This window comes from Sinobaca sp. SA16-1 (assembly GCF_059510515.1).
Map to the genome: position 1 here is coordinate 402,150 of NZ_JCAKFL010000002.1, position 225,410 is coordinate 627,559.

238 protein-coding genes, 5 tRNA genes and 4 riboswitches (2 of these 247 cut by a window edge) are annotated in these 225,410 nt (G+C 45.1%); of the genes, 37 read left to right on the plus strand and 206 right to left on the minus strand.

The genetic code is table 11. The features are described 5' to 3' along the window. From aroB to AC5W2J_RS06210, 26 genes are all read right to left on the minus strand, one after another. Positions 1-95: the start of a 3-dehydroquinate synthase gene (gene aroB / locus AC5W2J_RS06085; protein ID WP_496058597.1), read on the minus strand. 994 nt of this gene lie to the left of the window's left edge; 95 of the gene's 1,089 nt are visible here — the first part of the coding sequence; its start codon is at positions 93-95; its stop codon lies off the left edge, out of view. Next, positions 95-1,267, minus strand: a complete 1,173-nt coding sequence (gene aroC / locus AC5W2J_RS06090; protein WP_496058598.1) for a chorismate synthase — start codon at positions 1,265-1,267, stop codon at positions 95-97. The genes aroB and aroC overlap by 1 nt, the downstream gene beginning before the upstream one ends. A 128-nt stretch (positions 1,268-1,395) precedes the next feature. Next, on the minus strand, positions 1,396-2,232 hold the full coding sequence (locus AC5W2J_RS06095) for a CheR family methyltransferase (RefSeq protein ID WP_496058599.1): 837 nt from the start codon (positions 2,230-2,232) through the stop codon (positions 1,396-1,398). A gap of 159 nt (positions 2,233-2,391) precedes the next feature. Further along, the gene (ndk, locus tag AC5W2J_RS06100) at positions 2,392-2,835 is read right to left on the minus strand and encodes a nucleoside-diphosphate kinase (RefSeq protein ID WP_496058600.1); all 444 of its coding nucleotides are present in this window, start codon (positions 2,833-2,835) and stop codon (positions 2,392-2,394) included. Positions 2,836-2,956: 121 nt separating this feature from the next. Further along, positions 2,957-3,928, minus strand: a complete 972-nt coding sequence (hepT, locus tag AC5W2J_RS06105) for a heptaprenyl diphosphate synthase component II (protein WP_496058601.1) — start codon at positions 3,926-3,928, stop codon at positions 2,957-2,959. 11 nt (positions 3,929-3,939) lie between these two features. Then, positions 3,940-4,800, minus strand: a complete 861-nt coding sequence (locus AC5W2J_RS06110) for a menaquinone biosynthetic enzyme MqnA/MqnD family protein (protein ID WP_496058602.1) — start codon at positions 4,798-4,800, stop codon at positions 3,940-3,942. After that, complete coding sequence (locus tag AC5W2J_RS06115; protein WP_496058603.1) at positions 4,797-5,405, minus strand: UbiX family flavin prenyltransferase; 609 nt, start codon at positions 5,403-5,405, stop codon at positions 4,797-4,799. Before AC5W2J_RS06115 ends, AC5W2J_RS06110 begins: the two co-directional genes overlap by 4 nt. Further along, positions 5,402-6,262, minus strand: coding sequence for a UbiA-like polyprenyltransferase (locus AC5W2J_RS06120; RefSeq protein ID WP_496058604.1), 861 nt, complete (start codon positions 6,260-6,262; stop codon positions 5,402-5,404). Before AC5W2J_RS06120 ends, AC5W2J_RS06115 begins: the two co-directional genes overlap by 4 nt. Before the next feature lie 14 nt (positions 6,263-6,276). Continuing rightward, positions 6,277-6,990 carry a demethylmenaquinone methyltransferase gene (locus AC5W2J_RS06125; protein WP_496058605.1) on the minus strand — a complete coding sequence of 238 codons (714 nt, stop codon included), beginning with the start codon at positions 6,988-6,990 and terminating at the stop codon, positions 6,277-6,279. A 12-nt stretch (positions 6,991-7,002) separates the two neighbouring features. After that, positions 7,003-7,815, minus strand: a complete 813-nt coding sequence (locus tag AC5W2J_RS06130) for a heptaprenyl diphosphate synthase component 1 (protein ID WP_496058606.1) — start codon at positions 7,813-7,815, stop codon at positions 7,003-7,005. Between the two features lie 105 nt (positions 7,816-7,920). Beyond that, entirely contained in the window at positions 7,921-8,145 is a 225-nt protein-coding gene (gene mtrB, locus AC5W2J_RS06135) for a trp RNA-binding attenuation protein MtrB (RefSeq protein ID WP_496058607.1), read from the minus strand. 26 nt (positions 8,146-8,171) lie between these two features. Continuing rightward, positions 8,172-8,741 (minus strand): GTP cyclohydrolase I FolE, encoded by a 570-nt coding sequence (gene folE, locus AC5W2J_RS06140; protein ID WP_496058608.1) that lies wholly within the window; start codon positions 8,739-8,741, stop codon positions 8,172-8,174. 139 nt (positions 8,742-8,880) lie between these two features. Beyond that, positions 8,881-9,621: a YphF family lipoprotein gene (locus tag AC5W2J_RS06145; RefSeq protein ID WP_496058609.1), complete on the minus strand. Its 741-nt coding sequence runs from the start codon at positions 9,619-9,621 to the stop codon at positions 8,881-8,883. 21 nt (positions 9,622-9,642) lie between these two features. Continuing rightward, complete coding sequence (locus AC5W2J_RS06150; RefSeq protein ID WP_252313344.1) at positions 9,643-9,840, minus strand: DUF2768 domain-containing protein; 198 nt, start codon at positions 9,838-9,840, stop codon at positions 9,643-9,645. 39 nt (positions 9,841-9,879) lie between these two features. Further along, on the minus strand, positions 9,880-10,929 hold the full coding sequence (locus AC5W2J_RS06155; protein ID WP_496058610.1) for an NAD(P)H-dependent glycerol-3-phosphate dehydrogenase: 1,050 nt from the start codon (positions 10,927-10,929) through the stop codon (positions 9,880-9,882). Between the two features lie 12 nt (positions 10,930-10,941). Then, the gene (gene plsY / locus AC5W2J_RS06160) at positions 10,942-11,565 is read right to left on the minus strand and encodes a glycerol-3-phosphate 1-O-acyltransferase PlsY (protein WP_496058611.1); all 624 of its coding nucleotides are present in this window, start codon (positions 11,563-11,565) and stop codon (positions 10,942-10,944) included. Between the two features lie 24 nt (positions 11,566-11,589). Next, complete coding sequence (gene der / locus AC5W2J_RS06165; protein ID WP_496058612.1) at positions 11,590-12,903, minus strand: ribosome biogenesis GTPase Der; 1,314 nt, start codon at positions 12,901-12,903, stop codon at positions 11,590-11,592. A gap of 140 nt (positions 12,904-13,043) precedes the next feature. After that, positions 13,044-14,099 carry a type 2 isopentenyl-diphosphate Delta-isomerase gene (gene fni, locus AC5W2J_RS06170; RefSeq protein ID WP_496058613.1) on the minus strand — a complete coding sequence of 352 codons (1,056 nt, stop codon included), beginning with the start codon at positions 14,097-14,099 and terminating at the stop codon, positions 13,044-13,046. Between the two features lie 15 nt (positions 14,100-14,114). After that, positions 14,115-15,269, minus strand: a complete 1,155-nt coding sequence (gene rpsA, locus AC5W2J_RS06175; protein ID WP_496058614.1) for a 30S ribosomal protein S1 — start codon at positions 15,267-15,269, stop codon at positions 14,115-14,117. An 89-nt stretch (positions 15,270-15,358) separates the two neighbouring features. Continuing rightward, entirely contained in the window at positions 15,359-15,949 is a 591-nt protein-coding gene (locus AC5W2J_RS06180) for a lysophospholipid acyltransferase family protein (RefSeq protein WP_496058615.1), read from the minus strand. Then, on the minus strand, positions 15,946-16,626 hold the full coding sequence (gene cmk / locus AC5W2J_RS06185) for a (d)CMP kinase (RefSeq protein WP_496058616.1): 681 nt from the start codon (positions 16,624-16,626) through the stop codon (positions 15,946-15,948). The genes AC5W2J_RS06180 and cmk overlap by 4 nt, the downstream gene beginning before the upstream one ends. A gap of 129 nt (positions 16,627-16,755) precedes the next feature. Further along, positions 16,756-20,217, minus strand: coding sequence for a methionine synthase (gene metH, locus AC5W2J_RS06190; RefSeq protein ID WP_496058617.1), 3,462 nt, complete (start codon positions 20,215-20,217; stop codon positions 16,756-16,758). Between the two features lie 19 nt (positions 20,218-20,236). Further along, positions 20,237-22,084: a bifunctional homocysteine S-methyltransferase/methylenetetrahydrofolate reductase gene (locus tag AC5W2J_RS06195; RefSeq protein ID WP_496058618.1), complete on the minus strand. Its 1,848-nt coding sequence runs from the start codon at positions 22,082-22,084 to the stop codon at positions 20,237-20,239. Positions 22,085-22,116: 32 nt separating this feature from the next. Beyond that, positions 22,117-23,220: a methionine biosynthesis PLP-dependent protein gene (locus tag AC5W2J_RS06200; protein ID WP_496058619.1), complete on the minus strand. Its 1,104-nt coding sequence runs from the start codon at positions 23,218-23,220 to the stop codon at positions 22,117-22,119. Between the two features lie 121 nt (positions 23,221-23,341). After that, a riboswitch (SAM riboswitch) is annotated at positions 23,342-23,448 on the minus strand. Positions 23,449-23,529: 81 nt separating this feature from the next. Continuing rightward, on the minus strand, positions 23,530-23,694 hold the full coding sequence (locus tag AC5W2J_RS06205) for a hypothetical protein (protein WP_496058620.1): 165 nt from the start codon (positions 23,692-23,694) through the stop codon (positions 23,530-23,532). A 7-nt stretch (positions 23,695-23,701) separates the two neighbouring features. Continuing rightward, positions 23,702-24,367, minus strand: coding sequence for a PrsW family glutamic-type intramembrane protease (locus AC5W2J_RS06210; RefSeq protein WP_496058621.1), 666 nt, complete (start codon positions 24,365-24,367; stop codon positions 23,702-23,704). Positions 24,368-24,433: 66 nt separating this feature from the next. Between AC5W2J_RS06210 and AC5W2J_RS06215 the strand changes: the two genes are divergently transcribed. Then, positions 24,434-25,414: an asparaginase gene (locus tag AC5W2J_RS06215; RefSeq protein ID WP_496058622.1), complete on the plus strand. Its 981-nt coding sequence runs from the start codon at positions 24,434-24,436 to the stop codon at positions 25,412-25,414. On the opposite strand, the gene AC5W2J_RS06220 is transcribed toward AC5W2J_RS06215, so the two are convergent. From AC5W2J_RS06220 to AC5W2J_RS06230, 3 genes are read right to left on the minus strand one after another with little or no spacing between them, the layout of a single operon-like run. Next, positions 25,409-26,401 (minus strand): YpdA family putative bacillithiol disulfide reductase, encoded by a 993-nt coding sequence (locus AC5W2J_RS06220; RefSeq protein WP_496058623.1) that lies wholly within the window; start codon positions 26,399-26,401, stop codon positions 25,409-25,411. The genes AC5W2J_RS06215 and AC5W2J_RS06220 overlap by 6 nt on opposite strands. Positions 26,402-26,414: 13 nt before the next feature. Continuing rightward, positions 26,415-27,344 carry a MerR family transcriptional regulator gene (locus AC5W2J_RS06225; RefSeq protein WP_496058624.1) on the minus strand — a complete coding sequence of 310 codons (930 nt, stop codon included), beginning with the start codon at positions 27,342-27,344 and terminating at the stop codon, positions 26,415-26,417. 26 nt (positions 27,345-27,370) lie between these two features. After that, on the minus strand, positions 27,371-28,114 hold the full coding sequence (locus AC5W2J_RS06230; protein ID WP_496058625.1) for a metallophosphoesterase: 744 nt from the start codon (positions 28,112-28,114) through the stop codon (positions 27,371-27,373). A gap of 177 nt (positions 28,115-28,291) precedes the next feature. Between AC5W2J_RS06230 and AC5W2J_RS06235 the strand changes: the two genes are divergently transcribed. Further along, positions 28,292-28,525, plus strand: coding sequence for a hypothetical protein (locus AC5W2J_RS06235; protein ID WP_496058626.1), 234 nt, complete (start codon positions 28,292-28,294; stop codon positions 28,523-28,525). Here the strand turns inward: AC5W2J_RS06235 and AC5W2J_RS06240 are convergent. Genes AC5W2J_RS06240 through AC5W2J_RS06250 form a run of 3 tightly spaced genes read right to left on the minus strand, consistent with a single transcriptional unit; the run spans position 28,515 to position 31,430 of the window. Further along, positions 28,515-28,862: a hypothetical protein gene (locus tag AC5W2J_RS06240; RefSeq protein WP_496058627.1), complete on the minus strand. Its 348-nt coding sequence runs from the start codon at positions 28,860-28,862 to the stop codon at positions 28,515-28,517. The genes AC5W2J_RS06235 and AC5W2J_RS06240 overlap by 11 nt on opposite strands. Continuing rightward, positions 28,862-30,373: a RecQ family ATP-dependent DNA helicase gene (locus AC5W2J_RS06245; RefSeq protein WP_496058628.1), complete on the minus strand. Its 1,512-nt coding sequence runs from the start codon at positions 30,371-30,373 to the stop codon at positions 28,862-28,864. Before AC5W2J_RS06245 ends, AC5W2J_RS06240 begins: the two co-directional genes overlap by 1 nt. Further along, a complete protein-coding gene (locus AC5W2J_RS06250) occupies positions 30,357-31,430 on the minus strand; it encodes a YpbB family protein (protein WP_496058629.1) in 1,074 nt (357 codons plus the stop codon). Before AC5W2J_RS06250 ends, AC5W2J_RS06245 begins: the two co-directional genes overlap by 17 nt. A 176-nt stretch (positions 31,431-31,606) precedes the next feature. Between AC5W2J_RS06250 and AC5W2J_RS06255 the strand changes: the two genes are divergently transcribed. Next, positions 31,607-31,855, plus strand: a complete 249-nt coding sequence (locus tag AC5W2J_RS06255) for a ferredoxin (RefSeq protein WP_496058630.1) — start codon at positions 31,607-31,609, stop codon at positions 31,853-31,855. A 257-nt stretch (positions 31,856-32,112) separates the two neighbouring features. Beyond that, on the plus strand, positions 32,113-33,735 hold the full coding sequence (gene serA / locus AC5W2J_RS06260) for a phosphoglycerate dehydrogenase (protein ID WP_496058631.1): 1,623 nt from the start codon (positions 32,113-32,115) through the stop codon (positions 33,733-33,735). A gap of 72 nt (positions 33,736-33,807) precedes the next feature. On the opposite strand, the gene AC5W2J_RS06265 is transcribed toward serA, so the two are convergent. The 18 genes from AC5W2J_RS06265 to AC5W2J_RS06350 all read right to left on the minus strand — a co-directional run bounded on the left by AC5W2J_RS06265 (position 33,808) and on the right by AC5W2J_RS06350 (position 52,078). Then, the gene (locus AC5W2J_RS06265; protein WP_496058632.1) at positions 33,808-34,386 is read right to left on the minus strand and encodes a cob(I)yrinic acid a,c-diamide adenosyltransferase; all 579 of its coding nucleotides are present in this window, start codon (positions 34,384-34,386) and stop codon (positions 33,808-33,810) included. Between the two features lie 6 nt (positions 34,387-34,392). Beyond that, positions 34,393-34,812 (minus strand): bifunctional adenosylcobinamide kinase/adenosylcobinamide-phosphate guanylyltransferase, encoded by a 420-nt coding sequence (locus AC5W2J_RS06270; RefSeq protein ID WP_496058633.1) that lies wholly within the window; start codon positions 34,810-34,812, stop codon positions 34,393-34,395. Positions 34,813-34,827: 15 nt separating this feature from the next. Beyond that, positions 34,828-35,616: an adenosylcobinamide-GDP ribazoletransferase gene (locus AC5W2J_RS06275; protein WP_496058634.1), complete on the minus strand. Its 789-nt coding sequence runs from the start codon at positions 35,614-35,616 to the stop codon at positions 34,828-34,830. Continuing rightward, positions 35,613-37,103, minus strand: a complete 1,491-nt coding sequence (locus AC5W2J_RS06280; protein WP_496058635.1) for a cobyric acid synthase — start codon at positions 37,101-37,103, stop codon at positions 35,613-35,615. Before AC5W2J_RS06280 ends, AC5W2J_RS06275 begins: the two co-directional genes overlap by 4 nt. Continuing rightward, entirely contained in the window at positions 37,100-37,636 is a 537-nt protein-coding gene (locus tag AC5W2J_RS06285) for a bifunctional adenosylcobinamide kinase/adenosylcobinamide-phosphate guanylyltransferase (protein WP_496058636.1), read from the minus strand. The genes AC5W2J_RS06280 and AC5W2J_RS06285 overlap by 4 nt, the downstream gene beginning before the upstream one ends. Next, positions 37,630-38,712 carry a pyridoxal phosphate-dependent aminotransferase gene (locus AC5W2J_RS06290; protein WP_496058637.1) on the minus strand — a complete coding sequence of 361 codons (1,083 nt, stop codon included), beginning with the start codon at positions 38,710-38,712 and terminating at the stop codon, positions 37,630-37,632. Before AC5W2J_RS06290 ends, AC5W2J_RS06285 begins: the two co-directional genes overlap by 7 nt. After that, positions 38,699-39,667, minus strand: a complete 969-nt coding sequence (cbiB, locus tag AC5W2J_RS06295) for an adenosylcobinamide-phosphate synthase CbiB (RefSeq protein WP_496058638.1) — start codon at positions 39,665-39,667, stop codon at positions 38,699-38,701. The genes AC5W2J_RS06290 and cbiB overlap by 14 nt, the downstream gene beginning before the upstream one ends. A 27-nt stretch (positions 39,668-39,694) precedes the next feature. Then, positions 39,695-41,143: a heme ABC transporter ATP-binding protein gene (locus AC5W2J_RS06300; protein WP_496058639.1), complete on the minus strand. Its 1,449-nt coding sequence runs from the start codon at positions 41,141-41,143 to the stop codon at positions 39,695-39,697. A 4-nt stretch (positions 41,144-41,147) separates the two neighbouring features. Beyond that, a complete protein-coding gene (locus AC5W2J_RS06305) occupies positions 41,148-42,206 on the minus strand; it encodes a FecCD family ABC transporter permease (protein WP_496058640.1) in 1,059 nt (352 codons plus the stop codon). Beyond that, the gene (locus tag AC5W2J_RS06310) at positions 42,184-43,161 is read right to left on the minus strand and encodes an ABC transporter substrate-binding protein (RefSeq protein WP_496058641.1); all 978 of its coding nucleotides are present in this window, start codon (positions 43,159-43,161) and stop codon (positions 42,184-42,186) included. Before AC5W2J_RS06310 ends, AC5W2J_RS06305 begins: the two co-directional genes overlap by 23 nt. A 178-nt stretch (positions 43,162-43,339) precedes the next feature. Beyond that, a riboswitch (cobalamin riboswitch) is annotated at positions 43,340-43,524 on the minus strand. A gap of 72 nt (positions 43,525-43,596) precedes the next feature. Next, positions 43,597-44,328, minus strand: a complete 732-nt coding sequence (locus AC5W2J_RS06315) for a class I SAM-dependent methyltransferase (RefSeq protein WP_496058642.1) — start codon at positions 44,326-44,328, stop codon at positions 43,597-43,599. A gap of 11 nt (positions 44,329-44,339) precedes the next feature. Beyond that, on the minus strand, positions 44,340-46,127 hold the full coding sequence (locus tag AC5W2J_RS06320; protein ID WP_496058643.1) for an ATP-binding protein: 1,788 nt from the start codon (positions 46,125-46,127) through the stop codon (positions 44,340-44,342). Beyond that, positions 46,127-46,843 (minus strand): response regulator transcription factor, encoded by a 717-nt coding sequence (locus AC5W2J_RS06325; RefSeq protein WP_496058644.1) that lies wholly within the window; start codon positions 46,841-46,843, stop codon positions 46,127-46,129. Before AC5W2J_RS06325 ends, AC5W2J_RS06320 begins: the two co-directional genes overlap by 1 nt. Positions 46,844-46,999: 156 nt before the next feature. Beyond that, positions 47,000-48,187 (minus strand): c-type cytochrome biogenesis protein CcsB, encoded by a 1,188-nt coding sequence (gene ccsB, locus AC5W2J_RS06330; protein WP_496058645.1) that lies wholly within the window; start codon positions 48,185-48,187, stop codon positions 47,000-47,002. A gap of 2 nt (positions 48,188-48,189) precedes the next feature. Continuing rightward, a complete protein-coding gene (gene resB / locus AC5W2J_RS06335) occupies positions 48,190-49,848 on the minus strand; it encodes a cytochrome c biogenesis protein ResB (RefSeq protein ID WP_496058646.1) in 1,659 nt (552 codons plus the stop codon). 97 nt (positions 49,849-49,945) lie between these two features. Then, entirely contained in the window at positions 49,946-50,671 is a 726-nt protein-coding gene (locus AC5W2J_RS06340) for a pseudouridine synthase (protein ID WP_496058647.1), read from the minus strand. Positions 50,672-50,742: 71 nt separating this feature from the next. Further along, positions 50,743-51,330, minus strand: coding sequence for an SMC-Scp complex subunit ScpB (gene scpB / locus AC5W2J_RS06345; protein WP_496058648.1), 588 nt, complete (start codon positions 51,328-51,330; stop codon positions 50,743-50,745). Beyond that, entirely contained in the window at positions 51,320-52,078 is a 759-nt protein-coding gene (locus AC5W2J_RS06350; protein WP_496058649.1) for a segregation/condensation protein A, read from the minus strand. Before AC5W2J_RS06350 ends, scpB begins: the two co-directional genes overlap by 11 nt. Before the next feature lie 196 nt (positions 52,079-52,274). Between AC5W2J_RS06350 and AC5W2J_RS06355 the strand changes: the two genes are divergently transcribed. Further along, the gene (locus AC5W2J_RS06355) at positions 52,275-52,820 is read left to right on the plus strand and encodes a DUF309 domain-containing protein (RefSeq protein ID WP_496058650.1); all 546 of its coding nucleotides are present in this window, start codon (positions 52,275-52,277) and stop codon (positions 52,818-52,820) included. Positions 52,821-52,871: 51 nt separating this feature from the next. Here the strand turns inward: AC5W2J_RS06355 and AC5W2J_RS06360 are convergent, their stop codons facing one another. From AC5W2J_RS06360 to AC5W2J_RS06430, 15 genes are all read right to left on the minus strand, one after another. Next, positions 52,872-53,228, minus strand: a complete 357-nt coding sequence (locus tag AC5W2J_RS06360; RefSeq protein ID WP_496058651.1) for a GNAT family N-acetyltransferase — start codon at positions 53,226-53,228, stop codon at positions 52,872-52,874. A gap of 137 nt (positions 53,229-53,365) precedes the next feature. Beyond that, positions 53,366-53,830 (minus strand): 6,7-dimethyl-8-ribityllumazine synthase, encoded by a 465-nt coding sequence (gene ribH, locus AC5W2J_RS06365; protein ID WP_496058652.1) that lies wholly within the window; start codon positions 53,828-53,830, stop codon positions 53,366-53,368. Between the two features lie 35 nt (positions 53,831-53,865). Then, positions 53,866-55,059: a bifunctional 3,4-dihydroxy-2-butanone-4-phosphate synthase/GTP cyclohydrolase II gene (locus AC5W2J_RS06370; RefSeq protein ID WP_496058941.1), complete on the minus strand. Its 1,194-nt coding sequence runs from the start codon at positions 55,057-55,059 to the stop codon at positions 53,866-53,868. A gap of 44 nt (positions 55,060-55,103) precedes the next feature. Next, a complete protein-coding gene (gene ribE, locus AC5W2J_RS06375) occupies positions 55,104-55,721 on the minus strand; it encodes a riboflavin synthase (RefSeq protein WP_496058653.1) in 618 nt (205 codons plus the stop codon). Next, on the minus strand, positions 55,718-56,806 hold the full coding sequence (ribD, locus tag AC5W2J_RS06380; protein ID WP_496058942.1) for a bifunctional diaminohydroxyphosphoribosylaminopyrimidine deaminase/5-amino-6-(5-phosphoribosylamino)uracil reductase RibD: 1,089 nt from the start codon (positions 56,804-56,806) through the stop codon (positions 55,718-55,720). Before ribD ends, ribE begins: the two co-directional genes overlap by 4 nt. Before the next feature lie 177 nt (positions 56,807-56,983). After that, positions 56,984-57,130, minus strand: a riboswitch (FMN riboswitch). A gap of 412 nt (positions 57,131-57,542) precedes the next feature. Beyond that, positions 57,543-57,977, minus strand: a complete 435-nt coding sequence (locus tag AC5W2J_RS06385; protein WP_120193303.1) for a peptidylprolyl isomerase — start codon at positions 57,975-57,977, stop codon at positions 57,543-57,545. Between the two features lie 58 nt (positions 57,978-58,035). Continuing rightward, positions 58,036-59,355, minus strand: coding sequence for a diaminopimelate decarboxylase (lysA, locus tag AC5W2J_RS06390; RefSeq protein ID WP_496058654.1), 1,320 nt, complete (start codon positions 59,353-59,355; stop codon positions 58,036-58,038). A gap of 95 nt (positions 59,356-59,450) precedes the next feature. Then, complete coding sequence (locus AC5W2J_RS06395; protein WP_496058655.1) at positions 59,451-60,752, minus strand: pyrimidine-nucleoside phosphorylase; 1,302 nt, start codon at positions 60,750-60,752, stop codon at positions 59,451-59,453. Between the two features lie 30 nt (positions 60,753-60,782). Then, positions 60,783-61,610 (minus strand): purine-nucleoside phosphorylase, encoded by an 828-nt coding sequence (locus AC5W2J_RS06400; RefSeq protein WP_496058656.1) that lies wholly within the window; start codon positions 61,608-61,610, stop codon positions 60,783-60,785. Further along, positions 61,611-62,441 carry a purine-nucleoside phosphorylase gene (locus tag AC5W2J_RS06405; protein WP_496058657.1) on the minus strand — a complete coding sequence of 277 codons (831 nt, stop codon included), beginning with the start codon at positions 62,439-62,441 and terminating at the stop codon, positions 61,611-61,613. Next, positions 62,441-63,640 (minus strand): phosphopentomutase, encoded by a 1,200-nt coding sequence (gene deoB / locus AC5W2J_RS06410; RefSeq protein WP_496058658.1) that lies wholly within the window; start codon positions 63,638-63,640, stop codon positions 62,441-62,443. Before deoB ends, AC5W2J_RS06405 begins: the two co-directional genes overlap by 1 nt. 20 nt (positions 63,641-63,660) lie before the next feature. Further along, a complete protein-coding gene (gene xerD, locus AC5W2J_RS06415) occupies positions 63,661-64,548 on the minus strand; it encodes a site-specific tyrosine recombinase XerD (RefSeq protein WP_496058659.1) in 888 nt (295 codons plus the stop codon). A gap of 160 nt (positions 64,549-64,708) precedes the next feature. Then, positions 64,709-65,206, minus strand: a complete 498-nt coding sequence (fur, locus tag AC5W2J_RS06420) for a ferric iron uptake transcriptional regulator (protein ID WP_496058660.1) — start codon at positions 65,204-65,206, stop codon at positions 64,709-64,711. A 115-nt stretch (positions 65,207-65,321) separates the two neighbouring features. Then, a complete protein-coding gene (locus AC5W2J_RS06425) occupies positions 65,322-65,861 on the minus strand; it encodes an NUDIX hydrolase (protein ID WP_496058661.1) in 540 nt (179 codons plus the stop codon). Positions 65,862-65,872: 11 nt separating this feature from the next. Continuing rightward, positions 65,873-66,397: a TlpA family protein disulfide reductase gene (locus AC5W2J_RS06430; protein ID WP_496058662.1), complete on the minus strand. Its 525-nt coding sequence runs from the start codon at positions 66,395-66,397 to the stop codon at positions 65,873-65,875. 151 nt (positions 66,398-66,548) lie between these two features. On the opposite strand from AC5W2J_RS06430, the gene AC5W2J_RS06435 reads away from it, so the two are divergent. After that, a complete protein-coding gene (locus tag AC5W2J_RS06435; protein WP_496058663.1) occupies positions 66,549-67,388 on the plus strand; it encodes an undecaprenyl-diphosphate phosphatase in 840 nt (279 codons plus the stop codon). A gap of 106 nt (positions 67,389-67,494) precedes the next feature. Here the strand turns inward: AC5W2J_RS06435 and AC5W2J_RS06440 are convergent, their stop codons facing one another. Continuing rightward, entirely contained in the window at positions 67,495-67,995 is a 501-nt protein-coding gene (locus tag AC5W2J_RS06440; protein ID WP_496058664.1) for a PTS sugar transporter subunit IIA, read from the minus strand. A gap of 62 nt (positions 67,996-68,057) precedes the next feature. After that, on the minus strand, positions 68,058-68,699 hold the full coding sequence (locus AC5W2J_RS06445; protein WP_496058665.1) for a phosphatase PAP2 family protein: 642 nt from the start codon (positions 68,697-68,699) through the stop codon (positions 68,058-68,060). 64 nt (positions 68,700-68,763) lie between these two features. Between AC5W2J_RS06445 and AC5W2J_RS06450 the strand changes: the two genes are divergently transcribed. Genes AC5W2J_RS06450 through AC5W2J_RS06460 form a run of 3 tightly spaced genes read left to right on the plus strand, consistent with a single transcriptional unit; the run spans position 68,764 to position 72,102 of the window. After that, positions 68,764-69,489, plus strand: coding sequence for a lysophospholipid acyltransferase family protein (locus AC5W2J_RS06450; protein WP_496058666.1), 726 nt, complete (start codon positions 68,764-68,766; stop codon positions 69,487-69,489). 13 nt (positions 69,490-69,502) lie between these two features. After that, positions 69,503-70,606: a glycosyltransferase family 2 protein gene (locus AC5W2J_RS06455; protein ID WP_496058667.1), complete on the plus strand. Its 1,104-nt coding sequence runs from the start codon at positions 69,503-69,505 to the stop codon at positions 70,604-70,606. Further along, on the plus strand, positions 70,603-72,102 hold the full coding sequence (locus AC5W2J_RS06460) for a phytoene desaturase family protein (protein WP_496058668.1): 1,500 nt from the start codon (positions 70,603-70,605) through the stop codon (positions 72,100-72,102). Before AC5W2J_RS06455 ends, AC5W2J_RS06460 begins: the two co-directional genes overlap by 4 nt. 19 nt (positions 72,103-72,121) lie before the next feature. On the opposite strand, the gene AC5W2J_RS06465 is transcribed toward AC5W2J_RS06460, so the two are convergent. The 9 genes from AC5W2J_RS06465 to mce form a co-directional block, all read right to left on the minus strand. Then, the gene (locus AC5W2J_RS06465; RefSeq protein ID WP_496058669.1) at positions 72,122-72,961 is read right to left on the minus strand and encodes a phytoene/squalene synthase family protein; all 840 of its coding nucleotides are present in this window, start codon (positions 72,959-72,961) and stop codon (positions 72,122-72,124) included. A 35-nt stretch (positions 72,962-72,996) separates the two neighbouring features. Then, complete coding sequence (locus AC5W2J_RS06470) at positions 72,997-74,433, minus strand: phytoene desaturase family protein (protein WP_496058670.1); 1,437 nt, start codon at positions 74,431-74,433, stop codon at positions 72,997-72,999. Beyond that, positions 74,430-75,929, minus strand: coding sequence for a phytoene desaturase family protein (locus AC5W2J_RS06475; RefSeq protein WP_496058671.1), 1,500 nt, complete (start codon positions 75,927-75,929; stop codon positions 74,430-74,432). Before AC5W2J_RS06475 ends, AC5W2J_RS06470 begins: the two co-directional genes overlap by 4 nt. Before the next feature lie 219 nt (positions 75,930-76,148). Further along, positions 76,149-77,138 (minus strand): class I SAM-dependent methyltransferase, encoded by a 990-nt coding sequence (locus AC5W2J_RS06480; RefSeq protein WP_496058672.1) that lies wholly within the window; start codon positions 77,136-77,138, stop codon positions 76,149-76,151. Positions 77,139-77,321: 183 nt separating this feature from the next. Further along, positions 77,322-78,182 (minus strand): fructosamine kinase family protein, encoded by an 861-nt coding sequence (locus AC5W2J_RS06485; protein ID WP_496058673.1) that lies wholly within the window; start codon positions 78,180-78,182, stop codon positions 77,322-77,324. Next, the gene (locus AC5W2J_RS06490) at positions 78,179-78,655 is read right to left on the minus strand and encodes a low molecular weight protein-tyrosine-phosphatase (protein WP_496058674.1); all 477 of its coding nucleotides are present in this window, start codon (positions 78,653-78,655) and stop codon (positions 78,179-78,181) included. Before AC5W2J_RS06490 ends, AC5W2J_RS06485 begins: the two co-directional genes overlap by 4 nt. Before the next feature lie 129 nt (positions 78,656-78,784). After that, positions 78,785-79,234: a YaaR family protein gene (locus AC5W2J_RS06495; RefSeq protein ID WP_496058675.1), complete on the minus strand. Its 450-nt coding sequence runs from the start codon at positions 79,232-79,234 to the stop codon at positions 78,785-78,787. An 86-nt stretch (positions 79,235-79,320) separates the two neighbouring features. Further along, positions 79,321-80,442, minus strand: a complete 1,122-nt coding sequence (locus tag AC5W2J_RS06500; protein WP_496058943.1) for a M20/M25/M40 family metallo-hydrolase — start codon at positions 80,440-80,442, stop codon at positions 79,321-79,323. Positions 80,443-80,450: 8 nt separating this feature from the next. Further along, entirely contained in the window at positions 80,451-80,876 is a 426-nt protein-coding gene (gene mce / locus AC5W2J_RS06505; protein ID WP_496058676.1) for a methylmalonyl-CoA epimerase, read from the minus strand. A gap of 118 nt (positions 80,877-80,994) precedes the next feature. Here mce and prli42 point away from each other — a divergent pair, with 118 nt between their 5' ends. Then, positions 80,995-81,087, plus strand: a complete 93-nt coding sequence (gene prli42 / locus AC5W2J_RS06510) for a stressosome-associated protein Prli42 (RefSeq protein ID WP_170146907.1) — start codon at positions 80,995-80,997, stop codon at positions 81,085-81,087. 28 nt (positions 81,088-81,115) lie between these two features. Here the strand turns inward: prli42 and AC5W2J_RS06515 are convergent, their stop codons facing one another. From AC5W2J_RS06515 to AC5W2J_RS06575, 13 genes are all read right to left on the minus strand, one after another. After that, entirely contained in the window at positions 81,116-82,177 is a 1,062-nt protein-coding gene (locus AC5W2J_RS06515) for an aromatic acid exporter family protein (RefSeq protein WP_496058677.1), read from the minus strand. Between the two features lie 123 nt (positions 82,178-82,300). Then, a tRNA-Arg gene (locus AC5W2J_RS06520) sits at positions 82,301-82,375 on the minus strand. A gap of 63 nt (positions 82,376-82,438) precedes the next feature. After that, complete coding sequence (locus AC5W2J_RS06525; protein WP_496058678.1) at positions 82,439-82,804, minus strand: hypothetical protein; 366 nt, start codon at positions 82,802-82,804, stop codon at positions 82,439-82,441. 130 nt (positions 82,805-82,934) lie between these two features. After that, positions 82,935-83,357, minus strand: coding sequence for a BrxA/BrxB family bacilliredoxin (locus tag AC5W2J_RS06530; protein WP_120193329.1), 423 nt, complete (start codon positions 83,355-83,357; stop codon positions 82,935-82,937). 88 nt (positions 83,358-83,445) lie between these two features. Next, entirely contained in the window at positions 83,446-84,462 is a 1,017-nt protein-coding gene (locus AC5W2J_RS06535) for a metal ABC transporter solute-binding protein, Zn/Mn family (RefSeq protein ID WP_496058679.1), read from the minus strand. Positions 84,463-84,872: 410 nt separating this feature from the next. Next, positions 84,873-86,084 (minus strand): dihydrolipoamide acetyltransferase family protein, encoded by a 1,212-nt coding sequence (locus AC5W2J_RS06540; RefSeq protein ID WP_496058680.1) that lies wholly within the window; start codon positions 86,082-86,084, stop codon positions 84,873-84,875. Positions 86,085-86,096: 12 nt separating this feature from the next. After that, positions 86,097-87,080, minus strand: a complete 984-nt coding sequence (locus tag AC5W2J_RS06545) for an alpha-ketoacid dehydrogenase subunit beta (protein WP_496058681.1) — start codon at positions 87,078-87,080, stop codon at positions 86,097-86,099. Further along, positions 87,080-88,084 carry a thiamine pyrophosphate-dependent dehydrogenase E1 component subunit alpha gene (locus AC5W2J_RS06550; RefSeq protein WP_496058682.1) on the minus strand — a complete coding sequence of 335 codons (1,005 nt, stop codon included), beginning with the start codon at positions 88,082-88,084 and terminating at the stop codon, positions 87,080-87,082. Before AC5W2J_RS06550 ends, AC5W2J_RS06545 begins: the two co-directional genes overlap by 1 nt. Before the next feature lie 14 nt (positions 88,085-88,098). Further along, the gene (gene lpdA, locus AC5W2J_RS06555; RefSeq protein WP_496058683.1) at positions 88,099-89,526 is read right to left on the minus strand and encodes a dihydrolipoyl dehydrogenase; all 1,428 of its coding nucleotides are present in this window, start codon (positions 89,524-89,526) and stop codon (positions 88,099-88,101) included. Positions 89,527-89,542: 16 nt separating this feature from the next. Next, a complete protein-coding gene (gene buk / locus AC5W2J_RS06560; protein ID WP_496058684.1) occupies positions 89,543-90,637 on the minus strand; it encodes a butyrate kinase in 1,095 nt (364 codons plus the stop codon). Then, on the minus strand, positions 90,637-91,737 hold the full coding sequence (locus tag AC5W2J_RS06565; RefSeq protein ID WP_496058685.1) for a Glu/Leu/Phe/Val family dehydrogenase: 1,101 nt from the start codon (positions 91,735-91,737) through the stop codon (positions 90,637-90,639). Before AC5W2J_RS06565 ends, buk begins: the two co-directional genes overlap by 1 nt. A gap of 2 nt (positions 91,738-91,739) precedes the next feature. Beyond that, entirely contained in the window at positions 91,740-92,684 is a 945-nt protein-coding gene (gene yqiS / locus AC5W2J_RS06570) for a phosphate butyryltransferase (RefSeq protein WP_496058944.1), read from the minus strand. A 115-nt stretch (positions 92,685-92,799) separates the two neighbouring features. Continuing rightward, a complete protein-coding gene (locus AC5W2J_RS06575) occupies positions 92,800-94,524 on the minus strand; it encodes a sigma-54 interaction domain-containing protein (protein ID WP_496058686.1) in 1,725 nt (574 codons plus the stop codon). 97 nt (positions 94,525-94,621) lie between these two features. Here AC5W2J_RS06575 and AC5W2J_RS06580 point away from each other — a divergent pair, with 97 nt between their 5' ends. Next, on the plus strand, positions 94,622-94,843 hold the full coding sequence (locus tag AC5W2J_RS06580; protein WP_496058687.1) for a DUF2627 domain-containing protein: 222 nt from the start codon (positions 94,622-94,624) through the stop codon (positions 94,841-94,843). A gap of 43 nt (positions 94,844-94,886) precedes the next feature. Here AC5W2J_RS06580 and spo0A read toward each other — a convergent pair whose 3' ends face one another. From spo0A to AC5W2J_RS06665, 17 genes are all read right to left on the minus strand, one after another. Further along, a complete protein-coding gene (spo0A, locus tag AC5W2J_RS06585) occupies positions 94,887-95,657 on the minus strand; it encodes a sporulation transcription factor Spo0A (protein WP_496058688.1) in 771 nt (256 codons plus the stop codon). Between the two features lie 51 nt (positions 95,658-95,708). Next, positions 95,709-97,433 carry a DNA repair protein RecN gene (recN, locus tag AC5W2J_RS06590; protein WP_496058689.1) on the minus strand — a complete coding sequence of 575 codons (1,725 nt, stop codon included), beginning with the start codon at positions 97,431-97,433 and terminating at the stop codon, positions 95,709-95,711. A 31-nt stretch (positions 97,434-97,464) separates the two neighbouring features. Further along, positions 97,465-97,914 (minus strand): transcriptional regulator AhrC/ArgR, encoded by a 450-nt coding sequence (gene ahrC / locus AC5W2J_RS06595; protein WP_496058690.1) that lies wholly within the window; start codon positions 97,912-97,914, stop codon positions 97,465-97,467. 102 nt (positions 97,915-98,016) lie between these two features. Then, positions 98,017-98,835, minus strand: coding sequence for a TlyA family RNA methyltransferase (locus tag AC5W2J_RS06600; protein ID WP_496058945.1), 819 nt, complete (start codon positions 98,833-98,835; stop codon positions 98,017-98,019). Continuing rightward, on the minus strand, positions 98,832-100,718 hold the full coding sequence (dxs, locus tag AC5W2J_RS06605) for a 1-deoxy-D-xylulose-5-phosphate synthase (protein WP_496058946.1): 1,887 nt from the start codon (positions 100,716-100,718) through the stop codon (positions 98,832-98,834). The genes AC5W2J_RS06600 and dxs overlap by 4 nt, the downstream gene beginning before the upstream one ends. A 24-nt stretch (positions 100,719-100,742) precedes the next feature. Beyond that, positions 100,743-101,336 carry a hypothetical protein gene (locus AC5W2J_RS06610; RefSeq protein ID WP_496058691.1) on the minus strand — a complete coding sequence of 198 codons (594 nt, stop codon included), beginning with the start codon at positions 101,334-101,336 and terminating at the stop codon, positions 100,743-100,745. A 718-nt stretch (positions 101,337-102,054) separates the two neighbouring features. Continuing rightward, a complete protein-coding gene (locus tag AC5W2J_RS06615) occupies positions 102,055-102,939 on the minus strand; it encodes a polyprenyl synthetase family protein (RefSeq protein WP_496058692.1) in 885 nt (294 codons plus the stop codon). Then, on the minus strand, positions 102,932-103,174 hold the full coding sequence (locus tag AC5W2J_RS06620) for an exodeoxyribonuclease VII small subunit (protein ID WP_496058693.1): 243 nt from the start codon (positions 103,172-103,174) through the stop codon (positions 102,932-102,934). Before AC5W2J_RS06620 ends, AC5W2J_RS06615 begins: the two co-directional genes overlap by 8 nt. Beyond that, a complete protein-coding gene (xseA, locus tag AC5W2J_RS06625; RefSeq protein WP_496058947.1) occupies positions 103,167-104,549 on the minus strand; it encodes an exodeoxyribonuclease VII large subunit in 1,383 nt (460 codons plus the stop codon). The genes AC5W2J_RS06620 and xseA overlap by 8 nt, the downstream gene beginning before the upstream one ends. 11 nt (positions 104,550-104,560) lie before the next feature. After that, a complete protein-coding gene (gene folD / locus AC5W2J_RS06630) occupies positions 104,561-105,424 on the minus strand; it encodes a bifunctional methylenetetrahydrofolate dehydrogenase/methenyltetrahydrofolate cyclohydrolase FolD (RefSeq protein WP_496058694.1) in 864 nt (287 codons plus the stop codon). Continuing rightward, entirely contained in the window at positions 105,421-105,834 is a 414-nt protein-coding gene (nusB, locus tag AC5W2J_RS06635) for a transcription antitermination factor NusB (RefSeq protein ID WP_496058695.1), read from the minus strand. The genes folD and nusB overlap by 4 nt, the downstream gene beginning before the upstream one ends. 165 nt (positions 105,835-105,999) lie before the next feature. Further along, a complete protein-coding gene (locus AC5W2J_RS06640) occupies positions 106,000-106,398 on the minus strand; it encodes an Asp23/Gls24 family envelope stress response protein (protein WP_496058696.1) in 399 nt (132 codons plus the stop codon). A gap of 30 nt (positions 106,399-106,428) precedes the next feature. Then, a complete protein-coding gene (locus AC5W2J_RS06645; RefSeq protein WP_496058697.1) occupies positions 106,429-106,836 on the minus strand; it encodes a hypothetical protein in 408 nt (135 codons plus the stop codon). Positions 106,837-106,937: 101 nt separating this feature from the next. After that, the gene (gene panF, locus AC5W2J_RS06650) at positions 106,938-108,374 is read right to left on the minus strand and encodes a sodium/pantothenate symporter (protein WP_496058698.1); all 1,437 of its coding nucleotides are present in this window, start codon (positions 108,372-108,374) and stop codon (positions 106,938-106,940) included. Further along, positions 108,371-108,649, minus strand: coding sequence for a YhdT family protein (locus tag AC5W2J_RS06655; protein ID WP_496058699.1), 279 nt, complete (start codon positions 108,647-108,649; stop codon positions 108,371-108,373). The genes panF and AC5W2J_RS06655 overlap by 4 nt, the downstream gene beginning before the upstream one ends. 105 nt (positions 108,650-108,754) lie before the next feature. After that, positions 108,755-109,312 (minus strand): elongation factor P, encoded by a 558-nt coding sequence (efp, locus tag AC5W2J_RS06660; RefSeq protein WP_496058700.1) that lies wholly within the window; start codon positions 109,310-109,312, stop codon positions 108,755-108,757. Between the two features lie 49 nt (positions 109,313-109,361). Continuing rightward, positions 109,362-110,432, minus strand: a complete 1,071-nt coding sequence (locus AC5W2J_RS06665) for a M24 family metallopeptidase (RefSeq protein ID WP_496058701.1) — start codon at positions 110,430-110,432, stop codon at positions 109,362-109,364. A 247-nt stretch (positions 110,433-110,679) separates the two neighbouring features. Between AC5W2J_RS06665 and AC5W2J_RS06670 the strand changes: the two genes are divergently transcribed. The 3 genes from AC5W2J_RS06670 (at position 110,680) to AC5W2J_RS06680 (ending at position 112,981) form a co-directional block, all read left to right on the plus strand. After that, positions 110,680-111,627 carry a DUF1385 domain-containing protein gene (locus AC5W2J_RS06670; RefSeq protein WP_496058702.1) on the plus strand — a complete coding sequence of 316 codons (948 nt, stop codon included), beginning with the start codon at positions 110,680-110,682 and terminating at the stop codon, positions 111,625-111,627. A gap of 67 nt (positions 111,628-111,694) precedes the next feature. Beyond that, positions 111,695-112,093 carry an SA1362 family protein gene (locus AC5W2J_RS06675; RefSeq protein ID WP_496058703.1) on the plus strand — a complete coding sequence of 133 codons (399 nt, stop codon included), beginning with the start codon at positions 111,695-111,697 and terminating at the stop codon, positions 112,091-112,093. Between the two features lie 72 nt (positions 112,094-112,165). Continuing rightward, positions 112,166-112,981, plus strand: a complete 816-nt coding sequence (locus tag AC5W2J_RS06680; protein WP_496058704.1) for a hypothetical protein — start codon at positions 112,166-112,168, stop codon at positions 112,979-112,981. On the opposite strand, the gene mntR is transcribed toward AC5W2J_RS06680, so the two are convergent. Together mntR and AC5W2J_RS06690 are read right to left on the minus strand one after the other, a co-directional pair. Further along, a complete protein-coding gene (gene mntR / locus AC5W2J_RS06685; protein ID WP_252314857.1) occupies positions 112,978-113,412 on the minus strand; it encodes a transcriptional regulator MntR in 435 nt (144 codons plus the stop codon). The two genes, AC5W2J_RS06680 and mntR, sit on opposite strands and share 4 nt — an antisense overlap. A 184-nt stretch (positions 113,413-113,596) precedes the next feature. Continuing rightward, entirely contained in the window at positions 113,597-116,152 is a 2,556-nt protein-coding gene (locus tag AC5W2J_RS06690; RefSeq protein WP_496058705.1) for a vitamin B12-dependent ribonucleotide reductase, read from the minus strand. A 392-nt stretch (positions 116,153-116,544) separates the two neighbouring features. On the opposite strand from AC5W2J_RS06690, the gene dat reads away from it, so the two are divergent. Then, positions 116,545-117,405, plus strand: a complete 861-nt coding sequence (gene dat / locus AC5W2J_RS06695; RefSeq protein ID WP_496058706.1) for a D-amino-acid transaminase — start codon at positions 116,545-116,547, stop codon at positions 117,403-117,405. A 52-nt stretch (positions 117,406-117,457) separates the two neighbouring features. Here the strand turns inward: dat and AC5W2J_RS06700 are convergent, their stop codons facing one another. Beyond that, positions 117,458-118,294 carry a lipoate--protein ligase family protein gene (locus AC5W2J_RS06700; protein ID WP_496058707.1) on the minus strand — a complete coding sequence of 279 codons (837 nt, stop codon included), beginning with the start codon at positions 118,292-118,294 and terminating at the stop codon, positions 117,458-117,460. A 170-nt stretch (positions 118,295-118,464) separates the two neighbouring features. Between AC5W2J_RS06700 and AC5W2J_RS06705 the strand changes: the two genes are divergently transcribed. Then, the gene (locus AC5W2J_RS06705; protein ID WP_496058708.1) at positions 118,465-118,839 is read left to right on the plus strand and encodes a rhodanese-like domain-containing protein; all 375 of its coding nucleotides are present in this window, start codon (positions 118,465-118,467) and stop codon (positions 118,837-118,839) included. A 30-nt stretch (positions 118,840-118,869) separates the two neighbouring features. Here the strand turns inward: AC5W2J_RS06705 and gcvPB are convergent, their stop codons facing one another. The 4 genes from gcvPB to AC5W2J_RS06725 all read right to left on the minus strand — a co-directional run bounded on the left by gcvPB (position 118,870) and on the right by AC5W2J_RS06725 (position 123,236). Then, positions 118,870-120,351 (minus strand): aminomethyl-transferring glycine dehydrogenase subunit GcvPB, encoded by a 1,482-nt coding sequence (gene gcvPB / locus AC5W2J_RS06710; RefSeq protein ID WP_496058709.1) that lies wholly within the window; start codon positions 120,349-120,351, stop codon positions 118,870-118,872. Then, the gene (gene gcvPA, locus AC5W2J_RS06715) at positions 120,348-121,700 is read right to left on the minus strand and encodes an aminomethyl-transferring glycine dehydrogenase subunit GcvPA (RefSeq protein ID WP_496058710.1); all 1,353 of its coding nucleotides are present in this window, start codon (positions 121,698-121,700) and stop codon (positions 120,348-120,350) included. The genes gcvPB and gcvPA overlap by 4 nt, the downstream gene beginning before the upstream one ends. A gap of 18 nt (positions 121,701-121,718) precedes the next feature. Next, positions 121,719-122,813: a glycine cleavage system aminomethyltransferase GcvT gene (gene gcvT / locus AC5W2J_RS06720; protein WP_496058711.1), complete on the minus strand. Its 1,095-nt coding sequence runs from the start codon at positions 122,811-122,813 to the stop codon at positions 121,719-121,721. Between the two features lie 140 nt (positions 122,814-122,953). After that, a riboswitch (glycine riboswitch) is annotated at positions 122,954-123,051 on the minus strand. A gap of 17 nt (positions 123,052-123,068) precedes the next feature. Further along, a complete protein-coding gene (locus AC5W2J_RS06725) occupies positions 123,069-123,236 on the minus strand; it encodes a DUF2759 domain-containing protein (RefSeq protein WP_496058712.1) in 168 nt (55 codons plus the stop codon). Positions 123,237-123,394: 158 nt separating this feature from the next. On the opposite strand from AC5W2J_RS06725, the gene AC5W2J_RS06730 reads away from it, so the two are divergent. Continuing rightward, positions 123,395-124,033 (plus strand): MBL fold metallo-hydrolase, encoded by a 639-nt coding sequence (locus tag AC5W2J_RS06730; protein WP_496058713.1) that lies wholly within the window; start codon positions 123,395-123,397, stop codon positions 124,031-124,033. A 69-nt stretch (positions 124,034-124,102) separates the two neighbouring features. On the opposite strand, the gene AC5W2J_RS06735 is transcribed toward AC5W2J_RS06730, so the two are convergent. The 29 genes from AC5W2J_RS06735 to AC5W2J_RS06875 all read right to left on the minus strand — a co-directional run bounded on the left by AC5W2J_RS06735 (position 124,103) and on the right by AC5W2J_RS06875 (position 143,848). Next, complete coding sequence (locus AC5W2J_RS06735; protein WP_496058714.1) at positions 124,103-124,342, minus strand: DUF2626 family protein; 240 nt, start codon at positions 124,340-124,342, stop codon at positions 124,103-124,105. A 111-nt stretch (positions 124,343-124,453) separates the two neighbouring features. After that, entirely contained in the window at positions 124,454-124,771 is a 318-nt protein-coding gene (locus AC5W2J_RS06740; protein ID WP_496058715.1) for a hypothetical protein, read from the minus strand. Beyond that, positions 124,768-125,220, minus strand: coding sequence for a competence type IV pilus minor pilin ComGF (locus tag AC5W2J_RS06745; protein WP_496058716.1), 453 nt, complete (start codon positions 125,218-125,220; stop codon positions 124,768-124,770). The genes AC5W2J_RS06740 and AC5W2J_RS06745 overlap by 4 nt, the downstream gene beginning before the upstream one ends. After that, on the minus strand, positions 125,207-125,539 hold the full coding sequence (locus AC5W2J_RS06750; protein WP_496058717.1) for a hypothetical protein: 333 nt from the start codon (positions 125,537-125,539) through the stop codon (positions 125,207-125,209). The genes AC5W2J_RS06745 and AC5W2J_RS06750 overlap by 14 nt, the downstream gene beginning before the upstream one ends. Continuing rightward, a complete protein-coding gene (gene comGD / locus AC5W2J_RS06755; protein WP_496058718.1) occupies positions 125,523-125,972 on the minus strand; it encodes a competence type IV pilus minor pilin ComGD in 450 nt (149 codons plus the stop codon). The genes AC5W2J_RS06750 and comGD overlap by 17 nt, the downstream gene beginning before the upstream one ends. Further along, a complete protein-coding gene (gene comGC / locus AC5W2J_RS06760) occupies positions 125,972-126,280 on the minus strand; it encodes a competence type IV pilus major pilin ComGC (RefSeq protein ID WP_496058719.1) in 309 nt (102 codons plus the stop codon). Before comGC ends, comGD begins: the two co-directional genes overlap by 1 nt. Further along, positions 126,277-126,420, minus strand: coding sequence for a hypothetical protein (locus AC5W2J_RS06765; protein ID WP_496058720.1), 144 nt, complete (start codon positions 126,418-126,420; stop codon positions 126,277-126,279). The genes comGC and AC5W2J_RS06765 overlap by 4 nt, the downstream gene beginning before the upstream one ends. Before the next feature lie 15 nt (positions 126,421-126,435). Continuing rightward, on the minus strand, positions 126,436-127,464 hold the full coding sequence (gene comGB, locus AC5W2J_RS06770) for a competence type IV pilus assembly protein ComGB (RefSeq protein ID WP_496058721.1): 1,029 nt from the start codon (positions 127,462-127,464) through the stop codon (positions 126,436-126,438). Next, positions 127,454-128,515 (minus strand): competence type IV pilus ATPase ComGA, encoded by a 1,062-nt coding sequence (gene comGA / locus AC5W2J_RS06775; RefSeq protein WP_496058722.1) that lies wholly within the window; start codon positions 128,513-128,515, stop codon positions 127,454-127,456. The genes comGB and comGA overlap by 11 nt, the downstream gene beginning before the upstream one ends. 188 nt (positions 128,516-128,703) lie before the next feature. Then, positions 128,704-129,006 carry an MTH1187 family thiamine-binding protein gene (locus tag AC5W2J_RS06780; RefSeq protein ID WP_496058723.1) on the minus strand — a complete coding sequence of 101 codons (303 nt, stop codon included), beginning with the start codon at positions 129,004-129,006 and terminating at the stop codon, positions 128,704-128,706. Then, positions 128,993-129,715 carry a DUF1385 domain-containing protein gene (locus AC5W2J_RS06785; protein ID WP_496058724.1) on the minus strand — a complete coding sequence of 241 codons (723 nt, stop codon included), beginning with the start codon at positions 129,713-129,715 and terminating at the stop codon, positions 128,993-128,995. Before AC5W2J_RS06785 ends, AC5W2J_RS06780 begins: the two co-directional genes overlap by 14 nt. Beyond that, positions 129,715-130,320, minus strand: coding sequence for a hypothetical protein (locus AC5W2J_RS06790; protein ID WP_496058725.1), 606 nt, complete (start codon positions 130,318-130,320; stop codon positions 129,715-129,717). The genes AC5W2J_RS06785 and AC5W2J_RS06790 overlap by 1 nt, the downstream gene beginning before the upstream one ends. A gap of 60 nt (positions 130,321-130,380) precedes the next feature. Then, a complete protein-coding gene (gene aspA, locus AC5W2J_RS06795; RefSeq protein WP_496058726.1) occupies positions 130,381-131,799 on the minus strand; it encodes an aspartate ammonia-lyase in 1,419 nt (472 codons plus the stop codon). Between the two features lie 13 nt (positions 131,800-131,812). After that, positions 131,813-132,712, minus strand: coding sequence for an arginase (gene rocF, locus AC5W2J_RS06800; RefSeq protein ID WP_496058727.1), 900 nt, complete (start codon positions 132,710-132,712; stop codon positions 131,813-131,815). A gap of 42 nt (positions 132,713-132,754) precedes the next feature. After that, positions 132,755-133,720, minus strand: coding sequence for an ROK family glucokinase (locus AC5W2J_RS06805; RefSeq protein WP_496058728.1), 966 nt, complete (start codon positions 133,718-133,720; stop codon positions 132,755-132,757). Continuing rightward, positions 133,717-133,929 carry a YqgQ family protein gene (locus AC5W2J_RS06810; RefSeq protein ID WP_496058729.1) on the minus strand — a complete coding sequence of 71 codons (213 nt, stop codon included), beginning with the start codon at positions 133,927-133,929 and terminating at the stop codon, positions 133,717-133,719. The genes AC5W2J_RS06805 and AC5W2J_RS06810 overlap by 4 nt, the downstream gene beginning before the upstream one ends. Before the next feature lie 32 nt (positions 133,930-133,961). Next, the gene (locus AC5W2J_RS06815; RefSeq protein WP_496058730.1) at positions 133,962-135,545 is read right to left on the minus strand and encodes a rhomboid family intramembrane serine protease; all 1,584 of its coding nucleotides are present in this window, start codon (positions 135,543-135,545) and stop codon (positions 133,962-133,964) included. Positions 135,546-135,550: 5 nt separating this feature from the next. Further along, positions 135,551-136,291 carry an HAD family hydrolase gene (locus tag AC5W2J_RS06820; protein ID WP_496058731.1) on the minus strand — a complete coding sequence of 247 codons (741 nt, stop codon included), beginning with the start codon at positions 136,289-136,291 and terminating at the stop codon, positions 135,551-135,553. A gap of 62 nt (positions 136,292-136,353) precedes the next feature. Beyond that, positions 136,354-137,139 (minus strand): DUF92 domain-containing protein, encoded by a 786-nt coding sequence (locus AC5W2J_RS06825; protein WP_496058732.1) that lies wholly within the window; start codon positions 137,137-137,139, stop codon positions 136,354-136,356. Further along, positions 137,136-137,699, minus strand: a complete 564-nt coding sequence (locus AC5W2J_RS06830) for a 5-formyltetrahydrofolate cyclo-ligase (RefSeq protein WP_496058733.1) — start codon at positions 137,697-137,699, stop codon at positions 137,136-137,138. The genes AC5W2J_RS06825 and AC5W2J_RS06830 overlap by 4 nt, the downstream gene beginning before the upstream one ends. A 111-nt stretch (positions 137,700-137,810) precedes the next feature. Continuing rightward, on the minus strand, positions 137,811-137,960 hold the full coding sequence (rpmG, locus tag AC5W2J_RS06835) for a 50S ribosomal protein L33 (RefSeq protein WP_120193388.1): 150 nt from the start codon (positions 137,958-137,960) through the stop codon (positions 137,811-137,813). A gap of 125 nt (positions 137,961-138,085) precedes the next feature. Then, positions 138,086-140,053 (minus strand): peptidoglycan D,D-transpeptidase FtsI family protein, encoded by a 1,968-nt coding sequence (locus tag AC5W2J_RS06840; RefSeq protein WP_496058734.1) that lies wholly within the window; start codon positions 140,051-140,053, stop codon positions 138,086-138,088. A 323-nt stretch (positions 140,054-140,376) separates the two neighbouring features. Continuing rightward, positions 140,377-140,988: a superoxide dismutase gene (locus tag AC5W2J_RS06845; protein WP_496058735.1), complete on the minus strand. Its 612-nt coding sequence runs from the start codon at positions 140,986-140,988 to the stop codon at positions 140,377-140,379. 226 nt (positions 140,989-141,214) lie between these two features. Further along, positions 141,215-141,291 (minus strand) — tRNA-Ile (locus AC5W2J_RS06850). 6 nt (positions 141,292-141,297) lie between these two features. Beyond that, positions 141,298-141,373, minus strand: a tRNA-His gene (locus AC5W2J_RS06855). A 24-nt stretch (positions 141,374-141,397) separates the two neighbouring features. Next, positions 141,398-141,474 (minus strand) — tRNA-Met (locus AC5W2J_RS06860). A 3-nt stretch (positions 141,475-141,477) separates the two neighbouring features. Beyond that, positions 141,478-141,552, minus strand: a tRNA-Asn gene (locus AC5W2J_RS06865). Between the two features lie 96 nt (positions 141,553-141,648). After that, positions 141,649-142,134 (minus strand): DUF456 domain-containing protein, encoded by a 486-nt coding sequence (locus AC5W2J_RS06870; RefSeq protein WP_496058736.1) that lies wholly within the window; start codon positions 142,132-142,134, stop codon positions 141,649-141,651. 76 nt (positions 142,135-142,210) lie between these two features. Next, on the minus strand, positions 142,211-143,848 hold the full coding sequence (locus AC5W2J_RS06875) for a Na/Pi cotransporter family protein (RefSeq protein ID WP_496058737.1): 1,638 nt from the start codon (positions 143,846-143,848) through the stop codon (positions 142,211-142,213). A 202-nt stretch (positions 143,849-144,050) separates the two neighbouring features. Here AC5W2J_RS06875 and AC5W2J_RS06880 point away from each other — a divergent pair, with 202 nt between their 5' ends. Continuing rightward, positions 144,051-144,830, plus strand: coding sequence for a DUF1189 domain-containing protein (locus AC5W2J_RS06880; RefSeq protein ID WP_496058738.1), 780 nt, complete (start codon positions 144,051-144,053; stop codon positions 144,828-144,830). Between the two features lie 22 nt (positions 144,831-144,852). Here the strand turns inward: AC5W2J_RS06880 and AC5W2J_RS06885 are convergent, their stop codons facing one another. Together AC5W2J_RS06885 and AC5W2J_RS06890 are read right to left on the minus strand one after the other, a co-directional pair. Beyond that, positions 144,853-145,503, minus strand: coding sequence for an NfeD family protein (locus AC5W2J_RS06885; protein WP_496058739.1), 651 nt, complete (start codon positions 145,501-145,503; stop codon positions 144,853-144,855). A gap of 204 nt (positions 145,504-145,707) precedes the next feature. Next, entirely contained in the window at positions 145,708-146,604 is an 897-nt protein-coding gene (locus AC5W2J_RS06890) for a DUF1002 domain-containing protein (protein ID WP_496058740.1), read from the minus strand. Positions 146,605-146,912: 308 nt separating this feature from the next. On the opposite strand from AC5W2J_RS06890, the gene ispG reads away from it, so the two are divergent. Further along, the gene (gene ispG / locus AC5W2J_RS06895) at positions 146,913-148,025 is read left to right on the plus strand and encodes a flavodoxin-dependent (E)-4-hydroxy-3-methylbut-2-enyl-diphosphate synthase (protein ID WP_496058741.1); all 1,113 of its coding nucleotides are present in this window, start codon (positions 146,913-146,915) and stop codon (positions 148,023-148,025) included. Between the two features lie 81 nt (positions 148,026-148,106). Here ispG and AC5W2J_RS06900 read toward each other — a convergent pair whose 3' ends face one another. The 4 genes from AC5W2J_RS06900 to AC5W2J_RS06915 are packed head-to-tail and all read right to left on the minus strand — an operon-like array spanning position 148,107 to position 151,099. Beyond that, positions 148,107-148,541 (minus strand): Fur family transcriptional regulator, encoded by a 435-nt coding sequence (locus AC5W2J_RS06900; protein WP_496058742.1) that lies wholly within the window; start codon positions 148,539-148,541, stop codon positions 148,107-148,109. Beyond that, complete coding sequence (locus tag AC5W2J_RS06905) at positions 148,538-149,377, minus strand: metal ABC transporter permease (RefSeq protein ID WP_496058743.1); 840 nt, start codon at positions 149,375-149,377, stop codon at positions 148,538-148,540. Before AC5W2J_RS06905 ends, AC5W2J_RS06900 begins: the two co-directional genes overlap by 4 nt. Positions 149,378-149,437: 60 nt before the next feature. Continuing rightward, positions 149,438-150,319, minus strand: coding sequence for a metal ABC transporter permease (locus AC5W2J_RS06910; protein ID WP_496058744.1), 882 nt, complete (start codon positions 150,317-150,319; stop codon positions 149,438-149,440). Further along, positions 150,320-151,099, minus strand: coding sequence for a metal ABC transporter ATP-binding protein (locus tag AC5W2J_RS06915; RefSeq protein WP_496058745.1), 780 nt, complete (start codon positions 151,097-151,099; stop codon positions 150,320-150,322). Between the two features lie 148 nt (positions 151,100-151,247). On the opposite strand from AC5W2J_RS06915, the gene AC5W2J_RS06920 reads away from it, so the two are divergent. Next, entirely contained in the window at positions 151,248-152,780 is a 1,533-nt protein-coding gene (locus tag AC5W2J_RS06920; protein ID WP_496058746.1) for a Ppx/GppA phosphatase family protein, read from the plus strand. 113 nt (positions 152,781-152,893) lie between these two features. Then, entirely contained in the window at positions 152,894-154,999 is a 2,106-nt protein-coding gene (locus AC5W2J_RS06925; protein ID WP_496058747.1) for an RNA degradosome polyphosphate kinase, read from the plus strand. 313 nt (positions 155,000-155,312) lie between these two features. Here AC5W2J_RS06925 and AC5W2J_RS06930 read toward each other — a convergent pair whose 3' ends face one another. The 3 genes from AC5W2J_RS06930 to AC5W2J_RS06940 all read right to left on the minus strand — a co-directional run bounded on the left by AC5W2J_RS06930 (position 155,313) and on the right by AC5W2J_RS06940 (position 158,378). Beyond that, positions 155,313-156,008: a lytic transglycosylase domain-containing protein gene (locus AC5W2J_RS06930; RefSeq protein ID WP_496058748.1), complete on the minus strand. Its 696-nt coding sequence runs from the start codon at positions 156,006-156,008 to the stop codon at positions 155,313-155,315. 141 nt (positions 156,009-156,149) lie between these two features. Next, a complete protein-coding gene (locus AC5W2J_RS06935) occupies positions 156,150-157,046 on the minus strand; it encodes a deoxyribonuclease IV (protein ID WP_496058749.1) in 897 nt (298 codons plus the stop codon). 18 nt (positions 157,047-157,064) lie between these two features. Next, complete coding sequence (locus AC5W2J_RS06940) at positions 157,065-158,378, minus strand: DEAD/DEAH box helicase (protein WP_496058750.1); 1,314 nt, start codon at positions 158,376-158,378, stop codon at positions 157,065-157,067. 230 nt (positions 158,379-158,608) lie between these two features. Here AC5W2J_RS06940 and AC5W2J_RS06945 point away from each other — a divergent pair, with 230 nt between their 5' ends. Next, positions 158,609-159,553 carry a 4-hydroxy-3-methylbut-2-enyl diphosphate reductase gene (locus AC5W2J_RS06945; RefSeq protein ID WP_496058751.1) on the plus strand — a complete coding sequence of 315 codons (945 nt, stop codon included), beginning with the start codon at positions 158,609-158,611 and terminating at the stop codon, positions 159,551-159,553. Between the two features lie 23 nt (positions 159,554-159,576). Here AC5W2J_RS06945 and AC5W2J_RS06950 read toward each other — a convergent pair whose 3' ends face one another. The 31 genes from AC5W2J_RS06950 to lepA form a co-directional block, all read right to left on the minus strand. Then, positions 159,577-160,698: a Nif3-like dinuclear metal center hexameric protein gene (locus AC5W2J_RS06950; RefSeq protein ID WP_496058752.1), complete on the minus strand. Its 1,122-nt coding sequence runs from the start codon at positions 160,696-160,698 to the stop codon at positions 159,577-159,579. After that, entirely contained in the window at positions 160,695-161,417 is a 723-nt protein-coding gene (locus tag AC5W2J_RS06955; RefSeq protein ID WP_496058753.1) for a tRNA (adenine(22)-N(1))-methyltransferase, read from the minus strand. Before AC5W2J_RS06955 ends, AC5W2J_RS06950 begins: the two co-directional genes overlap by 4 nt. A 101-nt stretch (positions 161,418-161,518) precedes the next feature. Continuing rightward, on the minus strand, positions 161,519-161,890 hold the full coding sequence (locus AC5W2J_RS06960; protein WP_496058754.1) for a c-type cytochrome: 372 nt from the start codon (positions 161,888-161,890) through the stop codon (positions 161,519-161,521). 179 nt (positions 161,891-162,069) lie between these two features. Beyond that, positions 162,070-162,951: a glycine betaine ABC transporter substrate-binding protein gene (locus tag AC5W2J_RS06965; protein ID WP_496058755.1), complete on the minus strand. Its 882-nt coding sequence runs from the start codon at positions 162,949-162,951 to the stop codon at positions 162,070-162,072. Positions 162,952-163,161: 210 nt separating this feature from the next. Then, a complete protein-coding gene (rpoD, locus tag AC5W2J_RS06970; RefSeq protein WP_496058756.1) occupies positions 163,162-164,280 on the minus strand; it encodes an RNA polymerase sigma factor RpoD in 1,119 nt (372 codons plus the stop codon). Between the two features lie 180 nt (positions 164,281-164,460). Further along, positions 164,461-166,281, minus strand: coding sequence for a DNA primase (gene dnaG / locus AC5W2J_RS06975; RefSeq protein ID WP_496058757.1), 1,821 nt, complete (start codon positions 166,279-166,281; stop codon positions 164,461-164,463). Positions 166,282-166,308: 27 nt separating this feature from the next. Then, entirely contained in the window at positions 166,309-166,764 is a 456-nt protein-coding gene (locus AC5W2J_RS06980) for a YaiI/YqxD family protein (protein ID WP_496058948.1), read from the minus strand. A gap of 66 nt (positions 166,765-166,830) precedes the next feature. Beyond that, the gene (locus AC5W2J_RS06985) at positions 166,831-167,643 is read right to left on the minus strand and encodes a pyruvate, water dikinase regulatory protein (protein WP_496058758.1); all 813 of its coding nucleotides are present in this window, start codon (positions 167,641-167,643) and stop codon (positions 166,831-166,833) included. A 34-nt stretch (positions 167,644-167,677) separates the two neighbouring features. After that, the gene (gene ccpN, locus AC5W2J_RS06990; RefSeq protein ID WP_496058949.1) at positions 167,678-168,325 is read right to left on the minus strand and encodes a transcriptional regulator CcpN; all 648 of its coding nucleotides are present in this window, start codon (positions 168,323-168,325) and stop codon (positions 167,678-167,680) included. 71 nt (positions 168,326-168,396) lie between these two features. Then, positions 168,397-170,493, minus strand: coding sequence for a glycine--tRNA ligase subunit beta (glyS, locus tag AC5W2J_RS06995; protein WP_496058759.1), 2,097 nt, complete (start codon positions 170,491-170,493; stop codon positions 168,397-168,399). Beyond that, positions 170,483-171,376, minus strand: coding sequence for a glycine--tRNA ligase subunit alpha (gene glyQ, locus AC5W2J_RS07000; RefSeq protein ID WP_496058760.1), 894 nt, complete (start codon positions 171,374-171,376; stop codon positions 170,483-170,485). Before glyQ ends, glyS begins: the two co-directional genes overlap by 11 nt. 285 nt (positions 171,377-171,661) lie before the next feature. After that, the gene (gene recO / locus AC5W2J_RS07005) at positions 171,662-172,420 is read right to left on the minus strand and encodes a DNA repair protein RecO (protein ID WP_496058761.1); all 759 of its coding nucleotides are present in this window, start codon (positions 172,418-172,420) and stop codon (positions 171,662-171,664) included. A gap of 25 nt (positions 172,421-172,445) precedes the next feature. Continuing rightward, a complete protein-coding gene (era, locus tag AC5W2J_RS07010) occupies positions 172,446-173,351 on the minus strand; it encodes a GTPase Era (protein WP_496058762.1) in 906 nt (301 codons plus the stop codon). Next, entirely contained in the window at positions 173,348-173,737 is a 390-nt protein-coding gene (locus AC5W2J_RS07015; protein ID WP_496058763.1) for a cytidine deaminase, read from the minus strand. Before AC5W2J_RS07015 ends, era begins: the two co-directional genes overlap by 4 nt. A gap of 12 nt (positions 173,738-173,749) precedes the next feature. Beyond that, positions 173,750-174,136, minus strand: coding sequence for a diacylglycerol kinase family protein (locus AC5W2J_RS07020; RefSeq protein WP_496058764.1), 387 nt, complete (start codon positions 174,134-174,136; stop codon positions 173,750-173,752). After that, on the minus strand, positions 174,117-174,581 hold the full coding sequence (gene ybeY, locus AC5W2J_RS07025; RefSeq protein WP_496058765.1) for an rRNA maturation RNase YbeY: 465 nt from the start codon (positions 174,579-174,581) through the stop codon (positions 174,117-174,119). Before ybeY ends, AC5W2J_RS07020 begins: the two co-directional genes overlap by 20 nt. A gap of 18 nt (positions 174,582-174,599) precedes the next feature. After that, the gene (locus AC5W2J_RS07030; protein WP_496058766.1) at positions 174,600-175,598 is read right to left on the minus strand and encodes a PhoH family protein; all 999 of its coding nucleotides are present in this window, start codon (positions 175,596-175,598) and stop codon (positions 174,600-174,602) included. A gap of 192 nt (positions 175,599-175,790) precedes the next feature. Continuing rightward, complete coding sequence (locus AC5W2J_RS07035) at positions 175,791-176,360, minus strand: YqfB family membrane protein (RefSeq protein WP_496058767.1); 570 nt, start codon at positions 176,358-176,360, stop codon at positions 175,791-175,793. Between the two features lie 24 nt (positions 176,361-176,384). After that, on the minus strand, positions 176,385-177,392 hold the full coding sequence (gene floA, locus AC5W2J_RS07040; RefSeq protein WP_120193421.1) for a flotillin-like protein FloA: 1,008 nt from the start codon (positions 177,390-177,392) through the stop codon (positions 176,385-176,387). A gap of 28 nt (positions 177,393-177,420) precedes the next feature. Beyond that, complete coding sequence (locus tag AC5W2J_RS07045; protein ID WP_496058768.1) at positions 177,421-178,707, minus strand: NfeD family protein; 1,287 nt, start codon at positions 178,705-178,707, stop codon at positions 177,421-177,423. A 327-nt stretch (positions 178,708-179,034) separates the two neighbouring features. After that, on the minus strand, positions 179,035-179,208 hold the full coding sequence (gene rpsU / locus AC5W2J_RS07050) for a 30S ribosomal protein S21 (RefSeq protein ID WP_120193423.1): 174 nt from the start codon (positions 179,206-179,208) through the stop codon (positions 179,035-179,037). Positions 179,209-179,329: 121 nt separating this feature from the next. Beyond that, positions 179,330-180,001, minus strand: a complete 672-nt coding sequence (deoC, locus tag AC5W2J_RS07055) for a deoxyribose-phosphate aldolase (RefSeq protein WP_496058769.1) — start codon at positions 179,999-180,001, stop codon at positions 179,330-179,332. Positions 180,002-180,013: 12 nt separating this feature from the next. Continuing rightward, positions 180,014-181,357 carry a tRNA (N(6)-L-threonylcarbamoyladenosine(37)-C(2))-methylthiotransferase MtaB gene (mtaB, locus tag AC5W2J_RS07060; RefSeq protein ID WP_496058770.1) on the minus strand — a complete coding sequence of 448 codons (1,344 nt, stop codon included), beginning with the start codon at positions 181,355-181,357 and terminating at the stop codon, positions 180,014-180,016. A 5-nt stretch (positions 181,358-181,362) separates the two neighbouring features. Continuing rightward, positions 181,363-182,118 carry an RsmE family RNA methyltransferase gene (locus tag AC5W2J_RS07065; protein ID WP_496058771.1) on the minus strand — a complete coding sequence of 252 codons (756 nt, stop codon included), beginning with the start codon at positions 182,116-182,118 and terminating at the stop codon, positions 181,363-181,365. 13 nt (positions 182,119-182,131) lie between these two features. Next, the gene (gene prmA / locus AC5W2J_RS07070; protein WP_496058772.1) at positions 182,132-183,076 is read right to left on the minus strand and encodes a 50S ribosomal protein L11 methyltransferase; all 945 of its coding nucleotides are present in this window, start codon (positions 183,074-183,076) and stop codon (positions 182,132-182,134) included. 21 nt (positions 183,077-183,097) lie between these two features. Further along, a complete protein-coding gene (gene dnaJ / locus AC5W2J_RS07075) occupies positions 183,098-184,228 on the minus strand; it encodes a molecular chaperone DnaJ (protein ID WP_496058773.1) in 1,131 nt (376 codons plus the stop codon). 178 nt (positions 184,229-184,406) lie between these two features. Further along, positions 184,407-186,254, minus strand: coding sequence for a molecular chaperone DnaK (gene dnaK, locus AC5W2J_RS07080; RefSeq protein ID WP_496058774.1), 1,848 nt, complete (start codon positions 186,252-186,254; stop codon positions 184,407-184,409). 39 nt (positions 186,255-186,293) lie between these two features. Next, positions 186,294-186,875, minus strand: coding sequence for a nucleotide exchange factor GrpE (grpE, locus tag AC5W2J_RS07085; protein ID WP_496058775.1), 582 nt, complete (start codon positions 186,873-186,875; stop codon positions 186,294-186,296). A gap of 85 nt (positions 186,876-186,960) precedes the next feature. Beyond that, positions 186,961-187,995: a heat-inducible transcriptional repressor HrcA gene (gene hrcA / locus AC5W2J_RS07090; RefSeq protein WP_496058776.1), complete on the minus strand. Its 1,035-nt coding sequence runs from the start codon at positions 187,993-187,995 to the stop codon at positions 186,961-186,963. A gap of 110 nt (positions 187,996-188,105) precedes the next feature. Next, complete coding sequence (gene hemW, locus AC5W2J_RS07095) at positions 188,106-189,251, minus strand: radical SAM family heme chaperone HemW (RefSeq protein WP_496058777.1); 1,146 nt, start codon at positions 189,249-189,251, stop codon at positions 188,106-188,108. A gap of 73 nt (positions 189,252-189,324) precedes the next feature. Further along, on the minus strand, positions 189,325-191,151 hold the full coding sequence (lepA, locus tag AC5W2J_RS07100; RefSeq protein WP_496058778.1) for a translation elongation factor 4: 1,827 nt from the start codon (positions 191,149-191,151) through the stop codon (positions 189,325-189,327). 270 nt (positions 191,152-191,421) lie between these two features. Between lepA and rpsT the strand changes: the two genes are divergently transcribed. Beyond that, positions 191,422-191,688, plus strand: coding sequence for a 30S ribosomal protein S20 (gene rpsT / locus AC5W2J_RS07105; RefSeq protein ID WP_496058779.1), 267 nt, complete (start codon positions 191,422-191,424; stop codon positions 191,686-191,688). A 44-nt stretch (positions 191,689-191,732) separates the two neighbouring features. On the opposite strand, the gene holA is transcribed toward rpsT, so the two are convergent. Further along, positions 191,733-192,779 (minus strand): DNA polymerase III subunit delta, encoded by a 1,047-nt coding sequence (holA, locus tag AC5W2J_RS07110; RefSeq protein WP_496058780.1) that lies wholly within the window; start codon positions 192,777-192,779, stop codon positions 191,733-191,735. A gap of 151 nt (positions 192,780-192,930) precedes the next feature. Here holA and AC5W2J_RS07115 point away from each other — a divergent pair, with 151 nt between their 5' ends. Continuing rightward, positions 192,931-193,068 carry a YqzM family protein gene (locus AC5W2J_RS07115; RefSeq protein WP_496058781.1) on the plus strand — a complete coding sequence of 46 codons (138 nt, stop codon included), beginning with the start codon at positions 192,931-192,933 and terminating at the stop codon, positions 193,066-193,068. Between the two features lie 43 nt (positions 193,069-193,111). On the opposite strand, the gene AC5W2J_RS07120 is transcribed toward AC5W2J_RS07115, so the two are convergent. From AC5W2J_RS07120 to AC5W2J_RS07165, 10 genes are all read right to left on the minus strand, one after another. After that, positions 193,112-195,451, minus strand: a complete 2,340-nt coding sequence (locus tag AC5W2J_RS07120) for a DNA internalization-related competence protein ComEC/Rec2 (RefSeq protein WP_496058782.1) — start codon at positions 195,449-195,451, stop codon at positions 193,112-193,114. A 25-nt stretch (positions 195,452-195,476) separates the two neighbouring features. Further along, the gene (locus tag AC5W2J_RS07125; protein WP_496058783.1) at positions 195,477-196,109 is read right to left on the minus strand and encodes a helix-hairpin-helix domain-containing protein; all 633 of its coding nucleotides are present in this window, start codon (positions 196,107-196,109) and stop codon (positions 195,477-195,479) included. Positions 196,110-196,242: 133 nt separating this feature from the next. After that, positions 196,243-197,001, minus strand: a complete 759-nt coding sequence (locus AC5W2J_RS07130) for a class I SAM-dependent DNA methyltransferase (RefSeq protein WP_496058784.1) — start codon at positions 196,999-197,001, stop codon at positions 196,243-196,245. A gap of 7 nt (positions 197,002-197,008) precedes the next feature. Further along, positions 197,009-197,362, minus strand: a complete 354-nt coding sequence (rsfS, locus tag AC5W2J_RS07135; protein WP_496058785.1) for a ribosome silencing factor — start codon at positions 197,360-197,362, stop codon at positions 197,009-197,011. After that, positions 197,352-197,936 (minus strand): bis(5'-nucleosyl)-tetraphosphatase (symmetrical) YqeK, encoded by a 585-nt coding sequence (gene yqeK, locus AC5W2J_RS07140; protein WP_496058786.1) that lies wholly within the window; start codon positions 197,934-197,936, stop codon positions 197,352-197,354. The genes rsfS and yqeK overlap by 11 nt, the downstream gene beginning before the upstream one ends. Next, complete coding sequence (gene nadD / locus AC5W2J_RS07145) at positions 197,929-198,504, minus strand: nicotinate-nucleotide adenylyltransferase (protein WP_496058787.1); 576 nt, start codon at positions 198,502-198,504, stop codon at positions 197,929-197,931. Before nadD ends, yqeK begins: the two co-directional genes overlap by 8 nt. Positions 198,505-198,516: 12 nt before the next feature. Next, positions 198,517-198,813 (minus strand): ribosome assembly RNA-binding protein YhbY, encoded by a 297-nt coding sequence (yhbY, locus tag AC5W2J_RS07150; RefSeq protein ID WP_496058788.1) that lies wholly within the window; start codon positions 198,811-198,813, stop codon positions 198,517-198,519. Further along, the gene (gene aroE / locus AC5W2J_RS07155) at positions 198,814-199,659 is read right to left on the minus strand and encodes a shikimate dehydrogenase (RefSeq protein WP_496058789.1); all 846 of its coding nucleotides are present in this window, start codon (positions 199,657-199,659) and stop codon (positions 198,814-198,816) included. Then, positions 199,656-200,762: a ribosome biogenesis GTPase YqeH gene (yqeH, locus tag AC5W2J_RS07160; protein ID WP_496058790.1), complete on the minus strand. Its 1,107-nt coding sequence runs from the start codon at positions 200,760-200,762 to the stop codon at positions 199,656-199,658. Before yqeH ends, aroE begins: the two co-directional genes overlap by 4 nt. Then, positions 200,763-201,281: a YqeG family HAD IIIA-type phosphatase gene (locus tag AC5W2J_RS07165; protein ID WP_496058791.1), complete on the minus strand. Its 519-nt coding sequence runs from the start codon at positions 201,279-201,281 to the stop codon at positions 200,763-200,765. A gap of 544 nt (positions 201,282-201,825) precedes the next feature. Between AC5W2J_RS07165 and AC5W2J_RS07170 the strand changes: the two genes are divergently transcribed. From AC5W2J_RS07170 to AC5W2J_RS07215, 10 genes are all read left to right on the plus strand, one after another. Continuing rightward, a complete protein-coding gene (locus AC5W2J_RS07170) occupies positions 201,826-204,246 on the plus strand; it encodes a Na+/H+ antiporter subunit A (protein WP_496058792.1) in 2,421 nt (806 codons plus the stop codon). Beyond that, positions 204,243-204,665 carry a Na(+)/H(+) antiporter subunit B gene (locus AC5W2J_RS07175; RefSeq protein WP_496058793.1) on the plus strand — a complete coding sequence of 141 codons (423 nt, stop codon included), beginning with the start codon at positions 204,243-204,245 and terminating at the stop codon, positions 204,663-204,665. Before AC5W2J_RS07170 ends, AC5W2J_RS07175 begins: the two co-directional genes overlap by 4 nt. After that, positions 204,665-205,003 carry a Na(+)/H(+) antiporter subunit C gene (locus AC5W2J_RS07180; RefSeq protein ID WP_496058794.1) on the plus strand — a complete coding sequence of 113 codons (339 nt, stop codon included), beginning with the start codon at positions 204,665-204,667 and terminating at the stop codon, positions 205,001-205,003. The genes AC5W2J_RS07175 and AC5W2J_RS07180 overlap by 1 nt, the downstream gene beginning before the upstream one ends. Further along, on the plus strand, positions 204,996-206,477 hold the full coding sequence (locus AC5W2J_RS07185) for a Na+/H+ antiporter subunit D (RefSeq protein ID WP_496058795.1): 1,482 nt from the start codon (positions 204,996-204,998) through the stop codon (positions 206,475-206,477). Before AC5W2J_RS07180 ends, AC5W2J_RS07185 begins: the two co-directional genes overlap by 8 nt. A 5-nt stretch (positions 206,478-206,482) precedes the next feature. Then, positions 206,483-206,959 (plus strand): Na+/H+ antiporter subunit E, encoded by a 477-nt coding sequence (locus AC5W2J_RS07190; RefSeq protein WP_496058796.1) that lies wholly within the window; start codon positions 206,483-206,485, stop codon positions 206,957-206,959. Next, positions 206,959-207,240 carry a Na(+)/H(+) antiporter subunit F1 gene (locus AC5W2J_RS07195; protein WP_496058797.1) on the plus strand — a complete coding sequence of 94 codons (282 nt, stop codon included), beginning with the start codon at positions 206,959-206,961 and terminating at the stop codon, positions 207,238-207,240. The genes AC5W2J_RS07190 and AC5W2J_RS07195 overlap by 1 nt, the downstream gene beginning before the upstream one ends. After that, positions 207,221-207,568 (plus strand): monovalent cation/H(+) antiporter subunit G, encoded by a 348-nt coding sequence (mnhG, locus tag AC5W2J_RS07200; RefSeq protein ID WP_496058798.1) that lies wholly within the window; start codon positions 207,221-207,223, stop codon positions 207,566-207,568. Before AC5W2J_RS07195 ends, mnhG begins: the two co-directional genes overlap by 20 nt. A 106-nt stretch (positions 207,569-207,674) precedes the next feature. Further along, positions 207,675-207,947 carry an HU family DNA-binding protein gene (locus AC5W2J_RS07205; RefSeq protein ID WP_120193451.1) on the plus strand — a complete coding sequence of 91 codons (273 nt, stop codon included), beginning with the start codon at positions 207,675-207,677 and terminating at the stop codon, positions 207,945-207,947. 113 nt (positions 207,948-208,060) lie between these two features. Continuing rightward, positions 208,061-208,354 (plus strand): HesB/YadR/YfhF family protein, encoded by a 294-nt coding sequence (locus tag AC5W2J_RS07210; RefSeq protein WP_496058799.1) that lies wholly within the window; start codon positions 208,061-208,063, stop codon positions 208,352-208,354. Positions 208,355-208,732: 378 nt separating this feature from the next. Beyond that, complete coding sequence (locus tag AC5W2J_RS07215) at positions 208,733-210,715, plus strand: prolyl oligopeptidase family serine peptidase (RefSeq protein WP_496058800.1); 1,983 nt, start codon at positions 208,733-208,735, stop codon at positions 210,713-210,715. 45 nt (positions 210,716-210,760) lie between these two features. Here AC5W2J_RS07215 and AC5W2J_RS07220 read toward each other — a convergent pair whose 3' ends face one another. After that, complete coding sequence (locus AC5W2J_RS07220; RefSeq protein WP_496058801.1) at positions 210,761-210,958, minus strand: YczO family protein; 198 nt, start codon at positions 210,956-210,958, stop codon at positions 210,761-210,763. 105 nt (positions 210,959-211,063) lie between these two features. Between AC5W2J_RS07220 and AC5W2J_RS07225 the strand changes: the two genes are divergently transcribed. Further along, positions 211,064-211,684 (plus strand): NUDIX hydrolase, encoded by a 621-nt coding sequence (locus tag AC5W2J_RS07225; RefSeq protein WP_496058802.1) that lies wholly within the window; start codon positions 211,064-211,066, stop codon positions 211,682-211,684. On the opposite strand, the gene mtnN is transcribed toward AC5W2J_RS07225, so the two are convergent. Continuing rightward, entirely contained in the window at positions 211,666-212,382 is a 717-nt protein-coding gene (mtnN, locus tag AC5W2J_RS07230) for a 5'-methylthioadenosine/S-adenosylhomocysteine nucleosidase (protein WP_496058803.1), read from the minus strand. The two genes, AC5W2J_RS07225 and mtnN, sit on opposite strands and share 19 nt — an antisense overlap. A 104-nt stretch (positions 212,383-212,486) precedes the next feature. On the opposite strand from mtnN, the gene AC5W2J_RS07235 reads away from it, so the two are divergent. Continuing rightward, complete coding sequence (locus tag AC5W2J_RS07235) at positions 212,487-212,702, plus strand: DUF2536 family protein (protein ID WP_496058804.1); 216 nt, start codon at positions 212,487-212,489, stop codon at positions 212,700-212,702. Positions 212,703-212,779: 77 nt separating this feature from the next. On the opposite strand, the gene AC5W2J_RS07240 is transcribed toward AC5W2J_RS07235, so the two are convergent. The 7 genes from AC5W2J_RS07240 to alaS all read right to left on the minus strand — a co-directional run bounded on the left by AC5W2J_RS07240 (position 212,780) and on the right by alaS (position 219,439). Then, positions 212,780-213,523, minus strand: a complete 744-nt coding sequence (locus tag AC5W2J_RS07240) for a YrrS family protein (protein ID WP_496058805.1) — start codon at positions 213,521-213,523, stop codon at positions 212,780-212,782. 215 nt (positions 213,524-213,738) lie between these two features. Continuing rightward, positions 213,739-214,215 carry a transcription elongation factor GreA gene (greA, locus tag AC5W2J_RS07245; protein ID WP_496058950.1) on the minus strand — a complete coding sequence of 159 codons (477 nt, stop codon included), beginning with the start codon at positions 214,213-214,215 and terminating at the stop codon, positions 213,739-213,741. Between the two features lie 194 nt (positions 214,216-214,409). After that, positions 214,410-215,531: an endolytic transglycosylase MltG gene (gene mltG / locus AC5W2J_RS07250; protein WP_496058806.1), complete on the minus strand. Its 1,122-nt coding sequence runs from the start codon at positions 215,529-215,531 to the stop codon at positions 214,410-214,412. A 118-nt stretch (positions 215,532-215,649) separates the two neighbouring features. Beyond that, positions 215,650-215,934, minus strand: coding sequence for a DUF1292 domain-containing protein (locus tag AC5W2J_RS07255; protein ID WP_496058807.1), 285 nt, complete (start codon positions 215,932-215,934; stop codon positions 215,650-215,652). A gap of 15 nt (positions 215,935-215,949) precedes the next feature. Next, positions 215,950-216,381 (minus strand): Holliday junction resolvase RuvX, encoded by a 432-nt coding sequence (ruvX, locus tag AC5W2J_RS07260; protein ID WP_496058808.1) that lies wholly within the window; start codon positions 216,379-216,381, stop codon positions 215,950-215,952. Further along, the gene (locus AC5W2J_RS07265) at positions 216,374-216,646 is read right to left on the minus strand and encodes an IreB family regulatory phosphoprotein (RefSeq protein WP_120193588.1); all 273 of its coding nucleotides are present in this window, start codon (positions 216,644-216,646) and stop codon (positions 216,374-216,376) included. The genes ruvX and AC5W2J_RS07265 overlap by 8 nt, the downstream gene beginning before the upstream one ends. 153 nt (positions 216,647-216,799) lie before the next feature. Further along, positions 216,800-219,439 carry an alanine--tRNA ligase gene (gene alaS / locus AC5W2J_RS07270; RefSeq protein WP_496058809.1) on the minus strand — a complete coding sequence of 880 codons (2,640 nt, stop codon included), beginning with the start codon at positions 219,437-219,439 and terminating at the stop codon, positions 216,800-216,802. Between the two features lie 510 nt (positions 219,440-219,949). On the opposite strand from alaS, the gene AC5W2J_RS07275 reads away from it, so the two are divergent. Next, complete coding sequence (locus AC5W2J_RS07275) at positions 219,950-220,861, plus strand: proline dehydrogenase family protein (RefSeq protein WP_496058810.1); 912 nt, start codon at positions 219,950-219,952, stop codon at positions 220,859-220,861. A 28-nt stretch (positions 220,862-220,889) separates the two neighbouring features. Here the strand turns inward: AC5W2J_RS07275 and recD2 are convergent, their stop codons facing one another. The 4 genes in view from recD2 to AC5W2J_RS07295 are tightly spaced (at most 56 nt apart) and all read right to left on the minus strand, a layout consistent with a single transcriptional unit that may run on beyond the window. Further along, on the minus strand, positions 220,890-223,178 hold the full coding sequence (gene recD2, locus AC5W2J_RS07280) for an SF1B family DNA helicase RecD2 (RefSeq protein ID WP_496058811.1): 2,289 nt from the start codon (positions 223,176-223,178) through the stop codon (positions 220,890-220,892). A 14-nt stretch (positions 223,179-223,192) separates the two neighbouring features. Continuing rightward, positions 223,193-223,852 (minus strand): tetratricopeptide repeat protein, encoded by a 660-nt coding sequence (locus AC5W2J_RS07285; RefSeq protein ID WP_496058812.1) that lies wholly within the window; start codon positions 223,850-223,852, stop codon positions 223,193-223,195. A gap of 56 nt (positions 223,853-223,908) precedes the next feature. Continuing rightward, on the minus strand, positions 223,909-225,027 hold the full coding sequence (gene mnmA, locus AC5W2J_RS07290) for a tRNA 2-thiouridine(34) synthase MnmA (RefSeq protein WP_496058813.1): 1,119 nt from the start codon (positions 225,025-225,027) through the stop codon (positions 223,909-223,911). 19 nt (positions 225,028-225,046) lie between these two features. Beyond that, positions 225,047-225,410, minus strand: the 3' end of a protein-coding gene (locus tag AC5W2J_RS07295) for a cysteine desulfurase family protein (protein ID WP_496058814.1). Its footprint extends 773 nt past the window's final position; only the last 364 of its 1,137 coding nucleotides appear in the window; its start codon lies off the right edge, out of view; the stop codon is at positions 225,047-225,049.

Genomic DNA, 225,410 nt, shown 5'->3' on the forward strand with positions numbered 1-225,410 from the left:
TCAGAGAGGAGTAAATCCCCCGCTCTGCTTCTGATTCCTTCTCCAATATAAACCGGATAAGAGGCAGCAGAAGCATTAACGAAGAGCCGCTCCATTAAAAATCACGCGCCCATTCGTTGTGTTTTTTCATATTTCCCTGAATCGCATCGATACGGTCCGCTCCAAACATTTCCAAAATCGCATTAGCTACTTCAAATGCAATCACATTTTCCATTACAACAGAAGCAGCCGGTACAGCACAGCTGTCCGAGCGTTCAATGCTTGCTTCAAAAGGCTCTTTCGTTTCAATGTCGACGCTGCGTAACGGTTTATACAACGTCGGAATCGGCTTCATTACACCTTGGATGACGATAGGCATTCCAGTCGTCATGCCGCCTTCAAAACCTCCGAGGTTGTTGCGGCTGCGGTAATAGCCGCGGCCTTCTTCCCAAAGAATTTCATCATGCACTTTGCTTCCAGGCATGCGTCCGGCTTCAAAACCTAAGCCTACTTCCACTCCTTTAAACGCATTGATACTCATTACCGCACCGGCAATTTTCGCATCAAGCTTACGGTCGTAGTGCACGTAGCTCCCTACTCCTGCGGGCATACCGGTAATAACGGTCTGAACGATGCCTCCGATGGAATCCCCGTCTTTTTTAGCGTCATCTATCGCCTGCATCATTTCCTTTTCGGCGTTTTTATCTAAACATCTCACTGGAGACGCTTCTGTACGCTCCTTTAGATCATGGATATCTGTATAGTCACGATCTTTGGACTCAATTCCGCCGATTTCCAGCACCTGCCCGCCTACTTCGATACCTAATGTCTTGAGAAGTTTCTTGGCTACCGCTCCAGCGCTTACTCTTGCTGTTGTTTCTCTTGCAGAGGAACGCTCCAGCACATTTCGCATGTCCCGGTGGCCGTATTTAATAGCACCGTTTAAGTCTGCGTGGCCCGGGCGCGGCCTGCTGATGACACGCTTCATTTCCTTTTCCTCTTCTTCGGTAAGCGGGTCTGCTCCCATAATTTTTGTCCAATGTTTAAAATCATCGTTTTCAACGATTAAGGCTAATGGTGCGCCTGTTGTTTTTCCATGTCTTACGCCGCCAGCGATCGCGACGGTATCTTTTTCTATCTGCATGCGCCGTCCTCTTCCGTGGCCGCCCTGTCTCCTTTTTAATTCTGTGTTAATATCTTCCTGAAGCAGTTCCAGCTGTGATGGAACCCCCTCTATAATTGTTGTCTGCTGAGGGCCGTGTGATTCTCCCGCTGTTAAATATCTCATCGTTTATTCTCTCCTATTCCATACGCTCCATGAGCTCTTTAGTGCTTTTATGCATTAAATTGTAACATAATTCTTTTAGTGGTGCTTTATTATACGTATTTTGTGTTTGAAGATTTTATCTATTCTGTCTACAGCAGCTTACTGTTCTTTTTGTATAAAAAAGGCCCCGCTGTTTCAAACCCAAACTGCTGCGGCTGAAAAATCTGTTCGGTGCTTCCGACAAATAGAATGCCCCCGTCTTTCAGCGAGTGATAAAACTTTCTATACAGATCGGCTTTCGCTGATTCGGTAAAATAAATCAGCACGTTTCGGCATGAAATAAAATCAAATTGCCGATCAAATGCATCGCCAAGAAGGTTCAGCTGTTTAAATGTTACTTTGTTCCGCAGATGTACCGGCACTTCGTATCCGCCTTCCGTCTTTTTCAGCAGTCCCGGCCTTGCCATATGTACAGCACTGAGTGTATGGGACGTGTAGACTCCATTTTCAGCGGTAAGCAGGGCATTCGTATCAATATCGGTCGCGAGAATCACGTAATGGCTGCAATAAGGAGCTTCATTTAAAATATGGGAAATCGTATACGGTTCTTCTCCTGTGGAACAGGCAGCCGACCATACTTTAAATGCCGACGAACTGTCGCATAACGAAGGGAAAATCGTCTCTTTAAGCTGCTCCCATCTGGCTGGATTGCGGTAAAACTCCGATACATTTATCGTCATGCGCTCCAGAAATTGATGAAACAGCTCATCTTTTTTCATCAAACCTTCATCAAAAAAAGAAACAAAGTTCGAAAATCCTTTTTTCTCATAAAAAGTCTTCAGCCTACGCTTCATTTGATCTTCTTTATATAAGGACAAATCAATGCCCGTTTTTGTTTTGACTTTTTCCGTAAAAACAATATAATCATCGGTCGCAAGGCCTGATCTCCGTGGTGGAGGGGAAGCACTGGTTTCTCTGCTCTTCATTGGTTTTTTTCATCCTTTTCAACTCATTCGCGGTTTGTTTCGCAATGTCTATCATATCATGAGTAAAAGCTTCCGGAGAAGAGCAGAGCCTGCTTATTCGTAAAAATAAATACCGGCTGCCGCAGAATGAACTGCAGCAGCCGGCATGTAATTATTCATTTATACCCAGGCCGACACTTGTTTTTCGTAGCCGGTCAATTCATTTTCGTTAAAAAATAGATTAATTTCCCGCTCTGCGCTTTCCGTTGAATCCGATCCATGGATCACATTCATACTGATGCGGACACCATAATCTCCTCTAATCGTTCCTGGAGCAGCGTCCTGCGGATTTGTTGCCCCCATGAGCTTTCTGGCAGAGGAAACAACTTCATCTCCTTCAAGCACCATCGCAAAAACCGGCGATGACGTAATAAACCCAACAAGCTCTTCGAAAAATGGTTTACCTTTATGCTCACCGTAATGCTGTTCTGCAAGCTCTCTGGAAATACTCATTAATTTAGCGCCTTTGAGCGTGTATCCTTTTTTTTCAAAACGATGCACAATTTCCCCGATTAAATTTCTTTGTACTCCGTCCGGTTTTATCATAACAAATGTCTGCTCCATACTTGTTCCTCCTTATGTAAATGAAAGCGTTCAACCTTTATGATTATATCAAACCATGTAAGCGTTAGCAATGTTCAATTAAAACAGGAACTTTATCCGTCTGGCGGACAAAGTTCCTGTTTTAATGTTTGCGGCCGCCTATATACGTCGCTACTTCTCTGAGCGATTTAGTCGCCTTAATGTCCGGCAGACTATCCAGGGCACTGTATGCTTTGTTCAAATACTTGCGGCTCAGTTCTTTCGAATACTCAATGCCGCCCGACATTTTAATTGCTTCTATAATCGGAGTAATATCCTGGGAACTTGATGCTTCATCCTCAATTAAATGAACAATTTCCTTTTTGAGAGCCGGGTCTCGGTCCATCGCATAGAGGGCAGGAAGCGTTACATTCCCCTGCCTCAGATCGCCTCCGGCCGGCTTGCCAAGCTGCTTTTCCGTGCCGGTAAAATCAAGAATATCATCAATAATCTGGTATGACATGCCTACATTATATCCATATTGATACAGCCGGATCTGTTCCTGTTTTGATGCCCCCGCGCTGATCGCTCCGAGCTGACAGCTTACTGCAATAAGCAGCGCTGTTTTCCGGCGTATTCTGCGCAGATAGATTCTCATATTCTGCTCCCAGTTGTACTGGTCCCGAATTTGTTCAATTTCCCCCAGACACATTTGAATCATGGCGTGGGAAAGAATGGAATTAATACTGCCATCATTAAAAAAAGTGGTTTTTTCCACTGCTTTTGCGAAAATGTAATCGCCTGTGTACATCGCAACCCGATTATCCCATTTTGCTTTAATCGTCTGTGATCCCCGGCGCAGTTCTGCATTATCTATTACATCGTCATGCACGAGGGAGGCCATGTGGATTAATTCCAGCGAGACGGCGATATGCTTTACGCGTTCTATATCATAATCCCCGTATTTTGCCCCAAGAAGGACGAATACCGGCCTGATACGCTTGCCTCCCGCCTGCAGAAGGTGTAGAGAAGCGTGTTTAAGGGCAGGGTGCTCCGATAGAACGGACTGCTCCAGCTCTTTTTCAATTTTTTTAATATCTGCGTTTAAATACATATACAAATCTGCTAATTTCACCGCGTTTACTTTCACTTTGAAGACTGCACCTCTCTTCCGCTTCCCCATATGTTTAATGCATGTATTGGTTTATCAATAAATCCATACTTATATGCTAACGAATAATAGTAAAGGAGTCCACGTTTTTCGTCTTCTCCGAACACATAATGAATTCCTTTGTAGTAGCTTTCCCAAAAAGCAGGGTCTCCTCCCATACTGCCGGAAACTTCGAGCGACAGCTCTTCGTATTCATCAGCATGAGCCGTGTCACGGCTGCGGGCAAACTCCCGACTCAATAAAGAAAGCAGGCCGGGGCTGGAACGAAGCGCATCATTCTGTACTGCGAATACCGCATACGTCATCGGCAGGCCTGTATGAGTGAACCATTGTTCTCCCAGGTCATAGTAGTAATACTCTGTATGTTCCCGTCGTGCTTTTATGGCATCGTCTCCAATAAGTACACACGCATCATAGGACTCCATCATTTTAGTCAAATCCGGAGAAACCGTTTCGAAGTGAAGCGTCTCGAAGTGGTAAAATTCTTTAAGCAGGATCTGTACGAGATGAACGGATGTGGCACTGGCTGATGTCAGCGCTATATCCGCTCCTTCCAGTTCCAGAATTGGCTTTTTGGAAATCAAAAATATCGAACGAACTTCTCCTTTTGAAGAAACACACAAATCCGGAAGCAGAGAGAGCCTGTCGTAATTTTCTGCATACGCAAAAGATGAGACAGCCGCAATATCAATGGTTCCTTCCGCCAACGACTGATTCAGCGAAGACGGCACTTCATAATAAAATTGAACGCCTCTGCCCCGCAGTTCTTTTCTGTCCAGGTAATGAAAAAAAGGGAGAATGTTCGTGTAGGATATTTCACCGAGATGCAGGCTCATCGCTTTTCCCCCCATCTAGTAAACAAGGTGTGCTCCACGTGAACGCTGTCGAGCACTTTTCCAGCTACGAAGTTGATCAAGTCATCCATGCTGTTAGGCAGGTGGTAGAAGCCGGGCATAGCTGGAACAATATGGGCCCCGGCCCGATCTGCCCGGACGAGGTTTTCCAGGTGAATTCCATTTAACGGTGTTTCTCTCGGAACGATTACCAGTCTGCGTTTTTCTTTAAGAATAACATCCGCTGCGCGTTCAAGCAGGTTTCCTGAATTGCCATTCGCAATTTTAGAGAGCGTCCCCATCGAGCATGGCACAATGATCATCGCTTCTGTTTTATACGATCCGCTCGCAATCGGGGCGGTAAAGTCTCTAAGTCCGTGCACAAGAAGGTCGTTTTTATCATAATCCCCAAATAAACCGTTTAAACACTGCTGCCGGTCGGATGTATCAAGCTCCATTTCCAGCCTGAAAACCTCCCAGCCGGCTTCGCTGATAAGAAGGTGCACCCTGCAGTCAGCTTCCAGCAGCTGTTGAGCGACTCTAATTCCATAAACGGCACCGCTTGCACCGGTGATGGCTACTGTAAATATTCGTTTTGTGTTGTTCATATCAGCAGATCCCCAATAGCAAAAACCAGCATGGTAATACTAATAATTCCATTCATCTGGAAGAAGGCCACGCCGACTTTCGTTAAATCCGTTGGTTTTACCAAGGAGTGTTCGTAGACCATGATCGCGCCTACTATAATAACTCCAATCATAAACAACCACCCGAGCGGAGAAAATATACTGAGAAGCAGCAGTGATGCAAAGCTGATCAAGTGAAAACCTTTTGAAATACGAAGGGCTTTTTCAATACCAAACCGTGCCGGAATGGAATGCAGCTTAACCCTGCGGTCATAATCAGCATCCTGAGTCGCATAGATAACATCAAAACCAGCTGTCCAAAAAGTTACCGTCAAAAAGAGAAACAGCAGTTCCACTGAAAACTGGCCGGTCGCTCCAATCCAGCCGCCAACCGGCGCCATCGCTATTGTGACACCAAGAAATACGTGACAGAGCCACGTAAAGCGTTTCGTATAGGAATAAAAAGTGAGCAGAAATACAAATAACGGAAGCATTAGTACGGTTAACGTATTAAGCGAAAAGGCTGCGATAAACAGCAGCGCAAAAGAGGCCCCGATGAACAGCAGGCTCTGGGGAACGGATACTTCCCCGGCCGGTATGGCCCTGTCTGCCGTACGTGGATTCTTTTTATCGATGTTGGCATCAATAACGCGGTTAAGCGTCATCGCAGCACTTCTGGCTCCGACCATCGCCAGTGTAATAAAGATCCATTCCATAATAGTCGGCCAGGTTCCTTCTACAGTCATACTTCCAAGAATAGCTCCAAGAAAAGCAAACGGCAGAGCGAACACGGTATGTTCAAACTTTATCATTTCCAATATCACTTTAATTTTTTTCATTATAAGCATCCTATCTATTGATCCAATTGTTTATGTGCAAAATGCGCTGCAGCTGCTCCCATTGAAAAAGAATGAACGGTTACGGTTTTAAAACCGGCCTGTTTAAACATAACGGCAAGGGCCATTTTGTTAGGGAAATTCATCGTCGATTCCTGCAGCCAGGAATATTCATCAAAACGTCCCGCCAGGTACTTTCCTAGCCTTGGCATAATATACTTAAAGTAGAGAGAGTATACTTTTTCGACCGACTTTTTTTCCGGTTGGGAGGTCTCAAGGCATACTGCCATTCCTCCCGGCTTCAGCACACGGTACATCTCCCGCATCGTCTGATCGTAATCAGGGACATTGCGCAGGCCGAATCCTATCGTAACAAAATCAAAGCTGCTGGACGCAAACGGCAGGTCCATCGCATTGCCTTCTACCAGCTCTATCGTATCCCAGCCGGATTGCGTGACTTTACGCTGCCCAATTTTTAACATGTTTGCGCTGAAATCAAGGCCTTTGACCTGTCCTTCCGGCCCGGCTGCTTCCGCAAGGCTGAGCGTCCAGTCGGCAGTCCCGCAGCATAAATCCAAAGCGGAAGCTCCTTTGGGAACGTTCATCTGCCGCATCACTTCTTTTCTCCAGGACTTATGCAGGTTAAAACTGATAATCGAGTTCATTGAGTCGTATTTTTCATAAATGGTTTCAAATACGTCATGCACGCGTTCTTCTTTAGACTGCCCCAACATACGCCCTCCTTACTGAATAAATTTATTCTCATACTGTGAGATGGTATTGTTTAAATGCCTGAAAATCAAAGAAGTTTCCGGTACCCGGGCTGCATACCGCTGCAGTTCAAGAAAATAGTTCTCCCGAAGATCCTGCAGCCAGTGAAGCTCTTCAAGCCCAAGAACCGCATCTTCCTGAAGAGAAGCCTCGACGTCGTTCGTCCAATACGCATGAACCGCCGCCATAAAGGCGGATAAAGGCTGCTGCTCCTGAACCTGCAGTTCGTCATTTAAACGCTTAAACATAAAAAATGCGTTCGCAGCTTCCGCCGTTTCTTTCTGCCCGTAATACATGGCGATATTCTGCAGGAAACCCGATTCAATCGTTTCCAGACGTTTCAGAAAATCGGCTTTGCCCGTACTTTCTGCAAGATGAAGCCGCATTTTTTCTTCGTTGATAAGCTGGATAGAAGTACTGAACACTTTTAAAATCGGCGCGTGTATTTGGTGGGCAAGCATCGAATAATAAAGACTCCAGTGATAGTCCCCTGCCAAAATTGTTAACTGGCGCTTTTTTTTCTGCAGCGCAGACTGCACCGGTGCAATCTGCACATGCTCATGTGTTTCAAAAGCTCCGTCTACCATAAGTGCCGCTACGATTTGTTCCTCTTTGTAAAAAGGGTCTAAATCCACATGCTGCATAATATCAAGCAGAAAATAGATCATGCTCTTATTTACGGCTATTTCGCCTGTAATCGTTGACACATATTGATGAGAGGCTTTGGATCGAAAAAGCGCTTCAATCCGTTCGATATCAGCTTCCCTGAATGTTTGATCTGTCATTGCATTGTCCCCCATTGACATGTTTTCGAAAAATGCTGTCGCTTTCATATAAAGCAGGAAAAAGGCGCCTGCTTCGTTATTTTATACATGCAATGCGCCTTTTATTTATGTCTGGGAATCCGTATGAACTTCCCCGTGGCTCGTCTGGACAAGAGCTTTGCCTCTGATTTTAATAGCGGACGTATGCTCTGTAAACTGTGCTACCATCACTTCGCCTTTATCAAGCTTTTCGGAATGATGAAACTTTGTGTCTGTACCTCTGGTTAAACCAATCACATTTACTCCATCTTCCTCTGCTTTTACTACAAAAAAATCCTGCGCTCCGCTCATTTTTAGTTCCCCTGCCTTTTTTGTTTTTACCCTTTGTTTATTAAAGAAAAGACTTCAGCTCTAGCGGCTGCGTCCTTTTGTAAACTTCCTCTTACGGCTGAGGTTACCGTCATCGCTCCTGGTTTTTTCACTCCGCGCATCGCCATGCACATGTGTTCTGCCTCTATGACGACTATCGCTCCATGGGGCTGAAGCGTTTCTACTATTGTATCTGCAATCGTTGATGTAATCCGCTCCTGCAGCTGTGGTTTGCTTGCTACCGACTCTACTGTTCTTGCAAGCTTGCTGAGGCCGGTCACCTTGCCGCCTTTGGGTATGTAGCCTACATGGGCTTTACCAAAAAATGGAACTAAATGGTGTTCACACATAGAATAAAAATCAATATCTTTTACTAAGACGAGTTCTTCATGCTGTTCTCCGAAGACGGTTTTTAAATGATTGGAAGGGTCTTCGTGAATACCTTTGAATACTTCCTGATACATTCTTGCCACTCTTTTCGGCGTATCTTCCAGGCCTTCCCGATTCGGGTCCTCCCCAACTGCTTCTAATATTAATGTAACGGCTTGTTCTATTTTTTTATGATCAAAAGGAGCCACTACTCTTCCCCCTACCCTTATTTTATCTTTGTCTTTGAAAATTTTAGCATACCGCTATTTATAAAGCAAAGCTAGCACTTCAAGGGATTGGCAGGAATCTTGTATCTGATATTTATATTATGTAAACTATCACCGGGCATTACAGCTCGCCCGGCTCTTCTTCACCTGTTAATACAGGTTCACCGTTTTCATCCAGTTCATAAGTACCGGAAAAAGCCGGCACGACCGGATAGTGTTCGACGAGTACGGTTCTTGCATCTTCTCCCTCTTCTATCGAGGCACCATGTACTTCAAGCGCACGGTTAATATCGATGGAATAGTCAACGATCGCTTCGCCGTCTGCGTTGATAAGAAGCGGCAGGCTCGTGTTAAAGTAGGGACTCGCTACCGTCGGCTGCTCATCATATTCCAGTTTTTCAAGGTCTGCTTCAAATATTCCCGGAGCCACAGCTTCTTTAATAGGGGCAAATTCGTTTTCTGCTATGTAGACACCGACTCTTTGTTCAAACTCCCTGATCTCACGGGTCATTCGAAGGTCGATTACTTTCACTTCCGCATCGTCTTCCGGATCTACAATCATGTACTGGTAGCTTCCTCCGCTTTCAAAAGAGTTGGCAGGAGGCTCCTGCATATAGCGCGGCATTAATTCCCTGAAATCAATCACGTACCGTTCATACAATGGGGGATTGTGTTCAGGGGTACGAATAGGTAAAAGGTTGATTTCATCTTCTCTGTACTGGTCTACGGCCTGCTGCACGGCAGCAATCTGGCTTTCATCCGGCCCCTGTCTTTGTTCAGCTCCGCTGTTGGGATAAAAACAGCCACCGAGCAGCAAAAGAGGAATAAATCCCAAAATAACGGCTTTTTTTTGTTTATTCATCTGGTTTTCCCCTTTCTGGTATTATTCTGCCAGAGGCCCTCTAAATACGACAATAAAGACGATAAGCCCCGCGATAACCAAACAGATAAACGAGAACGTCATCACGATAAAACGGAGCACCCCTGTCAGCTTTTCTTTGCCGAGTACTGCGGCAGCCGTAGAAACAAACATTAAAAACAATCCAATAAACGACACCCACATATTTTGAAGCGCTGTCATTTTACATCCTCCTTTTTTCTATAAAGGAAAAGAAGCGGCCTAACTTTCCCGGCCGCCTTCGTTTCTTCCCATAAAAGAGCTTTCTTCTTCATTCTTTTTCACTCGGCCCATCAGCCGGTCCGCCGCCTGCAGAGGCGGTTCTTCTTCAAACAGGACGCTGTACAGAGCCGACGTAATCGGCATTTCGACGTTCTCTGCTGCTGCCAGCTCAAACACCGCTTTTGTCGTACGGACTCCTTCTACGACCATGCCCATCTCATCAAGCACGTCATCCAGCTTCCTGCCCCGGCCGAGAAGACGGCCGGCTCTCCAGTTTCTGCTGTGTTCGCTCGTGCAGGTCACGATTAAATCACCAAGACCGGAAAGACCTATAAAAGTCATCGGATTGGCGCCGAGAGCAACACCCAACCGGGTAATTTCTGCAAGCCCTCTCGTCATCAGCGCCGCTTTCGTATTATCGCCATAGCCGAGGCCGTCAGTCATGCCAATGCCCAGCGCAATAATATTTTTTAACGCGCCTCCGATTTCCACGCCAATCATATCTTCGTTTGTATAAACGCGAAAATAGTTATTCATAAATAAATCCTGGACAGAGGCTGCTGCCTCCAGATTTTTGGATGAAACAGCTACCGTAGTCGGCTGTTTAATGCCTACTTCTTCAGCGTGACTTGGTCCCGATAATACAGCTACAGCTTTATAGGATACCCCTTCAAGCTCTTCTTCCATCATTTCGGAAATCCGCTTAAACGTTCCCGGCTCGATGCCTTTGGACGCATGGACGAGGATGCTGTTTTCATGAAGAAGCGGGCGAAGCTGTTCTATCGTCTCCCTGATAGCTTTTGTCGGCACGGCGCAGATAATATAATCATTATCCGTGTCGGTTGCCGACAAATCACTGTAAGCCTTAATAGTAGAATCGAGCACCACATTAGGCAGGTAGCGTGAATTAATATGTGTCTCATTAATTTCTACAGCCAGTTCATTCCTTCTGCCCCAGAGCTGGACGCTGTGTCCATTATCAGCAAGCACCTGGGCAAGAGCGGTTCCCCAGCTTCCTGCCCCGATAACGGCTGCTTTCACTTTTGACATAGTGATCCTCCTTTATTTCGCTCCCAGTTTGTTTTCCTGTCCCTTAAGAAGCCGGTCTATATTGGAACGATGGGTCCATACGGCAAGCACGGACAAGATGATGCTGAGAAAAATATAGGACACCGGATGGGTGCCGGACCCTGCTGTAATAATTAACAGCAGCGATGTGCCGAGAATAAACAACAGGGATCCAAGCGAGACGTAGCGCGTTATGAGAATGACAACGATAGCAACGATACCAGCGTAAACTGCTGGAAAGAAAAACAGCGTACTGATTACGCCAATCGTTGTTGCCACCCCTTTACCGCCTTTAAATCCAAAATATACCGGCCAGTTATGGCCGAGAATGACAGCCAGTCCGGCTGCCGCTGGTGCAAGCCCTTCAGCACCGGAGGCCAGGAAGGGTACAGCCTCCAGCCCGGCTGCAATCCATACTGCAGCAATCCCTTTTGCTATATCAAGCATCAGGACCAGGACAGCCGGGCCTTTTCCCAGCACCCGAAGGGTATTGGTTGCTCCGGCATTGCCGCTGCCATGCTTTCTAATATCGATTTTTTTAACCCTTTTAGCGATCACATAACTGAAACTGATCGAACCGATCAGGTAGGCTATGATAATTGACAGAATGACTCCCATTCGCTTCTGCTCCCTTACAGTAGACTATTCGTTCTTTTTTCTTGCGTATATCTTAAGCGGTGTGCCTTCAAAATGAAAAGCTTCCCGCAGCTTATTTTCGATATAGCGTCTATAGGAGAAGTGCATAAGTTCCGGTTCGTTTACAAACAACACCACTACCGGTGGAGCAATAGCTACCTGTGTTGCATAATTAATCCGCAGGCGCTTATTATGCTCAGTTGGCGTTGGGTTCATCGCAACGGCATCGGAAATAACGTCGTTTAAGACGTTTGTCGGCACACGAAGGCTGTGGTTTTCTGCTACTGTTTTTACAATTGGAAGCAGATTTTTCATTCTTTTTTTCGTTTTGGCGGATAAAAATACAATGGGGGCATACGACAGAAATTGAAATTCTTCCCGAATCTTCTGCGTGAATTCCTGCATTGTTTTTTCATCCTTTTCCATCGCATCCCATTTGTTAACGACAATAACGATGGCCCGTCCTGCTTCATGGGCATAGCCGGCAATTTTTTTATCCTGTTCTTTTATTCCCTGTTCCCCGTCAATCAGCGTGAGCACAACATCTGCGCGCTCCAGTGCTTTCATCGCACGGAGTACACTGTACTTTTCCGTTGCTTCATATACTTTACCCCGGCGTCTCATACCGGCAGTATCAACGATGACGTATTCCTGGCCGTCTTTTTCAAACGGAGTGTCAATAGCATCCCGTGTAGTTCCTGCGATCTCGCTTACGATGACTCGTTCTTCACCAAGAAGCGCGTTTACAAGGGAGGATTTTCCGACGTTTGGCCGGCCGATCACTGCCATTTGAATGGTATCTTCGTCGTATTCTTTTTCCGATTGGTCCGGAAAGAATTCAAGGGCACGATCAAGCAGGTCACCAAGGCCGATGCCGTGAGACCCGGATACCGGATACACATCCCCGAACCCCAATGAATAAAATTCATACATCTGCGTCTGCATAGCCGGGCTGTCAATTTTATTTACTGCTACTACTACGGGCTTTTTTGAACGAAGCAGAAGGTTTGCTGCTTCCTGGTCAGCCGTCGTGATTCCGTCCCGGCCGTTTACTACAAACAAGACAACATCCGCCTCGTCGATTGCAATTTCAGCCTGGGCTCTCATCTGATCAAGAAACGGCTCGTCTCCGAGATCAATTCCCCCGGTATCTATAACAAAAAATTCTCTGTTCAGCCATTCCGCGTTATTATATAAACGATCACGGGTAATACCCGGCTCATCCTGGACGATAGCCACCCGCTCTCCTATAATCCGGTTAAAAACGGTTGATTTTCCTACGTTCGGTCTTCCTACTATTGCTATTGTTGGCTTTGCCATCTTACTCCCTCATTCCTATCCCTTAACAAAAACTCTGTCATTTATTTGTTCCTCGTTTATTATACTAGATTTTCACCCTCTACATAACCATAGAAAGAGCCGGTTCTATGTTTTTTCATAGAACCGGCCTCCTCCTGCCGTTATTTTGCTCTTGCAGCATAGCTTTTTGTATCAAATCCTCTTTCTTTTAACCAATGTGCTGTTGCTCCTGAAAGAACAAGAGGAGCCCGCTGTAACGACCGAATATCTTCTGCACCGACGGCCGTCATAATATACGTCAGCTGTTCAAGCACCGCATTCAGGTAAGCGGTGCCTCCTTTTGTCCCGTTCTCATGAACTGCTTCTAGTACTTTCCCTGCAATGCCTACTGCAGAAGCACCGAGTGCTATAGCTTTCGCAGCGTCCAATGCATGCCTGATACCGCCGGAACCAATGATGTCCGCCTGTTTATGTACAAATGCAGACTCTGCTACGGCAGCCGCACTGCTGATGCCCCATTGATCAAAAAAAGACCATTTGGCTTCCCGCCTGCTGTTTTCGACTGCAGAAAAGTTGGTGCCTCCGCTTCCGCCCGTATCAATCACTGTAATGCCTGCTTCTTCAAGCGTTTGAAATGCTTCCGCCGACATACCAAATCCTACTTCTTTTACGATAATAGGTATATTCAGGCTTTGACGCACTTCCTGAATACGATCCAGCGCCCCTCTAAAATCCCTGTCTCCTTCAGGCATAACCAGTTCCTGAATAACATTCAGATGAATCTGCAGAGCATCTGCTTCAATCATATTTACAGCCTGCGCGGCCTGCTGAGGCGTCGCCTCGCTGCCCAAATTGGCAAAAATAATACCATCAGGATTTTCATGGCGTACGACCTGGTAAGATGCAGCTTCTGCCGTATCTTTAATTGCTGACATCTGAGACCCTACTGCCATTGCAGTGTTAGTAGCTTTCGCCGCCTGTGCCAGCATCCGGTTAATCGATTCTGTTTTTTCTCCGCCGCCTCCGGTCATCGCATTAATAATAATCGGCGAACTTAAGGAAAGTCCGCCGACATTAGTAGTATAGCTTATATTGCCCACTGAGGAGCCGGGGAGACTGTTGTGTACAAAACGAAGATCATCATAACTCGATGCATCAGCGAACCCTGTCGCTAATGCATGAGTGATGTGGTCCTGTTTACGCTGTGCTCTTGACACGACACATCGAACCCCTTATTTTTTATATTTTTTCAGCTGATCGCCGATCATGTCTCCGAGAGAAAATCCAGAGTGATCGTCTTCCGGTGCATCGTACTCCTGTTGTACTTTCTGATCTGGTTTGTCCGCTTTTTCCAGTTCACGGATGCTTAAGCTGATCCGCTGCTCGGAAGGAGTAATATCCAGTATTTTCACTTTCACAGCCTGGCCTTCTTCGAGCACTTCACCCGGCGTACCAATATGACGATCCGCGATTTGAGAAATGTGAACCAGTCCTTCTACACCTGGTGCCACTTCAACAAATGCTCCGAAAGAAACAAGACGCTTTACCTGACCTTCGATAATATCGCCCGGCTCCATTTGTCCTTCTATCGTGGTCCATGGTCCAGGAAGAGTGTCTTTAATAGAAAGGGAAACCCTCTCGCTGTCAGTATCCACTGCCAGAATTTTCACCTGTACTTCTTCACCCTCTTTAACAATCTCACCTGGAGATTCTACACGGTGATGAGCCATCTGTGAAATGTGAACCAGTCCATCTACTCCGCCTACGTCAACAAAAGCACCAAAGTCAGTCAAACGTTGCACGGTACCTTTCACGGTATCGCCAACCTGAAGCTGTTCGAGCACGTCTTTTTTCTGACGGTTTGCCTGCTCATCCAATACCGCTCTCTGGGATAGGATTAATTTGTTGTCCGCAGAATCAATTTCAATGATCTTTAAAGAAAGGGTGCGTCCTTTGTAATCAGAAAAATCTTCGACAAAGTGTCTTTCCACTAATGAAGCCGGGATAAATCCGCGTACGCCAAGATCAACTACAAGGCCGCCTTTAACTACTTCTGCTACTTCTGCCTCAATAATATCACCGTTTTCAAACTTGGATTCCAGTTCTCCCCATGCTCTATCAGCGAGCGCAGCTTTTCTTGAAATAACCAGTTCATCATCTTCTATCTTTGTAACCTTACACTCAATCTCGTCCCCTTCTTTCAGGACGTCTTCTACTTTTTCCACGTGAAGACCGGACAGCTCACTTATTGGAATAACTGCATCCACCTTGTATCCCACATCAGCAAAGGCCTGCTTTTCTTCAACCTTTGTTACCTTGCCTTTGACGATATCTCCTTCTTTAATATCATTCATTCCAGCTAACTCGTTGTTCATTTCATCGACCATTGTCCATTGCCTCCTTCTACTTTTCCTCGCTACTATATCTATTATAATAAAAAATAGGCCATAAGCAAAAGAAAATACCTATTTCTTTGTTATTTCAATAGAATCTGGGACTCTTTCAGCTCTTTAATACTCTTCATAATTACTTTAGTTGCTGTTTCAGCGTTGGCTTTTTCCTTGCGGAGCTTCGACATGTTAACCGGAGTTCCGTAGGAAATTTTCACTTTTCCAAAAGGCTTGAATTCTCCTGTTATGGCAACCGGTACGACAACAGCTGAGGAGCGGAGCGCGAAAAAGCCTGCTCCTGAGAGTCCCTCTCCTATTGCACCGGTCTTACTTCTAGTACCCTCTGGGAACAAACACAAAACCTTTCCATCTTTAAGTATTTGCAGACCCTGCTTCAAAGCCTGCCTGTCCGCCATTCCTCTTTTTACCGGCATGACCTCCAGCCTGGAGATAATCGGTCCTGCAAAACGGTTCGTTACCAATTCTTCTTTTGCCATAAATACGACATCCCGTTTAATAAACGTCCCTACCAGCGGGGGATCAAAATTGCTTACGTGGTTGGAACAGATTAAGACCGGTCCTTCGGAGGGGAAGTTTTCTTTCCCTTCTATTTCCACTCTGAGGGCAGCCCGGAAAAAAATGCTGCATAATGCTTTTCCGATCGTATATAATCTCATGCTTTAGACGTCCTTTCCTTTACCATTTCCAAAATCTTCTCTACCACTTCATCTATTGATAAATTTGTCGTATCAAGCTCTACTGCATCATCTGCTTTGATCAGCGGAGAGACGGCTCTCGTAGAGTCTTTTAAGTCGCGCTCGGCAATTTCCTGCTGTATCGTCTTCAGCCGGGATACAATTCCTTTAGCTGTATTTTCTTCATGACGCCTGCGTGCTCTTTCTTCTACACTCGCCGTCATAAAAATTTTCACCTCTGCGTCGGGAAGAACGGTCGTGCCAATATCTCTGCCGTCCAGTACAGCGCTGCCGGCTGCCGCCAGCTCCCGCTGTTTTTCCACCATTCGTTCGCGGATAAGCGGATGAGCCGATACTGCCGACACGTTTGCGGTTACTTCCCCCGTGCGGATCGCAGCTGCTGCGTTCTGTTGATTAATATAAATAACATTTTCTCCTTCTTCCTGCTTCCATTCAATTTCAAGATTCTGAAGAAGCGGCAGCAGTTCTTCTTCTTTTTCCGGATCTGCCTGATTTTCTAGGGCGAGGTACGTAAGCGCCCTGTACATGGAACCTGTATCAATATATGTATAGCCAAGCAGGTAGGCTGTTTTCTTTGCTACGGTACTTTTTCCGGCGCCTGCAGGGCCGTCTATTGCAATACTAACTGTCATTTTCAAGCTCCTCTTCTACTCTTTATTCACGTCTATTCTATTGAATTTTAACATACTATCCCCTGCCCTGTTTTAACAGAAACAAGAAAAACGAAAAAGCAGCCTGCTGCTTTTTCGTTTTCATTCGTTTCTCTATTATCTGCCGGAAGACAATACGCTGAAGTATCGTCCTTCCGGATGGGAAAATACCATAGCGGATACCGATGCTTCCGGTTCCATCATGTACTCCTCGGTCAATTCCACACCGATTTTTTCCGGCTGCAACAGGCGGAACAGCTTGGCCTGATCTTCCAGATTCGGGCAGGCCGGATAGCCAAAGGACACACGAATTCCGTGGTATTTCGCAGAAAATCTATCTTCCATTGTAAAGTCTGTAGGGTCGGAAATACCCCACTGGTCGCGCATAATCTGATGCACACGTTCTGCAAAGCCTTCTGCTAATTCAAGCGCTGCTGCCTGAATAAGATGGCTGAATAAATAATCGCCTTCTTCTTTCGCTTTATTGGCTCTCGCACGCACCCCTTCACCGGCTGTAACTGTTAAAAACCCAATGTAGTCCATGACACCCTGTTCTTTGGGTTTCACAAAATCAGCCAGACATAAAAATGGCGGCTTGTTCTGGCGTGGAAACGTAAAACGTTCCAGCTCTTTTGTGCCTTCATTATCTGCATAAACGATGATTGTATTGCCATCTGCCTGTGCCGGGAAGAATTGATACATGCCGTGTGCGCGCAGAATCTGCTCTTTTTTCGCACGCTCCATTAAGTCATCAGCTTTTTCTTTAAGCTCTACCGTCTTTTTATCTTTTTCAGCCAGCAGACGGCTGACTTTTCCCTGTACACCGAGATGACGGCCTAAAAGCATCTGCATATTAACATATGGCTGCAGGTGGCTGATGCTGTAATCTTTCAGCAGATGCGGCTTCAGATCGGGCGGTACGAGCAGAGGCGTAGTAGTAGAAACTTCCGAACGGGCCGGTGCTTCCGCAACAGCCGTAGCCGCTTTTGGTTTTTCCACTGCCTTATTAAGACGTTTCTCCCGTTTTTCCGCCCACTCCACCTGCATCTGTTTCATATCATCGGGACGTGCAAGTCTATTGGCCAGATCAAGGCCATTCATGGCATCTTTTGCATAAAGTACCATGCCGTCGTATTCCGCGCTGATTTTTTCTTCTGTGAACTTCCTTGTCAGCGCCGCTCCGCCTACCATAACCGGGATGGAGATCTGCTGGTTTTTTAAATCCTGGGCAGTCAACACCATCTGCTGGGCTGATTTCACAAGAAGACCGCTTAATCCGATCGCATCCGGATTCTCTTTAGCAACGGCTTCAATCAGTTCATTGGAAGTCACTTTAATACCTAAATTTACAATTTTAAAACCGTTATTGGATAGAATAATATCAACAAGGTTTTTGCCGATATCATGCACATCGCCTTTAACGGTGGCAAGCAGAATTTTCCCTTTACCTGTATCATCGGCCGCTTTTGTTTCCATATACGGCTCAAGATGCGATACTGCTGCTTTCATTGCTTCGGCGCTCTGCAGTACTTCCGCTACAATCAGTTCATTGTTGTTAAACAGCTTGCCTACTTTATCCATACCTACCATCAGCGGGCCGTTAATAATACTTAACGGCTCATCGTATTTGGTCAAGGCTTCATCGAGGTCTTTATAAAGGCCCTCTTTTGTCCCCTCTACGATATATTCAGCCAGTCTGTCTTCCAGCGAAAGATTCTGCTCGACCGTTTTCTTTTCTGCTTTTTTCCCCCGGTAGTGAGCTGTGAAATCAGCAAGAGTCTGGTCTGACGTTTCAAAAAGCAGTTCTTTTGCCATCGTCTTCTCTTTTTCCGGAATGCTCGCAAAACGCTCGAGCTTTTCCGTGTTAACGATAGCATAATCCAGTCCGGCATTTGTGCAGTAATACATAAAGGAGGCATTAAGCACTTCTCTTCCCACAGGCGGCAGGCCGAAGGAAACGTTGCTTATACCGAGTATAGTCAGACAGTCCGGAAGTGCCTTTTTAATTTCTTTAATCCCGTTAATTGTCGCTTCGGCGGAGCCGATGTACTGCGCGTCTCCGGTGCCGACCGGGAAAACGAGCGGATCAAATATAATATCTTTCGGATTCATCCCGTATTGGTTAACGAGAATGTCATGGGAGCGTACGGCTACTTCCACTTTTCTTTCCGTCGTAACGGCCATTCCTACTTCGTCAATCGTCCCTACTACTACAGCGGCTCCAAACTTCTTTAAAATCGGTACAATATCTTCAAAGCGCTCTTCTCCGTCTTCGAGGTTGATGGAGTTAATGATAGCCTTTCCCTGGGAGTACGTAAGTGCTTTTTCAATAACCGCTGCATCCGTGGAATCAATCATAAGCGGCACCTTTACTTTGTTAATAACGTGGCTTAAAAAAACTTCAATATCATCCATTTCTTCCCGGTCCGGGTCAGCCAGACACACATCAATAACGTGGGCGCCTTTTTTCACCTGCGCCCGTGCAATTTCTGAAGCTTCTTCAAATTTGCCTTCGTTGATCAGCCTTTTAAATTTCTTGGAGCCGATAACGTTCGTACGCTCCCCTACGAAAAGCGGACGCATATCTTCTTCGTATACAAGCGGCTCAATGCCGGACACAACATGAGGATGTCCTTGTGAAGGCGTACGCGGTTCAAATTTGGTTAACGCTTCACGCATTACTTTAATGTGCTCGGGCGTCGTGCCGCAGCAGCCGCCGACTACATTCAGCCAGCCTTTCTCAGCAAAGCCTTCCAGCTTTGTCGTCAGGGATTCCGGTGATTCATGGTAATGCCCCTCTTCGTCCGGCAGCCCCGCATTGGGATAACAGTGGACATACGTCGTCGAAAGTTCGGACAGAGAGCGCAGGTGATCTCTCATGAATTCAGGTCCGGTTGCGCAGTTTAACCCGACAACAATCGGGTTCATATGCTCTATTGATATATAAAAGCTTTCCATGGATTGACCGGCAAGCGTCGTGCCCATCGGCTCAATCGTTCCTGAAATCATTAATGGCAGTTCAATACCAAGCTCCTGCTGGGCCTGCTGAATGCCTAAATAGGCCGCTTTCACGTTTCTAACGTCCTGGCTTGTTTCCAGCAGAAATAAATCCACTTCGCCTTTGATCAGTCCGGAAGCCTGCTCCCGGTATGTTTCCGTCAGTTCTTCAAATGTTGTTCCCCCGGTTACAGAAAGGGATTTTGTCGTCGGCCCCATAGCACCGGCCACGTAACGCGGAAAATCTTCTGTCTCTATTTCTTTGACAGCGTCTTTCGCAAGCTTAGCTGCCGCGATATTTAACTCTTCCGCCATATGCTGCAGGTCATAATCTGCAAGAACAATGCTCGTTGCTCCAAACGTGTTCGTTTCAATAATATCCGCGCCTGCTTCCAAGTAATCCCGGTGAATTTTTTCAAGAACATGAGGTGCGGTCACATTTAAATACTCGTTGCAGCCTTCGTATTCTTCTCCACCGAAATCATCTGCGGTTAAATCAGCGTTCTGCAGCATGGTTCCCATTGCTCCATCTAATATGAGAATAGATGTTTTCAGCCTGTCCTGGATTGCTATTTTAGGCATTTGATTCCCTCCACTCTGTTCACTTGCTTTTTTCTTCTGTTCGTACCGCTGCTTTTTCTCTAATGTATTCGGTTAAACGGCACGTAATATCATAACGAAGAAATGGAGTAATTAAATAAATGCCGTTAAAATATTCCATCGCTTCGTCGATAAGCGTTTTCGCTATTGCGATTCCTTCTTCCGCTGCAAGCCCGCGGTTCTCCCCGCATGCGGCCATACTTTGGCGGATCGAATCCGTCAGTTTAATGCCGGGCACTTCATTGTGTAAAAATTCAGCATTCCGGCTGCTGACTAAAGGCATAATGCCAATATATACCGGTACGTCCATATGTTTTGTCGCTTCATATATTTCTTTAAACTGGCCTTCTCCGAAGACCGGCTGGGTCATGAAGTAATCGGCGCCGGCGGTGATTTTCTTTTCAAGCCGCTGTACAGCCCGGTCCACATTCCGAACATTGGGGTTAAATGCTGCACCTACGGTAAACGTTGTATTCTGGCCGAGCGACTTTCCGGAAAAAGATAATCCTTTGTTCATTTCTTTCATTAAATGAATTAAGTCAAAAGAGTTCGCATCATATACGGAGGTAGCTCCGGGAAAATCCCCGACTTTAGTGGGATCACCGGTTACGGCAAGAATATCATGAATACCGAGGGCATTAATTCCCATCAGGTGGGACTGGAGGCCGATAAGGTTTCTATCGCGGCAGGCGACATGAAGCAGTGGCCGGGCCTGGGTCATGCTTTTAACGAGTGCTCCCATTGCCAGATTATCAATCCGGGGACTTGCCAGCGAATTATCCGCCATCGTAACGGCGTCTGCGCCGGACTGATACAAAGTCTGGGCCCCTTCCACGAACTTGGACGTTGCCAGCTTCTTAGGCGGATCCAGCTCCACGATAACCGTAACGGATTGCTTTGCTTTTTCTCTCAGGCTCGGCTCGGTCGACGGAGGTTCTACGACAGAGAATTGTCCCGCTTTCTGGGCAACAGCCTGCGCCGTCCGTGTTTTTGGGGCTGTATTTTTAACAGCTGCAGCTATTTGAGCGATATGCTCCGGCGTTGTACCGCAGCACCCTCCGATAATGCCGATTCCCTGATTTTGAAAATCAAGTGCTTTTTCATAAAAATAGTCCGGATTTGACTGATACACAAAGCGCCCATCATCGATGTCCGGCAGGCTTGCATTAGGATGTACCGCATACAGCGTCTGTTCGTCAAGCGGTGTCATCTCCAGTGACCTCAGGATGTGATACGGTCCCATACGGCAGTTTACTCCGACAGCATCCGCTCCGGCTGCCGTCATTTGTTTAAATGCATCGCCAAGCGGAAGCCCGCTGTGCATAACACCTACTTCACCGAGCGCCACCTGGGCAATTACAGGCAGATCTGTTTTGCTTTTCACAAGCTTAATGACCGCTAAAATTTCCTGGAGGTTATAGAACGTTTCCAGAATAATTCCGTCCGGCTCTGCTTTCAGCAGGGCATCCAGCTGTTCGGAGAAAGCGCTGCTTATCTCTTCGTCGCTTTCCTCAATTTTCTGGAGCCCTTTTATGCCTCCTATTGTAGCAAACACGAAAGCCCTGCCTTCCGCAGCCTCCCTGGCTGTTTCAACGCCAAGTCTGTTTATATCGTCTGTTTTACCTTCCAGCTGATATTTAGCAAGCTTGATGCGGTTTGCTGCATACGTATTGGTCTGAATAATATCAGACCCTGCTTCTACATATTCTTTATGGATGTTTTTAATTAGACCGGGATTTGAGAGATTTAATGCTTCATAGGAGCCGCTGTATCCTTTTTCGTATAGATACGTCCCCATTGCCCCGTCTCCAATTAACATACGTTTTGAATATTCCTCTGCCAAATTCACTGCGAGCCACTCCCCTGGTTCGTGATTTTCTTTTACAGGCGGTCGAGCGCCTGCTCTAAATCTGCGATAATATCTTCTTTATTTTCAATACCTACAGAAAAACGAAGCAGCCGGTTGCAGACGCCGTTGGCAATCCGGACTTCCTCCGGCACATCCGCGTGTGTCTGTGTGGCTGGATACGTCATAAAGCTTTCCACACCGCCGAGGCTTTCTGCAAATGTGACGAGCTCGAGTCCGCGCAGAAGGGCGTCGACCCACTGCTCGTTTTCAATCCGAAAGGAAAGCATGCCGCCTTTTCCGGTATACAATACGTCCGTTACTTTTGGATGTGTTTCCAGGAACTCTGCCACTGCCCGTGCATTTTCAGTATGTTTTTCCATACGCAGGGACAGTGTCTTCATCCCTCTCATCAACAGCCAGGAATCCATGGGCGACAGAATCGTTCCCATGCCGTTATGAAACGCTGTAATCCGGGCGCTGAGCTGTTCATCTTTTGTAACGATCAGGCCGGCAATAATATCATTATGGCCGCCGAGGTATTTAGAGGCACTGTGTATAACGATATCGGCTCCCATATCAAGCGGACGCTGGAGAATTGGTGTGTAAAACGTGTTATCCACAATCAACCAGAGGCCGTGTTTTTTGGCCAGTTTAGACATTTCGGAAATATCTGCTTCCTGCATTAATGGGTTTGTCGGTGTTTCAATAAACAGCGCTTTCGTACGGTCTGTGATTTTTTGTTCAAAGGCTTCTATGTTTCTCGGGTCCCCATAAGCAATCGTAATACCCCAGTTTTTCCATCCTTCTTCAAAAAGCCGGTACGTTCCCCCATATAAATCCTGGGAAGCAAGAATTTCATCATCCTTGTCAAAAATGGCAAACAGCGTTTGGATTGCTGCCATTCCCGAGCTCAATGCGTATCCTTTTGCCCCGTTTTCCAGTCCGGCGATAGCCCGTTCCAAAATGTCCCTTGTAGGATTTCCGGTACGGGAGTAGTCAAACCCTGTCGACTCGCCCAGCCCTTCGTGGCGAAAAGCGGTGGACATATGAATAGGAGCGCTGACGGCTCCTGTTCTTGGATCTTCTTTGTTTCCAATTTGTACTAAATTTGTTTCAATGTGAAATTTCTTATCCATTATTGTCACCCTTTTTTGCAGCTGATTACTATATAGTGGCCGGCATATCCTGATTTATCATTCCGCTAAAAGACCTTCCTCTAAAAGTAAGAAGAAGGTCTGCGATTTATAAGAGCACCTCTTCTTATCTCTCGGGCATCTTCTGCCCGGCGGATTTAGCACCTGACCTGTATAGGCTGGTTGCTGAGACTTCATAGGGCCTGATCCCTCCGTCTCTCTGGATAAGAAAGCTTTATTTATATAGTTGTGTAGTAAAACCTTACAAGATTAACGATCGAAATGCAATCAAATTGTGTGAATTTGTTGAATTTATTCAGGAGCCGTGTCTACATATAAATGGCTGCTGTTGCCGCAGATACAGCGGACAAAACCAGTCTGTACCGTTCCGTCTTCTTTTCTGCTGCCCTTTAAAACGAATTTCTCCCCGCACTGCGGGCATCGTATGACGACGCGATATCGCTTTTCCTCTATCATAGGCCGTCTATTCTCCTTCCATCTGCTCAAACCTTTTTCCGGTTTCCTGTCTTCTTACAGCTGTCCACCATAAAAGAAACCCTAAAGGCAGCATGGGGTAGACTATGTACTGCCGGTCGATTAATAATAGCAAATCGTACGTGCCGTGTAAAACGAACGGGACCGTCAGACCTAAAAACAAAAACATTTTTCTTACAGTACCTTTCAAAAAAGACGCTTTCCCTATATAATATCCCATAGTACAGGCAAACAGAGCATGACTGGCTACCGGCAGAAACGCCCTTCCAAACGCTATATCCACGCCATACGCTGCAAGGTAAAGAATGTTTTCTGCTGCGGCAAAACCGAGTCCTACAGCAAGCGCATAAAGTGTCGTATCATAAATGGAACGAACACGGATAAAAGGAATAACGGCGGCGCATAGAATAAACCATTTAAAAAATTCCTCGAGCAGCCCGGCATATAAAAAGGCCTGAAAGAAAACCGAAGCCTCCGTTCGTGTCTCTTCTGTAAGCGCATATTGTACGGTTACAATAGGAAACACGAGCAGCATGCCGATGAGAAAAGCACGGGCCGTTTTATAGAAAGAACGGGACGCGGTTTCCTGGGTTAAATAGTAGTAGCTTAGAAATGCAATCGAAGGCGCAAGGGCCGCAGTTATGATAGCAAACACTCACGCATCCGTCCTTTCCTGCTCTGTAATTGACCGATTAACCATAAATAGAAAAGAGGTACTGTCATGAAGCGGATTTTAACCATACATACCGGAGGCACGATCTCCATGAAAGAAGACAAACAGACTGGAAGTGTAGCACCCGGCGAAAAAAACCCGCTGGATCAGTGGCATGAAGAAGCAAAACAGGTGGCTGATATTACTGTTATCCCTTTCTTTCATCTTCCTTCACCACATATCACTCCGGAAAATATGTTTGAACTGTCGTCTTTTATTAATGAAAAACTGGCTGACCACTTATATGATGGGATTGTTATTACGCACGGAACGGACACGCTTGAAGAAACCGCCTACTTTCTCGATCTTCTTCACCAGTCCCCAATCCCCATTATTCTGACAGGTGCTATGCGTTCAAGCAATGAATTAGGGGCAGACGGCCCTTACAATTTTCTTGCTGCGATAAGAACAGCTTCTTCAGAACAGGCCAGAGGTAAGGGGGTGCTCGTTGTTATGAATGATGAAGTTCACTCTGCAATCAACGTAACGAAAACACACTCTTCCAATGTGGCTACATTCCAAAGTCCTCAATTTGGCCCAATCGGGCTCGTCACGAGGCGCGGAATCCTTTTTCATCACACCCCCTCCGCCAGAGAGCAGTTTTCTATCTCCTCTTTAACGAAAAAGGTGTTTCTGCTTAAGGCATACGCCGGCATGGAAAGAGAAACAATCGATTTGCTTGAATCTGCCTCCCCTTCCGGACTTGTGCTAGAAGCATTCGGCCAGGGTAACGTACCGCCGGCTATCGTGCCGGCAATAGAAGCGCTTATAGCAAGAAATATTCCCGTAGTTTTAGTATCAAGGTGTTACAGCGGCATCGTCCAGGCTACCTATGAGTATGTCGGCGGAGGCATGCAGCTTAAACAGAAGGGAGTTATCTTCTCAAACGGGTTAAACGGCCAGAAAGCGCGGCTTAAATTAATGATTGCCCTCGAAGCAGGAATCACCGGAACGGATCTTACCGATACATTTGAAAGCTGGCCGTCATAATGACGAAGGCCAGCTTTCTTTTTCTTTAATATGGGAGGCAATCTGTGCGCCGTGCCATCTGCCGTTTTCAATAAAAATTTCGTTTGCATTATCCCCGGCTGCTATAACGCCGGCAATATACAGACCCGCAACGTTTGTTTCCATCGTCTCCTGGTCGAAAAAAGGCCGTCCTGCCTCTCCGTTAAGAACCCCCGCCTTTTCAAGAAATGAATGATCCGGGTGGTAGCCCGTCATCGCAAACACAAAATCTGCTGGAAGCCGCTGCTTTCGTCCGTATTGTATATACTCCACGGCTTCTTCTGAAATAGCCGTTACGTCCGCTTCAGAGAGAAGATTAATTTTCCCCTGCCTGACAAGCGAATCGAAATCCGGAAGAATCCATGGTTTCACGTGCTCGGAAAAGGAACTGCCCCGATACAGAACGGTTACAAAAGCTCCTGCTTTTTCAAGCGCCAGCGCTGCATCAACGGCAGAATTTTTTCCGCCTATTACAGCAACATTCCGATGAAAATATGGATGGGCTTCTTTAAAGTAATGGGAAACATGCGGGAGGCTGCCTCCCTCAATTTCCAGTTTGTTCGGCTGCCCGTAATAGCCGGTTGCAATAATAACGTAATCCGGCCTGTACTGTTTTTGTATACCGTTCATAGTGTATGACGACACGAGAAAGCCCTCGGGTTTCTTTTCAATCGAATGCACGGTTTCATACGAATGAATGCGGAGGTTTTCCTGCTCTACTACGCGCTTGTAATACACCAAAGCTTCCTGTCGTGTCGGCTTTCGGTTAATGGATGTAAAGGGAATATTTCCCACTTCCAGCCTTTCGCTGGAGCTGAAAAAAACCTGGTGCACCGGATATTGGTAAATAGCGTCGACAATATTCCGTTTCTCAATGATAATCGCATCTATACCTTTGCGCTTCAGCTCAATCGCAGCTGCTATTCCACATGGTCCTGCTCCTACAATCACTACTGTTTCTCTGCTCATATACTGCACCCTTTTAATTCTTTTTGTTTTCCATTTTCCTATTCAATACGTTGCTGATCCATTTATCCCAGTCAGCTGCATTCGAACCGACCAGAAAACGGCTGTATTTCTGCACCTTGTCTACATCCATATACTGAACGGCATGCCCCCCCATTCCAATATTCAAATGAGGATGCTGTTCCTCCAGTTCCGTAATAAATGCGAGCGACGTTTCCAGGTTTTCCAGCAGCGTACAGGAGGTAAAGAAAATGCTGCTGTCTATTTCATCCATGACCTGTATTAGATCTTCTTCCGGAATGCCAACGCCTAAATAAATGACTTCAAACCCTTTGCGTTTTAAATACAACGTGAAAAAAAGCAGGCCGAGTTCATGGTTTTCGTTTGGGCCTGCCGCCGTTACGATTTTAGGTAGAAATCCTTTCACGTTATAGGAGTGCATGATACTTCCGATCTTCGTACGGAGAAAAGAAGTAATGTAATGCTCATGGGCAATGGTAATTTGGTCCGTTTCCCACAAGGTACCTACTTTTACTAAAAGGGTTCCTAATATATCTGTCGTTACTTTCTCCAATGTAAACATCGAAAAAGCTTTATTCAGCGTCTCCTGGGCATCGGCCTCTCTAAAACGCAGCAAATGTCCGAGAATTTCTTCTGCGAGTGCATACGTATGGTCTACTTCCATTGGATGAACGGCCATACTGTCTATTTCTTCGAATTTATCCAAAAGACCTACCGCCTGGCTGACAGTAAACCCGCTGTTCGTTTTATCAAGAATCCATTTGAGAACTGCAGCATCTTTTTCCGTATACAGCCGGTGCCCTGCTGAATTTCTATGCGGATGAACAATATTATATCTTCTTTCCCAGGCACGAAGCGTGCCCGCCTGGATACCTAGCATGTTGGAAATAGCCTTTATGTTATATTTGCCTTCCATAGGTTCCATTTCTTTTCCCCCCGCGCCTCTTTATTTCAATCCCCTGCAGATACCAAAGTAATAAAATGAGCTTCTGCCCTTGCTCCAAAACGGAGCGGCAGAAGTGTCGTTCCGTATCCATTGCTTACCAGATAAGTTAAACGGCCGGTCTGCTTCCACCCTCCGGGAGTGCGTAATCCCCACGGGCCTAGACGAATCTGTCCTCCGTGGGAATGGCCGGTAAGCATAAAATAAGCATCCGACCGGGACGCGGCCTCTAAAGCCGTATCCGGATAGTGCGAAACCAATATTTCAGCTTTTGTCCAGCTGCTGTCTGCTCCGCGGATGGTTTCATCAAAACCGGCAATAGACAATTCCCGGCCCTGAAGCTTCCATGAGTACATATTTCCAGCGAGAATCTCTATTTGATGGGATATTAAAAGACTTTCCAGTTCCAAAGCCCGTTCTTCTTTATCGTGATTGCCCCATACAAACAAAATGGGTTTTCCTTTTTGCAGTTGACGCAGATTATATTGTGTCCTGGCGAAAGGCACGCCTTTTTCTCTAATGTCTCCGCCTATTATAATCATATCCGCTTTTGCGTTTACCTGCCTGCTTAAAGACTTGGATATTTTTCTTCTATGTATGTCAGAAATAAAAAAGATAGTTTTTCCTGAAAATTGTTCAGGAAGCTCCTTTATAAAAAACTGTTCCTGCTTTACAACAGCCCGGTGGGCAGTAAAAATCATATACAACAGTAAACCTGCTGCTGCTGAGAAAACCGCGATTATCCATTTCATTATATCGTCCTTTTACCGGTAATTTATCTATTCATATATTCCCCCTATCTTACTATCATAAACCAGCGCCGGCTTGTTCAACTCATGAACGGATTGTGTCTATTTGCTGTAGAAACCCTGTACCGGACTGTTTTTCGTTATACTGGATATAACGCATGAACAGAAAGGAGATCTATTATGGATTTTGCTGTATTTCTTATAGGTACGCTGATGTTTGGAGCAGGTTTTGTACTGCTGCTGTTTTTTCTGGCTAAAAAAATCTCGCTCCTCATTCCATTTATTTTGATGGGAGCGGGTGTGATTATCTGTTTTGTCGGCCTCATTCTATCTTCCCCTCTGACTGACCAGGACCGCAGTGCATCGTTAACAGAATATTCCGGTGCACCTGAAGTCTTCAGCCTTAAAGGTTAATGATCAATGCTGCACTCACTACAATAAGGAACACAATGCCTAAAAAAATAATAAACAACAGGTGTGTCATCGTGACCGGCGCATTTTCTTCTTTTTCCTGTTTGCGTGCAGCCATTCTTCGAACCGGTGCTTGTTCAGGCTGCATGTCATAATTCTGGTTGTTTTTTTCCTGTTGTTTCCATTCTCTTTTCAAACGGGCTTTTTCTTTTTTCCTTTTTATTTTTTTTCTGTGCTTTTCTTCTTCTGCCTGTTTTCTCTGCTCCTGCTTTTTCCTTTCTTCTTCCATTCGTTCCAATCTTTTTTTCTCCGTTCGTTTACCAGGCCTCTCTTCCATCATTAGTCCTTCTCTCCTTTTTCACTCCCGGGGTCAGCAGCTATCAACAGTTCTTTCAGCCTTTTTCTCCAGGAGAGTTCAAATATTTCATTTTTTTTCCTGCTTTGATGGGAACCGGGAGCCACCCAGTCGGCACTGCATAAATCGCAGCATTGTTCGGGCTTCTCTTTTAGTACTTCTCCAAAGTAGTGAAGCAGAGCTATGCGTCGGCAGGTCGATTCCTGCAGCCATCTCTCCATGCTGTGCAGCTTCTGCTGCTTCCATACCGTGCGCCGCTCTTTCACTTCTTTTATTTTATTCGGCAGTGAACCGCTGGACTCCTTTTTCCATTCCCGGTAATAATGCAGGAAAAAGCGCAGATGATTCTCCTCCCAGCCGCGATTTTGGGCAAGCTCTGCCCACCGGCTTTCCGGTGCCTCCGGATCAGCCAGAACATGGGACACGAGCCAGTCTATTTCTCCTTCTGCAGGAAACTCCATCTCAATAAAAAAACGCGGCAGGTAAATATCATCCTCTTTATATAATAAAAGAGCGCTGCTTTTTTTTCCATCTCTTCCAGCCCGTCCAATTTCCTGAACATAAGACTCAAGATCTTTTGGGTAATGATAATGAATAATGTACCTGACGTCGGGCTTGTTTATACCCATGCCAAACGCATTCGTGCAGCATACAACGTCCAGCTCGTCCTGAAGAAACTGCTGCTGTACGAGAATTCTATCCTCCTGAAGCATTCCACCATGATAGGCTGATACACGTTTATTCGTATGGGCGGTAATAAATTCACTCATCTGCTCTGCTGCAGTCCGGCTGGAGAAATAAATCATGCCGGGATCCGGTGACCGTCTCACCACCTGCAGAAGTTCTTCATTTTTTTCTTCATCGGAGCTCGTTTTTTTTACATGAATCGATATATTCGGGCGATTGGTTGATTCTTTTACGACGAGCGACTCTTTCATTTCCAGCTGCCGGACGATATCTTCCTGCACTTCGGGGGCTGCCGTTGCCGTAACCGCGAGTACCGGCGGGCTCCCCATTTCTTTCCGGGTTTCTTTAATTTTCAGATAGTCTGTTCTAAACTCATGTCCCCACTGGGAAATACAGTGTGCTTCATCCACCGCAAGCAGTGATACAGCCACAGAACCGAGTGCCCGCTTTACTTTATCAAGCTGCAGGCTCTCTGGTGAAATAAACAATATTTTTAATTCAGGCAGTTTTCTCAATACGTCTTCTTTTTCGGAATAGGTTAAGAAACTGTTGTACATATCCACCTGCTTCATTTGCTTTTGCTGCATTTCCTGCATTTGGTTTTCCATTAAGGAAAGCAGCGGCGAAATAACAACGGTAAGGCCGGACTGAAGATAAGCCGGCAGTTGATAGCAGACGGATTTGCCTGAGCCGGTCGCCATAACCGCAAGTACGTCCTCTTTTTGAAGCAGGGAACGGATAATCGTTTCCTGGCTGTTTCGAAACGACGTATAGCCAAAGTATGTTTTTAATTCATGTTGAAGATTCATCTGTCTTCCCTCCATAAAAGGCAAGCGTTAATCGTATATGAAAATAAGTAACATCATCAGGTAACTGCTCTTTAAGTTCTTTCATCTTTCTCGTCCGCCGGCTCTCGGATACTGCTTTAATTTTCTCCGCGTAGGCAGCCGGCACATAATCATCCAGCGGAAATGAACTGCTTTCCGAAGCAATTTCAATAATATGATCTTCAATCGTGCTTTGTTTTAAACGCCGAAGCTGACTGACTTTATCGAAAGACCAGCCTTCATCGAGAAGCCGCTTTGTTTCTGCTGCTGTTTTCGTCAGCCGGATCGAAGAGTCAACAGATGGAAGCATGCCTGCCAGAAGCGGAAAAGAAGGTGAATTCTGCTGAAGTACTTCTATTATATAGTGAAGAATTCCGTTGAACCTATAGATTATTTCTTCTTCTTCCTGTTCCAATGCTTTAGCTATCTGCGAAAATGTCAGTCCCGTCCTGGCAGAACCGCCCAGCTTGTTTACTAAAATGGCAGCCTCCTGCTCGTCGGCTCTGCTCAGCAGTCTGTCCAATTCATGAAAGAGGGCCGCCGCCAGTTTTCTTTTTGCTTCCTTTCCCGTCGGCCATATCCGCTTAAGCCAGCGTAGAACAGCTTTTTCTTTAGTCACAGGGATAAAATGCCCCGAACCGGCCATGGAAAAAGACAAACACTGGACAAGCAGGGCCAGTCGGTTCCAGAAAATTTCAGCTGCAGCTCCATATTTCCATTGATTATATAATACCGGGCGCGAATATACAGACCAAAAGGCTTCGTCTATTTCTTTTGCCTCGGCTGATGTTTTGATAAAATCAGCAGAGACGAGCAGAAGATGGTTTTTCTGCATGTGAGAAATATCGTTTTGAAACATTTCCATCGAAAGTTTAGGGAACACTCCGTACCATTCAGTCAATCCGTACCATTTCATATCCTGAATGGACTGAGAGCTTTTCTTGCCAGTTAGTATATGATAAACTGCCCCCGGCGTTCTGTCGCCTTCGAGTTTTAATAACACGTGCAAAATGAGACGCCGCCGGAAATTCCATTCCATTCGCAGGTTTCCCCCTTGTTATCGCATGATTCCCCTGCGGGATTTCAGAAAATTAACGTCTTTAACTGTTGAAAAGTTTACCATGAAAGAATACAATATGAAATAGACGTTTGGGTTCTCCAGAAGAGCCCTGTTATAATGTTCACCTGATTAAATGAAGTAGGAGGTTATCGAAAATGGCTAAGTTTACAATCGTTGATAAAGATACATGCATCGCCTGCGGCGCCTGTGGTGCTGCTGCTCCCGATATTTATGACTATGACGATGAAGGTCTGGCGGAAGTAATCCTTGACGACAATAAAGGAATTACAGCAGTCCCTGAAGATCTTGAAGAAGATATGCTCGACGCATTTGAAGGCTGTCCGACCGATTCTATTAAAATCGCGGATGAAACCTTTGACGGCGATGCGCTTAAATTCGAATAAATGTTTGAATCCCTGTGAATAAGCAGGGATTTTTCCATTTGTACCGGCTTTACTCCTTATAGGCGAAATTGACACCTTTGTGAAGGTATGATACATTGCAATCATCTAAAAAGACAAATGTCCTTTTGAAGAGAACACCTGACTCCTGCAATGAGGGTAGTATCACGAAAGCTTCTGCCTCTCACGATGATTTCGTGCGGGCGGAAGCTTTCTATATATATTTAGAGAAAATAGATTGAGGGAGAGTGGAGAGCACTATGATACAACATTCTACAACGGAAGATCAGCAGTCATCATCTGTCAAAGGACATTACCGCATTCTGGTTTCTGATGCGATGAGCAGTGAAGGGCTGGCCCCTTTACTGGAAAACAATCAGGTGGACTGCGTACAGCAGACCATTGAAGATACATCTGATCTACACAGCTATGACGCTTTGCTGGTCCGCAGCAGTACAACCGTAACAGCAGAATTAATGGACCAGATGACAAATTTAAAAATTGTAGCCCGTGCCGGTGTCGGTGTCGATAACATCGAAATTGAAGAAGCTACAAAGCGCGGTATTGTCGTTGTCAACGCCCCGGATGGCAACACGATTTCTACAGCTGAACATACCTTTGCAATGATTATTGCACTTGCCCGGAAAATCCCTCAGGCAAATGCTTCTATAAAAAACAAGAAATGGGATAGAAAATCATTTCAAGGCTCGGAGCTCAGAGGAAAAACGCTCGGTATTATCGGATTCGGCCGTATCGGTTCGGAACTATCCAAACGTGCCCACAGTTTTGATATTAATGTGCTCGTTTACGATCCATTTCTTACGAAAGAACGCGCTGATAAAATGGGTGTAGAGCTAGCAGACCTGGATACCATTCTCCGTGCATCTGACATTCTTACCGTACACACTCCTCTTACGAAAGATACAAAAGGACTTCTTGGCGAAGAAAATATTAAAAAAACAAAACCCGGCGTATTTCTTATTAACTGCGCACGCGGCGGCATCATAGATGAAAAAGCTCTTTACAACAACCTCGAAAGCGGCCATGTAGCAGGTGCGGCTCTGGATGTATTTGAAGAAGAACCGGCTAATGAAAATCCACTTCTCGCATTTGATCAGGTTGTAGCTACACCGCATATTGCAGCCAGCACAAAAGAAGCCCAGCTGAATGTAGCCTCCCAGGTATCAGAAGAAGTGCTGCAGTTTTTGAACGGCATGCCGGCATTAAATTCCATCAACCTGCCGACCATGTCCAAGGAAATTTTCGATACGCTGCAGCCTTACTATGAGCTGACAAGAAAAATGGGAAATATCCTTTCCCAAAGCATGAAAACACCTGTTCAGGACATTGACGTACATTACAGCGGTGAAGTCACTGAACTTGAAACGAGCGTTCTGACAAGATCTCTGATCGCCGGATTTCTCAGCTCCCGCGTCGACGCTCCTGTAAATGATGTAAATGCAACCATCATTGCCAAAGAACGCGGTATCACGTATGGTGAAAAGCACCGCTCCGATGAGTCCGGTTATTCCAATCTAATTAAAGCGACGGTAAAAGGCGAAGGAAAGAAATTCTCCATTTATGGAACGTACGTTAAAGCATACGGTCCCCGTATTGTCCGCATTAACGACTTTAACGTTGACTTTTATCCAACCGGCCACTTAATTTATATTCAGCATACCGACCGTCCCGGCGTTATTGGGAAAATGGGACAGCTGCTTGGGAAGCACAACGTAAACATTGCTACCATGCAGGTGGGCCGCCGCCAGGAAGGTGGAGAGGCTATTATGATGCTTGCAGTCGATAAAGAGCCTAACCAGAATGTACTGGATGACTTAACGTCCATTGAAGAAATTATCATGGCAGATAAAATAGAAGTATAATAAGCAAAAAAAAGCAGGGGCCGCCGCCTCTGCTTTTTTATCTTGTTCAGGTTTATTATAGACTATACACAGCTACTGCTTTTTCTTACGGGAACCCTTGAACACGATCGCACTTCTTTCGTATTCAATATCTGCTACTTTTTCTCTTGCATTGACTACCCGCGCAGCTGCAAAGAAATAATCAGACAGACGATTTAAATACTTAAACACATGTTCATTAATAGGCTCTTCTTTCATAAGCGACGCTGTAAGCCGTTCGGCTCTTCTCGTAACGGTGCGGAGAATATGCATTTCTGCTGCTGCAATTGAACCACCCGGCAGAATAAACCGCTGCAGCTCCGGTGCCTGTGGAATGTATTCGTCAATATGTTCTTCAAGGGCAGTGACCATTTCCGGCGTCACTTTAAATTCTGCATCTTCTTTCACATTGGCCAGGTCGCTTCCGCAGTCAAATAATTCATGCTGAATACGGATCAATTCACTTTTCATATCCGGAAACAGCTCATCGTCGAGCAGAGCAATCGCACGTCCTACAAATGAATTTAGTTCGTCGCAGGTGCCGTATGCTTCCACCCGAATATGGTCTTTATCCCGGCGTCCTCCAATAATACCTGTTTTTCCTTTATCTCCGCTTCTCGTATATAGCTTCATTTTATCTCATCCTTTCCATTTTACAGGCAGGCCGTACCAAACTTCATACACCTGCGCTGCTTCTGTCATGAATCGTTGATACCATAATCCTACCGCATCACGAAGCTGTCTGTCTTTTTTTTCAACTGGAACGATTCCTTTGTTTAAATCTGTTCCAATCACCACCAGTTTTCGACCGGGATAGCTATTTTCCCATTTTATCAGGGTGCCATACCAGATATAAAAGGTCTCCGGTTCATCCAAATATCTCTTTACAGCTTCATCAAATGCTTCGATAACTACTACCCCTGTGTATTCATCTGGAAGATCGCAGTCTGACACGTCTGTCTCGTAAAAAGAATACCAGGCCCGTATCGGTTCTTCTTGATAATGTCGATACGCCCATTCTTTTTTTCCGTTCGCTGTGCCGCCTAAAATAAAATCCACTTCTTTTCACCTTCCCTATATGATTACTGCTATAACAGCGGCAGTCCACCAGAGCAGAACTTCCGTTCCTTCCAGGGCAGCTCCTGCTGTGTCCCCATTCACGCCTCCAAGCTTCCGGACAAAAAAACGGTACAGTGCTGCTGTGCATAGGATAGTAACAGCTGCAAGACTTAGAGTAAAAGCAATCGAGAAGTAAAAAGCAGGCAGCAGAGATAACAAAGTGATACCGACGAGCCAGCGCATATCCGACGGTTTCCTGCCCTCTTGAAAAGAAGCTGCCAGCCCTACAGCAGACAACAGTGCTCCCCGGCTGACTACGACCGCCATTCCAGCCCGCGACAGCACGGGAACAGCAAATAAAGCTGCATAAAATAACGGGAGCGAAGTGTCGAGCATAACAACAATGGCCGTGAATTTTCCAGCCAATAGTAAAATAGTTGTCCATACAGCCCCGGAACCGACTAAAGGATCTTTCATTACGGCCAGTTTTTCTTCCCGCGGTTTCCAGGAAAGAACCGCATCGCTCACATCCATCCACCCATCCAGATGAAGCCCGCCTGACACGATGACAAAAGATGCGAGCACGAGAAAGCCTGCAGCATAAATGGGGAGGCCTATGCTTAACAGCCCTGTTCCCACAGCGGCAGCGATAACGGCAGCAAGGGTCCCGCATACCGGAAAGCTGAGCAGGGCCCGGCGCATCGCTGCAGGAGTCCATTCTACGGAACGGGTAACTGGAAATACGGTTAAAAAACCTACAGCCAGAAGCAGCCCCTCATACAGATGTCTTATATTTTTTGTCATCGGCTTTGTGTCTCCATTAACTCAATTAAATCATCTACGCTGATATGCTGTTCAAATGCAGCAGCAAGCTCGTCAAGGCGCTTATCTTTTTCTTTTTCATAGTAGACGGGCCCAAGCTGCGGCAGGCCTTTCTGCTTTCGCACCCGATTGAGCCAGCAGTTGCGCCATTCATCGTTATGAAACACATGATGAAGGTACGTGCCTGTTACTCTGCCTTCGTTACTTACAATTCCTTCCGGTCCACCGTCTTTATCAGAATAAAATAGCGGTACGTCCTCTGCCGAATATGTAATCGTAGAACGGCCGGTATGAATCTCATATCCATTAATAGGTTGATTGCTTCCTTGTGTACCGGTCCAGCGTTTAGTTGTTTTTTCTGCTTCAAACGACGTAACCACAGGCAGAATGCCAAGTCCTGCTGCGTTCATTCCGACTGTTCCGCTGTCATGGCCCCCGTCATCCATTAAGTTCTGTCCGAGCATCTGCAGGCCGCCGCAGATACCAACTGCTGTGCCTCCATTGGCAATATAACCCGTTAACAGACCAGCTGTCCCGTTTTTTTCCATATGATGCAGATCCAGAATCGTACTTCTTGTCCCAGGTATAATAACGGCATCCGGCTCACCAAAATCCTCGCCCGCATAGACGAAACGAATCGACACATCCGGTTCTGCTGTAAAAGGCTCGATGTCTGTATAGTTTGAAATATAAGGAAGCGCGATTACTGCGAGATCGATAGAGGATGCACCCGTTTTTTCACGGGTCAGGCGGCTGAGCGATAACGAATCTTCCCGCTCCATTTCAATATCGAGTTTAGGAAGCACGCCGAGTACTCGAGATACATGTTCTTCGATCCAGCTTACCCCGTCCGTAAACAAAGCCGGATCCCCGCGGAAGCGATTCACAATTACTCCTGCCAGCCTCTGCTGATGAGCATGCGGAAGCAGTTTCTCCGTTCCGTACAGCTGGGCAAACACGCCCCCCCGCTCTATATCCGCAACCAGAACAGCGGGTACCGCCGCCATTTCAGCTGTATACAAATTAGCTAAGTCCGTATCCATTAAATTGATTTCAGCCGGACTGCCGGCGCCTTCCATAATAATAAAATCATATTCCTCTTCCAGCCGTTTAAGTGACATTTGGATTGCCTCTTTTGCCTGCGGCATAAACTCTCTTCGATACTCACCGGCCTGCGGACTGCCCGAGGATACGCCGCGGATAATCACTTCTGCTGCACTTTCACTTCGCGGCTTGAGCAGAACTGGATTCATGTCCACTGTTGCTTCCGTTCTGCATGCTTCGGCCTGTAATCCCTGTGAACGGCCGATTTCCCGGCTTTCTGCAGTAATATATGAATTATTGGACATGTTCTGCCCTTTAAAAGGAGCAACGGATAACCCCCGGTTGGCCAGCGCTCTGCATAGTGCTGTCACGATGTAGCTTTTTCCGGCATCAGAGGTGGTTCCCCATACCATTAATCCTTTCATTGCCATTCTCCTTTCATGGGACGGAGGCATCCGTAATTAACGGTTCCAGCCAGATCTGCTTTTTCCACGAGCCGGCAGGACAGCCATCCCTGTATTTTCAGAAAATGCACCATATCCGGATGAACCGCAGGCTGATGACTGATATCACTGCTGACAATCAAAAGAGTCGCACTTTTTTTCTCGAGTGCAATGACAGCTTCCAGCATATGAGCTGGGCTCTTTCGCCCGTCCCATCTATCCGACACAAACATCTCATTTCCGAGCCAGGTCGTTAAGCAGTCCAGCAGCACATGATCTCCCGGGTTTATATGCTCCAGAGTCTGCTCCAGATCATATGGCTGTTCAATGGTAACCCACGGTATATGTGCGTTTTTTCTTGTCAGCTGGTGATCCCCAATACGCCTTTCCATCTCTGCATCCTGTGGATCTGCTGTGGCAAGGTACACTTTGCGCCCGTTGGCTCTTTCTTGAATATAACTTTCGGCAAATGACGTTTTTCCGCTTTTTGCTCCGCCTTCGATAAAAATTAACATTCCGTCAGGTCTTCCTTAAGCATATGCAGCAGCCGGTCATTATCCTGTTTTTGTTTAACAGCTATCCGGATATAACGGCCTTCAAGCCCTCGAAATGAATACGTATGGCGAAGCATAAACCCTTGTGCTGCGGCTCTTTTTAGTACCGGAAGCATAGAGCTCTGCCCGGAACGGCCTATTAAATAATAGTTCACCGTGCTCGGACTTACATAGTAACCTGCTTTTTTTAATAAAGGCAGCAGCCGTGAACGCTCTGCTTCTACAAATTGAGCTGTTTGTTCCCTGAAAAAGTCCAAGCCGGAAGCAAACCGCATCGCTTTTTCAGCAGTAGATCCGATGTTCCATGACGGCGTCCGCTCCTGCATTTTTTTAATAAAGGCCGGCGGAGCTACCGCATATCCAGCGCGGATTCCCGGCACCGCGTACATCTTGGTTAGAGACCGCAGGATAATAACGTACGGATTCGATTGATCAGCCGTCATACGGTATGTTACCGGATTTGTCTGAAAATCAAAAAATGCTTCATCAATAACAAGGTATATCCCGCGTTCTTCGCACGCTTGCATGACCGCAGCCATCGTTTTTCTGCTTTGAACGGTTCCGGTCGGATTGTTTGGATTGCAGAGCCAGACCGAACCTACACCGTCCAGTGCCCCTTTAAAAGCAGCCGAATCGATCTCCCAACCGTCCTCTTCCAATGTTAAAAAACTCTGCACCTCCCCCCCATAAGCCTGCAGAGCCTTTCGGTATTCAGAAAAAGTCGGTTCAATAATTATTGCCTTTTGATCTGCAAATAATGAAGCCGTGATATAAATTAATTCGGAAGCTCCGTTGCCCGGGTGAATAAAGGATGGTTCCACCTCGTTCCAGGCTGCCAGATCTTTGATCAGATCTGTATACTGATAATCCGGATAGTGGTGAATATCAGCGGCCCAGCCCGGCAGTTCTGCGAGCAGGGCTGGCGGAGCGCCCAATGGGTTCGTGTTCACGCTGAAATCTATTATGTTCTCCGGGGCAGACTGTTCTATTTTTTTCATAAAAGCAGCCGGCATTGCTCCATGTTCAGGCCAATCCAAGATAAATCACTCCTCCTATCCACGCTGCTGCAAGAAAAAGTATAATCGTCATATCCCATACGAACATACTTTCCTTAATTCTTTCCTTATTTAATGGGAGCGTTCCCACTCCTAAATAAGGTCGGTTCCTGACTGTACCGTGGTAGACAGCAGGTCCTCCCAGCTTAGTAAACAATACAGCTGACATTGCCGACTCTCCGAAACCTGCGTTTGGGCTTTCATGGAGCCGGGCATGGGCTGCCGTGTCTTTCCATGTTTTCAAAAGCGTCTGCCTTTTCAGCCATACTGAACCGAATCCCATAAGAAAAGCAGTCAGGCGGGCGGGCAGTAAATTTAGCAGATCATCTGTTTTTGCAGCGCCAAAGCCAAAAGAAGCATGCTTTTCCGTTTTATAGCCAATCATTGCATCAGCTGTATTAAAAAAGCGGTAGCAGACCGCAAGAGGCGCTCCTCCGAGAAGTGCATAAAAAAGCGGTGCCGTTACACTATCCGAAGCATTTTCTCCTGTACTCTCCACGACGGAACGGGAAATCTGCTGTTCTGTCATAGCCGATGTATCCCTGGACACGATATAAGACGTTAAAAGTCTCGCTTTTTCCAGGTGTCCATTGGCTAATTCCTGGTGAATATCTGCAGCCGAGCGCTTCATACTGCGACCGCCGATCATCAGCCAGATAATTACAGCTTCTACTACAATACCCGCAGCCGGTGCCAGAGCATAAAACAGGCTGATGAAACCAAATGCCGCCCCGGTTAAACCTAAAGCAGCTGCGTAAACGAGTACAAGGCCTTTAATCTGTTTGGCCCGTTCTGACCCTCTATTTCCCTGCCTATCCAGAAAATGAAGGATGTTTCCCATGAGGATAACCGGATGCCAGCCTTTATGAGGGTCGCCAAACAGCTGATCAAGCAGATACGCAGCAGTCACTGCGGTCAGATGAAAGATTAGTATCATGATTTTAAAGCCTCTTTCTTTTAGTTCCTATTTTTCCAATGCATGATACACACTGTCGTATACAGCTTTTGCCACATGCCTGCCCAGCACAGTAGCCGTGCCGCCATAAGGGTGATGCATCCCTTTCTGCGTAGCAGCTACCATCAGGCTGTCTGTCGACGTTCCAGTCGCTGCAGTGCCCGTTACCTGGTCTTTAATATTCCGGTCCATAAGCGCTCTTGTTTTTGCTTCGGTAGCTGTCATCATAACCTGGGCAAATGCCGCTTCCGGCAGCCAACCGTCTACAAATATCCAAATATTTATTGTGCCTATCTCCATTTGAATATGCTGTTCGTAAGCCCTGGAGGCATCAAGGGCATTGGAAACACCCGCTGTTGCCATCACCCAGACATCAGCGCCTTCTATCGTTCTTCTTGTATCTCTGCCGTTTTCCAGCCTGGCTGCTGTCATCATCCCCACCGCTTCATCCGGATCAATCAGCTGTTTTTTCATATAATCGATATATTCCTGCTTCGCATCATCAATATTATAATCAAGCGCTACGTGACGGTTCACGAACACTTTGTGCCAGCCGAACCCCTCTCCAATAATTGAAGAAGAGAACGTTTTCCAGTAGTCCTCAGATGTTATCTGCACAAGTTCCAGACTTCGCTGGACGTTCATCCGGTCGATAGCAGCTTCTTCTTTATCTTTAGCAGCTCTTGGGGTTAACGTAATTAACGGGCTCGGAACAGCCGGGTGGGCTTTTCGGTGAACCGAAGCCGAATATACCTGCTCAATTTTATCTTTTTTCAGAACAGCTCCCGGTTTACCTGTTCCCGCATCCCGACCTTCGTTAAGAAGCATCAGACGGTCACAAAACATCGCTGCCATATTCAAATCATGTAAAATAGCGACCACGGTTATTTTTCTCGCGCTTGTCCATTCCCGAAGGGTATTAAGCAGATTCATCTGATGGGAAATATCCAGATGATTTGTCGGCTCATCCAGAAGCAGAATCTGCGGCTCCTGGGCGAGGGCTCGTGCTAAGAGTACCCGCTGTTTTTCCCCGCCGCTTAGCGTTTCCATAGGAAGATCTGCAAATGGTTCTACTTTGGTTTCCTGCATCGCCTGTTCCACGATTCTTTTGTCTTCTGCCTTGGCATTGTTAAACCAGCCGCTCTGATGCGGATAGCGTCCGAGTTCCACAACCTGCCTGGCCGTATAGGAAAAAGTTGTTTCTGTATGCTGGGGAAGCACGGCGATTTTTTTGGCCAGATCTTTATTGGAAAAGGCTGAAAGCGGCCTGCCGTCTATTTCAATGGAGCCTGAATTGGTTTCCAGCCCGCGGTACATGCATTTAAGAAGAGTGGACTTTCCGCTGCCGTTCGGCCCAATAATACCAAAAATTTCATGCTCTTTTACAGCTAAGGAAATATCTTTAATAATATCTTCTCCACCGTACCCTGCCGTAAGCTGATGAACGTTAAACAGCATCTGTCTACCTCCTTTTTCCAATTTGTCTTGTCAGGCGCCGCTGCTGGAAAAGCAGCAGCCCAAAAACAGGAGCTCCTGCTACTGCTGTAATTACCCCGATCGGCAGTTCCGTCGGCGCAATAATCGTACGGGCCAACAGATCCGTCAGAGCCAGAAACCCGCCGCCGATAAGCATAGAGAGCGGCAGCAGATGACGGTGATCCGGTCCCCAGATCAGCCGGGTTAAATGAGGAATAACGAGTCCGACAAATCCAATCGTTCCGGACACAGCCACCGCGGATCCGGTAATAATCGACGCGGCAGCTAATATAGCCATCCGCCGGACTTTTGTATTTACGCCAAGTGTCTTCGCCGTCTCTTCTCCAAAAACGAGGGCGTTCAACTCTTTAGCATTCCATAATAAAATCAGGCACCCTACGATAAAGAAAGGCAGGACCAATCCTACGTACTCCCATCCTCTCATCGCTACACTTCCCATGAGCCAGCTGATAATCTGCCTGAGCTCATCTCCTGTTAAAGCAATCATTAACGAGATTAATGATCCTAAAAACGAGCTGAAAATAATGCCGGCTAAAATAATGGTCTCTGTAGAAAGGCTCCGTTCAATCGCTTTAACAAACCCAAGCAGCAGAAGCAGCGTTATCATTCCAAACAATACGCTTACTGCCGGCAGGGTGAAACGTCCCAGACCCGGAATGGAAAGCCCTAAAAACAACACGGTTACCGCTCCCAGGGAGGAACCTGAAGACACTCCGAGAGTGTAAGGATCGGCAAGCGGGTTTTTTAATAATCCTTGAAAGGCAGCGCCTGCAATTGCAAGCCCTGCCCCTACAAGTACCGCTAACAAAACTCTAGGCAGCCTTATTTCTTTAATAATATTAACAAATGTTGTATTAAGGTGAGGCGGAAAGTCCAGTCCGAGCGCCGTGCGCCCGATAATTTCGGCACTGGCTGCAAATGGCACCTGCACGCTTCCAACAGAAACCCCCACTACAATACTTGCTGCTAAAAAGACTAAAGCTGCAATGTATGCCGCTGGTTTATTGTTCTTCAGTGAAGACATCCGGATACACCACTTCTGCCATATGCTGCAGGCCATCTGTCAAACGTGGTCCCGGCCGGCTTACCAGATCACTTTCCAAATCATAAACTTCCTCATTTTCAATGGCAGGCACATTCGACCAGCCATCACGGTTTAAGATGTTTTCGGTGGAATTTTCCACTCTAAATCCGTATGTTGTAACAATAACATCCGGGTTCAGTGCAACAGCATCCTCTTCTGTATAAGGAACCCAGCCTTCTTCTTCGGCGGCTGCATTATCTGCCTGAATGATATCGAGCATTTCATCCATAAACGTATTTTGACCGGTAGTATAGATATTCGGCGGCGCGTCCACTTCTACCCAGACAGTTTTGCGGTCCTCTTCAGAAATCGCAGAGGCTGTTTCTTCAATAGACGCGACATCCTCTTCCATCGTCTCTACCATAGTATCTGCTTCTTCTTGTGTTCCTGTCGCCTGACCGATCATGTTGATCGTATCGTACGTCTCTTCAAATGATGTCGCATCATTTACTACGAGAATTTCCGCTCCGGCGTCTTCCAGCTGATTTAATCCTTCTTCTGCATTTTGAACAGCAGAAGAATCGGCCAAAATAAGATCCGGCTCAAGAGAAAGAACCGTTTCCACATCAAAATCAAGCCCGCCGACACTCTGCTTTTCCTGAGCTTCTTCCGGATACGTATCAAAATCGGTTACTCCGACGATTTGTTCTTCCAGTCCGAGAGCAAACGCAATTTCCGTATTACTTGGAAGCAGGCTGACAATATTTCCCGGCTTTTCTTCGATCGTCATTTCTTCTCCCGTGCCATCGGTTAAAGTGACGGGATACCCTTCCGACTGCTCGGTGCTTTCTTGTTCAGCACTTTCCTGCCCTTGTTCTTCTTCTGTTTCTCCGCCGCAGGCAGCGAGTGCAGCTGCCATTCCCGCCGTCATTGTTAATAAAAACGTTTTTTTCATGTCACATTCCCCCTTGAGTGGTATGTCCTAAAAATCCAGAAAATCAGGAGCCTATTATTGAGCTCTATGTAAGATAATAAGAAAAGCTCTTCCCTAAAGTGGGAAGAGCGGACATACGCCCCTGCTGCATGCAGCGGAAACGTTTTATATCCGGCATCCTCTTATCCCCGAGAGTGCAGCACCGATTACATATATGGCAGGTATCCTGACTTATGCCCAATTCAAAGATCCTTCCCGTTCTTACAGAACAGTGGAGTACTTCTTTGAAAGCTGCACTTACAGTGGCGGGACCGTACCGGCATTTCACCGGTTTCCCTTTTAACGGAAAGAGCATTCTTTCCGACCATATATATTCTATTCTATTCATTTATAAGGACAATCTTCTTTAGTATACATTATCGGTCCTAGATACACAGCAATTATCGGACAAATCCCTTATCCTTTTTTCCGGCAGATAAAAATCTGACGGGGAGATCTGCTCTGATCGTATTCTGCAGCATTGTAATCCCCAAAGAAATACACAGGCTCCAGCTGGTATCGTTCAAGCATACGCCGCAGCTGCTCTTCTTCATAAAGCTTGACCCGTTCCACGTAACGTCTCTCTGCTCCGTCTTCTTTAATCGTAATCTTCTTTTCCACATAATCTCTGCCGGCATGCCTTTCCTGGATAACCGTCATTCCATCTTTTTCCGATTCATCAAATGCAACAATATTTTCACGGATGTACGATGGATTCAAATAATCAAACAAGAACCATCCGCCGGGAAGTAAAGCATCCGCTGCTTTTTGGAACACGAGCTCGTTTTCTTCGTCTTCCAGAAAGTAACCGAAACTGGTAAACACGTTAAAGGCGGCCTCAAATTCCTGTTTGAGCTCAACGGTGCGGATGTCGGCACGCCTGTACTGCACCGGTAAATCATTTGTAAGGTCAATCGCCTTTTTTAAAAGTGCCGGAGAGAGATCAATCCCTGTCACATCGATTCCTTTTCTGCCCAGCCATCTGGCGTGCCTGCCGTTTCCACAGCATAAATCAACAGCCTTCATTCCTTTTTCCATTGGCATGTAGGACATGAGCGACTGCAGTTCTCCAGCCGCTTTTGTTTCATCCCGGTGATCGTATACTTTCAAATAATCTTCCTGAAAATGTTCCTCAAACCAGGCTTTCATTTTTTCCCCTCCTACAGTTCTTCATATTTTTCATTATCCGAAGGGATATAAAAACGAAAGGTCGTTCCCTCGTTCATTCTGCTCTGCGCAGCAATATAGCCGCCGTGTGCTTCTACAATATTCTTGGCGATAGCCAGACCGAGCCCGGTGCCCCCCTTGCTGCGTGTCCGCGCTTTGTCTGCTTTATAGAACCGCTCAAAAATAAATGGCAGGTCCTCTTCCGGTATTCCTGTCCCGTTATCAATAACGGCGGCTGATAAGCCGTCGGCGTCATTCGTCATTTCCAGAAGAACACGGCCTCCTGCTTCTGTATGCCGGATCGCATTATGGACGAGATTTGTTAATACTTGTTCTATTCGATCCGCATCAGCCAGAACAAATGCTTCCTCTCCTTTTACGGAAGACTCCAGCGTCAGCTCTGCTTCTGATGACAGTCCCTGAAACTTCTTTTCCATTTTTTCTGTTAACGTTTTAACATCCATCCACTCTTTTTCCAGATGAAGATAGCCTGCTTCCATCCTGGCCAGATCCAACAGTTCATTGACAAGACGTCCCATACGCAGCGACTCTTCATAAATAATCTGCCCGATTTCTTTTTTCTCTTCTTCTGTTGCAGCAATACCATCTACGATCGCTTCGCTGTAACCCTGCAGCATCGAAATCGGTGTTCTTAGTTCATGGGAAACATTCGCAATAAAGTCTTTGCGCAGTTTATCGTGCTGACGTTCCTCCGTCATATCACGGATAACCGCTACGGCACCCCTGACAAACGTTTCATCATATAAAGGCGTCATTAGTACAGCGTAGCTGCGTCCCTGAACATCGACCTCAGCGAGCTGCTCCTGTTCCATGCCGACCACCTGCTGAAATATTTTTTTCATTTCTTTCGGAAGAGGACTGGTTTTGCCCTCCTGCTGATTTTGATATTCAAGTGCTAAAAGAAATCGGTCTGCCGGCGGATTGGTCAGAACGACTGTACCTTTGCGGTCAATCGTAATTACTCCATCCGCCATGCTGAGCAGAATACGGCTGAGCTGCTCTTTTTCCTGATTGAGTTCCGTAATGTTTTGATTTAATTTCCGCCTCATCCGATTGAAGGCGTTACCAAGCTGGCCGATCTCATCATTGGAAATAACCGGCACTTTCGTTTCGAAATCACCTTTGACAACATCGAGTGCCAACTGCCTCATTTTCCGCAGCGGAGCCGTAATTCTTGTGGATAGAAAAAAAGTAAACACGGTCGTTAAAACGATGGCAATACCTGCCGACAGCAGAATAATCTGCTGCGTTTCGCCCGTAGTGTCTTCAATTACATTAAGCGACTGATATAAAAACAGCGAGCTTTCTTCCCCGTCGTTTGATACGAACGGCACGCCGACTACAAAGATTTCATCTTCTTCCTCTTCGCCGCTTCCAGAAAAGTCGCCATGCATTGTCACGTCTTCACGCTCATTGATCACGCCGGATAAGCGATTGTCTTCATAAAATCGTTCAACCGGCAGAAATATGTTGTTGGAATGGTCAATCTCCGGATACCAGGGCTCATCCTCTGTAATAACGAGCACCTGTGTGTTATACGATGCGGCCATACGTTCAATCAGCGGTCTTGTTGTTTCTTCCTCCTGCTCTTCGAGAATGCTTACCATCACATTCGCATGATTGGTCAGCTGCTCTTCTGCTTCGGAAATATGATACTGTTCAAAAAACTGCAAAAGCAGAAACGTCAGGATAAGAAGAACGACAAGCACTAACAATAAAATAGTCAGCCACAGTTTCCCAACTACGCTCCGCCACAGCATTAGTCTTTCGCTGCCTCGAATTTATAGCCTACCCCCCACACGGTTGAAATCATGTTCGCTGCTTCTTCGGAAATACGGCTTAATTTTTCACGAAGACGTTTTACATGCGTATCCACGGTGCGCAGATCACCGAAAAAGTCGTAGTTCCACACATCTTTTAACAGCTGCTCTCTGGAAAAGACTTTGTCCGGCGACTGAGCCAGGTACAGAAGAAGTTCGTATTCTTTTGGTGTAAGGCCCACCGCCTTTTCGTTCACCGTCACGCGGTGCGCATCGTTATCAATCGTAAGATGAGGAAATACCAGTATATTTTTCGCTTCCGTTTCCGTCTGCAGGAATTTTGTTGCTGAGGACCTGCGCAGAAGTGCTTTAATCCGCAGAATCACTTCCCGCGGGCTGAACGGTTTGACAATATAATCGTCCGCACCAATTTCAAAACCCTGCACCCGGTTGGCTTCTTCTCCTTTAGCGGTAAGCATAATAACCGGAGTCGCTTTTGTTTTTCTAAGCTCCTGACAGACTTCTTCCCCGTCCATGCCTGGAAGCATTAAATCCAAAAGGATCACATCGAATTCTTCGTTTAACGCTGTTTCCAGCGCCTCTTCCCCATTTTCAGCTTCCACTACGATAAATTCTTCTTTCTCTAAATACATTTTCAAAAGACGACGGATGCGGTCTTCGTCATCTACTACCAATACTCTTGTTTCCTGTGTCATATATTGCTGCCTCCTTATTGCCTTTTACTCGAACTCTCCTGCCTATTTTAGCACGATTCGCTCTATTCTCTCATCTCCCGCCACTTATCGCAGCCACTCTTCTATAGATTGTAAAAAAAGACTTCCCCCGTGAAGGTTCAGTCTTTTCGGTAAAAGTCATGCATATGAATGCAGACCGGCAATAACTAAATTAACAAAAACGAGGTTGAACATAATAATAGCAAAGCCAATTACGCACAGCCAGGCTGAGCGTTCCCCATGCCATCCGCGGGTTAAGCGGAGGTGAAGATACGCTGCGTAAAACAAAAAGGTAATCAATGCCCATACTTCTTTAGGATCCCATCCCCAGAACCGTGTCCAGGCAATCTGGGCCCAGATCATCGCAAAAATAAGCCCTCCCAGTGTAAAGATAGGAAATCCTATTGCTATCGCTCTGTAGCTCAGTTCGTCAATCTTATCTGGGCTCACGCCGCGGATAAGCGGCTGCAGAAATTGACTTAACGGCTTGCGCAGCACAAGGCGTACAATGAAATATAAAACAATGGCTGCCGCAAATGTCCAAACGAGCGTGTTGGCATCATCGCTTCGTATCCATTCCGGAAGAAGGAAAAGAGGCTCCCAGCTTCCCTGTTGAATGAGCTCACCGTCGTTTGGCCCGAGAATCGGAGGCAGTTCGTAAATCATTTCTGCCTGCATACCATTTTCATCTGTGTACTGGAATACCGTCTGATAGCCAAATAGATTAAACGCGTAGCGTATTATCACAAAGGCTACAACGGTAAGCATACTGAACATAATAAATTCCAGCCAGAATACTTTTTTTCCGCCCCTTTTAAAATCAACTGTTCGGATCAAATAAATCAGGCCGGCTACAAACCCAATCCCCAGTATGCCCTGGCCAAGTGCCGTTGTGGTTACATGAATCTGCAGCCAATAACTCTGCAGAGCAGGTATTAACGGCTCCACTTCCGTTGGAAAAATGGAGGCATAGGCGATAATCAGCATAATGATCGGCATAGCAAACATTCCTAGTACATTGGATTTGTAAATGGAATACAAAATCAAAAAGGCAAATCCAATCGCTATACCGAGAAACGTCGTATATTCAAACATATTGCTGACCGGAGCATGACCGGAAGCCATCCAGCGTGTAATGAAATAGCCTATGGCAAATAGAAAGCCGCCTAAAGCTGCCAAAAATCCGAGCGTCCCCCATTTATTCCCATTCATATCACCGAATTTATCCCGCCATTTTCTGCCGGTTACAGAGACGGCAAAAAGAATAGTCGCGAGTAAATAAAGGAAAAAAGCCGTCAATAATAGATTTCCGCTGAGCTGCTCCATCGCTAGCTTCCCCCTTCTTGTTGTTTTTTCAGTTCTGCTTCTTGTTCTTTTTCAGCTACCTGGTCTACAGGAGGAGAAATACCAGCTTCTTCGTATAATGCGTCAAAATCACGCTTTAATGTCTGCCAGTGCTTGTTTGCGTGTCCCGCATACAGAAGTTTTCCGTTTTCCTTCTTCAGCCATATTCTTCGGTGGGACCAATAAGACCCCTGTGTTAAACCGATCATGAATATAATGCCTCCGACTGCAATAAAGGGAAGTGTGTTATCTTTTCGTACCGTCAGCCCGGTTACGTTTTTTGTTTCCACGTTCTGAAAACTCATCTCATAGTCGTTTTCCCCAAACACATCCTCGTTTCTCTGGATGCCTACAAAGCTGTACTCTCCTTCTTCCGCATGCTCTGGTGAAAACATTTGGAAGATAAACGCAGGATTATCAGGAATACTTGATGTCGTAGCCGGCTCTCCCTCTTCGTTGAATTCAAAGTTAGGGAAGTAAGAGTCAATGACGACGCGGTACCCGTCTCCTAAATCATACTCATTTTCAGGATTGAACAAATCGATGCGCAGCTCGCCTGCGCTTTCTCCGGTTTCTCTGTTTACCATTTCGAGGATCATTACATTTAATTCATTTAATTTATAGTCCACCTGATATAGGCTGAATCCGTCAAAAGCGAGCGGTTCATTTACCCGGATTTCATCACGTGTCACTTCCTCGAGTTCCGGTTCTTCGCCGATCGTTCCGCCTTCTTCACGCTGATAAACGACCGCATTGGTCTGGAAAGTCTCAACAATGTTTCCTCCGGCTCTCTCCAGAGCGGTAGCAAAGGTTTCATCTTCTTCATCATACATTTCCAGGAAGAACTGCTCGTTTTCTATGAAATATTCGCCTTCTGTCCCCGGCACCACTTCGGTTTCTCCTTCACGTACCCAGACGACTTCATCGACATACATTCCCGGAAAAAAGCGCAGCATCGCACCGGTTAAAAATATAATCAGCCCTACATGGTTGACGTAAGGACCCCATCTCGAGAAGCGGCCTTTTTCGGCCACAAGGTTATCTCCCTCTTCACGGATCGTAAATTTTCTTTTTTTCAGTACATCTTTCGCCGCTTCCAGCTGATTTTCGTCAGCTGGTACCGCCATTTCTCCGAACACCCGCTGTCTGCGCAGAAACCCTTCATTTCTAGTAACTTTCTGATGCTTTAATACCCGGTAAAGTGGTACAACCCGGTCAAGGCTTGCAATAATTAACGAAATTCCTAAAGAGGCAATCAGCGCCATATACCACCAGGAGCTGTACATATTATGTAATCCGAGCGTGTAATAAATTTGTCCGAGCACTCCGTATTCTTCCTGATAGTGATCGGCTGCTGATACGTTATTTGGAATGTACATTTCCTGTGGAAAAATAGTGCCGAGAGATGATGCGAGTAACGTTAGTACAATAATCCATATGCCTACTTTTACCGAAGAAAAAAAGTTCCAGATTTTATCGACAATGGATTTATTATATGTCTGGGAACGCCGCGCGACTCCCTCATATCTCATATCCACAAGCGTCTGCTGTTTTGCTTTTTCATTCAACGGTTTTCCGCATGCTTCACAAAGATCGGTTCCCTCCGGATTCGAGTAACCGCATTCACAAATCACTTTAGCCATAGAAACACCCCATTAGCTTACCCTGCCGGGCATCTGTTTCTTTATTTATTTGATAAAGCAGGCTTTCTGCTTGTGTAACGGAACAGAAAGCCTTTTATTATTCTTTTTCAGCCAGGTCACGCAGTTTTTTTATTTCGATTGGCTTTAGTTCTCTTGAATCACCGGGCTCAAGTCCCTGCAGTGTTAGAAAAGCGTAACTTTCCCGCTTCAGCTTAATCACCTTATGACCGATATGTTCAAACATCCGTCTGACCTGCTGGTTCTTTCCTTCGTGAATAGAAATTTCAATAATAGAAGAGTTTCCTGATTTATTGGATGATTTTACATTCACTTTGGCAGGAGCTGTTTTTCCATCTTCGAGATGAATGCCGCGCTCCAGTTTTTTAAGGTTTTCTTTTGAAGGTCTTCCTTCAACTTTCGCAATATATGTTTTCACAATTTTATTGCGGGGATGCATCATCAAATGGGCAAAGTCTCCGTCATTTGTTAAAAGAAGCACTCCCGACGTCTCATAGTCCAGGCGCCCTACCGGAAAAATACGCTGCTCTATATCCGGAAGAAAATCATTGACTACCTTACGTCCTTTATCATCACTTACAGCTGAAATAATCGATTTAGGCTTATATAGAAGAAAATAGACCGGCTGCTCCTTATCCAAAGGGACACCATCTACTTCCACCAAGTCATTTCCAACCGTTACCTTTGTTCCTAATTCTTTTACTACTTCACCATTTACAGTCACACGGCCTTCTTCCATCAGCTTTTCTGCTTTTCGTCTGGACGTGATTCCTGCACTTGCTATTACTTTCTGCAATCTTTCCATTTACTTCACCTCATCTTCTATATCATACGCATCATGCTGGGGAACCACAACCTTTTTCGGACCGGGAGCGCTTATCTTTCGTCTTCTTCCCATGTACCAATCCGGCTGAAAAATTGATCCGGTTCTTCCGTCTTTTCTTCGGTAAACTGATGAATATCCGGAAGCTCCTCCAGGGAGGCAAGCTCAAAGTATTCCAAAAAGCGTTTAGACGTACGATAAAGAATCGGCCGTCCTATTTTATCTGCTCTTCCTGCCTCTGCTATCAGTGCTTTTGCAACCAGTGTCTGGATAGAACTGCCTGAGCTGACGCTTCGTATCTCATCAATTTCGGTTTTTGTAATCGGTTCGTTATAAGCAACGATTGCCAGGGTTTCCAAAGCAGCCTGAGAGAGCTTCGGCCGGTCCGGTGTGATAACATATTGTTCAATATACGAAGCAAACTCGTCTTTCGTTGCCATGTGATAGGAAGTGCCTGCCTGTTTAAGGCACAGGCCGCCTTTTTTCTCTTCCATCTGCTGTTTCATTTCCTCCAGCAGAACAGAGCATTCTTCCAGGCTGATCTCCAGCAGAGCAGCAGCCTCTTCTACCTCTACTCCCTGCTCTCCGCTTACATAAAGCAGGGATTCCAGCACTGCCTTTTGTTTTTCATTATTGATCATACATCGTTCCTCCAGCGGTATGTACCTCTATGTCAGAGAAATTGCCATTTTGTGTACAGATAATTTTTTGCTGCTTCATCATTTCCAGCATAGCCAGAAAAGTAACGACCACTTTTGGTTTATCAGCTTCCCGAAAAAGATCCGCAAATAAACAGCTGCCATGCCGTGATGCTAAAATGCTTTCAATAGAACCAATCATTTCTTCTACAGAATAGGATTCCGGCTTGATCACTGCAGAGGAAGGTTTATTAAACGCTACGCGTGTCTGCAGCCTCTGCAGGGCATCGATCATATCATAGATCGTGACGTTATCAGGCAGCGCCGTATCTTCTTTCGTATCTTTATAATCCTGCCATGATCCGGAAAAAGGCTTTGTATAATAAGTGCCGGCTTCGGCTTCCTGCTCTTTTAAATAGCCTGCTGCTGCTTTATATTTTTTATATTCGGATAAACGGTAAATCAGTTCTTCCCGGGGGTCATAATCCATATCCTCTTCTTCTTCCCCGGTGAAAATCGGAGCCGGAAGAAGCATGCTGCTCTTGATCTCGAGGAGGGAGGCCGCCATCACTAAATACTCACTTGCTACATCAAGCTGCAGTTCCTGCATCGTCCGGACATAATCTAGATACTGGGCTGTAATGGCCGAAACAGAAATATTATAAATATCTACTTCTGATTGTTGGATTAAATGCAGAAGCAGATCGAGCGGTCCCTCAAATGCATCTATTTTTACGCTGTATTTCTTCATTTCTTTTCCCCTCTGCTCACTTTCACACATATAAATTATATCATATCCGTCCGCTGCTTAACGATAGGCGAATTTATGACGTTTAACGCCTTGGAGTAGATTAATGAAAAGCACTTGTGGTAAAGTTTAAAATATGTATTATGCTGTGTTTCAAAACTTTGTCAAAGAAAATATTCGACGAAAGCGAGGGCATGCTATGCCTCCTGTTTACTCTGACAGCTATATTCAATTTCTCATTCAATTTCACGGGTATCGTGACTACTTTGAATGTCATGAACTATTAGAAGAACACTGGAAAGAAAAAGAAGTAGGAATGCGCGACAAGCACTGGGTCGGCCTGATTCAGCTTGCCGTTGGCCTGTATCATCAGCGCCGCGGTAATTTCGCGGGCGCAGAGAAAGTTTTGCTGCGTTCTTCCGGCATCATTGCCGAGCACTCCTCTTCCCTGCAGCAGCTTTCCATTGATACAAATGAACTGCTGAACCGGATTTATTTACAACTCGATTTGCTTGCATCAAATGGGCCGTACGCGGATTTAAATATTCCGCTGACGGATGCCGGCCTTCTTCAGCACTGCAGGCAGGAATGCACAAGCCGACAGCTTGTCTGGCAGAATAAAAGCAACATGGATGATAAAGAATTAATTGACCGCCATACACGTCGGGACCGTTCTGATGTGATTAAAGAACGCGAGGAGCAGAAGCAGCGCAGACAGCAGGCTTCGAGCCGCTTCTCGTTTTAGTCCTCTTTCCCATGAAGAAAGCGTCCGCCTGTTACGAAGCGGACGCTTTTTTTACGTACTTTGAATTTCTTCCGGGCGACAGGAATCAAAAAAACTTTTCACTGCCTCGGAAGGAACCATATTTTTTTGAAGACGCTGCTGCATGTCCTCCACCATTCTTTTCCCCAGGCCTTCCCCGCGGTAAGATGGATTTACGCATAAATGCTGCAGCCTGACTGTTTTTTCATCTTCATTTACAAAACCAATAACCCCTACGATATCTTCCTTTTCTTTCCATAAAAAAAGCTCCCAGCTGCTTTCTGTTTCATACTTCTGCACGGTTTCAAGCAGTACTTTAATGCTCTTCTCATCCGGCGTGTAAGACAGCAGCCCCATTGCAATTTTTCGTTGTGCAGGTTTGAATTTCATAAACATATACATATACCCCTCATTACTTTAGAAAAATAGAAGACATATGCTTCTCAGCGGAATAATGCCCTGAAACAACACGAAAACATGGCGGTTGAGTCCGCCATGTTTCATGATTTATCGATATTGTACATGATTTAAATCAGTTTATCAAGATTCGCCATTTCAATTGCCGCAAGCGCGGCATCTGCGCCTTTATTACCGGCTTTTGTCCCGGCTCGTTCCACCGCTTCTTCAATCGTGTTCGTCGTTAATACGCCGAATATAACAGGAAGATCATAATTCATCGCTACATGCGATACTCCTTTGGCGGCTTCGGAGCAGACATAATCAAAATGAGGCGTCGCTCCGCGGATAACAGTCCCCAATGTGATGATCGCATCATATTTTTTCGACTGGGCCAGTTTTTTGGAAGCATAAGGAATTTCAAATGCGCCCGGCACCCACACCGTATCGATATTTTCTTCTTTTACTCCATGACGTTTTAAAGTACCAACAGCGCCTTCAAGCAGCCGTCCTGTAATAAAATCGTTAAAGCGTCCGGTTACTACTGCAATTTTTAAGTCCTGCCCTGTCATAGATCCTTCAAAATGTTGTCCCATGTCTGAAAACTCCCTTATCCTGTAGTGTATATTTTTTAGAAATGAAGCATATGTCCCATTTTTCCCTGTTTGGTGCGCATATATTTCTCGTTATCCTTGTTGAACGGCAGCTGAATCGGCACACGGTCGATCACTTCTAGATCATAGCCTTTCAACCCGGTAATCTTTCTTGGGTTGTTGGTAAGCAGATTCATTTTCTTTACCCCAAGGTCTCTAAGAATCTGCGCACCGATGCCGTATTCCCGAAGATCAGGTGCAAATCCAAGTTTTTCGTTAGCTTCTACTGTATCATATCCCTGCTCCTGAAGCTCATAGGCTTTCAGCTTATTGATCAGACCGATGCCTCTTCCCTCCTGGCGCATATACAATAAAATCCCGCTTCCCTCCTGTTCAATCTGGTGCAGGGCCGCATGAAGCTGTGGGCCGCAGTCGCAGCGGTGGGAACCAAATACATCCCCGGTCAAACATTCAGAATGCACACGTACAAGCACAGGCTCATCGGGAAGGATACTTCCCTTTACAAGCGCAATACTTTCTTTTTGATCAATAACGGAGGTGTACCCAAATGCCGTGAACTCTCCAAACTCTGTTGGCAGTTTCACTTCTGTTTCTCTTATAACGAGCTTATCTTTTTTATGGCGGTATTTAATAAGGTCCTTGATTGTAATCATTTTGACTTCATGCTTTTCAGCGATTTCCAAAAGTTCAGGTACGCGGGCCATTTCTCCGTCTTCTTTAATAATCTCGCAAATGACGCCCGACGGCTCGGCACCGGAAAGACGGGCCAGGTCAACCGCTGCTTCCGTATGTCCTGCTCTGCGGAGAACGCCGCCTTCTTTGGCAATCAGCGGGAAAACATGGCCGGGACGCTTCAGGTCAAGCGGCCGGGTTTTTTTATCAACAAGCGACAGAATTGTATCCGCCCGTTCTTTTGCAGAAATACCGGTTGAAGCACTTTTATGATCCACACTTACTGTAAAAGCAGTGCCGTGGGGATCTGTGTTATGGTCTACCATTGGAACGAGTTCCAATTCTTTGGCTCTTTGTTCGGTTATAGGCGTGCAGACAAGGCCGCGCCCGTGGGTAATCATAAAGTTAATTGTTTCCGGCGTGACTCTGTCGGAGAGCGCAACAAAGTCGCCTTCGTTTTCTCTATCTTCATCATCACATACGATAACTGCTTTCCCCTGCATTAATTCATAAATAGCTTCCTCAATTGTATGAAACATGGATTCATTTTCCATGATGCACCTGCCTTCTTTCTGTTGGAGTTTTACGCCTTTTTGTATTTTGTTTCAAGCAGGCGTTCCGTGTATTTCATTAACACATCGCATTCTACGTTGATAGGATCATTTATCTGCTTAGTAGACAAGTTTGTTTCTTCCCATGTATGCGGGATAATTGAAACGCTGATAGTAGATGTTGTATCGTCCACTCCAAATAACGTAAGACTTATGCCGTCAAGCGTCACAGAGCCTTTCAGCATCATATATGGCATCAGTCGTTCCGGCACTTCAATATGGATATACACCGCGTTTGCCAGCGGCTCCATGGATGCAATTCTTCCTGCCGCATCAACATGACCACTTACGAAGTGTCCGCCAAACCGGTTATTGGCTGCCATGGCTCTTTCCACATTTACAGGACTTTTCTCCTGAAGAGCCTGTAGACTGGTGCTTTTCATTGTTTCGGGCATAACATCCACCTGAAACATGTCTTCGTTAAAATCGGTTACCGTAAGGCAGACACCGTTAATGGAAATGCTGTCTCCTTCTTTCATATCCTGCATAATTTTTTCAGCTTTTATTTTCAGTTCCATATGCGATTCATGATCATTCATATGAGCGATCGTCGCTTTTTCTTCTATAATTCCTGTGAACATAGCATTCATCCTTCCTTTGGAAAAGCCGTCATCTTGATGTCTTCTCCCAATGTTTCCGTTGATTCAACGACCAGTTCCGCAGCGTGTTCCATTAGTTCAACTCCCCGTCCCCCAAATACTGGAAACGCGTCTTTTCCACCAATCAGCTTTGGCGCTATATAGTAGTGGAGTTCTTGAAAAGCAGCGGCTTCCAAAAAACTGCCGTGCACAGCGGCTCCACCCTCTACATATAAAGACTGGATATTTGTTTCACCCAGTTTTTTAAGAAGAACAGGAATGGAAATGGTGTCATCTAAAAGCTGGATTATTTCTGCTCCTGCCGCTTCCAGTGCCTGCTTTTTCTTTTCTTCCGCCCGGCTTCCGCAGACAACCCAGACGGGCGCCCCGCCGTCCTGCAGCATTCTCGCAGTCGGAAGCGTCCGCAGTGACGTATCCAGTACAATCCGGATCGGCTGCCTGAACGCGTGCTCGAGTCGTACATTTAGAGACGGATCATCTGCCGCGGCGGTTCCTGCACCGACTAATATTGCGTCGTGCTTCATACGGTTTAAGTGAACATCTTTTCTTGCATCTTCCCCTGTAATCCATTTACTGCTTCCGGCATAAGTAGCCGTTTTGCCATCCAGCGTTGCTGCAGCTTTAAGGGTCACATATGGGGTTCCTGTCTTCATATAGTGAAAGAAAAAACGGTTGATGTTATCTGCTTTTTCTTTCAGCACGCCGACATCAACAGGAATACCTGCAGCTCTCAGCTTTTCGATTCCGCTGCCTTTTACTTTAGGGTTCGGATCAACAGAAGCGACAACGACTCTCTGTACCCGGCTTTTAATCAAGAGTTCGGCACAGGGAGGGGTTTTCCCGTAATGGCTGCACGGCTCTAATGTTACATAGGCTACAGCGCCTTCTGCCGCTTCCCCTGCCATACGCACAGCATGCACTTCTGCGTGAGGCGTTCCCGCCTTTAGATGAGCGCCCATGCCGACGATTTGATGACTTTTCACTAATACTGCTCCAACTAAGGGGTTCGGTGAAGTCTGTCCGGAAGCAGAAACGGCCAGATCCAGCGCAAGCTTCATATAGGTTTCATCGTTCATTGTTATTACAGCCTTTCCCGCTGCCTCGATTAACAGACTTCGAGGCATATAAAAACCCCCGAAGGACTTTTCCTTCGGGGGAGTAATTAATCACGTTTAAATAAGCCCTGTGAACAGGTGCAAAAGGCCGCTGCTGCTCCACGTGTGTTTACACAGCAGGACAGCCTATTTAAACATGGTTTCCTTCTCCCATCCAGACTTTACTGTCGGCTTCGGAATTTCACCGAATCCACCGCTCTGCCTAAGCATTACGGGTCACGGACTAAAAAGAGCGAACTCTTTATCACCGCCGGTTGGGACTTTCACCCGACCCCGAAGGAACTGCCGCACGGCAGGTACCAATGTTATTTTCTAAAAAGTGTATACCTTATCATATGATAATCCAATGAGAAACGTCAACTAAAAATGCCTGACGGCCCCACTATGTAAAAAAAGGCGGGAAATACATAATTTATAACAAAGTCTGTACAGGGTCGCTTTCCGCAGGACGAGCCTTAAGCTACAGAGGAAAAGATCGACCTCTTTAACTTCATCGATGGCTGTTCTGCAGGAGCCTCCATCTGCCTTTTGCTTCATTGTTGACAAACGTTCTAAAGGATTCAAGATCTTGTATAGATATACGTGATGGCATGATGTCTCGACAATCTAAAAAAACCGGCATTCCGCCGGTTTTTTTAGTCTGTTATATAAGCAGCCTCGTGTATCCAGTGCAGCCCCTTTTACACGATAGAACCATTTACTCGCTCCAGACCTTTACTTCCTGCATAACGTCGCCCTGCTTGATTCTATCTACAGTATCGAGGCCTTCCGTTACTTTACCGAAAACTGTATGAACGCCGTCTAAATGAGGCTGTGGTTCAAAAAGAATAAAGAACTGGCTTCCGCCTGTATCTTTGCCGGCATGCGCCATAGATAAATAGCCTTTACCGTGCTTATTAGGATTTCCTTCTGTTTCGCATTTAATAGTATAACCAGGTCCGCCTGTTCCATTGCCGCTTGGGTCTCCGCCCTGGGCTACAAATCCAGGGATTACACGGTGAAAGTTCAATCCGTTGTAAAAACCTTTATTTGCAAGAGTTTCAAAGTTTTCTACTGTTCCTGGTGCATCCTGGTCAAAGAACTCAATTTGAATTTCTTCTCCATTTTCGAACTTAATGCTTCCTTTTTTCATTACAATCAACCACCTTTTTTTAAATGTAAAGCCCGGCTGGATAAAACCGGCTGTTCTATTATACCCTCTCTGCTGAGCGAAGGGGCAAATCATTTTTTAATAAATCTTCATACGTTTCTTTTCTTATAACAAGCTGAGTCGATCCGTTTTCTGCAAAAACGACCGGCGGCCTTGAAAATCGATTATAGTTATTGGCCATGGCGTACCCATAGGCTCCTGTGCAGAAGACTGCCAGCACATCATCCTCGGCAGGTTCCGGAAGAGGCAGATCCCAAATCAGCATATCTCCGGATTCGCAGCATTTTCCGGCAATGGCAAACGTATCTTCTGCTTTGTCATTTGCGCGGTTGGCAAGTATCCCTTCATACTCTGCATGATACAGGGCAGGACGAATATTGTCGGTCATTCCTCCATCAACTGCCGCGTAGCGGCGGACACCAGGAATGTTTTTCTGGGATCCAATCTTATAAAGAGTGGTTCCAGCGTCTCCGGTCATTGCACGGCCGGGCTCAATCCAGATTTCCGGCAGCTCCAGGCCGTGCAGCTCGCTCTGTTCCTGCACCGTATGAATTAAAGAGGTAACGTACTCCTCCGGCAGCAGCGGTTCATCCCCTTCTACATAACGGATTCCAAAACCTCCTCCGGCATTGAGTACTTCCGGCTCAAAATCAAGTTCTTCTTTCCAGCGGATAATCTGGCTGAACAGCTTTTCAATAGCCATTGAAAAACCATGGGTGTCAAAAATCTGTGAGCCGATATGGCAGTGAATTCCTTTTAACTGCAGATAAGGATGATCTTTCAGACGTTTAATTGCTTCGTCCGCCTGTCCGCTCGTTAAGTCAAAGCCGAATTTAGAGTCTTCCTGTCCCGTTGAAATATATTCGTGCGTATGCGCTTCGATTCCAGGAGTTGTACGAATCAGCACGTGCGGAGATTTTTTCATTTTTTCGGTCTGCTCTTTTAGCATATCGAGTTCATGAAAATTATCTACCACAAAACAGCCGACATCCAGATCAAGTGCCATTTGAATTTCCTCAAGGGATTTATTGTTTCCATGGAGGTGTACACGCTCCATCGGAAACCCTGCCCGCTTAGCCGTCAGCATTTCTCCGCCTGACACAACGTCCAGACTTAAGCCCAGTTCATCGGCAAGCTGAACCATCGCAATGCAGCTGAATGCTTTGCTTGCATAAGCTACCTGATACTGCATGCCTTCTGCTTCAAAAGCTTTTTTAAAGCCTCTTGCCCGGCGTCGTATAAGCTCTACATCGTATACAAAAACAGGCGTCCCGTATTCTTTTGTAATATCCATCGTATCTACGCCGCCTATTTCCAGGTGGCCTTTATTATTTATTTGGCTGGTGCCGTGTAAATACATCGCTTTTCCCCCTACTCCCATTCAGTGATTTATATTGTAGCATCTATTTGCAGGAGTACAAAGAAAAACTCTCGCGGCTGTTTTTACGTCCTATTTTATACGATCGTGTCGTGAATAAGCGGCTCGGGTACAACTTCTGAATCGGAATATTCATAAGCCTCTCTAACAATAGCCGAAGCCTCTGCAGCTTCCGTCTGATTGGCGTGCAGGACAGCCAGCACATCGCCTGTCTGGATGCGGTCTCCGATTTTTTTGCGGAGTTCAATTCCCACTGCGTAATCAATTTCATCTTCTTTTGTGGCCCGGCCGGCTCCCAGGGTCATTGCGGCACGCCCTATTTCTGACGCTTTCATTCCACTCACAAACCCATCTTTTTCTGAAATGACTTCTATTAGATGCGCGGCATTGAGCAGAAGGCCCGAATCGTCCACTGAAGAGGCGTCACCGCCCTGTGCTTCAATAAACTGCTTCATTTTTTTCAACGCTTCTCCATTGTCAATCACCTGCTCTACCAGTTTCACGGCTTCCTCCAAATTGGAGGCTTTATCAGCCAGCACGACCATATGGGCAGCAAGCGTAACGCTTAAATCATGAAGATCTTTCGGTCCTTTTCCGTTTAATGTATCAATAGCTTCTTTCACTTCGAGCGCGTTGCCGACAAAACGTCCCAGCGGCTGATTCATATCGGATATAACTGCCATGGTTTTCCGGTCCAGGGATTTCCCTATATCGACCATCGCGCCTGCAAGCTCTCTTGCTTCTTCGACGCTTTCCATAAACGCCCCGCTGCCTGTTTTCACATCAAGCACAATAGCATCGGCCCCAGCGGCAATTTTTTTGCTCATTACCGAGCTTGCTATTAATGGAATGGAATTTACTGTCCCCGTTACATCCCGGAGCGAATACAGCTTCTTGTCAGCCGGCGTCAGGTTACCGCTTTGTCCGGCAAGCGCAATCTTGTTCTCATTAACAAGCTTAATAAACTCGTCCTGGCTGATTTCTGTTTGAAATCCTGTAAAAGCTTCCAGCTTATCAATTGTTCCTCCTGTATGACCGAGGCCGCGTCCGGACATTTTTGCTACCGGTATGCCAAGTGCAGCCACAATCGGACCTAGAATAAGAGTTGTTTTGTCTCCTACTCCGCCGGTCGAATGTTTGTCGACTTTGACTCCTTCGACGGCAGACAAGTCAAGCTGGTCACCGGAAGCAGCCATAGCAAACGTGAGTGCTGCGGCCTCGGACTGGGTCATTCCTTTAAAATATACAGCCATCGCAAAGGCCGCTGCCTGGTAATCAGGCACCGTACCTTTCGTATATTCGTTAATAAACCATTCTATTGCTTCCTGCGGAAGTTCTTTTCCGTCCCGTTTATCTGTAATGATATCAACCATTCTCATCGCATCTGCCTCTTTTCGTTTAAAATCATTCTACGCCGACATCTCTTTTACAATTTCTTTTACTAACGAAATAAATTTAGGCTTCGTCCGTGCGGCTGTTTCCATCACTTCCTGATGGGTCACACCCTGCAGATCTTCACCTACTGCCATGTCTGTGACGCAGGAAATACCAAGCACGTTCATTCCGCTGTGCCGGGCCACAATGACTTCCGGCACCGTGGACATGCCTACAACATCCCCGCCGAGACGACGGAGCATAATCAATTCTGCTGCAGACATGAAATAAGGTCCGGTAATGCCGGCATATACGCCCTGCTGCAGTGTTAAGCCTTCTTTTTTGGCACAGCGGTGGGCAAGTTCCTGAAATTCTTTATTGTACGCTGTACTCATATCAGGAAAACGGGGACCGAATGCCTCCAGGTTTTTCCCAATAAGTGGATTGTCGTTTGTCATGTTTAAATGATCTTTTATCACCATTAAATCGCCGGGCTGAAAGCTTTTGTTCATGCCTCCGCATGCATTGGTTACAATCAGATTTTCTGCTCCAAGACTTTTCATCACCCGGACCGGGAAGGTGACTTCCTGCATCGAATAACCTTCATAGTAATGAAAGCGTCCCTGCATGGCAATCACTTCTTTTCCCTGAAGCTTTCCAATAACAAGGCGTCCTGCATGGCCTTCCACCGTAGACACGGGAAAGTATGGAATCTCATTGTACGGAATATAAACGGGCTCTTCTATCTCTTCTGCCAGATCACCGAGACCAGACCCCAGAATCATAGCGACAGCAGGAACTTTATTTATTTTAGACTGAATAAAATCAGCTGCTTCTTTTACTTCTGCTTCGGATATACTCATTTACAGCTCTTCCCCCGTCCGCTTAACGATGTTTTTCATCAATGCTAAAAATTCCGCACGAACAGCTGTCGTTGTTTCTATTACTTCGTCGTGGCTGAGCGGCTGGTCCAGAATGCCGGCTGCCATGTTGGAAATGCAGGAAAGCCCGAGTACCTGGATGGATGAATGAGCCGCTGCAATAACTTCGGGAACGGTGGACATGCCTACAGCATCTGCCCCAAGCACCCGCAGCATTTTTATTTCCGCAGGAGTCTCATAACAAGGTCCTGTATTTGCTGCATACACACCCTCTTTTAAATCAATTTCGAGCTCTTTAGCAGCTTTATTGGCAATATGGGCCAGTCTTTCAGAATAAGCATTCGACATATCCGGAAAGCGGGTTCCAAATGATTCTTCGTTTTTGCCGATTAACGGGTTTGCTCCCATTTGATTAATATGGTCTTTAATTCTCATTAAGTTGCCCGCTTTAAATGATTCGTTAATGCCGCCGGCAGCATTCGTTACAAACAGTGCTTCTATGCCAAGCATATGCATGACGCGCACCGGAAAAGTGACTTCCTGCATCGAATAGCCTTCGTAATAATGAAAACGGCCTTTCATTGCTGCAACTGCAACCCCTTCAAGCTTTCCAATCACAAGCTCGCCGGCATGGCCTTCAACGGTTGAAACCGGAAATCCTGGTATTTTTTCATAAGGAATGACTACAGCCTCTTCTATTTCATCAGCGAGAATACCGAGGCCGGACCCTAAAATCAAACCAATCTTCGGCTGTATTGTTGTATAGGACTGAATCGCGCTGCCTGCTTTTTGAACGTTATCTATTATGCTCATTATTTGTCTCCATTCTTATTTAAAATTGATAAAAAGCTGCTGCCATACTCCGGCATCGGTACATTAAAGTTTTCGGCGATAGTAGCACCTACATCAGCAAACGTCTTCCTTGTGCCCAGATCCCGTCCGGGCTGAATAGAAGGCGAATAGGCAAGCAGCGGCACGACTTCTCTTGTATGATCGGTTCCCGGGTGAACCGGGTCATTTCCATGGTCTGCGGTAATAATAAGAATATCGTTCTGATTCATGTTCTCCAGCACTTCCGGCAGCCTTTGATCAAACTCTTCTATTGCTTTGCCATACCCGATCGGGTCACGGCGGTGGCCGAATTTCGCATCAAAGTCGACGAGGTTTAAAAAGCTGAGTCCGGTAAAATTCTGGTGGACCGTCTGCATCAATTTATCCATCCCATCCATATTCGATGTCGTGCGCAGGGAATTGGTAATGCCTTCATTATCAAAAATATCGCTGATCTTCCCTACAGCCAAACTGTCCAGGCTGCTGTCCTTTAAATAGTTCAGTACGGTCTGCCCAAACGGCTTTAATGCATAATCATGCCGGTTGGAGGTTCGTTCAAATGCACCGTCCGCTCCAGTAAAAGGCCTCGCGATGATTCTTCCCAGCATATAAGGGGGATCATAGGTCATTTTCCGTGCTTTTTCACAGATATCGTACAGCTCTTCAAGCGGCACAACGTCTTCATGGGCGGCAATCTGCAGGACTGAATCTGCAGAGGTATACACGATTAAATCGCCGCTGTTCACATGGGCTTCGCCGAGCTCTTCTATAATTTCCGTACCGGATGCCACTTTATTGCCTATCACTTTCCGTCCGGCTGCTTCTTCTAGTTTTCCAATCAAATCTGGAGGAAATCCTTCAGGAAATGTCTGAAACGGCTCGCCGATGTAGAGTCCCATCATTTCCCAGTGACCTGTCATCGTGTCTTTGCTCTGCGACGCTTCTTCCATAATGCCGTATGAAGCAGTCGGAGAAGACACTGGTGAAATCCCCGGCGCTTCTTTGATCATTCCCAACCCTAGTTTTTCCAGGTTAGGTACGTGCAGCCCATTCATTTTTTCAGCAATGTGGCCCAGCGTATCAGCGCCTTGGTCGCCAAACTGTTCAGCGTCAGGTGCTTCTCCTATTCCTACTGAATCCATCACTACAACAAACATTCGCTTGAACGGATAATCATTCATATTTAGTCTCCTCTTTTTCGTTATGCCCTTGGATGATAATGTAAATAGACATCTTTGAGTTTATGGGTTGATACGTGAGTGTATATTTGGGTGGTCGAGATATCAGTGTGCCCGAGCATTTCCTGCACTGCTCTCAGGTCAGCTCCATTTTCAAGAAGATGGGTGGCAAAAGAGTGTCTCAGCGTGTGCGGTGTGAGCGGCTTTTCAATTCCAGCCTTTTCTGCAGCTGCCTTTAGTATTTTCCAAAACCCCTGCCGGGAAAGCGGATTTCCGTGATGATTCACAAAAAGGGTGTCATGCCGCTTTTGCTTCATCAGCTCCAGGCGGCCGTTTCCTGCATATGTCTCCACTGCATCCGCTGCGACTTTTCCAAGAGGGACGATCCGCTCTTTGTTTCCTTTTCCGAGGCACTGCACAAATCCCATTTCTAAATGAATATCCCCACTTTTAAGCTCACACAGCTCCGTGACACGGAGGCCGGTCGCATACATCAGCTCCAGCATGGCATGATTTCTTCGTGAAAAAGCAGTCGTTCCTTTAGAAGCCTCCAGAAGACGGTCTACTTCCTGCGACGTAAGGACAGAAGGAAGCTTTCTGCTCTTCCTGGGCGTTTCAATAAGCTCGGACGGATCCTTTTTTGCTTTTCCGTCTCTTAGAGCAAATTGATGGAATGCACGAATCGTTGATAAGTACCTCGACAACGTAGCGGTCGTGCGGCCCTCTTCTTTTTTTGCATGAAGATAGTCCAGGATATGCCGCCTTTCCACGTCAGCTGTTTTGGACACACCTGCTTTTTCCACACTTGCTATGTAGTGCTTCAAATCCCTTTGATAGGATTGAACCGTATTTTGTGACAGTCCTTTTTCCACCTGGCAGTAATGCAGAAAATCCATGATATCCATCTTCACCTCAAGTCCGCCTTCCTTCCATTTACAAATCGTACAGGCATATCATAACATAAGCAATAAAGCGTCATCATCCTTATCCCTCCATCAATTTCAACTTCTAAAAAGTTCTATTTTTCTAACAATACGGCAAAATAAAAAACCTTCTCATTTCTGAAAAGGTTTAACGGACTTTCACCTGATTTTTCTTTTTCGGTTTCTTTTCTGCATCTGATTCCTGCTCTGTGCTGTGGCAGCGGTGGCATACGCCGTGAAACGTCAGACGGTGGTCTTTAATTTTGAAATTCCAGTCTTTTTCTACAATCTTTTCTACATCTCCAAGCAGGTCATCCTGGATCTCATCAACCGTTCCGCATTCAATACATACAAGATGATGATGGAAATGAGCGGCGCCTTCTTTTCGGAGATCATACCGGGAAACCCCATCCCCAAAGTTTATTTTATCAACAATTTCCAGTTCATTTAAAAGCTCAAGGGTGCGGTAAACGGTAGCAAGACCGATTTCCGGTGCTTTTTCTTTTACGAGTAAGTATACATCTTCTGCACTGAGGTGATCTTCTTCATTTTCCAGCAGAACACGAACCGTTGCTTCCCGTTGAGGAGTTAACTTATAGCTTTTGGAATGTAGCTGATTTTTTATCCGGTCAATACGCTGTTCCATTTTATCCTCCTCCTTCTCAATCAATCTATACTCACATTATAATAATGCTAAAGAAGAGTGTCAATTAATAATGATAATTAATACCACTTTATAATTATTATTAACTGATAATCAACTACAGCTTATTGATTCTCAGTCTCAAATATTGAACAGCATACATTGTTTTCGCATCGTGTATCAGATTCTGTTCGATGGCTTCTTCCGCTTCCTTAAGTGAAATTTCTTCCACCTGTACAAATTCATCTTCATCAGTAAACGGGGTGCCCGGCTTATCGATGTCTGCCTCGTACAAATGAACCAGTTCATCACAAAAGCCGGGAGCCGTATAAAAAGAAGCAATTTTTTTCAGGCTGAGCGGTTTATAGCCGGTTTCCTCTTCCAGCTCACGACCTGCGGTAACGTGGGGCTCTTCGCCTGCTTCCATTTTACCTGCCGGTATTTCCAGAATTTCTTTTTCCAGTGCTTTTCGGTATTGACGCACCATCACAATGTTATCGTCCTGCGTCACAGCGATTACTGCTACTGCTCCGGGATGGCGTACCAGTTCCCTTTTGCTTGTTTTTCCATTTGGTAGACCGACCTCTTCTACATCTACATTAATAACCTTGCCGCTGTATATTCTTTCTCCTGAAATCGTCTTTTCTGTAAAGTCCATGTCGTTCCTCCTCAGATATTTTCCTCAATAACCTGTTCCATTCGCTCGTATGTAACTTCTCCGGCAATTTTTTCAATAATAATACCATCTTTATCGATAATAACTGTAGTCGGAAGGTATTGAAGCTGATACGCATCTGCCATATCTCCATCCATATCGATTGCAGAAGGGGACGCGGAAAGATTGAATTCTTCTGCGAACGTTTCTGCCTCTTCCTGCGTCCGTTCGTAGGAATTCATGTTCATTGTAATAACCTCGACATCCTCTTCACTGTAATCCTCATGGATATCCAAAAGCGCCGGGAGCTCTCTGACGCATGGCTCACACCATGAGGCCCACATGTTGAGCACCACCAGGCTTCCCCGGTAGTCACTCAGTACGGTATCCCCGCCGGTGCCATAGGAAGGAAGCGAAAAATCAGGAGCCCTGTCCCCCGGTTCTGATCCGACCTGTTTGGCACTGCCGCTGATAATAATATACAAAGCAGCAGCGGCTGCCAATCCAATGATTAAAAGGGTAATCTTTTTTTTATTCATTCCCTCACCTGCCCGCTCATTCTCTCTCTATCATACATAGTTTGGCGGTATTTGTGTTTATCATTTTTGTGATTCAGCAGAGTTGAAGACCAAAATCCCCTTTTTTATTGCCCGTTGTTTTGCTAAAATAGCATTTGTTAGAGAAAAAGGAGTGAACGTATTGACTATTATTGAAGCACTGATATTTGGAATTGTTCAGGGCATTGCTGAATTTCTCCCTATATCAAGCACAGCACATATTGTTATTGCACAAATGCTTTTTGGCTATACATTTCCCGGGTTGTCTTTTGAAGTTATCCTTCATTTAGGATCTGTAGCAGCGGTCATCTTGTTTTTCCGGAAGGACATTATTCATCTGATCCAGGTATTCTTTCGTTATTTACTAAAACGGGACATAGAAGACAAGCCGGAATTTCTTTTCAGTATATTCATTATTATCGCCACGTTTATTACGGGAGCATTAGGTATTCTTCTTGAAGGTGCGATTGGCGAAGGGATCAAAACGCCTTTTGTTATCGCAGGTTCCCTGACACTGACTGGTATTTTCCTTATTCTTATTGAACGGTTCCACCGCATTGGCATTCGAACGGAAAAAGAAATGACGATACTCGATTCTATTGTAGTAGGCCTTGCCCAGACGCTTGCTGTCCTGCCTGGCATTTCACGTTCAGGTACAACTCTAATTGCCGGCTTGTACGCTGGTTTGAGCCGGAAAACGGCCGTACGGTATTCTTTTCTATTGTCCATTCCCGTTATTGCCGGTTCTTCCGTACTGGCTCTTGGCGACCTGACTTCCGGCCAGCTTGGCGTTATCGGATACGGACCTATTGCAGCAGCGTTAATTGCTTCTTTTATTACTTCCTATATAGGAATCATCTGGCTGATTGACTTCTTAAACAAAGGCCGTTTGATTTATTTTGCTGTTTATTGTTTTGTGCTCGCTGCATTAGTTATCGGATTTCTTGATGCCGGCACTGTTATTGATGTATAAAAACAGCATACGAACTTCTTTTATTGCAATTGCATAAAAAAAGAGGCAGCCGCTGAAACGCGCTGCCTCTGTTTGATTTATATTTAGTTAATAGAGCCGGAATAATTTAACCTTTAACCGTCACAGTCGCCATATCAGTCTCACCGGCGGTTACTTCCGTCTGAGTGTGAGCCGTAATATCCTGAATCTGATCTCCTTCAGTGAATACAACAGGTGTAATCAGGCTCTTGGCTTTTTCTTTAATGTCAGCAAGCGTAAATTCCACCAGCAGGTCACCTGGGTTTACTTTATCCCCCTCTGAGACGTGGGTCGTGAAACCTTCTCCATTTAAAGCTACTGTTTCCAGGCCGATATGAATCAACACGTCCAGGCCTTCGTCAGACTTAATGCCAACCGCGTGCTTTGTAGGAAAAACCTGTACTATCTTTCCTTTAACAGGAGATACAATTCTGCCTTCAGAAGGCTCTACTGCAAATCCTTCACCCATCATTTTTTCTGAAAAGGTCGGATCCGGCACGTCTTTTAAATCCACAAACTTACCCGTTGCCGGGGATTTAATCGTTACTTCTTTCGGTTCGCTTTTTGATCCGAATAATTTTTTGAACATATTTCCACCTCATCTTCATATTGTGAATGCTCTTTCTTCGTTATACCCTTAATTATTTATTCTCAATCTGCTTTTAAAGGGGATTCTTCCAAGTCTGTTTTAATATACCATGAGCCGGTAATGAGAAGCCACATCGAAGCAGCAATAAAACCTCCCATCACATCGCCCGGATAATGAACCCCTAAATAGACGCGGCTCAATCCGATCAACAGAATAAGCATAGCTGAAGCGGCTACGATAACCGTTTTCACCGCTGCATTTTCTATAGCCAGTACAATAATGATGGCAATTATTCCGTACATCGCAAGTGCATTCATCGCATGCCCGCTCGGAAAGCTGAATCCGTCTGCTTCAATAAAACGGTTCACAACGGGTCTGTCTCTCGAGAAGAAACTCTTCAAGCCATAGTTTATGGCTCCGCTTCCCCCGACTGCAATGGCGATAATCCAGCCTTTTTTCCATTTCTTCTGAACCCAGAACAACAGCGTAAGAAGCGTTGTTACAATCGTCGTAAAAATGACACTCGCAAGCGACGTTATAAATTTAAATACTTCTATCGTAAATGTATTGGTCCAGCTTCGCACAGCCTCGATGATTGACTGTTCCCAGGCTGTAGATGTTTCTCCGGCTACATCCTGTGCTAAAATAATAAAAGCGGCTATGCCGCTCAGACAGACAAACAGGATCCATTTCTTTTCCAACATGTTATCAGCGCCTTCTATTTCATAATGGGCATAGGTCAGCTGAAGAAAAAGGAGCGCTAACGCTATGCAGGAATCTTCTAAAAACAGCGTTCTGGATTTTTTATTTTTCTACTATAACAGACGGCTGTTAAAAAAACACTTTTATCAACTATTGTACAGAGAATCCGCACCTGTTCCCTCCGGTCCTGTATTATTTTATGCCAACCACAGCAACTGGTGGGACGGCCTCGTCCTGCATTACATAAACCATGCTCATTTCAAAAAAGAGGCTTTTGCAATGATTGATGAAGAAGGTCTCAGACAGTTCCCATTTTTCCGAAGGCTCGGCGCCTTTTCGATAGACCGGTCCAGCGGGAGAAAAATGCTGCAGTCACTGCAGTATGCCAAAGACAAACTCCACAGCAACAATGCCGTATGGATCTTCCCCCAGGGCCGGGAAGAGCATCTTGAAAAAAGACCGCTCGGGTTTTCTTCCGGTATTGCCAGAATTGCCGTCGGGCATGAGAATATTCCAGTCATACCCGTATCGCTTTACTACAGCTACTTTCATAAGCAGACACCTTATCTATTCATTGAAACCGGCCAGCCGATATACTTGAACAGCAATACGGGCGGATCTTCTTATTCCAGCATTACAACGTATTTGGAAGACCGGCTGACAGCACAGCTCGACCAGCTCGCGTCCGATGTGATCGAGGAAAAGCAGTTGGATTCTTTTGAGTCGCTGCTAAAAGGAAAAGCTACCGTAAGCGAATCTTTCCAGAAAATATTCCGCCGTTCCAACCAGTAAGGAGATGACTTTGATGATTGTTTTATACAGCGCCTTACTGCTTTGCTTTTCGCTATGGCTTGTAGTGAATCTGATGTTTATGCCGCGCCCCGCTGTTTCGACGAATACCAAAGCGCCCGTGACGGTGAGTGTGCTCGTTCCCATGAGAAACGAAGAGAAACATGCCGAAGCGCTTCTTCATAATTTAAAACAAATAAATACCCCGCACGTCCGCTTTCTTTTTTTGGATGACAGTTCGGAGGACAGCACGTTATCTATACTCCGGACGCAGACTGCCGGTTGGAAGGATGCCGAAGTGTTAACCGGCAGACCGCTTCCGGCCGGATGGACCGGTAAAAATTTTGCCTGTCATCAGCTTGCCGAAAAAGCTGACACTGACTTTTTATGTTTTATCGATGCGGATGTCCGTCTCACACCGGAAACCATTGATGTGTTTCAGGAAACCGCCCGCTCCAGGCAGGCAAAGCTGCTGACAGGGTTTCCAAAATTTCCGGTATCCGGTATCCTGGCCGCCCTGCTTGTTCCTATGCAGCATTTTGTAATTGCCCTTCACCTTCCACTGCTGCCTGCAAATTATACGACGCGTCCTATTTTCACGGCGGCTCACGGCGCATTCATCTTTGCAGAACGGGAGGCATATGAGCAGGCCGGCGGCCATTCCTCCGTTAAGGACGCTATTGTTGATGATGTTGCCCTCACGCGCCGGTTTAAAGCAAACGGATTTCGAAGCCTGCTATTGAATATTACGGAACATGTTACCTGCTATATGTATGAATCAAACCGGGACGTCTGGCAAGGATTCGGTAAAAATATGTTCCCCGGCATCGGCAGATCTTTTCTTCTTGCAGTCCTGCTGACTCTTTTTTACATTTTATTCTTTATCGCTCCGCTTCCTCTTTTCATTTACGGTGCTGTTGCTTCCAACTGGCTGTTTTGTCTGCCATTCCTGCTTGTTGTCTTTATGAAATTATACACCGATATCCTGTTCCGCCAGAAAAAATGGCTCTGCCTGTTTATGCCTTTTTCTGCAGCGGCCCTTCTTGCTGTTCTGTTCTATTCTATCTACCTTACCGTACGACAAAAAGGCTACACATGGAAAGGACGAACCTACCAATGACAAAATCTATTATTGTTGGTGCCGGGCTTGGCGGCTTATCCTGCGCTGTCCTGCTTGCCTCACACGGCCATGATGTTTCCGTTTACGAAAAAAATAACACTGCCGGTGGAAAACTGCGCTCTTATACCTTTGGATCGCATACTTTCGATTTTGGGCCGAATACGATTACGATGCCCTGGGTATTTAATCACGTGCTGGAGCTGGCCGGCTTGACTGCCTCTGACTATTTTCAGTTTCAGCGGCTTTCCAAACATACCCGCCACCATTTCTCAAACGGAAGCCGGCTTGATTCTGAGGACAGTCTGGAAGCCGCAGCCGAATCCATCAGCCGCTTTGCCGGGGAGAAAGATGCGACGCGGTTTAAAAAGTATATAAAACGCACCAGCCGTTTATTTCATACCGCGTCTTCTTCCTTTTTTCCGAGAACGTTTCGTTCTCCCATTGATTATCTATCGCCGGAATTATTCAGCGCCCTCCTGAAAGTAAAACCGCTGCAGACAATGCACCATTTTCATGCATCAACTTTTAAAGATACGCGTCTGCAGCAGCTGTTTGACCGTTACGCGACTTACATTGGTTCTTCGCCGTACCGGGCTCCCGCCACATTTTCTTTAATCAGCTATCTGGAATGGGCGGACGGGGTGTACTATACAAAAGGCGGAAACACTGCTATCGCAGCCGGATTGGAACAAGCGGCCGTAGATCTTGGCGTCCGTTTTTACAAAAATACGGAAGTGACTGAAATCCTGGTGGAACAGCAGCGTGCTGTCGGTGTTCGAACAGCCGGAGAAACCGAACTGGCTGATCATATCGTTCTGAACGGCGACCTGCTTACGCAGTTTCCTTCTTTAGTAGAGGAAAGCCTGCGCCCCCGATTTACTGATCGAAAAGCAGAAAACACAGAAGCTTCCATTTCCGCCTTTGTTATTATGGCGGCTCTTGACACAAGACTTCCTCAACTAAAGCACCATCAGGTATTTTTCAGTTCTGATTACAAACAGGAATTCCAGAAGCTGTTTGCACATAATCAGTATGCAGAGGAGCCTACAATTTACATCAGCAACTCTTCTTATACTGATCCTTCTGTATCGCCTGAGGGCGATAACTTATTTATCCTTATCAACGCCCCTTCGCTTCCCGGGGGTGCCCTCACCGCTTCCGAACAGGCGGCATACAGAGATACCATTTATGACCTGCTGGAAGAAAAAGGTGTTTTTATTCGTCCGCATCTTGTACACGAAAAAATCATTACTCCGGCTGAGATGGCCGAAGACTATTACGCTTTCCGGGGGTCTATATATGGGGCTGCCTCGAACAGGCGCCGTGATGCTTTTTTAAGACCATACAATGAGCCCGCTGACATCTCCCGTCTATCCTTTACTGGCGGTTCTACCCATCCGGGCGGCGGGTCCCCTATGGTCGTGCTCAGCGGCCGGGAAACGGCCAGAACCATTCTAAAAAAAGACGGCATTCTGCTCGATTATACCTCCTTCTAAACAAACGATCTCCAGGCAGTCAGCCGGAGATCGTTTTTAGTATATTCTTTTTGTCATCATTGGATACAACCATCCGCTGCTGAAACACATTATACTCATTTTTGCGGGCCGCATGAAGAATAGCCCAGTACATATATGCAGAAGCTTTAACAGGGAACCGGGCGTCTTCCGGATACTCCTCTATGGAGACAAGCCCTTCTTTATATAAATCTTCGGCCCGGACCGCTACTTCTTCCCACGCCTGGATGAATGAAGCCGTTTTTTCTTTGTTTTCCAGCTGTTCCGGGGTGTAATGATGCTTTTTCATAATATCTTCTGGAAAATAAATCCGGTTTAAGTAAAGATCTTCTCCAATGTCCCGAAGAATATTCGTAAGCTGCATCGCCGTTCCCAGCGACACAGCTCCTTGCTTTAAATGGTCAAAACCCTGCGGGGATAAAATAGGCAGAAGCATTAACCCTACGGTCCCTGCCACATAATACCCGTAGGTCTCAACTTCTTCAAGGGTTTGATACCTGGTTTTCACTAAGTCCCAGTGCTGGCCTTCCAGCATATCCAAAAAGGGATATTTCTCCATAGGGAAGTGGGTAAAAACATCATCCAAAGCCGTCCACAAAGAAACACTGCGGTCCCAGTTCCCATCGAAAAATTGGAGCAGCTCTTCCCGGAAAGCCGTCCACTCTTTTTCTTTATTCGTTCCTTCGTCTATGATGTCATCCGCCGTACGGCAGAAAGCATAGACCGCCCAAACTGCCTGCCGTTTTTTTTCCGGCAGTAAATCAAAGGCTTTTGCAAATGTTTTGCTGTTTTTCAAGATAATCTGGTGGCAGTCAGAATATGCTTTCTCCAGAGGTATCATCACTGTTCCTCCTTTAGCTTTTCCAATACTAATTTTTATTCAGGCTTTAAATGCTGTGCCAGCAGCCGGGCTCCCTGCATCACAATCGGAACACCTCCGCCCGGATGAACAGATGCCCCGACGGCAAAAATGTTATCCGCTTTAAACGGCTTCAATTGGGGGCGGAATACAGCTGACTGGCCCAGGGTAGGCTGAATGCCAAAGCTGCCGCCTTCATACAAACCGTCCGCTTCCGCCTGGTCAGGGGTGCGGATTTTTTTCCAGATAATATGACTGCTTAAACCGGGATATCCACGGGCCTCTACTAACTCAATCATTTTATCGGCATATTCTTCTTTATTTTCCCAAAAAGAGCTGTCTGTCCCTGAGGGAACAGGAATCAGCATATAAAGAACGCTCTGCCCGGAAGGCGCAAGTGAGTCATCCATCACTGAAGGGTTGAACACATAAATAGAAGGATCACTGTTAAGCTGCCTGCGTTTGAACACATCTTCCATATGCTCATCCAGGTTTCCTCCCATGAAAAACTGGTGAATGCCTTCTTCTGTATATACTTTATTCATACCCAGATATATCAGCAGGCAACCCGATGATGCTTCATAGGACGTTTCTTTTTGTTTCGTTATCAGCTGCTTGGCTTTCGGAAAATCACCGTTTAATACAAGCTGGTCTGCCTGTATGCGTCCTGATGGGGTGAGTACAGATTCAAACTGCCGGCTTTCCGTGTAATCCACCTGCAGCACTTCTTCGTTTAACCTGATATCGACCCCGCGCTCCCTGAGCTCTTTCTCCAAAACGGTTATGAGGCTTGCATACCCTCCTTCGATATACCATACTCCGTGAAAATGCTCGCTGAATGTGACCAGTGAATAAAGGGCGGGAGAATGGGAAGGGTGGCCCCCTATATAGAGCGTTTGAAATTGAAAAGCCTGCTGCAGCATCGGGTGATTGAAATATTGCTGCGATTGCTTTTTTACATTTTGATAGGCTTTCATTTTAAGTAACGAGCTTATGTTCTTTTTCGTGAAAAACGTGTGTTTTTTGTAAAAGCTGTTTTCCAGAAAAGCGGCTTTTCCTGATTCAAAGCGATCTTTCATATCATGCATAAACTGCAGATAGTGTTCTTCTTCTCCGGGAAAGCAGCGGGTGATTTCTTCCAGCTGCTTTTCTGTATCACTCCATTTTGTAAAAGAAGGGCCATCCCGAAAGTGCATCGTATACAGGGGATCAAGACGCTTCATTGGTATCTTGCTTCTATCTACTCCCGCTTCTTCCAGAATCGATAAAATCACTTCAGGCAGAAGAACAATCGTTGGACCTTCATCTACTTTAAAGCCGGCTTCTTCTACAAATTTAATTCTGCCGCCCAGCGATGATTTTTTCTCTAATAATAACACGTCTTCCTGATAATGGGACAGATATAAAGCTGTTACCAGTCCGCCGATGCCTCCTCCGGCAATAATTGTTTTCATTCTGCTGCTCTCCCCTGTCTTTCCCTGCGCTTGATTTCGCCGGCCGTAATACGCGCGGACTGAATAATAGTCGGAAGTCCGCTGCCTGGATGCGTCCCTCCGCCCACCAGCCAGCAGTTCCCGATATCTTCAAATTTATTATGGGGACGGAAATACATCATTTGATCAAGCGAATGAGCTAAATTAAAGGTTGCCCCGTTATAAACAAAATAATTTTCTTCCCAATCCTTTGGGGTAGTGATCATTTCTGTAACAATGTGATCTCTAACCCCTTTAAATGCTGTCCGCTTTTCCAGAATATCCAGTGCAAGGTCCCGGAACCGCGGCTTTTCCTCTTCCCAGTCAATTCCGCTTAAATTGTTTGGAACCGGAACGAGAATGTATAGAGCCGACTGTCCTTCAGGAGCGAGCGAATCATCTGTTACTGACCCATTCTGGACATAAATGGATGGATCCTTGGAAAGAAGCTTAGTACCTGTGATTTCTTCCACATTATGTTTGTAGTCGTCAGCAAACACAATGGTGTGATGCGGGGCATCATACGTCGTATCCAGTCCAAGATAAAGCATGAATGTGGAACAGGAGTATTCCATACTGTCCAGTTTTTTCTGATTCCATTTTTTTAAGTCACCTTTTTCAAAAAGAGTAGAAGCGGCATGGGCAAAATCGGCATTAATAATTACTTCATCGGCTGCCATCTGTTCGCCGGACTCGAGTTCGACTCCGGCAGCCCGTCCATTTTCCACAATAACGCGTTTGACGCCGGTTTCTGTCCGTACCGAACCCCCATCTTCACGGATGGCCTCTGCCATTGCTTCAGAGAGTTGATTCATTCCCCCAAGCGGATGAAACACCCCGTATTCGTATTCCATATACGATAGTATACTGAAAGCGCCCGGACAGTTCCATGGAGACATACCTAAGTATTTAGACTGGAACGTAAACGTCAGCTTTAATCGTTCATCTGTAAAATAATCGGAAAGAACGTCGTACAACGATTTCCCTAAAGCAAGCTGAGGCACCGCCCGCAGCGTTCGAAGCCGTAAATAATCCCTCCACTGGCCGTGCGTATTCTGCAGAATAGGCATCAGTTTATCAAATCTTTTTTTCGTGCCTTCCATAAACGCATAATAGCCCTCTTCATCGCCTGGAAAGTGCTTTTTTATACGATTGTACATTTCCTGTTTGTCTGTCGTAGGGAAAAACGATATGTCATTAAAAACGAGTTCATACATCGGTTCTATTTTTTTTAATGTAACATAATCATGAAGGTTTCTTCGGCTCTCCTGAAATGCCTCCTCGAGAATATGCGGCATGTTTAGAAAGGTCGGTCCCCGGTCGAATACATAGCCGTCTCTTTCTATTCTGGACGTTCTTCCGCCCACGTATGGCTGTTTTTCGAGGACGCTGACCTGAAAGCCTTTAGATTGAAGCAGCATGCCTGCTGCAAGGCCTCCGGGGCCTGCCCCTACTACAATAATGTGTTTGGCCGCCATGATGCGTTGCCCCTCTCTGTTTGACTGTCCTATTTCATTTTTATGGTTTGTTAGATAGTAGTGTGGATGAGGCTTAAGTTCTGTCCAACATTTGTACAACTAAATATACCTCAGTTTGCCTTTTTTATACAAGCAGAAACGATTGCCGGATGATGGCCCGCGGGTGCCTATGTATAAAAAGAAAGTTCCTGTTAAAAGAAACAGGAACGTAAGCTGTTATTATTTTTTTTGAAGTTCGAGCAGGTACCAGCCGCCTGCTTTTAATACGGGTTCTACTGATACAAGTTTCAGACCGCTCTGTTTCCCAAGATCCCGGATTTCCTTTTCACTCGGAAGCGGATGTAAATTTTCATGCGCCGACATAAAGCTGTTGAAGGCGGTCGAAAAGGCCCTTCCGTGTTTGGAATCATGAAGCGGTGACATAATGAGCAGGGTGCCTTTTTTGGCCAGTATTCTGGCAGCATGGTCAAAAACATCCTGCCGTTTCCCCGGAGAGAAATAGTACAGCAGGTTATTCATCATGACCATATCCTTGCGGGCTTTCATATGCACATAGTGATCGAAGTCTTCATGATGGAGCGTAATAGAAGTGTCTTTGCACCGCTCTTTAGCCGTTTCATAAAGCTCATCATGCATTTCTACGCCGGTCAGCCGTATATCAGGCTTTTGGTTGTGGATTCTGTATAAATAGCCGGCGTAGCCGCAGCCAATGTCGATAATAGACTTTACTTTTCTCTTTTTGATTATTTTCATGACTTTTGGAAATGCCAGCGTTTCCAAAAGAGCCGACGTTTCTGCTACTGTTTTGCCATAGTCTTTCTCCAAATAGGTTACTTTGTCGTAGCCGCGCATTAAATCTTTATAAGCAAGAAGCGTTGGCACATGAAGCTCCATCATTTCTTTTAAAATAACTCCTACTGATTCCGGACTTTTCTTTGATAAGTATGTGTAAATCGAAGCTTCTGTTTTCACCTTACCTCCCCGTTTTTTCTCCAGATGCCCTAAAGAGAGACCAACTTCAATCCACCTGGAAAGAAGTACACTGTCCAATTGGTGAGCTTCTGCCACTTCTTCCGGCTTCACTGCCTTTTCAAAATAGTCAAATAAATGAAGGGCATGACCGATGTGGGCATGCCACGTTTCCAAAAACGTTTCATTTTTCTGCATCCACTTTTTTGCCTGCCATAGTCTTTTCCATTCGTTGAGCATGACTTCACCTCTTTACTGTTGTAGGCCGGACCATTCATGTCGATTCTAACGCCTCTAATAGTAAATCTTCCCTCCTCTTAAAAGGAATAAACCTGCCGCAGCGCTTTTCAGAAAGGCCCGCGCCATGAAAAAACAGCCCTGTTTTCAGGGCTGTCAGACGGCTGGAGAGTTTCTTCACTCTGTTTATTTGTTTACTTTGGAATAACGCTGCAGCACCTGATCTACGGAAGCGCCGTAAGTTTCACCGAAAATATTTAAATGTACAAGCAGATAATACAACTGATAAAGCGGTTTACGCTCATTAAATTCCTTTGAAAAAGGATAGATGGATTCATAAGAATCATAGAAAGCGTCGGAGAACCCTCCAAATAAATATGTAAAGGCGATATCAAATTCCCTGTCTCCATAAAAGACGGCAGGATCCATTAGACAAGGCATGCCCCCGGGGCCTCCAATCCAGTTGCCGCCCCATAGATCACCATGTACTTTAACCGGGGCACCCTTTGAAGGAATCCATTCCGACAGCCGGCTCATAATATCAAAGGCATTGCGTTCCCTTTGAAGCGTCAGCCTTCCCATCGACCGGGCCAGGTCAAGCTGAGGCATTAAACGTTTTTCCCTGAAAAAAAGGAGCCAGTCCTCTTCCCAGCCATTCACCTGAGGCAGTTCTCCAATGAAATTATCTTCTTCGAGACCGTAAAAACTGCCCGTTTGTGAATGAAGCGCTGCGATGCCGGCGCCAAGCCGTTCTTCTGTCGTCCGGCTTTTTTCACCTGATACAAATTCCATTACAATGTATTTCTTGCTCCACGTATGCACTTTTGGAATATACAGGCCGTCGGTTTCTCTTATAAAATCAAGTCCGGCAGCTTCCTGCTTGAAAAAATCCTGCGGTGCCTCTTCATGCCACTTTACAAAAAACTCTCCTTCAGACGTTCGTACCCGATAAGCGGTGCTGATACTACCTCCGCTTACAGGTTCTATACCTATGATGGTAAGACCGCTATCAATTGTCTGGACAGCCTGTTCTATTTTTGATTTCATAGACCCTCTCTCTTTCTCACCCAGTTTAGCAATGGCTTACAGCTTTGCTCTATCATATCATAGACCCCTGCAAAATCACCTGAGAAATAAGGATCGGGCACATTCATATTGCCTTGTGCGCCTGGATGGAATTCGAGCAGCCGGCAGACTGCTTTTACCGAATCCGGAAAAAGAATGGACCGCACGGTTTGTTCGTTGTCCTCATCCATTACGATAATATATGTTTCTTTCGTGACTTTTTCTTTATCAAACAAGGAAGCCTGCAGCGCTGTTGTATCTATTTGATGCTCGTTTAATACATCCAGCGTCTTTTCATGGGGAGGGCGGCCGATGTGCCAGTCCCCGAGTCCACAGGATTCTATTTTCAACGTCTCCTCCAGCTTTGCGTCAACCGCATAATGACGGAATACAGCTTCAGCCATTGGAGACCGGCAAATATTGCCAAGACAGACAAATAACACATGAGTTTTCATGAAAGTCCCTCCTTGACGGTATTTTAACACGATTTCCTTCTCTATAAAAACAGCCGGTGCTCCATAGAGCTGCCGGCTTAAATCACTAAAACTATATGCATCTTTGTATCATTGACCAGTCACCGGCATTCAGGCGTATAGATGAACGAGCAGCCCTTTTACAATGCCGGCCTGCTCGAGCACATCCAGACGTGTTTTTTCCTTATCAAAAACGGCTTTTGACAGGTCAAGCATGCTTTCTTCCAGGTCTTCTGCAGGTTTCCACAGCTTTAACGAACGCCTGTTGGAGAATTCATGCTCTTCCGTAAACTCAAAACCGCTTTCTACTGTTTCTTTTAAGAACTGCCTGACCAGGTCTTTATATTTCTGAAGAGCGCCGAGGGTTCGATGCTCCGCCAAATACTCTCCCTGCTTTTGAAGAGCCTGTTTTACGTTCTCGAGTTTCTCTGTATGATAGCCTTTCGCAGAGCTCTGCAGCATGTCAGAAAAAGCCCTGGCAGGTTTTGCCGATGTATCGGCAGCCGGCCTTATTCCTTCTGCTCCCCATTTTCCCTGCTTTTGAAGTCCGGTTATATCCATGCTCATCATTCCCTTGGTCATTGTACTTATAGTATCGGCCTGAATTCTATATAGTTAACCAGGGCCGGCTGATTTGATAGTACAAATTATTCAGAAGCGCTGTGCTTTATAATGGATAGCACGACTTCAGTAATCTTCACCAGCTCGCTTACAGGCATTTTTTCATTTTTTGTATGAATTTCTTCATAGCCGACGGCTAAATTGACTGTAGGCACACCATAACCGCTTATAATGTTGCCATCGCTTCCTCCACCGCTCGTCAAGAGCTCAGGAGTTCTGCCTGCTTTTCTAATACCATGCTGGGCCGTTTGGACAACCGTATCCTCTTCAGAAAGCTTATAGCCCGGATACATAATATCAATATCCACCTCGGCCTCTGCTCCCATTTCTGCCGCTGCTTCTTCAAACCCTTTTTTCATATCCGCTACCTGCTTATCAAGCTTTTCCCTTACAAGCGAACGCGCTTCCGCCAGAATATAGACTTCATCGCATACAATATTCGTCTGGGAGCCGCCTTCAAACCGGCCGATGTTTGCCGTCGTTTCTTTATCAATTCGTCCCAATGGCATTTTGGAAACGGCTTTGGAGGCAACTGTAATAGCAGAAATACCTTTTTCAGGAGCCACTCCGGCATGCGCCGTTTTCCCTCTGATGACGGCTTTTACTTTTGCCTGCGTCGGGGCGGCAACAATAATATTTCCTACATCTCCATCGCTGTCCAGCGCATAGCCGTAATCCGCTTTTATTAAGCTCGTGTCCAGCGCCTTGGCGCCTACAAGACCGGACTCTTCTCCTACTGTAATAATAAACTGAATATCCGCATGAGACACATTCTGTTCTTTTAGCTGACGGATCGTTTCCAGCATAGCTGCAATACCCGCTTTATCATCTGCTCCCAGAATCGTCGTTCCATCAGTCTTAATATAGCCTTCTTCGATAAATGGCTTGATGCCCTTTCCCGGTACGACGGTATCCATATGAGAAGTAAAGTATAATACAGGGCCTGATTTTTTCTCGCCCTTTAACGTAATGACCAGGTTTCCCGCCTCATGTTCTGTTGTAGAAGCGGCATCATCTTCCTGCACCTCGCAGCCAAGTGCTGTGAATTTTTCTTTGAGCACGAGAGAAATTTCTTTTTCGTTTTTTGTTTCAGAGTCTACTTTAACCAGTTCTATAAATTCATCTACGATTCGCTGCTCATTTACCATAACTGTCATCAGTCCTCTTTGTTTGATTTATCGCATAGTTCCACCAGCACCCGTCCGCTGTCTCCAGGATGAAGAAACGCAACGAGCGCTCCTCCTGCTCCGGGTGCTGCGTGCTCCTGCAGAGTCCGGATACCGTCTGATCTTATCTCTTCAAGCCGATCTTCCACACTGGTTACACCGAGAGCCACATGATGAATGCCTTCTCCCTTTTTTTCAAGAAACGTGTAGATCGGTCCTTCCGTTCCCATCGGTTCCAAAAGCTCTATTTTTGATTCGCCGATAGACAGAAAGGCTACTTTGACGTGCTGCGTTTCCACCGTCTCCGTTCCTAATAGTTCCAGTCCAAGCACATCTGTGTAAAATGGCAGTCTCTGTTCAATGGAACGGACGGCAATTCCAATATGATCTAATTTATGAGGCGGCTGCTTTAACATAATCAGTCTCCTTTCCATATTGAAGAGGGCTGGAATTCATCCTCTTTTCTGTGGTATGATGGCAGATATGAATTGCGCCTGGAATCGGGAAAGCATATATGAGTCAGGAGGGTGAAACGTGCCTAAAAACTTCCAGAAAATCATCATTTACATCATGATTATAACATTAGTAGTCGGCAGCTTGTTTACAGGGGCTGCAGCATTTTTTTAAATTCTATATACAAGATAAAAACCCGGTATTACATTTCCGGGTTTTTATTTTTTTGCTTTTTTTTATTCAAATCCCTTGTGAGGCGCTTTCCCGATACATTATGCGTACGCTTTGGATCCGGCTTGAACATCTTTTTAATTGTCAAATATTCATCCAGCTCATGCAGAATATAAAAAAGGCTGGAACGCACTTCAAATTCTTCTCTTGTCTGCGGAAGCGGCATTTCTTTAATTTCCTCCCGCAGTTCATCAAGGCGTATTAAAAAGTATCCGGCAGTGTTACCGGGACTGACTGCTTCACTTAACTCTTCCATAAATTCAGCCATTTTTTCTCCCTGTATGACGGTATCTCCGAGACTGGAAATGAAGGGAAGAATACTTTCAAGCACGTCGAACTGCTTTTCCCTCATCGCAAAATAGTGATAAAAATAATCATCGTAGCGAAGGTAATGATTATCAATATTACGTAGTGCTTTGCTTTTTCCATCGCTTAATAACGTTGAGGCCGTGGTAATCTCTTTACCGTCCCAGGACGAGTCGCCTTCCTTTAAATACTTCGCATATTCTTTCCAGATGGTTCGAAAACAGTCTTCTACTTTCACCTGATCCCAAAGAAGATCACGCTCTGCGTTTGGCATGTATAGATTCATGATCAGAGCGACCCCTATTCCTATTCCAAGCAGAGCGAGTTCATTGACCCACAGGGCGGCGCTTGCCTCTCCTACAGTATAAACGTGCAGAATCAAAACAGCCGATGTGACTATTCCTTTTTTAGCCCCTACGCTCACTGCTGTAGGAATAAACAATAAAAACAAAATAGCTATGGACACAGCGTGATAGCCGATAAATTCAAAAATCAATGTAGCGTAGAGCAGGCCGATCAGGCACGCTACGATACGCTCACCGGATATTTTCAGTGAATCCCGCTTCGTAATCGATATACATAAAATTGTAATAATTCCAGCAGAAACGTAAAAGTCCAGCTGCAGCAGCTGCGCCAGAAAGATGGACACCGCTGCGCCAAGAGCTGTCTTAACGGTTCTGTACCCTATCGTGAATCTGGCCATATGCAGTTCCCTTTCAAGCTTCATTTATACCGCTCGGTTTTATTATAACGCAAATACTTTCCAACTTTCAGTACATTTTCCGTTCTTTCTCCAGTAGAAATAAAAAACGAGCTCCCTTTGCAGAGGAGCTCGTTCATTGTTATGTATTGGCGCGCCTACCAGGATTCGAACCTGGAATACGAGAACCGGAATCTCGCGTGATATCCCTTTCACCATAGGCGCATTAAGAAGCAGCATTTATTATTTTAATAAAATAAACGGCTGATGTCAACGCCTTTTCAATAATTAGCTGTCTTCTTTTTTAGATCCTTCTTCAAGCATAGACTTAAACCGCTCACGAATCGCTTCTTCGCCGTATCCCAGCTGATTAATACGCTTTGTAAAGTTCTGGGCATACATTGTCGTACGATCTGCCATTTTACGATATTTCTTCGCCTGGGAGCTGTTTCTTTCTTCCTTGGCCCGGTTTTCTGCGTTGGACATAATACTCTCTGCTACAAACAGACCTTTCCATAGTTCATCTTCAGAAAACTGTTCTGCGTTCTCATCAAAATGCGAAATTACGTTTTGGTAGTAGCCCCGGAATTCCTTGAATGGAATTTCATCATCCATGTTCAAATATTCCTGCACCTGCTTGTACATTTCTTCCATGTTTACCCGCCGCCTTTTATGTATGAATACCAGATGAAATTATACCATAATTAAGTGTAGGATAGTCAATAAAAAATAAATTACTGCAGTAAAAAACCGAAGAGATGGAAATCTCTTCGGTCACTCTCTATCAGCAGTATTCGTCAAATGCTTTCTCGAGCTGCTGTACTACTTCAATTGGTTCATGGCCTTCAATTTCGTGGCGTTCCACCATACGTACAATTTCTCCATCTTTCAGCAGTGCAAAGGACGGGGAAGAAGGCGCGTAGCCGGTGAAATAAGATCTGGCTTTTTCGGTGGCTTCTTTATCCTGGCCGGCAAACACCGTAACAAAGCGATCCGGCTGCTTTTCGTAGTTTCTCATGTAGGCTGCTGCCGGGCGGGCAATCCCTCCGGCACATCCGCATACAGAGTTAACCATAACAAGCGTTGTTCCTTTATCAGTTAATGTAGTATCTACATCATCAGTTGTTGTTAAAGGCTCGTATCCAGCTTCTTCCATTTCTTTTCTTGCCGTTTGTACGACATCATTTATAAAATAATTAAAATCCATTTGCAAGCACCCTTTCTTCTTTATCACTAGTGTACATTCCTATTGTACATAAATAAAGAAAAAAGTAACAAGGATCTGCACTTATCTACTAATTGTTCAATGCCTGATCAAGGTTGCTTACATTCTGTTCCATTAAGCTGAAATAATCTTCCCCGCTGTCGAGTTCCTCCTCGGACAGGGATTCGAGGTTATGCAGGTCCAGTGCTTCCGCTCCTGTTTCTTCCTGAACGACATCTGCTGTAGTAGAAGGGATATTCTGTTCCACCATGACATGATTTAAATTATTTTCTTCTGCGAGCGCTATAATATCCTGAATCTGCCGCTGGGATGGCTCATTGGATGGAGAAAGACCGGTGATTCCGATCTGGTGGATGTTGTACCTCTCTTCCCAGTAGCCATAACCCGCGTGGGAAACTAAAAAGGAATCCTTTTCAGAACTGGATGCCATTTCGGCAAACCTGCTGTCCAGGCTGTCCAGTTCTTCAGATAAAGCATCATAGTTTTCCTGGAACACAGCTTCCTGTTCCGGATTCTTCGCAGCCAGCTCATTTTTTATGGCTTCTGCAGCTTCTTTTGTAAGAACAGGATCGAGCCATACGTGCGGATCCTGATCCCCATTGGCATCATGACTTTCTTCTTCCTCATCATGGGCCTGTTCTTCGTCATGGCCATGCTCCTCATCGCTGTGGCTGTCTTCCTCCGCATGACTATGATCATGTTCATAAGACGCCAGTTCCATTCCATGTGTCACTTCCAGGCTTGTCACTTCTTCATTTTCAATAGAGTCATTAATCGCGCCTGCAAATCCTTCCATTCCGGCTCCTGTATACACAAACAGATCGGACTCGGCAATGTCGACCATCGTCTGGGCCGTTGGTTCAAAGTTATGTACATCTGTACCCGCGGGTACAATATTATTCACCTGTACATGTTCTCCCCCTATCCGCTCTGCCATATATTCCCAGGCATAAAGTGTCGTATATACCTGAAGGGCTTCTTCATCCTGGGCTCCGGACGGCTCGGGGCTCTCCTCTTCGCTTTCCCCACATGCAGCCAAAGTAAATGAAGCTCCAGCCAGTAAAGAATACAATAATGTTTTTTTCATATGTTTTACCCCTTTTTTAATCATTTTTGTTCATTGAAAAAAGCATATCGTAAAAGTTACGATTTGTAAACAGGAATGATTCCTTTTTATAAACAGAAAAAAAACCTCCTGCATGGAGGCTTTTTTCTATTGTCGAGAAACCATTTCACTTTGTATATCTATACACGATCTCGAATGCTTTTAACACTTTGTTGAGAAGAAGAGAAGAAAAAGAAACAGGGGTGACTCCTGCGGAAAGCACCCCTGTATAGGTTTTTGTATAAAAATACGTATTTATTGTGTTTTTCCTTATTAAAACATTTCTATGTATACTGATTCCGGCTTCCGGAAACAGCGGGTGTTGCCATCCGCGCCGAAAAGGAAGAGAACATGCTCGTCTCTTCCACCGCGCTGTCTCATCCAGCTGTCTGCTACAAAGAAATTTGTTCTAATTTATTTTTCACACTCTGCAGAAAACGGCCGCAGACAAGACCATCCAGAGCCCGGTGATCAAGGGATAGACAAAGATTTACCATGTGCCGGATAGCGATCATATCCCCCGGCATAACGACCGGGCGTTTTACGATCGACTCTACAGACAAAATAGCAACCTGGGGCTGATTAATAATAGGAGCAGACTGAATGGACCCGAAAGAGCCGGTGTTGTTGAGCGTAAATGTTCCACCACGCATGTCTTCTCCTGAAAGCGTTCCTTTTTTCACTTTATCGGAAATAGAAGCCACGTCTTTAGCCAGTCCTTTAATATTTTTTTCATCTGCATGCTGAATAACAGGCACATAAAGCGCCTCATCTGTAGCTGCCGCTATCGATATATTGATATCCTTCTTCTGGATAATTTTATCTTCCTGCCAGTAGGCGTTTAAAGCTGGAAATTCTTTTAGTGCTTCTGCAACAGCTTGTATGAAAAACGGAAGAAACGTAATAGAGTAGCCCTCTGACTGCTTAAAAGACTCTTTTATACTATTGCGGTAATTCACAAGATTGGTTACATCCACCTCTACCATTGTCCATGCGTGGGGGATCTCTGACTTGCTTTTACTCATATTTGCAGCAATAGCTTTTCTTACTCCCGTTATCGGTATTTCTATATCCCCTGCGGCTGTTTTTTCAGGTGCAGCTTTCACATTCTGTTGTTTCTTATCTGGTTCCTGAACAGTTTTTTGAGGAGCGGGATTCTGCTGGGCCGCTTCCACATCTTTTTTGGTCACGCGTCCGTTTCGACCGCTTCCCTGAATCGCTGAAAGATCGATTTGATACTGTTGAGCGAGCTTTAATACAACGGGAGAGTACCTATTCCCGCCTGGCTGCTCTTGTTTATTTTCCATCGTCGCTCCGGCTTCTACCGGAGGGTCGGGCTTTGCTTCCGGTTCGCTCGAAGCGGTCCCTTCTGCTTCTATATAGCAGATCAATTCACCTACTGCAACCGTTTCATCCTCTTTAGCTACAAGCTCCTGAATTGTCCCATCGAACATAGACGGCACTTCCGCATTCACTTTATCGGTCATCACTTCAGCCAGCGGATCATATTTTTTCACTTTATCCCCCGGCTGTACGAGCCACTTGGTTATTGTTCCTTCCGTGACGCTTTCACCAAGCTGGGGCATTGAGATTTTTTCTGCCATATTTTCATCCCCTTAATATTCTGCTAGATCTCTCATTGCGGTTTCTACTTTATCCGGATTCATCATAAAATATTTTTCCATAGGCGGAGCGTATGGCATAGCCGGCACGTCCGGACCAGCAAGTCGTTGAATAGGAGAATCCAGATCAAACAGACAGTGTTCTGCAATAATCGCAGCAACCTCACCGATGATACTGCCCTCTTTATTATCCTCGGTAATCAGCAGCACTTTTCCTGTCTTTTTTGCTGCTGCAATAATCGCTTCCTGATCAAGCGGATACACGGTACGCAGATCGAGAATGTGGGCGGAATGCCCTTCTTTTTCCAGCTTTTCAGCCGCCTGCAGCGCAAAATGAACACAAAGTCCGTACGTAATGACGGTTATGTCTTCTCCTTCTCTTTTAACGTCTGCTTTGCCAATAGGAACCGTATAGTCTTCATCAGGAACGTCTCCCTTTATTAAACGATACGCCCGTTTGTGTTCCAGAAATAAAACTGGATCATCATCACGAATGGCTGCTTTCAAAAGCCCCTTCACGTCATAAGGCGTCGACGGCATCACGACTTTAAGTCCCGGCACAGAGGAAAACAACGCTTCAATGGACTGGGAATGATACAACGCTCCGTGTACCCCGCCTCCGTATGGAGCGCGGATTGTAATGGGGCAGTCCCAATCGTTGTTGGACCGATAGCGGATTTTCGCGGCTTCAGATACAATCTGATTAAATGCCGGCATAATAAAGTCAGCAAACTGCATTTCTGCTACCGGCCTCATTCCATACATGGCAGCTCCTATAGCAACACCGGCTATAGCAGATTCAGCCAGCGGCGTATCCATTACACGTTCGTCTCCAAAGGTGGCATGCAGTCCGTCTGTGGCACGAAACACACCGCCTCGTGCACCGACATCCTCACCCAGGACAAAGATATCCTCATCCCGGTACATTTCCTCTTCAAGTGCTTTTGTGACGGCTTGAATGTACGTCATCACCGGCATTATGCATTCCCTCCTTCTTTGTATACGTGTTTGAGCGTATCTTCCGCTCTGGCATACTCTGCTTTTTCCGCAGCTTCCGTCGCAGCGTCAATATCTATATTGATGCGCTCAATCATTTCCCGCTCCACCTCATCGGTAAGAATACCTGCGTCTCTTAAACGAACGGCAAACGTATAAACAGCGTCTTTCGTTTTTGCTTCCGCCACTTCTTCTTTTGAACGGTAGGAACGATCGTCATCATCGCTTGAATGCGGCGTCAGCCTATAGGAAACCGTCTCAATCAAGGTAGGGCCTTCTCCATTCCTTGCGCGGTCAGCGGCTTTTTTCACCACATCATATACAGCCAGCGGGTCATTGCCGTCTACCGTATACCCGGGCATTCCATATCCTATTGCACGGTCTGATACCTTTTCGCAGGCCAGTTGTTTTTCTATCGGAACACTTATCGCGTATTTATTGTTTTCACACATTAAAATCACCGGCAGCTTGTGCACTCCTGCAAAGTTTGCGCCTTCATGAAAATCTCCCTGATTCGAAGAGCCTTCTCCAAAAGTAGTAAAAGCAACAAATCCCTTTTTTTTCATTTTACTCGCAAGCGCAAAGCCAACCGCATGCGGAACCTGGGTCGTAACCGGGGAAGACCCTGTAACGATCCGGTTCTTTTTCTGTCCGAAATGGCCCGGCATCTGCCTGCCCGCTGAATTAGGATCGTCTGCTTTGGCAAAACCGGACATCATCAGATCCTTGGCAGTCATCCCAAAAGTAAGAACAACGCCGATATCTCTGTAATAAGGCAGAACATAGTCTTCTTCTGTGTTCAGTGCCATTGCAGCCCCAACCTGAGCTGCTTCCTGTCCCTGACAGGAAATGACAAACGGAATCTTTCCGGCACGGTTTAGAAGCCACATGCGTTCATCAATTTTCCGGGCAAGCAGCATTTTTTCGTACATTTCAAGAACCTGTTCGTCTGTAAGACCGAGGTTCCGGTGGGTTAGTGCTTCCATTGTTTCCGCCTCCTTTATGAATGAATTGCTAATCCGTCCACCGCCAGCGCCGCTTCGCCAAACGACTCCGACAGCGATGGGTGAGGATGGATGGTTTCTTTTATTTCTAAATGAGAAGCATCGAGTATTTTCGCCATCGCGGCTTCACTTATGAGCTCCGTTACACCATTTCCAATCATATGAACCCCTACTAAATCGTCTGTTTTTTCATTAATGATCATTTTAACAAAGCCTTCTGTGTTTCCATTTACGAGAGCTTTTCCAATCGCCTGAAAGGGAAATGAGCTCGTCTTTATCTGCAGGCCGAAACTTTCTGCTTCTTCTTCACTCAAACCAATGCTGGATGCTTCAGGGCTGCTGTAAATGCAGCGCGGCACCGTCTTAGAATCAAGAGGCAGCGGGTTTCTATTCAGCATATGATCCACCGCAATGGCTCCTTCTTTTGAAGCAACGTGAGCCAGCTGCAGGCCGCCGATCACGTCACCGATCGCATAAATGTGCGACTCTTTTGTCTGGTACATGTCGTTAACCTTGATCACTCCGCCGCTTACTTCAATATCGGTGTTGCTGAGTCCGATATCTTCCACATTGGCTTTTCTTCCAACCGAAATAAGCACCTGCTCCGCTTCAAAGGACTGTTCGTTTCCGCTGCTGTCTTCTGCATGGATCGTAACCTGGTCTTCTTGTATTTGTGTTTGTCCGGCTTTTACTTTTGTTCCTGTAAGTATCGTTACGCCTTTATTTTCCAGAGCTTTCTGCATCGCTTTGGAAACAGCTCCATCTTCTCCCGGAAGAATTCTGCCGGCGTATTCAATTAACGTTACGTTTGTACCAAAATCATTAAACATGGAGGCCCATTCCACCCCAATTACTCCTCCGCCTATGATAACAATAGAAGCAGGCAGTGTATCCAGTTCAAGTACGTGTTCTGAATGGAGAATACGTTTCCCATCCACAGGCAGGCCATCGAGTTCTGCCGGCCTTGACCCCGTAGCTATCATTACCTGTTTTGGAATAAGCATCGTGTTTTCTTCTTTATCGGTGCGTTCCACGGAAATCGTGCCGGCACTCGGTGAAAAAATAGACGGACCTAAAATCCGGCCGTACCCATCAAATACATCTATCTTTCCTTTTTGCATCAAATGCTCGACACCTCGGTGCAGCTTGTCCACGATCTCATTCTTTCTTTTCTGGACTTTATCAAACGCAAGCGTTACATTATCAGCCGTCACTCCGTAGGACTCACTATGCTGCACGGCCTGATACATTTCCGCACTTTTCAATAAAGATTTACTTGGAATGCAGCCTCTGTGCAGGCAGGTGCCGCCTACTTTATCTTTTTCTACAATCGCTGTTTTTAATCCTACCTGTGCGGCTTTTATCGCAGCTACGTAGCCACCGGTGCCGGCTCCTAATATAACCAGGTCATACTCTTCGGCCATAACTGAACTCCCCCTGTTAATATGTTTTTGCTTTGATTCCTGTGTCCCATATGTTAAAAGCGCCCGTAAATAAAGCGGCTATTTCATCTTCTCCGGGGTAATGCAGGACAGGAGCTATCCAGCTCGTGTAAGACTCAAGTTCGGAGCAGACCCACGCGCTGTTGGCAATCCCTCCGGTAACAATTAACGCATCGACACGGCCTTTTAGAACCGCGGCCATTGCGCCTGCTTCTTTAGCCGTCTGATAAACCATCGCTCGCAGCACGGTTTCAGCCTTTTTGTCTCCTGCATTTTTTTGTTTCTCCAATGCAGCCGTATCGCTTGTGCCAGAATAGCTTTTCAGCCCGCCGTTTCCTACATACCTTTTTTTGAGCTCGTGTTCGGTATACATTCCTGAAAAAGCTTCCGTAATAACGTCTCCCACCGGAAGCGTTCCTGCCCGCTCCGGAGAAAAAGGGCCTTCGCCGTCCAGTCCGTTGTTAACATCTACAACGTTTCCGTATGAATGGGCCCCGACCGAAATGCCTCCCCCCAGATGAATAACGATCAACTGCAGCTCTTCATATTCTTTGTGCAGTACTTCAGCGGCTTTTTTAGCAGCAGCTTTTTGGTTAAGGGCATGAAAGATGCTTTTTCGTTCCATTGACCGCATACCGGTGTACCTGGCAAGCTCCCCGAGTTCATCTACCACTACCGGGTCCGTTACATACACCGGAGCTCCTTTCGTTTCCCGGCTCAGCTCCACTCCGATAACAGCTCCTAAATTGGACGCATGTTCCCCATATTTATTTGTCGATAAATCCGAAATCATTTTATCATTAACTTCGTAGGTTCCGCTCTCTAAAGGCCTCATCAGTCCGCCGCGGGCTGTAATCAGCCCAATATCGGAAAGACCTACCTGATGGGCTTTCAGACATTCGATTACCGCCTCTTTGCGGTCCTGCTTTTGTTCTTGTATACGCTTATCGAGCACTTCCTTCTCCTGCATATGGGAAATCGTTTCTCTAAACATTTCCCTTTCGCCCTTATAAACAGCAATTTTAGTAGAGGTGGAGCCCGGATTTATAATCAATGTGTATAAATCATCAACGATTTGTGTTCGTTCTTTCATTACCGGTCCCGCCTGCTTAATGTATGCTGCTGTTTTGTAAGAAACTGTGCAGTGGACCGTCTCATGAACTCAATACGCTCTTCTGCCATTCTGTCCGCGGCTGCATAAGTTGGAATCTGGTCTCTTTTGGAAATTTCCATTACTTTTTTTATGTTATCATAAACGCCTTCCACCCGTTTGAATGCACGCTCTTGATTGTATCCATGCAGCTCATCAGCCACGTTGATTACCCCGCCGGCATTAATGACATAATCAGGCGCATACACAACTCCTCTTTCATGAAGCAGGTACCCGTGTTTGTTGTCCTGAAGCTGATTATTGGCAGCACCTGCGATGACTTTTGCTTTCAATCTGTCTATCGTGTCGTCATTGATAATGGCCCCAAGCGCACATGGACTGAATACGTCACAGGCTGTATCGTAAATATCTTCTGGATCGACTGCTTTTGCATTGAAATCCTGGACTGCTCTCATCACAGCATCTTTATGGATATCTGTCACGATAATCGTTGCGCCTTCTTCATGCAGGTATTTGCAAAGCTGATAAGAAACGTTTCCGACCCCCTGTACTGCTACCGTTTTCCCGGCCAGGTCATCACTTCCAAATGCTTCATTTACGGCAGCTTTCATGCCTACATATACACCATATGCCGTGACAGGCGATGGATTCCCGCTGGATCCGAATGCAGGCGAAATCCCTGTCACATAATTTGTTTCTGAGTAAATCATATCCATATCCTCAACGGTCGTCCCTACATCTTCAGCTGTAATATAGCGGCCCGCAAGTCCCTGTATATAACGGCCGAATGCCCTGAACATAAATTCGTTTTTGTCTTTTCGGGGATCCCCGATGATCACAGCCTTTCCCCCGCCAAGATTGAGTCCAGCAGCTGCGTTTTTATATGTCATTCCTTTAGAAAGACGAAGCACATCTTCAAGCGCGGCTTCTTCGCTCGTGTAATTCCACATGCGCGTCCCACCCAGTGCCGGTCCTAGTGTCGTGTCATGGATAGCTATAATCGCTTTGAGTCCGGATGTCCTGTCCTGACAGTAGACAATCTGCTCATAGTCATGCTGCTCGAGCTTTTCAAATAATTTCATATTTAACGACCCCCTGCTGCGATATTTTGTTCAAATTCAATCATATGGCAAGCCATAGCGATGGAATAAAGCTTACTTTTGTTGGAATCTGCTCTTGAGGTAAGCACAATTGGAGCTTTTGCGCCGGCTATAATACCGCCTACTTTTGCTTTGGAAAAATAAACAAGCGATTTATAAAGCGTATTGCCTATTTCCACAGTAGGGACTAACAGAATATCTGCGCGGCCGGCCACTTCCCCTTTTATTCCTTTGTAAACTGCCGCCTCTATAGAAATAGCATTATCAAGCGCAAGCGGTCCGTCTACTGTACAGTGTTTAATCTGTCCTCTATTGTTCATGGCAGTAAGCACCGCCGCATCAAGCGTTGACTGCATATCCGGATTAACCACCTCCACGGCCGCCAGTGCCGCTACTTTAGGATGTTCAAACCCCATTGCCCTGGCCGCGTGAACCGCGTTTGCTATAATATCGGCTTTCTTCGTTAAATCCGGGGCGATATTCATGGCAGAGTCCGTTAAAAAAATAAATCGTTCGTATGCCGGAATCTCGAACATCGCTACATGCGAAAGCGTTTTGTTTGTCCTTAATCCATATTCTTTATTTAATACTGATTTAAGAAGGGCGCTTGTCGGAAGCATTCCTTTCATCAAAATATCGGCTTTCCCTGATCGTACGGCTGTTACCGCCAGTTTTGCCGACTCTTCCATATCTCTTGTCGGGATCACTTTTATATGGTTATATTCATTTAAACCAGCATCGTGTAAAAGCCGGCGTATTTTCTCTTCGTCTCCATACAGGCGGAAGGAACCTAATTTGCAGTCCAGGGCTTCCTTTACTCCTTCAATGACTTTTTCATTGTCAGCGGCTGCCACTGCTATCGTTTTTTGAGGATGGGCGTGTACTTGCTGCATTACATCATCTAAATTCATGAGCCTCTCCTTTTTTATGTATTCAAGTAAAACTAATGCAATCTTTATGCCATATATTCACCTTTACAAAAAGGCTCCATACGCTTGCTGTTATGCACATTTTTTCACACCTTGCAAAAAAATGCATGCAATATTATTCAATTCCATATTTTTCAATTTTATTATACAACGTCCGCAGGGAAACCTGCAGCTGCCGGGCTGTTTTTGTTTTATTTCCCCCGCAGGCATTCAATGCTTCAAGAATCGCAGCGGCTTCCGTTTTGTTCATCAGCTGTTCCAGACTTTCTTTCTGCCCATCAAAAGCAGCCTGCGGCAGTAACCTGCTGTCCGGTTTCTCGACGTCCAGTACCGGAAGATGGTGGTGTTCCATTACTTTCTCCTGGGCTCCCATCGTAATAACAGCACGTCCCAGTATGTTTTCCAATTCCCGCACATTGCCGGGCCAGTTATAGTCAGCCAGCTTTGAAAAAGCAGACGAAGCTATTGTTTTCACTGAACGCCCGTATTCTTGATTAATACGTTCTAAAAAATAATAGGAGAGCTCGGTAATGTCTTCCTTTCTTTCGGAAAGAGAAGGGATCGATATAGGCATAACGTGCAGCCTGTAATATAAATCTTCACGAAAGGTTCCCCGCTTGACTGCTTTTTCCAGTGGTTGATTGGTTGCAGCAATAATTCTGGCTTCTACCGCTATACTTTTTACGCCGCCCACCCGCACCACTTCTTTTTCCTGCAGGACACGAAGCAGTTTGGACTGCGCGGAGAAGCTGAGTTCCCCAATTTCATCCAGAAAAATGGTGCCGTTGGCTGCTTCTTCAAACAATCCCTTCTTCCCCCTTGGGTCTGCCCCGGAAAAAGCACCTTTTTCATAGCCGAATAATTCGCTTTCGATTAAAGTCTCCGGTATCGCAGCACAGTTGACCCGGACAAATTTATCATACTTTCTCGAACTTGCATTATGTATCGCATGGGCAAATAACTCTTTCCCGGTTCCGGAATCTCCTCTAAGCAGAATCGTTACAGGAAGATCTGCACTCAGCCGGGCCTGTTCAATGGAGACGTGCAGTGCTTCCGACCTGCCGACAATGTCTTCAAATGTATATTTCGCCTCCAGCGTACGGAGCCGCTGCCTCGTGCGCTCTAATTCTTTTGTCAGCTCCTTGAGCTCTGACACGTCCTGAAGAATACCCACGCTTCCTTTTAGCATGCCACCTACAATAATCGGCGATACATTGACCAGCACTTCTTTATGCGACGGCCCTACTCTCATCGGCACACGCCGAAACGATTTTTTCGTTTCCAGTACTTTCATATGCATACTGCTGCCTTCTACGATATCAGTGTGGGCGGGTTTTCCGATAATGTCTTTTTCCTCCAGCCCGGTTAACCTTGAATAAGCCGGGTTGATAACCATGCCGTTTCCTTTTTCATCTACAACGGAAATAGCTTCATCTGAAGATTGAATAATTGATTCAAGCATCTCCTTTACGCGCTGAAGGTCTGTTATCTTAGCAGCCATTTTTTCGATATCCGTTGTATCCTTGAATATAGAAAAGGCTCCAATGCACTGATCTTGATAATACAGCGGCATACGGGTGGTGAGGATCGAGATGCCGTTTGAAAACCGCATCACTTGGTTTACCTGCCGTTTTTTCGAAGCGAGCACTTCCATCAGGCCGGTTTCCGGGAGCACTTCTTTAATCCTTGCATCTATCGCGTCTTTTTGGGCGATGCCGGTCATGAAAGATGCTGCTTTATTAAACAGAACAACTCTGCCGCTTTGGTCTACTGCTATAATACCATCATTAGCTGCTTCTATGACCAGATCATTAATTATTTTATTTGATTTTTTATTCATCTGCGCCTCCTTAGGATAAAGGTTGTTCATCACACGTCTTATACGCTACAATAACAGGATACAGGAAAATTATACATAAATGCCGGGAGAGATTTGTATGCGCTTTATCGCTTTATTGATATTGGTTATACCGGGATTTCTGGCGGCCTGGGGAATTAAGCTGATGCGTGATATGCTTTTTCAAATTCTGCAGCCGCCTTTTCCCTTTTTATGGCTTCAGTTTATCACAGGACTTCTTTTATTAATCGGAGGTATTTGGTTTATTGCCGGATTTGTGCTTTATCGGGACCGTAAAAACAAAAAAGCAGGAGTGAAATAATCACCCGGGAATGGGGAGACTACTTTCACTCCTGCTTTTTTTATCAGCGGGACTGTCGTGCAACAGGCAGCTGGTCGGCAGCCACTGCTATAAATTCGGAGTTGGATGGTTTTGCTGTAGTATCTTTTCTGTGGGCAAATACTACACCCAGCTTGTTTGTCTGCCCTTTAGCCCAGCATACTTCAATTGCATGCCGGATCGAGCGCTCCACTCTGCTCGCTGTTGTATTGTGCAGAAAAGCAATCTGTGGATACAGCGACTTCGTAATTGCTTTTAAATAATCCGGATCCTTCTTCACTAAAACAATCGCATCTTTTAAATACATATATCCTCTAATATGAAGAGGAACACCTATTTCTTTTAAGAAAGCTCCGGCCTGTTCTTCTATTTCGGGAAGGTAGGTTTGTTCATCCGCTGAGGACACGGCCGCAGCGGCGGATGGTACGTGTACCCCTCTAATATGAGCAACAAGCGCCTCCATGTCAAAAGGCTTTAAAATATAATAGGAGGCTCCCAGTTCTACCGATTTTTTAGTGATATCTTCCTGGCCGAATGCTGTCAGCATAATAATTTTAGGAGACCGGCCCCTGCGGAGATCTTTTATCTTTTGAAGAACAGCAAGGCCGTCGATATGCGGCATAATAATATCAAGCACAAGCACATCGATGGGCTTTTCGAGAATCATGTTTATGCATTCCTGGCCGTTGTAAGCCCAGCCCGCTACTTCCATATCGTCCTGGGTGCCTATATATTCTTTCAGCAGTTCAATCAATTCTTTATTGTCATCTGCGATCCCTACTCTGATCTTGCTCATAGTCCATTATCCTTTCCAGCTTCTTCTCCAGGCCGGTTTGTCTTCTGACATCTATTTGTTAAGAACTTTCATCTTTTCCGCCATCGACAGGATTTCATTTGCATTTTCTTTTGTAAGGTCTGTCACTTCCACACCAGAAATCATCCGGGCAATTTCATCAATTTTTTCTTGTTCCGGCAGCGGTGTTACCGTCGTGATCACTCTGTTTTCATTTTCTTTCTTTTCGATATACAAATGGTTATCTGCCATCGCTGCCACCTGTGGAAGATGGGAAATACAGAGAACCTGTGAACCTCTGGATACGCGGTAAATTTTTTCGGCAATCGCCTGAGCGACCCGGCCGCTTACTCCGGTATCTACTTCATCAAAAATGAGAGACGTAACACTCTGGAAACCGGACAAAATCGTTTTCATGGCCAGCATAATTCTGGATATTTCTCCGCCGGATGCAACTTTTGCCAACGGCTTAAGCGGTTCCCCGGAATTAGTGGACAGCAGAAATTCCACTTTGTCCTTGCCGTTTTCGTTAAAATATACTGTTTTATGCTTGGTCTGATACTCCTGGCCCCGTGACGGTTCCGTAATCTCCACTTTCAGCCGGGCACTTTTCATAAACAGGGACTGCAGTTCTCTTTGCACATCCTCAGCCAGCGCCAGGCCTGCCTGCACGCGTATATCGGTCAGCGTTTCGGCATCCGCTGATAAGTCCAGAAAAGATTGATGCATTTTTTGCTCGTACATCTCCAGACGCTCATCTTTATTATCCAATGATTCTATCTCTTCTTCAATTTTAGCAGCGTATTCAAGTACTTCATCCACCGAACTGCCGTATTTTCGTTTAAGCTGGCGGATTTCGTCGAGTCTTTTTTCAATATCATTCAGCCGATCCGGATCGAAAGCAAGCGAATCAGCATGTTCTCTTAATGAATAGGTGGCTTCTTCCAGCGCGAAATATGCGGAGTTAACCGACTCGAGAAGTTTCTGCAGAGACTCATCGATGGAAGCGGCGTCTTCAATATTCGATACGGCCATGCCCGCCCAGTCCAAAGAGCGCCCTTCTCCGTATAAGCTTTCGTACGCTTCATGAAGGGATCTGTAAAGCTTTTCACTGTTGGCCAGCACATAGCTTTCTTTTTCCAGCTCTTCGTCTTCACCGGGACGGAGCTCCGCCTGTTCAATTTCATTTAGCTGGTACTTAATGAAGTCGAGCCTGTTTGCCGTCTCCTGATCGCTTTCTTTCAGCTGGCTCCACTTCTTTTTCCAGGAAACAAATGCTTCATACCGGTCTTTATAATCCTGACGGGCTTCCTGCAGAACACTTCCTGCATACCTGTCCAGCATGGATAAATGCTTTTCCGTCTGCATTAGTTCCTGATGTTCATGCTGGCCGTGTATATCCACCAGGCTTTGTCCCATTTCACGAAGAATGGCCAGCGTAACAAGTTTACCGTTAATGCGGCATATACTTTTCCCCTGGTCCGTAATGTCGCGTCTTAAAACGAGCATTCCTTCTTCTAATTCAATTCCCGCTTCAACCAGCTTGTCTTTTGCAGGGTGGCTGCTGCTGATATAGAACAATCCTTCAATTTCCGCACGTTTTTCTCCGTGTCTTACATACTCTACGGAACCGCGGCCTCCAATAAGCAGCCCTATCGCATCTATAATAATCGATTTCCCGGCTCCGGTTTCACCTGTTAAAACGGTGAGTCCTTCCGAAAATGGGACGGTTAATGACTCAATAATGGCAAAATTTTTGATAGATAATTCTTCCAGCATTAGCACGCACCTCAGTCAGCACATATAGAATTTAAAGCATATCTAAAAAGCGGTTGGAAATAGTCATCGTATGCTTTCGTTCCTTGCAGATAATTAAAATAGTGTCATCTCCGCAGATCGTCCCCATGATCTCTTCCCAATCCAGATTGTCAATAAGCGCTCCCACCGCATTAGCATTGCCAGGCAGTGTTTTCATCACAATCAGGTTTTCGGATTGATCAATGCCCACAAAACAGTCGATCAGTGCTCTTTTTAACTTTTGGAGAGGGTTAAAGCGCTGGTCGGCAGGCAGGCTGTATTTATATCGTCCATCCATCATAGGTACTTTCACTAGATGCAGTTCTTTAATGTCACGGGAAATAGTGGCCTGAGTAATGTTATACCCGGCATTTTTTAATCTCTCCACCAGGTCATCCTGCGTTTCAATATCTACATTCGTAATCAATTCTCTAATTTTTATATGCCTTTGTCCTTTGTTCATTGTCGTTCCTCCCTGAGCAGTATACATTACATCTATCATACCTAACTATTTATATTTATACAATATGATGTTTTATTCATGCATACCTATGAAATGAAACACTCAGGAAAGAAAGCTGGCATGGGCCTCTTCCACAATTTGAGCCAATGCATCTTTTGGCAGTTCATCTTCCTTATGCATACCCTTTTGCAAATAGAGAAGAAATTCAATGTTTCCTTCTCCTCCCGTAATAGGCGAGTAATTTACATCCCGGCACACAAAGCCGGCAGCTGATGCCATAGCAGTAGTGTTTTCCAATACTTCCAGATGAACAGCAGGATCACGGACAATACCTTTTTTTCCTACTTTGCCGCGTCCGGCCTCAAACTGCGGCTTTACGAGAAGCATGGCTTCACCGGTTTCTCCAAAGATCGAATATAACGGCGGAACAATCCACTTTAAAGAAATAAAAGACACATCTGCCACTGCAATATCCGGTGTGCCTTTTTGGAAATCGTCCTTTACGGCGTAACGAAAATTCATCCGCTCCATCACTTCTACTTTTTCATGATTACGCAGGCTCCATGCAAGCTGATTGTAGCCTACATCACAGGAATAAACAAAATCAGCTCCGTGCTGGATAGCGCAATCTGTAAATCCCCCCGTGGAAGCACCGATATCAAGGACTGTTTTTCCTTTAAAGTCAAGATGAAAGGACTTAATGGCTTTTTCAAGCTTAAGTCCTCCTCTGCTTACATATGGCATGGTGTCGCCTTTAACGCGTAAAGGAGCCTCCACATCAACTCTGGCTCCGGGCTTATCCACACGTTCCTCTTTCACGAACACAAGCCCGGCCATTATTGATCTTTTTGCTTTTTCTCTCGTTTCAAAAAAACCTTTGTTTACTAAAAGCACATCAATTCTTTCTTTTTTCATCTTCAGGCCCTCTGACGCTTTGCCGGAGCCATATCTCTAAGCGTCCCCGCTACGTTCTCCGGTGTCAGCCCTATTTCTTCATAAAGCTCCGGTACACTGCCGTGCTCGATGTAACGGTCAGGGATGCCCATCCGGTTAATAACCATATTGTGCTGGTTCAAGTCATGGTAATGTTCAAGCACTGCGCTGCCAAAACTGCCTTGCAGAGCAGCTTCTTCCAACGTCAGTATCGCGCCTTTTTCTTCGTAGAGCTCCTGAAGAATATCGGCATCAAGCGGCTTGGCGGATCGTGCGTTCACGATTCGCACATCGATATTTTCTTCTGCAAGAATGGCTGCCGCTTCTTCTGCGATAGGAAGCATCGTACCAAAGGATAATATCGTTAATTCTTTCCCATCCCTTACAACTTCCCATTTTCCAATATCGATCTTTTTTAATTCGCTGTCCATTTCAATACCATAGCCATTACCGCGTGGGTAGCGGACAGCGATAGGACCGTCATGGTAAACAGCTGTATAGAGCATATGCTGAAGCTCATTTTCATCTTTAGGCATCAGTATAGTCATGTTAGGCAGATGGCGGAGATAGGCAATGTCAAAAACCCCCTGATGGGTTTCTCCGTCGGCCCCTACAAGCCCTGCTCTGTCAATAGCAAATACGACATGAAGGTTTTGACGACAGACGTCATGGACTAATTGGTCATACCCTCTTTGAAGAAACGTCGAGTAAACGGCAAACACCGGCTTCATTCCCTGGGTTGCCATTCCGGCAGCCATCGTAGTAGCATGCTGTTCGGCAATACCTACATCAAACATTCTATCAGGAAATTTCTCTGCAAAAGAATCAAGCTTTGTGCCGCCCGGCATTGCTGCAGTAATAGCTACAATATCAGGATCGACCGCGGCCATCCTTTGGAGCGTAGAGCTGAAAACACCGCTGTAGGCTGGTGGTCCGGGCTTTTTAACTACTTCTCCGGAATCGATCTTATAAGGCCCAAGACCATGCCACGTTCCTTTAGCATCATTTTCAGCCGGAGCATAGCCTTTTCCTTTTTTCGTAATGGTATGCACGATTACAGGACCTTTTGTCTGCTTGGCAAACGCTATATTTGAGCGCAGGTCATTAAGGTCATGTCCATCTACCGGCCCCAAATAGGTGAATCCCATTTCTTCAAAAAACATACCCGTCGTCACCATAAACTTCAGGCTGTCCTTCAGGCGTTCGGCAGTAGCCGCAATTTTTCCGCCGAAAGCCGGTATTCTTTTTAGAAGATCCTCTACGTCTTCTTTTGTTTTCTGGTAAGTATTCGCTTTTCTCATACGTCCTAAAATACCGTGCAGTGCCCCTACGTTCGGAGCTATAGACATTTCATTATCATTTAAAATAATCGTCAGATCGGTTTGTTCATGGCCAATGTGGTTTAGCGCTTCCAAAGCCATTCCACCAGTAAGCGCACCATCACCGATAACAGCTGCTACTTTGCTGTCATTGCCTTTAATCTGACTGGAAAGAGCCATGCCCATTGCAGCCGATAAAGAAGTGGAACTGTGTCCTGTTTCCCATACATCATGATCGCTTTCATTACGTTTAGGAAAGCCGCAGAGCCCTTTGTATTTTCTTAATGAATCAAATTCACCGGCACGTCCTGTTAAAATCTTATGCACGTAGGACTGGTGGCCGACGTCCCAGATCAATTTATCTTTTGGGGAATCATACAGCGAATGCAGGATGAGCGTTAATTCCACTACGCCCAGGTTAGGACCCAGGTGCCCTCCTGTAACAGATAGCTTGCGGACGAGAAATTCTCTTATATCAATTGCAAGCTCCTTTAATTCCTGTTGGCTGCAGTCTTTTACAAATTCTGGGTTCTTGATCGTTTCAAGATTCATTACTGAACCCTCACTTTCCATCAATTAAGCTTTCTTTTTCTTCTGCTTTTTGCTGAATATCTTTAGTTTAAACTTGGTTTCCATTACGTAGAAAAATTTACCGACCTGAAAAATAATGCTTGTTGCAAATTGTATCGCAAACGTTTTCCCCAGAGCTTTACCACCTACAGTAAGAGAAGCCACTACTGCTGTGAAGACAACATTTAATACAGCCTGCAATGTGCTTCCATCCTGGGATCCCAGTACGACAGCCAGCTGAATAACAACGGCGGACGTTGCAGCACCACTGACCACACCGGAAATATCCCCTATTACGTCGGCACAGAAATTGGCTACCTTGTCTGCATTTCTAGTTATTACCATACTTTGGTAAGCACCAGGGACTTTCTTGGCAGCCATCGCGTGGAAGGGCTTTTCTTCAGCAGCCGTTGCGGCCACACCGACCATATCAAATACGACACCGATAAGTACAATAAATAATACGATCAGCATGCCAATGGCCCATCCTACTCCTGAAAGGACAGCTGTAGATACAATTGAAAAAATAGCCGCTAACACCAATGTGATAACGGCAATAAAAAGACTCCAGTTTATCGATTTTTTCCATACAGTTTTCATAGTATTATTTATATCACCTAGACAGTATATTCACTTTATTTTTGTTTCGTAAACCTTATGTAACAAAATCGGAGGCCATCCAGGGCGTAAACATTATGGCTTAGGTCCAGTAGGTTTTCCCAACCAGCTGCCCGAACGTCGCCGTTCCGGCGGTTTCCCTTTAAAGCCGGCTTGATGCCGTCTCCGGACATCAGACTGGATTGCCACTCAGACCACACTGCAATCCACCCTGGACGTTTTTCAAACAGTCTAGGAGTTTTCCCCAGCAATTCCGTGCCACTTTCTTAGCCTCTTTTGCAGAGCAGGTTTCAGATGTTAAAAAGCAGGTCGTTGGCCGACAAACCATACTCTCAAAAGAACATCATCCCCGCTGCTCCACTCAAGGCAGGCTACGCTGCGAGATTGGCTTCCCTTGCCTCTCGTCAGGTCTTACCTTTTCCAAGGGCATATAATCTGTTACACGACTACTTGGAAAAGGCCTCCGCGGTGAAAGGGTTCACGCCCACATGCCATTGTGGATCGCCCTTAGCACCTTTACTCCCAGCAATGACCCAAGGCTGGGCGCCTCGAGCCAAAGCGAAGAACTTCATCGATGTGCCCTTCAGCGGATTTTTAGGCCCGCCCTCGAAAATGGAGAATCGACTAGAATACTGCGCCATCCGATTTTGATGTAGCAATAGTATATCATGAATAAATTTGATTGTACAAAGCTCTGGCCCTATTTCGTCCGGTGCTGAATGTACTCCACGAATTCATTAAGAATTTCACTTTCCCCGTTCAGCTGCCGGGCATATTCTTTTGCTTTTTGGGCATGCCAGCCCAGCTTTTCTTTTGCCCCTTCGAGGGAAAGAAGCTTTGGATACGTACTTTTATCTTTATTTTCATCGCTGCCTGCAGGTTTTCCCATTTCTGTTGAGTCGCCTTCCACATCAAGAATATCGTCTTTTATTTGGAAAACAAGGCCCAGCTCCCTGCCGAATGCCCGCAGTTTGGAAAGATCTTCTTCGGGCGCTCCAGCCATAATGCCTCCGGCTATAATAGAAAATCCAAGCAGATCACCGGTCTTGCGGTGGTGGATTGCTTCAAGTTCCTCAAGATTGAGAGCGGATTTCTCCCCTTCCATATCTGCGACCTGTCCGCCTACCATACCTTCTGCTCCTGCCGCCCTGGATAGTTCAAGAATCAGCATTACTTTACTGTGATCGGACGTATCAGGAAGGGCGGCCAGCAGTTCAAATGCTCTGGTCAGCATCGCATCTCCTGTAAGAATTGCATGTGCTTCCCCATATACTTTATGGTTTGTAAGCTTTCCGCGCCGGTAATCATCATTATCCATCGCCGGCAGGTCATCGTGGATCAGGGAATATGTATGAATCAGTTCTACCGCACAGGCTGCCTGCACCACATTTTCCCTGCTCTCTTTATACGACTGAAAGGCTGCAAGCAGGAGAAGCGGGCGTACTCTTTTTCCGCCTGCTTCTATGGAATAAAGCATAGATTCTTTTAAAGCTTCGGGTATGGACAGATTTTTTACGGTCTGCGGGAGAACCTCATCAATTCGCGCTTTATTTACAGATATAAATGCTTCAAGTTCTTTATTCACCTGCATCCTCTCCATCTATAGTCAACGGTTTAATTTCTCCATTTTCTTCTATAATAACGTCCATCTGTTTTTCTACTTTTTTAAGTTTGTCGTGGCAGAGGGAGGAGAGCTTCATGCCTTCCTGATACATGTGCAGTGCTTTTTCAAGGGGGACGTCCCCTTCTTCCAGCTTATTTACTGTTGATTCCAGCTGTTCAAGAGCTTCTTCAAACGAAAGTTCTTTATTTTCACTCATTATGTTCACCTTCCTTTTTTTCGAAATCCCATTTGCGCACAGGGGTGGTTTCTATTACATTCGTTCGTACGGTTCCATCTTTCATCTGTACGTCAAGCCTGCTGCCCGGAACTGCCTGTTTAACGGAGGACACCAGCTCTCCTTTTTCATCAAACGACACCTGATAGCCTCTTTCTAAAATTTGAAGAGGGTTAAGCAGGTTCAGCTTTTGAATCATATGGTAAAAGTCGCTTTGCTTACTCTGCAGGTACCTGTTTTTGACTTTTTCAAGACGGTCCGCTGTCTGCAGGTATTCCTTCCGGCTTGCTTCAAGTTTTCTCTCAGGATGCTGAAGCTCCAGTCTTTTTTTAAGTACTTGATACGAAGACAAACTGCCTTCCAGCGTGAGGAGCCGCCGTTGCTCCAGCCTCTCCAGCAGTCTGTCCAACTCTTGTTCTTTCTGTTGAAGAAGCTGCATCGGATAGCGGAATGCATAGGAGGACTGCAGCCTCTTTAACCGTTCGGCGCCATGCTTTTTATGATTGTTCATAGCCAGATGAAGCCGCTGTTCAAACGAGGTAATCTGCTGTACCACCTCGATCAATGAAGGAACCGCTATTTCTGCCGCTGCGGTAGGAGTAGCCGCTCTTACATCTGCTGCAAAATCTGCGATCGTAAAGTCCGTTTCGTGTCCTACTGCCGAAATAATTGGAATGGTTATTGAGTGAACAGCCCGGGCTACTATTTCCTCGTTGAAAGCCCAAAGTTCTTCAATGGAGCCTCCCCCTCTGCCTGCAATCACTACGTCTATTCCCGGATGTTCCTCTGCCTGCTTCAGTGCGCGTACAATCGAGGGGGCTGCTTCTCTTCCCTGAACAAGCACGGGGTAGAGAATAATTTCAGCCGGAGGATACCTTCTTTTTATAGTAGAAATCACATCCCGTATCGCGGCACCTGTTGGAGAAGTAATCACCGCAATTTTTTTAGGGTAGGCCGGCAGCCGTTTTTTCGTATCTTCACGGAAAAGCCCTTCTTGTTCGAGCTTATTTTTCAGCTGTTCGTATTTTATGAATAACTGCCCAATGCCGTCCGGCTCCATATCATTAACATACAGCTGATACTGGCCGAAAGGTTCATAGACAGAAACCCGTCCTCTTATTAATACCTTCATCCCATTCTCCGGTTCAAATGCCAGCGATTTATTGCTGCCGGCGAACATAACAGCGGAGATTTTCGAACGTTCATCTTTTATCGTAAAGTACATATGGCCTCTGCTGTGTTTTTTGAAGTTGGATATTTCACCTCTCAACCAAACGGACTGCAGATCAACGTTATGCTCAATGGTCTGCTTGATGCGGGCGGTCAGCTGAGAAATGGAAATCCAGCGATCTTCCATAGCAGTCATATTTAAAGGGACCGCCTGTTGTATTCCCGGATGGCTGATTCGAGTGTATTGAAAAGCAGCATTGTAATCGTCATTGGCCCTACGCCGCCCGGCACAGGTGTAATAAAGGATGCTTTTTCTTTTACTTCGTCAAATAATACATCGCCGCATAACTTTCCATTTTCTTTACGATTCATGCCGACATCAATAACGACAGCTCCGTCTTTTATGAAATCTTCGGTTACAAACTCCGGGATTCCAATCGCTGCGATAACAATATCTGCCTGTCTGGTATAGCTTTTCAAATCAACCGTTCTGGAGTGGCAGTAGGTGACAGTAGCATTTTTATTCAACAGCAGCTGTCCCATCGGCTTACCGACAATGTTGCTTCTTCCAATCACTACGGCATGTTTCCCCTCGATGGGAATATTTTTGTACTCAAGCATTTTAATAATGCCGTACGGGGTGCAGGGAAGGAACGCTTCCTGGCCGGTCATCATCCGCCCAATGCTGATGGGGTGAAAGCCATCTACATCTTTATCAGGATGGATCGTTTCGATTACTTTCTTTTCATCAATCTGCTTTGGAAGAGGCAGTTGGACAAGGATACCGTTAATGGCTTTATCCTCGTTATACTGCTCGATGACGTCAAGAAGTTCCTTTTCTGAAATAGTATCAGGCAGTTCATGCAGCACCGAGTGAATACCGGCTTCTTTGGACGCCTTGTCTTTTCCTTTAACATAAGACATGGAGGCGGGATTTTCTCCGACTATAATCACGGCAAGTCCCGGCTCCACTCCCTTTTCTTTCCACCGGGCTACTTGTTCTTTTATATAGCTTCTCGTGGAGGCGGCTACTTCTTTACCGTTGATCAGTTCAGCTGTCATGACTCCTCCTCCTTTTTTAGTTCACACTCTTTTAATACGTTTGATAAAACGCCGTTAATAAAGCTTCCTGATTCTTTGCCTCCAAAAGCTTTGCCAAGCTCAATCGCTTCGTTGACACTTACATGCAGGGGAATATCTTCCACAAACAGCATTTCATATACAGACTCGCGCAGAATATTCCGGTCAATGTTGCCGACTCTTGTGATGGTCCAATTATCAAGATGTTCCGTCAGCCGGGCGTCAATGCCTTCTTTTTCATTCAGCGTTCCTTCGATAACAGTTGTCAGAAATTCATCTGGAATTTCATCTTCCTCTAATGTGTTCTCCAGGGCATGCTCCCACTTCACTCCCGTCAGATCCACCTGATATAAGACCTGTACTGCTCGTAATCGTGCTAACCTTCGATTCATTGCCCATTCCCTCTTCCACTTATTCAGGTACTCTATACTGCAGACCTGCTATTTTTACGATAAATAAAACCTGACCCGTGCCAGGCAGTGATTTATTTACCTTTTAAGAATAAAAAACTGCTATAACAGGGTGAGCTGTTATAACAGCCTATATTCACTTTATTTTTATTTGTTTGGTTCCTTCGGTTCAGCCTGCTCAAGCTGGATACCGGACACATAAATATTGATGGAGTCGATCGCTACAGAAGTCATTGTCCTTAAAGCCTGATAAATAGCGTTTTGAAGCTCCTTAGCTACTTGAGGAACGGCTACACCGTACTGCATTGTTACCGAAACATCAATTTTAACACCCATTTCTCCCAGCTCCACCTTGACTCCCTTACTAACATTTTTCCGGCCGAGCTTTTCGGCTACGTCGAATGCGAAACTCCCTCTTAATGAATGAACTCCGCTGACCTCCGATACGGCAAGAGCAGTAATTACTTCAATTACATCAGGCGCTATTTCAATACGTCCAAGTTCATTCCACTCTTCTTTTATATCCAGTACTTTCTCATTACTCACGGCAGAGCCCCCTCTAAAATATGGTCTATTTTATTCCGGCTTTTCTGCTTCAGCTTTCGCTTTTTCTGCTTCTCTGGCTTCCAACGCTTCTTTTTCCGCCTGCTCTTCCTGCTTCTTTACAAACTCTTCTTTATACTGTCTGAATACAGGGAATTCTGACAGGTTATCCGGAATTTTATCATTTTCCAGCAGAATAATTTTAACCAGATTTTTATTTCTCGCCATATGGTATTTTTCTTCGTATTCGTTTTCTCTGACAAATTTCTTAAGGTTCTCATAGTCTTCTTCCTGGATGGAAACAGTGTATGAACCGCTGCCTTCACCGTATTCGTGGCTGAAGCCGACTTCAAATTCCACAATTTGAATTTGGTCATTCTTCATGTTCCTCGTCTGCTCTAATACTGCTTTTGCACCTTCTGTTAAGTCGTTCCAATCCATTATAATTCCTCACTTCTCATTTATATTATATACAGTTCGTTTTTTCACGTGTTGATTATACCACGCAGGTATGTTTTTTTCATCTACCCATCCCTGCTCTTTCACCCCACAGCCGTCTGCTTTTTTTGAGTCATCAGACTGATCCCTACATAGCAGAATAAAGACAAAAGAACGGGAATCGTTACGGAATGCATGCCAAGCAGATCAGGCGAAAATTGATAAATAAGGATGTAGGATCCGACGCCGCTGATAATGGAAGCCAGCGCGCCGTGCTTATTCCCCTTTTCCCAATACAATCCCAGGACAATCGGCCAGATAAATGCTGCTTCCAAACCACCGAAGGCAAATAAATTTAACCATATTAAAAGATCCGGCGGATTCAGGGCGAGGATAAAAACGGCAGCCCCTAAAAGTATTGTTACTGAATAGGTTACTTTTTTTATGCGCTGGTTGTCTGCATCGGGCTTTACATAGTTTAAATAGACATCCTTGACTACCGTGGAGCTGACAAGCAGCAAAAGAGAGTCAACGGTTGACATAATTGCGGCCAGCGGCGCGGCCAGCACAATACCTGCAAGCCAGGCCGGCAGAACTTCCAGCACGATCAACGGCATTACCGTATCCGGTGCCTCTATTCCCGGTAAGATCGGTCTCGCAAGCACTCCTGTAAGATGAATGCCAAACATCATAAACGCTACAACAAATGTTCCAATAATCAGCGCACGGTGCATGGAGACAGAGTTTTTATAAGACATCGCCCGGACGGCTACCTGTGGAAGCCCCACTACGCCAACACCGACAAGAATCCAGAAGGAGGACAGATAAAGCGGGGTCAGCTCTCCCTCTGCCCCAAACGGGGAAACAAGGGCGGGGTTTTCCGCCGTTAAATCTGCCATAATGGCCGGCAGCCCCCCTCCGGCAATGATTGTTCCTATTAAAATAATCAGGGTACCAAAAAACATTATTATGCCTTGTATCGTATCGGTTACTATAACGGCCCGGAAGCCGCCGATTGTAACATAGACAAGAATAGTAACAGCAAAAATAAATAAAGCCGTCGTATAGGAAAGGCCGGTGATCGTTTCTACTAGCCTGGCCCCGCCTATCCACTGGGCTGCCATAGCGGAAAAAAGAAACAACACAATGCTTGCTGCACTAAGTATAACGACCGCCTTGCTTTCATAGCGGTTTTTCAAATAATCTACCAGCGTAATCGCTTTGTACTGCCTTGATTTGATGGCAAAGCGCTTTCCGAGAATCATGAGTGTGAAATAGCCGGTCACCACCTGAGCCATAGCCAGAAGCACCCAGCCCAGTCCCTGGGTATAAGCGGCCCCGGGCCCGCCGACGAAACTACTGGCACTGCCATAAGTCGCAACCATCGTCATGGCGAGGATCAGTCCCCCCATTTCCCGGCTCCCCAGAAAATATTCCTGCAGGAAGTCACTTTTAGTGGAAATTCGTTTTGCTGACAAAAAGCCGACGATAAAAACGACGGCTAAAAATAAAAGCAGAGGAATTATTACCGCTGTATTCATCTTTCTTCTTCCTCTTCTTCCAAGGATATGTCAGTAAAAAAGAACCGGACGGAAAAGGCCACCAGAATAATAACGAATACCGGAACGACGACACAGCTGTAAAAGAACCAGGCCGGCATGCCCGCTATATATTGGTATTCTGCAGGCGGACCTGAACCAAGGCCGTAGGCAAAACCAAACCATAAACAGAAGTGAAGTACCACAATGCCTACTCCAATCAGCGCTTCTCTTGCTGTGATGCTCCAGCGCTTTTTTATGGACGTTTTTTTGTTCATATCTCCCTCTCCTTTCCGGCTTCTGCTGTTTAGATCAATTACCCCGATTCTATTGCCAAAAGAAAAAAGGCCGCAAAGTGTCTTCCACTTTTAGGCCTTTTTTATCTACGCTCTTGAAACGTAGTTACCGCTTCTCGTATCAATAATTAAGCGGTCGCCCTGGTTTACAAAGAATGGCACCTGGACAGTTAATCCTGTCTCAAGAGTGGCCGGTTTTGTCCCACCGGAGGACGTATCCCCTTTTACTCCAGGCTCCGTAGCAGTGACTTCGAGTTCTACTGTGTTTGGCACTTCCACCCCAAGGGTCTCCGTACCATACGTGTTTACCTGTACTTCCATGTTGTCTTTTAGATAGTTTAGTTCATTTTTCAGCTGATCGCTCGCAAGTTCAAGCTGCTCGTACGATTCATTGTCCATGAATGTATGCATGTCACCATTGGCATACAAGTACTGCATACGGCGGCGTTCAATGTGGGCACGCCCTACCTTTTCACCAGCGCGGAATGTTTTTTCCTGAATATTACCCGACCGCAGGCTTCTTAGTTTAGACCGTACAAACGCTGCTCCTTTTCCAGGCTTCACGTGCTGAAAGTCTACTACTGTCCAAATATCGTTATCTACTTCAATGGTAAGTCCTGTTTTAAAATCGTTTACTGAAATCATTGCCGTTCCTCCATTTTTTATCAATTCGGTCCTTACTATATCACACTAATCATTCTCCTACTATCACTAATTCCTTCGGGGCGTAGGTCAGCACCTCATTACCGTCTTCTGTAATCACTATATCATCTTCTATTCTTGTGCCGCCTGCTTTTGGCACGTATATTCCGGGTTCTACGGTGACTACCATGCCGGGCTCAAGTACCTGCCTGCCTTTAGGAGAAAGCCTCGGCCCTTCATGTACTTCCATTCCTAGTCCATGTCCCAGGCCGTGGCCGAAGTATTTCCCGTATCCTGCCTGCTCTATATGAGACCTTGCAATTTGATCAGCTTCTATTCCCGTCATCCCGGGTTTAATCTGCTCAACAGCCAACAGCTGCGCTTCCAGCACAGTCTGGTATATTCTTTTCAGCTCACTCGTCGGTTCACCGACTGCAATCGTACGGGTAATATCGGAGCAGTAGCCTTTATAGTAGGCGCCGTAGTCAAGCGTAACCAGCTCTCCGCCTTCAATCACCTTGCTGCTGGCCACACCATGCGGCAGCGCACTTCTCCAACCAGACGCTACAATTATATCAAAAGAAGAGGAAACCGCCCCTTCTTTTCTCATAAAGAATTCCAGCTCGTTGCTTACTTCTATTTCCTGCATGCCGGGTTTGATAAACGTGGTGATATGATCAAATGCTCTATCTGCAATTGCTGCCGCTTCTTTTAGAATCGCTATCTCTTCAGGCGTTTTATACAGGCGTCCCTGCTCTACTATAGACGAAGTAGGGATAAGCGCGGCAGTTATTTCTTTTTTCATCTGTGTGTACTGCTGATAGGTGACATACTCTTCTTCAAACCCGATTGCTTTGAGCGAATGACGCTCTGCAAGCCGGGCAGTTTCAGGAATAACGCCTTTTTCATGCCTGACAATTTCAAATGCAGGACATTCTGCGGACGCCTGCTCTATGTACCTGAAATCCGTGATCAAATATGCGTGCTCTTTCGTGATCAACAAAGCACCGGCCGTTCCCGTAAAACCGGATAAATACCTTCGATTCGTCGGGCTTTCTATAAAAATGGCTTCTATTTCTTTACTTTCCAACTGCGCTCTTACTTGTTGAATCAGCTTTTGCATATTGCCCTCCTACAGTCATCCATTATTTATCACGGCTTTATTTTATCATATATCAGGAAGCTGCGGACAATCAGGGACATCTGGACCGGGCATAAATTCCAGGTGTGAAATAAGTAAAAAAGGGAAGATACCTATATGCCTTTTATTATGGTGGATGTCGATATTGTTGTAGTGAATGCCTTTAAAATGGTGTAAAATTAGAAGTAAGACACCAATGCCATCTCATTGGCATGGATGGGATGATACTATGACCGAACTGAAAAAAACAGCTTACGGAGGCCAGGCTATTGTGGAAGGCGTTATGTTCGCCGGAAAAACAACGACCGTAAGTGCAATCCGCCGCAACAACGGAGACATCGAGTACTATGAAGTAAAGAAAAAAAGCATTCCTGTCCTCCGTTTCTTAAAAAAAATATTCATTGTTCGGGGAATTGCTGGATTAATTGAAGCCAGTTCAGTAGGAATGAAGCATTTAAATTACGCTTCGGACCGGTATGACGTCAATCCCGAGGATGATGAAACACTCCCGGTCGAAAAAGCCTCCTCTTCTAAATGGGGAATGGTGCTTGGTACCGCGGTAGTGGGTGTGACATCATTTTTGTTCGGGAACTTTATTTTCACCGTTCTGCCGGCCGTTGCAGCAGGGGGATTTACTCCTGTATTTCCCGGCCACGTAGCACAAAACCTTCTCGAAGGATTTTTCAAACTTATTCTGCTTTTCCTCTATATTTATCTTATTTCCCTGACTCCTATGGTTAAAAGGCTGTTTCAGTACCACGGGGCAGAGCATAAAGTAATTAACACCTACGAAGCAGGGGTGCCGCTTACCGTTCAGAATGTGCAGCATCACTCCAGGCTCCATTACCGTTGTGGCAGCAGCTTTATTTTATTTACTGTCGTAGTCGGGGTGCTTATTTATTTGATGGTGCCATTTGATTCCCTTGCTGAGAGAATCGTGCACCGGCTGGCTCTTATACCTGTAGTTCTTGGTGTGTCCTATGAAGTCCTGCAGGGCACTAACAAAGTAAGAAATATTCCCATTCTTAAATCGCTTGGCCTTCCCGGACTTGGTTTGCAGCTCCTTACGACCAAGCCTCCTAAAGATGACCAGGTGGAAGTAGCAATACTGTCTTTCGAAAAACTTCTTGCAGAAGAAAAGCTCTCAGCCGAGCCAATTGATCATAATGCTGTATAATGAATAGTAATAAAAGTTGTGTCTTGCAAACCTGGTTTCCCAGGTTACTCTTAATGGAGGTGATCATATGTCGCGCATTCTTCGCCGACCCTTCTTACTGCTGTTGTTTGGACTCGCCGCCTTCGGTCTTGGTAACCAGCTTTTAACCAATCCTATATCTTTTTTAATCTCATTGGCAATCGGTCTCGCTATCGCAGTAGGCCTGTATTTCCTTTTTACGAAAGTTATTATGAAAAAAATGACACAACGGCAGTACCAGTCTCATGCCCCTCCAAGATCAAAAGCAGCTAACGCCCGCCGCGGTGGATCTGCCGCACCTGCTAAAAGCCACTACAAAGCCGCAGGCTCGCAGGCAAGACCCGTTAAAAAGCGTCCCACAAAAGCAATTGCCCGTAAACGAAGTGACACGCACCTGACTGTCATTGAAGGGAAAAAAAACCGAAAAAAGAACCGGGCTCTCTTCTAAAGCCCGGCTCTTTTTATACATAATTGTTTACTATGCTTCTCGTTTTGAATGACAGAAGGAGGAAATACTTCCATGATGCCGATGTTGATGATTAGCGTTTTGTCCGGCCTTCCTTTATCTTTTTTAAATATTTTTTTTCATCCGTACCTATATTTCATTGTTATCCCCGTCATTTATTGGTGTTTTCATAAGCAGCTCGGTTTTAGGCTTTTGTTTATTATGGCTTTTTCTTTCTATGTAAATATTCTTCTTTCTTCTATCTACCCTTTTGGAACATCGGTACTGCTTGATCAGCAGTTTACTGGTATGCCTGTTGCTTTTCAAAGCGCAGTTGTCTTCTGGGGATTTCTTATACCGGAAATCTCCGACCGGCGTTATACGATAACAGCTGCCATTATCATCGCCTTAGCAGGGTTTCTCGCTTTCCTTGATCCGACTTATGCGATTGCTGATATTTTTTATGCCGGCCTGATTGGTTTTTTTATAATTTTTATTTTGTACCGCTCGCTTGACTGGATAGGCGGCGCACCTGACTTTCTTTTATTAAGCGTTGCTGTTCTTTTAGGACTGTGCCTGTTTCTTTTAGAACCGCAGGCAGCCTGGTTTGCCGGCCTTCTTCTCGGCTCCAGCGCGGGCTTCGACATTGAAACAATTAAGAATAGAATGAAGTATCCTGCGTCGTTTCTTTCTAAACTAAAGGCCTCCGTGGCCGGGCTGTCCGGTGCGGTGATTATTCTGCTGGTATTTGGATTTGCCAGTGCGCCGGCTGCTATGTTTTTCTCCGGGGTTGTACTGGGTTTTTGGATTACTTTGTTCGCACCGGTTCTTTTCATAAAAATGGCCTTCTCTAAAAGAGAAGGCGGCATTCTTTCGAGCAGAAAAAGCTAATCTTTTGGCTTTTCCTGCTCATTTCTATTTTGTACTTCGCGAAGGTCTCCCACTCTTTTAGGATCTTCTTCAAAATATTGAACAATATCTCCAATTCGATCAATGGCGTCCCAGCTTAGGTGATGCTCAATGCCTTCTACGTCCGTATAGATGTGTCCGTGCTCCACACCGATAATCTGCATAAAATTCTCCAGCAGTTCATGGCGGTATACCAACCGTTTCCCAATTTTTTTCCCTTTTGCTGTTAGGATTAAGCCTCTGTACTTTTCATAAACTAAGTATTCCTGTTTATCTAGTTTCTGAACCATTTTCGTAACGGAGGAAGGATGGACTTCCAGCGTTTCGGCAATATCTGATACTCTGGCATATCCTTTTGCTTCAATAAGCTGATAAATTCGCTCTAAATAATCTTCCATACTTGGAGTAGGCATACTAAGTTCCTCCATAGACTTCATAGTTTACGACACATTGTTGCGCTCTCTTATTGTACATGAATAAAAGAGAGTTCACAATTTAAATTCCCATATTGTTCTAGAGGGGAATTTTTTTTCCTTAAAGCAAATTTTTATAAAAAAGAAGCCGGCTGCAAAAGCCGGCTTCTTTTTTATATTTATTTTATAGTCCACATTTCAACTGGGCGCTGCAGTTTGTGCAGGTGTTGCAGCCTCCAATATCTTCAATGGAACCTTCCCGGCAGACCGGGCATGTATCCCCAATTTCATTACCAAAGTTAACAGTAGTAGAACGAACATCTTTAATCGTATCTACAAGTACTACTTTCTTTTCAGGTGACGGTGTTGATTCTTCTTTTGATTCAAACGTATTATCTTCTGCTTTTAATGTTAGTACCTGTGCATCCCGGCTGCCATCCACATACACAGTGCCGCCTTTGGCACCGCCCTTGTAGAGGCGTTCATATACTCCCTGTACCTGCTCTACTGTATAGCCTTTAGGAGCATTGACCGTTTTAGAAAGTGAGCTGTCCACCCATTTTTGAATCACGCACTGGACATCTGCATGATTTTCCGGCAGCAGTTCCATTGCAGAAATAAAGAATTCTGGAAGATCATCTTTATCTGCTTCCGGGTTTCTATCCAGGTATTCTTGTACGATTGCTGCATTCACTTCAATGAATTTGCCAAGACGACCGCTTCGATAGTATTTAAAAGAGAAATATGGTTCCAGGCCCGTACTCACTCCTACCATCGTTCCCGTACTTCCAGTTGGTGCTACAGTAAGAAGGTGTGAGTTGCGGATACCATATTCTCTGACTCCATCCAGAATATCCTGCGGCATTTTCTTCATATATCCGGTTTCTGTGAAAGCCTGGCGCAGACGATTTGTTTCTTCTGTCGACGATGCTTCCAAATAAGGGAAACTTCCTTTTTCTTTAGCGATTTCAATACTTGTACGATATGCAGTCGTTGCAATCGTTTCAAATATTTGATCAATCAGTACATTGCCTTCTTCTGAACCGTACGTTGTTTCCGTATAGATTAGAAGGTCATGCATACCCATAACACCAAGGCCTACCCGGCGCTCTCCTTTTGCCTGTCTTGTATTATCTTCAAGGAAATACGGGGTGGCATCAATGACGTTATCCTGCATTCTTACACCGGTGGCAACTGTTTTCCGGAGTTTATCAAAGTCTACTACTTTTTCATCTTTGTTAGCCATTTCAGCTAAGTTCACTGCAGCAAGGTTGCAGACTGAATAAGGAGCGAGCGGCTGCTCTCCGCACGGATTGGTTGCTACTACTTTCTGTCCATAGCTCTGCGCGTTTGTCTGTTCATTTGCATTGTCTATAAAGAAAATACCCGGCTCAGCTGAATAGGTGGCGCACACATTGATCAGCTTCCACAGTTCACGCGCTTTAATAGTACGGTACGTACGAACTGCATGTCCTTTTTGTTCCCATTCACGGACATCTCCGCTTTCCTGCCATTCCTGATTGTATTCTGCCATTTCTTCCTTCGAGTAGTTTTCTACATCGGGAAAGCGCAGCGAGTAGTCTGCATCATTTTCTACAGCTTTCATAAAGTCATCAGTAATACAGACGGAAATGTTTGCCCCGGTTAAAAACTCCGGAGAATTAACGGTATACGTGCCTCCGGTATTAAGCTTATCTTCGGCTTCCTGAAGAATCTTGTTGTTGAATCCACCTTGTCCCGGAATCGACTGATAGTTAAGAATGCCTTGATACATAGCTTCTTCCGTTGGAGATAATGGAGTGAATTTAAGTTTTTCCTGAATAAGCTTTTTAATCTGTTCATCTTCTGTATTTTCGAGCAGAAAGCGCAGAATACGCGGGTTCTGCATTTTGGATACGATGAATTCTAGAATATCGGGATGCCAATCTGCAAGCATAATCATCTGGGCGCCTCTTCTTGAACCGCCCTGCTCTACTAAATGCGTAAGCTTTGCAATATCATCAAGCCAGGAAACCGAACCGGAAGATTTACCGTTAACCCCTTTTGCAAGAGTGTTTCTCGGTCTTAAGGTCGAACCATTCGTTCCAACACCGCCGCCGCGGCTCATGATTTCCATTACCTGCTTGCGGTGTTCGGAAATTCCTTCTCTGGAATCTGCAATATAAGGCATAACATAACAGTTAAAGTAGGTTACATCTGTTTCTGCACCGGCTCCGTACAACACCCGTCCTGCAGGAATGAAGTTCATATTTACCAGTTCTTCGTAGAATTCCTGGAAAGACTGACGGCGTCTTTCTTCTGTCTTTTCCACACTCGCAAGTCCTGTAGCATTACGCTTGGCGATCTGCTCATAATATATTTCCAAAGGCTTTTCAATAACATCAAGAGAACGGATAACCGTTCCTTTCTCAGCTTCCTGTTCGTTAAGAAGCGGGAGGAATTCATTATCTACTCTTACTTCCGCTGTATTATTTCCACGGTCAAGTGCAATGACAAACCCGAATCCTCTAGCAGGGAACTTTGGATCTTCCTTAACAGTTAAAATAACAAAATCATTTTCTTTCAGCGTTTTCTTTTCCGTGTCCTTAAATGTATAACGGTCGAGCATGACCAGACGGGAAACACCTGATTTTGTCATCTTCATGTCTTCTGTTACGGGATGCACCTGCGGGAACAGGGATATATCTTCATTTAGCTGGACTGTGTTTACTTTAGGCATTTGTTTTGTTGCTGTACTCATGTAAATTCCTCCTGTTTCACTTCTCGATTTTTCGGCATCGAACCGACGGACCCGGCTGTTTTTTCTGTTTAATAAAAGAAAACCACCAGACAAATCAAGTATGCGGCTGATTTAAAGCTCTTTCTGAATGATACCATACGATCTTCCTTTAAATCAATATATAGTATTTATAATTTATATATTGACACTATATATAGTTTTTAAACCTCTTTTTATAAATTTGTCAATTTCATAAAAGGGCAAAATAAGAAGCAATCGGCTCCTAAACTCCCGCAATCTGTTAAAAAACCCGATATTTCATCAATTTCATTTCTTGCGTAAAAGAAGAAAATTTGTATGTAGGTTTTTATTGTTTTTCATGGTATCTTAGAAAAAAAGCCGGAGGTAATATAATGGACTATGTATGGAAAAAAGGCAATCTAATAGAACGCAGTAACGCTGATGTTTCGTTTGAAGACCGCGGATATTATTTCGGTGACGGGGTATATGAAGTAGTCCGCCTTTATAACGGCGTCTGCTTTCAGCTCGAAGAACATTACACACGATTTGTACGCAGCACCGAAGAAATTGATATTCCTATTCCGTTCAGCCTTGATCAATTTAAAGAAATTATTGATTCACTATCAGAGGAAAACGATATTTCCGATGGCTATGTTTATATTCAGATTACGAGGGGCGAGCAGGAACGTAATCATTTATATGAACGCGGGCTCGAACCGGTCGTAACTGCTTTTGCAAAAGAAGCTCCGATTCCACTCGAAAAGCAGAAAAATGGTATTTCGCTTTACGCGTTGGAAGACATCCGCTGGCTCCGCTGCGATATAAAAACCATTAACCTGCTGGGAAATGTGATGGCTAAACGAAAAGCGGAGGACAATGCATGTGATGAAGCTCTTCAGCATCGGGGAACGACTGTAACAGAAGGGTCTTCAACCAATATTTTTATTGTTAAGGACGGCGCGGTGTATACACATCCTGCCAACCAACTTATATTAAACGGTATTACCCGGCTTTTTATTAAGCAGCTCGCTGCACAACAAGGCATTTCTTTTGTTGAAAAAACATTCTCTGTAGAAGAAGCTTCCCGGGCTGATGAAATGTTTATTTCAAGTACTACAATGGAAATTACGCCGGTTGTCCGGATTGAAGGCTCTTTTCAGGCAGACTATTCCATCGGCCCGGTTACTAAACAGCTGCAGGACGCGTTCTCCGCAGCTGTCCGCCCCCCTAAAGAATCTTCTCATCTAAAATAAACGAACAAAAAGACCCGCTGAATTGCGGGTCTTTTAATTATTTACATCTTTTTTACCGGCGGTAATTCCAGTCATCTGACTCGTACCGCTCCTGCGCCAGAGCCTGAACTTCTTTTTCCTGCTCTTCTGTCAGTTTATAGTCCACCCAGTTTACGTTTAATCCATCAGCAAAACCTTTGTGAAACGCCTGGACCACATCTTCGTGCGACACAGGTACTGTTTTTATTTCGTTGATCGCTACCGCCTTCCTGCGGAAAGCACGCTGCATTCGTTCCCGGACCCGGTCATTTGAATACGTAAAGACATCAAACAACATGTCTTCATCCAGATCAATAATAATCGAACCGTGCTGAAGTATAACACCCTTCTGTCTCGTCTGGGCGCTGCCTGCAATTTTGCGTCCTTCCACTACCAGCTCATACCAGCTTGGAGCATCAAAGCAAACCGCCGACTGGGGGTTTTTTAGTCCCTGCTCTTCTTCTTTGCTTTTCGGCACAGAAAAATAAGCATCCAGCCCCAGGTTTAAAAATCCCTGAAGAAGCCCTTCGGAAATAACCCGATAGGCTTCTGTCACCGTAGCAGGCATCAGCGGATGTTCTTCCGAGACAATCACGCTGTACGTTAATTCCTTATCATGCAGGACGGCCCTTCCCCCTGTCGGCCTTCGGACGAAACCGAGTTGGTGCTTATCTACCGCGTCTAAATCGATATCTTTATGTACCTTCTGAAAATATCCGATTGACAAAGTAGACGGATTCCAGCCGTAGAACCGGACGACAGGAGGAATTTTTCCCTCGCTGTGCCAGCGGAGGAGCATTTCATCCATTGCCATATTGTAAGCAGGGGATTGTTTCCCTGAGTCTATGAAATACCACTTTTCTTTTTCCATTTCTGCACACCTTTCTTTTTTCATCTTTAGTGTACCAAAGCTTTTTCTATTTCTAAAGAAGTTACGATTTTTCTTGATTATTTGCTTTCTATAATAGATTTCTTTTGCTTCTTGAGGCAAAGATTATTATAATATTCCTTGTGAGCTTTTTTTAAAGGAGAGGAACAATTATGGCTTGGATCCTATGGGGTATTATTATCATCATGTTATCATTTCTGTTATACAGAAGGCTTGTAAAGCCTAAGTTTCTTACGGAACTGACAGAAGAAGAATTTAAGCAGGGCTACAGAAAGGCTCAGCTGATTGACGTTAGAGAACCCCGTGAATATAACGGCGGCCATATACTAGGCGCCAGAAACATTCCGCTGTCCCAGTTAAAACAGCGCATTACTGAAATCCGGAAGGACCAGGCGGTTTATTTATACTGTCAGTCCGGGTCCCGAAGCAAGCAGGCAGCCCGTGTGATCCAAAAGAAAATCGGTAATGAGGACATCTATCAATTAAAAACAGGCTTTAAAAAATGGACTGGCAAAATTAGAAAGTAAAAAGCTGTCTCCGAGGGGAGACAGCTTTTTTTATGACTGATAGGCTTCTTCTTTTTTAGGAAATTCATGACGGAGAACCGGTTTTCTGGCAGCCAGCGTTTCATCCAGTCTTTTAATAACTGTCGTATGAGGCGCCTCCTGGACCGTTTCCGGGTTCTCTTCTGCCTCTTTGGCGATCGTAATCATGGCGTCTGCAAATTCATCAAGCGTTTCTTTTGCCTCGGTTTCTGTCGGTTCAAACATCATACACTCTTCTACATTGGTAGGAAAATAAATGGTAGGGGGATGATAGCCGAAATCCAGCAGCCGTTTGGCAATATCAAGCGTTCTGACCCCAAGCTGTTTCTGTCTTTTACCGGAAAGAACAAATTCATGCTTGCAGTGTCTGTTGTATGGTAGATCATAATACGGTTCGAGAAGTCTCATCAGATAGTTTGCATTCAGTACCGCGTATTCAGATACTTTACGAAGGCCCTCAGCCCCCATCGTACGGATATACGTATGCGCTCTTACATTAATGCCGAAATTTCCGTAAAAGGGTTTCACGCGTCCAATAGAGTCCGGACGTTCATAGTCCCATTTGTACGCTCCGTTCTCTTCTACAAGCAGCGGCTTGGGCAGATAGGCGATTAAATCCTTTTTCACGCCTACAGGACCGCTTCCCGGCCCGCCTCCCCCGTGTGGGCCTGTGAATGTTTTATGCAGGTTCAGGTGAACGACATCAAATCCCATATCACCCGGCCGCGCTATTCCTAAAATAGCGTTGGAGTTTGCTCCATCATAATACAGCTTGCCCCCGGCCTGGTGAATAATAGCTGCCATTTCCTGAATGTCTTCTTCAAACAGACCGAGCGTATTCGGATTTGTCAGCATTAAGGCTGCCGTATCTTCTCCGACTACCTCTTTTAAATGAGCAAGGTCCACAAGGCCGCGTTCGTCGGTTTTCACCGTCACTGAATCAAATCCGGCTACCGTAGCCGATGCTGGATTTGTTCCATGTGCAGAATCCGGGACGATGACCTTTGTTCGTTTATGATCCTCATTTGCTTCGTGGAACGCTCTAATCATCATAAGACCGGTCCATTCACCCTGTGCTCCCGCAGCAGGCTGCAGCGTTACTTCGTCCATGCCGGCTATCTCTTTAAGCTCTTCCTGCAGTTCAAACATCAGCTGCATGGCACCCTGAACCTGATAATCCGGCTGATAGGGATGAAGATGGGCAAAGCCTTTTAACCTGGCGGAATCTTCGTTCATTTTGGGGTTATATTTCATCGTACAGGACCCAAGTGGATAAAAACCGGAATCCACCCCGTGATTTCTAGTGGACAAAGCCGTATAGTGCCTCATAATCTGAAGCTCTGATACTTCGGGCAGTTCCGGACTGTCTGTACGCTGCATTTCTTCAGGCAGAATTGTATCAATATCCACATCCGGCACTTCCAGCTCCGGAAGCGAATAGCCGGTACGTCCAGCTTTACTGTATTCAAAAATCAGCTTTTGTTCTGTATTCATGCCAGCACCTCTTTCAATTCTTCCACAAAGAAATCAATCTCTGCTTTGCTGCGTTTATCCGTTACACAAAGAAGCATCTGCCCTTTTTTACCTGCCTTCGTCTGCTCCAGGTCATATCCGCCGATAATGCCGCGTTCGAATAATCCACGATTTATTTTGTCCACGGCATCCGGGAGCTGGATAACAAACTCATTAAACACAGGCTGCTCTGCTGCTATGTCTATCCCTGCCTGTTGAAGCTGTTGTTTCATATAGTGTGTTTTTTTAACGTTTTGTACAGCCATCTCTTTTACACCCTGTCTGCCCAGAGCCGTCATGGCAACAGAGGCCGCCAGCGCATTAAGTGCCTGATTGGAACAGATGTTGGATGTCGCTTTTTCTCTGCGGATATGCTGCTCTCTCGTCTGAAGGGTCAGTACAAATCCGCGGATCCCGTCTTCATCTTCCGTCTGGCCAACAAGCCGGCCCGGTACTTTACGCATTAATTTTTTTGTCGTCGTGAAATATCCGCAGTGCGGTCCCCCAAACTGGGTGGGAATGCCAAACGGCTGGGCATCGCCGGTAACGATATCGGCACCAAATGAGCCTGGTGATTTCAATACGCCCAGCGCCAGAGGATTACTGGATACGATAAATAAAGATTTATGCTGATGGATGAGCTGTTCGGCGGTCTGTAAGTCTTCCACCGAGCCGTAGAAATTAGGGTACTGCAAAATAACACCAGCTGTGTGTTCATCGATTTGTTTTTCCAGTGCTTCCATATTCGTTTTTCCATCCGTAAGCGGAATTGTTTCCACAATAATTCCGGGACCGGAAGCATAAGTTTCTATTACATGCAGCGATTCCGGGTGCACCCCTTCTGATACTAAAATTTTCCGCGATGGGCTTTTGTGCTGGCTTCCTGCCACCAGCGCCGCTTCTGCCAGTGCGGTATGGCCATCGTACATAGAGGAATTGGCAATATCCATGCCGGTTAGTTCGCATATCATTGTTTGAAACTCAAAAATTGCCTGCAGCTCTCCCTGGGAAATTTCCGGCTGGTAAGGCGTATATGCCGTGTAAAACTCTGAACGTCTGATGACGTGATCCACAATGGAAGGAATGTAATGATCATAGACCCCTGCTCCTAAAAAAGAAGGGTATGACTGAAGGTCAGCGTTTTTATCACTCAACTGCTGTAGTTCTTTCATTAATGCTGTTTCATTTAAAGGCTCGCGGAGTTTCATTTCTCCTTTGTAACGTATCTTTTCCGGAATATCGGCAAAAAGTTCTTCTGTAGTGGACACCCCTATGGTTTTAAGCATTTCCTGCTTATCGGTTTCTGTCATGGGCAAATAGCGAAAATCCATTCCTATTCCTCCTCTTTCTTATCCTTTTTTATAAAATGGGACCGGTACGACTTTTGCTTTTTTATTCTTGCCTCTAACATCCACAACGACTTCACTGCCTATCTCTGCAGCTTCCGTTTCTATTAAAACGAGACCAACATTTTCCCCAAGGGTAGGCGACTGCGTCCCGGAGGTCACAAATCCCACTTCTTGATGATCAGGGGAAAATACAGTGTAGCCGGTACGAGGTATGCCTTTATCAATCATTTCAATACCGGCAAGCTTTCGCGGAATTCCGGCATCTTTTTGCTTTTGAAGCGCTTCTTTTCCAATGAACTCCCGGGAATCCTTCAGCTTTACAGCAAAACCCATTCCCGCTTCCAGAGGAGAAATGGTATCAGAAAGTTCCTGGCCGTACAGCGGAAGCTTCGCTTCAAAACGAAGCGTGTCTCTGGCACCGAGCCCGGCCGGCAAAAGACCGTTCGAGCTGCCGGCTTCCATTATCGTCTCCCAAATCCCGGCAGCATCCTCTGCATTACAGTAAATTTCAAATCCGTCTTCTCCGGTATAGCCTGTACGGCTTGCAAGCACCCGGCACCCGGCAATTTCTGTCTTTTCAGAAAATCGGAAAGGCTTGATTTCTTTTAAATTGGTCTGGGTTAAGGCCTGGAGAATTGCTTCTGCTTCCGGTCCTTGTAAAGCAAGAAGAGCGGTATCATTTGAAATATCTTTTATTTGAACGTCGGGACCGGCATGATCTGTTAGCCAGTTGATATCTTTTGATGTATTGGCCGCATTTAGTACGAGAAAATACTTTTCTTCATTCAGCTGATAAACAAGAAGGTCATCGACCGTTCCCCCTTGTTCATTGCATAAAAAAGTGTACATTGCCTTGCCATTTTCCAGCGCAGCCGGATTGTTTGTAAGCATCGTCTGCAGAAAAGTTTCTGCGCCTTTCCCTTCGACGATGGCCTCCCCCATATGGGAAACATCAAATAATCCAGCTTTTGTTCTTACCGCTTCATGTTCTTCTTTAATACTGCTAAAACGAACCGGCAGCTCCCAGCCTCCGAAATCCGTTATTTTTGCCCCGTACTTTTCATACAGTGGGTAGAGCGGTGTTTGCAATGGCATATATATCCTCCTTCGTTTGTAAAACAAAAAGACAGAGAAACCCCTGATGCGGGGTTTCTCTGTCCTAAAACCAGAAAGTTTCATCTCTGCGTGAGACTGTCTTCGTGGGTGGCTCGTTTACCGAGCACTCTCCAGAGATTCGTCGGATAAAAGTCTGTTTGCCTGAGAGATTCACTGCTGCTGCAGTTTGCTCCTTCGGCGCCGCTTCTCTGCATGCGGGCTCTCCCTTTATCGTCATCCGTCGTTATTCACTTTTTATATGCTTGGTGCCCCGCTGATTAACGTCATGACGGAAAACCATCCAAAAACTAAAAAAGCGACTCCTGCAAAACCGACAGCAAAAAAGTTACGGCGTCTTAATTCTCTTACTACAGCGAGAGCACACAGGATTGCCACTATTAAAAGTGTTATACCTAAAGCCATGCAGTCTACCCCCTTTAATATGTACATTAGTCTATTTACATTTTTCAAATAATTATGATATTGCTTTAATTATACCGTTTGTTTTCTTATTTTGCACCTATATTTTTTTTAACGTACAATAATCAATAGACCGGCAAACGAAAGGAGTCCTCTTTATTATGGATTGGAAGCAAATACCGTTAGGCCCTCTACAAACAAATTGTTATGTGTTGTTTAATGAAAATAAAGAAGCTGTTATTTTCGATCCCGGCGGCCATGGTGATGCGCTGAATACCTGGCTGTCCGACAACAACCTTTATCCTCAAGCTGTTCTGTTAACCCATGCTCACTTTGACCACATTGGTGCTGTAGAAGATGTGAGGCAGAAATGGAACATTCCTGTTTACCTTCATGAATTGGAGCAGGATTGGCTTACAGATCCCGAAAAAAACGGGTCATCCCGCTTTCTCGGTGATGAAGCGATTAAGGCAGAACCCGCTGATGTGTTTATTACAAAAGAATCCGAACTTCACATCGGATCTTTTCATTTTACGCTGGTTTATACTCCTGGACACTCTCCAGGCAGCGTTTCTTTTTATCATAAAGAAACAGAAACGGTTTTTTCAGGAGATGTGCTGTTTGAAAACGGCATTGGTCGGACTGACCTTCCGGGGGGAGATTACGAAACGCTTATCAAAAGTATAAATGAAGGTTTAATGCCCCTTCCTGAAGAAACAGCAGTCGCCTGCGGTCATGGGAACGTTACTACAATTGGAAATGAGATGGCCTCTAATCCTTTTCTTCATGGATTTTCTTAAAGCAATACTGGAATACAAAGCAAAAAGGCTCTCGAGGAGAGCCTTTTGTTTTGGAAAAAAACGGCTTTTCTAATGAAAACCGGTTTCCATCATAAATGTAGTGTAATAAGTAAATCCTACAAAAAAGACGGTTAAGTAAATGCCAAAAATATAAACATACATTCGTTCAGATAAGTTCATGAAGCCCAATCCCAGAAAAACAGCGGTCTGCGCGAAAAAGAAAACAGACATTTGAAACATGTCCCCTACAAAGAAAAGCACTGCAAATACAGTCGTCCAAAAAGAAATCACCCGAAACATGCGATCCATTCAACATACCCCCTTTTCTTATCATTAGCGCTATTATGTATGCCCTTTAAATAAGAGTAGTTGTATATAGTATATAGCAGAAAACTTCTATTTGTAAATGCTTTCAAAGCTTTAGTTCGCTGATTCATAATAAAAGGAGTGGCTTCGTTCCTTTCCGTTCTCCAGCTGCGCTGTAATCTTGATACGTGACCTGCCGGATACCGGAGCGGTAGAGTCCACCACCGCCATTGCTTCCGGAAAAATATATTCTTGTTTTCCCTCCTGCTTTCCATCCTGATACCATTTCTTTTCTGCATTTTGAAGCGTCCATTCCAGCCTGATACTTTGTTCATGAAGCACAGCATTTTGTTTGTGTATGGCATAGCTTCCGACCATGAGCAGGGCCAGCCCGGCACAGAGCGCACATACGGCTGCAGCTATCGGCATCATTCCTCCCTTTTGATCCAGCCTCCATCCCTCCCTATAACCGACAGGCGGAATCCTGCAGCCGTCTCCCACGTACGTCCATTTTTTTCTGTTACTGTAATATAAGCACCGTAGTCTCTTGGCTCCACGTGAAAGGTTTCCACGTTCTGGAGAACAATTTCAAATCCTTCATTGTTTTTTCTCCGTACAATCCGGTCCTCCCGCTGCTCGTAAAGACGTTCATCTGCCGGCTCTTTTATGACCAGGCGGCTGTCTTCTATTTCTAATTCATGCGCGTAGTCAAAATCTGTTTTAAGCTGTTGAAAAAACATCGGAATGTCCTGCCTTCCTTTTATCAAATCATTTGAAAATACTCCTATGAATGGGATAATCAGCACAACCACAATAAGCGTTATTGCCAGAGACAGTACTGTTTCAATAAGAGTAAAACCTGACTCTTTATCCGTGTACATATAAACATTTTTCCGCAGTTCGTTTATTTTGCGCCTCCCATTCTACACAAACCGTTGTTCCGCCCTTTTCCTTAGAGCTGTGTACAGAATATATGCCCTGTCGTCTATTTAATTGATAGGGCTGTTTCGTGACATCTGCTGTGTTTACGAGCCAGGCTTCTTCTTCCAGAACGGCCAGCGCTTTCTGCTCTTCCTGCACCGAACGTATTTCTATAGAAGCGGTGGTATACAAAGGAAGCACAAACAGCCCGGCAAAAAGTATTAAAGCAAGGGCCCCGGTAGATTCAAGCAGCGTAAACCCCTCATCCCATTGGTTCAATATAAAACCTCCCGCTGCCGAGAAGAAAAACAAGCCTGTATCGTTGATTTGGTGTATCAATTGTTAAAGTTCCCGGCCGGCGGATATTGCCGTTTGCCGTAAAAACGACATCTGATTCTTTTAGACTGGCACTTTCTACAGACACCCCTTTCGGCATTTTTTTTGATTCTACAGCTGATGAATGAAAGGGCTTAATACTATAGGATCCGAGGCTGGAGTTAAACAAGAACTGGGTTACCTCTTCGTGGGAATACGCGTAGTGCTGGGCAAACAACAAATCTTCTTCAAGCGTATGCAGAAACCGCTCGATTTCTTTTTCCTGGTAAAACGTATAAAGGCTGTGAATGGGCCAGGCCGTGAATATGACGAGCATTAACAGCACAATAAGCATTTCAGTCAGCGTATGCCCTTTTTCATTAAAACCTGCTGCCATTAAGACCCTTTGCGTACTTTCCCGTTTTCCAGAACGAGCGTCGATTCATCCGGGCAGGTTATTCTATCGACATATTCTGCCTGCTGAAGTTCGCTGAGGGAAGACGGGGCTTTATTATACTCCACAGCGTATGCGGCCGCCTGGGATTCCAGCAGTTTAATCGTGGCGTCGCAGCCTTTATTCTGCGCCACTCCGTTATTGGTAACCACATTGGGGATGGCTATTAATAAAAGGACGGTAATAATCAACAGGACAATAAGCATTTCCACCATCGTAAATCCTGATTCTTTCCTATTTCTTTTTCTCATGCGCCGTTTCTCCTTTGAATAATAATTTTTAACAGGGCTTCAATATTTTCTTCCTGAATCTGCTCAAGTTTTGTTACCTTTTCCTGCAGTATGATAAATTCTTCTTCTGCAAATGGTACTTTTTCTGATATAACCGGCATCTGCCTGCCTCCTTTTTAAATAGCGTTCATTAGTTCAAACATAGGTAAAAATACAGCGAGAAATAAGCTGAGCACAATAAAACCAACAGCCGAAAATAAAACAGGCTGAAAAATCATTACCGCTTTTTTGACCTTTTCTTCAAGAAGATGCAGAAGCCTTTCACTATAAAACGATAAATGACTTCCCAACTTACCGGAGGCCTGGCCGTGGGCTATAACAAATTTCATCTCTTCCTGGAATACGTTTAGTGCTTCCAATGCATCGGCTAACGGCTGGCCTTCCCTAAGGCGCTCTTTCAGCGCATGTCCCTGTTCCTGAAAAAATAAAAAATGATCCTGTTTTTCAAACACAAGGCAGGCATTATGTATAGACAGTCCTCCTTTCAACAGACTACTCATTTGAAATGAAAAATACTGGGTAAGAAATAATCTAATGTAAGAGGAAAATAGAGGAATCCGCATGAGAAGTTCTACTTTTTTCGTTGGGGAAATCCGCCTGAAGTAAACAGCCCACCAAAGCATCAGCACTATCCCTCCTGCGATAGGAGGAATAAGCAGATAAGGCGCATAGCGGACGCCTATAAACACTGCATTCGTAAATAGGGGCAGCTCTACATGCAGGGAAGTGAACAATTGTTCAAATTGGGGGAAAAGATATTGCAGCATCACAAATCCAATCATAAAAAGAATCCAAATTAACAGCAGAGGATACATCGACATTTTCTTTAGTTCGTGCAGAACGCCAAGTCTTCTCGCATAGTGTCTGCCGGCATCTTCGAGTCCCCGGTTAAGCGTGCCCGACTGCTCCGAAAAATAAACAAATGCGGTAACGTCAGCCGGGAAATGAAGCGGAGCCAGCAGATCATGAAAGGAACTTCCTTTTTTTAATTCTTCTATCATCCATTCCACTTTTTCTTTAATATGCTGCGGCTGTTCCCACGTAAGCAGATGAAGGGCTTGATCAAGGGTATATCCATTTGTGAGCAGTTCTCCGCATTTTTCCAGAAAAGATGCTTTTTCTTTCTTTTTCCACTTATCTTTCACTGGTTTCCTCCTTTTCGAGGAAATAGTGAGCCGGCAGCAGTTGAAAAGCCGCTGCTTTTGTTAATTGACGGCGGTAAGCCGGGTTGGATTGATGGGAAGAACGGAGAGGGTTCTGAAGAGCTTCTTTCAGGCTGGAGCCCGTTAACATGTCATAGACGGGGAATCTGGAGGCATGCTGATGGTTCGAGCATAACGGTGAGCAGGGAGCCGGGGAACACCAGCTGCAATAACGAAGCATGAGCTGCTGGGTAGATACTGCAAGCAGCGTTTCCGTGAGGTCAAGGCTGGAACAACCAAAGTCATAAAACCGCTGCAGCGCACTGACCGGTGATTTAGCATGCATCGTAGTCAGTACCAAATGTCCTGTCAATGCAGCACGTATGGCGAGGCGGGCTGTTTCCGCATCACGGATTTCTCCTACCATAATAACGTCCGGGTCCTGGCGCATCGAGGCTTTTAATAATTCGGTATAGGTCAGTCCGGCTTTTGTATTGACGCTCATTTGGATGTAAGCATCGTTTTTTATTTCTACCGGGTCTTCTATACTGATAACCCTTACACGTTTTTTTATTTCATTCATTAACGTATACAAAGAGGTGGTTTTTCCTGATCCTGTAGGACCTGTTAGTACAATCATACCGTTGGATTTGTTCATAAGGGAGGTAAATACTTTTCTAATGTGGGAGTCAAATGACAAATACTGCATCGTCTGACCGGCCGTTTGAGGTAAAATGCGAATCGAGAGGCTTTCTTTAAACTGTGATGGAATCGTAGAAAATCGTAGATGAACGGGCGGTGAAGTATAGCGGATAAATATAGAGCCGTTTTGGGGACGTCTTTGTTCTCCTATATCCATGCCCGCTCTAAACTTAAAATGGGCTGTCAACCTGTCGGATTGACGCGATGAAATAGCGTGACTGAAATAAAGCATTCCTTTAACCCGAAAATAAACAGCCGTTTCCTTGTCTTTCGGATGAAAGTGAATATCTGAGGCATGCAGCGCCAGCGCTTTATCTATCAGCAGCCTGCTTTGTTTTTCAATATCCTGCAATCACTGATTCACCTGCTTTCCTGTAGAATATTATTAGTGTACTCTATCTAATAGAATTTGAAAAGCTTTCGAACTAAATAAATTCTATTTTTTTACTTTTTAACACATCTTTATACCTAATATTCATCTGCTGTTTCTAAAAAGACGGCCATTCTCCGTTGTGTGAACGGAAAACAGCCGCATTGCTTTTACATTTTATTTTGCACAGACTCCAACTTTCTTTTCATCTGCTTTCCTTCTTTATCTCGGCGGTCATCAATTCGAATATTGGTAGAAACCCGCTGCGCTCCTCTTTTGAATGGAATTTCATGAATTTCTTCTATAATTGCCAGAAGATCTTTCATGTCTCCTTCAATCAATGTACTCATTGGTGTCAGCTGAACATCGATTTTATCTGTGTGCTGATTCAGTACTTTCTCAATTTCTGCCACGTCTTCGCTCATTCCTGTGTCTTTTCCAATTGGTACTACTGTAATATCAATAATTGCCATAGTATCCCCTCTCTTTTTTCTGTAGAAGTTGATAAGCCAGAACAGCAGCTCTGATATGTTGTTCTGCCGGCTCCGCACACGCTATCTGCTTTTGAGTCCAGTAGGACATGCGCAGAAACCATTTGTGCCATAGACTCGTGCTGGCTTTGTAGAGCCAGGTATAGCCAGCAAAGGCAAAAGCTGCATTCAGCCAGGCACTTACTGCCGCTGCTGTGGATAGTCCTAACAGACCCCACAAAACACCTGTACACATAACAAAACCTGCAAAATAGAAAATCACTGCATTGGTTGAACAATAGCGGTTTGTTATAACTGCTTCTTTTATTCCATTAACGTTTTGAATTGTTTTTAAACCTGTATAAGAAAAAACTTTGTGTTCCGCCCCATGATATTGTCTCCACTCTTTCGGAAAAATAAAATGGGAGCCGAAAAAAAGGAGTACAGCTGTATAAAAAGGAAGTCCTGCTATCTCCCACCCTCCAACGCTTATCCCGCCTGCCGCTCTTATACCAAGCAGAAGTACCAGTAAAAATAAGCCTGCTTTGTAACCAGCAGGCAGGGACTGGAGTAAGATCCAGCTTATTTTACACATGTTTATTTTCGTTTTGTTTAACGCATACACATTCTGCCGTCCCTGGTGCTGGATACAAATGCTTATGTGCTGCTTCCCGAAAAACATAACGCCTTTTTGAAAAGAAAGGCCTTTCATCAGGGTGTCTCCTCCGTCTGTACAAATTGTTCCGTTACCCAGTAATCCCCGTCCATATCGTCCGTTTCTTCAAATACCGGATCAAAAAAGCGAAGGTCTTCCGTATTCATTTCCTCATGCTCTTTCCATGTATGCAGATAGGTAATAACTGCTTCTTCGGCTTCGGTATTGTTCAGAACAACTTCAATACTGCCGTCATTACCGTATGTTTCGTAGTCATCTGCCTGGTTGGGAAACGTAAATAAAACTCCATCTTCTTTTATTTCCCCTGTATCTTCAAAGATCATTTCCTCACTATGCCGAAGTGTTATTACTGCTTCACCTATTTCGCTGCCGGCCAGCGCTTCTCCATGTCGGTCCAGAAAAGTAACGCCTATGTAATCCGTGCCTGTAATGCCGTCATCCGGCGAAGCCTGCCAGCTCCACTCCGCCTCTAATAAAGTGCGTTCGTCTTCTTCTGTAAGCTGTGGAGTCCAGTTGACGCTCTCGCTGAGTTCTTCATTTGTTATGGACTCTGTCTGATTAAGATAATACATACCGCTGGCAAACATAAATACTGTAAGAATAAGCGGAAGTATAACAACTAGTTTGTTGCTTCTAAACATACGCGGCTCCTTTCTGCAGATACAAAGAAAAAGGCTCCTTGGAAAACCGGAGCCCTGTTTTTAGTCCTGATACATAAATTTAGCTCCTGCAATGCCAGGGTTGGTCATCTCTTTGGCATTCAGTATTTCATCGAGCTCTTCTTCAGAAAGAATTCCTCTCTCCAGGCAGATCTCCCTTACGCTCCGCCCGGTTTCAATGGCCTCTTTAGCAATTCTTGAGGCAGCTTCGTAACCGACATGCGGGTTGATAGCTGTAATAATCCCTACACTTTTCTCTACCAGGTCTTTATTATGCTCGGTGTTTGCTGTGATTCCATCTACGGCGAACTCTTTAAATACTTCCAGTCCATTCTGCAGGATCGATAAAGACTGCAGCAGATTAAAAACGAGCACTGGCTCCATTACATTTAACTCCAGCTGGCCGGCTTCGGAAGCCAGACTGATTGTGTGATCATTTCCGATAACCTGGAAGGATATCTGATTAATGACTTCACACATGACCGGGTTTACTTTCCCGGGCATAATAGAAGAGCCGGGCTGACGAGACGGCAGGTTAATTTCATTAAATCCGGTCCGCGGCCCCGAACTCATTAACCGAAGATCGTTGGCAATTTTGGATAAGTTTATCGCATGCACTTTCAACGCAGCCGAAAGTTCCGTATACGCATCCGTATTCTGTGTCGCATCAACAAGATTTTCCGCACTGAAAAATGGCATATCGGTAAGGTTAACAAGATGCTTGGCTGCCCGGACAATGTATTCTGGTTTTGCATTCAAACCGGTACCTACTGCCGTAGCCCCCAGATTAATTTCATACAAATGCTCTACGGCCCGTTTAATACGTCTTAAATCACGGCCCAGTACTCTTCTGTAAGCGCCGAACTCCTGGCCAAGTCTAATAGGAACAGCATCCTGCAGATGTGTTCGTCCCATTTTTATAACATCATCGAACTCTTTTTCTTTGATCTCCATTGCCGAAATTAACTCTGCCAGCGACTCCTCCAGCCCTTTTGACAGGTGCAGCGAGGCAATATGAATCGCTGTAGGGAAAGCATCATTCGTAGACTGGGCCATGTTCACATGCGTATTAGGACTTACCATAAGGTACTGTCCTTTTTCACCGCCCAGAATTTCAATTGCCCGGTTGGCAATTACTTCATTGGCATTCATATTAAATGACGTGCCGGCACCACCCTGAATGGCGTCAACAATGAATTGATCATTAAATCTGCCTTCTATTACTTCATCTGCTGCCTGTACAATGGCTTCGGATATGTTTTCACGCAGGACACCAACTTCGGTGTTGGCAAGGGCGGCCGCTTTTTTTACATATCCAAATGCTTTAATTAATTCCGGATGCGGCGGATAGCCGGTAATAGGGAAATTTTCCTTAGCACGTATCGTTTGGATGCCGTAATATGCTTCTGCCGGTACCTGCTTTTCACCTAAAAAATCTCTTTCCGTCCTGAATTCAGTCATTTTTTTACTCCCTTTATTTTAGTTTTTCTCCAAATAATGATCCCATAAGTGCTACAGCAGCCTCTGCCGTCTTGTTTCTTTCGTCCAGGATCGGGTTCACCTCAACAAACTCTGCACTTGTAATGATATCAGCTTCTGCCAGAATTTCCATCGCTAAATGGCTTTCCCGGTAACTCATTCCCCCGGGAACCGGCGTGCCGACTCCTGGAGCATCATGCGGATCAAGGCCATCCAGGTCCAGACTCAGATGGACTCCATCGCATTCGCCCACATGCCGAATCGTTCTGTCCATCACTTCTGCCAGGCCGAGGCGGTCTACTTCATGCATTGTAAACACAAGCATTCCGGTTTCTGAAATATAGTCTTTTTCTCCGTCATCCAAATCTCTTGCCCCAATAATAACAACATGTTCCGGCTTTATTTTTGTTCCGTTCTGATGAATATTCACCAAGTCTTCATGGCCCCTGCCAAGAGATACCGCAAGCGGCATACCGTGAATATTTCCGGAAGGGGAAGTTTCTGCTGTATTTAAATCTCCGTGGGCATCGTACCAAATAACCCCCATTTTCTCAAAATGAGCAGCAGCGCCTGCGATACTGCCAATGGCAATACTGTGATCTCCCCCTAAAATTAAAGGGAAACGGGAGTTCATTAAAATGCGGGAAACCCGCTCTGCTAATTTTTCACTCGTATTCCGCACTTCAGTAAAATTTGTAAGGTTTTCTTCTTCCGGTGCTTGGGCACCGGCCGTGTTCGATACTTCTATATTACCAGCATCTTCGATGTCGCACCCGATTTTTCTGAGCCTTTCTACAATTCCTGCATATCGTATGGCACTGGGGCCCATATCGACGCCTCTTCGACTTTGTCCTAAGTCCATAGGCACGCCGAGCATCGTAATCTGCTTTTTCATATGTATTCCCTCATCTCTTTCTGAAATGTTGCTATTTTCACTTTAACTAAATGTTTTTTTGGCCAGCCAGGCGGCACCGATTACTCCCGCATCATTTCCAAGGGAAGCGGTTGAAAATTCCACGCTGTCTCTGACTCTTTCAAGTGCATACGTATCAAAATGAGAACGAAGCGCCTGCAGCAGACTTTCTCCAGCAGCGGAAACTCCACCGCCGATTATAAATTTTTCCGGATTTAGTACGTTTCCTATATTGGCTGCGGCAAGGCCGAGATAATGCAGCGATTCATGTATAGAAGCCCGGGCTGCCTCATCACCGGCTGCGGCAAACTCAAATAATTCTTTCGTCGTAAGTTCTTTTCCCTGCGCCAGATGTTCTGCAAGAACAGAAGTGGGGTTCTCTGCCGCTGCTGCTTTCGCAAGCCTTACCATTCCCGTTGCGGAAGAAACGGTTTCCAGGCAGCCGGTTTTGCCGCAGTTGCACGGAGCCCCGCCCTCGGCAATAACGGTCACATGCCCTATTTCCCCAGCCATTCCCTTTGTACCGTGGATGATCTCTCCGTTAATGATGATACCCCCGCCGACACCGGTGCCAAGCGTTAGAAAAATCACGTCATCGGCACCGCTTCCGGCGCCCTGCCAATATTCTCCAGCAGCTGCCAGGTTGGCATCGTTATCTACTACAACCGGAATTCCTAATGCTTCCGATAGTTCATCTGCGATAGGATATTTTTTCCACCCGACATTGACAGCCAGATCGATAATTCCGTGTTCCATGTCAATGAAACCTGGGACTCCAACACCGGCTGCTGTGCAGTCTTTTTTATCGATACCTGCCTTTTCCAGATGTTTTTCTGCAGATGCAGCGATATCCTGAACAATAAAGCTGCCGGCGTCCGCTTTATTTGTTGGAATGGACCATTTATCCACCATTTTTCCTTCCGTTGTAAATACAGCCATTTTTACCGTTGTACCGCCAACATCAATGCCAATAAGGTACGTTTTATTCATTCCTGTCTGCCCCTTTTTTGCTGCTCTATTTGCTTTTCACTTGAGATAATTCGTTTTGCCTGCAGGTAAGCTGTTTTATCTACCATGCCCTGCTGATAAAATTCAGTGAATTCCTGATCCATCATGTCCAGATCCACCATCCGGTCTCTCGTATAGATGATCGTTCCTCTATTAATGAGCCATTTCCTCACATCTGCTATTGTTTTCATATTCTCGCTGAACAAGCTCAAACCCTTCTTTCTTAGGAAATCTCTTCCAGCCTCTCTTCGACCAGATCAAAATCCAATTCCTCTTCCGGCGGGCGCTCCCCCTCGGTTCTTCTTGCTTCAGTAAGGGCTTTCTCCGCTTGTTCCGGCTGGGAAAGCTCTATATACGTTAAGGCCAGATTATAGTGAGCTTCGGCGAAATCCGGTTCAAGTTCAATCGTCTGCTCAAAATAACGGCCTGCCTCTTCATAATTTTCTAAATAGGATTCTGTATATCCTAGTAAAAATATGGTCTGGACGTCTTCCGTATCACTATTTTCCCGGGTATTCAAAAGAAGGTTTCTGGCTTCCTCATATTCTCCGTCTTCCGCAAGGTCTCTTGCCATCTGCTGGTCCATCATAGCTGATCCGGCTTTGTTTTCGTTGGTCATTCCAAACCAATACAATCCCATCGTCAGGACTGCTGTTCCTACTAAAAGGGGAAGCTGTGTTTTTCTGCGGCCGCTGTTAGGAAGATGCACCGCTCCCGCTGCAAGAAATCCACCGATTAACCCACCGATATGGGCACCATTATCTATAGCGGGTACTGCAAATCCAAACCCAAGGTTAATCGCAAGAATAATCAGCACGTTAAATCCCATCGTCCGGAAAAACAGTTTCTTATGAATCCATCCAAAATAAAGCAGGGCTCCAAAGCATCCGAAAATAGCGCCGGATGCTCCGGCCGACACTTGCTCATTAAAAGAAAAACTGGCAAGCGAACCTACTGCAGCTGCAGCTGTATAAATAAACAAAAAGCGCCGGGTGCCGAAAATTCGTTCCACAGCCCCTCCAAGGTAGAACAGCGCTAGCGAATTCATAAATAAGTGGAGAAAACCAATATGAAGAAAAGCAGCAGACAAGAGTCTCCACCACTCCCCGTCCATAATTGCCGGGTTGTATTTCGCACCATAGTCAATCAACGTAGCCATGTTCATACTGCCTCCGGCCTGTTCAAGCAGGAAAAACATGATAAAAATCGAAGCCAGCAGGGCATAAGTAAGCAGCGGTTTCCCATACAAAAAAAGGCTGCGCTCTTTGGTTTCGATTTCTTCCTGCTGCCTTTCCACTTCTTCCCGGTAGCCGCGGGTCCGGGCTTTTAGCTCCTCTTCTGGTTCTTCTACATTCCAGATGGACCGTTCTTCTTCCCAGCCTGACTCTTTTTTTAATATAATCGACAGGACGCTGCCCGGAAGATCGGCAATCTTTCGTTCTCCGTCGTTTGATAACAGAAAGGACTGCTCAAACACTTTCGAATCCAGCATAGCTTTACAAGGGGCGTCCATATCAACAGGCGGATAGGATGTGATATATACATTATAAAATAGGATTTTCCTTGTTCCCAGCGCTTTTTTGATCGCCGGTGCTGCCTTTTCCGCCTCCTCCTGGTCTTTTTCAAGGCGGTTGAACCAGTCGTACTCGACGCGGGCTACACGTACAAGCACGGTGCCTTCTGCTGTTTCCTTTTCAAGCCATATCTGCTTTTTATCTTTGCTTTTTTCAAAAACCCTGAAACGTTCATGAACGACTAATCGATGAATAAATTTCCAGTATATGTGCGTTTGCAGGGCAATATTCATGATAGCTATCCTCCTGGGTTTATCCGGCTGATAATCGAACGGGCTGCTTCCTCGAAATGCTCATATTCTGCAAGCGGAGGCTTCCCTTCCTGCCGAGGTTCTTTTCTTGTGTTTAAGTAAATGCATTCCATGCCCGCTTCCATCGATGCTTGTACATCAAGCGGCCACGAGTCCCCCACATAGAGACTTCTGGAAGGCTGGCTATTAGTTTTTTCAAGTACTTCCGTAAATATTTCGCTGTTTGGTTTTTTAATTCCCAGCTCTGCTGAAATATGCACTCGTTCCTGCGGGATATACTTTTCAACATGAAGCGCTTTCCATTTATTCAGCTGTGTCTCTTTGTTTCCGTTCGTTATAATTCCTAAATGAACATCCGCCTGGTGCAGCTCTTCAAAAAGTTCTTTCAAACCCTCGTAAGGTTCAACGAATTTGGCTACTTCTCTTTCATACTGGTCATGGAAAAGCATCGCTTCTTCTTTATTCATTTCAATATTGTAGCAGTTCATCGTTTGGGTAAAACGCTCCACCCGATACTGTTCGTAGGTTAATATATCCTGTTCCATTTCTGTCCAAAGCTTGTCGCAGTAATATTTAAACGTGGTAAACCATTCTTTCTCATCTATATGCCCCATCGCCGCATCGGGATGGTATCTGTTTTGAAATGTATAAATAATTGATTTCTCAAATGCCAGTTCATGACTGTATAACGTGTTATCCAAATCAAAAAAAATGCTTTCCCACCTCATAATTGCCCCCTCTTTGCTTCTCTATTATAGCAGGGGTTTCCGCTATTTTCGACTTTTGGCATCTATCGTATAAGCCAAAAGATCAGCAGACACAGTCCGCCGCCGGTTACTGTACAAATCGTATTCACTACTTCATTATCCGCCCATTTCCATCCCCCGGCTTTTAACGTGCCGAGACCGCAGTGCGATTGTTTTTCAGTTAAGATTCCGCACCGTCGGCATCGATAGGTCACTTGAAAAAAAGCGCCCGCCCCGGTGTCCGCCAGGTTGCCGGCAAATCCTGCTGCAGCAACGATCACCGCTGTTGCATAAATGGAAGAAAATGATGATGAAAATAAATAAGCTGCCGCACTTCCTAAAAAAGCTGCTCCCAGCAATGCAGCAGCTGTTCCCGGAGCTGTTACGGCCCCAGACGTTCCTGGGGGCACCTCCTGCCCTCCCGGAAAAAGGTACGCCCGGCTGTTCGAGCGGCTCCCCCACTCAGAGGCCCATGTATCTGAAGCCGCCGCTGCCAGAGATCCCGCGAAAGCGGCAATCCACAGCTCGCTGCCGGTAAACCAATAAAGCAGAGCACTGACAGCTGCTGCACCTCCATTGGCCAATACCTGTGCGGTCCGCCTTGCTCCTTCTCCTGCATTAATTTCCTCCGCTTCCTGATTATCCGGAAGAAAAGAAAACAAAGAAGAGGTAACAAAAAAAAGCAGCAGCAGTGAAAATCCCTGCCAGCCTAAGCCAAACCAAATTACGCTGCCGAGTAAAGCCGCTGTGCAAGCCCCGCCAGCCGTTAATGCGGCTGCTTTATATGCAGCCGCGGCACCGCCAAATATGAAAAGATATGCCGTGATCATTTGTAAATAACGCCCTTTTCCGTAATGACCGCCTGTACGGGTATATCATGCGCTTCTCTTGGAACGTGCTCGATCAGCTGATAGTCAAAAGCAAGAGAACACGTATACGTTCGGCAGTTCTCCAAAAATCGGTCGTAATAACCACCACCGAATCCAACGCGGTACCCTTCCCGGTCAAAAACCATTCCCGGAACTATAATCAGATCAAAGTTATTTTTATTCCATTCCTCTTTTCCATGCGGTTTTGGTTCCATAATTCCCGCAAAGCCTTCCTCTAAATCATGGAAGGAATCAATGCTGTAAAAATGAAGGGAGCGGTGCATGGGATCCACCTTAGGTACCGCTATCTGTTTATGCTGTTTCCATGCCTTTTCAATGATGGGCTTTGTGTCGATTTCCCTGCCTGTCGCTAATGTGACTGCTATTTTATCCGCTTGTTTCCAAATATCAGAAGTAAATAAATATTCATACACCTGATGCTGCATTGTTTTATGTAGAACCGGGGTCAGTGTGTTGGAATGCTGGTGCATTTTTTCTCTTAATTTCCTTTTATCGTTCATTGCTGCCTCCTTGACGTTACGGATTCAAATTTCATTATATCGCGCATTCACCATAAAGGCTGAGATCTTTTTTTCCAAAAAAAATAAGCAGAGGAGATAATCTCCTTCTGCTTATTTTGTTTCGCGGTGGATCGTATGCTTTCTTAAACGCGGGCTGTATTTTTTCATTTCAATACGCTCTGGGTTTGTGCGCTTGTTTTTAGAAGTCATGTAATTACGATCTCCTGTTTCCGTGCAGGCCAGGGTAACTTGTACTCTCATAACAATATCCCTCCCCTTTCTTTATCTTCAATCATACTTAACAATGATAGCAAATCCCATCTTGTCTATCAAGTGTTTTTTCTTTTCAGCACTTCCATTTTCCATATTAAATTTCAGCATGAAGCTTATTCGTCTGTTTCTTCTGTTGTTTCTTCTTCTCCCTGCTGTTCAATCACTTCTTCGTTCTCGGCATCTACTTCCGGCCGTTCTTCTTTAAGTTCGAAGTAGGCATCCATCGCCTCGCGTGCGATAGTATTCGCTACGCCATTGCGGCCGCCGTTTTCTGCCAAATACGTATAGGGCACGATAACCGCAATGGCTACTTCAGGGTTGTCATACGGCGCATATCCAACAAAAGCCTGGTTTACCGCATTCTCCACGAGCTCGCCTGAACTTTCGCTTCTAACCGTCACCTGTGCAGTTCCCGTCTTTCCGGCTGCTTGGTAAGGCGCATCGCCAAAGTAGCTGCGGGCGGTTCCACTGGATCCTTCCACGACCTCAAGCATCCCTTCCTGGGCCATTTCTATATACTCGTCGTCAACGCTTAATTTATTCATTATTGAAGGCTGTATCTGCTGGGAGATAGCTCCCATATTGCTTTTGTCCGGATCGGATCGGCGCACTTCTTTTACAAAATGAGGCTCAATCCGATACCCGTCATTGGCAATTGTAGCTACATACTGAGCAAGCTGCATCGGCGTATACGTATCAAACTGGCCGAAGCTCAGGTAAAGAAGATTTCCCGGATCTCCGTATCCTCCGGAAATCCCGGCTGATTCCGATGGAAGGTCAATACCTGTTTCTGTGCCAAGGCCGAATTGATTGTAATAATACCGCAACGTATCATAAGCTTCCTGCACGTTACCCGTATCAAATGAACCTCCGCGCTCATAATTGGCCAGTCTCATCGCAATCTCTGACATGTAAATATTGGAAGACTGCTCCAAAGCTCCAAGGTAATTAACATTCCCAATACTGTCAGACGCTGAACTGATCGAAGAGGTTCCCGGGAGATTAATTGGTGTATCATTAATATACGTATCCGGCGTTACTGCGCCTTCCTGAAGACCTGCCAGCACTGTGGCCATTTTAACGGTTGATCCCATTTCAAACGAACTGCTGACAGTCCCCACCTGATCCCGGTAGCCGGAGGCAGCAAGTACTTCTCCCGTACTTGGTTCAATCATAACTGCATAGGCGTCTTCCTCGTTTACGAAGTTGCCGGACTGCCCGCCTACTTGTTCATCTACAATCGTTTCCAAGTCCTGCTGCAGCGCCATATCTACGGACAACACCAGGTCATTGCCCCGTCGTCCCGTCGTTTCTGCACCATTACCTGCAGCTTCCTCTGAGTTCAGCAGCTCTCCTTTTACCCCGCGGAGCGCACTTTCGTATTCTTCTTCCAGAAAGCTTGTTCCAACCAGATCGGAGCGATCGTAGCCGAGAGCCAGGTATTCATCAATTGTTTCACGAGGGATGGAGCCAACAGAACCGAAAAAGCCGGGAAATGACTCATCAAACACATACTGCCTGTTCGAATCTCTTAGTAAATCCACTCCCGGCAGTTCTTCAAGGCGTACGCTTACTTCATGCGCTTCTTCTCTCGTTAAATTTTCTTTTACTCTTTGCGGTGAATCATTATACCCGGATATCATTTCCCGCCATACTGCCACGGTTTCAAGCTCTGTCCCTTGAATATCATTTAACTGTTCATCCGTAATTCTTTCCAGCTGCAGGTCATAAGGATCTTCTCCATCTTCTCCTGCTGCTGCCATTTCTTCTTCGGAGAGAAGAGCTTCCGCTTCTTCTTCCCGTGTAAGAAGCCAGTAGTCTCTTAAGTCTCTATCCGTAATTCCCTCTGTATCCATTTCCAGATATCCGCTCAGCTTTTCAGCAATATCCAATCTTTCTTCATCAGATACGCTTGATGAGTTCGTATATGTAAGTGAGAGAATTAACTGATTGTCTACAGCGATTTCGCCGTTTCTGTCATACATCACTCCACGAGGCGCATCAATTCTTGTTACAGGTTCGCTCGCTTCTTCCAGATCTTGTTCAAAGCTGTCCCCTTGTACGATTTGTATAAATCCCAACCTTAATATTAGTGCAGAAAAAAGTATAAACACTGCGAAAAAAAGCACATTCAATCGTCTAGGAAGATGACTTTTTCTGGTTTTTCTTGATGCCACTGCAATCCCTCTTTCTTTGATACGGACTCGTACGATTTGGACCTTTAGTGTCCGGGCGCGTACCCTGATTTTACCATACTCTACGTACGATAAAAAGAAAGCAGATGGTTCATCTTTTTCAAAAGAAAAGGTAATGACAAAAAAAGACACCGATTATCATTTATCGATAATCGGTGTCTGCTTTAACTTATTAAGGCTGTATTGCTGCATCCTGCAAAATAAATTAATTATTTAGCTTCTGAATAACGCTTTTCTACTTCATTCCAGTTAATGATGTTCCAGAATGCATCAATATATTCAGGACGACGGTTCTGGTATTTAAGGTAGTATGCATGCTCCCATACATCCAAACCTAAGATAGGCGTTTTGCCTTCCATGATTGGGGAATCCTGGTTAGCTGTGCTCATAATCTCAAGCTCTCCGCCGGATAGTACGAGCCATGCCCAGCCGGATCCAAAGCGGCCGGTTGCTGCAGCTGCGAACTCTTCCTGAAATTTCTCAAAGCTGCCAAACTTGCTTTCAATTGCACTTGCAAGATCTCCGCTTGGCTTGCCGCCGCCATCCGGGCTTAGGATCTGCCAGAAGAATGTATGGTTGGCATGGCCGCCGCCGTTATTTCTAACTGCTGTACGGATATTTTCAGGAATGGAATTAAGGTCTCTAATAAGGTCTTCTACATCTTTACCTGCAAGATCGTCATGACCTTCCAATGCTGCATTAAGTTTTGTTACGTAAGTGTTGTGATGCTTGTCGTGATGAATCTGCATCGTTGTTGCGTCTACATGAGGCTCTAGTGCGTTTTCTGCGTAAGGTAGTTTAGGTAATTCGTAATTTGACAATTAAATCTCCTCCTTGGAATGTAAACGTGTAATAAAAATCAAAAAATATAGCTTTCAGCTATACAACATAAATAAATGTAACAAAACAGTGACAAATTTACAATCAATATGCTGTTTCTGCCATTTATTTCTATTGTAGACACTAATCTCTATACCCAGCCCTATTATTCTTTAAACTAAAGAAAACACAAAAAAGCACACAGATGTGTGCTTTGAATAATTGTAATGGTGGACCCTGTAGGACTCGAACCTACGACCGGACGGTTATGAGCCGTCTGCTCTAACCAACTGAGCTAAGGGTCCTTCACATGGGGCGGCTGATGGGAATCGAACCCACGAATGCCGGAACCACAATCCGGTGCGTTAACCACTTCGCCACAACCGCCATGTAAGTATTCTTTTTTTAATATGGTAGCGGCGGAGGGAGTCGAACCCCCGACCTCACGGGTATGAACCGTACGCTCTAGCCAGCTGAGCTACACCGCCATATGGCTCCACAGGCAGGATTCGAACCTGCGACCGATCGGTTAACAGCCGATAGCTCTACCACTGAGCTACTGTGGAATATCCTGTTACTATGTATAAACGTCTTCTAACAGCGACATTTATCATAATACCACGATAATAATAGAACGTCAATGCTTATTTTTTAATAACAGATCAGGTAAAAATAAGATATAGAAAGTAAATACCGTTTCCTACGAGCAGCACGCCTTTCAGCACAACACTCACTAGAAAACCAACCAAAGAACCGGTTCCAACCCGGCCCAGCTTCTGCCACGATTTTTCCCCGGAGATGATTTCACCAATAACCGCTCCTACAATTGCACCGATTAACACGCCTACAATTGGAATGATAAAGGGACCGACAATTAAACCAATGATACTTCCCCACGTGGCCGCTTTCGATCCACCGGTCCGTTCTATTCCATAATACTGCACCGCATAATCAATAATAAACAGCAGCGCTGCAATAATAATCTGGCTTATCCAGAACCAGGCGGTAAGCGTACCGAACCCTTCGGCTGCAGCAATCAAAACAACGGCTGCAATAAAGAAAATCCCGCCGGGAACAATCGGGTAAATTAATGCGATCAGGGCAAGTGCATAAGCCATAAAGGCCAGCGCATAAAAAATATAGTCCATTTTTTTCCTCCTTTTAAAAACGTCCGCTGCCTTTGAAAGGTCAGCGGACGAAATCATTTGGTTATATCATACGATATTAATCGCGTTCATGTAAAACGGCTTCAGCAATATTTACACTGTGATCGCCGATTCTTTCCAGGTTGCTGATAATATCTACAAAAACAATACCAGCTGATCCGGAGCAGCGACCTTCGTTCACACGTAAAATGTGCTTTTTACGAAGCTTACGTTCCATTTTATCGATTTGTTCCTCGAATTTGATAACCTCTCTGGCACTCTCATGTGCTTCTTCCATGTTGTCATTTTCCAGTGAACTAATGGCTTTCTGGAGAGTTTTAATCGTTAAGTCAAACATCTCTTCCATATCCTGGTAGGCATCTTCTGACATCGTTACTTTGTTTGTCATCTGATAATCCACAAGTTCCATCACGTTTTCCATATGATCGCCTACACGCTCAATATCCCGTACTGTATCCATAAGCATTGAATGCAGCTTGGAATTTTCATCCGAGAGCGAACGCTGGGAAATCAAAATCAGATAATCCGTTATTTTTCGGTCCAGGTTGTTAATTGCTTCTTCAAACTGCACCGTAAGTTCTGCATGGCGTTTATGATTTGTTTTCAAATACTTATGGGATTCTATTAATCCCTTTTCAGCAAATTCAGCCATCCGCATTGTCTCCGCTTTTGCCTGTCCGAGTGCCACCCCCGGCGAGCGCTGGATAAAGGAAGGATCCAAATGCTGTGCTTTGTATTCAATTTCTGTGTCTTTTCCTGGAATCAGCTTGGTCACAATAATTGCAAGTACTGCGACAAAAGGCAGCTGAATGATTGTATTCGACACGTTAAAGATACCGTGGGCAAACGCAATAGTCATAGGTGCATTCAGGTTCAGGGCATTCTGAATGCCTCCTATCATGGCGGTATACGGCACAATTAAGATAATAACGATCGTTGCTCCGATTACATTAAAGATAACGTGTGTCAGTGCTGCGCGTTTCGCTGCAAGAGAAGCACCTAGAGACGCGAGAACCGCAGTAATCGTCGTTCCAATATTATCACCGAACAATACTGGCATAGCAGCAGCAAGCTCTATAGCTCCCTGGTCATAAAGCTCCTGGAGCAGTCCGATAGAAGCAGAGGAGCTTTGCACGGCAACGGTAAATACGGTACCGATTAACACACCAAGCAGTGGATTCTCACTTACGCTTACCGTAAGCTCACGAAAAGCTGGCAGTCCTTCAAGCGGCTCTACTCCATCTCCCATTAGAGAAAGGCCGAAGAAAAGCGCTCCAAATCCAAAAACAGCCTGACCGATATTGTTCATTTTTTTATTTTTAAAGAAGAAAATTAATACGGTTCCTATGAAAATAATAGGCAGGGCATAATCTTCAATTTTGATACCAATAATAAAGGCTGTAACTGTCGTACCAATGTTCGCGCCCATAATAACACCGATCGCCTGGGAAAGCGTCATAAAACCGGCGTTTACCAGCCCGATCGTCAGCACTGTTGTTCCTGTGCTCGTTTGTATAAGTATAGTTACAACAATTCCGGCCACTACACCCATAACCGGATTACTCGTAAATTTGTCGAGAATATCCCTTAATTTATCCCCGGCAATCTTCTGCAGGCCATCCCCTAAATATTTAATACCAAATAGGAAAATACCTAATCCCCCAAAAAAAGTAAATAGTATCGTTTGAAGATCCAACACCCTCATCCCTTCGTTTTAAAAATTCCCCTAAGACAAACCTTCATCAGCGTACTTGTTTAATATTGAGTAAAGATTGAGTTTTTGTAAAGATTATATTACATTTTATTCTGCTTTTATTTTCCCTGTTTACCTGAGCGATATTGTGGCTTGTTTCTATTTACGTTAGAATAAGTCTCGCAGGACATAGAGGAGGCAGTTAATGTCTATTATTCAACTATTTATAAAAAGTTTATATTCCCCCCTTCACATTGCAAGGTTCCGCTTTCAAAAAATAGGCCGAACAATTCTTTATATATTTTTTCTCATGCTGCTGGCAAGTATACCAGCAAGCATCGCCCTGTCTCAATCGCTTTCGCAGGTGTCGGATGAACTGGATACCCTCTTACAGGAAGAGGTGCCTGATTTCAGTATTGAAAACGGCCAGCTCGTCAGTGAAGCCGAAGGCCCTCAATACATTGGAGAAGGTGACGATGAATTGGTATTTGACCCAAGCGGCGAAGTAACAGCAGAAGAAATGGCTGCAGCCGACCAGTCGGCGCTTCTTCAGGAAGAAGTCGTGATCGGAAGCGGCGGAGACAGCCAGGTTTATTCATACAGCCAGGCCGGCAATATTTCATTTACAAAACAGGAGCTGTCTAATTTGGCTTCATCGCTGCAGGGTGTGCTCTACATTTTAATTCCTGTTGCTGTTATCGGCTTATACTTACTTAATACGACGCTGAAATTCATCGGCATCTTTGCGCTTTCCGTATTTGGATTGATGATTCGTAAAGCCTCCCCTATTCCGTTAAATTACCGATTCATTTGGATAATGAGCGCTTTCGCTGTCACGCTTCCAACGATAGCCATTACTCTTTTGGATCTGCTTCCTTTTCAAATTCCTGTGGGATTCACTATTTACTGGCTGTTGGCTTTCTTTATGCTGTATCGTGCCTACCGCTCCCTTCCACGCCCAAAGAAAAGCAGCAGTCCGGCTTAATGCCGGACTGCTGCTTCTTTTTTTACGAAGACGTCTGGGAGGCCTGCTCTGCTTTTTTTACTAAAATTCTTGTACCGTCAGCAGATACTACCTCTATCTCGACTCCGGATTCTATCCATTGCCCACCGCTTGTAGCACTGTAACGTTCTCCTTCAACTTCAATAGTGCCGGTCGGCCGGAAAGCAGTAAGTGCCTTTCCTTTCTTTCCAATCAGCCCTTTGTAGGATTCATTCATGGAATTATAGCCGGAGTCGCTGCTGAGCTTATCCTTAAGCGTAAGCTTGTCCCAAAGTCCTCTTCTTGGGAACACTTTCAAAAACACGAGTGCTCCGACAATACCGAGCAGAAAGCCGAATACAGCCAGTACTCCGTATAAAATACTTGGTGTCGGCACAGCCACACTTAAACTCATCAGAATAATACCGATCACTCCAAACGTGCCATCCCCTGTCACTTTACCATCAAAAATAATGAGCATTAATCCACCCGCATACAGAGCTACAATCCAAATGCTGGCTGCCCCATCAATGTGATGGGCAAAAAATAATGTAATAAAGGCAAGTCCCAGGATTCCGAATAGACCTTTTGTTTTCACTAGCAGTTCACCTATAAGAAACAATGTCGCGAGAAAGACGACGATAAAACCGACGCTTGCCTGATCGAGCCATTCCATTCCTTTCAGCTCCTTCGTTTTCATCTGGTTGTCTATATAATACGATTTTACCGTTGTTAGGTTTCAGATTCAATTTATCTCTTCTTTATATTGGAAATATTTTTAAAATTGGGCGCTGTTTTTGTCCATTTAACGAAGTGCTCCCTTTTTGCATAAAAAAAGAGAGCCGTTTAAAAGGCTCTCTCTACTTTATTTCTATATCATTCAACTGTTGGATTCTGATTCAGAAGAACCACCGAAAATGGAGTCAATAATACCGTTAATGAAATCCATAAAGCTTGCAAAGAATGACTGGGTTTCATCACTGTTTACAAATTCACCGATATTATCCTGAACTTTGCTTATCTGGTCCTGTACCTGGCCCCAGTCAACATTTAAGTCTTTCATACGGTCAAATAAAGATACAAGGCCATCTGTTTCTTCCTGCGTTAATTCAATATTCATATCCACCGCAATATTTTGAATCAGCACGCGTATATCCTCGGAGCTTTCAATATTCTGTTCACTGATTTCCTGCTTTACTCTTGTGATCAATTCTGTCGCTTCTTCGGTACCGATGCTTTCACTAAGCTCTGCCGTTTTAACGACTTCTTCGTTGGCCACCTGCTTCTGCTCTTCCGGAATGGTTACATCATTTTGTACTTCATATGCTTTTAAAATACCGGTAAGGGCTCCGGTTCCCGATACATCCATGGGAGCTGTTACGTACACTTCAGCGTCTTCCACGCCTGCGGTAATCATCGCGTTGGCATACATACCTTCTGATATTTTTGTTATATTGTTTGTTTCTACATCAATCCCGTCACCGGAGCCGGCTGTTGTAATCTTAGCGGAAGAAAGAGCTCTCGTTCCGATATCACGCGCACTCATATAATCGCCGAGATATTCATGTTCCTCTTCATTTGATACCGTAATTGTTTCCACTTCAGAACCGGCGTCCATTTCATTTAAAAGCTGTTCCCGCTGTTCTGTCGTTAAGTCTTCCCCGAGGGTGACAATCTCGTCTCCTTCGGCTGAATCGGCGAAAGCTCCCGCCGTTGGAATTGTCAGCATAATCGCTGCAGCCATTCCTGCCGCTGTAAAGGTTTTTTTCTTGTTCATTGTGTTCTCTCCTTTTATGATGGTGCTTGTTTTTTAGTATCTGTACTACAGGCAGTTCCCTGCTGCCTTTTATGTTTTCAGGAATATTTATATTCCCACCTCATTAGTCGACGCTTTTTAAAATTGGTTACACTTCTGCTGTGAAAAAGGATACCGAAACAGCACTTTAAACGGATATGCTTGCCAAACAGATTCAAACGCTGATACAATAGCAATGCATAAGATTTGGTTACGATTGGTATGTATTGTGAGATGCATGCTTCATACTGGACCGAAAAATTTATTAATCTGAAGGGGCGAATGGATACATGAGCCAAGTAACGCATCGTTCCAAAACAAGACCAGTAAACGTAGGAAATCTGGTTATTGGCGGCAATGATGAAATCATCATTCAAAGCATGACAACGACTAAAACACATGATGTAGACGCAACAGTGAGCGAAATTGACCGATTAGTAGAAGCAGGATGCCAAATCGTCCGTGTAGCATGTCCAGACATGCGTGCAGCTGAGGCAATCCCTGAAATAAAAAAACGTATTACTATTCCACTAGTAGTAGATATTCATTTCGATTACCGCCTTGCCCTTAAAGCTATTGAAGGCGGCGCAGATAAAATCCGCATCAATCCCGGTAACATTGGAAAACGCGAAAAGGTAGAAGCTGTCGTAAAGGCCGCTAAAGCAAAAGGCATTCCTATTCGTATTGGTGTAAATGCAGGATCCCTTGAAAAGAAAATTCTTGATAAATATGGTTACCCTACCGCGGACGGTATGGTAGAAAGTGCCTTGTATCATATCAGCATTCTTGAAGAACTCGATTTTCATGATATTATCGTATCGATGAAAGCATCCGATGTTCACCTGGCTATTGAAGCCTACGAGAAAGCTTCCAAAGCGTTTGATTATCCACTACACCTTGGTATTACAGAGTCGGGCACGCTCTTTGCCGGTACGGTAAAAAGCGCAGCAGGTCTCGGGGCTATTGTGAACATGGGTATTGGCAATACAATGCGTATTTCTCTAAGCGCAGACCCTGTGGAGGAAATTAAAGTAGGCCGTGAACTTCTAAAAACCTACGGTCTTGCAGCAAATGCAGCAACCCTTATTTCCTGCCCTACCTGTGGACGTATTGAAATTGACCTAATCAGTATTGCCAACGATATAGAAGAATATATTTCCACAATTAAAGCACCGATCAAAGTAGCCGTGCTTGGCTGCGCGGTAAACGGCCCGGGTGAAGCCCGTGAAGCCGATATTGGTATTGCCGGTGCACGCGGCGAAGGTCTTCTCTTCCGTCACGGAGAAATCATCCGAAAAGTGCCGGAAGAAATAATGGTTGATGAACTGAAAAAAGAAGTCGACATACTAGCAGAAGAACATTATAAAAAAGAAGCAGAAAAAGCAGCTTCGCTTACTAATTAACACATGACCCGGCCGGTCTGAATCCGGCTGGGTTTTTATATGTAAAACAGCGCACCCATTCGCGGATGCGCTGTTTTGCTTTTATGCCATCACTTTGGACTTAGCCTGACACTCTTCGCAGTACCCGTATATTTCGAATTTATGGGATGTTACGGCGAAATCAGATTCTACGTTCTCTTCCAGCCAGTCCATCGGGCAGGAATGAATGTGCTTTGTTTTACCGCAGTCGAGGCAGATCAAATGATGGTGGTGCTGGGTTGTCGCGCAGCTGAAACGAAACTTTTTTTCTCCGTCCAGCTCCGTCATTTCCAGAATTTCTTTTTCAGCAAACAGTGATAAATTCCGGTACACCGTGTCAAAGCTCACTCCCGGGTAATCTTTCTGCAGTTCCACGAGTACATCCTTTGCGGACAAATACCGTTTTTCTTTAGAAAACAGCTCCAGCATATGCTCCCGCTTGCCTGTATATTTAAATCCGTCGCTTTTCAACTGTTCCAACGCCTGTTCTACGTTCATGCAAATCTCTCCCTTTTTCTCATAGACTTCAGCCGTTTTCCCGCTAATACCACAAGCAGAAGAACCGCGGAAAGAACAACGATCATGCCTCCGGTGGCAATGTTAAACTGGTATGAAAAATAAACACCGGCCAGAACGGCAGCTTCCCCGAACAGCACACTGAACAATAATAGCTTTTTGAAGCTTTTGGCTACGTGCAATGACGCTGCTACAGGCAGTGCAATTAATGCGCCTACTAACAAAATACCTACTACCTTCATAGACATGGAGATGACAAGCGCAATTAATAAAGAAAACAAAAAGTTGATTCTCTTTAAGGGAATGCCGGACACTTTGGCAAACTCCTGATCAAAAGAGACAGAAACAAACTCTTTAAAAAAGACAGCTAACAAAATAACGACGAGACCGGCCGTTCCCATAATAAACCAGAGGTCTTCCATCCGAACGGAGACAATACTGCCGAAAAGGTATTCGTACCATTCTGTGTAGCCGCTGCCGGAAGCGCTCATAATAACTGCGCTTACCCCCACTCCGGCGGATAAAATGATGGGAGCAGCAAGTTCCTGAAAACGATCATATATCTGACGGAGCTTTTCAATTAATAAGGAGCCGATGAGTGCAAACAAAAATCCCGTATACAATGGATTAATATCCGTCACTGTCCAAAGCTGGCCCATTAATACTCCTGCGGAGATACCTGTCAAGGTAACGTGGGAAAGCGACTCTGATATAATGGTAGACCGCCTTACAGCAAGAAAAGCCCCAACCATCGGAGCAATAGCCCCTACCAGCAGGGCAGCTATGATTCCACGTTCTATAAATGATAACTCTATCATGACATCAACTCTTCTATACGTATATTTTACAAGAAATAAACCAATGCGACAATTGAAAGGCTAGGCTTTTTTCCATTCCAGCGCTTTCCGGCCGCGGATTTTCCGGATTCCCATGCCTGCAGCTTTTCTGCTTCCTATAACAATCAGGAGAATACTAAGTGCAATGAGTACAATCATTCCTCCCGGCGCCACGTTCAGATAGAAAGCGGAAATCAGTCCGCTTATCACAGATATTTCCCCAATAATTACAGAGTATATAAACATCTGCTTGAAGCTTTTGGATAATTGAATGGCGGCTGCAACCGGCAGGGTAACCAGAGCCGATACGAGTAAAATACCAACAATTCTCATGGAAGATGCAATGACAAGCGCCGTCATAATAATAAATAAGAAATTCAGCCATTTGTTTGGTATTCCGCTGACTCGTGCCTGCTCTTCATCAAAAGCCAAAAACAGCAGCTCTTTATAAAATAAAAGCAGCAGTACAGTCACTACTACGAGCACCGTGGAAATAGCCGTTAAATCGGCCTTCGTTACAGCAAGGACGCTTCCAAATAAATAGTTGAATAAATCATTGTTAAACCCATCGGCGAGGGAAATAAACACAACGCCGAGCCCAATACCGGAAGACAAAATAATCGGAACCGCAATCTCCTGATAATGCTTGTATACGTGACGCAGTTTCTCCATTAAAATAGAGCCGCCTACTGAAAAGGCCATGCCCATATATAAAGGGTTTAACGCCTGCAGAAATACAACACTCTGGCTGAGCAGCAGATGAAATGCAATGCCTGTCAGCGTAATATGAGACAAAGCATCTGTCACAAGTGCCATGCGGCGGACAACAATAAACACGCCCAGGACCGGTGCCAGAAACCCAATAATAATGCCTGCTAAAAATGCGTTTCGTAAAAACTCGTAGTGAAAAAATAAATCAAACATTTAGTGGCCGCCTCCCCCATGTTCATGGGTCAGCAGATGCACATCATGGCCGTACAAAGAAGACATATCACTTTCTTCAAAATCTTTCGTACTGCCGTGAAAATGCAGGCTTTTATTTAAACAGGCGACTTTGGTTACGTAGCTCGTCATCGCTCCGACATCGTGCGTTATAAGCAGAAGCGTTATGCCTCTTTCTTTATTTAAATGACTGAGCAGTTCGTAAAAGGCTTGAACAGAAGCTGCATCCACTCCGACCGTCGGTTCATCAAGAATGAGTATCTTCGGGTCGCTGACCAGGGCCCTGGCAATGAACACCCGCTGCTGCTGGCCGCCGGAAAGTTCACCGATATTTCTATCTTTAAACTCCAGCATACCGACCCTGGTTAATGTTTGTTTAATTTTCTCTTTATGCGTCTTGTTCAAAAAACGAAACAAGCCGATTTTCCCATATAGTCCCATCGCTACAACTTCAAACACGGTAGCTGGAAAGCCGCTGTTAAAACTGTTTGCTTTCTGGGACACATAGCCTATTTGATCCCATGCTTTGAATTTTTTTAAAGGCACACCAAATAAGTTCACGGTTCCGCCTTCTGGAACCTGCAGCCCCAGTAGAATTTTTACAAGCGTGGATTTCCCGGATCCATTAGGACCTACCAGGCCGAGGAAATCTCCCTTTTTAATGTGCAGCGTAATATTTTCAAGAACAGGCTGACTTGCATAATGAAAAGACACCTGATTAACCGAAATAATAGAAGATGATGCTGAAGCTGTTTTATTCATGTGGAGGCTCCTCCCCCTTTTAGTTAATGATTATCCGTTAAGAACCATTACGATTTGACTCACCAAGTATACAGGAGGAAATGAGAGATGTAAATATTCGCTGCTTCCTGTCATACTATATCTATATGAAGAAAAAGGAGACAATATAATGCTGAAGAAAATCGCTGTAATTGACATAGGTTCCAACTCGATTCGAATGGTTATTCATGGAATGAACGGAAAACGAGGCCTGCGGGAATTACATAACGTAAAGGAAGTGGCCCGGCTGAGCTCGCATATGGATAAGAAAAATAATTTAACGGATGAGGGCTTCAGCATTCTTCGTTCTGTCCTCCTCCGCTTTCAGGAAGTAATTGCCTTTCATGAAGTTGAAATCGTTCAGGCCGCCGCCACGGCAGCTATTCGAAATGCTTCAAACTGCGAAGAAATTATTCAGTTCATAACAGATGAAACGAACATGCCCGTGCGTGTGCTCAGCGGAGATGAAGAAGCCTACTACGGTTTTCTCGCTGTCCAGCAGTCTACCTTTTTAAATGACGGTATTACTGTTGATATCGGCGGCGGCAGTACGGAAATCACGCTGTTTCAAAACAAGAAAATTATTCATTCCCACAGTTTTCCATTTGGTGCTTTAACGTTAAAAAAGGAGTTTGTGGATTCTTATAAAAAAGAACATAAGGCATTGGAAGCTATTAAGGACAAAGCCAAAAGTGAATTCAAAACGCTTCCCTGGCTCCTCTCAACTGAGGAGCTTCCGATTGTCGGCATAGGCGGCAGTGCCCGTAACCTGTCTTTAATCCACCAGGCGTCTATCGATTACCCTCTTTCCGGTCTGCATCAATATACAATGACACCGGATGATATGGAGTCTGTTATTGGACTTCTTTCCGATACGCCGGAAGAAAAGCGCGACTCTATCGAGGGATTATCCAAAGACAGGTCCGATACCATTCTGCCGGCGGCTGTCATTATCCAATCGCTTATTGAATACACCAGTTCACCTTACTTTTTGATGAGCAATAAAGGGCTCCGTGACGGTTTATTAATGGAAGAAATGCAGAAAGAACATCCGGAGATCGAAACAAAAGAAGTCGAAGAAGAAAGCTTCTATCAGCTGAAAGAAGAATTTGAAGTCAATAATGTCAACGTAGATCAGGTAGGTTTTATTGCCGACAACTTATACACGCAGCTTCTGCCGCATCTTCCAGAGGAGCTCATTGCAAACAATCAGCAGGAATTATTAAGAAAAAGTGTAAATGTTCTCTATATTGGGGAATATATAAGCTACGAAGCCAGCAGCCAGCATACTTTTTATTTGTTAACAAACCGATCCATTGACGGCGTTTCCCACCAGGATCGAATGGCTATGGCGTTTATCGCTTCTTTTAAGTCAAAGTCATGGCTGCAGTCCTTTTCCAAACCGTTCAAGCAGCAGATAGACGATAAACTTCTTACACAGTATGAACTGCTTGGCAGCATCTTAAAACTTGCGTATGCCCTGAACCGCACAAACCGGAACGTTATTGACCGGCTTGAGGTTCAAAGCGAGCGCAAAGAACTGCACTTCACTTTTTACAGTTCCAAGGATATTTCTCCTGTATTTGAAATGATGAAAAGTGAAAAGCACAAAAAACATTTAGAAAAAGTGCTTGACCGTCCTATCACTCTTCACTTTTTGTAATAAAACATTCATACGGGGTTTACATTCCTGTGCTAATGTTTGCTTTGGAGCCTTCTTTGCGCTTCCAGAATCAATAATAAAGAAGAGCCGTCTGCAGAAAGGAAGATCAGCCTATGACACCCCCTAAAAAACAATCCATTGACTTCAGCTCTCCCGCCTACTACAACAACAGAGAATTAAGCTGGCTCTCTTTTAATGAAAGAGTTCTTCAGGAAGCAGTGGATGAAAGAACTCCCCTTCTTGAACGGCTTAAGTTCCTTGCTATATTCAGCTCCAATTTAGATGAATTTTTTTCCGTGCGGGTAGCTGGATTGAAAGACCAGGTAAAAGCCGGTTACAACCGGCCTGAAAATAAAGCCGGACTGACACCGAAACAACAGCTCGCAGCGATTACAAAACGAACAAGCGCACTCGTGCAGAAACAGGATGTCTTCTTTACAGAAACCATCCTGCCGCTTCTGGGCAAGGAAGGCATCCAATTACTAAGCGTTCAGGAGCTGAACAACCGCCAGCAGACCTACGTGGAAAATTATTTCCGCAGCTATGTATTTCCGGTTTTAACTCCTATGGCTGTGGACAGCTCAAGGCCTTTTCCTATGCTTTTGAACAAATCGCTTCATTTGGCCGTGAGACTTCAGCATAAACATGACGAAGAACAGGCAGAGAGCTTCGCGATCGTCCAAATCCCCGCAGTGCTTTCACGATTCATTGAGCTTCCGGCCGCCTCCGGGGAAAACCGTTTTATGCTTTTAGAGCACTTATTAATGGAATATATGCCTGAATTATTTAAAGGCTATGATATTATCAGTGTTTCCCCTTTTCGAATCACAAGAAATGCTGATTTAACTATTCACGAAGAAGGAGCCCGCGATCTTCTTCAGGAAATAGAAAAGGAATTGAGGAAAAGGCGCTGGGGGGCCGTCATTCGTTTGGAATACCAAAAAGGACTGATGGATGAGAAAACCCTCCGTTACCTTGTACAGACCCTTCATGTCCACGAGGACGATGTCTACAGGACAACCGGTCCGCTGGATCTGTCATTTCTTTTCGCACTGTATTCGAATTTATCCGAGGAACGGGAGCATCTTGTCGATGAAACGCTTATTCCCCAGACCCCGGAAGATCTTATTGATGAACCCGATATTTTTGAAGCTATTGAAAAAAAGGATATCTTTTTTCATCACCCCTATGAATCGTTTCAGCCGATCGTAGACTTTATTACGGCTGCCGCCCATCATCCTGAAGTGCTTGCCATTAAACAGACGCTTTACAGAGTCAGCGGAGATTCCCCGATTATTAAAGCACTGCTAGAGGCAGCTGATAACGGCAAGCAGGTTACGGTACTCGTAGAACTTAAAGCGCGCTTTGATGAAGAAAACAACATTATCTGGGCAAAAAAACTGGAAAAAGCCGGCGCTCACGTTATTTTCGGGGTCAGCGGCTTAAAAACACACAGCAAAATTACGCTTGTAGTGAAAGAGCATAAAGGAAAAATTAAACGCTATGTTCATTTGGGTACGGGAAATTATAACGATTCGACCGCTAAACTGTATACTGACATGGGAATTCTTACGATGAACACTTCTTTTGGAGAGGACGCGACGAATTTCTTTAATCATATCAGCGGGTTTACAAAAAAGCCGAAATGGAATCAGATATCCACGGCGCCGACGGACCTGCGTGATGACCTTCTTTCTTTAATCGACCAGGAAATCGCCTACCAGAAAAAGCACGGCGACGGTCGTATTATCGCTAAGATGAATTCATTAACGGATAAGCCGCTTATCCTGAAACTGTATGAAGCTTCAGCAGCCGGCGTTAAAATCGACCTGATTATCCGGGGTATCTGCTGCTTAAAGCCCGGCATAAAAGGCGTCAGTGAAAATATTTATGTTATCAGCATCATTGGTAGGTTTCTGGAGCATTCCCGTATCTTCTTTTTCCATTCCCATAAAGAAGAAAAAATGTACTTATCATCGGCCGACTGGATGACAAGGAATATGGATAAGCGCATCGAAATTATGTTTCCCGTTTTTTCGCCTCCTATAAAAAAACGGTTGAAGAAAATCCTTGAAACGTATTTAAAAGACAACGTAAAAGCAAGGTACCAGGATAATACCGGCACCTATCATTATGTTAAATCAGATCATAAAGCCGTGAACAGCCAGCTTGTATTTCATGACTGGGCCTCACGCTTTGTTGATTCAGATGGAGAGTAAATATGTTATAACAAAAGGACCCCGGCTTCCTGCCGGAGTCCTTTTTAGATTGTCGAGAAATCACTCCATCAAGTATATCTATACAGGATCTGAATTCTTTAGAACGTCTGTCAACAATGAAGCAAAAAACAGGGAGAGACTCCTGCAGAACAGCCATCGGTGAAGATAAAGAGGACGATTTTTTCCTCTTTAGCTGAGACATGGCCTGCGGAAAGCGACCCCGTACAGTTTTTTTATAAAAATACGTGTTTTCTGCCTTTTTCAACAGCCTGAAAAAAAGCCCCGACTGTTCTGCCGGGGTCCTTTTGTTCATTTATTCCGTGGCGACCAGCTCCTGGCCTTCTGCTTTTTCCTGTATTTCCAAGGCGTACCAGCTTTTGGCATCACCGTTTTCTTTCATGTAGGCATTCATTCCTGCTACACCCCGGTGGTAGGCCGTTAAGGCTTTATTCCAGTCTCCATCATATTTGTTGTGCAGATAATCAAGATACTCTACCGATAAACGCATGGAATAATACGGATTGTAGAGAAATTCTTTTTCATAATCGATGTCTGCCATGTCTGCAATCCATGGTCCGGTGTTAGTCATGAATTGTGCCATTCCATAGGCCCGGCCGTATTTCGTTTCCGGCCCTACGAGATCAGGATCAAACGTTTCGCCTGTCTCTACACTGAGCAGTTCGTATACAATGGCCGGGTCAATGTCTTTATTATGTGCATGATAAGACATAAATACGCCCCAGTCTTTTTTGAACAGCCCATCGCTTTTTTCATAAAAGTCTTCCGCTTCATCTTCCGCTTCTTTCAACTCATGATACGTTATTTCACTGCTGATCGGCTGGATTTCCTCCGGATATAATTCTTCTGCTTCCATTTTTTCTGCACGTTCCAGCTCTTCCTGCTTTTCATCCAATACGTCTAAATGCTGATGAACCTGCTCTTTTTCTATTCCACTGAGCATGAACAAAAATGGGATCGCCAGTATCGAAAATTCACTCGTTACATTCACGGTAAAGTCCCCCTGTTTTTCGCCTTGCTGCTTGTAGGCTTCGGTTTTTTTCTCACGTTATAAGGTTTTACCGGAACTTTCGCAAAAAGTCAAGGGGGCCGCAGCGGCCTTCCTTGACTCCCATTTTTCTTTATATGCGTGTTACGTATACTGTCCCAGGACTTCGTCTTTTAAATTTTCATTGAAAGTCTGTTCGGATAACATTTGAATTTCATGATGGTACGGCGGTTTTTTATCCTTTTTTTCTTCACCGATATACGGTGTTTCCAAAATCTTTGGAACGTCTTTAAATCTCTCGTGGTGAACAATTCGATTCAAGGCTTCGAAGCCAATATAGCCAAAGCCGATATTTTCATGACGGTCCTTATGGGCCCCAACATCATTTTTACTGTCGTTAATATGGAGCACCTTTAAACGATCCAGCCCAATCAGGCGGTCAAATGACTCCAGTACGCCGTCAAGGTCATTGATAATATCATAACCGGCATCATGCACGTGACATGTGTCAAAGCAGACGGATAGCTTATCATTATGATGAACCCCGTCAAAAATAGCAGCGAGCTCTTCGAACGTTCTTCCACATTCCGAACCTTTGCCGGCCATTGTTTCAAGCGCTATCTGCACGTTCTGCTCCGGGACAATAACTTCGTTGAGTCCTTCGATAATCTTCTTGATTCCTTCATCCGGTCCTGCTCCGACATGGGCACCCGGGTGCAGCACAATTTGTTTTGCACCGAGTGCTTCGGTCCGCTGGATTTCAGACGTTAGAAAATCAACGCCGAGCTGGAACGTTTCCGGCTTTGTCGTGTTGCCGATATTAATAATATAAGGTGCGTGCACGACTACTTCCTTAATACCGTTTTCCCGCATGTGCCTGGTGCCTTCTTCAATCTGCAGGTCTTCAATCGCTTTACGGCGGGTATTCTGCGGAGCGCCTGTGTAAATCATCATAGCCGTAGCATTATAAGAGGCGGCTTCTTCACTCGAACCGAGCAGCATTTTCTTGCCGCTCATGGAAACATGGGATCCTAGTAGCATGTGGGGTTTTCTCCTTTATCAGCGCTTATCTTTGCGTTTATTTAATCTTTTCTCACGGCTCTGCTGATGGCTGAGCTCCTGCTGGGCTTTTTTCTTGTAGCCCGGTTTTACGTTTTTCGGTTTTGGTTTTTTAGGCAGTGCCTTCTGGTCCTGCTTTTTAGATGCGGCACGGAAACTTTTCCGGTCCACTGTTTTTACGAACTCCCCTTTGCGAAGCTCGACCAATTCACACTTTATACCTTTCTTTTCAAGCTTTTGAAGAGAGGCCAGCTCATCTTTTTCGATAAGGGTATAAGCTTCTCCGCTCAAACCGGCACGTCCCGAACGGCCGATACGGTGGACATAATATTCCAAATCGGTAGGCAGGGTGTGGTTAATAATGTGCGTAATACCCGGAATATCCACTCCGCGTGCTGCCAGATCGGTAGCCACTAAATACTGGATTTCCAAACTGTGCACCCGGCGCATAACCTGTTTTCTTTCTCTCGGAGACAGTCCTCCGTGAAGAACGTCTGCATTCAATCCCTTTTCAAGGAAAGCCGCATGCACTTCATCTGCTTCTTCTTTCTTATTGGCAAATACAATTGCTAAATAAGGCTGAATCGAGGAAGCGATACGTACCGTTTCTTCTGTGCGGTCCTTATGCTTAAGCGGTAGAAAGTAGTGATTGATTTCTCTTGGTGCGGCTGACTTGGGGTCAACGTGCACGTGTTTTGGATTGGTCATATACTTTTTCAAAAATGGCTGCAGCGATTCTGGAATGGTAGCGGAAAAGACCATCATCTGCAGGCTGTCCGGCATTAATGCGGCGACTGGATCGATGTCTTCAATAAATCCCATATCAAGCATTTGGTCCGCTTCATCAATAACGAGCATCTTTACGCGGTGAATATCGATGGACTGGGTTTTCACCATATCCCGTAACCGTCCCGGAGAAGCGACGATAATATGAGGAGTATTCTGGAGCTTTTCGATATCACGTTTACGATCGGACCCTCCAACGACACGCTGGGAAGTAATCATTCGGTCTTCCGGCTGTTCGGCAAGCAGTCCTTTTAGAACTTTATTAATCTGTTCCACCAGCTCTCTGGTTGGGGCAGTAATAACGGCCTGGACTTCTTTTACTTCCGGCTCTATTCTTGCTATGATGGGGAGCAGAAATGCCAGGGTTTTCCCGGATCCCGTCTGGGACTGCCCAATGACATCCTTACCATTTATAACAGCTGGAATCAGCCTTTCCTGAATGTCTGTAGGAGAATTTAATTTCTGATTCTCCAGTGCCTCTATTAGAAAAGCAGGCAGTTTGTATTGCTCAAAAGCTTTCATATTCATGTTTGTTCCTCCGTCTTTGATTACCCTGTGGGTATCCTATTGAACCGACCCCTATTTTATCACAAACTGCGCTTCTTCACAGGGTTCCTGTCCATATTCTCCGCTTCGTCCTGCTTTTCATTTTATAAGGAAGCTAGTATACTATAAGGGACATGCTAAATGCATGCAGAACCCGTCCCGGTATAACAGCCGGGACAGGATAACGGAAGTATGTTTCAGAGGAGGCAGTTATGGAAGTATTAAAAATTTCACCCCGCGGTTATTGCTACGGAGTGGTTGACGCGATGGTAATGGCACGACAGGCTGCAAGCAACCTGGACCTGCCGCGCCCCATCTATATCCTGGGAATGATCGTTCACAACAAGCACGTTACAGATGCATTTGAAGAAGATGGTATCATTTCACTCGACGGAGAAAACCGTGTGGACATTCTAAAGCAGGTAGATCACGGTACCGTCATTTTCACAGCTCACGGCGTCTCACCTGAAGTACGCCAAATTGCACAGGAAAGAGGGCTTACAACTGTCGATGCCACCTGCCCTGATGTTACAAGAACGCATGACTTAATTCGTGCCAAGCGCGATGAAGGCTTCGATATTATCTATGTAGGCAAAAAGGGGCACCCCGAGCCTGAAGGAGCCATCGGCGTGGCACCTGACGTCGTTCACCTTGTGGAGACGCTTGATGATGTAGAAAATCTCAACATCCAATCAGATAAAATCATTATTACCAATCAGACGACGATGAGTCAGTGGGACGTTTCCGACATTATGAATCGTGCGATGGAAAAGTATCCAAAAGCTTCGATTCACAATGAAATCTGCATGGCAACGCAGGTCCGTCAGGAAGCCGTTGCTGAACAGGCCAGCCAGACGGAACTTGTGCTCGTAGTCGGAGACCCGAAAAGTAACAACTCCAACCGTCTTGCCCAGGTTTCCGAACAGATTGCCAATACCCCGGCTCATCGTATTTCTGACATCAGCGAACTGCAGCTGAGCTGGCTTCACGGTATTAAAAAGATCGGTGTTACATCCGGTGCATCCACCCCTACACCTATTACGAAAGAAGTAATTACCTTCTTACAGCAGTACGACGAAAACGATCCAACTACTTGGAAAACAGAGAAAAAAGTAGAAGGATCAAAAATCCTTCCTAAAGTGAAAGCGAAAAAATAAAGAGGCCATGCCGGCCTCTTTTTTTATATGAATAAAAACGGCTCCGTCGATGCTTCGGAAGCTATCCATTCAACACCCTCTATACGATTATCGTCTAACTTCTCCATATAACGCTTTGTACCGGTTTTCATGATTTTTTCGACATTGTGTCCCGGATCTATCATACTGAGCCCGTCTAACATCGCGTCCTGGGCGGTATGATAATAAATATCCCCGGTTAAATAAATATCGGCGTTCTTAAGAAGAGCCTGCTTCCAGTACTTATTGCCGTCCCCGCCCAGAAGTGCCACTCTCCGGACTTTTTTATTCCGGTCTCCTACTACACGCACTGCCGGCACCTCAAACTGCTGCTTTACATAGTCAGCAAAAGTTCCTATGGTCATCTCTTCCTGCAGTAGACCTACTCTGCCCAGCCCCAGTTCCCTGCCTTTTACATCTAACGAATAAACGTCATAGGCCGGCTCTTCATAAGGGTGGGCATCAAGCATAGCCTGCTTGACCCGGCTTAATTTCCCTTCAGGTACGATCGTTTCGATCCGCATTTCTTTTACATATTCCTGACGGCCGGACTCTCCAATAAATGGATCTGCATCAGCTGCCGGCATGAACGTCCCTGTGCCTTCCACAAAAAAGCTGCAGTGGCTGTAGTCTCCCAAACTGCCGGCTCCCGCATCGCCGATGGCTTTACGAACAACGTCCGTATGGGACTCAGGAGAAAACACGACAATTTTTTTCATTTTTTCCGTCTGGGTTGGCGCCAGCACTTCCACACCTTGGAGACCCAAAGCATCTGCCATCATATCGTTTACTCCTCCAGGCGCAATATCCAGATTCGTGTGTGCGGCGTATACAGCAATATTGTTCTTTATACATTTTTCAATCAGCGGTCCCTGACCATAATCCGTATCAATTTCTGTAAGGGGACGAAATATGAGGGGATGATGCGCAATAATCAGCTCTGCTCCTGCAGAGATAGCTTCTTCGATCACCTCATTTGTGACGTCCAATGCAACCAGCACCCTGCTTACCGGTTTATGAAGCGTACCGAGCATCAGCCCCACCCGATCTCCTTCGACCGCATAAGCACGCGGGGACCATTCTTCAAATACATCAATAATTGTGCGGCCATTTACTTCTTGTGTCATGAGAATACCTCCTTATACCAATCCTGTTTTTCCTGCAGGAGTTTCTTTTTACTTTGAACATGTTCTTTGCTTTCAGCTTTATCTATCTGCCTGCTGATAGATTCCCAATTTTCTTTTTCCCTTTTCCACTGGTTTATAAAAGCCGTTTCTTTTTTTTCAGCAAGAAATGGGCCGAACAACAACGCCGCTCCCCGGCTTATACCTGCCTGCCTGTATGGCTTTTCGGGGTCTCCCTTTTTAGCAGCAAGAATTTCATAGTAATGATTTTCTTCTTCAATCATGCATTCATCCGTAAGCTCCCAGTTGTTGGCCAAAAGCCACTTCCGGACTTCCACAGCTGCTACATTCGGCTGAAGCACAAGCTGGGAAGGCAGTTCATTTATCAGCTCTCTGCCCTCTTCGAGAATGGAAACAATTAACGGGCCTCCCATTCCGGCTATCATGATCGTATCGATGTTGTCCTCTTTTTCCAGCACGGAAACGCCGCTTCCCATGCGAAGTTCAATTTGGTCTTCCATCTCATACTTTTGAATATTTGTTCTGGCTGCTGCAAGCGGCCCTTCACGCAGATCAGCAGCAACGGCTTTTCTGGATTTGTTCTGCCGGCATAAATAAATCGGCAGGATACCGTGATCGGTTCCGATATCTGCTACGTCAGCGTCCTGTTCTACCAATGCCGCAATCGCAGCAAGCCTTTTAGAGATTGTTATATTTATCATATCGGCTTTCCTTTCTATGTATAGGTCCTTCGTTATCGTACCATATCCGCCTCTTTTCTCCGCACAAAAAAAACAAAAAGAAGGCTTCCCCTCTTTTTGTTTTATTCTTCGAGCGACATTAAGTACTCTGCTATTGCATCGCCTTCTTCGGCATTGGCTGCAATTCCGCCGGGCATGCTTCCGATGCCTTCCTGGGCAATAGTAGAAAGCTCTTCAGCTGAAAAATTGGACCCTGCATCATTGATAGCCGGGTACTCTCCCTGGCCTTCCAAGTTCTCGCCATGGCAGGAGATACAGTTTTCAGCGACCAGCTCTTCACCGTAAGCTACTGGATCTTCATCAATGGAAGCTTCTCCCGTTTCTTCTGCTTCTCTTTCTGCCTGCTGGTTCAATCCAATAAAAGATAGACCCAGTGTTAAAAGGAGACCAACAACAGCGATTAATAAAAATGGAATAAGCGGTTTTCTTTTCACACACTCTCCCCCTCTTCACTATGTATCAAATCATGTATACGTATTCTTTTTTATTTTACTTTATATTGAACAATTAAAAAAGGCTAAAACCAATATTTATGAGAGCGAATACATAAAGAAGGGAGAGGCTGCTGAAAAAGCAGCCCCTCTTTCAAAAAAACCTCACTGTCCTATTTGACTTATTCTTCAGTTTCCAGCCATTCATCGACTGTATCACGGTTTTCATCAATCCATTTTTGGGAGGCTTCTTCGGCTTCCATATCATTTTGCGCCACATCGAGCATTACCTGGTTCATATCTTCAGCTGTCCAATAGAAGTTATCAAGAATTTGATAGGCTTCCGGATTGTCTTCTTCCAACCCTTCTCTGACCATCGTCCGTATTTCACCGTCTGCTTCAAATACGCCTTCAGGATCTTCCAGGAATTTCAAATCGTACGTATTAAATTTCCAATGCGGCTGCCAGGCTGTTACGATTACCGGCTCTTCGTTATTGATCTTACCACCCAGTTCAGATGTCATGGCTGCGTCCGTACTCGCTAATAGCTCAATATCGAGGTCGTATACTTCCAGTGCCTCTTCTGTTGCCAGCATAATGCCCGCGCCGGCATCAATTCCGGTAATATGTTCTGCTGTGTCTGCTGTTATGTCTTCAATACTATCAATGTCCATGTATTCAGGTACGGCAAGCCCTGTTTTGTTTCCTTCCAGATTTGGTCCAAGATCAACCATCTCATCTCCGTAACGCTCGTACTCTGCGTCCATATCCGTTGGAAGCCAGGCTGCTACAAAACCATCGGCATCTCCATTAGCCACACTGCTCCACATTGGCGATTGGTCTACCTGTGTTAACGTTACGTCCTGACCGGCCTCTTCCAACACAAGTTTAATTACATTGGATGAAGCAATCTCTGATTCCCATGCCACGTAGGTTAAATTGACTTCACCGCCGCCTTCTTCTGACCCCTCTGACTCTTCACTTCCTCCGCCGCAGGCGGCCAGGCCTATTGTTAATCCACCTGCTATTGATAACCCGGCTGTTTTTTTCCACATGCTGTTCATCTAAATCCCCCTTTATTAAATTCAATAAATTAAAAATAAATTTAATTTTTAATGCAAAAATAAAAGCAAGAACCGTTATGCTTTCCCCCTTTTTTCTCTGCAATAAAGTAATTGTCTCTTTTATCATACGTGATTTAGTCGAAAAGTCAAAAAAATATATAAGTTTTCATTAAAAAAAGCCGCCGGATCGGCGGCTTTACAGATATTTATTTAATCAAGAAAATCTTTCAAACGCTTACTCCGACTTGGGTGGCGGAGCTTCCGAAGAGCTTTTGCTTCAATTTGGCGGATTCTTTCTCTCGTTACACCAAATACTTTACCGACTTCTTCAAGCGTTCTTGTACGCCCATCATCCAGTCCAAAACGTAGACGAAGAACGTTTTCTTCACGATCTGTCAGCGTATCAAGTACATCTTCAAGCTGTTCTTTGAGAAGTTCATATGCTGCAGCATCAGATGGAGCCAATGCTTCCTGATCTTCAATAAAGTCGCCGAGATGGGAATCGTCTTCTTCACCAATTGGTGTTTCAAGAGAAACCGGCTCCTGGGCAATCTTTAAAATTTCTCTTACCTTATCCGGTGTTAAGTCCATTTCTTTGGATACTTCCTCCGGAGAAGGCTCGCGTCCAAGGTCTTGTAGAAGCTGACGCTGGACACGGATCAGTTTATTGATCGTTTCCACCATATGCACAGGAATCCGAATCGTTCTCGCCTGGTCGGCAATCGCGCGTGTAATAGCCTGTCTGATCCACCATGTAGCATAGGTACTGAATTTATACCCTTTGTTGTAGTCAAACTTTTCAACGGCTTTGATCAGCCCCATATTGCCTTCCTGAATTAAATCGAGAAAGAGCATGCCGCGTCCAACATAACGCTTGGCAATAGAAACAACAAGACGGAGGTTTGCTTCTGCAAGTCTGCGCTTGGCTTCCTCGTCTCCTTCTTCAATAAGCTTCGCCAGGGACACTTCTTCTTTCGCAGAAAGCAGGTGCACGCGTCCTATTTCTTTTAAATACATACGAACGGGATCATTAATCTTAATGCCCGGAGGAACGCTCAGGTCATTGAGGTCGAGTTCTTCCTCTTTAGCTACACGATCCATGCTTGGAACAACTTCTTCCCCTTCGTTGAGAATATCTACTCCCTGCTCGCCGAGGTATTCAAAAAATTCATCCATTTGCTCTGAATCCTGCTCATAAGGGGCAAGCTTCTCAGAAATTTCCGCATAGGATAAATTTCCACGTTTTTTACCTGCTTCTAGTAATTGTTCTTTTACTTGATCGATGGACATATCGCCTTCCGCCAATGGGCGGATCGGTTTCTCAGCCATTCGATCCCCTCCTTCCGTTCATCTCATTAATTCCATTATTTATCTCTATTGTTCATTATTCTAATGCAGTTAGAATTTGATTCTAGCATATCTCTGCCAGTGGATTCCAATAAACTGCCTGCAAAAAAATAGGGCTATTTTCCTTTATGGAGAGAGAGGAATAGCCTGGAAGAACCGCTGTTATAATCCTGATGATTTACGAAGCTCCAACAGCTCCATAGCAAGCCTGAGGGCAGTTTCATAATCTTTTCTTTGTTCTGCTTCTTTGATCTTTCGTTCTTTCTCTTTAACCAATACCCTTTCCGGGTATCTCTTAATCTGATAGACATAGTCAGACATTTCATTTTCCGATAAATCAGCCTGAATGTCAAGCAATGATATCTCCGATACAATATTTCTAAGTTCCCCGTCTTCTAAATAGGATAAAAATTCACCGGCATCCGGGTCATTTCCTTCAGCATAATAAGCATAGAGGTGGGCCGCTATTGCCATATGAGCATCAAAGTTAAATTCTCCCCCAAGTACTTCCTGCACCCGAAACGCGGTGTTCTGATCCTGCAGCATATGGGCGATTAACTGCTTTTCTGCGTTCATATAGGCCGGAAGCAGCTGATTCTTCTTATAAGAGTTGGGTTCCGGCATCGGCGCCGGCGGCGGTTCTTCCATATACGAAGATGGAGGCCGGTTTGGTTCCCGGCGAACCTTGGTGAGCCGGTCTTTTTCTTCATTCAGTGCATCGAGAGATAAAGAAAATTCTTCTGCCAGCTGCCTCAAATAAATATCCTGCTCTACAGCACCAGGCAGTTTTACTATTTCCTTAATTACGGTTTCGACGTAAGCCAGTTTATCTCCTTCATTATTAAGGTTTTTATTTTTACGCAGGTATTTCATCTTAAAAGAAGTAATCGATACAGAAGAAGATAAGATATCCTTTTTAAATTTTTCGCTTCCGTGTTGTCTAATATAATCATCCGGGTCTACTTTATCAGGCAGCAGAGCTACCTGTACATTCACTTTTTCTTTTTCAAACAAAGCCGCTGCTTTCCAGGCCGCTTTCTGTCCGGCTTCATCTCCGTCATAGCATAAAAGAACCTGGTCTGTATTTCTTCTGATCCACTGTACCTGTCTTTCAGATAAAGAAGTCCCCAGTGCGGCCACGCCGTTGGTTATTCCTGCACCCGCTGCTGCAATAACATCTGCATAGCCTTCAAAAAGAACAGCCTGGTTTTTTTTACGTATTGGACCACGGGCCAAATGAATACCATAGAGTGATTCATGTTTTAAAAAGATGGAGGTTTCCGGTGAATTTAAATATTTCGGTTCCTGTTCGCCAAGGGACCTGCCCCCGAACGCCTTCACTTTTCCTTTGGCGTTATGAATAGGAAACATAATCCGGTGCCGGAAACGATCATATACATCCCAGCTTGCTTCTCTTCTGAATAGAAGTCCCCCGTTCACCATTTCCTCTATATCAAACTCTCTTTTTTCAAGGAGCTCCTTGAGCATTCTCGGTTGATTGGGAGAATAGCCCAGCCGGAAGGTTTCCATCTGTTCCACCGTAACGCCTCTGTTCAGCAGGTATTCATATGCTTCTTTTCCCTGTTCGGTATTCATTAAAAGATGATGGTAATACCTTGCGGCAAGTTCATGCGCTTCCCACAGCGGACTGGCCTCTTCTTCTTTCTGATAAGCCGTCCCCGCCTGTTCCGGAAGCGGAATATTTGCTTTTCCGGCCAGTTTTTCAACTGCTTCTACAAAAGGGAGGTTTTCTTTTTCCATTACAAACGTAATGGCATTTCCTCCGGCCCCACAGCCAAAGCAGTGGTACAGTTGTTTATCTGATGATACCGTAAATGATGGGGTTTTCTCATTATGAAAAGGGCACAGCCCTGAATAGTGCTTGCCTTGTTTTTTCAGGGAGACATAGTCACTGACTACATCAACTATATCCAGGGAGTCCCGGATTTCATTAATTGTTTGTTCAGGGATACGTTGTGCCATTTTCTATCCTCTTCCTTTACAAGCAGCCTATTGGGACATACCGCTGTGCCTTGCCTCCAGAAATGAGGCAAGTGACTCTTTAAACTGTTTTTTATCCGCTGCTTTTAACGGCGGCGGGCCCTTTTTCTTAAGCTTTCCCTGCTTAATCAGAAGGCCTTCATATCTTCCGGCAAGAAGCGTATCTATTTCTTCCTTTCGGAATACTCGTCCTTTCGGGGAAAGAACAGCCGCTCCTTTTTGCAGAAGCAGCGCAGCGAGGCCGTGATCCTGCGTGATCGCAATATCTTCTTTTTTCATATGGTTCATTATATACATGTCGACCGCTTCCGGGCCGCTGTCCACCATAACTGCTTTGGAATAATACGGTTTGGAGGAAACATGGTCGTAGCTGTGCACGAATAATGAAGGGATCTGCCGGGCTTGTGCAAGTGCATCAATTTCTTCTTTGACAGGGCAGGCATCTGCATCCGTATAAATTATAATAGGTACCGCCTCCGCTGTGAATGTGAAACAACTGCCGGCGTCTGATAGTACGGCAGCAGTTGTTTATTATTTTTGAAACATATTGGAAATTAAATTAGCAGTTTCTTCTACTGCTTTATTGGATACGTCGATCACTGTACAGCCGATTTTGTCCATTATTTTCTCTGAGTAAACAAGTTCCTGATTAATACGGTCCAGGCTTGCATAGCTTGCTTCTGGTCGAAGACCAAGTGCTTTCAATCGTTCGGCCCGGATATTGTTAAGCTTTTCCGGACTGATTCGCAGGCCGATACATTTTTCCGCCGGAATCTTATAAAGCTCTTCCGGAGGCTCAACTTCAGGGACTAAAGGCACATTTGCCACCTTAAGCCTTTTGTGGGCCAGATACTGCGACAGTGGGGTTTTTGAAGTTCGGGATACACCTACAAGCACAATATCGGCTTTCATGATGCCGCGTGGATCTCTTCCATCATCATATTTCACTGCAAATTCGATCGCTTCCACTTTGCGGAAATAATCTTCATCCAGGCGGTAAACCAGCCCCGGTTCATACTTTGGCTGCGTATTTGTCATGTTCACCATTTTATCGAGCATCGGGCCGATAATATCCACTGTCTCTACTCCGGCTTCTGCAGCGCGCTCCAGTAAGTATTGATTTTTATCGGGAATCACTAAAGTGAACGCAATCATCGCATGTGCTTCTCTTGCCAGTTCAATTACTTCATCAATAGTGCCCTCATCTTCTACGTAGGGAATCCGGCGTATTTCCATTCCTTTTTCCCCAAATTGGCTGGCTGCAGCCTTTACTACAAGCTCAGCCGTTTCTCCAACGGAATCAGACACTACATAAACGATTGGTCTTGGTTTTGTTTTTACCATAGTTCCTCCCTTTCCAGATGCCTCCGTACGTTCGTCACATGTCGTCATGGGCCAGATCAACAAGAAGTTTTGTAATGTTTGTTTTTGTTACTCTTCCTGTCACTTCCATTTCCCCATTTTTCTGGTCCTTTACAACAGGAAGTGCATCAATTTGTTTTTCGATCAGCTTGCTGGCTACTTCTATAATTAAATCATCTTTGCTGCAGACCGTTATATTAGGCATTCTTGTCATAATAATGCTTACCGGCATTGCTTCGAGCTCCTGCTTGCCGATACTGGCACGCAGCAGATCTTTTCTGGAGAGCACCCCGACTAAAGAGGACTTCCCATTAACAACAAAGAGCGTTCCCACATCTTCAAGAAACATGGTTACGATCGCATCATACACAGAGCTTGCATCGTTTACGACAACGGGTATGGATTGATATTCGTTTACCGTAATCTGCCTGATTTTTTCATTAAGCAGCTGCGTGCCTGTTTTCCCTGTATAAAAATAGCCGACTCTCGGCCTAGCATCGAGATACCCGGACATTGTAAGAATCGCCAGATCGGGCCGGAGAGTTGCTCTCGTAAGAGAGAGCTTGTCTGCAATATGCTCTCCGGTAATGGGCCCTTCTGCTTTTACAATATCTACTATAAATTCTTGTCTTTTTGTTAATTGAATGGTCAACACCGCCTTCATAACATACGACATGCTATGTTAGTCTATCTTTTATTATATCTTATCGGACCGGCGCTGACTATGCAGACTTCTTAGCGTGCCGCCTCGGTAAACACAAGAAATCTGAAATCTGCAAAGGTCTGGATGAGCCCGGCAATCTGCACCATCTGTGCAAGACGGTTCTGTTTAACTGCCTCGTCTTCGCTCATTACCATAACGTGCTCAAAATAATCATTTATGGCAGGGGAAAGCTTTTCCAGCTCCTGCAGTGCGGCTTCCATTTGGTTTTCCTGCAGCAGGGACGGAAGAGTAGACGCCAGTTCTTCATGGGCTTTCATCAGCTGTTTTTCCTGGTCGTTTTCCATTAAGTCTCTTTGCACCGAAACCGCTTCTGTAGACGCCTTTTTTGAAATGTTCGTTATACGGCTTAATGCTTCCACCGTTTCTTTAAAGGACGCTTTATTTTTCTGCGCCTGCAGGAACTCCGCTTTGTTTACTAAAATATACATATAGCCTATGTCTCCCTGTAGAAGAGCATCGCAGACATCATGGCTGATCGAACGATCCAGCAGAAGGTTACGGATCCGCTGTTTGAAGAACTCCTGAAGTTCCACAGCAAGCTCCTCTTCCGGACGCTTCAGTACGCCTGCTTTTGCAGCCAGTTCCATCGTCTGCTGAATCATCCCCTCTATCGTAACCGGAAGCTCCTGAGCCAGCATAATCGCAACGGCTCCTGCCGCCTGTCTTCTAATACCATTGGGATCCTGCGACCCTGAAGGGACCGCTCCAATACCAAACGCTGTGACGACCGTATCCATTTTATCAGCGAGTCCAATCACCGCCGCCTCTTTTGAGGAAGGTGTCATATCTCCTGCAAAACGCGGCAGATAGTGCTCTCTTATCGCGCCTGCCACGGTTTCATTCTCTCCAGCAAGCAGCGCATACTTTTCGCCGACAATACCTTGAAGCTCTGTAAACTCATCCACCATAAGGGTGACCAGATCAAACTTGGATAACAACGCTCCACGTTTAATGTTTTCCTGTGCTTCATCCGACAGGCTGATCTTTTTTGCCACAGCCAGGCTCAGTCCTTGAATGCGTCGTACTTTATCCCCTATCGTACCAAGATTTTCCTGATATACAATATTGTCGAGCTTTGCCGCTGCCTGCTCGGGAGGAAGTTTCTGATCTTCTTCGTAGAAGAATCTGCCGTCGGCAAGCCGGGCCCGCAGCACTTTCTCATTTCCTTTTCGAACGTTTTCAATATGCTCTGTATTTCCATTACGTACGGTTACAAAATTAGGAAGCAGCTGGGCATTTTCGTCCTCTACCGGAAAGTAGCGCTGGTGCTCTCTCATAGAAGTAATCAGTACTTCCTGGGGAAGCTCCAGGTAGGAGGCATCAAATGCGCCCGACAAAGCGGTCGGATACTCCACCAGGTTGTTTATTTCTTCAAGCAGGTCTTCGTTTATAGGTACAAGCCAGTTTTCTTTTTCTTCAATCTCGGCAATCTGCTTACGGATCATTTCTTTTCGTTCGGACGGTTCTGCGACGACCCATTCTTTTTCAAGGACAGCTTCATACGCAGCCGGGCTTTCAATCACTGCATTAGCTCCAAGAAAACGATGGCCTCTCGTTTCACGGCCTGCCTGAACTCCTGCCATCTCCACAGGAATCACATCTGTACCGTACAAAGAAACAATCCACTGTACCGGCCGTACGTAGCGCATGGAGTGGCTTCCCCACTTCATGCTTTTTGGAAATGTCATCTTGGATGCTTCTGTCCCGAGTTCCGGAAGAAGTTCAGCCGTTGGTCGTCCCCTTTCTTCTTTTTTAGCAAATACATACTCTACATCTTTAACGGATTCGATATACAAATCATCTTCAGACAGGCCCTGGCCTCTCGCAAAACCGACAGCCGCCTTCGTCCAGGATCCATCCTCTGCCTGGGCAATCCGGCGTGCGGGCCCTTTTTTCGTTTCTACAATATCTTCCTGTGAATCTGCTGCCCCTTCAATACGGACCGCAAGCCTTCTTGGGGTGGAAAATACGGCAATAGCTTGATAGGCAATTCTTTTTTCCTTCAGCCATGCCGCTGTTCTGCTTTCCAGCTGCAGCATAGCATCTGTTACAAAGCGGGCCGGCATTTCTTCGAGGCCGATTTCCAGTAAATAGTCTTTATTCGCCATGGGAAGACTCCTCCTTTTCGTTAAGCAGCGGAAACTGCAGACGCTCTCTTTCCTGATAATAAGATGTGGCACATTTTCTGGCCAGACGCCTGACCCGACCGATATAGCCGGCTCTTTCCGTTACGCTGATGGCGCCTCCTGCATCGAGCAGGTTAAAGGTATGGGAGCACTTGAGCACGTAATCATATGCGGGAAAGACAAGCGCCTCTTCAAGGGCTCTTGCTGCTTCTTTTTCGTACGTATCAAATTCTTTAAAAAGCATTGCTGCATCTGCTACTTCAAACGCATATTTGGAATGCTCGTATTCCGGCTGTTTGAAAATATCTCCGTATAAAAAGCCGTCCACCCATGTAAGATCAAAGACGTTTTCCTTGTCCTGGATATAGGAAGCCAGTCTTTCGATGCCGTACGTAATTTCGACAGCTACCGGACTTGCTTCCATCCCGCCAACCTGCTGAAAATAAGTAAACTGGGTAATTTCCATACCATCGAGCCAGACTTCCCAGCCCAGGCCCCAGGCGCTCAGCGTAGGCGCTTCCCAGTTATCCTCCACAAAGCGGATGTCATGCTCTTTCGGATCAATTCCGAGCTTTTCCAGACTTTCTAAGTACAGTTCCTGTATATTCGGTGGAGACGGCTTCATAATGACCTGAAACTGGTGGTGCTGGTACAAACGGTTGGGGTTCTCTCCGTAACGCCCATCAGCCGGACGTCTTGAAGGCTCCACGTATGCCACATTCCACGGCTCCGGGCCGATGCTTCTTAAAAAAGTCATTGGGTTCATCGTTCCCGCACCCTTTTCTACATCATAGGCCTGCATCAGAATGCAGTTTTGATCGGACCAAAATTTCTGAAGCGTTAAAATCATATCTTGAACGTTCATCTAATCCCTCCATTGAATAACTACTTTTTTTAAGCACATAAAAAACCGTCCCTATACCACATCTATGGTATAGGGACGGTTGTATGCTCCGCGGTTCCACCCTACTTGCTTTCTGCCGGACAGCAGAAAGCCGCTCTTCGTTTTATATGCTCCAGGATGCCTTCGTCTTCATAAACAGCGCAGCTTCCACTATCCTGCGCTCGCTGATTGTTTAGAGAAAGAGTACTATTTCCCTTCAATGCACTATTAAATGTAGTTGAATCATACTTAAATCCATACTTTCTGTCAAGTATCCTCCACAGGATTCCATTTTTCCATCTGCTCCATAAACCGCTTGGAGCGAAGGTAAAGGCCGGAATACTCTTCGTAGTAGGTATCCATGACCTGACGGAGTTCTTTTTTGGTTTCCGGTTTCAGCGTAATGCTGCCGAGACGCTTTAAATCCAGATAGTAAAAGGTACGCAGCAGCTGGATCGCTTTTGGGCTGATATCCATCCGGTATTCATCGCGGTGACTGCAGCGGTGGCAGAGAAACCCCGCTCCCCTGATGGAAAAGCTGAACGTCCCTTCTTTGTTTCCACAATTGATACATTGATCCAGCTGCGGCTTGATACCCGCTGCATCTGTCATTTTCAGTTCAAAAATCCGTATAAGCGTTTCGGCATCGTCGCCTTCTTCCACATGCTCGAGAATCTGCCAGAACAGTTCAAACAAAAAGGGATTCGTTTCCCGGTCGTTGGTCAGCTTATCAAGAAGCTCGGCTGCATATGCGATATAAGACGCTTTCCACAAATCTTCCCGAATGTGGCGGTAGGACTTAATAATATCTGCCTGATTGAGCGAACTCATGCCGGAGCTGCTGTAATAGAGAAAAATGCCGTAAACAAAAGGCTGGGCTGCCCCGGCGAGCCGGTTTTTTGGCTTTTTGGCTCCCTTTGCCATAACGGCCACTTTCCCGGCCTCTCTGGTGTACAATGTCAGCACTACATCCGCTTCTCCGTATGGAACGGTTCGAATCACTATTCCTTCAGCTTTTTTCAGCATGACATCGATCCTTTTTTACGTAACGTTAATAATCGTTCTGGTCATATCCATGTTCTTTAAGCTGGTAGGAGCTGTTTCTCCAATCTTTCTCTACTTTGGCATAGAGCTCCAGGTACACGTTGGAACCTAGCAGTTTCTGAATATCCTGCCTGGCCAGCTCGCCGATTTTTTTCAAAAGGGCACCCTGCTTTCCGATAATAATGCCTTTCTGTGAAGAGCGTTCGACGGCAATAACAGCCGATATATACACAGCCCCGCCTTTTCGTTCTTTCATTTCTTCTATAATAACGGCGACCGAATGAGGAATTTCATCGCGGGTTAACTGCAGCACCTTTTCCCGGATTAATTCGCTTACGATAAAACGCTCGGGATGATCTGTAATTTCATCTTCCGGATAGTAAGCAGGACCTTCTTCCATGTACTCGAGAATCTGCTCCATCATTGTCTCTACGTTATTGCCTTTTAAAGCAGAAACCGGCACTATCTCGGCAAAATCATATAAATGACGGTACTTTTCGATTACCTGCATTACCTGTTCCGGCGTCATTTCATCAATTTTATTTACAATAAGAAATACCGGCGTTGATGTTTCTTTTAATTTATTAATAATGTATTCTTCACCGGGACCGTACTTCTCTGTAGCATCAATCAAATAAAGAATAATATCTACTTCTCTAAGTGTTTCTGTTGCCATCCGCACCATGTAATCTCCAAGCTTGTGCTTAGGCTTATGAATGCCTGGGGTATCAATAAAAATAATCTGGGAATGTTCGTCCGTGTAAAACCCCTGAATTTTGTTTCTTGTTGTCTGCGGCTTATCGCTCATGATTGCAATTTTTTGGCCGATCACATGATTTAACAGAGTGGACTTGCCGGCGTTCGGCCGGCCGATTAATGCAGCAAACCCTGATTTAAATACGTTGTCTGTCATCTCATATCTCCTGCCTGAAAAGCTCCCGGCAGAAGCTCCTGCATCGTAGTTTTCACTATATTTCCTTTTAAATTGCTTAAAATAATGACAGCTTCCGGTGCCATAAATTCGGAGAGAACCTGTCTGCATGCACCGCACGGGGCAACAGCAGCCTCTGTATCAGCTACAATGGCAATCTCTTCAATATCCTTGTCTCCACTGCTGACTGCTTTGAAAACCGCTGTACGTTCAGCACAGTTGGTTAACCCGTAAGATGCATTTTCTACATTGCATCCCGTATATACTGAGCCGCTTTTTGTTTTTAGGGCGGCTCCGACCTTAAATTGCGAATAAGGCACATGAGCGAATTCTCTTACCTGTTTTGCCTGTTCAATTAACGTTTCCATAAAATTCTCCTCTTACAGCCATGCGCTCAAAGGCTCTGCAAACAGCAGGACGCCAATAAGGACAGCTATTATTGTAAATATAAACACTCCGGCAGCCGCAGCATCCTTCGCTTTTTCAGCGAGGGGGTGATACTGCTCCGTAACCAGGTCAACCGTTTTCTCTATTGCTGTATTCAGCAGTTCAAGCGAAAGCACAATACCGATTGTAAGAAGCAGGACACTCCATTTCCATAATGGAAATGGAACGAGCAGGGCAAGCACGATTACTGCTGCGGCAGCTGCTAGATGATACTGCATGTTTGCCTCATTTTTTGCAGTTTCCTTCATTCCTCTGGCTGCGTACCGAAAAGATAACAGCAGCCGTTTCGTCCTGCGCTGCTTATTTCCGTTTAAGCCCATATTCCTGCAGTATCTCTTCCTGACGGGCAAACATTTCTTTTTCCTCCGAGTCACTGTCGTGCAGATAGCCAAGCAGATGAAGCAGGCCGTGTACTCCCAGGAAAGCAATCTCCCTCTCAAAAGAATGGCCGTACTCTTCTGCCTGCTCTACGGCACGTGGAAGGCTGATGACAATGTCACCCAGCAGATGCGGCACATCTTCGCCCTCCATAAAAGGTTCTTCATCGTCAAGTGCAAAGGAGATTACATCAGTAGGCTTATCTATTCCACGGTATTCTTTATTAATTTCCTGAATTGCTTCATTGGTCACAATCGTAACAGAAAGTTCTGCTTCCCCTTTGATTGCTTCCATCCCGGCTGCCAGTTGAAGTACTTCTTCGAGCAGCGTCAAGGACTGTTCGGATACTTCTGTTGTTTCGTCGTTAATATCGATTGTTACTGCCATAGCCTGCCTCCATTGTGTTTATAGTGTTTTCTTTGTTTCCACAGCATTCAGCTGCTTTTGCGGATCGGCTTCATCATATGCTTCTAAAATCTGCTGCACGAGCGTATGCCTTACTACATCGGTCGGCTTCAGGTAAATAAAGCCTATCGAATCGACGTTTTTTAAAATATTAATCGCCACCCGGAGACCGGACTGCTGGCCTTTAGGAAGATCAACTTGAGTCAGATCTCCATTCACCACCATTTTTGATCCAAAGCCCAGTCTCGTAATAAACATTTTAATTTGTTCTTTTGTTGTGTTCTGTGCTTCATCGAGAATGACAAAAGCATCTTCCAGCGTTCGGCCTCTCATATAGGCAAGGGGGGCCACTTCAATCGTTCCGCGCTCCAGTAAGCGGTTTGTATGCTCCAGGCCGAATACATCATGCAGGGCATCATACAGCGGCCTCAAGTACGGATCCACCTTTTCTTTTAAATCGCCCGGTAGAAATCCCAGGCTTTCTCCAGCTTCCACCGCAGGCCTTGTCAGCACAATGCGTTTTACACTGCCATCTTTAAGCGCATTCACTGCCATGACCACAGCAAGGTACGTTTTCCCTGTACCGGCAGGACCGATTCCAAAAACCATGTCGCGTCTGCGGATAGCATACACATATTCCTGCTGCCCTAATGTTTTAACAACAATAGGCTTCCCTTTTGTATTCACTGCAATTTTTTCCTGGTGAAGCGTGTTCAGCTGATCTATTTTATCTTCTTTGGATAATTGTATAGCATAGATTACATCTCTTTCTGTAATCTCTACGTTTTTTCTTAGAAGGTCAATTAACGAACCCATTACTTCCGATATCGTATCTGCATCTTTTTTTTCTCCGGAAATAATTAAGCTCTCTCCCCGTGTCACAATCGATACATTCAGCTTTTCTTCCAGCCGTTTTAAATGAATATCGTTGGGACCGAACAGCAGCTGTGCTTCGTTTGCATCTTTCACTTCTAAGGATAGTACATGCTTTTCTGCCAATATACTCATTCTCCTCGGATTTGTCGGCTGCACCGATTTAGTCTAGTTGCTTTCGTCTCTTCCCTACTTTACCATCCCTATCCCGCCCTTGCAAAGGGATGCACTGCTCTCTTCCACTTTTTTATAAAGGGCCGGCCGATCATAAAAAACGCAGCAAACAAAAAGAAACTGAGCCGCTGAGGGCTCAGTTTCCTATTTTCTTTTGGAATATATAGATGTTTGATGAGGTCTTTGAGAACGGGGTTTTCCCAAAATCTCCGCCCATATAATTCCGTTTTTTGCATCTTCATGTGATGGAGAAGAAAAAGAGGTCTTTAGTGAAGAACTTCCTGTCCTCTGTGAACTTCTCGTGCTATCCAATGCCTGGTTAAAAATAGGAGAGTTATCGTCAATAGGATTTTTCTCTGCCTCTGACCTCCGCTTTTTAGCCTGTTCCATTTTTTCATAATACTGAGCCGTCCGGCCGGCAGCAGGATCTGTTGTGCTCTCTCCCCGCACAAACTCCCCTTCTGCTTCTGGGACTGGTTTTGTAGGGCGTTCACCTGATGAAGATTGGCTGCCTCCCGGTTTTTCCTGCTGAAAGATTGACTCCCAGTCTATCTTACCGGGACCAGTCCGCTTCTGCTGGCCGCCGCCGGGTCTGTTTTGTGAATTATCTCCTTCGGATCGCTGCTTGCTTCGATTCACAAGGGAAAAGATAGCCGCTCCCGCAATGAAGAGGAAAAACAAGTTACCAAGCAAAAACTCTATGAAAGCATCCATTGGCTGCCTCCTCTTTGTCTAATTCTAGCGGATTGGGCCAGAATCGTTATTGTCATCATTTAGATCTTTCTTTGTGCCTTTGCTGATAGAATCTCTCATGTCCGTATCTGCTTCTACGTTCTGGATATTCATGTAATCCATTACGCCGAGATTACCGGAACGAAGCGCTTCGGCCATAGCCATTGGTACTTCTGCCTCTGACTCAACCACTTTCGCGCGCATTTCTTCAACACGTGCACGCATTTCCTGTTCGTGTGCAACAGCCATTGCGCGGCGCTCTTCGGCTTTTGCCTGAGCGATCTTCTTGTCGGCTTCTGCCTGGTCTGTCTGAAGACCGGCACCGATGTTTTTACCAATATCAATATCTGCAATATCAATAGATAAAATTTCAAATGCAGTACCAGAGTCAAGTCCCTTACTAAGAACAGTCTGGGAAATGCTGTCCGGGTTTTCTAAAACGCCTTTATGGTCTTTGGAAGAACCGATAGTAGAAACAATACCTTCACCAACACGGGCAATGATCGTCTCTTCACCAGCACCACCAACAAGGCGGTCTATGTTTGCACGAACAGTGATACGTGCTTTTGCTTTCACTTCGATACCATCCATAGCAACACCGGCAATAAATGGCGTTTCAATTACTTTAGGGTTTACACTCATCTGTACAGCTTCGAGTACGTCACGTCCAGCGAGGTCAATTGCTGCACTCCGCTCAAATGTAAGCTCGATGTTCGCACGCTGAGCTGCGATTAAAGCGTTAACTACACGGTCTACGTTACCACCGGCAAGATAGTGGCCTTCTAATTTGTTTAAAGAAAGCTCCAGTCCTGCTTTGTCAGCTTTAATCATTGGGTTTACGATACGTGCAGGAATAACACGTCTTAATCTCATACCTACCAGTTGGAAAATGCCCACCTTTACTCCTGCTGCAAGTGCTGAAATCCAAAGCGCTACTGGTACGAATGTAAATAGAATGGCCAATGCAATTAATACAAGAGCCAATACAATAATAAGAGTCAAATCTACTGTCATGTGCCGCTTCCTCCTTTGAATGTGAACCTTAAATTTTTCTTACAATGATTCTTGTACCCTCTACTTTCACGATTCTGAGAGCCGATCCTTTTTCGATAAAGCCTCCCTCAGTCACCACATCAATGCGTTCCTCGTCTACTACCGCGGAGCCTGATGGATGAAGCGGGGTTAATGCCACTGCTTCCTTTTGGAGCAGATCATTTCTGTCACGATTGGAATAATATCCTTCTTCCTTTTTCATTGTATCTTTTAATACCAGCTTTTGCATAGGTCCTTTTTTTCCAAACATGACTATCATAATAATGCCGAGTACAACAGCCAGACCAATAGCTACTGCAAGGGATATGACAACATACGTGGTAGAAAAAGAAGCCAATATTAATCCGCCTGACATAGCGGCGATTCCAAGAAATCCAAAAATCCCAAATCCCGGAACGAACAATTCAATTAAAAGAAGTATCAAGCCGACGAGAAACAAAATGATAGATTCCATTCCCGCAAAGCCTGCGATAGAATGTCCAAAAAAGAACAATAACAGGGAACCAATACCCAAAATGCCCGGAATTCCAAAACCCGGTGTCAGCACAGCCATGATAAGGCCAATGCTTCCTACACTTAATAATATAGGAATAACGACTGGATTTGTGACAAATCGTGCAATCTGTTCTGCAAAGCTAACGCTGAGTTCTTCTACCTGGGCGCCTTCGAGCCCAAGCTGATTCAGAAGCTGCTCACGATCATCGCTTAAATAGTCGGCATATCCCACTTCCTCTGCTTCGGAGGGGGTTAAAGTAAGCAGAGACCCTTCTCCAGCTCTGTAATCCGGAAGGTCTACGGACGGATCAGCCATCGCTTCTGCATAAATGGGGTCTCTGTCCTGAGACTCTGCTGCATTCGTCATATTGGCAGTCCAGGCCGATTGGGCTTTATCTTCTGCTGCATTGCCCGCTCCATCAATAACCTGAGCTGCGCCCATTTCTGTTCCCGGCGCCATTGCAATCGTCTCCGCATTTAATGCGATAAAAGCACCGGCTGACATGGCCTCTTCTGTAACAAAAGCCGTAACCGGCATTGGGGCGTCGCTTACAATGCCTGCTATGTTACCTGCGGCATCAACAGCACCACCCGGTGTGTCTATTTCTAAAATCACATGAGTAGCTCCGGCCTCTTCTGCTTCCTCAAATGATCTTTCCAAAAATGATTCAAGCCCTCGTTCTACCGCCTGTTCTACAGGAATTACGTATACAAGATCATCCTCATCTGCCTGCGCGGCGAAAGGAAAGATTAAAAAGACAGCAGCACTTATGAAAAACATAAGAGAACGTATGAGAATAGCCCCCACCCCTCTTTCTTTTCTTTTACATATATACTCGCATTATTATGTACGCATACCAGCAGGTTACGTTTCAATTTCTTTAAACAAAATATAAACAAAGCCGGAGAATCATACAGAAAAAGCATGCCTCCTTCAATGGAAGACATGCTTTTAACTGCTGAAGAAACTTACGTGGAGAGAATCCTTTAGAAACAAAGCCTTTAGGCTAACGGTTCCCGCATCTCTTGCCCTATATTTTTAACAGAAAATGCCAGGGCATTTCTTCTAACACTTGTATTGCTTATTTTTGCCAGATTGGAACGCAAATTAGAATTTACGGCTTCTTGCCGCTTCACTCTTCTTCTTACGCTTAATGCTAGGCTTTTCATAATGCTTTCTCTTACGCACTTCAGCCAATGTTCCTTCTTTTGAAAGCGAACGCTTAAAACGGCGAAGAGCGACATCAATGGACTCATTCTTACGAACTCGTGTTTCAGCCATAATGATTCCCTCCCTCCGGACAACCAATATAACCAATTAAATAATTGATCATTTTATAAAATTATAATGCATATGGAATAAAAAAGCAATACAGCTCTTGTCATTATTTAAATCTTTTGGATTAGTAGCTTCCTTCTTCTGCCTGGTCTCCTGATACGAGCGCTACACCTGAGCTTGTACCAAGTCTCGATGCTCCTGCATTTATCATCGCTTCGGCTGTTTTCAGATCCCTGATGCCGCCGCTTGCTTTGACTTGCGCCTTTTCTCCTACGATGCTTTTCATTAATGTTACATCTTCTACGGTTGCACCGCCGCCGGCAAATCCGGTGGAAGTTTTAACAAAGTCAGCTCCGGCTTCGAGCGCCAGTTCACAGGCTTTTCTTTTTTCATCATCGGTGAGAAGAGATGTTTCAATAATCACCTTAACGAGAGCCAGTTTGTCTGCTGCCCCCACTACTGATTGAATATCCCGGAGTACTACTTCATCCCGCCCTGATTTTAAAGCACCTATATTAATAACCATATCCAGTTCTGCTGCACCCTGCTTCATTGCCTGTTCTGCTTCCGCAGCTTTTGCTTCCGGTGTAGAGGCGCCAAGCGGGAATCCAATAACGGTACAGACCTTTACTGACGTTTCTCTCAATATAGAGAAGGCTTCTTCCACCATCGCCGGATTCACACATACAGAAGCAAATTCATTTTCTTTCGCTTCGCGGGCCAGTTTCTGAATCTGTTCAAATGTTGCTTCCGGCTTTAAAAGCGTGTGGTCTATCATTGCTGCCATATTCTTCATCGTATCTCTCCTTTATTGCGATTGCAGGAGCTCTTCCTCTTCAACGATTCGTACTACTTCTCCTTCGTTGTAAGGGTACCCTGCCTTGTTTATTTTCACTCTAACAATTTTTCCGATAACAGATGCATCCGCCTCAAACTTTACTTTCATGTAGTTTGTGGAATAACCGACTAAACGTCCGCTCTCCGGATCTTCTTTTTCCTGTTCTTCCGGAATCACTTCCAATACTTCTCCTTCGTGACGCGCTGCATACTGCTTGGCAAGCTGGTTGGATAAAGCAATTAAACGATGCACTCTTTCATTTTTTATTTCCTCATCCACCTGCTCTTCCATTCTCGCTGCAGGAGTACCTGTCCGTTTGGAATAGGGGAACACATGCAGTTCTGAGAATTCCAGCCTGGAAATAAAATCAAAGGTTTCCTGGAATTCTTCTTTTGTTTCTCCCGGGAAGCCGACGATCACGTCAGATGTTACCGCAAGTCCGGGGAGTGCTTCTTTTAGACGCTCCACTCGCTCCGCGTAAAAAGCATTCGTATATTTACGGCGCATTCTTTTCAATACCGTGTCTGATCCGGATTGAAGAGGAATATGAAGGTGATTTACTACTTTTTGGGAAGCTTTAATCACATCAATAACTTCGTCAGTAATCTGACTTGCTTCAATCGATGAAATTCGGATACGCTTAAGTCCGTCTACTTTTTCCAGTTCAAGAAGCAGATCCGATAAATGATAATCTTTCATATCTTCTCCGTACCCGCCCGTGTGAATACCGGTCAGGACAATCTCTTTATACCCCGCCTCTACAAGCTGGTGCGCCTGCTTTAAGACTTCTTTGGGATCCCTTGAACGAAGAAGGCCTCTCGCCCAGGGAATGATGCAGAATGTACAAAAGTTATTACAGCCTTCCTGAATTTTCAGCGAGGCACGGGTACGGTCGGTAAACGATGGTACATCCAGCTCTTCATACACTCTTGTTTTCATAATATTGCCGACACCGTTTATTGGTTCTCTTTCTTTTTTAAATTGTTCAATGTATGGGAGCATTTTTTTACGATCCTGCGTGCCTACAACGATATCCACTCCGGGAATCGCCATAATTTCCGCCGGGGACGTCTGGGCGTAACAGCCCGTTACACAGATAACCGCTTCAGGATTTTTCCTGACTGCCCGGCGGATAACCTGCCGGCTTTTTTTATCTCCTGTGTTTGTCACGGTACAAGTATTAATGACATACACGTCCGCTCGTTTATCAAAATCTGTTTTTTCATATCCTTCGTCTTTAAACAGCTGCCAAATAGCCTCTGTTTCGTAATGGTTTACTTTACACCCCAGGGTGTGGAAAGCCACATTGCTCATTGCGTTCACCTCATTAATTCAAAATGGTAGGACAGTACGGCCAGGAAATACGATGATGCCGTTTCACTTCTGAGAATGCGGGGACCCAGGCTGACAGAATAAAACGCATGGTTCAACATTTCACTTTTTTCTTTCCCACTGATGCCGCCTTCCGGACCAATACAGGCAAAAAAAGAGGCATCCTGCCGGGAACGGCTTAAGGCTTCCGCCAGTGCGCTGTGGGCTTTGGATCGTGCCTGCTCCTCATCTATGACGAGACGCTCTTTATAAAGCGCGGCCTGTTCCATCAGTTGATCTGTATTTTCACAATATACAACCTGTGGAATAATAAGCCTTTCAGACTGCTCTGCCGCCTCTTTTGCTATTTTCTGAAGGCGATCTATCTTTTTAGACGCCTTCGCCTGATCCCATTTTACAACAGAACGTTCTGCCTGATAAATATAAATAACAGAAGCACCCAGCTCGGTGCTTTTCTGTACAATATAATCGAGCTTATCCCCTTTTACAAGTGCCTGGGCAATCGCTGCTTTAACAGGCAGTTCACTGCTGCTCTGTTCTTCCTGCTCCAGATCAAGGCACACTTCACCGCTGTCGTTAAATGAGCGGATCACACCAACCGCAGCACGGCCTTCGTTGTCTAATACGACTACCCTGCTGCCGGTCTCCATTCTCATTACTTTTATGATGTGTTTGGCATCATCCCCCCGAATGACTGCCGTGCTTTTCTCCATTTGGGGTGAGGGAATAAAATATCTCTGCATCCGTTCGCATCCTTTACTCGGGCTTAACTGCTTTAAAAAGGACCCAGTCCTCCATTGTATGCACTTCCAGCTCTTTAAAGCCTGTATCAAGAAGCGCCTGCTCCACCTGGCTGCGCTTGCTCTCTATGATACCGGAAGCAATAAAGATGCCTCCTGCTTTCAACTGGCTGTAGGCACCGTCCATCAGCCTTATAATAATATCCGCTAATATATTGGCAACAATCAGGTCTGCCTGCACGGAAGAGCCTGCAAGCAGATCATTCTTGGTTACTTTCACAATCGATGTGCATTTATTGTATTCTACATTTTCCAGTGCACTTCGTACGGCAATATCATCCAGGTCAAATGCTTTCACGTCAGCGGCTCCCAATTTTGCAGCTGCTATCGCAAGAATTCCTGATCCGGTGCCGACATCGAGTACCGTTTCGCCGCCTTTAAGCTCTCTTTCAAGAGCCTGGATGCACAGCATCGTGGTCGGATGGGTTCCTGTTCCAAAAGCCATGCCGGGATCCAGTTCAATCACTTTTTCCAATGATGACTCCGGTACATACACTTCCCAGCTTGGTGCCACCGTCAAAGTATCCGACATTCTTACCGGTTTATAATACTGTTTCCAGGAGTTTGCCCAGTCTTCTTCGTATACTTCAGCAAGCACAACTTCAACCGATCCCGGATCAATACCATAAAGAGGAAGATCCTTGAGAGCCGCTTTAATTTTCTTGACCGTCTCACCCACGTATTCATTGGCCGGAAAATAAGCTTTTACAATTGCCCCTTCCTCCGGGTAATCCTCTGCTGAAAGTTTATACATTTCGTCTTCCGCTTCATCCCATAGTCTCGTCAAGTCTGCAGAGTCTTCAATTACAACCCCGCTTGCTCCGGCCTGATGTAAAATATACGAAACAGGCTCAATCGCCTGTTCCGTAGTGTGAATGCTGCATTCCGTCCATTTACTCATTTTTTTCTCCCATACGCTTTATTAGTCTCCGCGAAACGCGCGCTTTACTTTATCAAAAAAATTCTGGTGCTGTTCGTCCACATTGGAATCTCCGCTTACTTTGGCAAATTCCCGTATCAGATCTTTTTGATCATCGGAAAGTTTTTTCGGAACAATAACTTTCACTTTAATATGCTGATCTCCGTGCCCGCGGCCGTGAACGTTAGGGATACCTTTCCCTCTCATGCGGAAGCTCGTTCCGGACTGAGTGCCTGCTGGAATCTTCAATTTAACCTTACCGCTTAAAGCCGGTACTTCAATTTCATCGCCGAGTGCTGCCTGAGCGAAAGTAAGAGGCATTTCACAGAACACATCGTCGCCTTCGCGTTCAAAGAATTCATGGGACTGTACATCAAACACGACGTATAGATCTCCGGGAGGTCCACCGTTCACGCCTGCTTCACCCTGGCCGGATACGCGAATCTGCTGGCCATAGTCGACGCCTGCCGGAACTTTAATGCTGATTTTTTTGTTTTTCGTAATTCTTCCTCTGCCGCCGCACGTTTTACACTTTTCAGGAATGATTTTTCCGGTACCCTGACAGTTATCACATACACGACGGTTCACGACACGTCCGAACGGTGTATTCTGCTCTACGTTAAGCTGGCCGGCTCCTCCACATTTGCTGCAGGTTTTCGGGCTCGTACCAGGCTTTGCACCATCTCCGTCACACGTACCGCATGTTTCTTCTTTTGGAATTTCAATTTCAGTCGTTTTTCCAAATACCGCCTCTTTAAAAGCGAGCGTCATTGTATACTGCAGGTCTGCGCCTTGACGGGGAGCGTTTGGGTCACGGCGTCTGCCGCCGCCCCCGCCTCCGCCGAAGAACATGTCGAAAATGTCGCCAAACCCGCCGCCGAAGTCGCCGGCTCCGCCGCCTCCGAAACCCTGGTTCGGTTCTGCACTTCCGAATTGGTCGTAGTTGGACTTTTTCTGCGGATCGCTTAATACGTCATACGCATCTTTTACTTCTTTAAATTTCTCTTCTGCGTTTGCTTCTTTATTTACGTCCGGGTGGTACTTTCTGGCTAATTTTCTATATGCCTTTTTTACTTCATCTACTGATGCATCTTTATCTACGCCAAGCGTTTCATAATAATCTTTTTTACTCAATCTATTCACTCCCGTTCATCGCTCATTACACAAAGGTAATCATACCATTATCGTATTTATTGATTCAACCAGAAACCATGACAAATAGGCGTCCCATTTACATAAAAGAAGAGGCCGCCCCCTAAAGAAGCTTGGCTTCGTTAGTAATGGGACAGCCCCTTTGCTTTTGCATTATTACTTATTTATCTTTGTTGTCGTCTTCATTTACTTCTTCATAATCGGCATCAACGACGTTGTCGTCATCTTTCTGGCCGTCTGCTGCGCCGGCATCGCCGCCTTCAGCCTGCTGAGCCTGCTGAGCTGCCTGCTCATAAAGCTTAGTCGAAAGCTGCTGTACGACTTCCTGAAGCTCATCTTTTGCACTTCTGATCGCTTCAATGTCATCGCCTTCCAAAGCTGTTTTTACTTTTTCTTTGGCAGCTTCTGCACTATCTTTATCTGCCTGTTCTACACTGTCGCCAAGATCTTTAAGCGTTTTGTCAGTAGTAAATACAAGCTGGTCTGCTTCATTGCGTACTTCTACAGACTCTTTGCGTTTTTTATCTTCTTCTGCATTTTCTTCTGCGTCTTTTACCATTTTTTCAACATCCTCATCGCTCAATCCGGATGAAGATGTAATCGTAATCGACTGCTCTTTGTTTGTGCCGAGATCTTTCGCACGAACGTTTACAATACCATTTGCATCAATATCAAACGTTACTTCAATCTGTGGTACACCACGTGGTGCAGGTGGAATATCTGTAAGCTGAAAACGGCCAAGCGTCTTGTTGTCTGCTGCCATTTCGCGCTCACCCTGCAGCACATGAATATCAACAGAAGGCTGATTGTCTGAGGCAGTAGAGAACGTCTGGGATTTGCTTGTTGGGATCGTTGTATTGCGATCGATCAAACGAGTTGATACTCCACCCATCGTTTCAATTCCAAGAGAAAGCGGCGTTACGTCAAGTAGTACAACGTCTTTCACATCACCGGAAAGTACGCCGGCTTGAACAGCTGCACCAAGAGCAACAACTTCATCCGGGTTTACGCCTTTGTGTGGATCTTTGCCGGTAAGCTTTTTAATTTCTTCCTGAACAGCAGGAATTCTTGTAGATCCGCCGACAAGGATAACTTTATCGATTTCAGAAGCACTCAAGCCGGAGTCTTTCAACGCCTGGCGTGTAGGTCCCATTGTTTTTTCCACAAGAGAAGAAGTAAGGTCATCGAACTTCGCACGGCTTAATGTAAGCTCAAGGTGCTTAGGTCCGCTTGCATCTGCTGTAATAAATGGAAGGGAAATCTGCGTCTGGGATACACCGGATAGATCTTTCTTCGCTTTTTCCGCAGCATCTTTTAAGCGCTGAACGGCCATTTTATCCTGCGAAAGGTCAATGCCGTTTTCTTTTTTGAACTCAGTTACAAGGTGGTCAATAATGATCTGGTCAAAATCGTCTCCGCCAAGCTTGTTGTCACCAAATGTTGATTTTACTTCGAAAAAGCCTTCACCAAGCTCAAGGATGGATACGTCAAACGTACCGCCGCCCAAGTCATACACAAGGATCGTCTGGTCTTCTTCTTTTTCAAGGCCGTAAGCTAATGCTGCCGCTGTAGGCTCGTTTACGATACGTTCTACTTCAAGTCCAGCGATTTTACCGGCATCTTTTGTAGCCTGGCGCTGGGAGTCATTGAAGTAAGCCGGAACGGTAATTACAGCTTTTGTTACTGTTTCGCCTAAATAAGCTTCTGCATCTGATTTAAGCTTCTGCAGAATGATGGCACTGATCTCCTGTGGAGTCTGCTGCTTGCCTTCTGCTTCTACTTTATAATCCGTACCCATATGACGCTTAATGGACTGGATCGTGTTTGGGTTTGTAATAGACTGGCGCTTGGCTACTTCCCCTACCTGGCGCTCGCCGTCTTTAAATGCAACAACAGATGGTGTCGTGCGGTTACCTTCCGGGTTGGGAATAACTACTGCTTCTCCGCCCTCCATCACTGCTACACATGAATTTGTTGTTCCTAAGTCAATACCAATTGTTCTACTCATTGTCAGTTCATCCTCCTACTATTAATTAACCATTTTTGTTTATGCGTTTACTTTAACCATTGCCGGGCGCAGTACTTTATCTTTTAACAGATAGCCCTTTTGGAGTTCTTCCACTATTTGGTTGGACTCAAACCCTTCTTCTTCAACCTGCATGACCGCTTGATGATAATGCGGATCAAACATTTCGCCGACAGTAGGCATTTCCTGCAGCCCTTCTGCTGCGGCTGCTTCTTTAAGCTGGTTAAACACCATTTCCACCCCTTTATAGATGGATCTGGCTTCCTCGCCTTCCGGCTCTGCTTTAAGCGCTCTTTCAAAGTTATCAAGAGCCGGCATCATACCAAGCAGAAGCTTTTCCGCGCGGTATTTTTCCAGCTTCACCTTTTCTTCTTTTGCGCGCTTTCTTACGTTATCAAGGTCTGCCTGCGTTCTAAGGGAACGGTTTTTCCATTCCAGCACTTCCGCTTCAAGCTCCTGAATGCGCTGCTCGTCTTCTGATACTACTTCATTAGAAGCGTCATTATCTATAATTTCGACCGTATCTTCTTCGGTCGTCTCTTCTTGTTTTTCATCATTTAACGTTTCTGTTTCTTCGTTAGATAGCGGTTCATCTTTTTTCATATCTTTCACCTCCACCAGTTTTCTTGCTTTTTACATAGAAAGAAGGAGAGATATTTCTCTCCACAGCCAATCATACATGATATCACTAAGCATCTGTTCTGTACAGGTTCTCCAGAATATCCTCCAGGTCATGGGAGATATGCTGGATCAGGCTGATGACTTTCGGGTATTCCATTCGCTTGGGGCCTACAATTCCAATGGTGCCTACTGCTCTGCCATTAAAAGAATAGGTGGCGGAGATAATACTGCAGTGTTCAAATGCGGCATTCTCATTTTCCTGCCCAATTCGTATAGAAAGGCCTGACTTATTTGGCTTTAAAAGGTCGTGCATCATATCTTCTTTTTCAAAAAGCTCATATAAAGATTTCACTTTCGCAATGTCTTTAAACTCAGGCTGGTTTAGGAGGTTCGTCTTGCCTCCGTAGTATACTCGTTCGCTTGAGCTCTTTTTCAGCGTGTCCTCTGCAAAAAGAAGTGCTTCTGCATAATTATCAATATGCTGTTTCATTAGAACGGAAATTTCATTTTCCATTTTCTGTTCCAGCATGTATAAAGGAACGCCGCTGAGCCTTTCATTGAGGATATTAACCATTTTTTCAAGATCTGAGCTGCTTAACCCTCTCGGAAGACTTACTGCTTTGTTTTCTACGTGGCCTGTATCTGTAACCAGGATAGCAACTGCAGCATCCTCGCGCAGCGGAATCACCTGTATACTTTTCAGCTTTGCATCAAACATTTTCGGACCGAGGACGATAGACACATAGCTCGTAAGCTCTGATAAAATGGTTGCGGAATGTTTAACCGCCTGATCTGCCTCCAGAATTTTCTGTTTGAACAACGACTTCATGTTCGTTACTTCATTTTTTGAAAAATGATGCGGCAGAAGCAGATGGTCTACATAATGCCGGTAGCCTTTTTCAGACGGCACGCGTCCGGAAGAGCTGTGCGTTTTTTCTAAAAAACCGAGCTCTTCCAAATCTGCCATTTCATTTCTTATCGTGGCCGGGCTGAATGAAATACTTTTTTCCTGCGATATGCTTCTGGATCCAACCGGTTCAGCTGATTTAATATAGCCATTTATAATGGCCTGCAAAATCAGCAGCTGTCTATTCGATAACATCCATTATCACCTCTTTTAGCACTCCGGTTGTTCGAGTGCTAAATCTATATGTTAAGTTATCAAAGACCTCTCTTTTTGTCAATTATATTCAACGGAATTAATTGAGAATTTTAAAAGGCATTGTCTTTTTCCAATAAAAACTTTTCAAATACTTCGTTTCCGAGCAGTCTGCCCCGCGGTGTAAGTCTTACTTTTTCTGCAGATTCTTCAATCAGCCCCTGCTGAAACAATTCCGGTACAGCTGTGGCAAACACCTCTTTATATTCCATTCCATACCGTTCTTTAAACCTGCTTTTGTCCACACCGTCATACATCCGCAGCCCTAAAAACATTTCTTCTTCCATTTTCTCTGCTCTGCTCACCCGGGTTTCTTCTTTAATTATCGGTTCTCCCTGCTCAACTGCTTTAATATAGTGAGTCAGCGGAGCGATATTGGCATAGCGGACTCCATTTACGTACCCGTGGGCCCCTGCACCAAATCCATAATATTCTTCGTTTTTCCAGTACACACAGTTATGAAAGCTTTCATGTCCTTTGGCTGCAAGGTTGCTTATTTCGTAAGGATAAAGCCCGTTGCGGCTCCCGTAGTCCAGCAGAAGCTCGTACATGTCTGCTTCCGTATCTTCCGGAAAAGGAGCAAGACGGCCTTGTTTGTACCAATTATGAAACATCGTTTTTTCTTCAATTTTCAACGAATAGGCGGAGATGTGAGGCACATTCAGCTGCACCGCCATATCCAATGAAGCTTGAAAATCAGCCATCGTCTGTCCCGGCAGGCCGAACATTAAATCAATCGAATAGTTATCAAACCCGGCTTTTTGGGCCAAGGTTACTGCCTCTACCGCGTCTTCCCTGCCATGCCCTCTGCCAATAGCCTCCAGCAGCCGCGTTTCAAAACTCTGCACGCCGATACTGAGACGGTTGACACCGCTCGTTTTCATGGCTGCCAGCTTCTCCATAGTAATTTCACCCGGATTCACTTCCACCGTATACTCTGCACCATCCGCGAGCGGAATGTGGCGGTCAACAATGTTCAGCATTCTGATAACCTGCTTCTCGTTCAGGGCGGTTGGGGTTCCGCCTCCGATATAAATCGAATTCAGCGGAACGCTGATACCGGCCTGTCTGATTTCCTCTTCCAATGCGTCAAGGTATTCATCCACCGGCTGGCGGTCAATGAGAAATTTATTAAAATCACAGTAAAAGCATATCTGCCTGCAAAAAGGGATATGAATATATGCTGAAGTTGCTGCCATTTTTTCTCCTCCTTCCCTGCATTCTGTTTTCCGTTGGAAAAGGACTGTCTGTTGGATAGACAGTCCTTCCCTTTTATTTGTCGTTATCCATTTTCAATACAGACATAAATGCTTCCTGCGGCACATCTACTTTGCCGACACTCTTCATTCGTTTTTTTCCTTCTTTCTGCTTGTCGAGAAGTTTTCTTTTTCTGGAAATATCCCCGCCGTAGCATTTAGAGAGAACGTTTTTACGCATTGCTTTAATCGTCTGTCTGGCAATGATTTTCTGGCCTATGCTTGCCTGAATCGGCACTTCAAACTGCTGTCTCGGGATAAGGTCTTTGAGCTTGTCGGTAATTGCCTTGCCTCTTTCGTAGGCAAAATCACGGTGAACAATGATCGATAAGGCATCGACAGTTTCCCCGTTTAGAAGAATGTCCATTTTCACAAGACTGGACTGCCTGAATCCAATCATTTCGTAATCAAATGAAGCATAGCCTTTTGTACTCGATTTCAGCTGATCAAAGAAATCATAAACAATTTCTGTCAGTGGGATATTGTACACAATATTTACACGGTTGGCATCCATATACTTCATATCGATAAACTCTCCACGTTTTTTCTGGCAGAGCTCCATTACCGATCCTACAAAATCGTTAGGTACCATTACGGTCGCTTTAACAAACGGCTCTTCTACATAATCCACTTTCTGCGGATTGGGAAAGTTAGCCGGGTTATCGATAGAAATCATTGTTTCATCGGTGAGGTACACGTTATAAATAACACTTGGCGCTGTCGTGATCAGATCAATGCCGTATTCCCGTTCAATACGTTCCTGTACAATCTCCATATGCAGCAATCCAAGAAACCCTGCCCGGAAACCAAATCCGAGGGCCTGGGACGTCTCTGCTTCATACTGCAGTGAGCTGTCGTTTAACTCCAGGCGCTCCAGCGCATCGCGGAGCGGGTTGTAGTCATTGGCATCCACCGGATACAGGCCGCAGAATACCATCGGATTCATCTTTTTGTACCCTTCCAGCTGAACTTCTGCCGGACGTTCGGCGTCTGTGATCGTATCACCTACGCGGGAGTCGCCGACATTTTTGACAGCAGCAGTTACAAATCCTACATCCCCTACCGTCAGTTCATCACATGCAATTGGCTTAGGAGTAAATACGCCTACTTCAGAAACTTCGAATTCTTTTCCGGTAGCCATCATTTTAATTTTCTGGCCGGGGCGTATAGTGCCTTCCATTACACGGATGTAGGAAATAACCCCGCGGTACGTGTCATACAGCGAGTCAAAAATAAGCGCCTGAAGCGGTTTTTCGGGATCTCCCTGGGGTGCCGGCACCTTTTCTACAATCTGGCTGAGTATTTCTTCGATGCCAATTCCACTTTTAGCTGATGCATGAACGGCCTCCGATGCGTCCAGGCCGATCACGTCTTCAATTTCCTGCTTTACCCGTTCAGGCTCCGCACTTGGAAGGTCTATCTTATTAATAACCGGAATAATTTCCAGGTCATTGTCCAGAGCCAGGTAAACGTTAGCCAGGGTCTGGGCTTCGATTCCCTGTGCAGCATCTACAATTAGAAGTGCGCCTTCACAGGCGGCAAGGCTTCTTGATACTTCATACGAAAAGTCTACATGTCCCGGAGTATCAATTAAGTGGAAAATGTATTCTTCTCCATCGGTATGCGTATGCTTAAGCTGTACCGAGTTCAATTTTATTGTAATTCCCCGCTCACGCTCAAGGTCCATCGCATCAAGCGTCTGCTCTTTCATTTCGCGCTTGGTCAACGCACTGGTGGATTCAAGAATCCTATCGGCTAATGTTGATTTACCGTGATCAATATGGGCAATAATAGAAAAATTCCTGATTCGTTTTTGTCTTTCCAACCTGTCTTTGTTATTCATGAAGCTTCACTCCTGCCGGTTCAATCTTATTTGAATATGTAGTTCTGCATATAAAAGCAGCTCCCGATTCGTTTATTCGACCAGGAAGCTGTAGTAGGAAACAACCGTTATATTTTTATACGGGATAAAGACTACTCTTCATTATAGCAATCGTAGGTTGTTACTTCAAATATATATTCACTTTGCCTTGCGCCAAAGTTTAAATTTTGGTAAAATCCTTCTGTGTTCATAAAAGAACGGAACTTGAATCACTTTAAGGAGGTGGGTACCATGGCAAATATTAAATCAGCTAAAAAACGCGTTATAACAAACGAAACAAAGCGTGTGAAGCAGCAGGCTTTCAAATCTGCGACACGTTCTGCTGTTAAAGAATTCTACAAAAAAGTAGAAAACAATGACGAAGCAGGCGCTAAAGAACTTTTTCTGCTAGCTTCTAAAAAAGTAGATAAGGCAGCCGACAAAAATATCATTCATCATAATGCAGCTTCACGTGAAAAATCACGTATGCAGAAGCACCTAAATAAAATCGCTCAATAATGAGCGTTTCCGCCGCCTTCCTTTTTATAAGGAGGGCGGCTTTTTTATGCAGAAAAGTATTTATGCTTGGACAGCGTAATAATACTTAACTCCAAACGCATTTCTTTATCCATTTTTCCAGTTTTTATATCAAAATCCGCCGAAGCCAGTTCCTTTAAACTATTTTCCAGAACGGCCTCATTATAATTTCTCCCCTGTTCTTCTGCAATTTTTACTGCATAAGGATGCAGCTTCAGCTGGCCGGCCATTTTCTGCCGGGAATACCCCTGCTTTTTCAAATAAAGGACATGAATAATCATCCGCGTCTGCCTGGCGAGAAGCGCCAGAATTTTTATTGGTTCTTCTTTTTGTTTAAGGAGATCGTAATAGATGCGGAGCGCTTCATCTGTCCGCTGGCTTATTACCCGGTCCACGAGGGTGAATACATTGTCTTCCAGGGTAACTGGAGTCAGCGCCTCAATATCCTTCCGATTGACTGCTTCTCCCTGTGAAGCGTACAAAGCCAGTTTATCCGTTTCATTTGAAAGCATATTTAAATTAAATCCCGCTCGTTTAATCAGTTCTGTTTTTGCTTCCGGATCAATCGATTGCTTTTTCTGCTTAAACTGAGCGTCTACCCACTTTTCCATACTTCGTTGATCCGGTGCTCCGGCCTGAAGCACTTTCCCTTCTTTTTTCAGCGTCTTCACTACTTTTTTTCGTTCATCCAGCTTATCAGCGGGAACAGATAGAATTAATACGGTTTCTGCAGCCGGATTTTGGCAGTACGCCTCCAGCGCTTTAAGATTATGTTCTACCTTTTCTTTTTCCCGCACCCCGGTCAGAAAGTAGCAGTGCTGCAGCAGCACTACTTTATTTGATCCGAAAAAAGGAAGGGTTTCTGCTTCTTCGACCCCGGTTTCCACAGACGTTTCCCTCATATCATAAACAATAAATTGAAAATCCCTTTCTTCTTCCTGCAGCGTCTGTTTCACAATTAAATTAGTCATTTTTTCCATAAGAAAAGCTTCACTTCCATAAAATACATACAAAGGAGCTGTCTGTCCGGCTTTTATTTCTTTCTGCATGGTTAAATAATCGATTGTCCTCACCCTTTGCACTAATTTTCATCTTCTTTTATTCTACCTTACATGGGCTCTGTTTCAGAAGAAATAACTATAGATTTTCCGGCAGAATTTGTATGGATTTCTGACAGCGCTTCCTTTATAATGAGTGTAGAATGCAACGGAGAGGAGTTTCGCTGTGAATCCATTTGAAAAAGATGTACAGAGTAAACGGAATGATTTACTGGACTCCGCGGTAGCAGGAGTAGTCTCCTTCAGCTTTTTCTCTCTTATTTTTATTATCGCTACCGTTGTTCATTTTGTAGGAAACCTGTAAAAGAAGCCTCCCATTCAGGGGGCTTCTTTTTGTATTGTATGAATCAGCTTCCGCATTGATCGTTTAGAATGACTGTTCCTGCCTGGTGGATCGAAAGGATATCTTTGTAGTTAAAAGCAATTTCGATGGCCCCTTTTTCATCTGTGCGGAAAATAGCAGCTTCATGCGCTTCCAGTATATCCAGTACTTCCTGATGAGGATGACCAAATCGGCTGCAGCGTCCGGATGATAATAAAGCTGCTTTAGGGTCGAGCTGCTGAACCCAGGACGCAGATGTAGACGTTTTGCTGCCATGGTGGCCGGCTTTTAATATATCCGCTTTCAAACCGGGAAACGCCTCCATCACCTGCTTTTCTCCCTGTTCTTCCAAATCCCCGGCAAAAAGCCAGCTCCGCCCTCCCATCACGGCATACAAAACAATGGAGGCTTCATTTCCACTCGCTTTATTGTGCAATGGAGCTAATACTTGAAAATACTGTTCTCCTTCTTTCCAGGTCATTCCTTTTTCAGCGAACACAATGGGAATTCCGTGTTGATGGACCGTTTCCAGAAAATGTTGTTCCGATTCTTTCTCTTCGGCACTTCTTCCGTACAGGACCTGATGTACGTTTGTATGTTTTAGGACAGCATACAGCCCGCCGTAATGATCCATATCCCCATGTGTAACGATCAGTTTGTCAATCGTACGAATTCCCTTTGATTTTAAAACAGGAACAACGACACGATCTCCCGGGTCATAGGGCTCTTTCCGCTCCTGCCACTCCTCCCGGGGAAACGAAAGCGCTCCTCCACCGTCAATTAAGTAGACTCCTTTCCGGTACGGAAGCTCTATTAATATACTATCTCCCTGCCCTACATCAATTACCGTTACAGCTCCTTTCGAATCAAAATAAGGTGAAAAAAGCAGCCAGCCAAACACAACCGTAAGTGATCCCGCCGCGAGGAATGTACCTGTTCGATGTCCTTTTTCTATCTCAGCAAAAAGAAACAGGAGCGATACACTTAAAAAAAGCAGCTCCAGGAGATCCGGCTTCCCCGTTACTACCTGCAGCACACGGCTTTCTGCTGCCAACTGCAGATTATTATGCAAAAGACGAATACCCGCTTCTGCCGGCTTCATGAGTAAGCCAGCGGCCGAAGGCATACACAGAGATAGAAAGAATATAAAAAAACAAAAAGGCAGAAGAAAAAGAGAAACAAAAGGCACAAAGGCAATATTTAATACATAGCTGAGCAGAGAAAATTCATAAAAGTGATAGAGAATAATAGGAAGGGACGCGGTCTGAGCGACAGCAGATACACTAAACAACTGAAGAGGAAGCGAAGGCAGTCTCTGCAAAAGTGGAAAAGACAACAACAGGCTCAAACTAATAAAAAAAGAAAGCTGAAACCCTATATGCCAGATGTAATAAGGATCTGCCCAGAGCATAACAAGAGCCGCGGTTCCAAGCGCACCAACAGGCGGAAGCGACTTTTTGGCGAAACGCTGGTAAAGAAGCACAAGCATCGCAATTAAAACCGCTCTCCACACCGAAGGCGCCCCACCGGCCAGCAGAGCATACAACGGAAGAAACCCAATGAGGATCCAGCTCATCCGCTCCCGTGTTATGCCTGAGCGGAGTCCCCCGTAATACAGGACGCCGCTTATAATACCAACATGAAGCCCGGAGACCGCCAGCAGATGAATCAGCCCCAGCTGCTGATAAGCTTTCTCCACCCCGGGGTCGAGTTCATTACGGTTTCCAAAAATAAGAGCGCTGCCGATCCCCTGCAGCTCCTCCGGAAACTGCTGTTGAATATGTTTAATGCCAAAATCACGCCATTGGTGAACTGTGAACAAAAAAGAACCCTGTTTCTGATGGCTGCATAGAACATTATCTACGCCGGAGACCTCGATTGTCCAGTGAACCTGCCGCTTGTACATATAGCTTTTATAATCAAAAGCGGCAAAGTTAGAGGCGGGTGCCGGCTTTTTCCATGTTCCCTCCACCCGGCATATCGAACCCGGCGTCAGTGCTTCTATCTGTTCCCGTTCGTTTTCTTCAGTCAGGTACAGCGTCACGAAGAGTTTCTCCTGATGATGCACGTCCCGCATCATCCACTGTACTTGATCCCCGTCCACTGCCGCAGTAGTTAGAATGACTGCCTCCAGGTGCGCGGGTGGTTCATTAAAAACAGAATCATTATTCTTTTCCGCCACTTCCATCCGCACCAAAAAAAGAAGGAAAACCATGCCACAATAAAACAATGACCGTTTTTGTCCAGTTTTCCACCAGGCATACAGAAATAAGATCGGAAGCAGACAAAGAAGGAAAAGTGGATAAGCATAATAAACGGCAGCAATGCTGAGCAGTGCAGCTGATACAGCAATTAATAAGTTCATTAGACAGAATCTTTCTGTTGGATTTTTATTCTACGGTAATACTATCCTGCAGCTGTTCGTAGGTTTTGTCTCCTATCCCTGAGACTTCTTTTACTTCTTCTGTCGATGCAAACAGACCGTTTTCCTCACGGTATGCCAGTATCGCAGCAGCTTTTGCAGGACCAATACCAGGAAGTGTCTCCAAATCAGCAGCTTCCGCTGTATTGAGACTGATTTTACTTTCCTGGTCCCCGTCTGTTTCATACACGGAGCTTTCCATTAATAAATGATCCGCTTCTTCTCCTTCAGCTGGAACATAAATTACCATCTCATCCTGAAGCCGGGCTGCAAAATTCACCTGTGCAGCATCAGCATATTCCGCCAGGCCGCCTGCCATGTCTACAGCGTCTACAATGCGTTTGTTCTGCTGCAGTTCATAGACACCTGGAGAAGCTACCATTCCTTTAACATCCACCATAATAAATGCCGGTTCGGATACAGAGGCTTCCAGTTCAGCTTCGTTTGTTTCAATGTCCGGCTGACTATCCAAAAAATAGTCATCTGCCATAGTTTCTCTCCCCTGCGTGCTTTCCGTAGACGGAGAAACTATTAGAAATACAAAAATGCCCATAATAAAAACTGCGGCGGCAGCCGCTCCAACCATATGGACTTTTTTCAATCGTTTTTCACCTCCCTTCAAGAGAAATGAGTACTTAGAGTAATGGATGTAAAGCGGGAAGGGGTAATCGGGGTAAAAAAATAGAGAGATCCTCGGCATGAACCGGGATTCTCTCTTATTTTAGACGGTTATCCTAATATTGTAAATCTTTTTCTGCGATAAAAAACAGCCGCTCGCTTTCCGGCCCTGGTCGGTTAAAGGAAAAATCCGCATATACCTGCACGGAAGAAAAGCCCGCCTCTGAAAGCCACTGACTGTACTGCTCCAGCGTAAAGGCTTTTTGCACATGTTCTTCATCCGAACGTTCGTACAAACCTTCTGCATTTTCTATAAATAAAGTAAGCTCATGAATGATCTCATTCCGGTTTTCTGTTTCAAAGCAGTTCCAAATATATGCGAGGTTTTCCCTTACTTCAGAAAAAGCAAAGTTATTTAGTATGGTCTGCATATAAAAAACCGAATGAACATCAAACAGAAATCTCCCTTTTGTTTCCAGGTTGGCATATACTGCCTTGAACGCACGCTTAACAGTATCTTCGTCTGTCAAATAATTGATCGTATCACAAAATGCCGTCACTACAGCATAAGGACTTGGCGCCTCCAGCTCGGATAAATCCTGCTGAAACAAGAGCGGACGATAGCCGGCAGCGTTAAGCTTGCCTCTGGCTACCGTCAGCATATCAACAGAAAGATCCATCCCCTGTGCATCAAAGCCGTTATCAAGCATATGGCGCAGCATCGTTCCTGTACCACAGCCGGCGTCCAGCAGCTTTGTCTGGCGGGGGTTAGTATCGGACGGCAGAGCCTCCATCAGCCAATTGTTCCATTTGGCATAAGGGGCATCCCCCATTAATTCATCGTACACCTTCGAAAAATCACCATATACGTTCACCGGCTGATTAAGAAAGCACCTTTTTAATTTCTACTTCCGGTGCATCTCCCCATAGTTTTTCGAGATTATAGTACATCCGTTCTTCCTCATGGAAAACATGGACAATAACATCGCCGATGTCTATTAAGATCCATTTCCCTTCGTCAAAACCTTCCATTTTCTTTACATCATATTCATTTTCCAATGCATTTTTCCGGACTTCTCTTGCAATAGACTGAACCTGTTTATAAGATTGGCCGCTTACAATAACAAAGTAGTCCGCCATTGTTGAAATTCCCTGCATATTTAGAGCTACAATATTCTCCGCTTTTTTTTCATCTACAGAACGAAGGGCATTTTCCAAAATTTCATTACTTTTCATTTACATTCCCCTTTCGGAATTTAAAAACTAGTTGATTATACGTGGCAAGTGTTCCCGGATAAACCGGCTGTCTCTTTTTCATCAGAAAGTGAATCGTATTTGCCAGGGCTTTTATGATGGCTTCATCGAGGCTGGAAGCGGAAAGGTCCCTTACTTCTTCCACGCCAGGAAAGGTGCGGTTGGGCTCAATATAATCGGCAAGAAACAAAATCTTTTCCATCATTGTCATGTCCGGCTTTCCGGTCGTATGCCAGGTAATCGCTGAAAGTATGTCGGGGTCTTGTATCCCTATCTCTTTTTTCACTAAATACGATCCCGCCGGAGCATGCAGCAGTTCATCCCCATAGAAAAGAAAGTCCGGATCGAAATCCTCCTGCTCAATAATCGCCCGCATTTCCTGCTTATCCCTGAATTTAGCGTAGTCATGAAATATCGCAGCCAGTTCGAGTCTGGTTTTGTCTACATTTGTATTGGCGGCAAGTTTCAGCGCGGTATCCGCTACTCCTATCGTATGAATATAGCGGTGCTCTGTTAAATGTGGCTCTACCAGAGCCAGTGCGTCTGCTCTATTCATACAATCCCTGCTTTTCAATAAAGTGTCGTACGTCCTCTGTTACATAATAACGAATGCTTTTGCCAAGCTTTATTCTTTCTCTTATATCGGTTGAAGAAATATCCAATAAAGGTGCCTCTATATATTGTATACCATCTTCATTCATTTTTTCAGCAAAATAGCCTGGCCGGTCTGCTACAGCGAAAGTAACCATTTCTTTCAAACGCGCAATATCTTTCCACGTATGGAGCTGCGCCTTCATGTCTCCGCCTATAATAAAATAAAAAGAAGCGTCCGTGTATTTTTCTTTTAATGTCCGGATGGTATCAATTGAATAAGAGGGACCCTGCCGCTCGTATTCGATAGTGGATACACGAAAACCCGGATGGTCTTTCACTGCCGCTTTAATAAGTTCCAGCCGCTGTTCAGGCGTACTGTCTGATTTCATGTTTTTGTGAGGCGGAGTATACACCGGAATAAACCAGACCTCATCTAAATGAAGAGAATGAAGTGCTTCTTCAGCAAGCATTAAATGAGCTATATGGGGAGGATCAAATGTCCCTCCTACTATACCGATTCTTTCCGACATGTTTCAGCCACCTTATTTGGGAAGTTCGATCTTTTTGCTGTTTTTTGATTCTTTGTATAAAACCATCGTACTTCCAATAGTCTGGACGATTTCTGCGTTCACTGCAGATGCAATCGCTTCTGCTGCTTCATTCACTTCTTCATCTGAATTCTGTAGAATGTTAATTTTGATCAGTTCTCTTGCTTCTAAAGCATCTTCGGTCTGTTTGACCAGGTTCTCGCTCAGCCCCTGCTTTCCTATTTGAAAAACCGGGCTTTGTTTATGGGAGAGCTTTCGTAGATATTTTTTCTGGCTGTTGGATAATGACATTTATTTTCCTCCTAAGTTCTGCAGAACCGTCTCTTTCATTCGATGAACATCAGGATACGTGCCTGTCCATTTTTCAAAAGAGGCCGCTCCCTGCCTGACAAACATGCCAAGCCCATTTAACGTTTCGTTTCCTTTTGCATCCATTTCCTGCAGCCAGGCTGTTTTTAATGGATTATAAATTAGATCACAGCAAATACAGCCGGGCTTAATCCGATCGGACGGCCACGGTTTTGTTTCCTTATTTGGACTCATTCCAAGAGATGTCGTATTAATGATAATATCATATTCATTATTTTTGGACACAGCCTCTTCTTTGGACCATACGTTTAAAGCAAGCTTGCCCTGGAATTTCTCCGCCAGATGTTCTGCTTTTTCCATACTGCGGTTCGTCAGGCAGACATCCGCTGCCCCACTGCTCCACAGCCCCGTTAGGACGGCCCTGGCAGCTCCTCCTGCTCCGATAACAAGAATTCTGCTCCCTTTAATATCAGCCGTCGTTTCTTCCTTTAAAGAATCCATAAATCCTTTTGAGTCTGTATTATATCCGGTGAGGTACCCGTTTTCGTTAACAATCGTGTTGACTGCACCGATCATTTTGGCATGTTCTTCCACGTCGTCCAGGTACTGCATAACGTCTACTTTATGGGGAATGGTTACATTGACTCCCCGGATCCCCAGCGCCCGGATACCGGATACGGCTTCTTTTAAATTAGCCGGCGCTACATCAAATGATTGGTAATAATAAGGAAGATTCAGGGCACCGAATTCTTTATTATGCATGGCCGGAGATAATGAATGATGAACCGGGTGGCCGAAAAGCCCAAGAAGCTTTATGCTGTCTGTCACACAATCGCCTCCCTTAACGAAACACCGGTTCCTTCCGGCACGTGTATGCTGATTTTTGCTCCTTTTTTAGGAACAGAAAACCAGCCCAGTCCTGCAATAACAATGTCGGTTTTATCTTTTTTTATAACAAACTCATACCGTTTCCACTTGCCAAGCTTTTCTACGGATTTAGGAGATGGGGGCGAAAGCATACCTCCCAAATGGTTGGCCATTAAATCATCCGCATTTTCAAGCTTGGTACGGTGAATTTTCAGCTCATTTGCAAAATAAGCCACAAAGGAGTTCCGTTCTCCTTCTTCAAAATCAAGCCGTGCAAATCCACCTACAAACAAAGTTTGTCCGGGTTGAAGCTGATAAATAATAGGCTTGATTTCTTTTTTGGGCATCATTTTTTTCCAGTCACTGCTGTGCATCTGATGAATAAGCTGACGGTTGTTAATAATTCCAGGTGTATCAATTAAGTGTTTACCGTCTTCGAGCATTACTTCTATAATATCAAGCGTCGTTCCCGGAAAATGGGAGGTGGTAATAGGAACATCATCTTCTCCGCTGAACAATCGAATGATCTGATTCAGGAAGGTAGACTTTCCTACATTGGTACAGCCGGTTATAAACACATTGCTGCCCTGTCTGTATTTCTCAATCAGCTGCGCGGCTTCCTCCACGCCCTGGTTTTTAGAAGCACTGATTAATACCACATCTTTTGCGGTCAGGCCCTGATCTTTAGCCTGTTTTTTCAGCCACTGCACGACTTTGTTCTGATTGACTGACTTAGGAAGCAGATCGGCCTTGTTGGCAATAAGCACAACATCGTTATTGCCTGTATACCGGTGAAAGCCTGAAATCCAGCTTCCTTCTAAATCAAAAATATCCACCACTTTTACAATCAACGCTTTCTGGCTGCCAATTTCATGAAGCTTGTTGGAAAAATCCTGATGCGTTAATTCCACATCCTGTACTTCATTGTAGTGGCGCAGACGAAAACAGCGCTGGCATATAATAATGTCTTTTTCCAGCGCTGATTCCGGAGTATACCCCGCTTTATTCTGCTCTTCGGTCTGAATGGCTGCTCCGCAGCCCGAACATACTAGTTCCTCTGTCAATTATGATTCCTCCCACTGAACATGACCTTTGTCTTTCAGTCGTTTCAGTACTCTTCTTTCAATGTTGCGGTTGATTTTAGTAAGCATTCCATCTGTTTTTGCAATAGGAACGACAAGCACAGTGTAAAAACCGGAGCGGTTTCCGCCAAATACATCTGTCAGCACCTGATCTCCAATAACAACGACTTCGTTTGTGTGCAGTCCCATGTCTTTTTTCGCTTTTCTAAATGCCCGTCCGAGAGGCTTTTTTGCTGAATGAATGAAGGTAATGCCGCTCGGTTCTGAAAATGCGCTTACTCTTTTTTTATTATTATTGGACACAATGGTAACCTGGAACCCTTTATTTTTTACAAGCTTTACCCAGCTCAGCAGTTCTGGTGTCGCCTCAGGTCTGTCCCATTCTACCAGAGTATTATCCAGATCCGTTATGATGCCTTTAATATTTCTTTCATGAAGCTGATCCAGATCTAAATCATATACGGAAGGAATATATTCATTTGGTATAAAACGCTTAAGCACGCGGCCACATCCTTTTATTTATTCAACGGCTTTTATTGTTCGTTAAAAGCACGCTATACGTCGGCTTTCTAAGGAAATAGTATAACCTCTGCATTGATTTTTTTCAAATGGAATCCGCCTGCGGCAGCTGATATCCTTCTCCTTTTATCGTGTTCAATAAAATGTAATACATTTTATTTTCAGCGTGTTTCTTCATATTTAAGAAAATTGGTATTTTAACTCTTCTATACAGCTGTGAAGCGGTGCTCTTGGATGCACGCTTTACTTTTTTACGTTATAATTTTCATTGTCTGTGTGTTTATAAACCAGCTTACACCTTTTTTGTGCCAAAGGATGCTTTGCAGGCTGATTTATAAAGTATACAGTTAACGAAAATACAAAATACTTGCATGCGGTACTGTGAATACATTACATTTTATATTCGCTTTCCTATGGATGCCCTCAGCTGTGCATCTTTTTTTAGGCACAGCCTTCTGACAAATGGATTATTGTCAGAACATTTACATCATTTCATGCTTTTTATTATACAAGGAGGACAGACATTATGACGTTTTTACATTGGGCCATTATTTCTCCATTTTTATTGGCCATCCTTATCCCTTTCTTTTACCGCTACATCCCCAAAATACATACTGGGTGGTTCGTCTTTATTCTTCCACTTGCTTTGTTTGGGTATTTTCTGCAGCAGATGGTACAAACTACTTCCCAGGGAGGTGTCGTGGAAGCCTCTGCATCCTGGGTGCCTTCGCTTCAAATTTTCTATACCGTTTATCTGGACGGGCTGAGTATTTTATTTGCCCTCCTTATTACTGGAATAGGCGCTTTGGTTGTACTTTATTCTATCTATTACTTAGATAAGAAAAAAGAAGCGTTAAACAACTTTTATGTTTACCTTCTTATGTTCATGGGCGCTATGCTCGGTGTTGTTATTTCCGATAACATGATTGTGCTTTACGTCTTCTGGGAATTAACAAGCCTTTCTTCTGCCCTGTTGATCAGCTACTGGTTTCAGCGTGATAAATCCATTTACGGCGCGCAGAAATCGATGCTTATCACTGTATTCGGCGGCTTTGCCATGCTCGGCGGCTTTGCCATGCTCTACAGCATCACCGGCACATTCAGTATTCAGGAAACAATCGCCAGTGCTGATCTTGTTATGGCAAGTAATTTGTTTATTCCGGCAATGATCCTTGTACTTCTGGGTGCCTTTACTAAATCCGCCCAGTTTCCATTCCATATCTGGCTGCCGGATGCCATGGAAGCTCCAACACCGGTCAGTGCTTACCTGCACTCCGCTACGATGGTTAAAGCCGGTCTGTATCTCGTCGCGCGTTTCACTCCTGTTTTTGCAGGCGTGCCCGAGTGGTTCTGGATTGTATCCGGCGTTGGTTTATTCACCTTATTCTGGGGCTCGCTGTCTGCGGTCCGCCAGAAAGACTTAAAAGGGATTCTCGCTTTCTCCACTATCAGTCAGCTCGGCCTGATTATGTCGCTTCTCGGGGTCGGGTCTGCCTCGCTCTATTTTAATGACGGTGTAGAAACTGCCCTTTACCATGCAGCTATTATGACGGCTATCTTTCACCTGATAAACCATGCAACTTTCAAAGGAAGTTTGTTTATGGCTGTCGGTATTATTGATCATGAAACCGGTACGAGGGATATTAACCGCCTCGGCGGCCTGATGGCTATTATGCCGGTTACGTTTACCATCACCATGGTTGGTGCCGCCTCAATGGCCGGTATTCCACCATTTAACGGATTTATCAGTAAAGAGATGTTTTTTACGAGTATGCTGGAAGCGACTGAGATTACGGCCTGGAACATGCAGACATTTGGCATGCTGTTTCCGATTATTGCCTGGGTCGCCAGCATCTTCACCTTTTTATACTGCTTGATTCTATTCTTTAAAACGTTCACCGGAAAATTCAAGCCGGAAAACTTCGATAAGCATGTTCATGAAGCACCGATCGGCATGTTAATAAGCCCGATTATTCTGGTTATTCTTGTTATTGTTTTCGGTTTGTTTCCAAACCTGCTGGCTTACTCGTTAATTGAGCCGGCTATGCAGAGCATACTGCCCGGTGTTATGACAGGCGGCGAACGTTTTTATGTTGATATTTACCTCTGGCACGGTTTTGAGCTGGAGTTGTTTATGACAATGGGAGTTATTGCCCTTGGAACACTATTGTTTATTCTTATGAAGAAATGGTCTTCACTTGCCATTTATAAAAAAGAAAGCGACATTCTTAATCCGCTTTACGATGGATCACTGAGCGGACTTGTAACGGGATCACAGAAAATAACGCGGGCACAGATTACAGGAAGACTTCGTGATTACCTGGCCTATATGTCCATATTTATTGTTCTGCTGCTTGCTTATACGATGTTCCGTTACGATGCTTTCACTATGCCTACAGAGAACCTTTCTTCTATTCCAGGGTTTATGTGGGTGCTCGTACCGCTCTTTATTCTGACTACACTTGCCGTGCCGTTTGTGAATGATAGAATGGCCGTCATTATTATTGTAGGCGCCTTAGGATTTCTCGTTGCGATCTTCTTTGTCGCATTCAGCGCGCCCGACCTTGCTTTAACCCAGTTTCTTATTGAAACAGTAGTTGTTGTATTATTGCTGCTGGTATTCAAGCACCTTCCTAAGCTGACAAAAGAACGCACAAAACCGAGAATTCAGGTAACGAATGCGATTATTTCAGTTGGTGTCGGTGTGATGGTTACTCTTATTGGATTAAGCACGTATGCTTTCCGCCAGGAAAACGGTCTTGAATCCATTTCCCAGTACTTTATAGATAATTCCTACGATCTTGCTGCCGGGGAAAATATGGTTAACGTTATTCTCGTCGACTTTCGTGGACTTGATACCATTCTCGAAGTTCTGGTGCTTGCGATCGCCGCATTAGGTGTTATTACTCTAATTAAACTGCGCATGACAGGGAGGGAGGATGTATGAAGACAAATAATCTGCTTCTCCAATCCGTTACGCGGGTAGTAACGTTTTTAATATTTGCCTTCTCTATTTATTTATTCTTTGCCGGGCACAACAATCCCGGCGGTGGATTTATCGGGGGCTTAATGACCGCTTCTGCCCTGCTGCTTTTGTACTTGGCATTTGATATTCAGTCCATCAGAAAAGCTCTTGCTTTTAACTACGTCAATATTATTGCCATCGGGTTAATTATCTCGCTCGTTACCGGAATGGTAAGCATGTTTTTAGGAAGTGCCTTTCTTAATCAGTACGATCGGTACGTACAGCTTCCTTTGTTTGGCGAGGTTCACCTGACTACAGCTGTTCCGTTTGACCTGGGGATCTATTTAGCCGTTGTAGCTGTAGCACTAGTTATTATATTAGCGATTGGAGAGGATGCGTAATGGAAATACTAATGTCGATCACAGCCGGCGTCCTCTTTATGGTAGCAACTTATTTGATGCTTTCCCGAAGCATTTTCCGCGTCGTCATTGGGGTTGTTATCATTTCCCATGGGGCCCATCTTCTTCTTTTAACGATGGCAGGCCTGCAGCGTGGTTTTCCTCCTCTACTTGGAGAGGAAGCCGCCAGCTACGCCGACCCGCTGCCCCAGGCGCTTATTTTGACAGCCATTGTAATCAGCTTCGGCTTAACTGCTTTTCTGCTGGTACTGGCTTATAGAACGTATGACGCACACAAAACAGATGATCTTGATCAGTTGAGAGGTACTTCCGATGAATAGTTTAATAATTTTACCCGTACTCCTGCCCTTTTTAATTGGTTCGATACTCATACTGCTTGCAAAAAAGCATCAGGCTCAGAGAGTTATTACTTCTCTAACCGCTCTGGCCATGCTTGCAGTCTCTGTTGTCCTTGCCATTGACGTTTATCAAAATGGCATTGCTACAATGGAAATGGGAGAATGGCCGGCACCATTTGGCATTGTTTTCGTCGCAGATATGTTCGCGACCATGATGGTGATTTTATCCAGTATTGTCGGTGTTGTCTGTTTGTTCTTTGCTTTCAGCACCATTTCAACCGAAAGGGAAAAGTTTTATTTCTATCCCTTCTATCTATTTCTACTCGCCGGTGTAAACGGTGCGTTTTTAACCGGTGACTTGTTTAATATGTTTGTATTTTTTGAAGTAATGCTGCTGGCCTCCTATATTCTTATAGTGATGGGAGGAACCAAATACCAGCTGCGCGAATCTTTTAAGTATGTTGTTATTAATGTATTTGCCTCAATGCTTTTCCTAATAGGTGTTGCTTATATTTACGGAGCACTTGGCACGCTGAATTTCGCAGACATGGCAGTGCGCGTGGAAGAAACCGGGCAGGACGGCATTATGAATGTTATCGCCATTCTGCTTCTTATCGTATTTGCATCCAAAGGTGCTTTGTTTCCTTTATACTTCTGGCTGCCTAAATCATATTACGGTCCCCCTTCTGCTGTTGCAGCCCTGTTTGGCGGACTATTAACAAAAGTCGGGATTTATGCGATTATCCGCTTGTTCACGTTAGTATTTAATCACGATATTGGATTTACGCATAACATTATTCTTGCACTGGCCGGCTTTACGATGTTCTTTGGAGTTCTTGGAGCGGTATCACAGTTTGACTTCAAACGAATTCTTTCGTATCACATCATCAGCCAGGTCGGCTATATGGTAATGGGGCTTGGGATATTCACCCCGCTTGCCCTGGCAGGTGCCATCTACTATATTGCCCACCACATTATCGTTAAATCCGCTTTATTCTTATTCAGCGGTGCAACAGAATCCATTACCGGCACGACGGACCTGAAGAAAATGGGCGGAATTTTAAAAACACATCCCCTGTTAGCCTGGATGTTCTTTATTACCGCCGTTTCTCTTGCCGGTATACCACCGCTCAGCGGATTCTTCAGTAAGTTTCCGCTGATTCTCTCCGGTATGGAGGAAGGACGCTACATTATTACAGGCGTAGCCCTTTTAGTCGGGCTGCTCACCTTGTTCTCCATGCTGAAGATATTCATTTATGCATTCTGGGGGGAGCAGAAACACACGGACGAACAGGCAGCTAAAAAAATCGGCCCTATCCTTCTTCCTATTGTTCCGCTGGTTCTCTTAACCATTGTTCTGGGCTTTGCCGCTGAACCTATTTTCAGCTACTCGTATGGAATTGCCGAGGAACTGCTTGAACCATCTATTTATATTAATTCGGTGTTAGGGGAGTAGATCGCATGGCCTTTCAGATTGTATTAAATGTATTCATTGCATTTATATGGGTGCTTCTGCAGAACAGCTTCACCATCGGAGATTTTATCATCGGCTACGTTATCGGCTTTGGTGTTCTATACATCCTTCAGAAAATCCTGCCGTTTGAGTTTTATTTCCGGCGTGTCAAAGCAGTTTTTGCACTGCTTTGGCTCTTTATAAAAGAACTTTTCATTGCCAATATCGATATGGTGAAGATTGTGCTGAGCCCGACTTTTAAACACAAGCCCGGTATTGTCGCTGTTCCTACCAATTTAACAAAGAAGTGGGAAATCAGCCTGCTGTCCTGCCTTGTCTCCTTAACGCCCGGTACTCTTGTTATGGACTACTCGCTGGACAGTAAGTATATTTATATTCACAACATCGACATCGAGAGCCGTAAGGCCATGATTGAAGATGTCCAAAATAAATTCGAAAAAGCTATTCTGGAGGTGAGAAAGTAATGCTGGATATTGTAGTAAATATCGCTCTAATAGCAATGGCTGTCTCGCTGGTATTGTGCACATACCGGGTTGTCATAGGACCGACTGTCCCCGACCGTATTGTAGCTCTTGATGCATTCGGGCTTAACATGGTAGGCTTTGTTGGACTTATGATGATGTCTTTAGAAACAGCTGCTTTCTCAGAAGTTGTATTGTTGATTGCCATTCTTGCCTTTATAGGCTCCGTTGCACTGGCAAAATATTGGGAGAGGGGCTTAGTCATTGATAGAAATCCTGATTAGTATTTTAATTATCATCGGCATTTTCTTTAGTCTTTTAGGCTCAATCGGCCTGGTAAGGCTTCCTGATATTTACGCAAGAATCCATGCAGCGACGAAAAGCGCCACTCTAGGCATCGCATTTTTAGTTTTTGCTACCTTTTTATACTTTTGGGTGATTGAAGCGGAGTTTATTGGCAAAATTTTACTGGCTATTTTATTCGTGTTTTTAACGGCACCCGTTGGGGCACAGATCATGAGCCGCTCTGCCCATCGTACTGGAGTTCCATTATGGAACAAGAGCACACATGACGATTTAACGGAGTCATACGATAAAAAAAAGGCAGAATAAGGGGCTAATTTTGACGAATTACCGCTGAACACTTGACATAGCAAGGATTCATGAGTAAATTTGTAAGTGAAGTTATACATTACTAGGAATGAAAGGGAGTTTTTTGATGAATAAGACAGATTTGATTAACGCCGTAGCAGAACAAGCAGATATCTCAAAAAAGGATGCTTCTAAAGCAGTAGACGCTGTATTTGAAAGCATCACAGACACTCTTAAAAAGGGTGACAAAATTCAGCTTGTAGGCTTCGGCAGCTTTGAAGTACGCGAGCGTGCAGCCCGTAAAGGCCGCAACCCGCAAACAGGTGAAGAAATCAAAATTCCTGCAACTAAAAACCCAGCATTCCGCCCAGGTAAGCAGTTAAAAGACGCTGTTAACTAATTTACAAATATTAATGAATCAAAGAAGGATCTGACGCTGTCAGATCCTTTTTTACATAGTTTTATGCACGCTTGGAAGGGAATAGTATGGTAAACACATAGGAGGTATAAATGATGAATATTACAATGACCCAGCCCGCATTTAAATGGTTTTTAGATGAAATGAACCTGAATAAAAATGATGCGGTCCGCTTTTACGTTCGTTACGGCGGAAGCCCCCAGCTTATTGCCGGATTTTCAATCGGTGTAGAAGTATCTGTTCCCTCTACCCCCGTTACTCAAATGGAAAAAGACGGCATTACTTTTTTTATTGAGCAAAAGGATGCCTGGTATTTCAAGGATCATTCTCTTCATATTAAATTCAGCAGAAAAATAAATGAAATCGAATTTGAATATGTACCGGATTAATTATTTTTGATCCGGGTATGCCCTGCAAATGAAAAAGGACCATTGCCGGTATCCGGCAATGGCTTCAAAGGGAGAGAGAGTGATGCCTAAAGGAGAGCCTGTTATTCACGGCTTACAGGAAACATTAATACTCTGGAGGGTGAGCCAGAAACCTTTTGAACGAAACCGATTTTCCTTCAAAAGGGATGAATGACTTCCTGTTATTTGTAATTATAGGGAGTTAATGCAGACAAATCATCAAATATGTAAGATAATCTTTCACTTTTTCTTACCAAACTATTTATCCTGAAGAGTGATTGTGTTTCCTACATTATTTTACTATACTTAATACATAAGACTTACATACTAATGAATTGCTATCAAAGGAGATGAGTATCTGTGTCTTTACAAAAACGACCGATTGCTGCAGAAGATCTTAAGCAGATTGCTGTAGTGAGTGAACCACATATATCAGAAGAAGGAACAAAATACGCTTTTGTTAAAAAACATGCCGGCGAAGAGGACCTTTATTATTCTCATATTTATATTCAGCATTTGACAGATGACAAGCCGGTGCAGTGGACATTTGGTGAAGTACGGGACCACAGCCCGCAATGGGCACCGGATGGCTCCGAGCTTTTATTTCTTTCTTCACGCTCCGGAAGTACCCAGATCTGGCTTATGTCCTCAGCCGGCGGAGAACCCCGCCGATATACGAATGTGAAAGGCGGCATTACGGAAGCCGCCTGGGCTCCGGACAGTCAGTCCATTGCTTTTATTGCAGCAGTTGATTCCACAGCGATTCTTGCAGATGACAAGCCGGTAGAAGACAAAAAATCCATGGAACCGCTTTTAGTGAACCGCCTGAAATATAAATCAGATGCAAAGGGCTTTCATGATGAGACAAGGCAGCATGCTGCTCTGCTCGATTTGAAATCCAATAAGACAAGACTGTTAACCAAAGGGCCTTTTGACCATTCCGGGCTAAGCTGGGCTCCTGACAGCAAACGTCTGGCACTCAGTGCAAATCGTAATGAAGACGAAGACAAATCGTCGGTGATGGATTTATTTGTACTTCATCTGGAAACGGAAGAACTGGAAAAAATGACGGAGTCAACCGGTGTTTTCACGATGGCGAACTGGTCCGGTGATGGAAAGTACATTTCTGCCATCGGCCATGAACTCGAATACGAAGGTGCGACCATTAATCAGGTATGGATTATCAATTCGCATACAAAAGAAAATACTTGTATGACGCTGAAATGGGATGTGCAGATTGGCGATGCCGCTATCGGGGATGTCCGCTCCTCCCATCCTAATCCGGGTCCGGTCTGGTCAAGGGATCAGAAACATATATATTTTCTCGCCAGTGAAAGAGGCAGTACCGGGCTTTATCAAATGGATATGCTGGGCGAGATCGAAGCCGTGCATGAAGAAGAAAATCATTTATTCGGCTTTTCCTATCATGCGGCAAAAGACTTTTTTATAGTCGGCATAAGCGATCCCTCCAACCCTGGCGACTTTTTTGAAATACAGCGCAAGGCAGAAGCACATGTGCGGCTGACAGATGTAAATAATGAATTTTTAAACAAAGTAGATATATCGATTCCGGAACCACTCTCTTTTAAAGCAGAGGACGGCTGGGAAATTCAAGGATGGCTGATGCGCCCTGCCCAGTTTGAAGAGGGGCAGAAATATCCATTGGTACTTGAAATACACGGCGGCCCGCACGCAATGTACGCCAATACCTTCTTTCACGAAATGCAGTACCTGGCAGCACAGGGATACGCTGTCTTATACATGAACCCCCGTGGAAGCCACGGATACGGCCAGTCTTTTGTTGATGCTGTCCGCGGCGATTACGGCGGAAAAGACTATACCGATTTAATGAGTGCTGTTGATTACGTGCTTAAGACGTACTCTTTCCTTGATGAAAGCCGCCTGGGCGTCACAGGAGGCAGCTACGGCGGTTTTATGACGAATTGGATAGTAGGACACACAAACCGCTTTAAAGCCGCTGTCACGCAGCGTTCTATCTCCAACTGGCTTAGTTTTCAAGGCGTAAGTGATATTGGCTTCTTTTTCACAGAGTGGGAATTAAAGAAAAGCCTCCCCGAGAGTCCGGAAGAACTTTGGAATTTCTCCCCGCTTAAGTATATTAATCATGTTTCCACCCCTCTTCTTATCATGCATGGAGAACAGGATTACCGCTGCCCGATTGAACAGGGAGAACAGCTCTTTATCGGTTTAAAAAAGCTTGATAAAACGGTGGAATTTTTAAGGTTTCCGCACTCCAATCACGAGCTGAGCCGCGGCGGCCCTCCCGCGCTTCGTATTCACCGCCTGAAATACATGGCAGAATGGTTTAATCGTTATCTGTAATATAAAGCTCCGGCCTGCATTATCTGCAGGCCGGAGCTTTTTTTATTATTTGTTTCCTTTTAGCTTATCTTTTAATTTATCTTTCACTTGGCTGGAAGAAGAATCTTTTGATTTATGCTTCTTTTTTGTGTCACGTTCTTCCTGTTTGATATCTTCTAAAGGCATCGGATCCTCAAAAGCAGTTGGCGGTTGTTCCTGATTTACGTCTTTTTTGATGTCTTTCTCTTTATCTTGATCACTCATTGGTAACAGCCTCCTTTCTCTTCTATACCACCCGCACCCTGAATGAAAACATTCTCCTTTCCCGTTATAGTTTGGTATCATAGAAAGGAGAAAGGAGAATGTCTCTTGAATCAATTAGATCAAATGTTTGAGCAGATAAAAAAGAGACCTTCCCGCATACTCGGGGAAGATCACTTTCATAAATCAGCTGTAATGATACCAATTATTGAAAAAGAAGGGGCGCCTCATGTGCTGTTTGAAGTACGTGCTGCGCATATGAACAGCCAGCCCGGCGAAATATGCTTTCCCGGCGGCAGAGTAGATGCAGAGGATGCCAACGAGGAAGAAGCATGCATCCGTGAAGTAATGGAAGAAACAGGGGTTAACCGGAATGATATTACGCTCGCAGGTTCATTGGATAAACTCGTGACCCCGTATAATCATATTATTTATGCGTTTGCCGGCCATATCTCCCAATCTGCGGTGCTTTCGCCAAACCCGGCTGAAGTTGGTGAGTTGTTCACTGTGCCGCTTGCTTATTTTCACGAAAATCCTCCGGTTAAACATAATATATATTTACAAGTACAGCCGGAAGACTCGTTTCCCTTCTCTCTCATTCCGGGAGGAGAGAACTATTCCTGGCGTACTGCCACCGTTCCCGAATATTTTTACGAATACAATGACTATATTATTTGGGGACTGACGGCCAGGCTTCTCCGTCATTTTCTTCAGGTTACAAACGGTTGATTATTTTCTGCCAGCTGTCCTACCATATGAATAACAAGTTCTGCTGAATGCTTGGAGGCGGTCACGAGAAACTGATCGTAGGAAAGCTTTGCTTCGGATCCGGCAATATCACTTAAAGAACGTGTTATCACGAATGGCACCTGGAAGCGGTGGCAGACCTGAGCAATCGCTCCTGCTTCCATTTCTGAGCAGAGCGGCTTTTCGAACATTTCTTTTAGTTCGTTCACTCTGACCTCGCTGCTCATGAAAGAGTCTCCTGATAATACCAGCCCGGAGGCTGCCTGGAGACCGCCTGCTGCAGCTCCATTTTCAGCCATTGTGATTAATCTCTCATCTGCAGGATAAGCAGCCGGCATTTGAGGAACCTGGCCAAACTCATAACCAAATACGGTGGCATCTACATCGTTATAGCGTACTTCTGTAGAAATGACCAGATCTCCCACTTTTAAAGCAGGATCGAATCCACCTGCAGAGCCTGTATTAATAACTACATCCGGTGCATAGGTATCAATTAATAAAGTAGTGCCTATTGCTGCATTTACTTTACCTATCCCTGATTCCAGCAGCACGATTTCCTGGTCGTCTATCGTGCCTTCAAAAAAGATACATCCGCCTTTCGTACTCTTATGTAAGGAAGACAGCGAGTGTTGAAGAATCTCTACCTCTTCTTTCATGGCTCCTATAATTCCTATTTTCATTCTACCCAGCTCCTTTTATTTGCTTTCGGTTCACTGCAACTTATCCATTATACTATTAGACGGCAATTGTTTTCTACAATTAGACAAAGAGAGGGTTCATTCTATTGAATATCAGCGTAGGTCCATTAAAAGATAAAGTTGAGTTTTTTGAAGCAGATCACATAAAAAAATTAGAAGATGCCATTCAGCAGAAAATCGAAGTCAACGAAGCGATTATGCTTGAAGTGCACCACGTCCAGCATCACGTCTACTATCATCCCGAGTACGGCCGTCCGGTATTTACTGCCTCTGTTCATTTTAAGGCTGCCCCTTCCCGGTAAGCCTGCCTGAAAATGACAGCTGCCGCACAGAACCCCCCTCACTATCGGTGAGGGGGGTTTGCTGGATCAACTACATTTTAATAAGGGTTGCTGCTTAATACTTCTACGTTTGTCGGCTGCCAGCCCTGGCCTTCGACAAATTCCATTTCTACCTGGTACGGAGTGCTGCGGTTTTCACTCGTAGATACGGTTCCGACTGCCGTCGTCGGACTTCCTCCGTTTTCCAGTCTGTAGATCGTCATTTCATCTTCAGACAAGCCGGTCGCTGCGCTTAGTGCAGTCACCATTTCGGCCCAATTCTGGCCGTCCCTATCAAAGCTTGGGCTGAAAGATCCGCTTTGCTCTGTGCCAACCGGCTCCCATTCTCCCTGCTCGGCAGCATCTGAAGAAGGCTCTTCCTGCCCCTGCTCCGCTGTCTCTTCGTCTTCTTCTGTACTGGCAGGCTCGTCTGTAACCTGCTCTTCTTGTGTACTGCTTTCTGTTTCTTCTGTCGTATTCGTTTCTTCTTCCTGGGCAGGCTCCGCTTCTTCTGATGATTCCAGAGCCTCTTCAGATTCAGAAGTTTCCGGCTCTTCCTCCGGAGCCGTCATCTCTTCTTCTGTCTGTTCTGTATCCTCTGTCTCCGTTTGTTCTGTTGTCTGGTCCTGATTTTCTTCTTCGTCAGAAGCCTCGTCATTCCCTGTAAAAAGAAGCGTAATAGAGAAAAACAAAATCAGGACTGCTACTATAGCTATCGCTGCATTTAAAAGACGGTTCATTCTTTTTTTGCGACGCATGCCGTATCTTTTTTCTTCACCAAATCCACGGTTATTTCTATCCATTTCATTATTCACCTGCCACTTTCCTTATGTATCCTAATAAAAAAACTACACTACTTTTTCCTATTATACAATGTTATCTAAAAGAATTTATCATTTTTAAACTTTTCACACACAATTGTAAAATATGTAACCAGCCGGAAACCGGGAAATATGTCCTATTTGGTTCCAAATAAAAAAACTGCCGCTTTTTCAGCGGCAGTGATTGCTTGTATGGTTTAGCTCACTTCAATAATTTCTACTTCTATCTCGCCGCCGGGAGTGTTAACCATAACAGCTTCTCCGACTTTTCTGCCAAGCAGGCTTTGAGCCATAGGAGAATCATTTGATATTTTGCCTTCCAGCGGATCGGATTCAGCACTGCCGACAATAGTGTACATTTCTTTTTCGCCATTCGGAAGCTCTTTAAAAGTGACAGATTTACCGAGAGCTACTTCGGAATTGTTGCTTTTGTCTTCCTCAATCATGATAGCCGTTTTTAGCATGTTTTCAATTTGTCCGATACGTCCTTCTACAAAAGCCTGTTCGTCCTTTGCAGCATCGTACTCCGAGTTCTCGGATAAGTCACCGAAACTTCTCGCTACCTTAATGCGTTCTACAATTTCTGTGCGGCGGTCCGTTTTAAGGAAATTCAATTCTTCCTCTAATTTATTTTTACCTTCTTCAGTCATATAATTTTGCTTTTCTTCTGCCATTGCCATGGTCACTCCTCTTTCTCAGCTTAAAAGCTCTAAAGTTGTTCGTGCGTAAATTCCCATTAAAAATGTAAGCGATGTCTCTATTTCCATTGTTATTATCATACTCATTTTTTTACCATATTTCAATTAAAATTGATGAAATTTGGAAATAGATTTCTCCTACTATTATACTTTCCCTTCATAGAAGGATTTTAATCAATCTCTTCCTCCTGCTGCCTTCCATCTTCCCATTCACTGCGGTACTGCTCCTGGGTTTGCTGATGCGCTTCAAAGGATTCATTATAAATCACTTCTCCACCAGGACGGGCGTAGAAGAAAATATAGTCCGTGCTTTCCGGCTCCAGCACCGCCTGAATGGATGCCAGCCCCGGGCTTGCAATCGGGCCTGGTGGAAGGCCGGCGTTCCGATACGTATTATAAGGGGATTCCGTGTCCAGATCGTCATATGACGTCATATAACGGTGTTCCCTTATAGCGTAAGCAACAGTAGGGTCTACTTCCAGACGCATATCCGCGTCCAGCCTGTTTTCAATCACCCCTGCAATCAGCGGCCGGTCCACGTCATACTGGGCCTCTCTTTCTACAATAGAGGCGATCGTTAAAAGTTGGTGAACGGTGTAGCCGCTCTCCTCTATTTGTGAAGCGTATTCTACCATACTTTCTTCTGTACGTTCAATCATTTCATGCAATATGACCTTAAGCTCTGTTTCTTCATCAAAAAATTCATACCTGGAAGGAAACAAATATCCTTCCAGCGGGTAAAGTATTTCTTCATTATCTACTTCTTCTGTTACAATATCATACTGCTCTACAGCCTCCGTTATAAATTCAGGGCTGTCTAATTCGGCAGCTACTTCTTCTTCCGAATAAGGTGTATTCTCGGAAATAACAGCCGCAATATCTTCGAGCCAGACTCCTTCCGGCACCGTAAAGGCAATACCGGGTTCTGCATTTGGCCCTTCTTCGAGCTGCCCGGCGATCTCTCTCATCGTCATATCCTGTGAAAACATGTAGTGACCGGCCTGAATAGTGGAATCTGCTGTGACTCTTAAGTAATATCGAAAGACTGCGTCGCTATGTATTAAGTTATTCTCTTCGAGCATAGCTGCTGTATCAGCGGCCGAATCTCCCTGTGCTATTTCCATGTCTACTTCTTCCGGCCCACTGCTGTCTACTGGACTCATAGCCTGCATTACATACCAGCTGCCAGCGGCTGCCGCCAGAATTACAATCAGAAGAACAGATAAAAATACAATGGATCTTTTTTTCTTTAAAAACGGTCTTTTTCTTTTGGGGTGATTAGTTTCTTCCACGGGACTCCCCTTTCTTCATACTGAATATTCCGTCATACCTAAAAAAAGTACAAAGAAAAGCGCTCATGCCCTGTAAAAACAGGGGCAGCGCTTTTCTGTACTGCAGACCCGCCTGCTGCTATTCTTCCATATCCGCAAGCGTATTAATCATTTCTTCAACCATGTCCCACTCTTCATCTGTTTCTATTTCTTCTAGTGCGATATCGTCCTCATTGTCGCCTTCCTGATAGCGGAATGCCAGAATTTCAATCTCTTCATCTTCACTTTCCTGGTTTCCGGAAGCAGTGACCACTATATAAGAATGGCCCAGTTCTTCAATAGGAAAAGTAAAAAGAACGTCAAACAAATGTTCATTTCCTTCTTCGTCGGGTATTACAATGCGTTCTGTTTCTTCTTCAGACAAAAATAACGCCTCCATTTATTGTAAAGAATTTTGATTCCTGTCAAGGTATCCCTGTAATATTAACACAGCAGCCATTTTATCAACTACCTGTTTTCTCTTTTTTCGGCTGACATCAGCCTGAATAAGTGTTTTTTGGGCAGCCTGGGTTGTGAGTCTTTCATCATAGAGAACAACAGGAATATTAATATACGTTTCCAGTGCCGATGCGAACTCCTGGCACTGTTCCCCTCTGGGTCCAATAGTGCCATTCATGTTTTTAGGCAGTCCTACTACGACAACAGCCACTTCATTTTCATCTACCATCTTTTTAATCGCCGGAAACGCTTCTTCTGTGGCACTGCTTTTTAAGTGAATTGTGTCGTGCCCCTGGGCAGTCCAGCCCATCAGATCAGAAAGCGCAACGCCGATTCTTTTTAATCCAACATCAAGTCCGAGTATTCTATCCATTTCCGCCGCCTTTTTGTACGTATGACCGTACTAATTCTTCCAGCAGTTCATCTCTTTCCAGCCGCCTGATCAGTGCCCTTGCTTCGTTATGGCGGGGAATATAGGCAGGATCGCCGGAGAGAAGATAGCCTACTATTTGATTAATCGGATTGTAGCCTTTATCTTTCAACGCATCATATACTTTTAAAAGGACTTCTTCCGCTTGCAAATCGGTGGATAATTCATCCTGCACGTTAAATTTTACGGTTTTATCTTTCGGATCCACCATGCTGCCTCCTTCGATCTGCCTGTCTTTTCTAATGAAAGAAACTGTTCTGTTTGTATTTCCATAGAATATAGGCAGACATGCTATGATTATGCATTTAAAGAAATAGTTCACCTGTCTCTTCGTGTACCATTGTACAACATTTCAAAGCGTTTAGGAAATAGATTCCACCATACCCGGCACAGAATCCAGTGCTTCCTGAAGCTTGTCCGGGTTACGTCCACCGGCTTGTGCCATATCGGGACGTCCGCCGCCTCCGCCTCCGCAGATAGCTGCCGTCTGCTTCACAAGATCTCCGGCTTTGTATCCTTTTTTGATTAAATCTTCTGTAACCCCTGCTACAATCTGTACTTTACCGTTATTGACTGCTCCAAGCACCACAACACCGGATCCCAGCTGTTGTTTTAATTCATCTACTGTATTTCTCATAGCATCCATATCTTTCGCGGCGGCTGCTTCTGCAATTACAGAAACACCATTTACCTGCTTTACTTTATTCAATAGAGTGGACGCTTCTGCATTGCCGAGTTTGGACGACATGGAGTCATTTTCACGCTGCAGATCTTTTAATGACTGGTGCAGCGCATCAATTCTGCCGGGCACATCATCAATAGATTTAGCTTTTAACAGCTCGGCTGCTTGTTCAAGCGTTTCAATCTGGCTGTTCATATGTCCGTATGCGTACTGACCGGTCAGCGCTTCAATTCTTCTCACACCAGCGCCTGTCCCTGCTTCGGAGACAATCTTAAAAATACCGATTTCAGCCGTATTATTTACATGGCACCCGCCGCACAATTCAATGCTGTAGTCGGAAATCTGAACGACGCGTACATCTTCGCCGTATTTTTCCCCAAAGAGCGCCCGGGCGCCCATTGCTTTTGCTTCGTCTATCTTTTTGCTTTCAATGACTACAGGAATATCCGCCCAAATTTTTTCGTTTACTTTTCGTTCGATTTCTTTCAGCTCTTCTGCCTTTACTTGTCCAAAATGGGAAAAGTCAAAGCGCAGTCTGTTTCCAGTAACCAGCGAGCCGGCCTGGTTCACATGTTCTCCAAGAACATCTTTTAATGCCTGGTGCATTAAGTGCGTAGCGGTATGGTTTTTTACAATATCTTTTCGTGTATACGAATCCACCTGAGCCTGGACCAGGTCTCCTTTTTTCAGCGTTCCTTCTTTAATGGTAACAGCATGCAGATGCTGGCCGTTCGGTGCTCTCTGCACATCCGTGACTTCCGCTTTGGCCCTCTCTGTCGTAATGACTCCTGTGTCGGCAGTCTGTCCGCCGCTTTCTGCATAAAAAGGCGTATGATCCAGCAGAATATGAGCTGTTTCTCCTGTCGAGACTTCCTCCACAGACTGTTTGTCATGAATGAGCGCACTGACCGTAGTCCGGGCTGCCAGCTGATTGTATCCTATGAATTCACTTTTTTCTTTCAAATCCGATAACAGCGAATCCTGCGTCTGCATAGAACCGGTCGATTTCCTTGCCGCCCGTGCCCGGGTGCGCTGTTCCTGCATAGCAGTTTGGAAGCTGTCGCGGTTCATGGTGAATCCGGCTTCCGTCAAGTATTCTTCTGTCAGGTCCACAGGAAAACCATACGTGTCATACAGACGAAATACTTCTTCTCCCGGTATAATCGTCGTATCATTTGTTTCTGCTTTTTTCATAATATCGGACAGAATATGCAGGCCTTCACTGAGTGTTTCGTGAAACCGCTCTTCTTCATTTTTAATAACTTTTTGAACAAAAGCTTCTTTATCCTGTACTTCCGGGTAATACTCTTTCATTATACTTCCAACGACCGGCACCAGCTGAAACATAAACGGCTCATGAATGCCGATCAGCTTTGCGTAGCGAACTGCTCTTCTAAGCAGGCGTCGCAGCACATAGCCGCGTCCCTCATTGGATGGAAGCGCCCCATCTCCGATAGCAAACCCAACGGTACGAATGTGATCGGCAATCACTTTATAGGATACATCCGACTCTTCTTTCTGGCCGTAGGGAACGTCGGCGAACCTTTCAATTTCCTTCATGATCGGCAGAAATAAATCCGTGTCAAAGTTGGTCCGTGCATCCTGGATAACGGAAACGATCCGCTCGAGTCCCATTCCTGTATCTATATTCTTTTTGGGCAGCGGCGTGTACGTGTCATCCGCATTATGGTTAAACTGGGAAAATACGAGATTCCATATTTCCAGGTACCTGTCGTTTTCCCCGCCGGGATAAAGCTCCGGATCTTTTTCATTATTGCCGTATTCGGGACCGCGGTCATAGAAAATCTCCGTGTTCGGTCCGCTTGGGCCTTCGCCGATATCCCAGAAGTTTTCTTCCAGGCGGATAATTCTTTCTTCCGGCAGGCCGACTACATCTTTCCATAAATCATATGCTTCAAAGTCTTCCGGATGCACAGTAACAGATAAGCGTTCCTGTTCAAAACCGATCCACTTTTTTGACGTGAGGAATTCCCACGCGTATTCAATGGCTTCTTTTTTAAAATAGTCGCCTATTGAAAAATTTCCAAGCATTTCAAAAAACGTGTGGTGCCTGGCGGTTTTTCCGACATTTTCAATATCGTTGGTGCGGATGGACTTCTGAGCGTTTGCGATTCTTGGATTGTCCGGCACGATACGGCCGTCAAAATATTTTTTCAGCGTAGCTACGCCGCTGTTGATCCATAAAAGCGTTGGGTCTTCACTTGGAACAAGCGAAGCACTCGGTTCAATATCGTGTCCTTTTTCTTTAAAAAAATCTAAAAACATCTGTCTTACCTGTGCTGAAGTATGCTGTTGCATCTGTTGGTTCCCCCTTGGATTTAGCCAATCTAATCATAAAATTATGCAGACAAAAAAATCCCGCCCCTGGACGCAGGGACGAGATTACTCGCGGTACCACCCTGTTTACGAAGAATACACTTCGTCAACTTGAACGCTTGTAACGCAGCGAAGCGGCACGCATTACCGTGCACTCTGGACCAGCTTTCCGCCTTCCTGCGCCCTCTGTTTATCTCAGCGTTCTAAACAGTCTCTGTACTGGGTGGAAAACGTACTTTTTCCTTCAACGTGTTATCTTTATTCTCTTTTCTTTTATATCGAATATTTACCTTTCTGTCAAATATCTTTCCTATTTTTCTCTTCTTTATTCCTCTTTACATCTATGTCTTTCATGCTACGATAATGTAAACAATCCCCGTAAAAAGGAATGCATCTCTGCATACCTTTTACTCTTTTTGGCAGTATATATTTCTTTGTTCGAGATACTGCCGACACAGACCTGACTGCTTTTCCAAATGAAAGGAGAAGGCTATGCAGAAAACTTCGCGGAACTTCTTTTTGTTTTTATCAAAAAATAAAACACTAAATAAAAGTGCCAAACGCTGGGGCTTTAATCTGGGAGCGGCCAAAGTAGTTGCCGGAGAATCGATTGACAGTGCAATGAAAACAGTACAGTCCCTGAACAGCAAAGGCCTGCTTGCGACTGTTGATCACCTCGGGGAATTTGTATCCAAAGAGCAGGAGGCCAAAGAAGCTGCCGAGCATGCTCTGCGAACGCTTGAGGCAATTCACCGTTACGGAGCGGATTGCAACCTTTCACTGAAACTAACACAGATCGGTCTTGATATTGACCGGGAGCTCTGCCTTCGATTCATGAAAGACATAGTGGAAAAAGCCAGATCCCTGCAGCTTTTTGTGCGCATTGATATGGAAGATTATGCTCATTATCAGCTCACCCTGGATATACTTAAAGAACTGAGGAAAGAATATGATAACGTTGGAACGGTCATTCAGGCATATCTATACCGCGCTTCAGATGACATTGCCGATTTAAAAGGCGTTCCGCTTCGGTTGGTAAAAGGCGCCTACAAGGAGAGCCCCGCAGTTGCCTGGCAGGACAAAAAACAAATTGACGCCAACTTCCTGAATGTTATTAAACAGCATCTAACCAACGGCAGCTACACGGCTATTGCTACGCATGACCACCGGATTATCGAATCCGTTCAGGCCTTTACGGCCAAAGCCTGTATTCCCATCGACCAGTTTGAATTCCAAATGCTGTATGGCTTTCGTACCGATATGCAGGAGGCTCTTGCCCGGGACGGCTACAAATTCAGAACCTACGTACCGTTTGGAGATGACTGGTACGGCTACTTCATGCGCCGCCTTGCCGAAAGGCCGCAGAATGTCTCTTTTGCTTTCAAAGGAATGTTTTCCAAATAAATAAGCAGGCGCCCTCCTGGGTGTCTGCTTATTTATTGATCTTTTCATCTGTGGGTTCTTCGAGTTTTTCTTTCAGCCTCGTATAGCGTGTATCTTTATGCTCGGTCTGCACGGCAAGCTCCAACGCTTCATACTCTCCGCAGAGTATTAAGTAATCCTTCGCTCTCGTAATCGCCGTATAGACCAGGTTGCGCCTCAGCATTCTGCGGTACGCCATCAGCATAGGCACAACGACGATCGGAAACTCGCTTCCTTGAGACTTGTGAATCGAGGAACAGTAGGCAAGCATAATTTGATTCAAGTCCTGACGCGAATAGGTGACTTCTTTATTATCAAACGTAATAATTACCTGCATTTGTTTGTCTGCTGTTTCTTTTGCTTCAAAAATAGCTTCAATTCTCCCGCGGTCCCCATTAAACACACCCTGTTCCGGGTTGTTAACGAGCTGAAGCACAATATCGTCTTTCTGATAGGTCACTTCTCCAAAACTCACTGTTTTTTTCTTTTGGGAAAGCGGGTTAAACAAGTGCTGAAGCTGTTTGTTTAATTCATGTACACCGGCCGGGCCCCGGTACATCGGAGCAAGCACCTGGATGTCCATTGGATCGTAGCCTTTTTTCACAGCGCCGTCGCACACTTTTACAATTAATTCAGCCGTCTGTGTTTTCGAACATGGGAAAAACCGCCTGTCCGGATATTTTCCTTTGATATCTTCCGGAAGGCCGCCGGCTTTAATTGCGTGGGCCAGGTCAATAATAGAAGACCCTTCTGCCTGCCTGTATACGACAGATAAGGAAACGACCGGCAGCTTGTTCGATTCAATCAGGTCAGTCAGCACCTGCCCCGGCCCGACAGATGGCAGCTGGTCTTCATCTCCGACGAGAATCACCTGCATATCGTCCGGCACGGCACGGAACAGCTGGTTGGCAAGCCACATGTCCACCATCGATACTTCGTCAATGATTAACAGCTTGCCGGGCAGGTATAAATCTTCCTCCCGCGCTTCAATGTCCATTCCTTCCTCGCCGTTAAAACCGAGAAGCTTATGGATAGTAGACGCGGCAAGACCTGTAGAATCCTTCATCCGTTTGGCTGCGCGCCCTGTAGGTGCAGCTAGTACGATAGGATAGGCTTCGTCTTTTTTGTACTCTTTCGGATCGAGCGGAAAGCCGTGCAGCGAAGCAAACACTTCCACAATAGCACGGATAACCGTCGTTTTTCCGGTACCCGGTCCGCCGGTCAGAATCATAATTTTAGAATGGATTGCCTGCTTTATCGCTTCCTTCTGCTGTTCAGCATATTCAATGTTGTACTTTTCCTCCGTCTCCCCAAGCGCTTCGAGAAATTCCGACTCGGGAAACGTTTCTTCAAGCTCTGCAGAATCCGCCATCCGCCGTACTTTTGCTGCAAAGCCTTTTTCTGCATAGTACAAAGAAGAGACATAGACAAATTGATCTTCCCGGCTTACTTTTTCTTCCTGTTCCAATACCTGAAGCCCTTCTGTCAACAGCTCGGCTTCCATCGGCTGCCTTTCTTTCAGAAGCTCTCCCGCTTCTTCAAGCAGGTCCAGCGCAGGCACATACACGTGGCCTTCCTGCATGGTTTTTTCATACAGTAAGTATAAAATGCCTGCTTTTACTCTTTCTAAGTCGTCATGCTTAATTCCCAGGCTTTTACCGAGACGGTCGGCTTTTACAAAACCAATGCCCTGAATGTCCCACACAAGCTGATACGGGGAAGACTCAATAATATGGAGCGTCTGTTCTTTATAGGAATTGTAAATTTTCACGGCAAGCTCCATACCGAATCCAAGCCGTGTAAGACGGGTAATCGCTCTTTCCATCCCCTGATTTTCCAGCATCGCCTGATATACTTTGTTTCGCTTTTCTTCGTTCCAGCCGACAATTTCTTTTAAACGGTCCGGATCGTCAAGTACATGGGAAATAACGTTTTCTCCATATGCCTGAACTAATTTATCCGCCGTTTTCTCCCCAATTCCCGGAAAACGGTCACTCGATAAATAACCGATCAATGCTTCTTTTTCCGTCGGAACCAGCTTTTCATAGGATTGGACAACATACTGCCTGCCAAACCGGGGGTGTTCTTTATAGGCTCCTTCAAAACGATAGGTTTCTTCGCTGTCAATTTCCGGAAAATAACCGACAATGCTCATTTTCTTTTCATCGAGCTTTGGCTCTGACTTTTTTACTTTGATTACTAAAACAGTATATCCATTTTCTTCATTCCGGAAAATAATGTGAAGGACGGAGCCGGTAATATAAGAGGAGGCATAGGCTTCCGGATAATGATCATTCATCGCATATTCCCCCGTTACTCATTTAATAGCTTAGCTGCCTCTTTTTTCCCGTTATGGGCAAGCATATGATCCGGCTCTATCTCAATTGCCTGATCAAAATAAGGAAGCGCCTCCGCTGCCCCTTTTGTATGGAGATATCCTACTCCTAAATTAAAGTAAGCATCCGCATGCTCCGGATCCTGCTCTGTTACAATGTGAAACTCTGTGACTGCCTCTTCCACCATTCCATTCTGGGCCATACTCATCGCATAATAAAACCGGGCTTCCGTATCCTCACCATCCAGCTCTACCGCCCTTTTAAATGAGGCCATCGCATGAGGCACGCGGCCGGACTGGAAATACGCCATACCCAGCATATAATGAAGACTGCTGTCGTCCAGCCCGGCTTTATGGGCCTGCTGGTACATAGTAAGTGCTTCCGCAAACTTATCTTCATTAAACAAGACATTGCCTGCTCCGTAGTAAGCAGCGGCTGCACTGCTGTCCAGCTCTATTCCTTTTTCAAAAAAGCGCAGCGCCTTTTCTGCTTCTCCCAGTTCGGCAAGCAGGTTTCCAAAATTAATATACGCAACCGGGTTATCCGGCTCTTCTTCAATCGCCTGATTTAATAGTCTGGCTGCTTCTTCCATGTTTCCTTCTTGTAATTCCTGCAGGGCCTGTTGATTAGTATCCATGTAAAAAATCTCCTTTTGTGTTGGTTCGCATAATAGAGGGAAAAGAGGACAACGTTTTATACCTCAACGCTCTCCTCTTTTTTGACTGCATATTCAATTGTTGCTCCGCCAAGGCAGATATCACCGTCATAAAATACGACAGACTGGCCGGGAGTTACCGCGCGCTGCGGCTCATAAAACACGACCCGGGCTCCTCCGTCTGCGGATGGATAGACCGTTACTGCCTGATCCGGCTGACGGTACCTGAATTTTGCCGTACAATCAAATGGCTCTGTGTACGCCTTATTGATCCAGTTCAACCCGGATGCTTCCAGTTCGTCGCTGTAAAGACCATCGTGATGATAACCCTGTCCTACAATGAGGTTATTGCTTTCAAGATCTTTACGGATAACAAACCAAGGCTCACCGGCTCCGCCGATGCCAAGCCCCTGGCGCTGGCCGAGTGTATAATACATTAAGCCGTCGTGGGCGCCTTTCACTTCCCCGTCGACGGTAACCATTGAACCCGGCTGTGCGGGAAGAAAAGACTGAAGAAAGTCCTTGAAGTTTCTTTCGCCGATAAAGCAGATGCCCGTGCTGTCTTTCTTTTTAGCGGTAGCCAGCCCTTTTTCTTCAGCAATTTCGCGGACTTTCTGCTTGCTCATGCCTCCAAGCGGAAACATAACCTGCTCAATCTGTGACTGGCTCAGCTGATTTAAAAAATACGTCTGGTCTTTATTGTTGTCGACCCCGCGCTTCATGGTGACATTTCCGTTACTATCTGTTTCTACTTGAGCGTAATGTCCGGTAGCCAGGTAGTCAGCACCAAGCGACAGCGCGTGCTGCAAAAATGCCTGGAATTTAATTTCTTTATTGCACATTACATCAGGATTCGGCGTCCTTCCCGCCCGGTATTCATCTAAAAAATACGTAAAGACAAGGTCCCAGTATTTCTTTTCAAAATTAACCGCATAATAAGGAATGTCCAGCTGATTACAGACTTTTACTACATCATCAAAATCCTCTGTAGCGGTACAGAATCCGCTGTCGTCGGTATCATCCCAGTTTTTCATGAAAATGCCGATTACTTCATAGCCCTCATCTTTTAGAAGGGCGGCGGTGACTGAAGAATCAACGCCCCCGGACATACCCACGACTACTCTCGTATCTGCCCGGTCTTTTTGTGTTACTGCCATTTTTTTCTCCCTTCCGCTTCTATAAGCGCTTTGTTATTTTCCTAATGACCGCTGTTGTTTTATCGATATCTTCCATTGTATTGCTCGTTCCAAAGCTGAATCGTATCGAGGAATAGGCTCTTTCTTCCCCTGGATACATAGCTTCTATTACATGGGAGGGCTGCATCGAACCTGCCGTGCAGGCTGAGCCGCTGGAAGCGTATATGCCTTCCATATCCAGCTGCACCAAAAAGGATTCCATCTGCACGCCCGGAAGAAAAATATTCAGTATATGCGGCTGGGACCCGGTTATGTCCCCATTAACGGCAAAAGAAACCGCTTCTTCTTCAAGACGGCCTAAAAAGTGTTTTTTTAAAGCTGACAGGTCTGCGGCTGTTTGTTCA

What these genes read in the sequence shown, in the direction of transcription:
- AC5W2J_RS06910 (WP_496058744.1), bottom strand. Translation starts at nt 150,319, where the DNA reads ATGTTTGATTTATTTTTTCACTACGAGTTTTTACGAAACGCATTTTTA.
- AC5W2J_RS06460 (WP_496058668.1), top strand. Translation starts at nt 70,603, where the DNA reads ATGACAAAATCTATTATTGTTGGTGCCGGGCTTGGCGGCTTATCCTGC.
- AC5W2J_RS06870 (WP_496058736.1), bottom strand. Translation starts at nt 142,134, where the DNA reads ATGGACTATATTTTTTATGCGCTGGCCTTTATGGCTTATGCACTTGCC.
- hemW (WP_496058777.1), bottom strand. Translation starts at nt 189,251, where the DNA reads ATGGCAGCAACTTCAGCATATATTCATATCCCTTTTTGCAGGCAGATA.
- AC5W2J_RS06360 (WP_496058651.1), bottom strand. Translation starts at nt 53,228, where the DNA reads ATGAAATTCAAACCTGCACAACGAAAAATTGCAATGGGGCTGCTGTCT.
- AC5W2J_RS06705 (WP_496058708.1), top strand. Translation starts at nt 118,465, where the DNA reads ATGGCTTGGATCCTATGGGGTATTATTATCATCATGTTATCATTTCTG.
- recN (WP_496058689.1), bottom strand. Translation starts at nt 97,433, where the DNA reads ATGCTGGAAGAATTATCTATCAAAAATTTTGCCATTATTGAGTCATTA.
- AC5W2J_RS06465 (WP_496058669.1), bottom strand. Translation starts at nt 72,961, where the DNA reads ATGATACCTCTGGAGAAAGCATATTCTGACTGCCACCAGATTATCTTG.
- nadD (WP_496058787.1), bottom strand. Translation starts at nt 198,504, where the DNA reads ATGTCGGAAAGAATCGGTATAGTAGGAGGGACATTTGATCCTCCCCAT.
- lpdA (WP_496058683.1), bottom strand. Translation starts at nt 89,526, where the DNA reads ATGGCCGAAGAGTATGACCTGGTTATATTAGGAGCCGGCACCGGTGGC.
- AC5W2J_RS06475 (WP_496058671.1), bottom strand. Translation starts at nt 75,929, where the DNA reads ATGGCGGCCAAACACATTATTGTAGTAGGGGCAGGCCCCGGAGGCCTT.
- cbiB (WP_496058638.1), bottom strand. Translation starts at nt 39,667, where the DNA reads ATGATACTAATCTTTCATCTGACCGCAGTGACTGCTGCGTATCTGCTT.
- AC5W2J_RS06580 (WP_496058687.1), top strand. Translation starts at nt 94,622, where the DNA reads ATGCGCTTTATCGCTTTATTGATATTGGTTATACCGGGATTTCTGGCG.
- AC5W2J_RS06395 (WP_496058655.1), bottom strand. Translation starts at nt 60,752, where the DNA reads ATGAGAATGGTTGATATCATTACAGATAAACGGGACGGAAAAGAACTT.
- AC5W2J_RS07190 (WP_496058796.1), top strand. Translation starts at nt 206,483, where the DNA reads ATGGCCTTTCAGATTGTATTAAATGTATTCATTGCATTTATATGGGTG.
- AC5W2J_RS07285 (WP_496058812.1), bottom strand. Translation starts at nt 223,852, where the DNA reads ATGGATACTAATCAACAGGCCCTGCAGGAATTACAAGAAGGAAACATG.
- rpsU (WP_120193423.1), bottom strand. Translation starts at nt 179,208, where the DNA reads ATGGCTGAAACACGAGTTCGTAAGAATGAGTCCATTGATGTCGCTCTT.
- deoB (WP_496058658.1), bottom strand. Translation starts at nt 63,640, where the DNA reads ATGAATGATTATCCGTTCAAGCGAATGTTTGTTGTAGTGATGGATTCA.
- AC5W2J_RS06935 (WP_496058749.1), bottom strand. Translation starts at nt 157,046, where the DNA reads ATGCTACTAGGATCCCATGTTTCCATGAGCGGCAAGAAAATGCTGCTC.
- AC5W2J_RS06095 (WP_496058599.1), bottom strand. Translation starts at nt 2,232, where the DNA reads ATGAAGAGCAGAGAAACCAGTGCTTCCCCTCCACCACGGAGATCAGGC.
- AC5W2J_RS06830 (WP_496058733.1), bottom strand. Translation starts at nt 137,699, where the DNA reads ATGAACGATAAAAGGAAATTAAGAGAAAAAATGCACCAGCATTCCAAC.
- AC5W2J_RS06300 (WP_496058639.1), bottom strand. Translation starts at nt 41,143, where the DNA reads ATGCTGTTTAACGTTCATCAGCTTACGGCAGGGTACGGTGGAGAAGAT.
- yhbY (WP_496058788.1), bottom strand. Translation starts at nt 198,813, where the DNA reads ATGTCATTATCCAACAGCCAGAAAAAATATCTACGAAAGCTCTCCCAT.
- AC5W2J_RS06780 (WP_496058723.1), bottom strand. Translation starts at nt 129,006, where the DNA reads ATGGCAATTATTGATATTACAGTAGTACCAATTGGAAAAGACACAGGA.
- AC5W2J_RS06425 (WP_496058661.1), bottom strand. Translation starts at nt 65,861, where the DNA reads ATGGACTTTACAGAAAAGACGATTTCAGGAGAAAGAATATACAGCGGC.
- mntR (WP_252314857.1), bottom strand. Translation starts at nt 113,412, where the DNA reads ATGCCTACTCCAAGTATGGAAGATTATTTAGAGCGAATTTATCAGCTT.
- fur (WP_496058660.1), bottom strand. Translation starts at nt 65,206, where the DNA reads ATGGAACAGCGTATTGACCGGATAAAAAATCAGCTACATTCCAAAAGC.
- resB (WP_496058646.1), bottom strand. Translation starts at nt 49,848, where the DNA reads ATGGCTAAAGTGATTTGTGAATGCGGTTACTCGAATCCGGAGGGAACC.
- AC5W2J_RS06690 (WP_496058705.1), bottom strand. Translation starts at nt 116,152, where the DNA reads ATGAGTACAGCAACAAAACAAATGCCTAAAGTAAACACAGTCCAGCTA.
- recD2 (WP_496058811.1), bottom strand. Translation starts at nt 223,178, where the DNA reads ATGAATGATCATTATCCGGAAGCCTATGCCTCCTCTTATATTACCGGC.
- gcvT (WP_496058711.1), bottom strand. Translation starts at nt 122,813, where the DNA reads ATGCCATTGCAAACACCGCTCTACCCACTGTATGAAAAGTACGGGGCA.
- AC5W2J_RS06490 (WP_496058674.1), bottom strand. Translation starts at nt 78,655, where the DNA reads ATGAAAACTCATGTGTTATTTGTCTGTCTTGGCAATATTTGCCGGTCT.
- AC5W2J_RS06965 (WP_496058755.1), bottom strand. Translation starts at nt 162,951, where the DNA reads ATGAACAGCATGTGGAAAAAAACAGCCGGGTTATCAATAGCAGGTGGA.
- lepA (WP_496058778.1), bottom strand. Translation starts at nt 191,151, where the DNA reads ATGAATAACAAAGACAGGTTGGAAAGACAAAAACGAATCAGGAATTTT.
- AC5W2J_RS06225 (WP_496058624.1), bottom strand. Translation starts at nt 27,344, where the DNA reads ATGGAACCTATGGAAGGCAAATATAACATAAAGGCTATTTCCAACATG.
- AC5W2J_RS07220 (WP_496058801.1), bottom strand. Translation starts at nt 210,958, where the DNA reads ATGAGTGATCAAGATAAAGAGAAAGACATCAAAAAAGACGTAAATCAG.
- plsY (WP_496058611.1), bottom strand. Translation starts at nt 11,565, where the DNA reads ATGGGAGTCATTCTGTCAATTATCATAGCCTACCTGATCGGTTCGATC.
- AC5W2J_RS06155 (WP_496058610.1), bottom strand. Translation starts at nt 10,929, where the DNA reads ATGTCAAAAGTGAAAGCAGCCGTTATCGGGGCAGGAAGCTGGGGAACC.
- glyS (WP_496058759.1), bottom strand. Translation starts at nt 170,493, where the DNA reads ATGGCGAATAAAGACTATTTACTGGAAATCGGCCTCGAAGAAATGCCG.
- AC5W2J_RS07015 (WP_496058763.1), bottom strand. Translation starts at nt 173,737, where the DNA reads ATGGAAACGTTAATTGAACAGGCAAAACAGGTAAGAGAATTCGCTCAT.
- AC5W2J_RS06745 (WP_496058716.1), bottom strand. Translation starts at nt 125,220, where the DNA reads ATGTACACGGATAAAGAGTCAGGTTTTACTCTTATTGAAACAGTACTG.
- AC5W2J_RS07210 (WP_496058799.1), top strand. Translation starts at nt 208,061, where the DNA reads ATGAATATTACAATGACCCAGCCCGCATTTAAATGGTTTTTAGATGAA.
- AC5W2J_RS06665 (WP_496058701.1), bottom strand. Translation starts at nt 110,432, where the DNA reads ATGCAAAAGCTGATTCAACAAGTAAGAGCGCAGTTGGAAAGTAAAGAA.
- AC5W2J_RS06945 (WP_496058751.1), top strand. Translation starts at nt 158,609, where the DNA reads ATGGAAGTATTAAAAATTTCACCCCGCGGTTATTGCTACGGAGTGGTT.
- AC5W2J_RS06305 (WP_496058640.1), bottom strand. Translation starts at nt 42,206, where the DNA reads ATGTCTTCACTGAAGAACAATAAACCAGCGGCATACATTGCAGCTTTA.
- deoC (WP_496058769.1), bottom strand. Translation starts at nt 180,001, where the DNA reads ATGAAGAATATGGCAGCAATGATAGACCACACGCTTTTAAAGCCGGAA.
- AC5W2J_RS06735 (WP_496058714.1), bottom strand. Translation starts at nt 124,342, where the DNA reads ATGGATCGCATGTTTCGGGTGATTTCTTTTTGGACGACTGTATTTGCA.
- AC5W2J_RS07240 (WP_496058805.1), bottom strand. Translation starts at nt 213,523, where the DNA reads ATGGATAGAAATAACCGTGGATTTGGTGAAGAAAAAAGATACGGCATG.
- ribE (WP_496058653.1), bottom strand. Translation starts at nt 55,721, where the DNA reads ATGAATGCTATGTTCACAGGAATTATAGAAGAAAAAGCGACGATCGCT.
- comGC (WP_496058719.1), bottom strand. Translation starts at nt 126,280, where the DNA reads ATGAGAAAAAGAAATAGGAAAGAATCAGGATTTACGATGGTGGAAATG.
- AC5W2J_RS06610 (WP_496058691.1), bottom strand. Translation starts at nt 101,336, where the DNA reads ATGAAAACTGTATGGAAAAAATCGATAAACTGGAGTCTTTTTATTGCC.
- AC5W2J_RS07180 (WP_496058794.1), top strand. Translation starts at nt 204,665, where the DNA reads ATGGAAATACTAATGTCGATCACAGCCGGCGTCCTCTTTATGGTAGCA.
- mce (WP_496058676.1), bottom strand. Translation starts at nt 80,876, where the DNA reads ATGTTAAAGCAGCCGCCTCATAAATTAGATCATATTGGAATTGCCGTC.
- AC5W2J_RS07205 (WP_120193451.1), top strand. Translation starts at nt 207,675, where the DNA reads ATGAATAAGACAGATTTGATTAACGCCGTAGCAGAACAAGCAGATATC.
- AC5W2J_RS06450 (WP_496058666.1), top strand. Translation starts at nt 68,764, where the DNA reads ATGCAGGAATCTTCTAAAAACAGCGTTCTGGATTTTTTATTTTTCTAC.
- AC5W2J_RS06950 (WP_496058752.1), bottom strand. Translation starts at nt 160,698, where the DNA reads ATGACACAAGAAGTAAATGGCCGCACAATTATTGATGTATTTGAAGAA.
- dnaG (WP_496058757.1), bottom strand. Translation starts at nt 166,281, where the DNA reads ATGGCACAACGTATCCCTGAACAAACAATTAATGAAATCCGGGACTCC.
- AC5W2J_RS07195 (WP_496058797.1), top strand. Translation starts at nt 206,959, where the DNA reads ATGCTGGATATTGTAGTAAATATCGCTCTAATAGCAATGGCTGTCTCG.
- AC5W2J_RS07275 (WP_496058810.1), top strand. Translation starts at nt 219,950, where the DNA reads ATGCAGAAAACTTCGCGGAACTTCTTTTTGTTTTTATCAAAAAATAAA.
- dat (WP_496058706.1), top strand. Translation starts at nt 116,545, where the DNA reads ATGGACTATGTATGGAAAAAAGGCAATCTAATAGAACGCAGTAACGCT.
- metH (WP_496058617.1), bottom strand. Translation starts at nt 20,217, where the DNA reads ATGCCTAAAATAGCAATCCAGGACAGGCTGAAAACATCTATTCTCATA.
- AC5W2J_RS06790 (WP_496058725.1), bottom strand. Translation starts at nt 130,320, where the DNA reads ATGTTTAGAAGCAACAAACTAGTTGTTATACTTCCGCTTATTCTTACA.
- greA (WP_496058950.1), bottom strand. Translation starts at nt 214,215, where the DNA reads ATGGCAGAAGAAAAGCAAAATTATATGACTGAAGAAGGTAAAAATAAA.
- AC5W2J_RS06130 (WP_496058606.1), bottom strand. Translation starts at nt 7,815, where the DNA reads ATGACAGATCAAACATTCAGGGAAGCTGATATCGAACGGATTGAAGCG.
- mtrB (WP_496058607.1), bottom strand. Translation starts at nt 8,145, where the DNA reads ATGAGCGGAGCGCAGGATTTTTTTGTAGTAAAAGCAGAGGAAGATGGA.
- AC5W2J_RS06620 (WP_496058693.1), bottom strand. Translation starts at nt 103,174, where the DNA reads ATGAGTGAAAATAAAGAACTTTCGTTTGAAGAAGCTCTTGAACAGCTG.
- aspA (WP_496058726.1), bottom strand. Translation starts at nt 131,799, where the DNA reads ATGACTGAATTCAGGACGGAAAGAGATTTTTTAGGTGAAAAGCAGGTA.
- AC5W2J_RS07120 (WP_496058782.1), bottom strand. Translation starts at nt 195,451, where the DNA reads ATGAACTTATTAATTGCTGTATCAGCTGCACTGCTCAGCATTGCTGCC.
- AC5W2J_RS06340 (WP_496058647.1), bottom strand. Translation starts at nt 50,671, where the DNA reads ATGGAAAGATTGCAGAAAGTAATAGCAAGTGCAGGAATCACGTCCAGA.
- AC5W2J_RS06940 (WP_496058750.1), bottom strand. Translation starts at nt 158,378, where the DNA reads ATGAATATGAAAGCTTTTGAGCAATACAAACTGCCTGCTTTTCTAATA.
- AC5W2J_RS07045 (WP_496058768.1), bottom strand. Translation starts at nt 178,707, where the DNA reads ATGTTTTTCATAAGTGCTGCTGTCTTTTTAATCTTTCCTTTCGCCGCG.
- AC5W2J_RS06405 (WP_496058657.1), bottom strand. Translation starts at nt 62,441, where the DNA reads ATGAGCATAATAGATAACGTTCAAAAAGCAGGCAGCGCGATTCAGTCC.
- AC5W2J_RS06455 (WP_496058667.1), top strand. Translation starts at nt 69,503, where the DNA reads ATGATTGTTTTATACAGCGCCTTACTGCTTTGCTTTTCGCTATGGCTT.
- AC5W2J_RS07035 (WP_496058767.1), bottom strand. Translation starts at nt 176,360, where the DNA reads ATGGATGCTTTCATAGAGTTTTTGCTTGGTAACTTGTTTTTCCTCTTC.
- ccsB (WP_496058645.1), bottom strand. Translation starts at nt 48,187, where the DNA reads ATGGAGCAGCTCAGCGGAAATCTATTATTGACGGCTTTTTTCCTTTAT.
- AC5W2J_RS06885 (WP_496058739.1), bottom strand. Translation starts at nt 145,503, where the DNA reads ATGGAATGGCTCGATCAGGCAAGCGTCGGTTTTATCGTCGTCTTTCTC.
- comGD (WP_496058718.1), bottom strand. Translation starts at nt 125,972, where the DNA reads ATGGCAGCAGGTTTTAATGAAAAAGGGCATACGCTGACTGAAATGCTT.
- AC5W2J_RS06515 (WP_496058677.1), bottom strand. Translation starts at nt 82,177, where the DNA reads ATGAAGCTTGAAAGGGAACTGCATATGGCCAGATTCACGATAGGGTAC.
- AC5W2J_RS07065 (WP_496058771.1), bottom strand. Translation starts at nt 182,118, where the DNA reads ATGCAGAGATATTTTATTCCCTCACCCCAAATGGAGAAAAGCACGGCA.
- era (WP_496058762.1), bottom strand. Translation starts at nt 173,351, where the DNA reads ATGACAGACAACGTATTTAAATCAGGGTTTGCTGCATTAATCGGCCGG.
- ahrC (WP_496058690.1), bottom strand. Translation starts at nt 97,914, where the DNA reads ATGAACAAAGGACAAAGGCATATAAAAATTAGAGAATTGATTACGAAT.
- AC5W2J_RS06250 (WP_496058629.1), bottom strand. Translation starts at nt 31,430, where the DNA reads ATGGAATGGAATTTCCGGCGGCGTCTCATTTTGCACGTGTTATTAAAA.
- serA (WP_496058631.1), top strand. Translation starts at nt 32,113, where the DNA reads ATGATACAACATTCTACAACGGAAGATCAGCAGTCATCATCTGTCAAA.
- AC5W2J_RS06730 (WP_496058713.1), top strand. Translation starts at nt 123,395, where the DNA reads ATGGATTGGAAGCAAATACCGTTAGGCCCTCTACAAACAAATTGTTAT.
- AC5W2J_RS06485 (WP_496058673.1), bottom strand. Translation starts at nt 78,182, where the DNA reads ATGAAATCAAAAATAGAACAGGCTGTCCAGACAATTGATAGCGGTCTT.
- prmA (WP_496058772.1), bottom strand. Translation starts at nt 183,076, where the DNA reads ATGAGTAAATGGACGGAATGCAGCATTCACACTACGGAACAGGCGATT.
- floA (WP_120193421.1), bottom strand. Translation starts at nt 177,392, where the DNA reads ATGACAGTAGATTTGACTCTTATTATTGTATTGGCTCTTGTATTAATT.
- mtaB (WP_496058770.1), bottom strand. Translation starts at nt 181,357, where the DNA reads ATGAGCAATGTGGCTTTCCACACCCTGGGGTGTAAAGTAAACCATTAC.
- AC5W2J_RS06265 (WP_496058632.1), bottom strand. Translation starts at nt 34,386, where the DNA reads ATGAAGCTATATACGAGAAGCGGAGATAAAGGAAAAACAGGTATTATT.
- AC5W2J_RS06725 (WP_496058712.1), bottom strand. Translation starts at nt 123,236, where the DNA reads ATGGCTTTAGGTATAACACTTTTAATAGTGGCAATCCTGTGTGCTCTC.
- yqeK (WP_496058786.1), bottom strand. Translation starts at nt 197,936, where the DNA reads ATGAATAGAGCAGACGCACTGGCTCTGGTAGAGCCACATTTAACAGAG.
- AC5W2J_RS06670 (WP_496058702.1), top strand. Translation starts at nt 110,680, where the DNA reads ATGACCGAACTGAAAAAAACAGCTTACGGAGGCCAGGCTATTGTGGAA.
- gcvPB (WP_496058709.1), bottom strand. Translation starts at nt 120,351, where the DNA reads ATGAATACAGAACAAAAGCTGATTTTTGAATACAGTAAAGCTGGACGT.
- AC5W2J_RS06370 (WP_496058941.1), bottom strand. Translation starts at nt 55,059, where the DNA reads ATGTTTCATACAATTGAGGAAGCTATTTATGAATTAATGCAGGGGAAA.
- rpoD (WP_496058756.1), bottom strand. Translation starts at nt 164,280, where the DNA reads ATGGCTGAGAAACCGATCCGCCCATTGGCGGAAGGCGATATGTCCATC.
- ribH (WP_496058652.1), bottom strand. Translation starts at nt 53,830, where the DNA reads ATGGGACAACATTTTGAAGGATCTATGACAGGGCAGGACTTAAAAATT.
- AC5W2J_RS06820 (WP_496058731.1), bottom strand. Translation starts at nt 136,291, where the DNA reads ATGAGGTGGGAAAGCATTTTTTTTGATTTGGATAACACGTTATACAGT.
- AC5W2J_RS06880 (WP_496058738.1), top strand. Translation starts at nt 144,051, where the DNA reads ATGTCTATTATTCAACTATTTATAAAAAGTTTATATTCCCCCCTTCAC.
- grpE (WP_496058775.1), bottom strand. Translation starts at nt 186,875, where the DNA reads ATGAAAAAAGATGAACCGCTATCTAACGAAGAAACAGAAACGTTAAAT.
- AC5W2J_RS06530 (WP_120193329.1), bottom strand. Translation starts at nt 83,357, where the DNA reads ATGGATTTTAATTATTTTATAAATGATGTCGTACAAACGGCAAGAAAA.
- AC5W2J_RS06385 (WP_120193303.1), bottom strand. Translation starts at nt 57,977, where the DNA reads ATGAAAAAAGGAAGCATTAAGTTCGAAAATGGAGAAGAAATTCAAATT.
- der (WP_496058612.1), bottom strand. Translation starts at nt 12,903, where the DNA reads ATGGCAAAGCCAACAATAGCAATAGTAGGAAGACCGAACGTAGGAAAA.
- AC5W2J_RS06675 (WP_496058703.1), top strand. Translation starts at nt 111,695, where the DNA reads ATGTCGCGCATTCTTCGCCGACCCTTCTTACTGCTGTTGTTTGGACTC.
- AC5W2J_RS06280 (WP_496058635.1), bottom strand. Translation starts at nt 37,103, where the DNA reads ATGAAAGGATTAATGGTATGGGGAACCACCTCTGATGCCGGAAAAAGC.
- xseA (WP_496058947.1), bottom strand. Translation starts at nt 104,549, where the DNA reads ATGGAAGATCGCTGGATTTCCATTTCTCAGCTGACCGCCCGCATCAAG.
- AC5W2J_RS06565 (WP_496058685.1), bottom strand. Translation starts at nt 91,737, where the DNA reads ATGAAATTATTTGAAAAGCTCGAGCAGCATGACTATGAGCAGATTGTC.
- ndk (WP_496058600.1), bottom strand. Translation starts at nt 2,835, where the DNA reads ATGGAGCAGACATTTGTTATGATAAAACCGGACGGAGTACAAAGAAAT.
- efp (WP_496058700.1), bottom strand. Translation starts at nt 109,312, where the DNA reads ATGATTTCAGTAAACGATTTTAAAACAGGACTTACCATTGAAGTAGAT.
- AC5W2J_RS06200 (WP_496058619.1), bottom strand. Translation starts at nt 23,220, where the DNA reads ATGGATAAGAAATTTCACATTGAAACAAATTTAGTACAAATTGGAAAC.
- AC5W2J_RS06920 (WP_496058746.1), top strand. Translation starts at nt 151,248, where the DNA reads ATGCTGAAGAAAATCGCTGTAATTGACATAGGTTCCAACTCGATTCGA.
- ybeY (WP_496058765.1), bottom strand. Translation starts at nt 174,581, where the DNA reads ATGGCAGTAACAATCGATATTAACGACGAAACAACAGAAGTATCCGAA.
- AC5W2J_RS06915 (WP_496058745.1), bottom strand. Translation starts at nt 151,099, where the DNA reads ATGAATAAAACAGCTTCAGCATCATCTTCTATTATTTCGGTTAATCAG.
- ccpN (WP_496058949.1), bottom strand. Translation starts at nt 168,325, where the DNA reads ATGAAGGCGGTGTTGACCATTCAATTAACAAAAAGACAAGAATTTATA.
- AC5W2J_RS06535 (WP_496058679.1), bottom strand. Translation starts at nt 84,462, where the DNA reads ATGAAAAAAACATTATTGTATTCTTTACTGGCTGGAGCTTCATTTACT.
- AC5W2J_RS06285 (WP_496058636.1), bottom strand. Translation starts at nt 37,636, where the DNA reads ATGTTAATTTTTATCGAAGGCGGAGCAAAAAGCGGAAAAACGTCATTT.
- AC5W2J_RS06765 (WP_496058720.1), bottom strand. Translation starts at nt 126,420, where the DNA reads ATGCCGGTTATATCAGAAAAAGTACCATTTGCAGAAGAAGAATTTATC.
- AC5W2J_RS06115 (WP_496058603.1), bottom strand. Translation starts at nt 5,405, where the DNA reads ATGAACAACACAAAACGAATATTTACAGTAGCCATCACCGGTGCAAGC.
- AC5W2J_RS06700 (WP_496058707.1), bottom strand. Translation starts at nt 118,294, where the DNA reads ATGGAAAAAGAAAAGTGGTATTTCATAGACTCAGGGAAACAATCCCCT.
- rpmG (WP_120193388.1), bottom strand. Translation starts at nt 137,960, where the DNA reads ATGAGAGTACAAGTTACCCTGGCCTGCACGGAAACAGGAGATCGTAAT.
- ribD (WP_496058942.1), bottom strand. Translation starts at nt 56,806, where the DNA reads ATGAACGATGAAACCTATATGAAGCTTGCGCTGGATCTGGCCGTTTCT.
- AC5W2J_RS06205 (WP_496058620.1), bottom strand. Translation starts at nt 23,694, where the DNA reads ATGATAGAGGAAAAGCGATATCGCGTCGTCATACGATGCCCGCAGTGC.
- rocF (WP_496058727.1), bottom strand. Translation starts at nt 132,712, where the DNA reads ATGAAAAAGCAGATTACGATGCTCGGCGTGCCTATGGACTTAGGACAA.
- AC5W2J_RS06810 (WP_496058729.1), bottom strand. Translation starts at nt 133,929, where the DNA reads ATGAAAACAATAGCAGATGTGAGGAAATGGCTCATTAATAGAGGAACG.
- alaS (WP_496058809.1), bottom strand. Translation starts at nt 219,439, where the DNA reads ATGCAACAGCATACTTCAGCACAGGTAAGACAGATGTTTTTAGATTTT.
- AC5W2J_RS06110 (WP_496058602.1), bottom strand. Translation starts at nt 4,800, where the DNA reads ATGAGCCTGCATCTCGGTGAAATATCCTACACGAACATTCTCCCTTTT.
- AC5W2J_RS06985 (WP_496058758.1), bottom strand. Translation starts at nt 167,643, where the DNA reads ATGGTAAAAACAAAACCAAGACCAATCGTTTATGTAGTGTCTGATTCC.
- panF (WP_496058698.1), bottom strand. Translation starts at nt 108,374, where the DNA reads ATGAATACAGCGGTAATAATTCCTCTGCTTTTATTTTTAGCCGTCGTT.
- AC5W2J_RS06495 (WP_496058675.1), bottom strand. Translation starts at nt 79,234, where the DNA reads ATGGATATAACCGGACTTCAAAAGCAGGGAAAATGGGGAGCAGAAGGA.
- rpsT (WP_496058779.1), top strand. Translation starts at nt 191,422, where the DNA reads ATGGCAAATATTAAATCAGCTAAAAAACGCGTTATAACAAACGAAACA.
- AC5W2J_RS06445 (WP_496058665.1), bottom strand. Translation starts at nt 68,699, where the DNA reads ATGTTGGAAAAGAAATGGATCCTGTTTGTCTGTCTGAGCGGCATAGCC.
- AC5W2J_RS06955 (WP_496058753.1), bottom strand. Translation starts at nt 161,417, where the DNA reads ATGATAAATATAACAATCTCTAAAAGGCTTGCTGCGATTGCGGCATTG.
- AC5W2J_RS07170 (WP_496058792.1), top strand. Translation starts at nt 201,826, where the DNA reads ATGACGTTTTTACATTGGGCCATTATTTCTCCATTTTTATTGGCCATC.
- AC5W2J_RS06805 (WP_496058728.1), bottom strand. Translation starts at nt 133,720, where the DNA reads ATGAATAAAACGTACCTTATTGGCATTGATGTTGGCGGTACAACGGTA.
- hrcA (WP_496058776.1), bottom strand. Translation starts at nt 187,995, where the DNA reads ATGTTATCGAATAGACAGCTGCTGATTTTGCAGGCCATTATAAATGGC.
- rsfS (WP_496058785.1), bottom strand. Translation starts at nt 197,362, where the DNA reads ATGAAAAGTAATGAAATTTTGGAAAATGCCCTTCGTTCTGTAGATGAA.
- AC5W2J_RS06400 (WP_496058656.1), bottom strand. Translation starts at nt 61,610, where the DNA reads ATGAGTATATCCGAAGCAGAAGTAAAAGAAGCAGCTGATTTTATTCAG.
- scpB (WP_496058648.1), bottom strand. Translation starts at nt 51,330, where the DNA reads ATGATCAATAATGAAAAACAAAAGGCAGTGCTGGAATCCCTGCTTTAT.
- AC5W2J_RS06230 (WP_496058625.1), bottom strand. Translation starts at nt 28,114, where the DNA reads ATGAAATGGATAATCGCGGTTTTCTCAGCAGCAGCAGGTTTACTGTTG.
- AC5W2J_RS06220 (WP_496058623.1), bottom strand. Translation starts at nt 26,401, where the DNA reads ATGAGCAGAGAAACAGTAGTGATTGTAGGAGCAGGACCATGTGGAATA.
- AC5W2J_RS06470 (WP_496058670.1), bottom strand. Translation starts at nt 74,433, where the DNA reads ATGAAAACAATTATTGCCGGAGGAGGCATCGGCGGACTGGTAACAGCT.
- AC5W2J_RS06245 (WP_496058628.1), bottom strand. Translation starts at nt 30,373, where the DNA reads ATGAATCTTCAACATGAATTAAAAACATACTTTGGCTATACGTCGTTT.
- AC5W2J_RS06430 (WP_496058662.1), bottom strand. Translation starts at nt 66,397, where the DNA reads ATGAATAAAAAAAAGATTACCCTTTTAATCATTGGATTGGCAGCCGCT.
- mtnN (WP_496058803.1), bottom strand. Translation starts at nt 212,382, where the DNA reads ATGAAAATAGGAATTATAGGAGCCATGAAAGAAGAGGTAGAGATTCTT.
- AC5W2J_RS06815 (WP_496058730.1), bottom strand. Translation starts at nt 135,545, where the DNA reads ATGAATATTGCCCTGCAAACGCACATATACTGGAAATTTATTCATCGA.
- AC5W2J_RS07020 (WP_496058764.1), bottom strand. Translation starts at nt 174,136, where the DNA reads ATGGGCTTAAACGGAAATAAGCAGCGCAGGACGAAACGGCTGCTGTTA.
- AC5W2J_RS06540 (WP_496058680.1), bottom strand. Translation starts at nt 86,084, where the DNA reads ATGGCAGAAAAAATCTCAATGCCCCAGCTTGGTGAAAGCGTCACGGAA.
- gcvPA (WP_496058710.1), bottom strand. Translation starts at nt 121,700, where the DNA reads ATGGATTTTCGCTATTTGCCCATGACAGAAACCGATAAGCAGGAAATG.
- AC5W2J_RS06500 (WP_496058943.1), bottom strand. Translation starts at nt 80,442, where the DNA reads ATGGTAAATGAGCAGCGAATCGTAGATGAATTTATAGAACTGGTTAAA.
- AC5W2J_RS06440 (WP_496058664.1), bottom strand. Translation starts at nt 67,995, where the DNA reads ATGTTCAAAAAATTATTCGGATCAAAAAGCGAACCGAAAGAAGTAACG.
- folD (WP_496058694.1), bottom strand. Translation starts at nt 105,424, where the DNA reads ATGACAGCTGAACTGATCAACGGTAAAGAAGTAGCCGCCTCCACGAGA.
- AC5W2J_RS06480 (WP_496058672.1), bottom strand. Translation starts at nt 77,138, where the DNA reads ATGCTCAACGAATGGAAAAGACTATGGCAGGCAAAAAAGTGGATGCAG.
- AC5W2J_RS06785 (WP_496058724.1), bottom strand. Translation starts at nt 129,715, where the DNA reads ATGAAAGGCCTTTCTTTTCAAAAAGGCGTTATGTTTTTCGGGAAGCAG.
- AC5W2J_RS06315 (WP_496058642.1), bottom strand. Translation starts at nt 44,328, where the DNA reads ATGAAAGCCTGGTTTGAGGAACATTTTCAGGAAGATTATTTGAAAGTA.
- ruvX (WP_496058808.1), bottom strand. Translation starts at nt 216,381, where the DNA reads ATGGATAGAATACTCGGACTTGATGTTGGATTAAAAAGAATCGGCGTT.
- AC5W2J_RS06825 (WP_496058732.1), bottom strand. Translation starts at nt 137,139, where the DNA reads ATGATCACGGCATATCTTTTCATATTTGGCGGTGCCGCGGCTGCATAT.
- AC5W2J_RS06905 (WP_496058743.1), bottom strand. Translation starts at nt 149,377, where the DNA reads ATGATAGAGTTATCATTTATAGAACGTGGAATCATAGCTGCCCTGCTG.
- AC5W2J_RS06325 (WP_496058644.1), bottom strand. Translation starts at nt 46,843, where the DNA reads ATGACACAGGAAACAAGAGTATTGGTAGTAGATGACGAAGACCGCATC.
- AC5W2J_RS06145 (WP_496058609.1), bottom strand. Translation starts at nt 9,621, where the DNA reads ATGAATAAACAAAAAAAAGCCGTTATTTTGGGATTTATTCCTCTTTTG.
- AC5W2J_RS06310 (WP_496058641.1), bottom strand. Translation starts at nt 43,161, where the DNA reads ATGAAAAAAACGTTTTTATTAACAATGACGGCGGGAATGGCAGCTGCA.
- buk (WP_496058684.1), bottom strand. Translation starts at nt 90,637, where the DNA reads ATGAAAGAACGAACACAAATCGTTGATGATTTATACACATTGATTATA.
- AC5W2J_RS06215 (WP_496058622.1), top strand. Translation starts at nt 24,434, where the DNA reads ATGAAGCGGATTTTAACCATACATACCGGAGGCACGATCTCCATGAAA.
- AC5W2J_RS06150 (WP_252313344.1), bottom strand. Translation starts at nt 9,840, where the DNA reads ATGACAGCGCTTCAAAATATGTGGGTGTCGTTTATTGGATTGTTTTTA.
- AC5W2J_RS06355 (WP_496058650.1), top strand. Translation starts at nt 52,275, where the DNA reads ATGCCTCCTGTTTACTCTGACAGCTATATTCAATTTCTCATTCAATTT.
- AC5W2J_RS06740 (WP_496058715.1), bottom strand. Translation starts at nt 124,771, where the DNA reads ATGATGCCGATAGCTGCAGCCGTATGTGCGCTCTGTGCCGGGCTGGCC.
- AC5W2J_RS06255 (WP_496058630.1), top strand. Translation starts at nt 31,607, where the DNA reads ATGGCTAAGTTTACAATCGTTGATAAAGATACATGCATCGCCTGCGGC.
- AC5W2J_RS06350 (WP_496058649.1), bottom strand. Translation starts at nt 52,078, where the DNA reads ATGAAGAAATACAGCGTAAAAATAGATGCATTTGAGGGACCGCTCGAT.
- nusB (WP_496058695.1), bottom strand. Translation starts at nt 105,834, where the DNA reads ATGAATCGAAGGTTAGCACGATTACGAGCAGTACAGGTCTTATATCAG.
- AC5W2J_RS06180 (WP_496058615.1), bottom strand. Translation starts at nt 15,949, where the DNA reads ATGAGATTATATACGATCGGAAAAGCATTATGCAGCATTTTTTTCCGG.
- AC5W2J_RS06240 (WP_496058627.1), bottom strand. Translation starts at nt 28,862, where the DNA reads ATGATGGAAGAGAGGCCTGGTAAACGAACGGAGAAAAAAAGATTGGAA.
- AC5W2J_RS06275 (WP_496058634.1), bottom strand. Translation starts at nt 35,616, where the DNA reads ATGACAAAAAATATAAGACATCTGTATGAGGGGCTGCTTCTGGCTGTA.
- AC5W2J_RS06575 (WP_496058686.1), bottom strand. Translation starts at nt 94,524, where the DNA reads ATGAATAAAAAATCAAATAAAATAATTAATGATCTGGTCATAGAAGCA.
- lysA (WP_496058654.1), bottom strand. Translation starts at nt 59,355, where the DNA reads ATGTATTTACACGGCACCAGCCAAATAAATAATAAAGGCCACCTGGAA.
- AC5W2J_RS06925 (WP_496058747.1), top strand. Translation starts at nt 152,894, where the DNA reads ATGACACCCCCTAAAAAACAATCCATTGACTTCAGCTCTCCCGCCTAC.
- AC5W2J_RS06655 (WP_496058699.1), bottom strand. Translation starts at nt 108,649, where the DNA reads ATGAACAAAAAAACGTCCATAAAAAAGCGCTGGAGCATCACAGCAAGA.
- dnaK (WP_496058774.1), bottom strand. Translation starts at nt 186,254, where the DNA reads ATGAGTAGAACAATTGGTATTGACTTAGGAACAACAAATTCATGTGTA.
- mnmA (WP_496058813.1), bottom strand. Translation starts at nt 225,027, where the DNA reads ATGGCAGTAACACAAAAAGACCGGGCAGATACGAGAGTAGTCGTGGGT.
- AC5W2J_RS06320 (WP_496058643.1), bottom strand. Translation starts at nt 46,127, where the DNA reads ATGCTGTGGCGGAGCGTAGTTGGGAAACTGTGGCTGACTATTTTATTG.
- AC5W2J_RS06890 (WP_496058740.1), bottom strand. Translation starts at nt 146,604, where the DNA reads ATGAACAAGAAAAAAACCTTTACAGCGGCAGGAATGGCTGCAGCGATT.
- dxs (WP_496058946.1), bottom strand. Translation starts at nt 100,718, where the DNA reads ATGAATCTTGAAACGATCAAGAACCCAGAATTTGTAAAAGACTGCAGC.
- AC5W2J_RS06550 (WP_496058682.1), bottom strand. Translation starts at nt 88,084, where the DNA reads ATGGAAGCACTAACCCACCGGAACCTCGGTCTTACAGACGAACAGGTT.
- ispG (WP_496058741.1), top strand. Translation starts at nt 146,913, where the DNA reads ATGAGCCAAGTAACGCATCGTTCCAAAACAAGACCAGTAAACGTAGGA.
- AC5W2J_RS07175 (WP_496058793.1), top strand. Translation starts at nt 204,243, where the DNA reads ATGAAGACAAATAATCTGCTTCTCCAATCCGTTACGCGGGTAGTAACG.
- AC5W2J_RS06545 (WP_496058681.1), bottom strand. Translation starts at nt 87,080, where the DNA reads ATGCCGGTGATGACGTACATTCAAGCCGTCACAAAAGCACTTGAAGAG.
- AC5W2J_RS06120 (WP_496058604.1), bottom strand. Translation starts at nt 6,262, where the DNA reads ATGAAAAAAATTAAAGTGATATTGGAAATGATAAAGTTTGAACATACC.
- AC5W2J_RS06645 (WP_496058697.1), bottom strand. Translation starts at nt 106,836, where the DNA reads ATGGATTGGAACGACTTAACAGAAGGTGCAAAAGCAGTATTAGAGCAG.
- AC5W2J_RS06525 (WP_496058678.1), bottom strand. Translation starts at nt 82,804, where the DNA reads ATGGAAGAAATGTACAAGCAGGTGCAGGAATATTTGAACATGGATGAT.
- AC5W2J_RS06235 (WP_496058626.1), top strand. Translation starts at nt 28,292, where the DNA reads ATGGATTTTGCTGTATTTCTTATAGGTACGCTGATGTTTGGAGCAGGT.
- rpsA (WP_496058614.1), bottom strand. Translation starts at nt 15,269, where the DNA reads ATGGTCGATGAAATGAACAACGAGTTAGCTGGAATGAATGATATTAAA.
- AC5W2J_RS07185 (WP_496058795.1), top strand. Translation starts at nt 204,996, where the DNA reads ATGAATAGTTTAATAATTTTACCCGTACTCCTGCCCTTTTTAATTGGT.
- spo0A (WP_496058688.1), bottom strand. Translation starts at nt 95,657, where the DNA reads ATGAGCAAGATCAGAGTAGGGATCGCAGATGACAATAAAGAATTGATT.
- glyQ (WP_496058760.1), bottom strand. Translation starts at nt 171,376, where the DNA reads ATGAACGTTCAAGATATGATTTTAACGCTTCAGAAATTTTGGTCCGAT.
- recO (WP_496058761.1), bottom strand. Translation starts at nt 172,420, where the DNA reads ATGCTGAAAAAAGCTGAAGGAATAGTGATTCGAACCGTTCCATACGGA.
- aroC (WP_496058598.1), bottom strand. Translation starts at nt 1,267, where the DNA reads ATGAGATATTTAACAGCGGGAGAATCACACGGCCCTCAGCAGACAACA.
- AC5W2J_RS06900 (WP_496058742.1), bottom strand. Translation starts at nt 148,541, where the DNA reads ATGAACGTAGAACAGGCGTTGGAACAGTTGAAAAGCGACGGATTTAAA.
- AC5W2J_RS06680 (WP_496058704.1), top strand. Translation starts at nt 112,166, where the DNA reads ATGATGCCGATGTTGATGATTAGCGTTTTGTCCGGCCTTCCTTTATCT.